The sequence below is a fragment of the Thermosporothrix sp. COM3 genome, from assembly GCF_059696735.1.
The window spans coordinates 5873907-6104592 of the sequence record NZ_AP019376.1 but is presented as its reverse complement, the minus strand read 5'-3'; the positions used below and the strand labels follow the sequence as shown (position 1 = coordinate 6104592).

Genomic DNA, 230686 nt, shown 5'->3' with positions numbered 1-230686 from the left:
GAGCTGTACAACGGCGAAGCGACGCAGGTTCAGGCCCCAGGCGCAGATGGGCAGCTAGGCATTCTTCCAGGCCATGCCGCTCTGCTGACCTTCCTGACCCCTGGCATGCTCCGCATTGAGCTTGGCGACGCAGAAGCTCCGCTCTTCGTTTCTGGTGGCTTCCTGGAAGTAGCCAATAACCGCGTCACCATCCTGGCCGATGCCGCCGAACATGCGGAAGAAATCGACCGGGCACGAGCGGAGGAAGCCCGTCAGCGTGCACAGCAGCGTCTGGCAGAGGCCTCAAACGCGGAGGAGCGGGCCGAGTATCAGGCAGCCCTTGAGCGGGCAGTTTCTCGCCTGCATGTACTCGAATTCGCACGCCGCCGCACACGCCGCCGCCTCGATGTGCAAGGTGTCCACGACTAAGGCGACCTGTTCTGAACAGGCAAGGCAAAAAAAGAACCCCCGGCATTGCCGGGGGTCATTGTTTTTCTGTCTCTTGCTGCGTTACGCCTAGAAACCGCTACTCCCTGAATCACCACCACCACCGAAGTCCCCTCCGCCAAAGTCTCCACCACCAAAGTCACTGTCAAAGCCACTGCTCCCTACGTCTCCGCCGAAACCACTGTCACCGCCATAATCACTGTCAAAGCCGCTGCTCCCTACGTCTTCGCCGAAGCCTCCATCATTGTTATGGGCCTCGTTTTCACCCGCGTGACGTCCAAGCTCATAGCCAAGCAATCCACCGGCAGCGGCACCCAGACCGCCAGCCGCCCAGGGATTCATTCCGCCACGCCGTCGGTCATAATCGGGACCATAATTCGGGCCATAATTTGGCGGATAAGGCTGCCCATACTGGTTATAGGGCTGCTCACCATATGGCGGAGGAGGTGTCGGGCGCGGCCCACGATTGAAGAGATTGCCAAAGCCGCCAAAGCCACCGCCACCAAAACCGCCAGGTCTGTTTTTGCGGGAGCGGATAATACCAAAGATGCCCAGCCCCAGAAGAACCAGCAAACCAATACAACACCAGGTGCCAAAGCCACCGCCACGGCTGATGCTCCCGAGCGGTCCACCACTGGAAGCACTGCTCAATGACTCAAGGGCGGCTGCGGCTGCATCAGAGAAACTTCCACCGCTCTGCTTCTTGTCGGTAAATGCTTTGGAAGCGGTTGAGTAATCGCTACCATTGAGTTTCACGTCAGAGCCACCCGAGATCGCAACTCGACCGCCCCCACTGCCCAGACGCAGCGTAATCGCCATCACAATCTGATTTTTGCTCTTGACGCTCGCTTTCGTCTTCTGCTCAAAGGCGCGCTGATCGCCATTAAAGCCAGACATCGTATAGATAGTGACAGGATACTCAAGCGACTGGGCCGCGTTTTGAATGCGCCCGCGATCCTGCAATATCCCGGCTCGATCCTCGATATTCACGCTGGCAGCCAGAGTACTTGTTGTCGTAAACAGTACCAGCAGACACGCCGCCAGGAGCGCCAGGATACCTTGTCCCCCTCGCTTCTTGATAAAAGAGGTGCTCCGTTCTCTCTGCTTCATAACCGTCCTTCTTTATACTTCATGCACTCATTCTGTTGACTGGTATTACATTCTTTTACAGCACAAACTCTCTACTGTACTTTTCATGTGAACACCTTCCAGGGCCTCTCACCTATGTACAACGGGAGCAAGCACAGGAAATCAAATGGCGCACCGCTCCCTATACTTTGTATGCCTCTGATCCTTGCTTTTTATACGATGAAATACCATGCGAAGTTGAAAGAAACCCCGATCAAAAAGGACAAGCAGAAAGAGCCGCTGCTTTAGCGACTCTTTTTCTTGTCTTCCTCGCCCGTCATCATGCGGTGTACTTCACTGGGCTGTGGACGCTGCGTTACCTCGCGGAAGTCTCCACCGATATCGGTACCACGCGGATCTTTCCCGGTCTCGCTCGCCGATTCATCCCCAAGTTTTCTGGCAATCTCTTTGTTCTTCAAATCAATGTGCGCAGGCCCTCCTACCTGCTCAGTTCCTTGTCGCTTCGACACACGCCGTAAGCCAATGATCTGTACAATCAGGACTATCCCCAAAATCACGAGGATAAAACCTAACCAGACAGGTAGCCAATCAGATGAAGTGAACCAGGACATACTTTTCACCCCCATTTATCGACAAAACAAACATTGTTCCGCTTCTTCTCGCATCATCACGCATATCAGAAACACGATAGACAACCCGGTTCGGATACAGATCAGGGTTTTGCGTGCTACAATAAAGAGACACTGCATTGTGTCTTGAGGCAACATCCATCACTCTTCTGGTTTCTTCTCGTATCCTGCTTTTCTTCAAGATGCAGGAAATACATTTGCTGTTTTGGGATTGAATATTATGAGCACTTTTCATAGCGGGCAACGCCCGTTCGTTCTGATTATTATGGATGGTTGGGGCATCAACCCTCGTAAAGAAGGGAACGCTATCGCGCTTGCTCGTACCCCCAATCTAGATACCATTGCGCGTGAGTGGCCTCACACGGCGGTCAAAACGTCCGGCGAGGCCGTTGGTTTGCCCCCCGGCCAGATGGGAAACTCCGAGGTCGGTCACCAGAATATCGGAGCCGGAAAGCGCGTTCTACAGGACTACACCCGCGTCAGTGAGTCCATTCGCGACGGCAGCTTCTTCCATAACCCCGCCTTTATGAGGGCTATCGAGCATGTCAAGAAGAATAACTCGCAGCTCCACATCTGCGGCCTGCTTGGCAATGGCGGTGTTCATGCCCATGAAAGCCATCTGGAGGCCCTGCTTCAGCTTGCCGAGAAGCACGATCTTGAACGTGTGTATATTCACTCCTTTACTGATGGTCGCGACTCTTCGCCCACCGGTGGCATCGAGTTTATGAAGCGCCTGGAAACACGCGCCCGCGAGATCAACCCGCAACACCCGGCCCGCGTCGCTACCGTTACCGGTCGCTACTACGCAATGGACCGCGATAACCGATGGGATCGGACCGGACGTACCTACTTCGCGATGACCCGCGGCGAAGGCTTGCAGGCTGATTCTGCCCTGGCAGCAATCCAGCAGTCCTACGATAAAAACGTCACTGATGAGTTCATTGAACCGACCGTGATTATGGAGAATGGTCATCCAGTCGCGATGGTTCAGCCCGGCGATGCCGTCATTCACTACAACTTCCGTCCCGATCGCGCTCGTCAGCTCACAAAGGCCTTTGTGCTTCCCAAGATGTCACCGCAGGCGGTCGAAAAGTTCCCGCGCGGTCCTCGCATGGAAGATCTTGTGTTTGTGATGATGACCGAGTATGAGCCCGGCCTTGATGCAGAGGTGGCGTTCCGTGCTGATGAGGTCGAGATGCCGATTGCACGCGTGATCTCTGAGCAAGGCATGCGCCAGTTCCATACCGCCGAGACCGAGAAATACGCCCATGTGACCTATTTTATCAATGGCCGGCGTGAAACACCGTTCACGGGTGAAGATCGCGAGATCGTTCCCTCACCAAAGGTTCCGACCTATGACCTGCAACCGGAAATGAGCGCCGAAGGCGTCACAAAAACAGCGATTGAGCATATCCGCACCGGGGATTACAGCTTTATCGTGATGAACTATGCGAACGCCGATATGGTCGGACATACAGGTGTGATTGAGGCCGCAATGAAAGCCTGTGAGGCCGTTGACAAAGGAGTCGGGCAGGTTGTGGAAACAACGCTTCAAATGGGCGGAAACATCCTGATTACAGCCGACCACGGCAACGCAGAACAGCTTATTGAGTATGATACCGGCAAGCCGTTTACGGCCCATACCACCAACCCGGTACCACTCTATCTTGTTTCGCCTCACCTGGCTCACGCCAAACTGCGCACTGATGGCATTCTGGCAGACGTTGCCCCCACCATCCTGCAAATCATGGGCATACAACAGCCAAAGGATATGAGCGGCCGTTCGCTGCTGCTTTCCTGACGCTCAGGCAGCCTGTAGGGGCCTTCAAGCAACTATTGCATTCCCCTACAGGTTTTTTCATACTCCCAATCGAGACAGCTATGCTACACCCTTTTCCATAGAAGATGCTTCTACGAAAAGAAGAGTTATTTGAGCATTCCTTACAGCGAACTATGCTCTGAGGATAGTTTTCGCAGGAAAAGTACAAGAGTTATCCACTTATTCTGTGGATAACTCTGTATAATTGTGGATAACTGTGCAGCCAACCGCTTAGCCAAGCCGCTCCAGCGATGTGCTCGGCACAACAACCGGTGTACCATCTTCAAGCATGACACGCATGGCACGCGTCCTTATACCTGAAGGAAATTCCTGATCATAGGAGAAAATATAGTCGAGCACGCCCGTTGCTCCCATATATTCGCCGCTATTGATACGCACATAGGCACCGATTGCCAGCGTAAGATCAGGGTGGACAGGCGTCCAGTGTTCCTGTTTGTTGTAGGGCAGGGAGATAAGCAACTCTGGCACCAGATGCAGCCGTGTGGAAGTCAGCCCGGAGAGCAGGACCGGGGCCCCCTGATAGCTGCTCAGCAAGTTCGCGATGCGAGCAGGCATGGAGAACTCGCCCACACCCTCGGTAAACATCAGGGTTAAACGGGGAAGATGCGCGGTAATTCGCTCAATCTGCTCGGAAGCCAACAATTGTAAGAGGTCAACCCGTAAAAATCCTTCCAGATCGCGCAGGGTGATGCTGCCGGCAATCACACCGGCCACCCCTGCCTCGCTGGCCTGACGCAACTGGGAAAAGGTGAGCGGGCCGGGTATCACCAGAATGGTACCGGGCTTCTGCGGTGTGATGCGCCCATTATGCCAGAGGGTGAGCGCGCCACACACCTGATAGCCTACCCCGAGCTTTCCCTGAATCACGGTCGCCCTGCTCTCGATCACCACTCCACCACGCCGGGTCAACTCTGTCACCCGTCCCCATAATCCCGAGAAGACCAGCTCCGCCTGCGGAATAGCCCGCAGTGCCGGATTTGACGCCGAAGACAAAGAGAGCCGAGAACGAGATGTTCTCGACTCCTGATATGGTTGTACTTCCTGAAAGCGTATCTGCTCAACACGAATCACAGGTTGCTCGGGAAGGACATTTTGTCCGGGTCGTACCAGGGGAATAACAGACCGATAGCTGTTCCCACCGGGCCAGCGCTCCCTTTTTATCATCATTTGTGGAATAACAGACCAACCTAGTGGATAGCTCACAGCGTGGCCTCCTCCCTGTTAGCCTCCTAATGCCTGCATCCATTGAGTGAGGCGCGCCTGCCTCTCAAGCTCATTCGTTGGCAAGACCAGAGGCCGTCCCCGGGCGTCAATAATCAAGCCAACAAGCCCGCCATCAATCTCCTCAGCCACCCGGGCGCGTTCGCCGGGACCAAGCCCGACATCAACCCCGGGAGCAGGATAGAGCGTTAATAGCGCCTGCTCGTTCATTCCCAGTGGAATGACTTCCATTGAGCCAGCCATCACGTCAACATCCAGTTGTCGCCCATTACTATACTCAACCCCGACACGTACTGCCAGCTCACCCGGTTTCAAGTCACCAAAAGGAATAACACAGGCCCCCAGACGATGCGTGACAGCGTCGTTCTCATTGACCTGAACCGCTGTCAGAGGAGCGACCGCCGCCACCGCGCCAAGCTGAGGAATCAGCATGGTGCGATCCAGCACCAGCGATGTGACTCCCTTTGGCTGTAAAGCATCCAGAATCATCATCGCCGCCTGTGAGAACTTGGGCACATGGGCAAGCACGCCGCCAGTTGCCAGAATCAGATCTGAATCTGGCCACAAGCCGCTTGTCTTCTTCGCCTCCTCCATTGTCAGGATCATCGCCTCGCGCGCAAACGCCTGCATAATCTGTAAATCGCGAATGCTGGTCGGAACACTCTCTGCATGGGTCATATGCTGTAACGCGAACTGGCGAATCTCTTCCTCAGAGATAGTAAAGGGAAGCCAGCGGGCCACACGTTGCCAGCCAACTTTCTGTAAAATGGCGCTAATAGAGGATCCCACGCCGATGCCCGCATTGACAACAGGAATAAATTCGCCCTGCTCTCCAGCAATCATCGCAGTCGTTGTTGCACCACCAACATCAATCGCGGTCACATTCATAGAGTAATGCTGTGCGAGGAAGCGTACCAGACTACTCAATGAGGTCGCTGTTGCCACTGGTGGCGTCTCGGTCCATGCAACCAGACCGGTATAACCAGGCAGGCGCTGAATGATTTTCTGCTCATGCAGCTGACCGACAGCCATACTCATTGAGGCAAGTTGAGCCTGAGAGGTCAGGGGCTCTGCTCTGGTGAAATCGGCTGCGCCCGCCAGTAAGCGATGACTTGCCTCAACATATTGAGGCGCACCAGCATAGATCACTGAATACGGCGCAGAAGTGAGGGCGGGATTCTGCTGTTTGAGCTCTCGTGCGGAAACAGCCAGAAGCTGGCACGCTTCCTGGAGCGCATGCGGTCCTGCGGGTCCCTGTGCCATGCCAACAATTAATGCTCCCTGTGGATGCAGCTCACGCAACCGGGAAACCTGGCGCTCCCACTCCTGAGCAATACGCTCGCGCGACCAGGCTTGCTGTGGGTTTGCGGTCTGGGAAGAAGCTCTTGCAGCCTGGAAAGAGGGGGAAGGAAGCGGGTATATTTCAGCATAGAGTCCTGAGACAGCCTGATCAACCAGCTTCTCAAGCGTCTCATCGACCCCGCCCAAAACCAGGAGGCGTAAGGAGCCCCCTGCGCTTATTGTTGCAATAAATACATCAACACCATCGCCATTAGGCTGCTCGGGAGTAAGGACCTGCTTCTCATTCACGAAACGGCGTCCAGTAATATGCTCGATGGAATGAATTGCCTGGATTACTCCCTGCAAGATATCTTCTTGTGGTGGAGTCACCGTAGTTGGCGCTTCTCCACGCGCCATTAAGCGATATTGGCCCTCCACCAGCCCAAATAGCGAGACCTTTGTAAATACGGAACCTACATCGGCAACCAGGAGCGAACCGGCATTCGCCGTATTCTGCCCCTGGTTCTGGTCATATGCAGGCCCCTGTTCTCCCTCTGAAAAGGGTTGTGTAAACATCTCCGGTCGTTCTCTCCTCTGAAGTTAGCGGAAGAAATGTATCAAGCAGTTTGTTGTCTGACAGAGACGCCTGCTTTCAGCTCTTACTTGTTTACCCGGAACAAGTCCAGGATTGCCTGGAAAATGCCACGCTTCGCCGGTTTCTGTTCAGCAGGCACACCATAGGCCGGAGCAGGCGGCATGCCTTGCTGCTGCATCATCGGGTTCTGTCCCATCTGTGATAACGCGCCAGAAGCAGGCTGCTGTTGTTGCATATAGGGCCCCTGCGCTGAATAGCCACCCCCATAGCCAGGCTGATTGTCGCCGGGTGTATTGGGAATCCCGTTGAGAGATCCGGGTTGCTGCGGTGCATTCATTATACCAGATGGCATCCCCTGCATAGGTTGCATCATGCCATGCTGAGACATAGCAGGCTGCTGTGGCACAGGAGAATCAGGCACACCCAACGACGTATTCGGTGCCATCATCGGTGGCGACTGCGGCTGCTGCTGTGGCTGTGATTGCGGAAGATTGGGCGCAACAGATGCCACTCCAAGCATAGAAGCAAAAACATTCGCAGCCACTTCTGTTCCTTCGGAAGCCGCTACCTCGCTCTTCGGGCGGCTTGGAACGCGCATACTGGCAGTATTTGAGTGAAAGACCCCGGAACGATACTGGTTGTTGCCTCCCTGCTGCTCCTGGCCTCCCTCACGTAGCCAGGTGGGTAGCGAGCTCTCATCGATTAAGGATGACGCTACCAGATTCCCGCCCTCAGACGGAATGTTCTGTGCTCCCCCTGGCGTTGCTGGCACAGCAGACGGGGCCTGAAAAACGCCACTGTTCGGAGCAGGCATCGTTGAATTCTGCTGTCCGCTTTCCTGCATCCAGCTCGGCAACGCGTTTTCGTCGAGCAGAGACGAAGCGGCAATTCCTGGCTGTACAGGCTGCTCCACGCCTCCGGCTGGTGATGGATCTTCTTGTTTCATCCAGGAAGGCAGAGACTGCGAGTCAAGTAGATCCTGCGCAGACAACAACTGACCGGGTTTCGGCGGCTGGAAAGCTGCTGGCGGCTGCTGTGGCTGCGCTTGTTGCGTGCCCGGGAACATCGTATTTGCCGGCGGCTGCATCGCTGGCGGTTGTTGTTGTGGCTGCCGCCTGTTGGGTTGCGCAGGCTGAGCAGCAGCGGGCTGCGCCGGTGTTCCAATATTTTTGAGCCAATCAGGCAGGGCCTCGGGCTCAACCAGGCTGGATGCATCAATACCTGATTGCGGGATCTCACCGGAAGACTGCTGATCCTTCATCCAGGAAGGCAAAGATTTTTCATCAATGAGCGAGCTAGCGGAAATTGATTTCTTGCTCTCATCGGTAGCAGGAGTGGCGAAAGAAGCAGGACTCACAGCGGCCTGAGGGCCAGAGAGGCTCTGATCATTCTCCATACCAGCAGGGCGCATCCAGGGCGGCAATGCGCCTTCCTCTACCAGATCAGCGGCAGGAAACGCATTAGGACTGCGTGGAGGGGTCGCAGGCCGCTCGTTTGCTCTCAACGATTCCAGCCAGGGCGGCAATCCCGGTTGACCCTGTTGGGCCGGGGGACTCATCTGTGCTTGCTCATTTCCAACTCTGCCGGAAAGAGGTGCGCCGCATGATTGGCACCTCCCTGTAGTAGCAGGCGTTAACTTCCCACAGCGGTTACACGTAATCACTATTGCTCCTCACTTTCGCCAGGTCTCGCTTTCTTTGGCAGTGTATCACTCTTCTCGGCACGTGACAATGACAGCAATTTACAAAAAGAGACATGCTGATATGATACAATACACACCATATACATTCCAAAAAGTACTACACCAGGAGATACCCATGCCAGAGCAACTGTCGGGCAAAAGTGGGATAACAAAACAGCCGCCATTTACATTATATTTGACGCTTCCACTTCCACCGAGCATTAACGAGCAATACGCTACTGTAAATGGGTACCGCGTCAGCACGCAGATAGCTCGTCGCTTCAAACAGAATGTCCGGGCTGCACTACGCACACTGGAGCAGCAAGGGCACCTGACAGATTGGCTCCGCAAGCAGTTTCAGGCTAGCTACCTGGCACTTTTCCTCGATTTCTATTTTGAGACCCCATTCAAGCGGGATCTCGACGGAGGGCTTAAAATCACCCTGGACGCGCTTTGTGAAGGGCTCGGGGTAAATGACAATAGGGTAGTGAATATTCATCTTATGAAACATATCGACCCGCTTCACCCCCATCTCTATCTTGAAATGGAGGCGCTCACAGATTGGCAATTCGATAAACAGTACGTTCTTCTTACTTAGTCTTTGATGCTTGTCAGCCCTTCGCGCCTTCACTAAGATAGAACTGATAAAGATGGCTTTCTGTAACAGATGCAGCAGCCGATTTTATACATAGTACTACGAAATTGATACCTCCTTACTGTACAGCTACGTCCTGAATCAGGTGACAATTATAATGACGAAAGAACACAGAAAACGGCTACTTTTCGGCCTTTTTTTGAGTAGCGGCATAGGCCTCCTGGCTTATAAACGTCGCTCGCTTAGTCGCGGCGGAGTGGCAGGAGCAACGATTACCGGCACCGCCACCGTTGGTGCGGGCGGCTGGCCCTGGGGCTTTGCGCTGATCTTCTTCTTTGTTTCTTCCACTTTGCTCTCGCATTTCCGGGTACAGGACAAAGAACGAACCGCCGCGGACAAGTTCAGCAAAGGCTCTCAGCGCGATCTTGCACAGGTCGCGGCCAATGGTGGAGTTGCCACCGGGCTCGCACTGGCGCATGGGCTGGCTCGCTCATCAACCACAAAAGAGCTGCTACATGCTGGCTATCTGGGGGCCCTGGCAACTGCGACTGCCGATACCTGGGCGACCGAGCTAGGAGTGTTAAGTCCTCATCCTCCCCGTCTGCTGACAACCGGTGAGATCACCACCCCGGGCACATCAGGAGGCATCACCCCGCTTGGCACTGCGGCAGCAGCAAGCGGCGCCCTCAGCTTGGGCCTGTTCTCCTTGCTACTCTCCCTGAAGCAAAAGGGGGCACAATATTTCCCGTTCCTGACATTGCTCAGTGGTTTCGCAGGCAGCATGATCGATAGTGTGCTTGGCGCGACCGTTCAGGCCATGTACTACTGCTCCACCTGTCAGCAGGAGACCGAACAGCCCATTCATCGGTGTGGCACTCACACTCGCCCGCTTCGTGGCTACTCCTGGTGCAATAATGATGTTGTGAACTTTCTTGCCACGTTGTGTGGTAGTCTGATTGCAGCAGGAGCTTACGGTCTCTCTGTCATCTTAGCAAGAAAAGAAAGGTGAGGAAATAGAAATAGCTATGCGCCTTCTCTTCCGTCTTCTCTCGAAAAACTGGCATCCTGGGCGGGCTGCCGTCGCGGGCCTGCTCGCCACGCTGGTGTACAGTGCCGCAATGGAAGGCGATAAAGTCCTGATCGGGAATCGCTTCAATGATGTTCGCTTTATTGAGGGTATAATTGGCGGGACAAAGCGAACGAAGAAGAGCCTTGTGCTCGCCTGGCTCATCCATTTACTGAACGGGGTCGCGCTCGCCGAGCTCTACGCAGCAATTGGCAAGCGGTTTCTTCCTGGCCCCGATTGGCTCAAGGGCTCTATCTTCGGTGAGGCCTTTATTACCGCTGCCTGGGTCCTGACCCCGCTGGCGGACAAGTACCATCCCCTGATTCAAAATGGCGAGATGCCCCCTCTGGCAAACTGGCGCTCTTTTGGTCAGAACCTGCTGCGGCACCTTGCCTATGGTCTGACACTTGGCCTGCTCTATCGTGACAGGGCATAAAAAAAGGGGAAGCGTTCAGTATCGCTTCCCCCCTTTTCAGGAAAAGTAAACACATATCTATATACACAGCGCCTCAGACAATATGGCGTACCCACTGGCTGATAAGCGGAAGCCGATAATCTGGATGCATCCAGGCCATTACCATCAACCAGCCCCAGAGAATAGCGCCGACCCACCAGAGAATATTCAACAACAACCCAAGCCCAAAATCGGTCAGGATGTGCAACACTGGTAACCAGCCAAGCATTCCCTTGAGCATTGATATGCCAAACATGACGATCGAAAGGGCTCCAAAAACAATAATGGATTGCAGTCCGTGCCAGCGCACATTACGATTCTTCTCAAAGAGGAAGAAGAAAAGACCCGAGAACGGCCCAAAGAGATAAGCAAGCACTCGTTCAAGCCGCTCATCCAGTCCGAGAGATGTCATCTTTTGCATCATGGAAATGCCTCACATTTTCAAACCTGGAACATTTTCGCCAGTCTGCTAACATATACGGAGAAGGCTCATGTGTTGTTGCACGATGACAGGACCATCGGGATAGGGGTGTTCGCCAACTGTTCTGATTACACGGCTTGTTGTCGGGATAGGAAATTTGCCGTATAATTGGTAACAACCTGGGAATAGTCTGTACAACTGGCTTGGTAAAACTATTATTTCTTGCGGAGGCTGAACCCTTCATGGATGGTTTTTTGATTGCTGATATCTTCGGTTTTCTCATTTCCCTGCCGATCGCGCTGTTCCTCGCCTTCTGGCTCAGTGCAGTGCGTAAAAAAGCGGCTGTTGTAGGCGGTGCATTTGTTGCCGGTCTGATTGGCTTTCTCGTTATTCTCTTGCTGACTGATACACACATCTTCGCGAATCCGCTGATCAACACCGATCCGCTGGCCGTTTTCTTTAGCTCGGTCTTCTTCTGTTCAATTCTCGGTCTTGTCGGTGGTATCCTGACAGATCTGCTGCTTGGCGGAAAACGAAGCAACAATTATTCAGCGGCCCATTAAAGTAGATACATATGTTTTATCTCCTTCACGGTGACGATGAGTTCACCCTGAGAGAACACCTGAAAACGCTGAAAAAGCAGGGCGACTTTGGCTATAACCAGGATATCTTTGATGGCTCCTCAACCGAGCTGCAAAAGATTATCGTGGCAAGCGATACCATGCCTTTTCTCTCGGAACAGCGCCTTATTGTTGTTGAGGGACTTCCTAAGAAGAAAGGCAGAGGCACCGCTGAAGCAGACGCATCGGGAAAGGCGACCAAAGGGAAACGGAGCAAGAAAAGCAAGGGCGGTGCAATGACCCGTGCAGCCTATGAGAAAGCTCTTGCAGAATATATCGCTCAGTTGCCCGACTATACCGTGCTGATCTTGCTAGCGGATGAGACCCTTGAAGCCTCTCATCCGCTGGTCAAAGCAGGCGAGAAATACGGTAAGGTTCTGCAATGTACCCTTCCCAAAGGGAACGCGCTGGAAAGCTGGATCAAGCAGCGAGCAAAGAGCGTTGGCGTCTCGATTACCCCCGATGCAGTCTCGTTACTGGCAAACTTTATCGGAAATCAGCTTCGTCTGCTTGCCAACGAAATCGACAAACTGGCAACCTATGTCGGTGATAACGGAACCATCACTGTCAGCGAGATCGAGAAGCTCTCCGCTCAGGTCCAGGAGGCAAAAGTTTTCGACCTCACCGATGCGCTGGCACGTCGCAACCGCAAGCAGGCCTTAAATATCCTGCATGATCTGCTCTCGGATGGAGAGCCGCCAATCAAGCTGATCAGCCTTATCATCTCACAGGTACGCTCATTGTTGCTGGTGAAGGAGCTGGCACATAAGGGAATGCGAGACGGACAAATTGCCTCAACGCTCGGCATGGCTCCCTTTATCGCGAAAAAGACCCTCGGTCAGGTCAATAACTTTACACCTCAACAGCTTGAAAACACCTACCGCAAGTTACTGGAAACAGATGCAGCGCTCAAACGCAGTCGCCTGACACCTGAAATGGCTCTGGATATGTTGATTCTGAGCTTTGGTGCGTGACTATTCTCCTCTCTCCCTCTGAAAGCCACAAACCAGTATGCTACAATGAGGAAGGATCAGACGAAAATCTGTCCTAACACCTGGCACTCTGGTGCTATGAAGAGAGAAAAAGGGGGAACCTGGATTATGGCCGATATTGAGCGGCTACACAACATCATCGGTTTCCTGGAAACAATCGATCAATTTAAAACGTGCTATCGTGCCGCTTATCTGACAAACAGTGACCGACACGAGAATGACGCCGAACATACATGGCATATGGCAATGTTTGCCCTCCTGCTCCATCAGGAGCTGTCCACGCCGGTTGACCTCGAACATACCCTCAAGCTTATTTTGACGCACGATCTGGTCGAAATCTACGCAGGCGATACCTTCGCGCACGACGCGGAGGGGCATCGTGATAAGCAGGCCAGAGAGGAGGCAGCAGCTCATACTCTCTTTTCCCGGGTTCCTGAAGATATCGGGGAAGAGCTCTATCAATGGTGGCGCGAATTTGAGGAAGGGCAAACGCCAGAAGCACAGTTCGCTCGGGCAATGGATCGGCTTCAGGCCTTTGCGCAGAACATTTTTGCCCGGGGGCGTCTCTGGCAAGAACGGCAGGTCAGCGAAACAACCAGTCGTGCCTATAATGAGCCAGTGATGCAGTTTGATCCCGCCATTGCCAGCGCTTATGAACTGCTCTACCGTCGCGCCCGCGCAGAACGGCTCTGGCCTGAAATCGAATAGTAGCGATGTTTCCGCGTCTCCGAGTATGCTATACTGTCAGGCACCCAGGAACTGGCTCGTCACTGTTTCAGGTCACTGCACAGGCTCCATATGGCCTCTCAGAAGAGAGGATGAGGATAGAAGATAGAAGAGTTATGACAGCAACACCTCTGCAACAACGGATTATCGAACGAATTCAACAGGAAGGCCCATTGACCTTTGCGCAATATATGCGGATCGCGCTCTATGAACCGGAACTGGGCTACTATGTCAGCAACAAGACCCGCGTTGGTTGGGAAGGAGACTTCTATACCAGCACTGATGTCTCCAGCCTTTTTGCAGCCTGCGCGGGACGACAGCTTCAGCAGCTCTGGGAAGCGCTAGACCATCCTTCGCGCTTCGTCGTCGTTGAACAGGGAGCAGGCCGAGGCGATCTGGGGCACGGCGTTCGCTCATGGGCCGAGCGTACAGTCCCCGAACTGGCGGCAGCCCTTGACTACTATACGACCGATATCGGGACCGGGCAAGATGCACTCGATCCAGCCACACAAGGGCTACAGCCGCATGTGCTCCTCTCCAATGAGCTGGTTGACGCCTTTCCGGTACACGTCCTTGAGAAACGAGGCGACATCCTGTATGAGCTCTATGTTGATCAGGAAGAGGGTCGCCTGTGTGGGTTCCTGAGTGAGCCAGAAAACGAAGAGGTCAGCACCTATCTCGATCGTTTCGCAATACCCTGGCGCACGTTCCCGGATGGCTGGCGAGCCGAGGTGAACCTTGATGCCCTGCATTGGATTGCCAATACGGCACGCTGGCTTCAGACCACACCTCACGGCTTCCTGCTGACCATTGATTACGGCGAGAAGGCGCGTCAGCTCTACACGCCCGAACGTCCACGGGGCACGCTGGCCTGTTACTATCGCCACACCTTTACCGAACAGCCGCTTGCAAAGCCGGGTGAACAGGATATCACAGCACATGTGAATTTCAGCGCTCTAATTGACGAGGGAGAGCGGCACGGCCTGCACCTGCATACCTACACGACTCAGGCTGCCTGGTTACAAAAGATGGGGATCTTTGAAGAGCTGGAACAGATTCGCAAGCATGACTTCGCGGTGATTGATAGCACAGAACGCGCCAGCGATCAGGGACAGACAGCCCTGTTTCAGTGGTATAACCTGCGCCAGCGCGTTCTCGCTCTGACCGACCCGCGCGGTATGGGCAATTTCAAGGTCCTGATTCTACAGCATTAATGCCTGCGCGGATACTGGTAGTTATCATAGGAATTGTCATCGCCCGGGCCTGCACCCGTCTGAGGGAAGCCGCCAAAGGGATTGGGAAGCAGGCTCGGGCTGGTGGGGCTATTATCAGGATTATTGGCCGCTTCCTGATTCTGCCTCAAGGGGTCCAGTCCGGGGCCCGGCGTCGCGTTATTAAAATTATTCAATTCCTGGCTGTTTATTTTCACTTCACCACAGGCCAGCGATTGGCCACTCGCATCGCCCTGATGCACATTGACCCAGACTCCTTTTTGAATCTCGGAACCAAGATTATCACGGGACACGGTTAGCGTCGCGTTCCCCTGGCCATCAGAGGCTACTTTCCCTAACACAGCCAGGGTTTCCCCTCCACAACTCCCCTTATCCAGTGTAATCGTGTAGTTCAGGCCACTGGTCAGGCCCTGGAGTGTCACCTGAAAATCTCGCCCTTTTCCGTCAGGCCTGGGGATAAACTGCGTCACCCCCCCAATTGTTGAGCCATTCGCGGCATTGATCAAGGCATTGCCCGCATTAGCAACATAATCAGGACGAACCAGCAAGAGGAAAAGAATTACCACTCCAACAATCAACGCTACCTGGAACAACCGACCGATCATAGTATCTCCTTGTATGACGCCCAAACGGCGCGTCTTTCAAGAACTCCTGGCAAAAACACTGGCAGTAGATACGCTACAATTGATACTCATCTACCACTAGTATAGGCAAAAACGGCATGACTTACAAGCTCACTTTGAGTTCCTCCCACCAAGCGAGCGTTTCTGGTGATATGATACGAAAAGAGGCAACCAGATACACACTATGAAACGTGTACATGACAGTATGACCTTGAAGTTTTCTACAGGGGGAGAAAAGCATATGAGCGATGAAACAATAGAGCTTGTGCGAAACTTTACCACTGCGATTGATAATAATCAGCCAGATGAATATGAGCCTTATCTTGCGGATACCTTCCATTTTGAGGGCTGGACACCGAAACCACTCGACCGTCAGGGCTTTCTTGACCTGATTAGCGGCCTGAAAGCGGGTATTCCCGGTCTTGCCTTTAATATCCACAATATGATTGATGAGGATGATACAACCGTTTCAGCCACCTGGCATGTCACGGGCTACCAGTCGGACAGCTTTGTGCTCCCGGTGCTGGGCACGCCGCCTATTCCACAGACCGGGCGCAGTATCTCGCTCCCAACCGAGGATGTCGTCTACAAGCTTCAGGACGATAAGATTACAGCGATTCACGCCACAACCAACGATGAAGGGGGAGTCAGGGGGATCTTAAAGCAGCTTGGTATTGATCTGCCGCTGGTACAGTAAAGCAACCGAATGGCAAGCATAAGAATGGCGGTTGAGCCCGCAACGGGTAACACAACCGCCTTCTTCTTTATTTCTCAGGCTCAAGTGGCTGTACGTTTCCAAAAACACGGGCAGGAGCCGGCGTCGGCGCAGCCCAACGTACGGCATTGATAATGACGCGTTGCACCTCGGGCCGATGATAGGTCGGGAAGGTTTCATGCCCGGGACGGAAATAGAAGATCTTGCCTCGTCCGCGGGTGTAGCAGGCCCCACTGCGGAAAACCTCGCCGCCGCTAAACCAGCTTATAAAGACAAGCGTCTCGGGAGCAGGCACATCGAAATGTTCGCCGTACATCTCCTCGCGCTCGATCTCAAAGTATTCGCCCAGACCCTCAGTAATGGGATGTCCGGGAGCAACAACCCAGATGCGTTCATGGTCATTGCCCTCACGCCATTTCAAATCACAGGTGGTGCCCATCAGCTTGCGGAAGATCTTCGAGAAATGGCCTGAGTGCAACACGATCAGTCCCATGCCATCCAGGACCCGCTGATACACGCGCTCAACAACCTCATCCTGTACCTCTCCGTGCGCCATATGGCCCCACCAGATCAGCACATCTGTTGTGTCAAGCACATCCTGCGTTAATCCATGCTCCGGCTCATCCAGAGTCGCTGTACGAGCCTCAATGCCAGCCTGCTTCAGTGCAGCCGCAATGACACTATGCATTCCCTCAGGATAATGTTTGGCAACTTCCGGGTTTTTACGCTCATGACGATATTCGTTCCAGACAGTCACTCGAATAGTCGATGTCATTGTTTCCAGCTTTCCAGATATAGAGACACTATCTTGACACACTCCCCGGGGCTTCAGTCGGAGGATTCTTCTTCCAGCCAGCATGCATATGAGCCGCCCAACGCGACCCGCTGCCAGCAGCTTTTGACGAGACTCCCTCGACGGTTTTCGTCTGCCCGGCGGTACCGTGCAGAGCCTTCTGCACACCAGGTAATTACAGTCTATTGTAACATTTCTTCTCTGGCCCTACCAGACCGATAGCGATCGCTTTCTAGCAATGGGACAAATATGTTTTGCAGGAAGAGCCTTTCTGATTCCAAAAGCTGGATCAACTGCTCTTGTTTCCTATTGCTCTCATCAAACTTGAAGAACGGGAAAAAATCTTGTAGAGAATACAGTAATGCCTTTTGTGTCGAATCTCCAACCACAGAGCGACATTCGTTAGCCCGACAAAGGACAGGCGCAAAAGGCATCTTCTCTCTCGAAGATCTCCATTCATTGTCAGCAATGTATTGCTAGCAGCACAGCGCTGATGTACAATCACAATAACAATCATAATCCAATTCCAGTACAATCACGAAGACAGTAGACCGCATACCTGAACCATAGCTGCTGTCTTCCGGCTCCAGGCAATCGAGATGTCACCAGCAAACAGACACTGTGAAAGAAATTATCAGGCGCGTATGCTATGTATCAATACATAACGAAATCGCTAGAGATGTAGAGCGTTCATGCAACCACGAAGACTCTTACGAATCATTTCTGTCCTTATCCTGGGAGTGGCCGTCTTAGCAGGCGCATGCTTCTTTGTACCTCCTCTTTCGGCTTCCGCCCATAGCTTTGTTATTGGCTCAGATCCAATTGATGGCTCCACCATCGAGAAGGTACCCACGGTCGCGCATATTTACTTCAACGCCGACCTCAGCCCGCTCAGCCGTGCCCGAGTCTATTCGATCCAGAATAACACCCTTGTTGACATTACCGTGGGTGAGAGCAGTATTTCATCGACCAATCCCAGACAGCTCAATATCCCCGTGCAAGCGCCCGAAAAGCAGCCGAAAGGGAGCTATGAGATTCTCTGGACCGCTGTCGCCAATGGAGATGGGCATACTACCAATGGCATCATTGGCTTTAATGTAGGCTTTTCCAGCACCGGAGTCACAGGAACCGTTGTGGTTGGCCCCGAGAGCAGCAATAATCTCTATGGCACAGATGGTTCTCGGGTCTTCACCCCGACTGCTCTTCTTGGTATTGTCTGGGACTGGCTGATGCTCCTGGGACTGGCTCTCTGGATAGGCATTGTTATCACCGAACACCTGATTTTGCAGCCCAGACAGGCGCTTCACGACCTGCTGGAGCGAGTGCGCGAGAAGAGTACTTCGTTTCAGTGGCTCTGCCTGTTTTTGCTTCTCTTTAGCGAGCTCGTCTCGTTTCTGCTTCGTCTGCTTCAGATGACGCAACAGCTTCAGACAGGGATAACGGCCAACACCACCCTCGGGCTTCTGCTCCAGAGTAATTATGGCCGCTTCCTGATCGCGCAACTACTGCTGACGCTCTGTGCAATGGGCTTTCTATACTGGACGCACAAAAACACGGTGACCGCTCCGGTCGTGCGCCCAAAGCAGGCCGCATCCAATCCGGGAGGCATGCGTTCTACCACAAGCGAGCCCCGACATGGAGCGTTAAAAACGCCCTCACAGCCAGGATTGAAGCCCTCTGGCAACGAGCCAGATAAAGCCGCACTCAACCATCCGCAGACGCGCATGCTGTCATGGCAAACGATATTCTGGCTTGTACTGATTGGCCTGTTCTTGCTGGCCTACGTTCTATCAAGCGATGCCGTTCAGGTGCTACGACCGCACTTCAGCGTGATTATCTTCGAGTGGCTATTTCTGGCGGCGCTCTGTGTCTGGCTTGGTGGTCTGGCCTATCTTGGCCTGATTCTGTTGCCGAATATTGATAGCGACCATCAACAGCTACTGAACACAGTTCAGCGCTGCATGGCACCATATCATAAAGCTTGTATTGGCATTTTCCTTGTTAGTGGCATCTTTCTGGCCGAAACCGCGATTCCAGGCATGCAGGAGCTCTTTGGTGACCCATATGGGCGCACACTGCTGGTCGAAGCGCTGCTGTTCCTGTTGCTGCTGGCAAGTGGAGCCTACGCGCTCTATCAGGTGCTCCCTAAAATGGCGCGACAGGCGCGACTCGTACCGGTCGTCAAAGCAGAGCTCCCGGCCAAGAAAGCCCGTCAATCCGCGCTGCAAAACACGGAACGGACTCTCAGACAAACAATCTATACACAAATTATTCTGGGCGGCAGTATGTTTCTTTGCCTGGCCCTATTGACCTTTTATGCGCCCCCGATCGTCTTTCCCGCCAATCAGCCGGGAACTGCAGTATCTCCTTCTGGGAGCAACGCAACGGGCCCGATCACACAGCAGGTAGGCGATCTCTCGGTAACGCTTCAGGTACTTCCCGGCAAGGTGAACGCCACAAACAGCATCGTGCTGGCACTGAATGACGCCAACGGCGCGGCCGTTACAGACGCACAGATCCAGTTACAACTGAATATGATTGCAATGGATATGGGAACAACCCGTGCAAGTGTCAAGAGCGGGAATCCGCTCTATGTCGCCGTATTTGAAAAGGGCACCACCTTTGATATGTCTGGTGTCTGGGCAATCACGGTCCACATTCAGCGACCCGGACAGCAACCGCTTCAAACCACGTTTCAGGTAACGCTACCCTGATTTCGGAGAGGAGATGGAATGATGCAGGAACAACAGCTTCAGCGTGCCCGAGAGGCACGTCTTGTCGTACAGATCACCGAGGAAGCCATCAGACAGGCCATTCGGCAGGCCCCCCAGAAGGCCGGCCAATCCGGGCACACACATGGATAAACCGTTACTCCTGTGCGAGCGCCATTCGGTTGAACAGGAACTGGCAAAGCACTGGTGGAGTCTGCCGCAGGGCACCCGACTGCTGTTGCAGGATGGAAGCATCTATCATCTCCACTTCGCGGGCTATATTGGCACATCAGCCGGCCCCGATGTACATGACATTGTACTGAAAGATGCCACAGGCTCACCGCTCTACGGCGATGCCGAGTTTCATCTTCGCGCCAGCGATTGGTACGCGCATCGGCATCAGGATGACATTCGCTATAACCGGGTGATCCTGCATATTGTGCAGGTCTGTGATCTGGCTGAGCCGGTGCAGCGGCAAGACGGGCAACATATCCCGACCTGTAGTTTGGCCGATATCCCACAGCAGCCGGGAACGCAGCACAGCCCACTCTGGCCCTGTCAGCAAACCATACCACAGCTTTCCCGGGAGGAACAGCATCGTTTATTCAGGACGGCAGGTCTGCTTCGCTTTGAGCAGCGAGTACAGCACTTTATCGAGCAGCTCCGCGAACAGGAAGATTATGACACCCTGCTGATTCCCGCCATTGCCGAAAGTCTGGGATATGGGCGGGATCGCCAGATGTTTCGTGCGCTCGGTCATGTACTTCTTCAGCAGCAGACGCGCATTCCACACCCGGCCTCTGAGCACCCCGCGCAGCTCGATCAACAGCGTTTACAGGGACTCCAACATCTGATAGTACAATGGCAGGAGTCGGGAGCCTGGGCGCAATTCGCGTCTGTGTTCGAGCAGCCATTCGCAAGGCTTCGATCCAGCCTGCGACAGATCTTCTGTCAGGAGGGAATCAGCCAGACCCGAGCCGATATCGTCATCTGTAATGTGATCCTGCCATTTGCCGGGGCGGTTGCCCTGCTGGAACAGCAAGAGCAGTTGAATAATCTGGATGATCTGCACAGTCTGTACAATCGGGTTGAAATGCTTTATAGTGAGTACCCCGGTCTGGTCTCAAACCATATCACCCGGCGGATGCGCCGCCAACTGCGGCTGAGTGCCGAACCGATAGGCGCCTGCCAGCAGCAAGGGCTACACTATATCTATCGTGAAACCTGTCAGCAGAAACGTTGTGAGGAGTGTATTGCAAGCAAATATCTATGAATAAGCCACAACCACAGGAGGGAGAACGCCTGGCCCGCTTTCTGGCCCGTGCGGGCGTGGCCTCTCGCCGCAAAGCAGAAGAACTGATCGCCGCGGGCCGAGTACGTGTCAATGAAACGGTCATCTCCACGCAAGGCGTCAAGATCGATCCCGAGCGCGATCGTATCTATGTCGATAATAAGGAGATACACGCCCGAACACAGCACCTCTATCTGCTCTTACATAAACCGATGGGCTATGTCAGCACGGTTTCTGATCCCGAAGGGCGCCCGACGGTGCTTGATCTACTTCCACCCGAACTGCGTACGCTACGCCTCTACCCGGTTGGGCGCCTGGACCGTGAAACCAGCGGCCTGCTCCTGCTGACCAATGATGGGGACTTCGCGCAACGTCTGACGCATCCCCGATACTCAAAAGAGAAGCATTATGAGGCATATGTCAAAGGGATACCAGACGCACAGACAATACAGCGGCTGGAACAAGGAGTTGCCTTCCTTGAGGATGATGGACGCATGTATACAAGCGCTCCCGCCCGGGTGCGTCTGCGCGAAACTCAGGGGCGGGTCAGCCGCCTTGCAATCACGCTCCGAGAGGGACGCAAACGCCAGATTCGCCGGATGCTCGATGCGGTAGGACACCCGGTGATTCGCCTCAAGCGAGTAGGGATCGGGAAGCTTACCCTTAAAGGGGTAAGCTCAGGCCACTGGCGCCATCTGACAGAAACGGAGATACGGGATCTTCTTCGGCAGCCTTGAACACCTTTGCGAGTATCTATCTTCTCTGTCTCGATATGATATAATCCTTCCCAGTATGTTTACGACAAGTGGAGGATACAAGCACGTGCCAGGACGCATAGCTATAGATGGGCCAGCAGGCGCAGGCAAAAGCACAGTAGGCGAGCATCTAGCCCGAAGGCTAGGCTATCTTTATTGCGATACAGGCGCAATGTATCGAGCAGTCGCCTGGCTGGCTTTACACAGGGGAATGGACCTCAACAATGGGGCAGCCCTGGGAGAACTGGCAGAGAAAGCAGATATCGTTATCAGCAAGCCCCAGATCGCTGATGGTCGCCAGTATACCGTGACCGTACACGGACGCGACATCACCTGGGATATTCGCACCAGCCAGGTAGGACGTGCTGTCTCTACTGTTGCGGGCCATCCAGAAGTGCGCCGTGTGCTGATCCAGCAACAACGCGCCATCGCAAGTAAGGGACAGATCGTCATGGTGGGGCGCGATATTGGCTCAATAGTCCTACCCGATGCAGAACTGAAACTTTATTTAACCGCCAGCCTGTACGAAAGAGCCCGTCGCCGCTATGCTGAAATGGTCGAGCGCATGGGAGAACATAATCCTGCACTCCCGAGCTTTGAAGAAGTGATGCAGGATGTCGAGAAGCGGGATCAAGACGATCAAGCAAATATGCGTCCCGCGCCGGATGCAATTATCGTCGATACCGATCATCTCAATATTGAACAGGTTCTTGACACCATCTGTCAGTACGTGGAGGAAAAAGTATGAGCGCGGATCGACAAGAGCAACAGCAAGATCCACAACCCACACAGAAGAAGCAAGAGAAAACAGAGAAACAGAAAAACTTGTACGAGCCCTACGTTACTCCACGTCCTCTGTATGAACTGCTCCGAGTCATTGCTATTGTGGTGCTACACCTGATCGCCCGTATACGCATCCGTGGACGGTACAACATCCCCAGAAAAGGACCCTATATCATCGTCTCAAACCACCTCTCCTGGACAGATGTTCCTCTGGTACCGCTGCACGTTCCCGGGCGCGTCGTCTATATGGCAAAAGAAGAACTTTTCTATAGCAAACTTGGTTGGCTGGTTCGATTTCTAGGCGCCTTCCCGGTCAAACGGAACTGGGCGGATCGCCAGGCCATTCGCGCCGCCGGTGAGCAGCTTCAGAAGGGCAAGGTCTTTGTTATTTTCCCGGAAGGGACACGCAGTAAATCCCGGGCACTGGGCAAGGCATTCAACGGGCTTGGCATGATCGCGCTTCGGGCAGGTGTTCCCGTCCTTCCTGTCGCCATATGGGGCAGTGAAAATGTGCTGAAGAAGTTCGGCGCAGAAGTGACTATTTCATATGGTGAGCCGCTGCATTTGAAGCCAAAGGGAGCGAAAATGACGCGTGAAGATATCGAGGAAGCAACCGAAACCGTCATGCGCAAAATCGCTGAAATGCTCCCCCCTCAGTATCGGGGCTACTATGGCGATCAGCCGCCCGTAGCAAAAGAGGCATAAAAGCATATAGAAAAAAATCCAGTCCACATTCAGGGGCTGGATCTTTTTTGCGCTTATTGTTTATAGTGTTCCACAATATTTCGATCTCGAACCTGCGCATCATCAGGATTCATACCGAAATCGCGGCGAGCCCGGCGCTGGCGCAAGAGGTCCCAGCACTGATCAAGCCGTACCTTCAGATCATCAACTCGCTGACGCTCATCTCCTTGAAGTTGGCCTTTCTCAGCTCGCTGTAACAGGGCATGCTCTTCATCGACCAGCTTACTGATTTGCTTCAAGATATCCTGATCATCCATCGTAATATCACCCTTCTTTCGTTTATTCAACCCGATATCTTCTACAACAGATACGATTGACTTTCTATTTCGTATTCACTCAGGACAGATAAAGAAGAAGGGGCAGCCCGGACAACGCCGTGCGTCAGGCCGAGGCGGATAGAGATCCTGTTCAAGCGCCTGAACGCTCTTCTCGGCCTCTTCCATCAGGGCCTTTTCTTTGCGTGCTGTCAGCCTGATAGGCTCCGTCTCACCGGTTGAGAGGTTTCGGCTCACAAGTTCAACAGGCTCATCAGGATATAATTGCCGCGAAGCCAGCGTATAAAGCAGTTCCCGGGTGTCCGGGGTTGGTTTGCTCTTTCGCTTGCCCATTCGCACTCGTTCAAATGCGACGCGCTTGGAGGGATCAGAAGATGTGGAGATTCGATCAACTGCCACGCGCACCGGTCGGCCCGCGATCTCGACATGAAAGCTTTCATGCACCTTCAAGGCATTCTGCTTTCTGGCAGCCAGGATACGCCGCTCTTTCTCGACCACCTCAAAGCCATGTTCCCGATAGTAGGCAGCGAAAGGCGCTTGCTCTCCTTCCTGTTCCTGCCAGTAGCGCAGATAGAGCTGACGCGCCGCTTCTTCATCAGGGAACCAGTCAGCCTCTTGCTCCATGCGCTGACGAAGCTCCTCTACAGCTTTTTGGGCAGCATGCCAGAAGCGTTGATAGGACGATGTCTCTTCCTCGAACCGATAGATGTGCTGATACAGATATTGACGTGGGCAGCGTTGATAAGCCTCTAACGCGGACGCGTATAACTCATGCGGCTTCATCCGTTGCAAAAAGTCCTGTCCCGGCGTTGGAGCATAGGCTTCGTCTGGAGCCCGTTCGTGATCCGCCTTGACGCTATCCCAGACTTTTTTTGTGATCCTGTCAGCGGGCAAACCAGCCTCCAACGCATCAAGAAACAGTGAACGTTTATAGGCACGTTTCCCATAGCGCTCACTATAGCTCAAAATAAGCTGGTCGCGGGCCCGCGTAACGCCAACATAGAACAGGCAGGACTCGCCACTCTCATGGGCTGCTCGGCCCTCACAATCGGGAGGCAACATACCAGCAGGCGCAGGCACTGCAACCGACGTATACATCAGGGGGAACCGATACTGCGCCAATCCTGGCATATAGACAACAGGGAATTCCAGCCCCTTACTCGCGTGCACTGTCATCACGCGAATAATATTGGCGTTCGCTTCCTCTCCGTCTGCCTGCTCGCGTTTCGCACCGTCCTGACGCAACAGGACCAGGAGCCGCAGATAGTCAAAAAAGGCTCGGATACGCTCTTCCAATGGTGGTAATTCGGCCTCTTTCTCCTCTTCGGCCAATAACCTGAGACGAGCCTGTTGTTGCAAATCAAAATGGCGTGCCATCTGCAACAACGACGCATAATCATACAAGAACGCTTTAGCCTGTTCATCATTGTGTATAAGCAGATCGCGCACTATTCCTGTTTCCAGCAACAAATACTGCGCAAGCAAGGTCCAGATATCGGGGGCATGCTGTAACGACTGAAGAATTTCGGACAGGCGCTGTAAAGAGAGCGCCCCAACCGGGCTCACCGTCGAAGGAATTTCCCCATTAAAGAGCATCTGCGAAAGCTTCTTCTTCTGTTCACGGGCGGCAAGGATCAGCGCCTCTTTATCTTTTGCGTCAAGAGGATGCGCCGGAAGCAGGGAAGCGCGAATAATACCCATACCGCTCTCATTCAGCAATAACAGAGGAACCGCCAGCACATTCTTACAATGCGGCTGCTCCAACACTCCATTCTGCTCGAACACAGGTAGACCTGCCGCCAGCAAAGCGCTCGTCACCTTCCGAGCCAATGCCCGAGTCCGACAGAGTACCATAATATCCTTATAGGTATAGCCCTGCTCAAGCTTGCGCTGAATGTCCTGCACAATTCCTGCAAGCTCGCTCGCCTCATTCGTCGCCTTTGCCAGCTCAACCGAGGTACCGGGATGTGTGAGACGGACTGGCTGATTCTTGCCGGGCTCTTGCCCCAGTTCAAGCTGTAAACAACGGAATGACTCAGCAATAGCTACCAGATCAGGGCGCGAACGATAATTGCGGCTTAACGGCAGAATGCTTGCTCCCGGAAAATCTGTCTCGAACTGGCTGATATTTGCCGGCGATGCCCCTCGAAACCCATAAATAGCCTGATTGGCATCACCTACCACCCAGACATTACGCGTCTCACCCGCCAGTACACGGAGCAGCACGCCACTTGCGCGGTTGATATCCTGAAACTCATCCACCAGAATATGCTGATATTTGTTCTGCTGTTCTCGTAACACAGCAGGATGCTCGCGTAACAGGCGCACTGTCAGCATAATCAGGCCGCCAAAATCGGTATCGCCTCGACGAGCCAGCGCCGCCTCATAGAGCTCATAGAGCCGAGCCACTTCCAGCGCTCTTTCAGCCTGTTCCTTTGCCTCTTCATCCTGAGCCTGTACCAGCATGCGCTGCGCCAGTTGTTGATACTCGGCGGGTGAAACAAGCTCATCTTTTGCCCGCGATATTGCCTGAAGCATATCGGGGAACGAGTGGGCCGGATTCTGCGGACTCATATAGTGGCGCAAATGCAACTGACCGGCCTGCTGACGCAAAAGGAAATAGCCCTCAGCCTCATCAATCAGCATAAAATCGGAGCGCAGACCGACGAGGGTTCCATATTCACGTAAAAGCTCCGCACAAAACGCGTGAAAGGTACTCATTTTCGGGATCTGTGCCGATGGGCCAAGCAACAACCGAACGCGCTCTTCCATCTCCTGCGCCGCCTTGCGCGAGAAGGTCAGCGCCAGAATAGCCTGAGGTGGCACCCGCAGCGTCTGCACAAGATAGTCAACGCGTCCGATCAATGTACTTGTCTTTCCGCTCCCAGGACCGGCCACAACCAGGGCAGGGGTCGCGGCCTGAATGGCGGCCTGCTGAAACTCATCATAGCGCTTCTTTGCAACTGTAGAAGCTGCGGTTTCTCCCGGTGAAGCAGGCTCAATGATAGGCTCTTGCATCAGCTCCGCCAACCGATTCAAGAGCGCTCCGGTTGAGACTCCAAATCGAGCCGCCAACGTCTGAGGGGCTACCTGCTCCTGAATATAGAGCGTGCGCACACGCTCAAGCGGCATCAGCAGTTCAGCCGCAAAAAGGTTCGCGGCCAGCTCACGCTGACTGCGTGGGTCATATTCCATGCCGACGGTATCATGTAGCAGATCCTGCCCGGCCAGTGCATCAGTGACATCCTGCTCCTGACAGGGATCATTACGAGAAAGTGCGGGGAGATGAAAGTGAGCAATTTGTTCCCTGAGCGGGGCCATGAGCTCTTGAATCCGTCCCTCATGGCGACAATGCAGTACGACATGGCCAAGCTCATGGGCAAGCGTAAAGCGACGCAGAGTTTCCGGCATATCGCGGCACAGCCAGATCAGTTGCTCGTCCTCATCGGCATCCACATAGCCATATGTCCCTTCTGGTTCGTCGCCAGGATAGAAGGTCGCGACAGAGAGGTCGAGCCACTCAACAAGGTCATCCAGAGGCGTGCAATCATCGGTCCAGTGCGTGTTTTCTTGACGGAATTGCTGAAGAAGAAGACGGGCCGCCGCTTCAGCGAGCGCATGTAATTGATTATCCATAGCAATAAAGCAACTTCTGCTACACGAACAGTGTTACGGGGACACTCCATACATATTATTCCAGAGCACGCTTTATTATAGCGTATTCTGGTACCTCTTTCTATAGGGAAAAGAGGGGGCCAGAGCGCCAATTGACTTCATTTCTTCGCTACCGGGTAAAAACAGGGTGAATATTTACCAGTCATGAACGTAATTCAAGGTAGATTATCGTGTATACCTTTCAGCTATCCTGTCTGGTATAATAGGGCGAATAACAGAGAAATGGCACCAAGCAAGTGACAAAGGAGAGTATACATGCAAGCAGAGGAGATCCTGAGACTCGCCAAAACAGAAGAGGTGCCAGAAGACTGGCATGTCTACCCGCTTCAGAAAAATAAGGTCATTATTGGCCTGATCGGTTGGGCATTTGGCACCATTATCGGTTTTGGCCTTTTTGCACTGGTTTATCAGCTCGTCGTTCCCTCTAATTTTCAACGTGGTATTATCCTGATACTATTTACCCTTTTACTTTTCGCCATTTTTCTGTTTATCGGCCTGGGAAGCCTCTGGACCTTCATTACAGATGCGATTCGCCTGAAAGAACATGACAAGCATCTCATTGTGATCACGCCCGAAAGCTTCGTCCAGCAGAAAGGCAGCAAGATTATCCATGTCCCGACACAGCATATCCGCTATGTGACAGTACGTGGCCTACGCAAGCCGCCTCGCAAGGTCACCGAAGACGATATCACCAGCGTGCGTCAGATGCCAAATATGGGAGACACCATCGTGACCCTGATCTTCGGGCGAGCCTGGACAAAGGAAGGGCGCAAATGGCGCCGGAAACGCATGCGTACTCCACTCACACTGGCATTCCTTGATGACCGCACCAACAAGACCCATGTGGTCCTGCAAGATGAGACATACGGCGATCCCGCAGAAATCGGCGAAGCGCTGAACAAATACGCGCCAAAGGAAGATGAAGAGGAAAAGCGGGAAGAGGCAGAGGAAGTCAAAGCAGAAAAATAGACCAGAGAAGAAAAATACCCGATATGCTTCTTGCTATCGACGTCAGCAATACCAACATCAAACTTGGAATATACCTCGGTGATGTCATGAAACAGCACTGGGTGATTTCCACGGTGCAACAGCGCACCACAGATGAGTATGCGATGTTGTTTAACAATCTCCTCCGGCATGTCGGGTATTCTTTTACCGATATCAATGCGATCGTGCTTGCCAGCGTTGTTCCTCCCCTTACGCCGGTTTTTCAGGAGCTAGCTCAACGTTATTGCCAGCAAGAAGCCTGCATCATCACCCCTGACCTTGATCTTGGTATCACGCTGCGTATTGATAACCCACAGGAACTGGGTGCGGATCGCATCGTCACAGCGCTGGCAGTTCACCATCTGTATCAAGGACCCGCAATTGTGATCGCGTTCAGCACTGCCACCACCTTCGATGTTGTGGGAGGTGATGGCAGCTTTTTAGGCGGTGCGATTGCGCCGGGTCTGATGATCTCAGCAGAAGCGCTGAGCAGCGCAGCGGCCAAACTCTTTCGGATAGAGCTTCGCCCGCCCAGACATGCCATCGGCAAAAACACTATTGAAAACATGCAGTCCGGGATTATCTATGGTCATGCAGGGCTGGTACAGGGACTGATCAAGCGGCTTCGAGCTGAGATTCCAGATGTTACCGACGAAAGTCAGGTTAACATCATAGGGCATGGCGGGCTCGTACACAGTATTGCCCCCTTCATCCCGGAAATTCAGCATATCAATCAATTTCTGCCCCTGGAAGGTCTGCGAATTGCCTACACACTGCTTAACCGCCCCTGAGAGTGCGTCGCCTGCGACTCAGCAAAAAGCCCAGGATCACAATGCCGATAAGCCAGACCGGAATAGTCACGATATCCAGAATGTTGGGATCCGCAATCGGACGCAAACGCATCCACTCCAGAAAGAGGATAAACTGTACAAAATTATACATGGTATGCAGTGCACAGATTCCCCATAAACTCCCCTCATAAAGCACGTAGAGGCCAGCAAAAACACCAAAAACCAGGGTAAATAGCAGGTAGAGCGGGGAGAGTGCTTCATTGAGGCTATGAATAAACAAAAAGACCAGCGCCTGAAGCAGTAGACCTGTCAGCACCCCGAAATGGCGACCGAGCAACGGAAAGAGCCAGCCTCGAATCTCAATCTCTTCCGCTGAGGACTGTATCACATAGGAAAGCAACTGAACGAGAAAGGCAAGCAGCAACGCCGCCGAGAACGGCTGACTGAGCCCTCCAAGCACGCGAACCAGGCCCAGTGCATAGGCGGCATAGCCGCTTATCAACGCGGCCACCAGGCCAATCAGCAGACCAAAAAGGAGCTTGCGCCATACTCCTCTGCGCCACTCAAAGCCAAGCGCCCAGAACGGTCTTTTCTCGTACCAGCGAACCCAGATCCACAGCAGAAAAAGGGGTAAGCCGAAAGTGAAGAGGGATGCAATGAGGCTGAAGAGTGAGCCAGGAACAGTAAGCCGTTGTATCCCACCGATCGAGCGCACGCCGAGCCCATAGAGCACAAAACCCGCCAGAAGCGCCCCCAGAATTTGCACCAGAGGAATCGCCAGAATAATCAGGATCAGGGCCAGCCACCAGGGAGTGGGACGCCGCGCCAGATGAAGCAAACGGAAAAGGCGATTTTCAGTAACCCGGGGCATGTCTATTCTCCCTATCTACAAGTAGCACATCTTTTATAGATAGGATACAGAGGTGAGGGAAATGAGTAGAGAGAGGAAAAGCCAAAAATGAAAAATGGGCCTTCCTGGACTCGAACCAGGGACCTCAGTCTTATCAGGACTGCGCTCTAACCACCTGAGCTAAAAGCCCGCTTATAGCGATAAAATCCGCCTGTATAGGCGGGCGGAGCGGCAATGTCCTATTTTCCCAGGCGGCTGCCCGCCAAGTATCGTCGGAGCTGAAAGGCTTAACTACCGTGTTCGGGATGGGAACGGGTGGAACCCTTTCGCGATAATCACCGCTCCACCCGCATATACAAACGGGTGGAGAATTTATCTCCTGGTGGAGATGAGGGGATTCGAACCCCTGACCTCCGCCGTGCAAAGGCGGCGCTCTTCCAGCTAAGCTACATCCCCGGGCAATGGGCCTTCCTGGACTCGAACCAGGGACCTCAGTCTTATCAGGACTGCGCTCTAACCACCTGAGCTAAAAGCCCGTGAACGAAAGCATCAAGATTGTTAACAACTCAAGAGTGGTAAGGCCAAGCCGCCAAGTATTCCACCTGGATAAGCTTTGCAGGTTTCACTTACCTGAAGGTAAGTATCGACCTGGGATCGGATGAGTCTTGTGTGATGCCGTCTCTTGCATCTCTCATCCTGTACTCCCTAGAAAGGAGGTGATCCAGCCGCACCTTCCGGTACGGCTACCTTGTTACGACTTCACCCCAATCACCGACCCCACCCTCGACGCCTGCCCCCTCAATGAGGTTAGCCCAGCGGCTTCAGGTGTTGCCGACTTTCGTGGTGTGACGGGCGGTGTGTACAAGACCCGGGAACGTATTCACCGTAGTGTGCTGACCTACGGTTACTAGCAACTCCGACTTCATGCAGGCGGGTTGCAGCCTGCAATCTGAACTGAGACCGGGTTTGATGGGATTGGCTCCCCCTCGCGGGTTGGCTGCCCTTTGTCCCGGCCATTGTAGCGTGTGTGTCGCCCAGGTCGTAAGGGCCGTGCTGACTTGACGTCATCCCCACCTTCCTCCGCTTTGTAACGGCGGTCTCGCTAGAACATTCAACTAGCGACGAGGGTTGCGCTCGTTGCGGGACTTAACCCAACATCTCACGACACGAGCTGACGACAGCCATGCAGCACCTGTCACACTGTCCCGAAGGAAGACCCTATCTCTAGGGCTGTCAGTGTGATGTCAAGACCTGGTAAGGTTCTTCGCGTTGCATCGAATTAAACCACACGCTCCGCTGCTTGTGCGGGTCCCCGTCAATTCCTTTGAGTTTTAATCTTGCGACCGTACTCCCCAGGCGGACCACTTAACGCGTTAGCTCCGATACCCGAAGGGTCGATACTCCGGACATCTAGTGGTCATCGTTTACGGCTAGGACTACCGGGGTATCTAATCCCGTTCGCTCCCCTAGCTTTCGCATCTGAGCGTCAGGTACTCTCCAGGGCGCTGCCTTCGCCTTTGGTGTTCCTCCGAATCTCTACGCATTTCACCGCTCCACTCGGAATTCCGCACCCCTCTAGAGCCCTCAAGTCGGACAGTTTTCGCACGCCTTCATCAGTTAAGCCGATGACTGTCAGTGCAAACTTACCCGACCGCCTGCATGCGCTTTACGCCCAGTAACTCCGGACAACGCTCGCCCCCTACGTATTACCGCGGCTGCTGGCACGTAGTTAGCCGGGGCTTCTTCCTGTGGTACCGTCCTTGCTCGTCCCACAGAAAAGCAGTTTACAACCCGAAGGCCGTCTTCCTGCACGCGGCGTTGCTCGGTCAGGGTTGCCCCCATTGCCGAAAATTCCTCACTGCTGCCCCCCGTAGGAGTCTGGGCCGTTCTCAATCCCAGTGTGGCTGATCGTCCTCTCAGACCAGCTACCGATCGTCGCCCTGGTAAGCTCTTACCTCACCAGCTAGCTAATCGGCCGCAGGCCCATCCTAAAGCGCCCTTGCGAGCTTTGCTCCCGAAGGAGCGTATGCGGTATTGTCGGCGATTTCTCGCCGGTATTCCTCACTTCAGGGTAGGTACCCACGTGTTACTCACCCGTCCGCCACTCCCTTCCACGAGGGAAGGGCGTTCGACTTGCATGTGTTAGGCACGCCGCCAGCGTTCGTCCTGAGCCAGGATCAAACTCGCCATTCAAAGCTTTATTATGAAAATCTCACTCAGAGATTTTACAGTCAAGTTCTGTTGGCAAGCTTATCCTTGCAAGACGGAAACTTGTTGTGCAATTGGTTCCTTACCACTCTTCAGTTGTTAATGATCGCTTGATGCTTTCGCATCCCCGCGCCTTTCGGCTTTCCCGTCCGGCGCAAGTGGAATAATATCACTACTCCATAGTCTTGTCAATACTTTTTTGGCCCTGTTTACAAAATTGGGAAATTTTCCCTTCAGCCGGGTGAAGAAGGGCCGCAGAACGCGCATCTCCTCTTTCAATACGTCTCATGCATGGTGCTCAAAGGGATTCTTTGCGTGTTCCATCGCGGTGATCAAACGGTACCACGTTTCCTTCACCGTTTCGGTTTGACGCAGAAACATCTTTCGATGCTTTCTGTTCATCATCAAACGCATGACTATGTTCTAAATAGTAACTGCCAATCAGAGCCAATCCCACAGCAAAGGGGATCAAACCGGGTAGCAGCCAGGGCCCCAGATGGAGGGGAGCCTGAGGGAAGGTATCTGGTAAAAAGAAGCCAATCGGATACAGACCTGCCATCAAGGCTATTCCCACCATGCAGGTAATCAAACCGGCTCGCAAAATTCCCCGGCTCCTGCGCAGGCGCCGCATAATATCCGGGCTGAAACCATGCCGAATCAGTTCCATTCGTTCCCGGTGATGCAGATAGCGCAGGAGAATAATAAATCCCAGGAAGATCGCCAGCGCGAATAACCACCCCAATAAAACAACAAGTACATTCAGCGACATCAGGCACTCCTCTTTGTTGCAAAGCCTTGACGTATGGTAAGATAGCTTATAGAAGAAAGAAGTTTCGCGAATTTGGTGAAACTTTTTTCTCGTTACTGGCCTCTAATTACAGTGCTATGAAGGAATTCTCATTGCAGCCATCACACAGTTTAGGAATATCGCTCCCCCATGTTGGCGCTGCGACCACAGAACAACTGGACGATGCGAAGCTGGTTGCCGCAAGCCAGGCAGGCGACCAGGATGCATTTGCCCAACTGGTGCAGCGACATCAACGACGAGTATTCAACCTTGTCTTTCGCATGCTTCAACAATATGAAGAAGCGAACGAGGTCACGCAAGAAACATTTCTTGCTGCCTGGCAGGGCCTATCTTCCTTTCGAGGAGACGCCCAGTTCTCAACCTGGCTCTATCGTATTGCTTATAACTGCTGTCTGAAACAACTGGAACTACGTAAACGAGAAAAAGCACTACAGGCTGCAATACAGGAAGAACAAATTCTGGAAAAAGCTCAGGGCGATGAGCCCTCTAATGCAGCAATAGAGGCCTCGGCTTATCAACATCTTGTTCACGAGCAGCTTTCTAATCTTCCCGCGAAATACCGCATTGTGTTGATTCTCCGTCACCTTCAAGAAATGACCTACGAAGAGATGGCCGAAATATTGACTATGCCCATTGGCACAATCAAGACGCATCTGTTCAGAGCACGGAATCTGTTGAAAGAGCGCCTACAGGCATTTGAGCAGGAATGGAAATCACGAGGTTAAAGAATGCATTGCTCTAGAGCTTCTCGATACATCCAACTCTATATTGATCAACATTTACCTCTCAACAAGATGCGAGAGCTGGAAAAACATCTCTCTTCTTGTTCTCGTTGTCAGCAGGAATTACGGCAGCTTGAATACATCAGTCGGGCCATTCAGAGCTTCGATCTGGTTCAAGAGCCAGCGGACCTGACCCACAATATTATGCAGCGCATCGCACTCAGGACCCGGCAAGCAGAGGAAGCTCGCCGCCGGCAGACCTTGCAACAGGAAGCAGAGAAACTGTTCCGCCCATCGTTTCCAGAACTGCTGGTTGCAATCATTCTAGCCTCCGTTGCCACCATTGGCGTAATGGCGAGCGAGCCCTCGCTACGCTCTATGCTCCCTATTGGGAACGGACATGACATTCTCTCACAGCTTCTGATGACTATCTGGAGCATGCTGATGGGCATGAATAGTAACATTTTAATGCTTTCCTTCTGGGTTTTCGGTACCCTTATCGGCATCTGGATTACCCTTCTATTAGCAGGTAGTGAAGTACGTACCATCTGGTTTAAAGCTGTACTGGATCGTCTCCCGGTCTGGTAATCCGCTTTTGACCGGAGGACAGCCACCTCTGAGGGTTTCATCATGCGGACAGCTAATCAACGCCATCTTCACGAGGTAGTGGCCGGCTTCTACCAGCTCTGCCATCCTGTCCCTGTCCTGTTTCATACCATCGCAATTGCGCTCTTTGCCTTGCTCGCCGCCTGGCCTCAAGTCTCCTGGCCGCGTTTTGTGCTGGTCGTAGCCGCCCATCTGGCAATGCAGCTTTCTATCGCTATTCTCAATGACTACTGTGACCGTGAGCTTGACGCCCGAAGTGACAAAAAGAAGCCCCTGGTTCAAGGGCTGGTTCGTCCCCGGGAGGCGCTGATCGTGGGGCTCTTTTTAATTGTCGTCATGGCATTCCTCTTGTGGCCGCTCAATCGCCTTGCTGGGCTTCTCTCCTTGATCTACCTCTGTCTGGGCCAGGGCTACAACCTCGGGCTGAAATCAACACCCCTCAGCGGTATCGTCTTTGCACTGGCAATGCCTCTAATCCCGGTCTATGCTTTTGTCGGCATGGATCGCTTTCCGCCTTTTATTGGCTGGCTGATCCCACTCGGGGCACTCTTTGGCATCGCCCTCAATCTCGCGAATTCGCTCCCGGACATCGAGGAGGATCGAGCCGGGAATGCACGAACCCTGGCGGTTGTACTAGGCGTTCGCGGATGTGCGCTCGCTATCCCTCTTCTGCTTCTTGGCGGAGTGGTTGTAATCGCCCTTCTCACTTTCACACATCTGGTGCCTGCAAATTTGCTCATTCTCCTGGCGACCTTTCTCCCGGGTCTGTTCGGCATTGGCCTGCTCGCGCTTCTCTTCAGGCCACAGCGCTTGCTGAATCGCAAAACAACCCGCCGCCCCTACTTCCTCTTTGTGGTCTGTATTACGCTGCTTCTAGGAGGGGGTTGGTTAGCTGGAGTCCTTTTCTGAAAGGGGGTTGCTTATGCCGCTACGCTTTACAGCCCTGGAATATCTGCTCGCTCGTTTGAACTTGCTGCCCACACCGCTTTTTGACGTTCCACTCTCTGCCGGAATCTCAACAGCGCTCTATACAGCCTGCAAGCTTGGGCTTTTCGATAGCTTGCGTACCCGAGGACAGACGGTGTCGGAGCTCGCCGATAGGCTTCAGTGTCATCCTCAGGGACTGCTCTATCTACTTCAACTGCTTGTCTCTTCCGGCTATTTGCGCCAGCACAAGGGGAGATATTACAACACACGCATAAGCCAGCGCTGGCTTGTCTCAAGCTCCCGACAGAATCTCATACCATATATTCTTCATGGACCCGATCTGGCGAATATCTGGGCCCATCTCGATGAGATTATCCACACCAACCAGGCAGCGATGAAAACGCCGTATGAAGAGAGTACCACAACTGCTGAGAGCCGACAGCTTCTTGAGCGCCACTATGCCGGGCTGGCCGCGCTTGCCTCAATGATCGGCCCGGAGATTCTCCGGCGGGTCCCTCTGCCACAACCTGCCACCCGTCTGCTTGATGTTGGCGGCTCTCATGCAGCGTACAGCGCGCTTTTTTGCCGCGCCTATCCCGGGCTGCATGCAACCGTGATCGACCTTGAAGCCGGGGTTGAGGCAGGCACACACACGGTACAGCGTCTGGGGCTGGAACAGCGAATTCAGTTTATGTGCTGTGATATTGTGAGCGATGATTTTCCTGAGCACTTTTCAGAACCCTTTGATGTGGCGCTCTACTTTAACATCGCCCATCTGCTTCAACCTGAGGACAACCAGGCGGTACTTCACAAGGTGGCTCATACTCTCCGCCCGGGCGGGCTCCTGATCCTGGTCGATCAGCTCTCAGACCAGCGGCAACGCTCACGCCTCTCCACCCTGACCACCCAACTGATGCAGCTCTCTGTGACCATCATCGGTGGCACCTGTCATCCATTTTCGGATGTCCGATACTGGCTGGAAAGGGCAGGAATGGAGCAGATTCACAAACATGAGATGCTGACACCAGGAACTTGCTTCGTGACAGCACGCAAGCGAAACGAGACAAAAAAAAGAAGCGGTGACTGATCACCGCTTCTTAAAAGTCGGGGTGAGAGGATTTGAACCTCCGACCACTTCAACCCCATTGAAGTGCGCTACCGGGCTGCGCCACACCCCGATTCTTTCGGACGGCTTTATTATAACAGATATGTTTTGAGCTCGTCAACCCCCCTTTTCAGAAAAAACCAACAAAAAGAAAAGAGATGAAGAAGGCTAGATTGCCATTGCAGCTCGCTCCTGACGCCTCAGCAGCCAATATGCCACCATCATTGAGGCTACAGTCCAGATGCCGAACACCAGCAGATCTGCCCATATCGCGCTCACCATATGCACATTGATAAAAGCAAGGTACAGTCCATCCGCAAAATAATACGTCGGGAAGAGCTTGAGCAGGTTCATCAGAAAGCCCTCCGGGAACCAGCCAATCCCCAGGAACATGCCCAGAAATGCCGGGAAAAAGGTTAGCAGCCAGAGAATACCAGCAACGCCACCAAGGGCGCTCCCGGTATGACAGACACAGACACAGATAAAACCGAGGCTAAGCGAAAAGAGCGTGAACAGCACGATGAAGAGCAACTGCATCGGAACCAGGCCCGAGAAGCCCGTCAACAGGGCAAGCACCATCAATGAGGCAGCCATCTGATAGAGAAACGCAACCAGAGCCCGCGCCTGAATCACAGTGGCAAAGGATGAAGGAGCAAGCAACAACAGACGCAGGATCTTTTTCTCTTTCTCCTCAACAAATATAGCAGCCGCTATCGACAGCGAATATTGATTCGCGACCAGACAACCAGCAACCGCAAAGGTCTTTTTCAATATATCCCACGGTCTTTCAGAAAGAAAGGTTGAGGAGGGCTTCACCATCAGTTCTATATGGATAGGCTGATCATGCCGCAACTCCGCAATATACCTTCTCAAAACGGCTTGAATCTCGGCCTGAGTGCTCTTCTCTGACTCGATTCCCCTGAGATACAACTGTACATGCGGCTCCTTGCCCTTTTGAAGCTGCTGTTCAAGATCATCCGGAATCACAATCCCGATGGTATACGGCCCGCTCTCGTCCTCAACACGCTGCGAAACCTCAGTAGCAGAAAGCGCTTGTGTCACTTTGACACCGGGGAATATCTCCCCAAAGAGTTGCTCTATACGCGCATCACTATGCTTCTGATAGAGCAAAACAGCGACATTTCGTGTCCCTATCAGATTCGCTGCCAGCACAAAGAAAGCCGCTATTACCAACGGCAAGACAAGCGTTAAGGCGCTAGATTTGTTGACAACACTATCCAGAAGATCTTTGCGGGCAATCGCAAGTACAGCTCGAATATTCACCAGATCAACCTCTCCTGAATGCTCTGATCAGCTAAAACTGTACCATAGAATCACTTGTCACGTAAAGCAAACAGGGAGCGCACTTGATAGACACTCCCTGTTAAAGCAGTTAGAACTGTGCCGCTCTTTTTGCTTGCCTCTTGAGTATCAGAGTGGCAAGTACCAGCAGCACGACCGCACATGCAGCAATCACAGCCATATCCAGAAGCACAGTACCATTCCAGCCTGCATTCTGTACCGCTCGTGAGAAGCCATCCGCCAGGTAGTAGGTAGGAACCGCCCGCGCAACATAGGTCAGTGGGCTTCCCTGCAAAAGAACGGACATGAAATCTGAAGCCAGCATCGCAGGGAAGAGAAACAGCATCGTCATCACTCCGGTAAAGCCACCTAGAGAGGTTGCCGTCTGAAAGATACAGCCAGCCAGCAAACCCATCGATAGCGAGAAACAGGCCCCAAGCACGACGAAGACGCCCAGCATCGGGATATTGCCGGAAAGGCCCTTCATTGCGATCAGAACAACAACCGTCATGATGAGCTGGTAGATCAGCGCGAACAACAACTTTGCAATAAGAATATCCGCAAAGGACGCAGGAGAAACCATCAGCATCCGCAGGGTCTTTTTCTCCTTTTCCTCAACCAGTAGATTGGGCACAATGGTCATACCCGTTAAGAACGACATCAACAGCGCGATTCCGCCATAAAAGCCATTCATCTGCTGAGTCAGTGAGAGCTGATGAGCATCTGGCGGATTGATCGTGACGACGGAAAACCGCACAGGTACCGGGTTGGACAGGGAGGACGCGTAGCTATTCACCACGCTCATCAATGTGGTCTTTGCGGCTGCCCCCTCCGGAATCTCGCTGCCATTGATGTAGAGTTCAAGATCAGGATGTGCGCCTTTCCGTAATAGCGTATCAAAGTCCTCTGGAATGATAAGGCCAAGAGCATATTCAGATTCTTTTTTGCTGCCATTTGGTCCAAATGCCGTCTGCACCGCCTCAGCCGTATCTACTTTAGTGACTTTTGTCTTCTCATAGGTCTTGCTGATCACCTGTTCAAGAGCGGATTGCGACGGATTGTACACCAATATATGGGTTGGCTTATCAGCATTGCTTAACAGGCCAGAAAACACAGCGAACAGAATCACCATAAAAATCGGTGCAAGAAGACCAAACAATGTCATTTTGTTGGCAATAGTATCAATCAGATCTTTTCGCAGAATAGCGAGAATAACACGCGCTCTCATGTTTTTTTGCTCCACATCCAGATTTCTATCAATACATGCACTATGCCAGACGAGTTCCAGCGATCTTCACAAAGACATCTTCCAGCGTCGCTTCATTTGAATGAACCGCCAGCACTTTCCCCTCCGCCATCCATTGCATCAGCACGGCTTGCTCGGCAGGCTGATCCATATGAATAAGCTTCTCTACCAGCGAGCCAGCTTCTGACAGCGTGACCGTCATTGTACGCTCACCATGTTGCAGCTTCAGATTACGGGGCGTATCATTGGCAACCAGTTGCCCATTCGCAATAAAGGCGACTCGATGACAGAGCTGGTCAGCCTCTTCCATCATGTGTGTCGTCAACAGAATCGTCATCCCTTCCTGGCTCAAGCGGGCAATGGTACGCCGCAAATCACGGGCCGTAATCGGGTCCAGGCCGCGGCTTGGCTCATCCAGAAAGAGCACCTCTGGCCGATGAAGCAGGGCCCGAGCAATCATCACGCGCTGCCGCATGCCGTTTGAAAAGGTACGGAGAGGCTCTTTCGCCCGATCGCGTAGCTTCACCAGTTCCAGAACCTCATCAACCCGGCTGACCGGCACATCATACAGCCAACAGGCGAACTCAAGGTTTCTGCGCGCAGAGAGTCGCTCGTACAGATTAGGATCTTCAAAGACAACGCCGATATGTTGCTTCAGTTCCCTGTTCTGCCGAACCACATCATAGCCAGCGACTTGCGCCCGCCCTCCGGTTGGATCAATCTGTCCGGTTAACATCCGAATTGTTGTGGTCTTGCCCGCACCATTATGACCCAGAAAGCCAAAAATCTCACCACGACGCACGCTAAAGTTAATCCCTTTCACCGCCTCCTTTGCCCCAAAAGTTCTGCTCAATTCAAAAGCTTCTATCATCAATTCGCTCATCGTTTCACTCCTTCACTGGTGTCTGTCGTTTTCCCTTTTACCCCTCGCCAACGTCCTGTGACAACTGTACTTGGTCTTGACAGGACCGCGCTATATATTTCCGCTGAATGGAGTAAAAAACAGGCTAACAGGAGCCTCTCAGTGCTCAAAAAAACAAAGAAATGGCTGAATGGAGTGGAGAAAGGGGTCAACAGCGCACCCGCAATACCGGTTTCTGAAGAAAATAGAGGTATTTCTTTCCAGAAAGAGGAGGCTTATTCCGGCTCTGTTTTCTATGCTACAATAGAGCAAATCTCTTGAGCGCAGAGGACTGTATGCTACAGATACACCGACTCGAAAAACAAATAGAGGGACGCAGCGCTCTCTCTATAGAAGAGCTAACCATTCAAGCGGGCGAGATATGGGCGCTGGTTGGGCCTCCTGGAAGCGCGAAAACTGTGCTGATTAAAATTCTGGCGGGGCTCCTTCTGCCAAGCGGTGGCCACATCACCCTGAACGGCACAGATATTCATCTCAAGCCAAATATATGCAAACACATCAATGTGCTCTTCGAGGAAGACTTGCTCTATGAGCGCCTCTCGGCACAGGCAAATCTCAATCTGTACCGCGAGATCCGTGGCCTGCCAGCCGCCAGTGTGCATCAGGCACTCTCACTTGTCGGTCTGAGCGATCAGGTCCATACACCTATCTCCAAACTCTCACCCTCAGCACAGAGACGGCTGGCCTTTGCCCGTACATTAATGGGACAGCCACAGGTTATTCTGCTTGATCTCCCCATCTTACGCGCTGACCTGGATACTACAGCCCTTTTTGCACGCTTACTCGAACAACAAGCTCGAAACGGAGTAGCCATTCTCCTGACCTGCGAAGATCTTTCATGGTCCGGTCGGTTCTGTACGCATATTGCCGAAATCGAGGACGGGAAGATTATTGAGGTGCGCCACACCGGAGAGAAACAGCCCTCGACCAAAGAAGCGGCACACTCAGACGAAGAGAAACCAGCACGGCGCGAGGTTCCATATAAGGTGCCGGGCAGAAAAGAGGATCGCATCATGCTTTTTGATCCAGCCGAAATTCTCTACGCAACCAGCCGCGATGGAAAAATCATACTGCGAACAGAGCGTGATGAAGCAGTCACCAACCTGACTCTGCAAGAGCTGGAAGCACGGCTCCAGAAACGCGGTTTCTTTAAGGCACACCGTGCCTATCTGGTCAATCTGCAAAGAATCAAAGCGGTCATCCAGTATACCAGAAACAGTTATACACTGCTACTCGACGACGCGCAGGAAACCATGATTCCGCTTAGCAAGCAGAGCGAAAAGGAGCTACAGGACTTGCTTCAATATTAAAACTCGCTTTCAGCTAGACTTTCTAACGCAAATCTGCTACACTATATTTAAGCATGTTAAGCTACCATATATGTGTCAGAAAGCTATCGGACCGCATATGAGCCGATACAGCATAGATGTCATGTGAAAGGCGAGGAAGGGGAGAGTAGACGCATTCTACATCTGCGCAGGGAGAAGAGGTCAGCGACTGAAAGCCTCTTCGCAGGAAAAAGCGTTGAAGTTCACCCCTGAGCCGACTATTGAACCTCCGCGGGCGGAGTAAGTAGATAGTTCCGGGAGTCCCCGTTACCGGACATTCCAAGCGGAAATTCGTATGCGATCGTTCCCGTATCGGGATACGCGAATTTCAACATGGGTGGTACCGCGGAGTTTTCATTACCGGCTTCGTCCCTGAGACGTTGTCCGGTTTTTTGATTTTTGGAGGAAGGCATGATAGACCAGAACGAAGCGTTGCTCGACCAGCTTGAGCAAATACGCACAAAAGCAATTGCTGAGCTTGAGCCTGTTACGACAATGGCAGAGCTGGAGGAATGGGACATCCGCTACCTGGGGCGTAACCGTGGCGAACTGAAAAATATTGCAGCCGTCATGCCCAAATTGACCAAAGACGGGCGACGCGTTGTCGGGCAGAAGATGAACGCTGTCAAGTCCGAACTGGAGAGCCATCTGAAAGCCAGACGCGAAGAGATCCGCCAGAAAGAACTGCTCGCGACACTGGAAAAAGAACGCATTGATGTCACGATGCCAGGCCGACATCTACCTGTTGGCCATATGCACCCGTTGACACGCACGATCCAGGAAGTGACCGACGTCTTCATGAAGATGGGCTTCCAGGTGGTTCAAGGGCCCGAGGTAGAGACAGACTACTACAACTTCCAGGCGCTGAATATCCCGGCAGATCACCCATCTCGCGATATGCAGGACACCTTCTGGATTGTTCCCGGCGAACTCCTGCTGCGCACTCAGACCTCACCGATGCAGATCCGTGTGATGAAACAGACTCGGCCCCCGGTTCGGGTCATTGTGCCCGGCAAGGTCTTCCGGAACGAGGCCATTGACGCAACCCATGAGGCCCAGTTCCATCAGATTGAAGGCCTGCTGATCGACGATCAATGCACAATGGCAACCCTCAAAGGCTGCCTTCAAACCTTCGCCCGTGAGCTCTACGGAGAAGGGCGCCAGGTCCGTTTTCGGGCAAGCTACTTCCCGTTCACCGAGCCAAGTGCCGAGATGGATATTAGCTGTGGCGAATGTAACGGGAAGGGCTGCCGCGTCTGCAAGTACACCGGGTGGGTTGAGCTGCTCGGTTGTGGCATGGTTCACCCGAAAGTGCTGCGTGAAGTTGGCTATGACCCGAAGAAGTATCGCGGCTTCGCCTTCGGCATGGGCGTAGAGCGCATCGCCCTGGCAAAATATGGCATTAACGAAATTCGCCTCTTCACCAGCAATGATTTGCGCTTCTTGCGCCAATTCTAAACTGTTTTTCTCGCAACACAGGAATTATTCCCATCAACAGGGTGTGAACCATATAAGGAGTTTTTGACAGCATGAGAGTACCGCTTAGTTGGCTCCGGGAGTATGTTGACTTCGATATGACTCCCGAAGAGCTGGCCCAAAAGCTGACGATGGCCGGGCTCGAAGTAGAAGCCATTGAATACATCGGCAAAGAATGGGGCGATAAAGTTATCACTGCCCAGATTGTCCATCTGGAGAAGGTCGAAAAATCGGATCACCTGAACTATACAAAGGTCTCAACCGGAACACAGGAGCTCAATGTTATCTGTGGCGCTCCAAATATCAAGCTCGGCGATAAGGTGCCTCTGGCTCTGCCCGGAGCGCGCGTAGGCGACCTGGTTATTCAGGAAACGAAGAAGATGGGCTATGTCTCACAGGGCATGCTCTGTTCTCCGCGTGAACTTGGCCTGGGCACAGACCACAGCGGCATCTACATTCTTGACACGGATACGCCACTCGGCGTGAAACTTGCCGACCTGATGAGCGAGGTCGTGCTTGAGTTCTCGATCAAGGCCCACCGGGGCGACCTCTCCTCAATTATCGGCATCGCCCGCGAGGTTGCTGCACTTACCAGACAGCCACTTCGCCTGCCGCCAATGGAGGTGCAGGAGCAGGGAACGCCAACTCCAGATATGGTCAAAGTGACCGTCGAGAATGACGAACTCTGCAAGCGCTATATAGCACGCGTGATCAGTGATGTGAAGCTCGGACCATCTCCATCGTGGATGGGCCGCCGCCTGCTGGCTGCTGGGATGCGCCCGATTAACAACGTTGTCGATATCACGAACTATGTGATGCTGGAACTTGGTCAGCCTCTGCATGGCTTTGATTACGATCTGGTCCCGGAGCATCATATCATCGTTCGGACCGCTCATGAGGGGGAGACGCTGACGACCCTGGACGATGTGAAGCGCCAGCTCACACCCGAGATGCTGATGATTACTGACCCGACTGGACCGACCGCCATTGCTGGCGTGATGGGCGCGGCCCGGAGCGAAGTCAACGACAATACCTCAACCGTGCTGCTGGAAGCTGCGAACTTCCAGGCAAGAAGCGTGCGGCGTACGTCGACAACCCTGGGGCTGCGCACTGAGTCGTCAGGGCGCTTTGAAAAGGGCCTTGATCCGGAGCTGGCCCGCCTGGGCGCCAATCGCGCCTGTTACCTGCTGGCACAACTGGCAGGAGGCACAGTGCACCCCGGCGCAGTAGATCACTATGCAGCGCCTCCTCAACAGCGCAAACTTCCGTTCTCGATTCACGACATCGAGTGGCTGACCTCGATGCAGGTAACACAGCAAGAGGCCTGCGATGCGCTTGAGGCGCTTGGATTCTCTGTCGAAGCACACGACGATGGCAAAACCATGACGGTGACAGTCCCGACCTATCGCCCGGATATTGAAGAGGAAGCCGATCTTGTTGAGGAGGTGATTCGCAATATCGGGTATGATAAGATCCCAACCTCGATGCCAACAGGTGGGCTTCCTGAGCCGCTCCCCGATCAGTGGTTCGAGCGTGAAAAGCTGGTACGCTCGCTTCTAGTCGGTGCTGGCCTCAATGAGACTATCACCTATGTGATGACTAACCGAGCCCGCACGCTCAATCTGCTGGCTTCCGCCGACAAGGAGTCCGCCCGCTACCTGTTGCAGGCTCCCTCAGGTACTGGCAACACAGCCGGTGAGCTGGCCTCGAACGCCGCCGGTACACAGGCTTTGGTAGCCATTGACCCGAAGGACCTTCCCGCTGTGGTGATCGTCAATCCGCTCAGCAAGGATCTTGATAGTCTGCGTCTCACTCTGATGAGCAGCCTGATGGAGATCATGCAGGAGAATAGCAAGCGCAACGAAGCAGGTCTGCGCTTCTTCGAGATCGGACGGCGCTACCTGCCCGCTCAGCAAGCAAATGAGCAACCAGACGAACGACGAAGCGTCAGTATCGCTATGAGCGGTCCCGCCGCCATCTCCTGGATCAATGAGCTGTCGCGCCCGGCAGACTTCTATGATCTGAAAGGCGTGATCGAAACCTTGCTCGAAGGGCTCCACATCTCGGAGTATCGGTTCACACCGACACAGCATCCGACCTTCCATCCCGGTCGCTGTGCACTATTGGAGCTGCCCCGAAAAGGCCCCGATGGCGAAACCATCTTTAGCCCTGCCGGCATCCTGGGCGAGGTGCACCCTGTTGTGCAGCAGCGCTATGATCTGCCGCACCGCGCCTACCTCAGTGAGATTGATCTAGAGCGGCTCTTCGAGGCAGTGCCTGAGCGGATTGTCTATCAGCCGTTCTCGCGACAGCAGGCGCTCACTCGCGACCTCGCGATTATCGTGGATCAGCAGGTACTGGCGCAGGAGCTTCAGGGGGTCATTGAGCGCAACGGAGGCGAACTACTTCAGCGCGTCTCACTCTTCGATGTCTATACTGGCGATCCGATTCCCGCAGGCAAGAAGAACCTGACCTACTCGCTGGTGTATCAGTCACGCGACCGCACGCTGAAAGATGCGGAAGCAAACGAGCTTCAGGACAAGATTATCCAGGCCCTTCACGACCAGTTTGGGGCCCAGCTACGCCAATAGGCACATCTTCAATAGCAAAGGCTCGGGAACTGTCAAGCGCTCCTGAGCCTTTTCTTCTGCAAGTACTATCAAGTTACTTTCCTTGTGACGGAAGACTCCATTACCCGTTACAAATTATAGAATTGACAGCATGAAGAAATACATCTGCTCCGTATTTCTTGCATTCACTAAGATTTATGCGGGAAGTGGTCACGTAGTGTAGGTGAAATACAAGTTATGGGAAAATGCCTCTTTTGTAACAATCCCTGTTACAAGCATTTCGTCGTCTGTTTTGATTGCTATATGACAACGCATGCCGCAGAGGAGGGGACAGATATTGCCGAACGGCTGACACGCCCGGTCCCTACTGTTCCCCTACCTCCACAACCAGGGCCATTCACAACCGAGTATCAGACCACACCATGCGATGTTGTTGAGGAACCGCCCCGGATGCCCGGTGGTGAGGTAACATTGGATGAACACGCCGCGACCCCTCTTCCTCCCGGTAGAGGGCAGCCAACGCCGCACGCCTTTCCACCGCTATCCCTCGGGCAAAAAACGCTGTTTCCTGGTTCCCATCCAGCGATGCAAGCGCCGCCACAGCAGACCGGAAACCCACCGCCCGGCCAGAAAAAATCTCAATTTATTGCATATACAGGACCACTTCGGGCCCGCCAGCTTCCGGGCGTCAGGAAACCCGCGACGCAACAGCCCCAAACGGGCAAGAAAAAAAAATGGGTACGTCTTGTACTCACCTGTTTGCTGCTCCTTGCCATGCTGATTATCTTTATTGATGGCATTCTGGTAGGCATCGCATATTTTCAGCCAAAGAAAGAGACAGCCTCGGGCTCCTCCGTTCCTGTGCTCTCCCTTTCGTCCAGTAAGGCAGAATACGGGCAACAACTTACTATTTCGGTACAAAACTTTAAGCCACAGACCCGCGTGTATTTAAGCCGCGACCTGCATGAGCCCATCAAGACCGATACCGGAAAGTCCGTTGTAAAAGTAGGAGATGACGGAAAAGCAGAAGCCAGAATCACGATTGATCGAGGCTGGAAGCCCGGCCTCCATGCGATTCAGGCTGAAGATATTATCTCGCGCTTTACAGCCAGCGCCGCCCTGCGTATCGCCGAAGGTTCGGCGCAACCGGCCATTTTCCAGCTCAGTACGCGCACGCTGGATATGGGCCTCGCCTATGAAGGTGCGAACACCATTCAAATGCTGACCCTCTCCAACGGAGGCAATGGCAACATTATCTGGACGGTCAGTAGTGACCAACCCTGGCTTCAGGCAACGCCCAACCAGGGAAGTTTTAGCAGCTCTCAGGTCATTGCGGTCGGCGTTCAACGCGCTCACCTTGCCCCGGGCAAGTATACGGGTACCCTGAAATTTACCTCGAATGTTGGCCTCCCGCAGACGGTTGCGGTCAGCATGGAAGTACAGGCATTGCCCACCAATCCAGGCGCGGTCCTTCAGGCAACACCTGTTGTGATGGACTATAACGCGTTCGATGGTAACGCCGACCCCAAACCCCAAACGATGGTAATCAGCAACCCGGGTACAGAGCCGTTGTACTGGAAACTGAACAGCATCATTTCTATTAAAACCCTGCATAGCGATGTTATCAAGGAACTGCACGACCGGGATGATAATTGGCTTCGCCTGGACCAAACCTCCGGCACGATTCCACCACAGGGGAGCGCAAATATTCCGGTCACCGTTAATAGCAAGAATCTTGTTCCGGGAACATACCTGAGCACGCTTGTCTTCAGCGTTAATGAGGGCCAGAACGCCTATAACAGCCCGCAGAGCATTAGCATCGCTCTGACCATCCAACCACGTTGTGGGATTACAGCCGGGATCGGTCAGCTCTCGTTTGTAACAGTCGCCGGACAGGGTAATCCAAGCAACCAATCAATCACGTTGAGCCCTGTAGGAAGCTGCCAGGAAGCGATTGACTGGAACGCGACGGCCTCGACCAACTGGGTCACGATTGCACCGGCAAAGGGACAGATCAAAGATGCAGCTAACCCGGCAACCCCGGCAATCAGCATCACAGCCAATACCTTTTCACCCGGAACCTATTATTCCAGCATTATCATTCGCACCCCACAGAGCACCCTGACCATCGCAATCAGCTTGCGGGTGCAAGCGGTGCTGACACCCAATTCACCCATTATGCGAGCATCACCGCTCAATGTGAACTTCGCCGTCAATCAGGGGCAGCCAGCGCCTCCGGGGCAGACCGTCACGATTACCAATACGGGCAAAAGTCCTTTAATCTGGGATGCCAGCGTTGATAATCAGGTATCCTGGCTCAGTGCCTCCCCGCTCAAAGGCTCGATCCCGGCAGGTCAGACCGGACAGCTTCTCCTGAGCGTGGATCCGAGCGATCTCACTCCCGGCACCTATGTCGGGCAGATCGTGCTGCACGGCAAAGATACGCATGATAAAGAGGCAGGCGGGAATCCGCAAACCATCACAGTTAATTTCACAATCTCGCCGCCCTGTTCTATGGCACAGCCATCGCAGAGCACTATTGCATTTAGCGCCATCCAGGGCTCTGCCAACCCGGCCAGCCGCGTGATTACCTTCACCGCGACCGGAAACTGTAGCTGGCCCCTTCAGTGGCAGGCCACAGTGAGCAGCGATGCACCCTGGCTCAAGGTCACCTCCACCGATAGCTCGCTGAACGGTACGGGGACCACTGCGAGTGTCAACGTTCAACCGGACATCACAGGCCTGACGCCCGGCAACTATACTGCGCAGGTGACACTCACCGCACAGGATCAGGACCGACAGACGGCAAAGGGGAGCCCGCAAACGTTCCAGGTCTCGCTTACAGTGCTTCAGCCCTGTACTCTACAGTTCAGTGCGACCGAGTTCGCGTTCACGCAGCATCAAGGGCAGGCAGTTGATGCACAGATCCTCACACTCAGAGAAACCGGAGCCTGTGCCTATCCAATTACCTGGACCGCAAAATCCGATAGCGACTGGCTCTCTGTCACCGATAGCGGGCAGGATAGCGGGAATGGCAGTGGTATCACCATCGGCATCAAATCGACCAGTCTGGCCCCCGGGAGCTATAAGGGCAATATCACGATTAGCGCTACAGGGAACGGAGGCGCGACCGTTCAGGGTGGACAGAGTATTCCGGTCACGTTAACTGTGGTTGGGAGCACCGTCAGCGGAGTTGTTGTAGCCTGTCAGGACGGCAATTGCACCAAGAGCAGCCCACTGGCAGGAGCGACCGTTACCCTTTCCGGTAATGGCGGGAACTACAATGCGACCGCCGATAGCAACGGGAACTTCATTCTCAACGGGGTCGCTAACGGCTCGTATACCCTGACGGCAAACGGCACACAGGATAACAAACGGTATGCGGTCAGCATGAACCTCACTGTTTCCGGGGATACATCATCGGTCAGCTTGAAAGCCGTGGCTTCTGGCTAAAGCAGACAAACCCTGTTTCCTCCTCTGACAGCAAAGAGAGTCGCTCAGGACAGGGCGACTCTCTTTGCTTCTACAGCTTCCTAGCGATTATTTCCAATAAACGAATAGATATATGTTAGATTCACAATGACAATAAAGGCACATACGAATAAAAACAGAGATCCGAGGAACCATGTGGCAGGCACTCCGAGAGCCAGTGCGAGAATCAGAGCGAGAAATGCCACCAGAATAACGCCAAGCGAGACCAACCCGAGAGCAAAACGCCTGTCCTTCGTCTGTAGACGAGGAACCGAAGTCGCCGCATATCCCTGCCATGCAGGCTGCTGCGGAGATGGGCCATACGCGGGCATCTGTGGCTGACTGTTCCCTCTCGCTTCTGGTGGATAAGAAGGTCGCTGGCGTTCCTCATGGACAGGCTGTCTGGACTGGCTCTCTGGCGGCATAGGAGGCTTTCCCGGTTCCTGTGTCGGCGGGCGAGAGACTGGCGACTTCGATTGCGGCTCAGCCGACCGCTTCTCCGCTTCCTGTGTCGGCGGGCGGGAGACTGGCGACTTCGATTGCGGCTCAACCGACCGCTTCTCCGCTTCCTGTGTCGGCGGGCGAGAGACTGGCGACTTCGATTGCGGCTCAACCGACCGCTTCTCCGCTTCCTGTGTCGGCGGGCGGGAGACTGGCGGCTTCGATTGCGGCTCAACCGGCTGGCGAGTGCTCACGCTTACCCTGGGAATCGGCTTCCGCTCAGGAGGAGCGGGTTTCTGCCTGTCAGCCTTCTGTTCCGCTTCGGGCTGCTTCCCCTTTTCGCTCGACTCGTGAGATGGTTGCTTGATTTCGTGCTGTGGCGTGGCTGCTTTGCTCTCTTGTGCCGATTGCTGCACCGGAGGCGTTAGAGAGACATTCACCTGCACTTGCTTCGACTGCTGCGATACCTGCGGACGTTGAGGGACAGACCTTGCAGGCTTTGCGACTCCTTCATTACGTCCAGGACGCTGAGGAATTGGATTGCGGTCCAGTTTCTGAGGAGTGGCTTGCACCTCATCAGTACGCCCTGCATTTGCCTCGGTCGCCAGTCCCTTTTCTTCACCTGTGGGATCAGTATAGAGCATACGAACCTTTCCTTCATGTGCTGTTTTCTTAATAAAGAGAGAGTTCCAGGAACAGCTTGTACTTTTAATAATATCTGTTCATGCCTATATGTCAATACGAGTAATGACAGCGCAGATACAAAACTCTCGAATTCAGGATACTATAGGACTTATGGGTTCTCTATTCTCAAGCTCTATGATAGAATAAGCAATAACACATTTTCATACAGCAATACACAAAAAGAAACAAAGGCCGGTGCAGACCATTTGAGTGGAAGGGGCGAACGGCGTTTATTTCACTGGAAGCCTGAAACCGAGAAGCACAGGAAGGGTTGCGCAAGCTTCACCTTCAGGCATTGCGCACCACAGGTCAGATAAGCAAATATGGATACACAGGTATGCGAAAACACAGCCATTCCGTCAATCGCCCTTCAATACCGCCGCCATCAACACGAAGAGCCGGTCATTATTCGGGACTCCATCCTGAAGATCATCCATATCAATCAGGACTCATAAAAGCCTATATACCAGAAAAATCGGCGCCTCAGGCAGAGCCAGAAACAATCAATCTGCCTCCGGCCCCACAGCGTATACAATATGCTGCCCGCCCTCAGGACACGGTTCGCGTTGTTCCACGTCCTCACCAGAGGAGGCGTCGCAACATCGTGTTTCTCCTGATAGCCGGCCTTTGCTTGCTTCTCATCATCACTGCAACGTTACTGCTTTTTCTTCCGATCGGTCGCCCATCCACTACCGCAAGCCAGCAGTCACTTACAGCCGTACCCGATCAGTTGCGCATTCATGATCTTTTCACCCTTACAGGTCGAGGATTTGGGCCAGAGCACTGGATTGATTTTACCTATGACGCAAATCAGAAAATCCTTGCCAGTAACGGGCATGATCTGCGTGCCAGAACCGACAAGCAGGGCAACTTTACCGTACAGATTCAGGTGCCTGAGCACTGGAAAGTGGGCTCACATAGTATTCATGCCACCGACTACACCCTGCGAACCGCAGCAAACGTCCAGATCACCATTCTGGCCGCTGCTCAGGGAGAACCACATCTGCAACTGACCACCGAAACGCTGAATTTTACAGCCCATCCAACCACACCAACCGAAAGCCAAACTCTCACTCTGAGCAACAACGGAGGAGGCTCGGTACACTGGCAAGCAAACAGCGATCAGAGCTGGCTCAGTGTCTCGCCAAATAGCGGGAGCTTCTCAGGGCGAAGCGCCGTTCAAGTGACGGTGAACCGAGGCGGCCTTGCTCCGGGAACCTACTCGGGACAGCTCACCTTCCGCCAAAAAGAGGGTGACACCGAGGAGGTGGTCAAAGTGACGCTGAAAGTCGAACAAGCCCAGAAAGAGGAGCTCAACGTCTCGCCCTCTGTGCTCTCCTTCGTCGTGACCACAACGGCCACCAGCTCAACACAGCGCCTGACACTGCGAAACGCCGGCACAAATGCTATCCACTGGTCAGCAAAGGCAAAAACAGGAGATGGGAACGACTGGCTCAACATCTCACCGCCTGAAGGACAGGTTACCGCGAACAGTTCTATCCAGCTTGAGGTACAGGTTCAGGCCACACAGCTTCCTATCGGCTCTTATCAGGGTACCATCCAATTCACAAACGGGACTGCGGTTGCCGTCAATCTCTCCGTCATTGCAGCCGGAAACCTGGTCGTTTCACCGCCATCGCTCACCCTCAGCACAACAGCCGGACAACAGACAACAGGAGCATCCTTCACCCTTCAGAACAGCGGAGACGAACATATTCAATGGCAGGGAACAGCAAGCACCGAGGACGGCGCGGACTGGCTCTCGCTTGAACCTGCCCAGGGCTCACTGAGCGCTGATGAGCAAGCCACCATTATGGTGCATGCCAACGTTAGCTCGCTCGCAGCCGGAACCTATCAGGGAGTCATCACGCTCCAAAGTGCCGAACAGACAAAACAGCTCACTGTGACGCTCAATATCACTCGTCCGGCCACACCGGAGCTGACCGTCCAGCCTGGAAACCTGCGCTTTATCACACAGGAAGGAAGCAACGCGGACGCACAAAGCATCACACTGACGAACAGTGGCGCAAGCCCACTTCACTGGCAGAGCACACTTGAGGGAACGGGCGCGTATCTATTCAGCATTGATACCGCCGAAGGAAGCCTGCCCGCAGGGAAAAGTGTCACGATCACCGTCAGTTCTCATGTGTCACCAGCAAAGCCTGGAACCTACACGGCAACCCTGGTTCTTCAGAATACTGAGGATCCTGCCATGAAGCAAACAGTCACGCTAACCATGATCGTCAACCCAGAACCAACACCGGCTCAGGGAACCCAGAGCAGCAAGACCCTGGAAGAATCGTCAAAGCAGCCTCAACCACTTCCAACCAGTACAACAACGCCTTCGACATCTTCATAGGCTTGCTCGTCCAGCGGATCCCATTGCATCAAAAGGCAGGGGCTCGCTGTTCATCGGGCTCCACACAGTTTCGCAACGAAAAAGAAACAAGTGGCTTCCCAGGCGTCTTCCGGGCCTGCACACTTTGGTTGACGCTCCTGAGTGTCTGTGCTATATTCTGACCAGAAATGGCGGGTGCTGATGCGCCTCCTCATTTTATTTTGAACCACTGGCAACCAACAAAACGGAGGAGAGATTCGTGCCAACAATCACCTATGTGCGCGAGAACGTGCAGGTACAGGTTGAGCCGGGCGATTCTGTACGCTACCCTGCATTGGAAAACGATGTGCCCATTTATTGCGGTATCACCAAACTGGCAAACTGCCACGGCAATGGCGTCTGTGGTACCGACAGAGTAGCAGTATCGCCAAAAGAGAACACCAACGAGCTCACCTTCATGGAAAAGTTCTGGCTGAGCAAAGACCTCAAAAAGAACCCCAATATGCGCCTTGCCTGTCAGGTGAAGGTCTTCGGGGATGTTCAGGTAGAAACACAGTGCAAATAAGCCTATTTGCGTATCGAACTGGTGACAAAAAACCCGCCCCTTTCCTGTAGAGTGAAAGAGGCGGGTTTTCTTCTTTTATGCCATCACTTGACCGCAAAATAAATTCTCCAGGCTAATTTTCCTTCCCAATATATTTCGATATGCCCAGCGAGCGGAGTCAAAAACTTGAGCGGCAATTTCAGCTTGGTCAGGTCACTTTTACTTGACTTTGCCTGAATGTCTTCCTTGTACTCTTTATACGGTTGTCCATTCGTAAATATTTTGACGGATATCGTAGATGGGTCCTTCTGCTGCACGACATTGGCAACCAGATAAAACTCAGTATTGGGCAAGAAGACCGTATTCGGGAAAAATGGTTCTCCGTTTTCGTCCACCTTTGCCGCCAGCAACGCCAGTGTCACCGCATCTTTGGCGGGACCCGCCTCTTTTGGCTTGGGATTGCCAATGGTTGCTGTCGGTGAGAGTTGAAGCGCAGGCGGGGCCGAAATGCCGATAAAGCGCTGAAACGCATCCAGTTTCCCACTTGCCTTCGCGTAATAGCTCACCCCTCCACACAACAAAAGCGCCACAATCAACACACTCAACACACCGCTAATAATGCGATAGCGCGGGATTAACGGGCGCGGCTTGGTATACATCGGCGGGATATAGACCGAGCCTTCCTGTTCAGGCAGCGCAGGAAGCATCTCCTCGACCCGCTGCATTGGCATCATCAACGTGGATGTACTCCCGGCGGGCTGCATCTGATCTTGCGCAGGGACTGGCAGCAACGACACAGGCACCTGTCCATCCTGCCCTTGAGGTACGGCGTTCCAGTCTTGTTGCTCCTGTATGCCACTCCAATTCTCCTGGGAAGAGAAGGGAATCTGTGGCGGAGGAAAGGCATCTTGAGACGGGAATTGCATCTGTGGGGGAAACTGGGCGCTTGTATCCTGATCCGCGGCTGGTCCTACTGGCGATCCCCCAAAGGAGAGCTGCGGCACTTGTTCCCAGGGATATGCATCGTTTTGTTGTACAGGAGAGACTGGAAAGGCCGTGTTTCCAGGTGAGGCCGATACCGGACTGACCATTCCCCACTGATTGCCCTGATTTCCCCCCGATAACGGCGAAGGTGCCCCACAATGGGGACATGGCATGCCATTCGCATCGCGCACGTTTTTGCAGTTTGGACAGAACATTAGCTTCGCCTACCTCATAAAAAAAATACAATCTTCACAACCATAAACAAAACTAACATTGAAAGGGCCGTTTATCAAGTAATAGAGACCAGCATAGGGCAAAATGGCTACACCTCTTTCCGGCTCTCTACATATAATTCTGTATCATTACGGCACACGACAATCCACTTGCAGGGAGTGCAGACCACATGATACATTGTTGAGAGAGCATTTCACGGGAAACGCAGAAAAACCGCATCAATGGATCAGAGCTTACCAATGAAAGAGTCCCAGGAAGCATATTACCATCGTCAGGCGGTTGAGCGTCTGGCACAGCATATCCCTTTTGAGGTCAACAAGGCCGCAAAATCCGAGCAGATCGAAATGCTGCGCGGCCTCGTACTCCGCTATGGTGGAACCATGAATCCTGCCCTTTTTGGCTTTGAGGCCCGCTGCGAACTTGAACGTCTCGGTTTATGGCATCGTATAGGAAACGCATATGAGCAAGAAGACAATAGTGATAACTGGGTGTTCTAGTGGTTTTGGCAGAGCAACCGCTATCACCCTGGCCCGTCGGGGTTGGCATGTTTTCGCCACTATCCGCAAACAAAGTGATAAAGAAAGCCTGCTTGAAGAAGCCCTGGGTTATGGCTGTCAGCAGAACCTGACACCCCTTTTCTGTGATATCAGCGACGCGCAACAAATACAGCAACTTGCACAACAGGTGAAGGAAGCACTTCAGCAAGCACATGGCACCGATGATATTCCGCCACTCGATGCCTTATTGAATAATGCAGGCACAGCCTATGCAGCCCCCCTCGAATTATTACCTATCGACGATTTTCATGCACAACTTGATCTGAATGTTACAGCCCATCTGGCAGTCACACAGGCACTGCTTCCAATGATCAAGGCCGCCCGAGGGACGATTATTTTTGTGAGCAGTATTTCCGGGCTCTTTGTCGGCCCGATTACCTCCGCTTACTCGGTCAGCAAGTATGCTATCGAGGCGCTAGGAGACGGTCTACGCCTTGAGCTGGCTCCCTTTGGCGTGCGCGTCTCATTGATTGAGCCCGCATCCAGCCCTACCAATATTTGGAACACCAGCATGCAACGCTCTCAATGGCTCAATGAACATAGAAACGGGCCCTATAAGCCGCTACTCACCTTTATGGAAAAAATGGCCCTCGATTCCAGCAAAAAGGGCTTTCCCATTCGCGTCTTTACTGATACCGTGATTCGCATTCTGGAAAGCTCCAGACCAAAGGCCCGCTATGTTATCCCACGAAGCGCACTGGCAATTGTGACGCTGCGCCGCGTCTTACCGGATACACTCTGGGATTCGCTGGTCCGAAAAGTATTACGCTGGTAGAGATACAGCCCTTACAGGCGTCTTTCGGAAATGCTCTCTCACAATGGTGTGAGCAGATAATACCCCCTCAGAGCGCAGCTACCGGGCACAGTGCTTCCTTGCTTTCTATGTGCTATGATTAGGTTACGAATCACCCGGTCTTGTGCCAACCAACCTGCGGGGATTCCCTGATTGTTCTAGAGCTCCCAGCATTTCTTTTTGGTGTGCTCAAAAATAGAATCTGCCTTATTTTTTTATTACTGTCGAAAGGGGACAGAGATGCTCAAAGATACATTGTTGTATCTTGCTCAGAATCAGAGGCTACGAGAGTTCGCTATTCAGAACCCGGTAGCAAAAGGCGTGGCTCGTCGTTTCGTGGCCGGTGAGACCCTCGAAGACGCCGTTCAAGCAACACGAGCCCTGAATCAAAAAGGCTGCTCGGTCGCGCTTGATTTGCTTGGCGAGAACGTCTACACCGAAGCTGAAGCTAAAGAATCCACCCGGAACTATATCGCAGCCCTGGATATTATCCGAAGCACCGGCATAAATGCAAACATTTCAATCAAACTGACAGCCCTCGGCCTGGATATTTCCCCCTCCCTTTGTGAAGAGAACGTCACCGCAATCCTCACAAAAGCCCGAGAGTACAATCTATTTGTCGCGATTGATATGGAGGGCTCAGCCTACACCGACCGCACTATCGAACTGACACTGAAGATGCGCGAACAGTTTGAAGAGGTAGGAACAGTCATCCAGTCATACCTTTATCGAAGCAAGGCCGACATCGAGCGCCTGATTGAGAAAGGTGTGCGCACCCGGATTGTGAAAGGTGCCTACAAAGAGCCACCTAGCATTGCATATCAGAACAAGCAAGATGTCGATGCCAGCTATGTCGAGATCATGAAAATGCTGCTTTCACGTGGGAACTTCCCGGCCATCGCCAGCCACGATGAGGCGATCTTGCAAGAGGCACGGCGCTTTATCCGTGACTATGGCATCAGTCCTTCGTCATTCGAGTTTCAGATGCTTTATGGCATCCGCCGTGATCTACAAGAGCAACTGGTGCGAGATGGCTTTAATGTGCGTGTGTATGTGCCATATGGCTCGCAGTGGTATCCCTACTTAATGCGGCGCATGGCAGAGCGACCAGCAAACTTGATGTTTGTTCTCAGCAATGCGATCCGACGCTAAAAAGCACAAAAGCACAAAAATATATTAAAATGAGGGACAAAGCAATGATGAGTGATTGCCTGTCCCTCATTCTTTCTTCTGAGCGTCAGGCCAATGATAGGAGCAGAAACCATGACGACTTTTGTAGTAGCTGTCAGTGTCGCTGATGTGCGACGCGACCCGGATAAAAGTTCGGAGCAGGTCACGCAAGCTTTAATGAATGTTCCAGCAGAGGTTGGCGAGAGTCAGGGAGATTGGACCCATATCACGCTCTCTGACTATGAGGGGTGGATTCAGACCAAGCATCTGGCAGAGCCCATCTCTAAAGGATTTACCAGAGTCGGTGAGCATTGCGGCACACCGTTGGATCTGGTCGCAGTTGTCACCGAACCCTATACTTTTGCGTATTCAGAGGCTGACGGAGACGAGATCCAATGTAAACTCTATCTCTCCACAGTCCTCCCACTACTCGACACCACCCATAGCAGCCGCGTTCAGGTGGCACTCCCCGGCGAGAACAGCGCATGGGTTGAGCGCACAGCGGTAAGTCTCCGCCGTGAACAGGAGAAATACCCGCGCGAGACCGTCAGAACTGCCACCGATACAGCTCGCCGCTTTCTGGATGTGCCCTACCTCTGGGGTGGCGTCAGCTTTGAGGGAATCGACTGTAGTGGCCTGACACAGCTTTGTTACCGCATGGCCGGGTACGTCCTGCCCCGAGACGCCGATCAGCAGCATGACGCCCTTCCCCATACTGTCACGCGTGAGGAGATGCAGGAAGGCGATCTGATCTTCTTTGGCTCGAAAGCAATCACACATGTTGCGCTGGCGCTCAATAACAGGGATTTCATCCACGCATCTGGAAAAAACAATATGCGCGTCATGATCAATAGCCTGGATCCCAGGAGCCAGCTCTACCATCAGCGCCTTGATGAAACCGTCTGGGCAATCAAGCGCGTTGTCGACTAAAGCTTGTCTGGAAAAAGGGAGGCTCTTTGTATGCCTATCTTACCATTCAATGGGATCACTCCCAGAATCGCGGATGATGTCTTTATTGCTCCGGGAGCAATGATTATCGGTGACGTGACGATAGGTGCAGGCTCAAGTGTCTGGTATAACGCGGTGATTCGGGGTGATACCGCTCCTATTGTGATTGGCAAACGCACAAACATTCAGGATAATTGTACCCTGCACACTGACCCTGATGCCCCGCTCACCATTGGTGATGAATGTACTATCGGTCATAACGCGATTGTCCACGGGGCGACGCTTCAGAATCGGGTTCTCGTAGGCATGCATGCGACAGTGCTTTCACATGCTGAAATCGGCACGGAAACTATCATCGGTGCGGGTGCACTTATTGGCGAACGCAAGCAGATCCCCGGCGGAGTCCTGGCACTTGGGCTTCCCGCAAAGGCAGTGCGAGAGCTTCAGGAGACAGAAAAGCAGCAGATCGCGGCAAGTGCACAGCACTATCAAGAGCGAGGCCAGCAACATCAACGCTCGCTTGAAGCAACGGCTGATGGAGCCCGGTAAGCCAAACTTATACCTGCGACCCGCTTCCCGCTCCTGCTTCCCACCTCTAAAAAGTGAGCCCGGTACAGAAATGTTGTACCGGGCTTTGCCTGCTAGCGACCTTTTCTGACGTTGATATCTCCGCCGCTCGAAGAGGCTTTGATCGTTGCTTTGGGTCCAGTACCCACAACGTTACTACCAAACTCATTGTTCACCTCGCCACCGGTGGTCTCCAACTGGGCCGCAAAGGCCGAGTTCTCAGGCAGGTTGAGCGTGACTTTACCACCGCTGGTATGGAAGGTGTAATCCCCATTCACAGCCAGTGTTCCCTGAAAATCAATATCACCGCCGCTGGTATTGACTTCAACGGTCCCCTGGAAGAGACTGTCCTTGAAGGAGATATCACCGCCACTCGATCGAACGCTACTATTGCCGGATAATGCCACATTCTCTGCCCGGATCGTTCCACCATTGGTCTCCACCTGTAAGACACCATTGGTTTGCGTCAGGGTAATATCACCGCCCGAGGTGTGGATCTGGGAGGCTCCTGAGAGCCTCGAGTTCGACAGGCTGACATCGCCCCCCATCGTTTTGAGATCAAGCTTGCCATTCACGTTACTGAGATCAATGTCACCGCCGTACGTCACAATATTCACATCTGCTACTGCGGGAACCGTGATTTCAAGGTCAACGTCAGCTCCATTCAGAAAAGACACCCCATCAATATTAGAGGTGACTTCAATGGTATTGCCATTCTGTTGATAGTTCACCGTGGCATTCGCGATCGGTAACAGGCCGAAGGAATACTTTGTTGCTTGAATATGAACGCTATCAGTATTTCCCACCTTCACATGCACATCTCCCGCGCCATTGTTCACAATCAGATGAGGCGCCTGCTGCCCTGCCTGTAGCGTAAAGTCGCGATTCTCCACCCCATTGACCCGAGAGAAAAACGCTTTTCCTCCGGCCAGGGCAGAGAACAGTAAAACAACCAGAAGCAAGACGATCCACCAGCCATGTTTGCGGCGCTGGCGTGGTGGCTGCTGACTCCTTCGTTGCTCCTCAACGGGATGAATTTTCTCCCCGATGTTCTCTGCACCGGGCACTCCATAACCTTCGGCATAGGCAGCTTCCTCACGCGGATAAATCTGCCGTTGTTCACCCATGCCTTCCTGTCGGCGAGATGTCTCCTGTGGATAGAACATTGCTTCCTGGTTGCTCACAACTCGTTTGCTCCTTCTCTACTTCTGGTTGTTAGTGACCTTGAGGCGGCATCTCCTGTGGATACTGAGCCTGCGGCTGCTCATAGCGTGCATAATCACTCTGAGACTGTGATGAGGATGGATATTCATAAATCTTCCCGCCCTCAGTATAGGTCTCGTTCTGGGTTCTGGGTGCCTGATAGCCCTGCTCATAGGACGACGGCTGGTAATATGGCTCCTGCTGTTCAGGAGGCCGCTGGTAGGTTGGCTGACCGTAAAAGCGTTCTCCAATCGTCTGGCTGACAGCCTTTTGCTGTGAACCGAGAATACCTGATAGCACGATGATAATCAGAATGCCCGGCCACCAGAAATTGAACAGGGCACAGACAGCCAGGCCCACAAGCCAGACAACTCCGATAAGTCCTCCCCATACTGCCCTCGGGTTTCCGCTTGCAAGCGACCCCAAAAAACTTGTTGCGGCAAGCACAAGGAGAATGCCCGGCCACCAGAAATGAAACACCGCACAAAGGATCAGGCCAATTATAAAGACTGCCCCACTAAGACCGGAAAAAGCGCCCCTTGATCTCATATATCTCTCCTCTCAAGAAGAACGTGCTATCCCCACTTCAAAAATCATAAATACAAAAACGTTAATTCATCCTATTATATCAAACAATCATTAGATATACGGAGCGCAATCGAATTAGTTCGATGGCCAATACAGGACATATAAAAAAAAGGGGCACGTGGTGCGCCCCTTGAAAACACTTCTCTGTTTAGTCCGCGCTCTTTTCTTTAGAGCGAATAACCCAGGAGAAAGGCAAGCGCCAGATATAAAGGCCAACCAGATTGGTCAGGAACGTCACAATCGCGAAGCTGACCTCAACTGGCGTGATAAACACCTGACGCAGTCCCATTGCCCCAGCACAGGCCAGTAGCCAGGCAATGCCGGTACGCGCCGCCATCTGGCCCGGGCGACGCTCAGTCTTGCGGCTAAAGACGCCCAGGAATGGAGAGATCACAAACCAGGCCACCGCCAGCGGCCAGGTCACACGCAGCATATTCTCGGCGTTGATCTCTTTCTGGTGCATTTGTAAGCCAATAGCCCCGATAATGAGGAAGACCAGCAGGTCACCAACCGCCAGCCCGAAAATGCGCCCACCCCTGGCTTTTCTCCCTGAGGAAATCGCAGGCGCGTTATGTACGCCGCTCTCTTTCACTGCCATTTCGCCTTTATTCCTCCTGTTCTTGCTGCTCACGAACCAGTTCTTCAACTGCCGCCAGCTCGGTACGCGCTCCGCGGAGCCGCAAAGCGATAACAACGACATATGCCATCAGGATCAACCAGCCCAATGCATAGGCCAGCATCATATATGTAAAACCGTTCATTTCAGGTTCACCTCGTCAACTAGCGCATTACCAGCAAGCGTAGACGCTGAGCCAGCGTTTGCAGACGCTGGAGCTGATACACCTGCATCACCAGGAACACATAGAAGATCGTAAAGGTGAGCAGTACAACCAGCATAGTCAACAGCATTTCCGGCGGAAGCTGACTGACCTGAGTAGGATGTTGCCCACGCCACCAGTTCACCGCCAGATAGATGATCGGCACATCAATCGCGCCCAGAATCGCCATGACCGCCCCGACGCGCATGCTATCCAGCGTTCGCCCCATATAGCTACGCAGCATCAGATAGCCGATATACATAAACCACATAATCAGGGTGGCGGTCAGCTTTGGCTCCCAGACCCACCAGGCACCCCAGATCGGGCGTCCCCAGAGCGAGCCAGTCACCAGAGCAATCGTGAGGAAGACAGCGCCTACCTCAGCGTTTGCCCGGGAAATCCAGTCCCAACGCTCATTGCGCCGAATTAACGCAACAATGCTGGTCACTGCCAGCAGCACAAAGGCCAGCATCCCGACCCAGGCGCAGGCAAGGTGCAGATAGAAAATGCGTTGTGGATCTTTTTGTAGCGCATCAGTTGGCGCATAAAGAAAGATCATCCAGGCAGAGATCAGCCCCCCGATGAGTGAGAGTCCCGCAAGAACCAGCGAAACAAGGGGAAGTTTTGTATCCCTCTCCTGGCCTGCCACCCGCGCGGCTTTGCGCTCGGCAGGGAGTGTATGATCCGTTAAGGCCATAGTTAGTCCTCAATGATAAACTGAAACGCGAGCGTCGAGACGCCCAGGAAGATAACATCAAAAGCAATTATCAGGCCAAGCCAGGGCGGCTCATTCGGTAGCGGCGCAATTAGCGCTTCCGACAGCCGAACAGCTCCGATCATGACCGGCACCACCAGCGGAAATACCAGCAGCGGTAACAGGAGCTCTCGCGCCCGGGTTGTGGCTGCCATCGCTGCACACATAGTTCCAATGGTCGCAATACCAACCGTTCCAAGCAGAACCACCGGCACCAGTGCACCCACAAAAATATGTAAGTTGAAAAGGACAATATACACGGGTAACGCCACCAGCTCTACCACAAAGATAAAGAGCAGGTTCCCGAGAAGCTTCGCCAGAAAAATCGCTCGCCGATCCACCGGACACAGCAACAGCCGATCCATCGACCCTTGTTCCTGCTCCATAGCCATCGTGCGGCTTAAACCAAGTATGCTCGCGAACAAAAAAGAGACCCAGAGCACCCCGGGAGCAACCGTTGCTTTATCATCAATGCGCAGATCAAAGACAAAATTAAAAATGACCAGTACCAGCAGCGCAAACATGCCCATACTGAACCACGTTTGCTTACTGCGGAGTTCACAGCGAATATCTTTCCAGAGTATAGCAAAAATCTGTAAGAAAAACTGCTTCATAGCTTCCTGACTCCACGCATCTCAAACGCGTAGCTGTTCCTGCACATCGGCCAGCGAGATAGCCTCTGTAGCATCCTGCAAGGCGACCTTACCGCCTTTCAACAGGACAATCCGTTCGCTTAACTGAAGCGCTCGTTCAAGTTGATGCGTGGTAAAGATTGCGCCACCTCCCTGCTCAATATGCTCCTGTACCAGCACATCAATCAACTGCTGTCCCTCCTGATCCAGCCCGGTATCAGGTTCATCAAGCAAGAGCAGCCGGGGAGCATGTAAGAGGGCCCGTGCCCAGGCCACCCGCTGGATCATCCCACGCGAGAAGGTCGCGACCCGGTCGTGCATACGCCGAGCCAGTCCGAGCCGCTCTAACAGGGCCCGTCCGCGGGCATCTGCCTGCGCGACATCATAAAGCCGTCCAAAGAACGTCAGGTTCTCTAACGCGGTCAGTTCCTCATAGAGATAGGCTTGATGCCCGACAAAACCAACCAGCCGCCGAATCTGTTGGGCATCACGCACGCTATCCAGCCCGGCAACCGTTACCGTGCCACCGCCCGGGCGTGTCAGGCAAGCAAGGATCCGTAGCAGCGTGGTTTTGCCCGCCCCATTCGCGCCCAAAAGTGCCAGCCGTTCCCCGGGACCAAGCATCAGGTCAACGCCTCGCAGCACTGGCTTCAGACCAAAACTCTTGCGCAACCTTCGTATTTCAACAAGAGCGCTCATCAGCGCCGTGCCCCCTCTGTCTTTTTGTCGAGCAAGGAACGCAACTGCGCCTTGAGCCGGGCTCGTTGCTCCTCATACTGCTTCTTTTTGAGCTTGCCTTTCTCAAATTCCCTGTCGAGTTTCAGCAAGGCGGTCAGTAATTCCTGCTCGCGTTCATCATCTTCTGGCTGCTTCTCCTGCCGCTTCTGAGATGCGGCCTTTTTATCTGCGTTACGCGTTGCCTTTCTGGCAGCCTCACGCCGCGAGCGATACACAATCCAGGTCAGCAGGATAATCACCAGCATCAACGCGATAATCACGATAAGCCAGATCGTTGACGAGTCTAGCTGAGTTCCCTGCGCGTTCTGTGAAGCAGTGCTCGGAGCCTGCGTATTCACGACGGGCAGCCCTTCCAGGCGCACCTTGACCGACTTCTCTTTCGTCAGTGCCTGTGCCTTAAAGACGTTGTAGGGATGTTCTTCAACCGTTACCACGCCATCAGAGGCGACATCCTGCGAACCCGCCGTTGTATGGAGATCCGTTGGCACCATAAAGGAGACCTGCACCGTTGGGTAGATCGCATGATATGTCAGGTCCAGTGTGTCGCCTGTATAGGGTACATCATACGACAGCGAGAACTCATTGTCACCCGGCAGCACAGCCGCATCGGTTGCGAAGCCCTGATCGGACTGAATAGAACGATAGCCAGCGAATCCCTTCACCAGCGAGATATTCGTTGCGCCCTGCGGCAGCGAGAAGAAAAGCGCGTTGGGGCGGCCCTTTGAGGCATCAAGCGAGCCCACAAAAGCTTTTGTGTTCAGATTTTTGAAGGCCACAATCTCGGAGACACGCACCATCCCCGTCTTTTCATCCACCGACTTCACCAGCAGCGTCGTCTGGACAATCGCCACTTTTGATGCGTCCGAACTGGCCTCATAGACAGTGAGGTTGACCTGTTGCTCCGGCTTCGTGCCAAGTGAGACCGGCTCAGTATAATAGTGAGCGTTCTGGTAGCGGATATAGACGGCATAGCTGATCGCTTTGTCAGTATCGAGCCCGGAGAACGAGAAGCGTCCGTTGGGGTCAGTAATTGCGGTCGTCACATCCTGCGAAGAGCCATTCTGCGCCTTCTGCAATGTCACCGTCTGCCCGGCAAGCGGCGCGTTCTTGTTTGAACCGTCAAGCAACTGCCCATAAATACGCCCTGTGGTTTGGGCGAACGCCGAAGAGAGCGGAGCCAGAGCGGCCAGCACGCCAACAAGCAGCAGCAGAATCAGAAAACTGCTTCCTTTCAGCAAGCACTTATTCATCATCTGCCACCTCTTTCTTGCTCTTTGCTTCTATTTTTTTCATCTGCTCTAACTGTTCCTCGATCAATGCATCCAGCTCTTTTTCACGCTCGTATCGTGTCTTAAAGGCAGTCAGGGCGCGGCGCATATAGCGTTCACGCAGCGTACGATAATCTGGCTCGACAATATTTCCCAGTTGATAATCAAGCTCAACCTCACGCAGCGCAGCTCGGGCTGCCTCATCTTGCTCCACAACAGGCTCTGGCTCCGAAGAGACAGCCACCTGGGGCGCAGCCGTCCGCTGAAACAACGGATAGAGCACAAATACCAGGGCCAGAATGCCCAGAACAAGCGCTATTACAATTGCCATACTACTTCGCCTCCATTCCAGAGGCTTTCCCCTGTTTTTTGCTTTGTGCAGGCGAGCGAAACAGGATATCCTCTTCCGCCAGTTCCTCTTCTAGCAAGGAGCGATACGGTTCCAGCTCCTCGCTGACCGGCTGTTCATTACCCCCTGTTGTCTCTCGTGCCACCGCCCGCCAATCACGCAGAGTCGCAAACACCAGCGCGAGTCCACCAAGCAGCAAGGCCAGCGGAACCAGCCATGCAAGCAGCGAGAAGCCCTGCCACTGGGGTGCCCAGACAATGTCACTGCCATAGTGCTCCTGAAAATACGTCAGGACTTCCTGCTCGGATTTTCCGGCAGCCAGTTGCTCGCGAACGGTTGCCCGCATCTGCCGCGCCAGATCAGTGGTTGATTGCGCGATCGACTCTCCCTGACAAACAGGACATTTAATCTGCGATGACACGGCCTGTACACGCTCATCCAGCGTTTGGTTTGAGGCCGCTCGAAACCAGAGAAAGGACCAGACCGCCGCGATCAACACCAGCACCCCAGCGGTCAATAGCAACCAGCCACGCCCCTGACGCCGACTCACCTGCTTCATACAGCCACCTCCGCGCTTTGCTTCTCATCCTTCTCGGGAACACTCATCCGGCGCTGCGAGCGTACACGCGCCCCCTGTTGCGCCGCAGGCCACCAGCAGAGCAGCCCACCAAGTAGCATCAAACCACCACCATACCAGATAAGAGGGACCAACGGATTCATAAAGAGCCGCACACCAACTTTTGTCGGGCCATCCCAGTCATTCAAAAACACATATAGATCATTCAAGCCAAATGTCGTGATCTCAATCTTGCTGACTGGCTGGTCCATCTTATGGTAGACCTCGCGTCCGGGATAAATATACTTCAGTAGCTTCCCATCGCGCCAGATCTGGAACTGAGCCGTCACCACTGTTTTCCCGGTCTCTTCCTGCTGGAGATTGCCCAGAAAGACAAGCTGATAGCCAGCGATCTCGGTTTGTTGACCGACCTTCAGCGTCACATCATGCTGTATCTGGAAGAACTGAGAGGCAATCACCCCGATCGCCAGAAAGACCAGCCCCAGATGAACAATATATCCTCCGTAACGCTGCCGATAGCGCTTGAAGAGCATAAACACTGCGACCGGGTAAGACTCTCCATGCTTGTGACGAACACGCGCACCGCGCCAGAGTTCATAGAGGATCGCAGCCCCGGTAAATGCACAGATCGAGAAGGCAATATTTGCCAGCACGTTGGTAATACCACACAGGGGCAGGATGATCGCGCAGAGCGCCGCCAGCACGAGCGGTACACCGATATTACGCCAGATCACCGATGTTGAGGTACGACGCCAGGCCAGCAGTGGCCCCACACCCATCGCCAGGATCAGCAAAGCGAACAGCGGCCCGTTCACTCCATTGTAAAATGGAGGTCCCACAGTCATCATCTGCTTGTTTAGAGCTGAGGAGAGCAGCGGGAACAGCATACCCCAGAGCGTGGCAAAGGTAATGCCAAGCAGCAAAAAGTTATTGAGCAGAAACACCCCTTCACGCGAGACGATCGAGTCAAATTCCTGATCTGGGCGCAATCTGGGAAGACGGAAAAGAAAGAGTCCGGTTGAAAAGACAATCACGACAGCCAGAAAGACCAGGAAAAAGCCACCAATATCTGAATACGCAAACGAATGCACCGAACTAATCAGCCCGCTGCGAACCTCAAATGTACCAAAGATGGTCAGCGCAAAGGAGGCAATAACAAGGAATAAGTTCCAGACCTTCAGCATTCCCCGACGCTCCTGCACCATCGTGGAGTGAAGAAAAGCCGAAGAGGTCAGCCAGGGTAACAGGGCCGCGTTCTCCACCGGATCCCATCCCCAGTAGCCTCCCCAACCAAGCACGTGATAGGCCCACCAGGCTCCGACCAGCAAGCCCGCACTCTGAATAGCCCAGGATGCCAGCGTCCAGCGCCGAATAGCCCGCAACCACTCGCTATTGAGATGCCCGGAAATCATCGCGGCAACAGCGAAGGCGTAAGGCAGGGAGAAGCTCATGAATCCAAGCAACAGCAAGGGAGGATGCAACAACATGCCAGGGTCCAGCAACAGCGGATTCAACCCCACACCATCAGCCGGGATGGCAGTCAGCCGTACAAACGGGTTGGAGACCGTCAACAACATCAGGACCAGGAAAAGTTGAATGCCCATCAGTGTTGCGATTACATAGGGAACCAGCACGGCAGGCGCACGCTTGTAAGTCAGAACGAAGAGAGAGGTAAAAAGACCAAGCGAGAAAGACCAGAACAGTAATGATCCCTCTTGCCCACCGTAGAGCGCTGCCCAGACATAATACCAGGGCATACTTCGGCTGGAATGCTCTGTCACATACCGAACACCAAAGTCATGCGTAATAAAAGAGATCACCAGCGCCGCAGTTGCCAGCACCAGAAACGCTGCTACAACCAGCGCACCATGACGCGCACTACTGGTATACTGTGACCGTTTCTTCCATGCGCCAATCACAGCCAGAACCAGTGTCAGCACGGCAAAGAGTGCCGCCAGAATCAGCGATATAAAGCCAAGTTCAGAAAAATACACAGCGATCCTCGAAGAAGAAGTGCTACTTCACTACAGGGCTACGGCGTTGGAGTGCCAGTTTGAAATTTTGATGGGCATTTTGCCAGCAAGGTCTGTGCCTGAAAAGGGTCGCTTCCGGTATAATGTCCCTCAACAACGACCTGTACTCCGTCCTTAAAGATATCGGGGACAACACCGCTATACACAACCTGCAACGTCTGTCCGCCCTCAACGATAGTAAATCGAAGCGTGTTCGTCTTTTCATCTTTAACAATCGAGCCTGCCTGTACATTCCCGGAAACACGCACGGAACGTGTGTTGCAGCTTGTACACTGTCGGAGTTCCTTGACGGTTAAATAATAGGCAGCACTCGCCTGAGTATTGGCATACACAAGATAAATGACCGCTCCAAGAATGGCAAGACCCACAATAAGGAGCCCAACCGGAAAGCGTCTGGAGCGCCGAGGGATCGACTTTGTTTCTTCAATCGCGATAGCAGACGGCACGTTGTAACCTCCATCAGCGGGGTGCAATCGTTGCGATATAGAGAATATTCAACAACGCCCCCAGTATAAATACACCTATTCCAAGAGCGAGCATCAACTGCGGAGCCCTCTTCGAGAGGCGACTTGTTTGTTTTGCCAGTCGACGAACCTGGCTCTGACCCAGATAGATCACCAGAAGCAGCATCGCGGCAACCAGAACCAGCTTCAGACCCAGAACCAGGAAATAAGGCCAGCCAAGCGCTGTCATCGTCAGACGATCAAAAATCAGATACGCGCCACTGAGCAGCAGGACACCCGCACATATCTGTGTCATCTTGTGAAAGAGGGACGCGATCTGTGCAGCCACCCCTGGAGCGGGCCCACCGTTGCGCAACGCAGGCATAATCACGAACTGATACATCACGCAGCCCCCGACCCAGAGGGCAGCGGAGAGTACATGTGCGACACGCATACAAAGCTCAAGAGCCAGCACAGAACACCTCAACCCTCATCACAGGCCGAATTTCTTCAGCGCAATATCAAGCGTCTCTTCTGTGAATGGGCCATATCGTGCCAGCACATTGCCGTCGGCAGAGATAAAGAAGGTCTCGGGATAGCCCCGAATGCCGTAATCCTGCCCGACATTGCCATTGAGCGTATCCTGCACATTCTGATATGAAATACCGTATTTTTTGATAAACGCATGCGCTGCACTGGAATCTTCATACACATCAATGCCAAGCAAAACCACACCTTTTTGCTGCAACCGTTCCTGCCAGGCTTTTTGCAGGGCAGGCGCTTCCTGCTGACAGGGAGCACACCAGGAGCCCCAGAAATTCAAGATAACCATTTTACCCTTCAAATCGGACAGGCGTAGCTGCTTACCGTCAGCGAGAGATTGAAGGGTAAAATCAGGGGCAGCTTTGCCGATCAGCGGGCTGGGTATTGTCCCCTGTCCATCAGCAGCAGGCGATTTGGTCGCTGGAGTAAAAAGCTGTGTCGCCAGCAAAATGATCAACCCGATATTCACGGCAGTCACAATAGAGAAGACCAGAATATTGCGCTTGCGTGAACGCTGTTGTAATGCAGCAGGCTTATTGATAGGCTCCGCGGTATTCTCTTGCTGTAATTCGTCCCGAGTCGTTACGTGTTTTTCTCGTATTTCCATGCTTTTGACGATACCTCTAGACTCCTCACATCAGAAGCCCGAAACTCCCTTGCGGCTTTCTTGCTATATCAACGGGCAGCCGCGATAGCGCCTGAAAAACAGGTTCTCCTTTTGCCTCATGCTAACGAAAAAGGCTCCTTCTTTCTCAATCGGCACATGCACAGTCAGCCAGAAGGCAAAGAAAAGCCTTTTCTTCAAAGAAGAACTCAGTGTGATTATGGTGCTTTTGCCTGATAGGCAACTTGCAACAGGGGAAGCTGACCTTACAAAAACCTGAATAAAACAGTCAGACGAGGAGAGAGCCTAAGAGGGAAAGAAAGACCTCCTGCCCGGCCACGTGTTGGCTGTCAGGAAGTCTTCCTCGGAGAGATACAGGTTGCCTCAGAGAGCTGCTCTCTGGGGCGCAACCCGCGCTGGTGTGCCGCTGTACTTGTGTCTCCAGGGCATATTCTACAATTCATCCTATAACGCTTAGCGCTTCTTGCCATGTGCCTTCGCTTCAGCAGTTGCTCGGCTCACAAACTTGCAGAAGCGGCTTTCCTGTCCGCCAGAAGTGGTATCCTGATAGAGGAAGGCAAGTTGATTCTCATCAAACTTCTGGAAGAACTCATCCCAGCTAATTGGCTCAAGCTTCTCGTCACCTGTACCATATCCCGGAAAATCAATACGCAGCACGCCAGCCTGCCCGCCTGAGGTCGTCCCTTTTACCGTTGCGGGCTGGCCACCGCGGGCCTCAACCCACTTCTTAATTTCTGCATGATCTGTTGTGGTTCTGGATTCAGAAGACATATCTACCTCCTGGGGCTGTACTTACATCGAGATCACATTCTGGGTTTTCTGTGTTGCCTGTTCCCTCGACTCACAGAACAGCGTCACCATTGCGGAATTGAAGGCCGGTAAATCTTTCGGACTGCGACTTGTCACCCAGTTCTTATCGCGTACCATCTCCTTATCAACCCAGTTGCCACCAGCGTTCCTGATATCATCCTGAATGGTGTAGTAGCTGGTAAGTGTGCGTCCCTTGACACAGCCCGCCGAAACCAGGAGCCAGGGTGCATGACAAATCGCTGCGATCGGGCGTCCCGACTGATCAATCTTCCTCACAAATTCCTGTGCTTTCGGATTTACGCGCAAGGAGTCGGCGTTAAGAGCGCCACCGGGGAGCATTACCGCATCAAAATCGTCTGGATTGGCATTGTCCAGCAGGAGATCAACCGGGAAACGATCTGCCTTTTCATCATGATTCATTCCGGTGACCTGCCCGGCTTGTGGCGAAACCACAACCACCGAGGCCCCGGCCTGCTTTAATGCTTTGATTGGCTCTGTAAACTCCGCCTGCTCAAAATCGTCAGCTACAAGCACTGCAACACGCATACCATCAATTTTATGGTGAGTCATAAAAGAAACCTCCCTTCTGGCACTCTGGAAGAGTTTCGAGAATGATCTTGCTCTTACTATTCATCCTCGAAATGACACGAAGGGAGGGAGATAAAGGTTACAGCAACCCGAACGGGAGAATGAAACAGCGGCTTGCCGACCTCTCGCAGCCAGCAAACCAGAGGAGATGATCTGTCTTGATGCTTTCTTGCTACCCGAGCGTCATAGCGCCTCTGCAATGCGGGGCGCGGGCTTTACATCCAGGAGCCAGAGCAGGAGCGCCGCCAGCACGATCAGCACGCCGATCAACGCGACCAGATACTGCGCCAGCATACCTACAACGACCAGAAACAGGCCCGCAGCGGTCACCACCGGCCAGATGCTCGGTGTAGAATGTGTTGGATAGGCAGCCAGGAGCAGTTCTTCGGCGCGCTCTTCCGTTTCCGGGCTGCGGGCGGCCTGTGACAGCAACAACTGCCCGATCGCCTCATGCAGGACACGCGCATCAAATGGCTTAGGGAGGTAAATGGGCTGTATCTCGGCCGCACCGGCAGCGGGAAGCGCAGGCACCGAGATAGGAGCCTGTTGCACAATCGAATCATCCCAGGAAAGGACCACAAGGGGTAAATCTGCAAAGCGGGGATGACTGTAAATAGATTCCAGCGCCGAACTATCGGTCCGAATTCCACCGTCAACATCAAGAATCAGCAGATCAACGGTCCGGGCAACTGCCAGGGAAACAGCAGCGGGAAAAGAGACAGTGATAACATGATAGCCCTGATGCTGCAATCCAAGCGCGATCAGTCTGCCCATCGCGACATCAGGTTCAATCAAGAGGACGTTGGGTTTTTCCCCCTGTGTCTGACTCATGGAAGCTCCTCCAGGTAGCGAGTAAAATCAAGACGACCAAGCGTACTACCACTATAGAGGATAGCCAAACCACATAGACATCAACTTAACAAAATAGGGTAAACACCTTACAGGAACCTGAATAAAAACGCCTGCAATATCAGGTGTTTACCTGACATAACAGTCTGGCACCACAAGCCGGTACTCTTCAGCAGCACCAGTTGAGGGCCAAAAACAGAGCAATTTCAACTATCGCCAAGCAGAACGCTTAAAGCTTCATCAGCTTATACCCGACGTCAGGAACCGTGACGATATATCTGGGACGACGAGAATCAGCCTCAATCTTGCGCCGCAACCGACTGATATAGACCCAGATGAAGTCGACATCGCGGTTGTATTCTGGTCCCCAGACCTTCTCAAGCAAGAGCTCATGTGTCACAACGCGCCCGGCATTCTGCGCCAGCACGTTCAGCAGATTATATTCAGTGCGGCTCAACTGAACCGGCTTGCCACCCACTGTCACTTGATGCTGTGCGTGGTCAATTTCCAGCTCTCCTGTGCGGAAGATGGGCGAGCGAGCAGGCTTTTCCTCTCCCGCCGCGCGCCGCCGCAAAATGGCTCGCACCCGGGCCAGCAGCTCCTTCATACCAAAGGGTTTCATCACCACATCGTCACAGCCCAGATCGAATAGATAGACCCGTTCATCTTCGTCACTATCATCGTCGCAGAGCATGATGATCGGGATCTGCGAAAACTCGCGCAGCCGCTGCAACAATTCAACGCCGCTCATATCGGCCAGCCGAGAGGAGAGCAGAATAATATCAGGCTCGTCAAGATCAAGGTGGCGCAAGAACTGGATGCCATGATTGACCGTATGGACACGATATTGCTGCTCTTCCAGGTTCGCACGAAGATAGCGTGTCAAACGCTGATCGCTCTCGGCAAGCAGCACGTGGACGCGGCGGTCCTGGCGCAGAGGAGCGGTACGCGATGTTCCCAGCGTTAACGGTGCGGTGTCCTGAAGCGCGGGCAATGGCGCCGTCTGTTGCGCGGAAACGGTAATCTTTGGCGCGAATGGCAACGTAAAATAGAAGCTTGCACCCTCTCCCGGTCCCGGCGATTCGGCCCAGATTCTCCCTCCATGAGCCTGTACAGCCGCGCGAGCCGCCGCTAAACCAAGCCCGCTCCCGCTTGACTGCTCATCCCCATGAGGAACATGGTAGAAGCGATCAAAGATACGGTCAAGATGCTCCTGAGCAATGCCAATGCCCTCATCCAGAATGCCAATACGTGCCTCCACCTCGTTAATTTCCAGACGAACAGAGATCACTGAACCGGCAGGAGAATACGCAACTGCGTTGTTTAACAGGTGAGTCAGAATCTGTTCCACACGGAGCGGATCACACATCAGCATGGGGACATCAGGCATGATACTGAGCACAAAGCGATGGTTCGGAGAGTGCTTCTGCCAGCGGCGAATGAACTGATCCAGCAACTCGGCCAGATTGACCTGTGTCAGCCGGAGCGGCTGCGCTCCCGAGTCCAACCGCCAGACATCCAACAGCGTATTCAGCACTTCATACAGGCGATCTGACTGTGTATCGATCATCTGCAACATCTCACGCTGCATCGCAGGGTCCCAACGGGCCGAACTGCCAAGCAGGGTCGTCGCGCAGCCCTTGATAATTGCCAGCGGTGTTTTTAGCTCATGGGCGGCACGCGCTAAGGTCTCGCCCTGCGCCTCGGCAGCCGAGCGTTCCAGCGTGATATCATCAAAAAGCAGCCCGCGACCAAGCAGCATCCCACGATTATCATGAACCGGAAAACTCCGAATTCGTAACCAGCGAGCCGCTGCATCAGCCAGCGCCAGATCAGTACTATATTCCTGTTCAGGGTGCTGCCAGAGATTTTCCAGTTCGGAATGCGCCTGGCGTGGATCGGCAGCCAGCGCAAGCAGGTGGTCACGGACACTGAAGTCTTGAGGCGTAACCAGATCACGCTTGCTGATCTGCAACAACCGCAAGGCACTTGGATTTGAATAGATAACTCGCTGTTGATTAAGCAGCATAAAGCCGCTGGTCATGCTTGAGCAGACCTCAGCCAGAACATGATATTCGCGTGTAAAAGCAGCCGGGATCATAGAGTAATCAGAAAGCTGCCCCGTTGCAGCATAGAAATCTCTCGTCCACCAACTTTCGCTGGACATGCAGTAATACTCCGGTTCGTGGAATCACAGTTTCATCTCACTGAGTTGTACCTATTTTAGCAAAAAAAGTCAAACTTGACAGGATATTGGCACAACTCACACAGAGGAAAGAACATCAGTGTGCAAGAAGAGGGAGCAAAACGATAATAACCAGATGGAGAATCATAAAAAGGAAAAAACTTGCCGCGATAAAAAAGAACCAGCGCCTATCGCTGAGGTAGGCCTGTAGCTCGGTGGGATAGGCTTTCGGCCATCGTTCCGCGGCAACAATCCCCATAGCCACCCGCAAGCGCAGCGGTGACTTTACCGGAGAGCGGCGCATTTCCTCAAGCAGAGCCCGATAGCAATGTTTGCACAACAGCCATGACTGGCGCGGCTCTGGAGCCTCTTCCGCCTCAGTTACTTGAATGGGCTCAAACCAGATACGCTGGTCACAGACGGTACAGTGGATCGGCCCCCATTTCCTGGTTTTTGATGCCCGTGCATTATAGACAGCCGTTGAAGTTCCGGTCTTGTGTGTTGTCTCTTTCATCGAGAAAGGTCCTTCCCAGGGAACGACATACCTTTACATCGTCGTAAAATATTGAAGAGATCCATCCCTAGCAATAAAAATCTACCCTCCATCATTGTAACATATTTTAAACGGTATATCTTCCCTCTTCGTTACTTCATTCAAAAAAAAGAGAGAGAGCTTGACTGAAGAGGAAAAGAGAACCCGGCCCCCGGCAGGGAACCGAGCTCTCTTCTCACTGTTTTCTACTCAACCGGGATTAATGACCAGCAGGGATCATAAAGAGCGGCAGCAGATAGACGACACTGAAGACGACAACCCAGACGATGTCGACAAAGTGCCAGTACATTTCAGCCGCCTCGATCGCGAAGTGCTTCTTCGCTGTGAAGTCACCGCGAATAGAGCGGATCAGACAGATCAGCAGGAACAGCACCCCGATCGTCACGTGCAGACCGTGGAAGCCGGTCAGCGTAAAGAAGGCCGAACCGAACGCCTTCGTCTGCATCGTGAAGCCCTCACTATAGAGTTCTGAATATTCAAAGACCTGGAAACCCAGGAAGATAACGCCCAACAGAATGGTTCCGATCAGGCCCAGAATCAGGCCGTTTCGATTCCCCTTAAGAATAGACTTGCGAGCCCAAATTGCCGGGAAACTACTGGCAAGCAGAATAGCAGTGGCGATAATCGGTTTCTGCCAGGGCAAGTGTTCCCCATTGACCAGCCAGACGAACTGAGGATCGCCGAGCTGCAAGCCACGGACCTCAAGGTAGAGATACGCGGCAATCAGGTTGGCGAAGATCAGCGCCTCGGAGGCGATGAAGAAGATCATACCCCACCAGTTAACGTCATGACCTACTTCAGGATGCTCCTCAATAGACGCGACCTGCCCACCATGCACAACACTCATGATTAGAACTCCCTAACCAGATTATACAAAGTTTCGTTCGTGGTCTTCTCAGGAGAGGGAAGAGGCCAGCCCTTCCCCGCTCCCGAAAGCATCAGCGCTGTTTTCGCTGCTTCGAGCCCTCCCTGACCCAACCAAGAATACACCCGAGCAGGAGAACCACACCGATACCAAAGACAATCGGGTTAAAGATAAACCCCACCAGCGTAATGGAAAGAGCAGCCGTTGTCAACAAGGGCCAGAGACTCGAATGGGGGCTGATATCCTCCTCGCGAATCTGGACGACCTTCTTCACGCGCTTCTTGCCAGTGCCTTGTTGCTCTCCCCCCTCCTGTGAGGCGGAAGAAGCAGGCGTCTGCTCAGGGTTCTGTTCCGCCCGAGCATCCTCAGAGGACTGCTGCTGGCGGGTCTCTTTTTCTTTATCCTCCGATTGTCCAGGGTTTGTCATCGTATGCAAAACCTCAAACCTCTTACTATCCAATTAATGGATAACGGACTTCCAATCGGCAATCTCCGGGTTCTTCTTATCATAGAACGGGCGGCGGCTGCGCACAATCGGAATAGTCAGGAAGTTATACTTCTTCGGTGGCGAAGCCGTATCCCATTCCAGAGTAAAGGCATCCCACGGATCGCTTGGTGCTTTCTCACCCTTCTTCAAGCTGTGAACAAGGTTGATGAGGAAGATCATCACGCCCACACCGACCAGGAACGCGCCAATTGTCGAGAGCAGGTTCAGCTCATTCCAGCCCATGTTTGCCGGATAGGTATACACGCGGCGCGGCATACCAAGCAGACCAAGCAGGTGCATGGGGAAGAAGGCCAGGTTCAGACCAATCATCAGCACCCAGAACTGAAGCTGAGCCAGCTTCTCGTTCATCATGCGACCGGTCATCTTCGGGAACCAGTAGAAGATACCACCGAAGATCGCCAGAACGCTACCACCGAAAAGCACATAGTGGATATGAGAAACAACGAAGTAGCTGTCAGTCACCTGATAGTCAAACGGCACAACCGCCAGAGCGGCACCATTCAAACCACCGATCAGGAACATGCCCACAAAGCCCAGAGCGAAAAGCATCGGAGCCCTGAAGCGCAGATTTCCTTTAAAGATCGTAGCCAGCCAGTTAAAGATTTTCACCGCAGTTGGCAGCGCGATCAGCGATGTGCTCGAAGCGAAGAACGCCTGTGCAATAGGCGGCAGACCAACCGCGAACATATGGTGCGCCCACACAGTAAAGCTCAGGAAGCCAATCGCCACACCAGACCACGCGATAAACGTGTAACCGAAGATCGGTTTGCGCGAGAAGACCGGCAGAATCTCCGAGACCATACCGAAGGCAGGCAGGATCAGAATATACACTTCGGGGTGACCAAAGGACCAGAACAGGTGTTGCCAGAGGACCGGATCACCACCATACGCAAAGCCATAGAAATGAGTGCCGAAATGGCGGTCCAGCAGCAGCAGAGCGCTTGCAGCGGTCAGGCTGGGCAGCGCGAACAGCAGCAGGAAGGACATCACCAGAATCATCCAGCAGAAGAGCGGCATACGGTTAATGCTCATGCCCGGAGCGCGCATCTTCAGCATGGTGACCACAAAGTTCAAAGAACCGGTGATAGAAGAGATACCAAGCATGGTTGTGCCGAGAATCCAGAAGTCGGCATTCATGCCCGGCGTACATTTATAAGCATGTACACCACAGGCGTCTTTGGTCAGGCTGAGCGGAGCATACATGAACCAGCCACCGTTAGGAGCGGAGTGGAACAGGAAGCTGAGCTCAATAAAGACACCACCAAAGAGCAGCACCCAGTAGCCAAAGGCGTTCATGCGTGGGAACGCCATATCACGTGCGCCAATCATCAGTGGCACAACGTAGTTACCAAATCCCGACATCATCGGCATCACGAACAGGAAGATCATCGTTGTGCCGTGCATCGTGAACATCTGGTTAAAGGTTTCCGGGTCGAGGACCTGACCATTCGGCAACGCAAGCTGTGCCCGGATCAGGAGAGCCTCCATGCCGCCCACCAGGAAGAAGAAGAAGGCCGTGACCATATACATCAGACCGATCTTCTTATGATCGGTTGTTGTTAGCCACTCACCTATAAAGGTTTCGCTAAAAGGCTTTTCCCGAACTACAGTGGTAGTTCCATCACCAACAGTGCGAACTGCCATGAACAAATTCCTCCAAGAATCCAGCCTCTCACCCTCGTGGTAAGAGGTAGACACGGGCTGTTACCCTATTTCAGACTCTCCAGATATGCAACGAGAGCCGCAATGTCATCCTTTGACAACTGTCCAATGACCATATCGTTACCCGGTTTGACTTTCTGGGGGTCTTGCAGCCACTTCGCCAGGTTACAATTCGAGAGATCACCACCCGGCTGACACTGGTCTACGTTGTTTTCAAGCACACCACCAGCGATCAGCTTACGGCTTCCAAAGTGCGTCAGGTCGGGGCCAATCAGACACCCGTTCTGCTTCTCTGGATTTACACATTGAACGGTAGGATCTTCCTTACCAGTATAATTCTCAAGAACGCCTACAATGCCGTGGCAGGTCGTACACTGATCCAGATAGAGCTGCTTTCCTTTGGCTTGCAGATCGCTCGCGGGATTCGCGGCGGCTGCCTGCTGCTCTCGCTGCCAGGTCTGGAACTTGTCGAAGTTGTCGGTGACAACGACATCAAAGCGCATATTCGCGTGCTGCACACCGCAGTATTCAGCACAGATACCGGTATAACGTCCCGGCTTATCCGCTTTGAATGTACGCACGTTATCGTGTCCCGGCACAACGTCCGTTTTCCCGGTTAACTGGGGAACCCAGAAACTATGGATAACATTATTCGAAAAGAGCTTGACTTTGACCCATGTGTTGGGAGGAACAACCAACGAATCAGCAGTTGTGATCTTGCTATCGGGATAATAGAATTCCCACCACCACTGATGACCGTAAGCCGTTACCTCAACCGTTTTTCCTTCTGGCTCCTTCGCAACATCAAACAGGCCCTGAATGGTGATGAACAGGATCACACCCAGCAGAATTGCCGGAAGCACCGTCCAGATAATTTCCACCTTCAGATTTCCATGCCACTGTGGAGCTGGAGGAGAGTCGGGGCGCTCACGGAAGCGGAAAATAGAGTAGATCAGCATGCCTTCAACACCGACAAAAATGATTGCCGCGATAATCAGCAACAGCCAGAAGACATTGCTCTCTCTTCCCGCGATCGGGCCCGCCGGGTCCAGCGTTGAGGGAGATCCCCCACACGCAGCTAAAAGAATCGTGGACAGGGCCAGTAGAACCCCGGTCAACGCCAGAGGCTTTGTCCCACGAAATACAGGCTTCCTCACGTCTCAATCTCCTACAAACAGTGTTTAGACTAAGGACATATGATGTCTTTTTGCAGGGTCTTTCTTCTTTCCATTTCGCTCTCGAAAGAAGCGGCCAGCGCCTGGTGAAACGACCAGGAACAGGCGATTTTCCTCCATTTTATGGACAGAGTGTATCCAGATAGCCTAACAGGAAGCTTTCAGGCGTTGAAGGAAACCTTACAACAACCTGAAAATATTCTGCATCTGGAGACACGAGAAAGCACCTTGTTCAAGCTGATGAAGCAAGGCTTCCCCGGGAGTGAGTATATTCACGTTTCAAACAGACCCGGCTTCCCTTTTCCTTCAACAGGCAAAACGTTATAAGGAGCGCTCTCTTCCCTTGATTTCCTCATCCACAACCTCGCCCTCGGTATTCGTCAGAACCGTGATGATCTCCTCATCCTCCTCCGCTTCGGCTAGCAACGCAGGCCCTCCCTCGCTGACACCATAGAAGCGCTTATCTTCTTCTTTTTGCTTCTGGTCCTGTAACTGAAGCCAGCGTAAGAAGAGAATACTCATCACGATAATGTTCAAAATATTTCCCGGCACCCACATCACCAGTCCGCCAAGCTGCTGATCAAAAGCGGGCGAGAAGCCCCAGGCACGTACTGGCTGCTTGATATAGGGTGCATAGAGAGGCTGCATAAAGGTCAGCCCCGCGCCTAGCAGCATGGTTGGCATGCCACTGAGGAAGAGGTAAAGAATCTGCCCGCCTATTGAGAGCCGGGGCAGCCCTTCCTTCACAGGGCTCAAGAGAGGCCACCAGTAAATAGTGGCAAAGACAATAAATGTCAGATGCTCCAAAACGTGAAGACTCTCGTTCGTCAGTGTTTCGTTGTAAAGTGGCGGAGCGTGCCAGAGGAAGAAATCACCGAAGAACAGAGTAAAGGCCACAAAAGGATGCGTTAGAAAGCGCCCAAACTTCAGGATCGTGCGATCTTGCAAGATCGGAGCAATCAGCCACCCTGGCATTCCAGCCACCATTAAAGGAGGGCCAACGACCGTTATTAACAGGTGTTGAACCATGTGGGCGCTAAATAAATACTCGTGCCCGATCTCATCGATCGGCGAGACGACCGCGAAAAAGATCGCCAGCACGCCACACACAAACAGAATGACCTGTCCTCGCGACACGCTGTCAGCGAGGTGATACTTCTTGCGCAAAGGACCGACCCCGTACAGATAGAGGCCGATGACAAGCGCACATCCCAGAATGACCGATGGCGCAAACGTCCATTGACTGAGCCAGTAATCTAAACCTAAATTCGCATTCACGTAAAATGGCCTTTCCAGTACATCCTTCGTATCATACTATAACAGGAGTAGCAGGGCGGGGCAAGAGCAATGAAAGGGTGCAGTGGAAACGTTCTACATTCACGTTCAGGTATTTGTAAGGTCCACTTTTCGCATTGCAAGGAAGCTATCAGGAAAAACGACGACAATGAGGAATGTCGTAGTATCGAGCTTACTTGCCCGCTTCATTCCATTTCCGGGCCTGCTCGTGAATGACGACTCCCGGCACTCTTTGCATATCTGAGTTGCTCCCTAGCGGTTGCCTGTATGCAGCACCAGACAGACAACAGTGCGTCCAGGTTGGACAAGCCATTCTTTTCCGCTGCGGAGCGCTTCTCATTCGTTTGTATGACACAAAACGATTACCGGTCATAGAATTTCATACCCGGCGATAGCCGGGGCTTCCCGGTGGCACAAGCGACGCGCTCAAGCCACTCTGAATCGAACTAGCAGAGGAAGAAGATTGTATGCAAGCGGAAGCTGTTCCAACAAAGTCTGAGCAGTGGCGTCAGATCTTTTCAAGCTATCTTAACCTTGTCAAGCCACATGTCACCGTTCTCCTGCTAGGAACAACGGTTGCCACAATGGCAATTGCCGCCAGAGGGCTCCCCCCCATCGGGCTGGTGATTGCAACTCTGATTGGTGGCTTTATGGCAGCAGGAAGCGCAAACTGCATCAATTGCTATATTGATCGCGATATTGATCAGGTCATGGGCCGCACACAGCGACGCTCCCTTCCCTCTGGCAAGGTTGAGCCACGCAACGCCCTGATATTTGGAATTGTTCTGGGGATTGGTTCCTTTCTTGTTCTGGCTCTTTTTGTGAACCTGCTCAGCGCCGTGCTGGCATTGGCAGCAAATCTCTTTTATGTCTTCGTCTACACGATGGGACTCAAGCGCACCACCGCCCAGAACATTGTGATTGGTGGCGCTGCGGGCGCGGTTCCTGTGCTGGTCGGTTGGGCAGCAGTAACAAACTCAGTCGATCTCCCGGCCATCTGGCTCTTTGCGATTATCTTCTATTGGACTCCCCCACACTTCTGGGCACTCTCGTTGCTGATTCAGAAAGACTACGCGAAAGCGAATGTTCCGATGCTGCCAAATGTAATGGGAGAAAAAGAGACGCGCAAGCAGATCTTGCTCTACTCCTTGCTGCTTCTGGCGGTGACGCTGATTCTCTTCTTGCTCGGCACAATGGGGTACATCTATTTGATCTCGTCACTGATCCTCGGCGGCATCCTGATCTACATGTCCATTCGACTGCTTCGAGATGAGTCGAAGAAGTGGGCGCGTACGATCTTCTGGTATTCTAACTGCTACCTGGCCCTGATCTTCGCGATCATGGTGATCGACCGCGTCCTTCCGCTGTAGGAGTGTAAGGTTCAAAACAAGGATTCGATACAACTATGAACTGGCGTCTTGCATCCCGACTTTCCGTTATCACCCTGACCGTGCTGGTGGTGATTGTAATTGTGATCGTACAACGCAATGCCTCTCAGACAGCGGGCCCGGGAGATACAGGAAATACAAACGATTCCAATCTACATGGCACCGCGCTTGATAATAAGCCCGCGCCCGGCTTTACTCTGACCGACCAGAATGGCAAAGAAGTCAAGCTGGATTCTTTTAAGGGGAAGCCTGTGGTGCTGACTTTTATGTACACGAGCTGCCCGGATCAGTGCCCCGCAGCCGCCGAGAAGCTGCGCAGCGCCCAGGAAATGCTTGGTAGTGAAGCACAGAATGTCTCGATGATGGCGGTCAGCACCGATCCCAAAAATGATACAGTTGCAGCCGCAAAGAAGTTCACCAATGACCATAGGCTCAAAGCGAACTGGCATTTTCTCATTGGCTCGCGCGAGACACTGAAACCAGTCTGGGACGCCTATCATATCTATGCTGAAACAGAGCAGCAGACCGTCGCCCCGCAACATACGATGGGGTTGTATCTTATCGATAAAAAAGGCCATATGCGTACCTTCCTGGGAAGCGAGTTTACCCCTCAGGATCTGGTAAGCAACCTTCAAACACTGCTACAGGAATAACCACAGACAGGGAGGCTTCCCGTATGGCAAGCCTCCTTTTTTCTCCCCGCAACAGAACGCCCCCTCTCAGTCAAGAAATCACAACCTATCTGCTGTTGACGCCACTTATCTGATCGGTTATGCTGTACATCAAGCCTCATCGTCAAAGTGTACTTGTGCTGAAAACACTGAGTAAAGAATTCTCAAAAACTATGGAGAAAGAGCAACAGTCATGGCGCAAGCTGCTAGGCAAGATCATCAGTAATCCCCAGGAAAGACAACAGATAGCAGACGCCCTACAGCTTCACCCCATTACGCTCACCCGATGGGTCACGAATAAAACTACCCCTCGGCTAGAGAGCCTACGTCAGCTACTAGACATCTTACCCTCACGACATCAGAAGCTTGCGGAGTGGATTATAAAAGAGTACCCACAATTGCAGCGAGAGAAATCTGCACCGAAGGCCCCGGACCTGGAAATTCCCTCCTCCTTCTATGCGCAGGTTCTTCATACCCATAGCAGCAGTCCGGCCATTCGTCGTTCATCCACCCTGAGCCAGTTGATTCTACAGCAGCTATTATTGCACCTTGACCCGGAGCAGCAGGGGATGACCGTCTTTCTGGTTCAGTGCGTACCGCCTTTCCCACAGCAAAAAGTGCAGAGCCTGCGCAAAACGTACGAGAGAAGTACTCCGTTCCAGCCCATGCAGGAGCCACATACCTGCTTCTATGGGGCAGAATCACCAGCCGGAAACGCCACCATCACAGGACACTACATTCTCATTCAAACCCATACCAATCCACTTGAACCTGTTCCACGCAACGTCACTGATGCGCTGCTGCGAGAGTCCGCGGCTCGTAGCGCCCCCTGTGGGAGCATGCTTGTCAGCCCGATTCTCCGCGTTGATCGGGTCGCAGGCTGTCTCTGCATCTGTAGTTCGCGCCCCGAGTCATTTACACAAATGACAATCGACATCGCCCAAAAATATATTGAGCTGCTGACTCTGGCCTTTGAGGAAGACGAGTTTTACCAGTTGACAGATCTTGATCTGGGCATCATGCCTCCCTATACCCAGCAGCATCCTCTGCTTGTCAGCTTTCAGCAGCGAGTCACCCGGCGTATGCGCCAGGCGCAGCAGGAAGGGCAGCTCTTTTCGCGGCAAGAGGCAGAGTTTCTGGCATGGAAAGAGATTGAAGAGCAGCTCCTTTATCAACCGTGGGAAGAATAACCAGAGGGCGCCAAATCCGGGTTGCTTGCACGAAATGAGTATATTTGGTATGCTTAGTTTAAGGACAAATATAAGAAATAGAGCGTCCTCGCGGCTTGTATCATTCTCAGAGGAGAACACAAAATTATGGATACTTCCCTTCAAGGTGCGAATCTCACACTGGACGAGCGACAACAAAGCCTTGAAGTGCAGGAACAACAGGAAACATTAGAGGCCGAGAAACATATCCACCTTCCGAAACCCAGTCTGTGGCCGCTGATTCTGAGTGCAGCGATCATGGTCACTGTAGGCGGTATGCTTGGTTTCCCGGATAGTGCCTTGCTGACCTACATTGGCGCTCCGCTTATCCTTGTTGGTATCCTGGGCTGGGCTTTAGAAGATCCTATGGGAGGATCACACGCTGCGCCTGCTGTCCAGCAAGCGCCGATTACCAGTAAAGAGGCACGCGAGATTCTCAAACACGCCCGTGAGATCGCACAGCACATGGTCACTGTGAGCAGCACCGCCTATAGCACACACCTGGCAAAGGTCGAACTTGAGGGCGAGAGCGAAGATGGTGTGACCCTGGCTCTCTACGGCAAGGTTGAACTTGAGACTCAGCGTAGCGAGATCGAAGCAGCAATTCGAGAACTGCCCGGCGTCAAAGCAGTCCACAACTTTATGATCGCTGAAGATGCCATTCTGCGGCAGGCATACGCGAAACTGGATGCGCTACGCGCAAAAGGAAAACTTGACGGCGCTTCCAATATCTCCATTCTGGTTGAAAACTATATCTTGCATCTCTATGGCGATGTACCAAATCGCGATATGAAATATGCTCTTGAGCGCGAGATGGTTGGTATTACAGGCGTCAAGGTGGTGGTGAACCACATCGGTTTGAACAAGGATATCCCTGGTAATCTGGGGAAAACCCGCAACGCCTAGCCGCACAATCTCCATTTTTTCAAAAGAGACGCCCCCACTTTTTCCAGACAACGGGGGCTGTCTCTTTTTTTGGCTTGCGTTAGCGTTTGCGCAAAAAAGCCGGAATATCAATCACATCTCCCGAAGGAGTGTTGCGGCTGGTATGCGAGAGATCTGGATTGAGGCCACGGATTTTGCGCTGCATGCCTCGTTGCTGCACGGGACGCGCGACCGGATTGGGTGCAGGCACCTCTTCAGCGGTCGGGTTCGGCCCGGGGATCTCATCCTCATGGTCATAATCATCATTGACAAAATCGTCCGGATCATGGGGCGATGGCACCATTGGCGAAATGGCGCGATGTCGTCCGGTATCTGAGAACGATGGCACCGGCGTTTGCAGCGAGTTCGGCGTGGGCAACGGACCGGTTGGATGATTGGCCGAGTTCATTGGAGGCGGCGTCATCGGCGTTGAGCCAGCGTATCCCGGCGTCCGATACAGGTTCGGGCTGGACGAAGAGCCTGCATTATGGTTCACGCCTGAATTGCCGCTTGCGCTTCCGGCTAGCTGCTGTTGATAGGACGACTTCCCTTCAGTGCGAGAGGGAGACTGCGGCATCACAAACGAGCTGGTATGATTCGTTCGCGCCCCGGTGGTGTCAAACCCGGTCGCGATCACCGTGATCTTGACTTTCCCATCATAGGTAGGGTCCTGAACCGCACCGAAGATAATATTGGCATCGGGATGCGCCGCCTGGCTGATAATATCGGCAGCCTCGTTGACCTCAAAGAGCGTCATATCCATGCCACCAGTGATATTGAAGAGTACACCACGGGCCCCGCTAATATCGATATCCAGTAGCGGGCTGGCAATTGCCAGTTGCGCCGCATCAATCGCCCGTGTATCTCCACTGGCCTCACCGATTGCCATCAGAGCAGAGCCAGCCGAAGACATGATCGTCTTCACATCAGCGAAGTCCAGATTGATCAACCCGGGCACCGTGATCAGATCACTGATGCCTTGAATACCCTGGCGCAGCACATCATCTGCCAGTTTAAACGCCTCAGAAAGCGGCGTCCGTTTATCAGCAATATGCAACAGGCGATCATTGGGAACAGTTATCAGTGTATCGACATGCTGCTTCAGATTAGCGATGCCCTCTTCAGCAGCGAGCTGACGCTTCTTCCCCTCAAAGGTAAACGGCTTGGTCACCACACCCACCGTCAGGGCACCGAGCTCGCGAGCAATCTGGGCAACGACCGGACTTGCACCGGTACCAGTTCCGCCCCCCATACCAGCAGTGATGAAGACCATATCCGAGCCCTTCAAGGCCTCATAGATATCCTCGGCATTCTCTTCAGCAGCCTTCGAGCCAACGCTGGGATTACCGCCCGCACCGAGGCCACGAGTCAGCTTCTCACCGATATGGATACGCTGAGGAGCCTCCGTTAGCAACAATGCCTGAGCATCCGTATTGATGGCAATAAACTCAATACCTGTCATATTCGCCTGAATCATGCGATTCACGGCATTGCTCCCGCCCCCGCCGACGCCAATTACGCGAATCTGAGCGAAGCCTTCAAGTTGTTGATTATCCAAAGGTAACATTAATCGCGGCCCCCTTTCGAGTTTCTATTATGTAGAACGTACAATATCACATTTCTCTCAACAACCATAATAGAAACCTCGCTTATGGAAAAAACGCACGTACTAAACGGCCCAAGAGGCCAAAACGAGACTTGAAATCGCCGGGAGCTCCTGGAGGATCATATTCCTCTTCTTCGACCAGAGAGCCATTGCGCAGGCCCCACATCAGAAGACCAACTGCGGTCGCATAGGCGGGCCGATTAATCGAGTCAGCCAGTCCATGTAATCCCAGTGGCATACCAATCCGGGCGGGGAGGTCAAGCGTTCGATTCGCCACCTCTACAATTCCTGGCAACTCAGCGCACCCGCCGGTAATCACAATTCCCGCAGGCAGTAGCCCATCGTAACCAGACTTCTTGATCTCTTCGTGAACCATGCTAAACATCTCTTCCACGCGGGCTTGAATGATTTCTGCCAGTAACCTGCGCGGAACCAGATCATTACAATCGGGCATAAACTGCGATAGATCTATCATATCATCTGGCTTGATCGCCTCCGGGTCGCAGTGCCCATATGTCACCTTGAGTTCCTCGGCAACCGCTGGCGGCAGGCGCAAACCGATCGCAATATCGTTGGTAATATGGTTGCCCCCGATTCCCAGTACAACAGTTTGCCAGATTGCCCCATCCGCAAAAATAGCAATATCGGTTGTGCCACCCCCCACATCGACCAGAGCAACTCCCAGGTCCGTTTCTCCTTCGGCCAGCACGGCCTCACTCGAAGCCAGAGGCTCCAGCACCAGATCTTCTATCTCAACATGTGCCCGATCCACACACTTCATCAGGTTGTGGATAGAAGAAGAGGCCCCGGTAATAATATGCGTCTCTACTTCCAGACGAAATCCAGACATGCCAATGGGATTCTTAATCCCCTCTTGCCCATCGACTACATATCCCCGAGGGATGACATGAATCACTTCCCTGTTCGCCGGCAAAGAAATTGCCTGCGCAATCTCGATCGCCCGGTTGATATCATTCGGCACAATCTCGCGATGTTTAGGAGAGATAGCGACAAACCCCTTGCTATTCTCCGATTCAATGTGGCTGCCCGCGATACCGACATATGCTGAAGCGATCTTCTTACCAGAGAGCCGCTCAGCTCGATCCAATGCCGCAGTAATGGATGAAACAGTCTCGTCAATGTTTACCACCACTCCACGGCGTAACCCTTGTGAAGGACAGGTGCCGACACCCACAATGCTCAACTTGCCATCACTATCAAGCTCACCAACCAGGACACACACTTTTGTTGTTCCAACGTCGATACCGACAATCACCCGCTCTTGCACGATAGACGCTCCTATTGGGCGGTACAAATGAGAGACGCGCTACGAAGACGACAGGAGGTAGCCACCTCCGCCGGGACTCGGCGTACCACTGCGTCACCACACCCATCTTTCCTTTACCGTTTTTCCTCTTGTTTTACAGTATAAATCGGACGATACCCGTAGCGGAGATCAATAGTTGCCAGCGAGAGATGCTTTCTCTGAGCCAGAGCGAGTATACGTTCCAGCGCCTGAAGCTTGTTCTCCACCGGGTTCAGATCGTCCGCGCTGCCCAGATAGGCAATCCACCCCTCAGCGCTTTCTACTCTAAACGAGCCCCATCTACGTTGCGCTCCCGGCCCACTCGTGGTATTAGCATACATTGTACCATCATAGCGTAATTGAAACCGTCCAATACCGGTCATTTTCTGTAGAGACGCAAAAACATCGCGCGCGAATTGGATTTCAGCACGATTCAGCCGCATTCCCGGGCGGATAGTGGCGTTCTTGCCCGCTTGCAGTACACCCGAGGCCGCCAGAACAACCGGCAGCTTCTCAGCGCCCTCTGTATCAGCAAGCGGCGCCACAACCACCCCTTCACGATCAATGCTCCATGCCCCCTCCGGCGTCTGCCAGAGCAGGACCGGCCTGCGCTCAACCACATGAATAACCAGTTGATCGGGCCATTGTTTGCTTATGTCCGCTGACGCGACTGCTGGGAGCGCCTCTATTTGCTCCTTCACTCCGGGAATATTGACGAGAAATATATTTCGACCCCTCACGCCACTATTCTCGATTGAACGGATCAAGGCAGGATTCCGCGTCCCTACAACAGCCAGGCGTTTGATCTGAAAGGCATTACTGGTAAACGCAAAAAAGAGCGCCAGAAGAAGTACAATGATACCGACCAAAAAGAGAAACGGTTTCCAGGTAATGCCCCCACGGCGTCCAGCTCGTGCCGGGGTATCTGCGCTTTGTCCAGCAGGAAGGCGACGTACCACACGACTCCCGGCCAGCCCGTCCAGAACTGTGCTTCGTCCCACTGCCCCCCCTGCATACGGTTCATCCGCTTGCTTGCGGGGACGCCGGACAATGGGAGCAGCCACATTCTGCTGTTCCCGCGCCTGCACTCGACGGAGCTCGGTTCCTTTCCCACGACTGCCCTTCGTCGCTTTGTGCTCCGGTAGTCGCCTTCTGTCGGTCATGACAATGGAGCAACCTTCCATTCGCCGCGAAGCTCGACTTCCAGTTCCAAATTGACCCCGAACTGTTCGAGCACGCGATTATGGGCCTCACGAATTAAGGCCGCGACATCGGCAGCTTGAGCACCACCAAGATTGACAATAAAGTTGGCATGCCGCTCCGAAATCTGCGCCTTTCCTATCTGTAGGCCTTTGATCCCCGCCATCTCAATCAGGCGAGCCGAGAAATCTCCAGGTGGATTCTTAAAGACCGAACCGGCGCTCTTCTGGGGCGGCTGCGTGACCTTACGATGATGCTTGTACTCGCTGATTTTTGCCTTCAGCGTCTGCGGATCATCGCGATGGAGCCGCACGCCAACCTCCATAATCACTTCTGCCGGCTCAATTAACCTGCGTGGAGCCGCAACCGGATACCCATCCTCATCAAATTGAACGCGACGATGGGCACGAAAGCGGCTATGGCGATAGCTCAAAGCGAGGTCAGCATGCGGATAGCGCACCACTTCCGGCTCAATTGGTGTCTCTTCACACAGCCGCGCGTCCAGGACATCCACCCATTCAAGGACCTGTCCCAGTTCGCCCTTATGCGCTCCCGCATTGCTAATGACCGCACCGCCAAGCGTTCCGGGAATACCGGGGCCAAATTCCAGCCCGCCCCATCCTTTTGCAGCAAGGTCGTTCAACAGGCTGGGCCAGCTCACACCCGCTCCAGCCTGCAATAAGGCAGTTCCATCTGTCTGCTCTTCAATGGTATAGCTCGTTAGAGCGATCTGGGCCACAATACCACGCACGCCTGCATCAGCATACAATACATTGGTTCCGTTGCCCGTAAACAGGATAGGCCAGCGATGCTTGGAACAGAGCGTTACCAGATCTATCAGGTCCTGCCGCTTTTCAACCTTCATCCAGATATCAGCCGGTCCCCCGACGCCAAAAGTGCAGTGTCGAGAAAGCAACTCATTGCGGCGGATGCGCTCGCCGAAACGTTCCTGCAAAATTGGCAAAGCTGTGTCAATATCGAATGTCATGTTCTTCCCTCTATACCTGATATGCTCTGTCCTGCAAAAGCAGCTCTGTCACCATATAGATATCACCGGCTCCCATAATAACGACAAAATCGCCGGGTTGTAACATCTCGCGAAGCAACTGCACGGTCTCCCGCACCGTGCCGCCATAGAGAATCCGGGCCTCCTGCCCCGCGAAACGAGGCCGTTGTGCAATCTCGTTCACCAGATCCCGCGAGTGAATCAATCCCGTATCAACCTCACGCGCCGGGTAGATATCGGAGATAATCGCGACATCCGCAGCATCGAATGCTGATAGGAACTGCTCAAAGAAGGTCTTTGTCCGGCTATACATATGCGGCTGATAGACGGCAAGTACCCGGCTTCCGGGATAGCGTTTCCGGGTCGCCTCAATCGTCAGTGCAATCGCCGTCGGATGATGGGCGTAATCATCCACCAGCGTGATATCAGCCAGTTGCTTACCCTGCACCTGCAACGCGCCCTGATGGCGAATCTCGAAGCGGCGGCGCGTTCCGGTAAAGCCCGCCAGCGTCCGCGCCAGCGAGGCGGCATCAATACCGAGCAGATAGGCAGCCGAAAGCGCTGCCAGGGCATTCTGCACATAGTGCAGCCCCGGTAACTGCAAGGTGATGCGCTCTTCCGGGAACGCGGCCACACCATGCGCCTCCGCATTGCGCACTCGCACACGGAAACTGGTTTGTCCTTCCAGCTCTATATCATATGCCTCAAAAAGCAGGCTCTTTCGCGGTAGTTCCCAATCAGCCAGATTTTTCTCTCCCGCTATACTGTAAAACACGGTTCTGCCCGGCCAATCGACGAGCCGTTCACAAAGATCGCGGCATCCCTGGCTGTCCGCATTCACGACAATCGTCGGCTCTAGTGGCCAATCGCCCGTCAGGTCCATGCCCCGAACAAAGCGCTCAAATGCGGTCAGGAACGCCTCATAATCCGGGAAAAACTCTGGATGCTCGTACTCGATTGCGTTGATCACTGCAAGACGCGGATGATAATGCCAGAAGTTATGGTTGAACTCATCGGCTTCGTTCACAAAATACTGGCTCTGTCCCAGGCGGTAATTCGCACCAAAACGCGGCACCACCGCGCCAATCTCACAGGTTGGATCGAGTCCGGCATCAACCAGCATCAGCGAAAGCATGGTTGTCGTGGTACTCTTGCCATGCACGCCACAGACCGAGAGCACACATTTCCCCTGCATCAACTGGCCTAAGAGCTCCTGCCAGGTCATGACGCGAATTCCCCGCTGCTGCGCCTCCAACAGCTCCGGGTTCTCCGGGTCGAGTGCAGTCACCGCCGGACTGATAATCAGGGCGTCTACGCCCTCCAGATGCTCCGCGCTATGGCCAATCGAGACAGAGATTCCGGCCTCACGCAGGGCGCGAGTGTTGGCGGACTCGCTTCGATCGCAACCAGTGACCTTTGCACCCTGCTGAAAGGCCATCTGCGCCACTGACGAGATGCCATGCCCGCCTATACCCATAAAATGAAAATGCGACTGTTTCAAATGCTCAGTACCTCATTCTTTGCTGTTGTTACACCCGATACATGTGCCATCTGCGCGATCTTGTCGGCAATCGTTGCGGTGGCATCCGGGAGAGATAGTTTGCTGACAGCCTCCGCCATCACCTGTAGCGCGCTCTGCTCAGTAAAGAGACGGTTTGTCCGCTCAAGCAGTGCCTCAACCGTGAATTGATCATTGATAACCACCTCCGCCGCGCCCTGACGCCCAAACATTGCGGCGTTCGCTTCTTGCGGTGATGCACCAATTCCGGGAGGCAATGGCACAAGAATACTTGGTTTGCCCAGTACCGCCAGCTCGCTCAGGGTTGATGCTCCCGCCCGACAGACAACCAGTTCTGCGGCCTGCAATGCCAGCGGCATTTCTTCTGACATATAGGGTACCAGATGATAGCGTTTTCGTACCTCTTCGCTGCTCCCCTTCAGTATTTCATCGGACAGAGAGCGCGTTTCTTCAAATAGTTTCTTCCCGCTGATCTGCAAGACCTGACAATGGTTGAGCAGTTCAGGCAACGCCTTACAGACCACCTGATTGAGATGCCGCGCCCCCTGACTCCCTCCAGTCACCAGCAAGAGCGGGACAGCGGGATCAAAGCCCAGAGCCGTTCGTGCCTCCTGTGGTGTCTTTGAGCGCACATCGAGAATTTCCTGGCGTATAGGGTTACCAACCAGTGAGGTCTTCTGCGAAGGGAAAAAGCGCAGGGAGTCGGCAAAGGCAACCGAGATATGCGATGCCAACCGCATCAGGAGCTTATTCGATAGATTGGGGGGAACATCTTGCTGATGCATTAACAGGGGAACGCCACTCAACCGCGCTCCCAGGCCAGCCGGAACGGCCACATAGCCACCACTGGTAAACGCTACATCAGGATGAAAGCGCCGCACAATCCCGATCGCCTGCATCATCCCGACCGGAACACGCGCCGCTTTCTTGATCGTTCCCCAGGAGACATAGCGCTGCAATTTCCCGGCTTTCACCGTTACCAACCGCAAGCCTGCCGCCGGGACAAGTTGCGTCTCCAGGCCATCATCACTCCCCAGAAATAGGATATCCGCATCATATTTTTCTTTCAATTGCATGGCAACCGCAAGCGCCGGATAAATATGGCCTCCGGTGCCACCTCCAGAGATCAATACTTTCATACAAGCATTCCTTCATACACGCTCTTTAAAGATAGCAGACGTTCATTTTCAAAAAGCTACAGATCGCTTTTTCTACGCTTCAGACGAAAGGTTTCGGTGATGGTGCGTCGCGAGAGTAACGGAATTTCCGGTTCCTGGATATAGCGCGAAATATTCAGCAGCACTCCAACTGCCGCCAGGGACACAATCAGCGAGGTGCCGCCATAGCTAATAAATGGCAAAGGCACCCCTGTATAGGGGACAGAGGCCGTCGAAGCGCCGATATTGACCGCCGCCTGCAAGACCAGCCAGGTAGTCAATCCTGTCGCCAGCAGAGCCCCGTAGACGTCCTGTGTCCGCCGTGCCAGACGAAACCCTCGAAAGGCCAGAGCCAGAAAAAGCACAATAACGATCGCACCACCCACAAAACCTAACTCCTCGCCCAAAATCGCAAAAATTGAGTCTATATGTGGAAACGGAAGATACCCTGTTTTTTGTCTACTTGCTCCCAAAGATAGGCCGAAAAAGCCACCCGAGCCCAGAGCAAGCAGAGACTGATACAGTTGTAAGTTAATATTAGTAATAAATTCAGGTTTCAACGGATTGAGAAAGCCAAGAATGCGATAGAAGCGGTAGCCGCGAAAAGCAAGCGGCACAAAGACCAGCAGCCCACAACCAACCGCCAGCAGGAATTGCGCAATATTTGCCCCGGCAGTGAAAAACATCGCCGTCGCCAGCCCGGCAATCACAATCGCCGTTCCCATATCGTTTTCAAGTAATACCAGCCCGAGAATCAAGCCGACCAGGAGCACAAACGGCGTCAGGCCATACAGAAAACTCCTGACCTGATTCCCTTTTCGGGCTAACCAGTCAGCAATATACAGGGAAAGCGCCAGCTTGGTCAACTCGCTTGGCTGAAATGAGAGGGGACCCAGAGTAAACCAGCGGGACGCGCCATAGGCATTCGTTCCGAACACCAGCACCAGTACCAGCAAGGGGAGCACAATCGCCATCCCCACCAATGAAAAGCGGCGCCAGATTCGATAATCGATCCGCATCGTCACCAGCATGGCAATGACACCAAGCAGCGCCGAGATTAACTGTCGCTGGAAAAAGTAGGATGGGCTTCCATAGGCTCGCGCCGAAATAAACGAGCTGGCGCTATAGACCATAATCAGGCCAATCATCAAAAGCAGCAGCACCACGACCAGCAAGACAGAGTCAAACTTCCCAGGAACCCGAGGTAAACGCAGTTCAAGATCAAGCTCACGTAGCTTTTCAAGCTCATCTTCATCTACGCTCTCTATATCTTGAACCGCAGACCCACCCTTCCGGCTGGAAAACAGCCCCTCACTCATCTCTGTCAGTTGAGAGAAAACACCCGGAGCATTCAAACGGTCTTGCATTGGAGGCAAGCGCTTCTTCGCCGCAGGAGCATATCGAAAGGCCGACGCCTCAGCAGCATTGCTCATCCGCTGCTGCCGCCTTGTTGTCTGGCCTCGAGCCTTCTCAGACTGCTGGCCCACCCTCTGTCGCGCAGCTTCCAGAGCCGGAGAACGCCCGATAGGGAAGGCTCGTTCCTTGCGTGGCCTTCCCGCTGCTGCACGCTCGCTCTGACGCCCTTTCACAGACTTTGCCTTCTTTTGTGACATGCTCTCGCTTTACTGGAACAGATATTCAATTACAGTCATCCTGAGGAGTTTTCCTGTGTAGCAATGAACCGAGTGGACGGGCCCAACCCGGCCTATTCCCCTTGCTTCTGCTTTTTGCCTTCTTTCTTCTCCTGGTCTTGTTCTTCCTCTGGCATTATCTCAAGCATGCGCTCTACCTCCTGAGCGCTCATCTGAAGACACACTTCCTGCAGGTCAACCTCCTCAACCCCTTTTGCATGGGCAAGCGAGGTCCAGGGATCACTCTTCAGTTCCGGAATTTGCTCCGCTTGCTGCGAGTTCGGCCCGACCGATTGCCCTAGCAATTCTTTCCAGGTAGCGCTCAATTCAGGTTCATCGTACTTCGGTTCTTGATTCTCTTGCTGCATAGCCTATCCCTCAAGCTATCTCAACCCGGAACAATCCCTACGATACAGACCGATCCGGCTCTATATGGTAATACCACATCAATTGTCGCCCGATCTCGCCCCACAACGGGGCAGCCGCGGTTCCTCCGTAAATCGTCTTCTGGGGATGATCCAGCTTCACCAGAAGCGCGAACTGAGGATTCGAGGCCGGTAAAAAGCCAGCCATTGAGGCAACCGTCTGATCATCAGAAATGCCCTGCGTGGTTGCCGTGCCACTCTTCACCGCGACACTATATCCCGGAATTGTTCCCTGCCTGTTGTGATCAGCAGCGCTGACCAACATCTCCTGAAGTTGTTTTGCCGCCTTCTCCTGCAACACCGTGCGCAGGACATGCGGCTGTGTTTGCTGTATCTTCCCATCCATTTCAGTGGAAGCCACCAGATACGGCTGCATCATCCGGCCCTGATTGGCGATCGTCGCATAGGCCATGACAACCTGCAATGGCGTCGCGGTAATCGCCTGCCCGAATGACTGGCGTGTGAGATCGGTCGGCGTCCATCCCACACTCTTCTCAGTGCGATAGGTCCCCGCCTGTTCAGCCCCACCAATCCCGGTCACCTGCCCGAACCCGAATTTTTCCAGATACGGGTAGAAGAGCCGAGCCGTCAGCAGGTCATGCGCGATCTTTGCCGCCCCCACATTCGACGAGTTCGTCAGAATATCGGTCATGGTACTTTTTCCGTATGCTTTCCCCTGCCAGTTGCGTACAGGTGCGGCATCCTTAAAATAGACTATACCGGGATCAACAAATGTTTGCCCGGGTGTAATCAGGCCCTGATCCAGTGCCATAGCCAGCGTCACGGCCTTCATTGTCGAGCCTGGCTCATAGGTACAATACATTGCCGGATTAAAATACACACTGACGGAATGTAAACACCCCAGTTTGTTATAATAATCGCTATAGTGATTTGGATCAAAGGACGGCACACTTGCCATAGCCACAATGGCACCTGTCTTGACATCGACCACAATGGCACTTCCGCCCTGCGCATCTACCTCTTTCACACGCTGCGCCAGCGCCGTCTGAACAATATACTGCATCGTGCTATCAATCGTGAGGGTAATGTTTGCCCCCTTGACTGCCGGTTGCTGAGAGCTGGCCCCCACAATCAACGGATTGCCGTTCAGATCGGTTTCAGCCGTTAAGCTGCCCGGCTTTCCTGCCAGCATCGTATTATATGCTCCCTCAATGCCATACAATCCGCCCTTGTCCGGCTGCACATATCCGAGCAGTTGTGCCGCAAGGTCACCATTGGGGTACACCCGCACCGGGCGCGGTTCCAGAAAGACATATTGCAGATGGAGCTGACGCAGTTGCTCGCTCTGCTCCGGCTCGATCAGCGTGGCGATCCGCACTGTGCTGAGACCAGAAGCAAAGGAACGTGATAGCTTCTCTTCGGGAATATCCGGCAAGACCTTGCGTAACATGCGGATCAGTTCGGCCTGCTTGTGCTGCGCCTTCTCTGCATCTGGTATATCAAGCGCAAGCTGATACGGCTCGATATACACATCGTCACGAATGACATTCGAGGCGAGGAGATGCCCATTGCGATCAAAAATCAGGCCCCGGGGCGCATTGACCACAAGGTTCTGACGATGCTCCTCCTCCGCCAGACGCGCCAGATCATCATGACGGATAATCTGCCAGTAATAGAGACGACCAAGCAATGAAAGCATGATGAGGCAAACCAGCAGAAAAAGGACCATTTGCCGGCTACGCGCGCGCTGTAATTTTGCACTCATCCGCTCTCACTCCTTCCGACAGACCACCGAGTTATGGCTACTTCCCCGGCTCCGGTATCGGACGTAGATGAGGGACAACAATCACCTCAACCGAGTTGGGGTCCGCCTGTTTCATGCCCATTTTTTGCGCTTGCTCAACAATATGAGAGGGCGAACGCTCCTTCGCGAGCTGCTCCTGAAGGTCCTGGTTCTTTCTTTCCAGCTCCTTCTGTGCCAGACGCAGATTCTGTATCTGTTGATTGGCAGCCACAGCACGTCCCTGCTGGCTCAAATAGAGGACAGCCATCAGGCCAATGAGAAGAAGGCTGATAATACAGAGAGTAACAGGCCCGATCCGAAAGAAGAATGGATGGAGCTGGCGACGCCGCCTCGTCGCCAGAACAGGTGTTGTAGGAGCTCGCTTTGTCGATTCTCTATGCTCTTTACTCATAACGCCTTTTGTTCCTTCGAGCTGCCGGTTCGGAGACATCTCTTCTACAAGGATCAAAGAAACAGACTACGACTGGATGATCACTTCTGCTGCACGCAATTTCGCGCTCCGTGCACGCGGGTTGGCGCTTACCTCCTGTTCTCCGGGCACAACAGGCCGCGACGTCACAATACGCAAACGAGCTTTATGTCCGCACACGCAGACCGGCATTCGAGGCGGACAGATACAGTCTGTAGCCTCGCGCCGCATAAAATCTTTGACAATGCGATCCTCTAGCGAATGGAACGAGATAATCACCATCCGGGGCGCGGGCCCCTCGGCCTTCCCCGCACTGAGGAGGTCAAGCATATGCGGCAGCGCCTCTGTCAGGCGTTCCAGTTCCTGGTTAACCGCGATCCGCAGCGCCTGAAACACGCGGGTCGCCGGATGAATTGCTCCCGGTTTTGCATGCACCTCAGCCGCAACCAGTCGCGCCAGTTGGGCCGTGGTCGTGAGAGCCTGCTTCGCCCTTTCGCGTACAATACGCCGCGCAACCTGACGCGAGCGTCGCTCTTCACCATAGCGCCAGAAGATATCTGCCAGTTCTTCCTCGCTGGCCGTATTCACCAGATCGGCAGCAGTAATACTTTGCTCACGGTTCAGACGCATATCAAGCGGGCCCTCGGCGTTGAACGAGAAGCCTCTTTCTGGGCTATCCATCTGATGGGAAGAGAAGCCCAAGTCGAGCAGGATTCCCTGCACAAAGGGAAGCTGTGCCTCCTCGGCAAACCGGTGCATATCGGCAAAGTTGCCATGCGCAAGAAGCAGGCGACCCTGTTCAACATAATCAGCGAGTTGCTCACGCACCCGGGCGATAGCCTGACAATCAGTATCAATGCCGAGCACGCGTCCATCAGGGGAACTGCGCTCAAGAATGGCTCTGGTATGTCCGCCACCACCCAGTGTCCCATCTATATAGATTCCTCCCGCTGTAGGCTGCAAATAGGTCAGCACCTCATCCATCATCACCGGCACATGCTGCGTTTGTTTCATAATCATCTGTTGTTCTCTAGTGTATTGCAAAGGGAAATACCCTTTCCCCTGTATCGTTTTTCCTGTACTTGCTGCTGGTAGTGCCCGGAGCGCACGCTTACTTGTCGGGCAGTACCCATCGGGCTTCCTGACGCGTAGATAGATAGACATGTCCTCATGCCTTTACAAATAGCAGAAGCCTCCGCCATGTTTCTGACACTCTAGCAGAAACAGGCGTCTCGCGCCACCCATCAAGCATAGCCGGGCCAGGCTCACCAGAAAAATTCCCTCTTTCCTCCAGTTTATTGTAACACCAGAGAGCACTTCAGAAAAGAGTCTTAACAATGAATTTTCGGCTCAGTCATAGATAACTTGTGGAAAACTCTCTGTTCAGTAGTAACAACACGATAGAGAAATACCTATTTTAGGCGAATGCATATATACAATTAGATATCATATAGAATATTGTGTGTATCTCTGGCAAACCGCCTCGGTTCACCTGACAGGAAGCTCAGGTTGCGCTCTTTTTCCTGCTCTTGCTTGTTCCACATGTGAACATAAAGTGCTCATGCTTCTCTGACAGCGGGCCGCCCAAATCTTTCAGCGTAAACTATGTCTGCACTAGAATCTTCCTGCTATACCCCTTTTTGAGATTACACCTATAGCAGAATCAACGGAAGATTTGGATGCAGTATTCCTGTATTTCCCTCCTCTAAATACTGGATTCTCAGGCACATCTCAGCAAAAAACAGAAGCAAGCACTACCATTGCTCCGCTGCCCGGGATCCATTGTTTCATGCTTGCTCTTCCTGTTTCTAAGGGCAGGAGAAAAGTTGTTCCCTGGCAAACAGTTAATTGAGAAGATGATATGCTATACTAAAAGGCATGACAAGCAGAAATAACGATACTATCATCAGGTTTGAGATCCCGATCCCATTCCCACTCGGCACAGTTAATATCTATGCGATCGTTGGTGAGCATGGATGGGCTATGATTGATACCGGCATGGGCACCCCGCCGGCCCGTGAAGCGCTGGCAGAGGGCCTAAAGCGGGCGGGACTCTCCCTGAGCAACCTGCACGCCATAGTGCTGACTCATCATCACCCGGATCATGTCGGCCTCTCGGCGGAGCTTCAGGAGGCAAGCGGGGCCACCGTCTATATGCACTCCATCGATAGATCTGCACTTCACTATTTTCAGATGGAGCATATGGCGGAACGGTTTGCAAAGACCTCCCACTTCCTCGCACGTCACGGGCTCCCGCGAACCGAGCTCTGGTACACAAAGGTTGAGCCGCGTATCATGCGTCAGTTGATTCGTGTCCCGCGCGTTGAACAGATCACCCCGGTTGAAGATGGACAGCAGATCAGTCTGGCGGGCACCTCCTATCGTGTGATCTGGACGCCAGGGCACTCAGATGGGCAAATTTGCCTGTTTCGAGAGACAGATGGGGTGTTTCTTGCGGCTGACCATATTCTGCCCCGAATTTCGCCAAATATCGGCCTTTACACAGAAGAGGATCGACCAAACCCACTGGGTGACTATCTCAACTCTCTGCAAAAGGTTGCAACCTTCCCCATCCACACCGTCTACCCCGGACATGGAGAACCGTTCGCCCATCCTGAGGCACGAATAGCCGACCTTATCCGTCATCACGAGAAGCGCTGCAACCAAATTCTACATCTGCTTACAGATGGTCCTGCGCAGGCAGCTACTATTACAGATCGAATTTTCGGCGACCGCCTGAAAGACGATGAGACGCGGCGCATGGCAGTAGCAGAGGTAGTCGCCCATCTGGAATATTTACGTGCACAGCAACAGGTACATCTACAGCAATCGAGCGAGGATTTTCTGCAATACACAGCAATATAATCGAGCAAAAATCGCTCAAAAAATGAGCAGGAAACAACCCGCTTTTCAAGCCATTTTTCGTCCGCTCCAACATATATGATCCCGCTTCTGGAGCGGATTTACTATATATATTCAAATCTCTATCCATAGTGACACGCTTGTATTTCTCAAATTCGCGTGTTATACTGCCTATCGGCAGTGAGGTTGTAGTGTCGCTCTAGAAGCCCGGTAATATCGGGGATAAGGAAAGCTCAGCCTTATTCCACTGAAACTACAAAAAGAGCGACAGAAATGATAGTTGCAAGGAGGATTAAGTACCTATGGCCGAAGGAAAAACCACAACATCTCAGACTATTGGTCGTCAAGAACTTTCACGGCGTATCGCCAAACAGGCAAAACTCTCACAGAAGCAAGCCGCAGAAGTGCTGGAAGCGACCTTAGACGCAATCCGCGAAGCGCTTGAAAACGGCGACGAGGTTCGTCTGGTCGGCTTTGGCTCCTTCAAGGTACGCACCAGCGCGGAGCGCAAAGGGGTCAATCCACGCGACGGAAAAGAGATCATCGTTCCGGCAAAAGAGCGTGTGCGCTTCTCTCCCGGAAAAGAACTGTCAGAAGCTGTTCTCAAAAAATAACGCATACTTTCCCAGAGGACAAAACGGTTTCAGGAAAGAAATAAGGAGGTTTTGTAGGCGACTTTACTCGCTTTCATGGAAGACACAGACCGGGTCACAAACAAACCTCCGTCAGGAACTCCTCGCCTTGTGGCGAGGAATCTCTTGAGGCCTTTGATTCCATGAACGAGAGTGAAAGCCTGCATTCCTCCCTCACCTCTCAGGGTGAGCCTTGCAGCAGTGTTTAGCATTGCTGAGGGTTGGAACAAACAAACAAGCAAAAGAACAAACAAACAATCAACCATGCTCACTGCCAGCAGCAAAAACCCCTGGCAAGATACTCGGAGGCAAGCGGAAGAGTGCTCACTTTTCCACTTGCCAGGGGGTCAAATCTTCTTCATAATTGCATGGTTCCTTTTTGAAACGTCAGCCCGCTGATAGAGCGACTCTATCAGTGGCGAGAAAAGCGATCGCGTATGCTCACAAAAACGATCAACAAAACAGCGCTTACTCTCCTTCAAGGCAATATTGTTGAGGTAGAAGCCGAAGCGATTGTCAACGCGGCCAATTCTGGGCTCACCGGTGGTGGCGGTGTCGATGGAGCAATCCACCGTGCAGCAGGTCCAGCGCTCAAACAGGAATGCCAGAGAATCGGAGGCTGCCCGACTGGAAGTGCGGTTGCTACCTCGGCAGGGTACATGAGGGCTCGCTATATTTTTCATGCCGTCGGCCCTGTCTACGGCCATCACCCCAACCCTGAGGCCTTGCTGAAAAGCGCCTATCAGGCCTGTTTTGCTCTGGCGAAGCAATATCACGTGAAAAGTATTGCCTTCCCGTCACTGAGCACGGGAGCATACCGCTATCCGCTGCCAGAAGCGGCGTTGATCGCGCTGCGCACAACGATTGAACAATTACAGCAACCAACCAGCCTGGAACAAGTGCAGTTTGTTCTGTTCGATCAGCGAGCCTATGCAATCTTTGAACGAACCTTGCACAATCTACTACAACCCTGAGAACGAACGAAAAAGGGCAATCATAGAATTTCCTCCACGGCTATTTTGCTCTTGATTGCCCTTTCGTTTTCCCACCTTGCTGCCCGCTACAGCTATATCTATCTATTTGCAAGTTCACCCATACTGAGATATGATACACCTCAGTATTTCGTTTTTATCTATCTGTTTCCCTTCATCATGAACGTAGTTTCAATCCCCGGCAGTCTCTCAAAGAACTGCTGCACATCTCCTCCTCGACGGGAGATGAGAGAGAAGGGCAGGCTTCAGCTTCATGGATAGCTTCACAGGGCAGCAAATTCCATGAAAGCAGATGAGGCCGCTTCTAGAGTCTATTGTATTCATTGCAGAACCGTTTCATGATTCAACGCTAGAGTCTCAGGAGCCAGTCTATGTTGTATCTGAAAAGTGACCAGGAAATAGCCGCAATGCGCAAGGCAGGCCTGGTCGTCTGGCATGCGCATCAGGCCGCCGCCGCCTTGATCCAGCCGGGCATTACCACTGCTGAGATTAATGAAGCCGTCGAACGCAGCATTCGTGAACAGAACGCGACTCCACTCTTCAAAGGTGTTCCCGGAAAAGTTCCCTTCCCCGCCGCAACCTGTATTTCAGTGAACGAGCAAATCGTACACGGGATTCCCGGGTCCCGTCGCCTGCAAGAAGGCGACATTGTCAGTATCGATATTGGCGCAAAACTCAATGGCTGGTGTGGGGACGCCGCAACCACCTACGTCGTCGGACAGGTCGATGAGAAGAAACAGAAACTCCTTGAGGTCACGGAAAAGGCCCTGAAAATCGCGATTGAAGCCATTCCTCGCTGTCGGATGTGGAGCCAGGTAGCCCAGCGAATCGAAGATTTTGTCCACAAGGCGGGCTTTGAGGTCCTCGAAGGGCTGGTTGGTCACGGTATCGGCTCAGAGATGTGGGAGCCGCCCCAGGTGCCAAACTATTATACTCGTCAGTATCAGATCAATGGGGATTTCCCGCTACAGCCCGGTCTCGTGATCGCGATTGAGCCAATGGTCAGCTATAGTAGCCGATCCTTCCAGACACTTCCCGACCACTGGACACTGGCGACCGCCGATGGCTCTCCCAGCGCCCATTTCGAGCATACTGTTGCTATTACCAGGAAAGGCCCACAAGTGCTTACAGCAGGCCCTGATGGGAAAGGATGGGCCATCTCCTGAGCGCATGCATCCCTATTAATTCTTGAAATGTGGAGGATAAAACCCAAATGTCATTTGCAGCTCGTCGAAACACCTTTATGCAGCGGATGGATGGTGGCGTTGCCATCTTCCGAAGCTGTCCCCCCTATCAACGGAGCGGCGATAGCCTGGAGTTCGCCTATCGTCAGGACAGCAACTTCTATTATTTAACCGGCTTTGAGGAACCGGAGTCTATTTGTGTGCTGGCCCCCGAACACCCGGAGCACCACTTTATCCTTTTTGTTCCTCCTCGTGATCCCAAAATGGAGACCTGGACGGGACGCCGTGCAGGCCCCGAAGGTGCCGTCAAAGACTATGGCGCGGATGTGGCTTATTCGCTTGATCAGCTTGATGAGAAGCTCCCCGAATATATCAAAGGATGCAAAAATCTCTATTATAGCAGCGGAACAGCCTCCAACTACGATACCAGCCTGCTTGAACTGCTTCAGCGCTTCCGACGCAAGGGACTGGCCCCCCGGGCGATCATCGATCCGCAGTTCATTCTCAGCGAAATGCGCGTCCGCAAGTCACCCGAGGAGCTGGATATCCTTCGTCAGGCGGCCAAAATCAGCGCGGAAGCCTATCGCGAGGTCTTAAAGGCCTTGAAACCGGGAATGCATGAATACGAGGTGCAAGCCATTCTCTCATATGTCTATCAGAAACACGGGTCACCCCGGCACGGTTATGCGCCTATCGTTGGCTCAGGAGCCAATAGCACTATTCTGCATTATGATACGAACCGCCGCCAGATGCAGGATGGTGACCTTGTGCTGATTGACTCCGGTTGTGAATATCAATACTATAGTGCTGATATCACCCGTACCTATCCCGTCAATGGGCGCTTCTCCGAGACACAGCGGAAGGTCTACTCAATTGTGCTGAACGCGCTGGAAAGCGCCATCGCGATGGTCAAACCCGGCATCACTCTGACCGATATTCATAACCGCACGGTTGAGATTCTGGTTGAGGGCCTGATTGAACTGGGAGTTCTGAAGGGAGAGGTCCAGCAACTGATCGCGGATAAAGCCTATGCCCCCTTCTACATGTACGCTACCTGCCACTGGCTCGGTATTGACGTGCATGACAAAGGACCCTACAAACGCTCCGGTCTGTGGGATGAGGACGTCAGGCTTGAACCGGGCATGGTCTTCACCATCGAACCGGGCCTCTACTTCGCAGAAGGAACAGAGGGCATCGATCCGGCCTACTACAACATTGGCATTCGCATCGAAGACAACGTGATCGTCACCGAAGATGGCTGTGAAAACATCACCCTCGATGCACCGAAGACCATTGAGGAGATCGAAGCACTGATGGCGCAATGCGCCTGATAGCCTGAGAGATCTACCGCATCTCTTTTTTCAGCTCACGGAAAAAGCCGGAGAACCCCTGTTTCCAGGTCATCTTCTGCTTGTTCCGTGCAGCTTCTTTCCGGCGTCGGATCTCCTCGCGGAGCAAGCGATAGCGCATCTCTTCGAGAAACTCAATATCATAGCGAGCGCGCTTCGCCTCATTTCCAAGCGTATCGTAGGCCTCATTGAGCTCTTTGATACGGTTATCCGACGCCTCTTTGTTTAGATCCGGGTGATACTGCCGCACAAGAGTGCGATATCGCAGCTTGATTTCCTCCTGCGTGGCAGTTCGTGGTACACCCAGAATAGCATAGAAGTCTTTGAGCGCCATCACACACCTGTACTACCGAAACCACCTCGCCCTGTACCAACTTCGTCGATCTCACGCCAGTGTGCTTGCGCTACCGAAACAAAGATGCCTTGCGCGATCCGTTCACCTCGTTCAACAATCACTGCTTCATCCCGGAAGTTATACACGGAAATACGCAGCTCATCCCCCTCTCCACAATAATCCTGGTCGATCACCCCGACACCATTGGGCATTAGCAGGCCTTTTCGTTTCGCCGTGCTACTGCGCATAGTCAGCATCAGCATATAGCCCGGCGGCGTCTGCACAATCACATTGGCAGGGATCAACGCCAGTTCCCGAGGACCAATAGTCATCGTTTCACGACAGAACAGATCAAAGCCGACTGAACCGGCGGTCGCATAGGTTGGCAAGGGCAGAGTTGGATCAACTCGCTTAATAGCTACTTGAAAGCCGTTCTCAATATCACTCATATTGCTATTCTAGAGAATGGATACAGAGGCGTCAAGTATGAGGGCTCTGGCACAGGAAAGCGGTATCAGGCGCGTCCCAACCTGATCAGAAAGATGCCGCTCTATCATTTCTGTACGGAGGCTTCAAGCATGCCAAAGGTCGATCTATTCTCTCATTCAGCGTTTGGTGCATCTATATTTCATCTATCATGAGTCTATTTCTCACTTTATAATCGTTCTCTCTTCGGCAGAGCAACCACTTTACCCTTAAAGCCCCTCATTCAATACAAAACATTTCACACTCACCTGTACATCCTTTTGTATGTCACAACAACAGACACGCATTATCAAGAGGCAGAGCATATTGACATGCTCTGGATAATAGAGGAAAGTATAGAAACATTTTCTTATGCCGATACAATGGAGTAGAAACATGCATCCTCTTTCTCCGCCATGACTTCTCATTGAAGCGTTTGCTCGCCCAGGGGAGCCTAAATGCCACTCTGGAATGATGTCTAACGTATACACTAAAAAGGATAAATTTTATACGGTTTTGTACATTTTCACCAGAGTATAGCTCAAAAATGAGTCAGAAGGACTAGAATGAGAGGGAAGCATGCGTTATAATTGGAGTAGGAATAAATTCCGGCCTGACTGTGTTTTCTTAATGTAGCAGCAGCTCTTTCTGGGCTGTTAAGTGTAGCAATAAACCAATATTAAGCAGACAAACAACCAACGGAGTTAATTTGCACGTCTTTGCATTCCTCCCACTCGGCGCTCGGACAGAATGGTCCGGAGAAGGCTCGCTTTCCTGAGTTGAGTGTAGGACCAGACCGACAGACCTATATCTTGCTGCTTAGGATATACAATTTTTCATGGAGGGCGCACAATGATAGACATAAAGCGTGCGACAGGATCTACGCTTAATTTCCATAAATCTCAGAAAACCTCAGATCCGAACAAGCGGTTTGACCCTGTCGAAGATCTGCTTGCACAGGATCTTGACTATACAGCGGCGGATGATCTTCCAGAGAACTTTAAAGATGATGACCTTGAGTTGGATGAGGATGAAGCTTTAAACGATCTGGAGCCTGGTTCTCTTGACCTTGCTGATGATTCTGCCTCGCTTGTCATAGAAGATGAGCACGATGATGTCACCTCCGCTGATTCCCACGATTTAGATGAGCCCATCCTTGCCATTCCATCTATTGAGACAGGAGAGGCCAGTAATATGCGCCGCTCCGGTACCCGACGTCGTCGCTCAGAAGATCATGACGAAAATATGGTCAATGCTGCCGACGCCGGTGAATCCGATGCAGTGATGACTTATCTACGCGAGATTGGCCGTGTGCCGATGATTACCCACGAGCGCGAGATTGAGTTAGCCAAGCGCATTGAGGCGGGCGATCGCGACGCAATGAAACAGTTTATTCTGGCAAACCTGCGTCTTGTCGTCAGTATTGCCAAGCGCTATGTCGGTCGTGGTTTGACTCTGCTTGATCTGATCCAGGAAGGAAATATCGGGCTTATTCGCGCCGTTCAGCGCTACGATTGGCGCCGCGGTCACCGTTTCTCCACACACGCGACCTGGTGGATTCGACAGGCCATCAGTCGAGCTGTTGCAGATAAAGGTCGTACCATTCGCCTTCCAGTCTATGTCAATACTGCGCTTAACCGAATTCGCCGCGAGCGTCAACGCCTTCTTCAGGAGCTCGGCCGCGAGCCTTCCGAGCAGGAACTAGCCGAGGCTACTGGACTGGACCCTGTCCGCATGATGGAGCTCCAGGCAGCACCAGGCGCACCGGTCTCGCTTGAACTACCTGTTGGTGAAGACGATGACCAGGAGCTCGGAGACGTCCTGCCAGATACCGAGTCGGCCTCGCCGGAGGAACTGGCTACGACCCAGACCCTTAAGGATGAGGTACAACGCGTCCTGGAATCCGTGTTGACACCACGTGAGCAACTGGTCTTGCAGCTTCGCTTCGGTCTGGGCAATGGTCAGGCGCATCCGTTGGAGCAAGTAGGCCGCGAACTGGGTATCACCCGTGAGCGTGTACGCCAGATTGAGGCGGGCGCACTGGCAAAGCTTCGCCAGCCTCCCGTGCTGGAACGCCTGCGCGGCTAAAAAAACACATCCTCTAAAAAAAAGAAACACCTGCTGGGTGAGTCCCCACAGGAGGGCGGTATCTTTTTCGATCCATCCTCCCGTGGGGACTTTACTCATTTCTGGGAACATCGTGGCTCTTCTGAGCATAGAGTCGGGGCATTTTTTGCGGTAACATATCTTGCAATTCACAGATTTACACGTACCGCTTATAATAAAGCATGCCCTGGGTAGTAGCCCTTCATACACTCTTTCTACCAACTTCATCGTGTTATCCACAACGAGTAAGCGACCAGGGCATCCCTTCTTGCCTTGCTACTCCTCTCTCTTGATCTTCTTCCCCGTATCGCGCTCAACTGAGAGCACATCCTTAATCTTCTCAAGCCGCTGAAAGATGCGAGGCAGAATCTCAAGGTTATTGATTTCCAGCGTCGCGCTCACAATGATCTGCTCGCGGCTCAGCCCCTGACGCGTATGGAAGGCGTTCAGGTTAATCCCGTACTCAGAAATGACGGTCGCGATATCCCGGATCAGATCAGGGCGATCACGCGCCAGGATAATGATCGGGGCGTGATAGCGCGTCTGGCTCATGCCCGTCCAGTTCACGGCAATCAGGCGATCTTTCTCCCCTCCCTTTAAACGGGCAATATTCTGACAGTCAGCACGGTGCACAATGACACCTTTGCCCCGGCTAATAAAGCCAACAATCTCATCACCGGGCAGAGGATAGCAGCAGTTGGCCAGCCTCGTCAGCAGGCCTTCAACGCCCGCTACCTGTAGATTCGCAGGCGCCTGACGTGTGGAAGACGGTGGCGTCACCTTTCCTTCTGGCTCTTTGCTCTCCTTCGGTTCGCGGGCCTGGAGATGTTCCTGCACCTTCGCACACACAGTATGTGCCCGGAGATCATCAGCGCCGACAGCGGCCAGAATATCATCAAACGACTGCATCTTCAGCTCACTGCACAGCATATTCTCAATCTCTTCATTGATGAGATCAACGCCCCGCAGGTTCATCGTTTTGAAGGTATGCTCAATGCGCTCACGCCCGATCTGAATGTTGATGTCACGCTCGTGCGTCTTCAGATAGCGGCGGATCTTATTGCGAGCAGCAGCCGTTCGCGCAAAGTTCAACCAGTCCCGGGTAGGATGGGCGCTTCGATTGGTCACAATATCGACGATCTCGCCACTTTGCAGCTCATAATTCAGCGGGACCATCCGCGATACCAGGCGATCACCGTCCGCCCCTTCCACATGGGTAATGATGCGCGCTCCCGCGCACTTATCGCCAATCTTGGTATGAATGCGATAGGCAAAATCCAGCGGCGTCGAGCCAACCGGCAGATCTTTTACCTCGCCCTTTGGCGTAAAGACAAAGATCTGCTCCTCGAAGAAGTCATCCTTCACCGCCTGCACAAACTCGCTATCGGTATTGCCAGAGGCGCGTAGCTCCTGCTGCCACTCGGCAAGCTGATGAATCCAGGTGAGGAGCTCCTTCGCAGAAGATGAGGCCGTGTCACCGACATCCTTATAATGCCAGTGCATCGCGACACCATATTCGGCCATCTCGTGCATCTCATGTGTGCGGATCTGGATCTCGACAAGCTGATCATCCAGACAGAAGACTGTGGTATGCAGCGCGCGATAGCCATTCGGCTTGGGATTTGCGATAAAGTCCTTGATGCGTCCTTCCTTCGGCTTCCAGAGGCTATGAACATGGCCGAGGGCGACATAACAATCTGTGGTAGAATCAACCAGTATCCGAAACGCTATCAGGTCATGAATCTGGCTCACATCGGCTGCGGCCTTCAGAGCCTCCAGATCCCCTCCGACATCCCCGGCATTCCGTTCCAGCTTCTTATAAAAGCTCCAGAGATGCTTGACACGCCCGGACACCTCAGCCTTCACGCCAATAGCCTTCATTTCTTTGCGTAAGACATCGCAGATACGGTCCACATACGAGCGCCACTGTTTGCTCTCGGCTTCAACAATACCACGAACCCATTCATACTTTTCTGGCTCAAGGATCTTAAAGGCGAGGTCTTCTAGCTCACTCTCAATGCGCGACATACCCAGACGCCCGGCCAGAGGCGCATAAATCTCACGCGTCTCCTGTGCGAGGTTCAGCAATTCCTGCTGATCCCCCTGATAGTCAGGTTTACACATATAGCGCATTGTATGTAGCCGGTATGCCAGCTTGAGAGCGACAACGCGGGGGTCCTCAGCCATCGCGACAAACATCTTGCGCACCGTTTCGGCCTGCTGCCGACGCATCGCCTCACGAACACGCGGCTTCTTGCTCTCTTTATTCTCTGTGCTACTGGCAACACCTGGACTACTGGCATCCTCTTCACTGCTCTTCTGGGCGCTGAGTGCGCTCTGTTTCCGCCGTTCAAGGATGTTAAATCGCTCCATGCTATAGATGACATGGGCAGTCGAGCTACCAACTATCTCTTCTACCTGTTCAAGAGGGAGAAGATCCGCATCTACAGCCTCAAAGAGCAATCCAGCCATGACGCCGATCGCATCTATATGCATCTGCGCCAGAATCAGGGCAACCTCAAGAGCATGCTCGATCAGAAGGATTCCACGTTCATCGACAAGATCTTGATAGCTGTGCACTGCCAGCGTGAGCGCCTGTTCAATTTTTGTAATGTCGTCTGGGGGTGCCACATATTGGCGTACCAGGGCAAGCAGTCTTCTCTCTTCTTCTGAGTGATCGCGTGCCACAACTTGTTGATCTAGAGACATATTAACCATGACCATACATATGCTAGGTAAGCTCTCCAGAATACTCAGTAAAATCCGTACCTACAGCTTTCGTCACAAACAATGTTTCACAACAACCAGCGGGCTGGTTTCGGGACAGCAACAAGCATCCTGTTTTGTACACGACAGCAGACAGTGGTTAAGCGCAGTTTTGAGTGAGCCAGCCTCAACACCATACCAGCAGCAAGGGCTTTGCTCATACTTCGTGGCAACTGACAGTACTACCAGGTACATCGAGTAAACACTTGATGGTCCTCTCTTAGTACTAACACGCTGCCCTCAGGAAAACATTTCTTTACGCAAACAGCATGGTACATTTTGACTAGCCCTAACACATTACTTCTACCAAACAAGAAGGAGGGCCATCGAGGAAAATCGGTTTTAATGGCTTGTCAAGCAGCGGTCAACACTCACAACGTTCTTTACCTGACGCAGGCGCCGCAGAATACGCTCCAACTGATCCAGAACCCCTTCAGCGCTTATTTCCAGCGTGGCGGTAATCACCGCTTTTTGTGAAGAAGCATTGGTCGTCGAAGTGACTGTCGTCATGTTGATGCTGGCGTCTGCCACAACCGCGGCAACGTCACGCAACAATCCAGAGCGATCATGCGCCACAATCGTAATAGGTGCAAGGTATGCCTCCGGTGCAAGCTGCCGCCAGTGAACCTCTACCAGCGAACCCGGATTCTTCTCGCGTACAGCGTTCAAACGTAAACAATCCGTACGGTGAACATACATTCCCTGATTCGGACTCAGGACACCTATTATTGTATCACCTGGAATGGGACAACAACACTCAGCCAATTTGACAAGGTCAGCCGCCTCATTCTCCTGATAGCCAGATTCCACAGCCGGAGTCTCGGTACACACTGGCTCGCGTATCTCGCCTTCGCGCTGCAACAGCGGAAGCAGCAGCTTCTTGACCTCCTCAACGCTGAGATCCTCTCGTCCCATTGCAACATAGAGATCATCGAGTGTGGCATAGCGGGCAAGCGCGTTTCCGCTCCCCTCTGCCCGTACACGCTGCAAGAGCTGTTCGATATGCTCATTGATCCCGGTCGCACCCATTGTCTTGAGGGCCAGATCCAGGCGCTCACGTCCTAGTTGGAGGTTGATCTCGCGTTCATAGGTTTTGAGGTACCGTCGAATTTTGTTGCGGGCCGCATTCGTGCGGGCAAAGTTAAGCCAATCGCGGGTGGGATGTACAGCCACGTTGGTCATAATATCAACAATCTCGCCGCCCTTGAGCTCATAATCCAGCGGAACCAGGCGCGTGACCAGGCGTCCACTCTCATCCATGTTGGTGATAATGCGAGCACCGGCACAGTGATCACCCAGATCGGTATGGATGCGATAGGCCATATCGAGCGGTGTGGAGCCCCGAGGCAGATCCTTGACCTCACCCTTTGGCGTAAAGACGAAGATCTGATCCTGGAAGACATCCCCTTTAAACGCCTCGACAAACTCGTCAGCGCTCTCAGGAAGCTCCTGCTGCCATTGGCGAAGCTGCTCAATCCAGGCCACCATCTCCTTATAGGAGAGCTTCCAGCTATTGGGCGAGCCTTCTTTGCCCATGCGATCTTTCAGATACCAGTAGCTGGCAATTCCATAGTTGGCGGTTCGCTGCATATCATGGGTGCGGATCTGAATTTCAGCCAGGCGATCGTGCAAACAAAAGACGGTTGTATGGAGGGATTGATAGCCGTTGAGTTTGGGGGTGGCAATGAAGTCTTTAATGCGTCCATCTTTGGGCCGCCAGAGCGCGTGAATATGGCCTAATGCAAGATAACATTCGTTATCGGTGTCGACCAGAATCCGGAACGAGACCAGATCATGGAGCTGACTCAGCGGGTTCTCGTTGCTCTGGCGAGGCACATACTCCAGCTTGCGGGAGATACTGGCAAGATGTTTTTGCCAGGCGTGCACCTCTGCATGGATACCTGCACGTTTCATCTCTTCCCGTAAGGTGCGACAGACATCATTGATGTAGGGTAGACGCCGTTTGACCTCCTCTTCCACCTCACGGGCGAGCCGCTGATATTTCTCCGGCTCAAGGTAGCTAAAGGCAAGGTCTTCCAGTTCTGCCTGCACCAGCATCATGCCCAGGCGCCGGGCCAGGGGCGCATAAATCTCGTTGGTTTCACGCGCTTTGTTTTGCTGCTGTGCAGAGGACATCGCGCTCAAGGTGCGCATATTGTGCAGGCGGTCAGCCAGTTTCAACACCACCACACGGGGATCTTCGGCCATTGCCACCAGCATTTTACGTACCGTTTCGGAACGCTGTCTGCGCTTGTCGACGACAGAAAGGGGTACATCTTCCAGTTGCTGCCCCTCAACCAATTTGCGGCCTGCCAGCGCATCAAACTTAGTGACGCCGTCAACGATATTGGCTACCTGGGGACCAAATTGTTCACGCAGATCATCAAGTGTATATTCTGTATCCTCTACAACATCATGAAGCAACGCCGCCATAATGCCTTCTGCGTCAATGCGCATGCCTGCCAGCAGCAGCGCCACCTCAATAGGATGGAGGATGTAGGGCTCGCCCGAGCGGCGAACTACCCCTTTATGTGCCAGATTTGCCAGTTCGTAGGCGTGACGAATCCGCTCCAGATCTTCGGTCGAGAGATATTGCCGTGCTTCGGCAAAGAGGTCATCGATCGTTACTCTGGATTCCACAACCTGCATCGACCGCCTGGGAGCGGTCTGCACAATTTGTTCCTCGTGCGTATCAACAACAATTTTATCAGAATCGGTAGCCATTGGATCAAACAACCCGAAAAACAATTACAGCTTTACATAAACGACGTACTATTCCTCTTTACATAGTATACTGTTCCATATCGTTTTGTCACGTTTATGGGTGTTGAAAAGTGACAAACAGGATAAAAGGAAAGAAAGAACGCCCCCTCAAGAAAAAAGATGTGAATGGTAAAGGCATCTCTTCCGGGTGCCTCGTCTCAAAGAAACCGTCTACAAATCCCATTCAAGACACCCGCAAGAGATGCCTTCCCCTGCGGGAAAACTTTCTTTTTTGTCCGTCAAACGAAAGAATATTCCTCTATTATAAAGAGCCTGTATTCTGTGTCAAGCCAGGCCAAATTCTCTTCTCTCTATCATAACACGAGTCGACTAGACCCCGGAAAAGATAGGGAACCTGAGCACGTGAGCTTTCCATTCTTGATAAACAAGGGACCTCCCGCTTTCCGAAACAGGGTCGTATCTCTGTACCAGAAAGTATACTTAGCTCTTAAACGAATAAACAGAGAAAGCCGTCACGTTTATTCCAGCCACTTTCCCGATTTCCGTTGTCCATAAACGGCCTTCAGAACGGGAAGGAAGATGTAGCAAACAGGCGAAGAGCGGGGAAGAAAGGGATAGGAGAAAAGGATGAGATCAGGAACAGACCCTGACCTCATCCTCCATCATTTCTACGCTTGCGAATGTGATGCAGCCGAAATAGCAGCATCGGTCAGGCGAAACGTGCTCCCTGATTCCAGGGGAACAGCCTATGCCTCTGCTCGACTGCGAGCCAACCCACGCTTCTCAAAGCATGAACTGCAATAGACAGGGCGATCATGCCTGGGAAGGAAGGGGACCTGTGTTTCAGTACCACAATCGGCACAAATAACCGTATGCATTTCTCGCGGAGCGCGTTCAGTACGAGTGCCACTGCCAGCAGCAGCACGACGGTTGGCACGGCAGGAAGGACAGCGACGAGGCTGGTTTTGTAGACCTTTCTGCTGGTAGAATTCTTGTTCTCCGGCGCTGAACACAAAATCGTTTCCGCATTCAACGCACTTCAAGGTTTTGTCAACGAAGCTCAACTAGGACCTCCTTAAAGTGTCACGAAAATGGTAAACCTCCGGGCCCTTGATTTAGCAGATGCACCAGTGTGTCTATCCCCCTACCAGCGTGGGACTCGTACTCTGGGCGACACCGTTGCGAGACCGCGATGGATACCGAAAAACAGCATACATCATCTTTTCACGTTTTGCAAGTAGTTTTACGGTTAAATGTACCATATGGTCAGTATTTTTATGTATATTTTATACTCGACATTATCCAGCATTACTGGTGCACGCGGCTCATCTCGCATCAAAGCATGTGTTTGTTTCTCGGGCAGGGCTAAAGATTCGCCAATGCTTGACGTTTATGAGACAATAAGGAGAAGGTTAGCGATACCTTTTCTTCTGACAAACCCTTTTTCAGTAGAAGATAGATTGATGTCAACAGTGTTTGAGTTTACAATAGACGCGGAGTGTTCTGAGAGCTGGGCTCGCGCGGGAACGCTTCGCACACCTCATGGAACCATTCGAACTCCTATCTTTATGCCCGTCGGTACTCAGGCAACGGTGAAGAGTGTCTCACCGGAAGAGCTCAAAGCCGTCGGCGCTCAGATCATCCTTTCAAATACGTATCATCTGATGCTCCGCCCCGGCTCGCAGCTAATTGACACCTTCGGTGGTCTCCATTCCTTTATGCACTGGGATGGACCCATTTTGACCGATAGTGGCGGCTTTCAGGTATGGAGTCTGGGACACTTGCGCAAGCTCAATGAGGATGGGGTGACCTTTAAATCCCATCTGGATGGCTCCTATCACACCCTGACGCCCGAGCGCGTGATGCAGATCGAGGCAGAGATAGGCGCTGATATTATTTTGCCACTGGATATTTGTGCACCCTATCCCTGTCCGCCACAGGAAGCCCGCAAAGCAATGGAACAGACGCATCGGTGGGAGGAACGAGCCCTGATCGAAAAAGAGCGCCAGCGCCCGGAACAGGCCCTGTTTGGCATCGTACAGGGGGCCTTTGAGCCAGAGCTGCGCAGTGAAAGCGCTCGTATTATCGGCAGCATGCCCTTTACCGGGTTCTCGATTGGTGGGCTTTCAGTTGGCGAGCCAAAGGCCACGATGTGGGAGATGCTGCGCTATGTCACGCCCGAACTGCCACGCGAGAAGCCGCGTCACTTGCTTGGTGTTGGCTCTCCCGAAGATCTGGTGATGGGTGTCGGGCTCGGGATGGACATGTTTGACTGCGTGCTCCCGACGCGCGTCGCCCGCCACGGGGGTCTCTTTACGCGTTCTGGACGCATCAGCATCAAAGCCGCACGCTATCGGACCGCCTCCGGTCCAATAGAGGAGGGATGCGACTGTTACACCTGCCGCAATTATAGCGCGGCCTACGTCCATCACCTGCTGCGTGCGGAAGAGCAGTTGTACTATCGTCTGGGAACCATTCATAATCTACGTTTTATGCTTCGTCTGGCCGCTGAACTGCGCGAAGCGATTATCGCCGGAAACTACATCGCCTATCGTGATGAGTTCCTGGAACGCTACAAACCCGCCTCAGAAGCAGTTCGTGAACAGCAGCGAGAAAAGTGGAAAGCAGCCGCCCGGGCCCGTCAGGCACAGGGCTAAAACCTGATACCACTTTTGCCCTCTCGGCCATGCGAAAGGATAGAAAGTCATATGCAATCAGCATACCGTTTTATTGATACCGGCACGCATGATGCCATGTTGAACATGGCACTTGATGAAGCCATTCTTCTGCACCATATCGAGGGAAAAGTCCCGCCTACGCTGCGCGTCTTTCGGTGGGATCGCCCCTCTATTTCGCTCGGGCGTTTCCAGAGCATCGAACGCGAGATTTTACAGCACGTTTGCGAGCAGCGAGGCGTTGCGCTGGTCCGCCGCCCGACAGGTGGTCGCGCCGTCTATCACCGCGACGAATTTACCTATAGCATCGTGATCGGAAAGCGTGAAGGTGTACCTTCCGGTGTCGTTGCCGCCTATGCCTATCTCTCTCAGGGATTGCTGGCAGCATTGGAGCGGCTTGGCATCCATGCCGAGATCAGTGACGAGCGCGTCCGAAAAAATCCCTCTGCCGCGTGCTTTGCCTCGTCGACGCAGGCGGATCTGACCAGCGGAGGCTTTAAGCTTGTGGGCAGCGCTCAAGTCTGGAAAGACGAATCACTGCTTCAACAGGGCTCACTGCCACTCGATGACCGGGCATCAGAATTCTTTGAGTTGCTTCGCTTCCCCGATGAAGATGCACGCGCCGAGGCGCTGGCTGTCTATCGAACCAAAACAACGCCGCTCCACACCTTTGCACCAGAGGCTACATGGGAACAAGTGGCAGAAGCGTTCTGTATTGGCTTCGGGAAAGCATTACAGGTACCTTTTGAGCCAGGAGATGTAACCGCCTCAGAATGGGAACTGGCACACCAGCTTGTTGAAGAGAAGTACAGCAAGCTCGTCTGGCGTAAGGAGAAGGTTACATTGCTCGGACGCGATACATCAAAATAGCATCTTTAGCCTAAATATACCTCATTGCATGGCATCCTCAGGTGCGGTACAATGAAGCCACACACTTGCACACTTTCTGTGACGCGTCCGGCGGTCAGAAAGGGCAAGGGAGGGAAAGAGAACAGAATCTGTTTTTCGCTTCGTTTACTGCACCTGAAAACCAGTATCCGGGGAGCTGCCCTTTTTCTTACTTTCTTCTTTCGAGCCAGACAAAAAAGAGCTTGAAGAAGCATTATCTTATGTAAAATAAGAAATTTTAAGGAGTTCTAGGCTGTGAGCATTACAATCGACTTGGCCCGCAGAATCATGGAAGCCTGCAAACAACGCGCGCGCGAATTGCGTAGCCCCGTCAGTATCGCGATTGTTGATGCTGGTGGACATCTGGTTCTTTTCGAGCGCATGATGAGCCCCTATGGTTGGGCAACCGGAAATATCAGTATTGCCAAAGCCACAACAGCAGTCATGTTTAACCAGTCGACCCATTCGGTCGCCCAGTGGGCAGCACATATTCCTGGCTTCGCTTCCAGCCTGGCCCAGATGACCGATGGCAATTTCATTCTGGCGGATGGCGGATGGCCCATTCGTGTCAATGGCGCAACCATTGGTGGCATCGGCGTCAGTGGAGGCAATGCCCCGGGCCGTGATGATGATATAGCTCAGGCCGGTCTTGCTGCGCTGGAAGCTGCGCAGCCACCAGTTCCCCAGGTCCCACAGCCCCCACAGCAACAACAACAACAACAATATCAGATGCCTCCGGCATACGCGAATCTTCAAGGTCAGGGGCCTGCCGCGTCGATCTACGCTCCCCCTCCGGCCTATACAGCACCACATGCAGGTTATCCGCATGCGGCTGAGCCAATGCGAAGAGAGCAACCGCCTGTTGAGCAACCGCCACGTGAGCAATACCACGAAGAACAACCGAAAGTACAGGTTTCGCAGGAAAAAAACGAAAGCGAGAACCCACAATAAGCGGAGAGCATACGCTCGAACCGCGAAATGTTCAGGAGAACTAGAACTATGACCCAGGAGTACAAAGTCAGTACCAGACGAAGAAAAGCAAAGCGCCAGCGCGCAGTGATCGTGACTTCGCCTGAGGGCGTGCTTCATTCCGTAGAACCAACACCGGAGGAGAGCACATCAGCAGCCGAGGAGAGTCATGCTGTCGCCGTCCAGACGCTTGAGGCTGATACTGTTGAGGAGTCTCCGGCCCCATCACGTCGCCGCCTCCCCGGCTTCTTCTCAAAGGTCGGAAAAAGTCAGGAGACGCAGCCGGAGGAGATAGCGCGGGCGCGCCTGGCCCGTGCATCACGTAATAAGGCTCAGAAGCACGAGGGGAAGGACACCAAAGAAGAGGAGACAAAGGCGGAGAAGCCGAAAAGCCCATCTAAACCAGCTCCGCTCTTTAAAACTCGCTGGATCCTGGGCCTGCTCATTTATATGCTTGTTGCCAACGTGTTAAGCTACGGCGTCATCACCCTTACCAATGCGCTTGGATGGGAACGCATTCTACTCGAACATCTTTTCGGCCTACCGCTGCGTATCACAACATCAAGCCTGATCTTTATTATCGCTCTTATCGTTCTGCTTGTTGTTCTGGTCAAGTTCGATCTGTTGCCACGCTTCAACACAACATCGAATACAAACCGTGGGAAAAAGCCCTCTTCTAGCAAAGAGAGCTCGACCCCGCGTGTACAGCCAACCATCAAACAGGGAGAAAAGGGCGCTGACGACGATCTCTATATACAGTATCGCCTGCAACAGCGCAAAGAAAAACGCCGCTAAACAGACAGTCAAAGGATGTCCCGCTGCAAGATCACAGGGGACATCCTTTTTTCTACCTGCAAATTAGAGCTTACGCACGGTAATCTCGGTCTCGTCCAGGCCCTCCGCGACGAGCACCTGAGGATCACCCGGGAAGACATCAAGCATATTATCGCTCCACTTGACGCCATCATTTGCGGTAAGGTAGACACCTTTAGCCGGCCGCTGCGCCTGCACACGCACGGTCTGCTCATCCAGGCGTTCCACCGTGACCCCGGGATCGGGCAACGTCAGATACTTGAAGGGCTCCGGCCAGAGCGACGCGCGCGCCAGCACCTCACCCTGCACGAGTAACCGCACAGCGATCACACAGCTCCCGTTCAGCTCTTGCTCGCTTTCCATCAACTCGGTTGCCTGATTCGGGAGCAACGTCACCGGGCGCTTCTCCTCGGTTACAAGGGTACCATCCAGCTTCCAGACTCGCACCTCAAGTTCAGCATGCTGCTCTGTGCGCAGGCTACTGACCCCCCAGATCGCGACTCGCTTCTGTCCGGCATGAGCGATCCCGAGCGCGAACGGAGCAAGCTCACGGCGAATGGTATAGTAAGACGGTTTGGGCCGGAGCGCATAGTCAACCAGTGCCCAACTCGTTACCGGCCAGCAGTCGTTTAACTGCCACACAAGCGCACCCGCAGTCTCTTCACGCCCTTCACCTCTCCAGAGCCGCCGCCAGCTCCGAATAGCGCCCCCGATAGCCTCCGACTGCACGAACTGGGACGCATAGATATAATCTTCCAGTGTGTTTCCGGGAATGCGCAGATTCTGCTGAATATAGCCCGCGATGCGCTCCGGACCATAGAGCCCCTTGTTGTGAAAATCAAGCGTACGGCTCTGCGGATACAGCTCCTCTTTCTCCGCAACCGAAGCCAGCGTGCGCACATCTGGAAATGCCTGCATCCCAAACTCACTGACGAAGCGACCGGCATACTGCGGGTAATTCTGATAGGGCTCCAGCGTCTGCCAGATGCCCCAGGCATGTTTATCACCCTGTGTGGGGTCATCGGGATTGGCTCCGGCATATGGGCTACCGGGCCAGTATGGACGCGTTGGGTCCAGTTTCGCGCACAGCTCAGGGAACATCCGCTCATAGAGCACCCGGGCAGGAAACTCGGTCTGTGTAAAGTCACCCTGGAAAGCAGGATCATATTTCCCTTCAGAGGCCGCGAGCTGGTAATCCTCATTATTTCCGGCCCAGATCACAATAGAGGGATGATGACGCAGACGGCGCAGGTTCTCATCGACCTCCTTGCGCACGCTCTCCTGGAACCACTCCGAGGCCGGATAGAGCGCACAGGCAAACATCAGATCCTGCCAGACCAGCAGTCCCATTTCGTCGCAGAGGTCATAGAACACATCCTCCTCGTAAATACCACCACCCCAGACGCGAAGCATATTCATGTTCGCATCGACAGCCAGTTGCAGCCAGCGACGATAGCGCTCCGGCGTCACCCGTGGCAGGAACGAATCAGCCGGAATCCAGTTCGCACCCCCGCAGAAGATGGGCACATTGTTGATCTGAAAGAAGAAGCTGGTGCCAGGCTTCTCGGCCAGAGGACGCTGAATTAATTCCAGACGCCGCAGACCAAGCCGCTGCGAGCGCTCATCATAGACGACATCACCCTTGCACAGTGTTGCCACCACACGATAGAGAGGCTGTTCACCGTAGCCATGCGGCCACCAGAGTTGCGGGTTTTCCAGCGTAAACGTATGTTGCAGTTCGGCCTCTTCGGTCACAGGAAGCGTTGCGGTTGTGACCTGTGAGCCGTCGGGCGCTTCCACCACAAGATGCAGTTCAGCATCAGTCAGCGCGGCGGCAGACTGTATCTGGACGCTCACCGGTACGGTTGCGCTCCGCAGATCGGCCGCCACGTTTGCTGGACAATGCAGCTCGGCGATACGAGCGTCATAGGCTTCCAACCGCACCGGACGCCAGGGACCAGACGTCATAAAGACCGGGCCCCAATCCCAACCATAGTGATACTGCGCCTTGCGTACATACACCCGGCTGGAATCTCCATTCCAGAGCGAGCGCACGCCCTCTTGTGCCTCACGCTCTTTGCCGTGCGGCATAGCAGCTTCAAAGAGAATATGCAATGTGTTGCGTCCAGGGCGTAACAGCTTTGTTACAGGCACACGATGCGAGAGGAACATGTTCTCACAGCCGATAATCCTGGTGCCATTGAACCAGACCGTAGCAAAGGTATCCAGTCCATCAAAACAGAGCTCCACCACCTGCGCCTGACGCAGTTCGTCAGGGATCTCAAATTCACAGCGATACAGCCAATCGCAGTCACCAATCCACTGCAATTGCTCTTCATTCGTGCCGGCGAAGGGGTCAGGGATCTGGCCCTGCTGCAAGAGATCCAGATGAACCACGCCCGGCACGCTTGCGGAGAGCCACCCATCCAGGCTGGTAAAATCATCAATCAACGAGAGCGAAGCATTTCTTTGTTTGAGCTGCCACCCCTCGGAAAGTCGTACTTGCTTCATCAGTGAATATCCACCCACAATCTTTACAAAAGTGAACGCTCTGACACGTTTTCTCTGCTTGCAAAAAAGCAGTCAACCCCTCTCCATGTTCCCTCTCACCCGCGCGAGCGCTTCCCTTCCATTATCTTAAAGATCGTGCAATGAGGCAAGCAAGAAAAAAAAAGAAATACCCCTCAACTGGCTATTCCCCCCCTTTAGGCTTGACATTCCTTGCATTACCCCCTTATAATTGCTACAGAATCACAAAAAGGTATCGGCGAATACGCCGAAGAAGCAAGATTAGAGAAGAAAGCATAAAACGGTAAGAACGATGCTCAGCCAGAACCAGAGAAACGACAACACACAGTTTTACTTTTATTACTGGTTTAGCCCTCCAGCATGATGGTGGGCTCTTTGAGCTGAGCACAAAAAACGCTATCATGCTGGAAGCAGAGGAAAAAAAACCTCTGCTTTTTTGTTTACCTGAAATTGTCGTACCAAAGATACAAAGAGAGGATGCGAACCATGATCATCACCATCAACAGCCAGGCCAGCAGTCAGGATCGCGCACAATTGATGTCGTTGTTGAATCGATTAGCAGATAGTATGTTACCTGCTGTCTGTACCAGTATGGGCAGTCGTGACGTCCTTGTGATCGAGAACAAAGCGATTGACCCCGAAGCGCAGCAGATCCTCCTCCAACATCCCGCCGTTGAAAAGCTTACCCCCGTCAAAACTCCTTACCAGTTAGTGAGCCGAACATTCCAGCAAGAGACCAGTAGCATCACCATTGGCAACTCACGTTCCAGCACGCCGGTTACAGTCGGTGGTACAACATCTGTACCGGTCATCATGGCGGGACCGTGCTCGGTTGAAAATCGTGAACAGATCCTGCGGATCGCTCGCGAAGTGAAGGAGGCTGGCGGTCAGGTCTTGCGTGGCGGAGCTTTCAAACCGCGCACCTCTCCATACCAGTTCCAGGGTCTGGGTGTAGAGGGGCTGCGCCTGCTAGCAGAGGCACGCGAAGAGACAGGACTTCCCGTTATCACTGAAGTCATGGACATCGCAATGCTCGACACGGTTGCAGAATACACCGATGTGCTTCAGATCGGCGCGCGCAATATGCAGAACTATGCCCTGCTTCAGGCGGTCGGTCGCCACAGCAAAAAGCTCCCGGTGCTCCTGAAGCGTGGTCTTTCTGCGACCATTGAGGAATGGTTACTCGCAGCCGAATACATCGTTGCTTCAGGCAACCCGAACGTGATGCTGTGTGAGCGTGGCATTCGGAGCTACGACACCCAGACGCGCAATGTCCTTGATCTCACCTGCGTTCCTCTCCTGCAAGAACTTACACATCTGCCTGTGATTATCGATCCAAGCCATGCAACGGGCAAGCGCGAACTAGTCCCCGCGATGTCTCGTGCGAGTATCGCCGCTGGCGCTCATGGCCTGATTATTGAGACGCACTATGATCCAGCAAAGGCCATTTCCGATGCGCGTCAAACTATCAGCACCGAACAGTTGCGCCAGATCTCACGTGAAGCCCGCGAACTTGCTCATATCCTGAGAGGAGATGCCGTTCTCGACGTTGCCTGATCTGTCCCTGACTGACAGCGCTGGAATCATAGCCGAGTCTGGATGCAGCCTGTTCCGGAAAACGAGGTTCGTAGCGTCCTCTTGAGTTATCCGGTGCTCGCTTTCTAATGGAAGAGCTAAAACTGAGATGTGCAGCGCAGGATACAACGCTCACGAGCCTATTTTTAAGAGACAAGCTGTTTGCCTATCGACTCATTCGAACAGGTTATGATATACTCTATTACTAATAGAGAGGGGATTCATAACTGTTATCTATCTAATGAGTCTCGGTGGATGATACCAAGGCTGTAACGAGGTGACCTTATGCCAATTAGAATTATTATCGCTGACGACGAAGCTATTCAGCGCATGGACCTGAAAGATGTGCTGACCAAGCAGAATTATCTGGTAGTCGGCGAGGCCGGTGACGGTCAGAGTGCTGTCAATCTGGCACGTGAACTACGACCAGATCTGGTTATTATGGATATTCGCATGCCTGATATGGATGGCATTGCCGCCGCCGAAATTCTCACACAAGAGAAAATTGCACCGGTGCTGCTGCTCACGGCCTTTGGCGATCAACCCCTTGTTGACCGCGCCAAAGAAGCAGGCGTCGTGAACTATATTGTCAAGCCATTGCGTGAGAGCGAGGTTGCTCCTGCGATTGAAATTGCCCTTGCTCGCTACAACGAGTTCCGGGCAATGGAAGAGAAAGCACGAAGTTTGAGCGAGACCCTGGAAACCCGCAAGATTGTTGAACGCGCCAAAGGGCTGCTGATGGAGAAACAGGGACTTACTGAACAGGAAGCTTTCCGCAAAATCCAGAAGGCCAGCATGAACAATCGCAAATCAATGCGCGAAGTGGCAGAAGCAATTCTTCTCACAAACGATATGTAAGAGCGAGGAGAGGGATGCAGCAACGCGGCTGCATCCTTTCTTAGCCTAGAAGCTAGGTAAAGAGTGGCCGATGAATCTGGCGACGAATACAGGGATTGAGACACATAATTACGTTGTTGTTGTTGGCATTCGCTTTCGACCGGCAGGCCGAATCTACTACTTTGATCCGCAGGGACAGACTTTCAACAATGGACAATATGTGATTGTCGAAACTGTGCGCGGCATCGAAGCGGCACGCGTGGTAATCGCCTCAAAGAAGATCCCTGAGAGCGACCTGACCGAGCCTCTCAAGCCGGTACAACGTCTGGCAACCGAAGATGAGCTCCGCATGATGCTTTCTTTTAAGAGCAAAGAAAAGGAAGCAATGGTACGCTGTGCCGAACGCATCGCTCAACATCGCCTGCCCATGAAGCTGGTCGAAGCCGAGTACACCTTCGATGGCAGCCGCCTGACCTTCTACTTCACCGCTGATGAACGCGTTGACTTCCGCGGCCTTGTTCGTGACCTCGCCGCAACCTTCCGCACCCGCATTGAACTCAGACAGATCGGCGCTCGCGATCAGGCCAAGCTTCAAGGCGGTATTGGCCCCTGCGGCAAAACGCTCTGCTGTAGCTCCTGGATCACCGACTTTGGTATCGTCTCCATCAAGATGGCAAAAGAACAAGGACTTCCCCTCAATCCAACGAAAATCTCCGGTGTCTGTGGCCGCCTGATGTGCTGCCTTGCCTACGAAAACGACAACTATATTCAGGCCAAGCAACAGATGCCCCAAATCGGCACCATGCTCGATACTCCAAGCGGCCCCGGCAAGGTCGTTTCGGTCAATGTGCCAAAAAATTCGGTTGAAGTCATGCTGGAAAGCGGCGTGACCATTCAAGTTCCCGTAGATGAACAGTCCTCTTCTCAGAAAAGCTGTGCTTGCGGAAAATCAAGCTGTACCTGTGGCGGCGGCGGGTGTTGCAGTGCAAAAGGAGGAGGCGGAGGTTGCGGTACATGTGGTATAAAAAAGAAGATGCAGAAAGCTTGAGTCCCTGGCAATGAGACATGAGGAAGGTGTGAGTTCCTATGCCTACAGACGGGAAAGGCCCGGGCCAGCCGTGGTCCCGGGACGATCAGCATTATGAGCAAGAGTTCCTTGAGGAGGAAATACCTCACTCCCAGGACTTTACCACAGATGATGGAGAGGAATACAATGGATATGAAGAAGAGGGTGAGCCGGTAGAACCTGCCTCCACCTCTCTTCGGTCTACCCTGACCTATTACGGGAGCCTGATCGGACTTCCCCTCCTCTTTGGTGGCCTCACCGCTCTCTTCGTTTTACCTGCTATCGCCAATCGCACGGCCTGGTTTCCGGCAAGCGCTTTCTGGCCGATTGCCATTCTCCTGATTATCCTGGCGCTGGTCCAGGGAACTATCATCTACTATCTGGGAACCCAGAACGGCCTCTGGATGCTTGTCAGCCTGGTCGGCCTGTTTGTCTTTGCCTTCGTGGGCTGCTTTACGCTCTATGGGCCAATTATCGGCATCGTGGCCCTTGTGCTGATGCTGGCCATCTGTGTCCTGCTGGCTCGCCGAACCTTTCACCAGATCCCGGATGGTTATGTTGCAGTCGTGTATGTCTCAGGGAAATATCACCACACGCTCTATCCTGGACTCCATTTTGTGCCTCCCTGGGAAAAAATCACGCACGAGCTCAGCACCGGCGAAAAGCAGTGGATCAGCCCTGTACAGCGGGTCCAGGTCTCACGCGATGAGGATCTGATTCTCCGGGCGACCATTTCCTATCAGCTTCTCCCTGAAGATGCCTATCTAGCCGTGACGCAGGTCTCCAACTGGGAGCATAGCCTGCGAGAGCTCTTTGTTGTCGAGCTTCAGCAGATAGGCACCACCTTTAGCCCTGAGGACTTCATTGTTTGGCCGGAAGGGCTGACAGGCGAGCCCGTCTTGAATCCGCAGGTCGATGACTTCACCTCTAATGCCCGTTGGGAGCGCGTCAATGCTTATCTCTATCAGCGTATGGTCGAGCGAGTCGCTCTGTGGGGGGTACAGATCAACTGGATTACAATTCGAGATGTGTCTATCGTACCGCGTGGCCTCTATGTCGTCGATAGCGATCCAATTGAGGGAGCAACACCAGTGGACCCAGAAGCAGCCAGAGAGACAACCCTTGAACAAGCGGCAGTGCTTCCACAGTCTGCCACCTCACCCTCAGTGCAACAGCTCAAGGAGGGAGTCCTGATCAAGGCGTATCGACTGATCCAGGACGAGAAGATCACCGATCCCCACACCATTCGTTCCATCGCTGAGAAGTTTGACTTTATTGCACATACTCCTGAGCTTGAACAAACGATGAGCTTTGATCCAGCTAGAGCCGCGCACAACCTATATGAGCAGGCGCGCCGTAACGAAGAGCGACAGCGAATGAAACAATATGGCTCCGAGACACAGGCCAACTGGATCATACGCAATCCAACCGATGAGAATATGATGGCTGGCGGGTGAGGAGGCCAAAATCAACGAATCGTGGCATAATACAAGGGAGGGAAAAAAGAGCCTTCTTCTTTTCCCTCCCTTCATCGGTCCGGAATGCATCATGAAATACGGAAAAGGCGTTGTTCGGTAAGCACGCTGCCCGACAACACCGCTATAATGCTTCAAGGCACAACAAGGAAAAAGTAAAAAATTGGAGCTTATCGGTACAAGGCTCCCGTTCATCTGTTCTTTTCAAGGACGTTGCTTGAACAGTAATACTATGCCTGCCGTGCAGTTGCCGCCATTTCCTGACGCGCTTCCAGTTCATCGTATGCGCGGATGCGAACCAGTTCTGCATCATTCAGAACATGGCCGTTGCTCGGATCAAAAACGACGTTATCCCGTGCGCAGTAGTACAGGCTGTTCCAGCGCTCCATAGCCTTATCCCAGGCCGGGAAACGCAGGGCTGCTTCGTTATCGCCCTTCACCACACGCTGGAAGGCGATATAAGAAAGCACCAATGCAAGCACGGTAACGGCGAGCGTGAGACCCACCAGTATAACAGCGATGGTCGGGTCAAGATGCGCTTCCATACCTCCAAGCAAGACGATAATCAGGAACACACAGATAGCAACGAGCACCACGCTAATAGCGATGGGTTTGAACATCGGCACATTACGCGTTGGCATGTCGGGAGGCGCACAACGAGTAACACCAGAATCGTATGCTGCCTGCATCGTCTTAACTTTATCTGCCTGGTTGCACTCAGGACAGGTTGGTTTTTGGCTTTGTGCGGACGCCATACGTATTAGTCCCTCCTTAGGGCTACCCGTAAAAGAGCGGGCAACACTCATGATATTCTTTCATTACAAAGCATAACACGTCGCTAAGGTTGTGACAATGCCAATTCACGAGGCTGAGTCCATTTGACATACTGCTACGCAGCCTAATACACTCAAGAACAAGAAAAATTAAAACGTGCTTTCTACGAAGGAGAGTTTTCAAGCCAAGCTTATGAATACACCGATGCTGACTATCCTGGGCTTAGGCCCGGGTTCCATATATGATCTTACTGTTCAGGCGCACACCCTGCTCACACAAGCCGCCGAACAGCAGCAGATCGTCTACTTCCGAACCACCTTGCACCCTGCCGCTGCAGCCCTCAAGCAAGAGCTCCCGGAGCTGCAAATCAGGTCTTTTGACCACCTCTACGATGAGTCAGACGCCTGGGATACACTCTATGAGCGCATCGCTTCCGAGGTCTGCCAGCTTGCGGCACAACAACCCATTATCTACGCAGTGCCCGGTCATCCACTGATCGGAGAGTCCTCGGTACAACTGCTCGTACAGCAGGCCCGCGAACGCGGAATCACCACCCGGATCGTCGCCGGCCTCTCTCTGCTTGAGCCGGTCTGTGAACTCCTTTCACTTGATCCCTATGACCGCGGTCTTCAGATTCTAGAAGCTACACGTCTCGCCGCTCTGGAAAGTAACGAGATTGCGGGCGCTCTCATTCCAACCGCCCCTCTGCTGATCCCGCAGATCTACAACCGCCGCCTTGCCAGTGATATCAAGCTAGTTCTGGGCGAGCTCTACCCGGATGAGTGGCCGGTCCGCCTGGTTCGCCTCGCGGGACTCAGTGCAAACGAGGAGCCGGTCCTTGAAATCCCGCTCTATGAGCTGGACCGTACCAACGTTACCAATCACCTCTGTACGCTCTATGTCCCGCCCGTCGATGAGCTTACCTCGCTCCGCCTGCCCGAAACCCTGCGCTATATTACCATGCGCCTGCGTCGTGATCCAGACGGCTGCCCCTGGGACCGCGAGCAAACACACCAGAGCCTGACTCGCTATGTCATCGAAGAAACGTATGAAGTGGTAGAGGCGCTGGAAGAAAATGACATGGAAAAGTTGGCCGAAGAGCTTGGTGACCTGCTTCTACAGGTCTATCTCCACGCCGAAATAGCACGGCAGGAAGGCGACTTCTCGCTTGGCGATGTCTATGAACAGATCAACGCGAAGATGATCCGTCGTCATCCCCACGTCTTCGGCACTGCCGAGGCCGAGACAGCCGGGCAGGTCGCTCTGAACTGGGAAGAGATCAAAAAAGAGGAGAAGCGTCAGGCGGGCATTCAGCCTGAAGAAACAGGGCTCCTTGATGGTGTTCCGCAGGGCATGCCCGCGACTATGATCGCTCAGAAATACCAGAAACGGGCCATGCGCGCTGGTTTCCGCTATGATCAAGTGGACGAGATCATCACCAAGCTAGGAACAGAGCTTGAGGAGTTCCGCCAGGCCAACACAGCAGAAGAGCGGCTTGATGAGCTCGGTGATATCCTCTTTGTCGTTGTCTTGCTCGCAAGCTGGTTCAAACTGGATGCAGAGGAGGCCCTGCGCCACGCAAACCGAAAATTCAAACAGCGTTTTCAGAGCATGGAACGCCTCGCACGCGAGGAGGGACGCGACTTCTCTTCCTATACCTCCGCCGAGTGGCTGGAACGCTGGCAACGCGCCAAAACAGATGAAACCCACAAAAGTGACCTTGTGTGAGAATAGAAAGAATGCGCAACGAATTACTGAACTGGTTCGCACGGGAAAAGCTCCTATTGACCGATGTCCTGACCTCCGGCGACGATCCCGAACACGACGAGATCAAAATCACGGTCAAGCCGCCGCTGGTCGCTCTGAGTCGGGCAGATAGCGACTTTCGTGAATGCCCGGATCCGGTCGACTTCGGCTATCCGCCCGATTGTCTGGACTATATGACGCTGGACGATATGCACGCATTCGTTCTGTCCTGGTATGAGAAAGCAGTTGAAGCTGGATTGGTGAAATGCTTTGTCTGCAATAAGATACTGGATATGGGAGACGAGAAACCGTGGGATGCCGTTTTTGTCTCCAATCCTATGTATTGCTGGCTCCTCGTCCACTTCGATTGTAAGCGCTATCTCAATCGTGACCTGCGCGGGCGTCATCCTTTTGAGGTCTCTTCCGCACGGCCAGAATACTTTGACTTCTTTTTAGATTGAAAGAAGGTTGTTATGGACAAAGCACAGATCGCCAGGATGCTTGAGGAAATCGGTGTCCTGTTATCTTTAAAAGAAGACAGCAATGTCTATGAGCAGCGGGCCTATGAAAACGCGACCCGGGCGCTCAATGGGCTGGACGGCGATATTGAGCAGCTTGTGAAGGATAAGAAGCTCAAGGGCACTCCCGGCCTGGGACCAACGATCATCAAGCGTATTGAGGAAGCGATCAATACAGGCACCATTTCGTTTCTTGACGAGCTGCGCGCACAAACCCCCGCCATCAAGCTTCAGATGCTCCGCTTGCCCGGCATTGGCCCGAAAAAGATCAACGCGATCTACGACCATCTGAAGGTTACCAGTATGGCCGAGCTGGAACAGGCCTGCAAGGAGAACAAAGTTGCTCACCTGCCGGGCTTTGGCAAAAAGACACAGGATAAGATCCTTGAGGGCATCGACTTCCTCAGTAAACATACTGAGCGCCACCGCATCAATGTCGCAGAACACGAGGCCGAACAGATCCGCGCCGCGCTGGCCACGCTTTCTGAAGTCGTCCGGTTAGAAGTTGCAGGCAGCCTGCGTCGCCGCCGCGAGACCGTGAAGGATATCGATATTGTGCTGAGCGTTGCCGATAACGCCGACGACGCAATACGCATGAAGATCATGGATTTCTTCACCTCGCAGCCCTCGGTCGCAACCATTACAGGCAAGGGCACGACCAAGTCCAGCGTTGTCTTACACAGCGGTATCGCGGTTGACCTGCGCGTCGTTACTGACAGCCACTTCCCATATACGCTGCACCATTTCACCGGCTCACGCGAACATCACATTCCGCTGCGCCGCCGTGCGCAGAACATGCAGATGACGATCAACGATTACGGCCTGTTCAAGATCGTGGAAGGAAAAGAGGAGCTGGTCCCCTGCCAGACTGAAGCTGACATGTACGCGGCACTTGATATGCAGTATGTTCCGCCTGAGCTCCGTGAGGACATGGGAGAGATTGAGGCCGCGACCCGGTACGCGCTCCCCGACCTCATCACTGAACATGATCTACAGGGCATCATTCACGCCCATACCACCTATAGCGATGGCAAGAATACGCTTAAGGAGATGGCTGAAGCCTGTATTGAGCGCGGCTATTCCTATATCGGGATTACTGATCATAGCAAAGTTGCGGCCTATGCAGGCGGCCTGACCATCCAGGAATTGGAAGAGCAATGGGCCGAGATCGACCGCCTGAACGCCGAATATGCCGGGCGTTTTCGTATCCTGAAAGGCACCGAGTGCGATATCCTGCGCGATGGGTCACTTGACTATGATGATGAGATTCTGGCCCGCTTCGACTTCGTTATCGCCTCCATCCATAGCAACTTTCAATTATCCGAGACCGAGCAAACACAGCGCATGATCCGCGCCATTGAGAACCCCTATGTCAACATTATCGGACACCCGACCGGGCGCATTCTCCTCGAACGTGCGGGCTATGCAATCAATCTGGAAGCGGTCATCGACGCAGCCGCCGAGCACGGGGTCTGCATCGAGATTAACGCCAACCCGGCCAGGCTCGACCTCGACTGGCGCTATGTGCATCGTGCTCGCGACAAGGGTGTCAAGATTCCAATTGGCCCCGATGCCCACACTCTTGCAGGGTTAGATGATATGCGCTATGGTATAGGTATTGCACGCAAAGGATGGTTACGCGCAAGCGATGTACCAAATACAATGGATGCAGAAACACTTTTACACTTCTTTCAAGAGAGAAGGAATAAAAAGAAGTAATCACGATTCAATTTGGTTCGCCAACCCGGAGAGTCACTTTCAGGAAGGCATACCCTTTCCTGAAAGGCCTTGACTGGACACAGTATCTCAGCCTGAGAAGCGGTCTGGGTGACCTTCGCATTCGAGGCGCGGTGTATCGAAATAGCTCCGCCTCTCGTATATCAAACAAAGGCTGCTTATCAGGCCTGACTACAAGGACCTTCAGCAGTCGGTGAGCAGGGAAGCCTTGAAAGTGAGCAACTCGAAAGGAGATATGGTCTATGGCGAAACAGGTAGAACTGCAAGTTGTGCCGCGTGAGGTACAGGGGAAAGCAACTAAGCGATTACGCGCAAAGGGGATTATCCCTGCAAACCTCTGTGGCCACAAGCAGATATCCAGACCGATCCAATTCGATGAAGTACAGTTTGAGCGCCTGCGCAAAAAGCACGGGACCAAGAGTATTTACGCCCTGCGCCTCCCTGATGGGAAAGTGCAGACCGCATTGATTAAGGAAGTACAATACGATCCCGTGTCCAGTCACCTCCTCCATGTGGAGTTCTCGCGTGTTGACATGGAAGAGATGATCTCAGTGAAGATCCCGCTGCACTTTGTTGGTGAATCTCCAGCGGTGAAGAATCTCAAGGCGGTGCCTCTCCATCTTGTCGACGAGCTCAGCGTCAAATGTCGCGCCACTGATATTGTGCCTGCGATTGACGTCGATATCAGCGTCCTGGAGAACATTGACGACGTCATTTACGCGAAAGATATCAAGCTTCCCCAGGGCATTGAGCTGGAGATTGACCCGGAGGAGCCCATTGCGAAAGCCGCTGCACCTAAGGTTGAGCTGCCTGAGGTCGAGCCTGAGAGCACAGAAGCCGCGTCACCAACTCCTGTTTCTGAAGAGACCGGTGAGGCTTCGTAAGCTTATGCTCCCGCAACACCAGAAGCGATTTTCTGGTGTTGCCGCCTGAGAAGGCCGAAGGAATCGGGGAGAGGACAGAAGGAGCAATCAAGGCCATGCGTATTATGCTTGTTACAGATCAATATCCCCCGATGGTCGGAGGTGTTCCGACCGTCGTACATGGTCTTGCGGTAGATTTTGCCAACCGTGGTCACCAGGTCTGGGTTGTTGCTCCCAGCTCTGGCGCTCGCGACGTGCGCCGCATTGAGCAGAAAGTGCGGGTCTATCGCTTTGCCTCCTTCGACTGGCCCACGTACGAGGGGCTGCGCATTCCTTTCCTCCCGATTCTCCCGGTACGCAAACTACTGAAGAAAAGCGATCCGGATATTATCCATATTCATTCCCCGGTTGTGATGGGCAATATTGCCCAGATTCTGGCGGGTGGCTTGCGCAAGCCGGTTATTGCCACAAATCACTATCTCCCGATCAATATGAGCCGTTCGCTGAGTGGTGATACATTGATCGGTAAACACTTCAGCAATATCTCATACTCTTATCTGGTCTCCTTCTGTAACCGCTGTGAGTATGTGACAGCGCCAACCCAGACGGCTCTGAATCTGCTCTATGAGCATGGATTGCGCGCGCCGGCCCGAGCCATCTCCAATGGCATCGATCTCAAGCGGTTCACGCCCGGTCCCGCCGACCCTGCTATATTGCAACGCTTCAATCTACCGGTAGATCAGCCCCTGATTCTGCATGTCAACCGCCTGAGTGAAGAGAAGCGCATTGATGTGCTGATTCGCGCGGTTGCCAGAATGCAAGAGCGGGCACATGTTGCTCTGGTCAGCACTGGCCCGGCAGAGGCAGATCTTCGCGCCCTGGTCGCCAGCCTGAACCTGAACGACCGCATCAGCTTCCTGGGCTTTGTCCCTGATAATGAACTACTGACGCTCCGACGCACCGCAACCCTCTTCACCATTCCATCAGAGGCCGACTTGCAAAGTCTGGCAACAATGGAAGCAATGGCCTGTGGGCTCCCGGTAGTTGCGGCACGCTCCTACGCCCTGCCAGAGCTGGTTCACCATGAAGAAAATGGCTACCTGTTTGAGCCGGGCAATAGCGAAGAGATGGCCGCCCAGATGGATCGCATCCTCAGGGATGAGCCGCTACGACAACGCATGGGACAAAATAGCTTGAAGATTATCGCCCGACACGACCGCCAGGCTATTCTTGAGGAATGGGAACATCTCTATCGACGACTGGCAATCGAGTTTCAAGAGGCCAAAGAACGCAAACAACAACTTCGGGTAATGCGGAAATATCGCGCACGCTACGCATCCGATGTTCCGCTTTCACGCATGCGCCGTACCGGGGATCTCTCGCTTGAGCAGCCGCCCGGAAATCTCCTTTCCTGGTTAGGGACAGAAGAGAAGCAACAAGAGGACCTCTAGCTCTTACCAACGACGACGCAACAGGCGTGCAATAGCACGTTCTATATCCCAACGTATTTGTGTGGCGTGATACTTTATCCAGGCGAGCAGCAGCGCCCAGAGGGAAGGCGGAGGCTCGGGCAAACGTCGTCGCCTCTTTTCATCACTGTAGACGTACACAGGAGCCAGCGTGCGAGACGAATGCGGAGCAAAGAGCTGGCGTAGACGCATATTGTACTTCCTTTTGACTTCTGTATATGGCTCTCTTTCTCGCTCATAGTATATCACTTTTCGTGCTCGGCGAACGCCTTTTCCTGAGGCCCGAACCGGACAGGAAAGTGCCGAACATGCAAGATCATGCTTGACACTTATGTAACACTCACTTGACACTCAGCCGAATCGTTTGTTATCATAGCCTTGCATTTTTATGCCCACAAACAGGACTGTGTAGAATTATCGAGAAGGTAGTTTTACAACATCCAGCAAGAGTGATCTCCCCTGAGAGCTGGCGTAGTTTGATCTGCATGCTCAGCTTTGTGCAATAGAAGGCACCTCTGTGAAAAACAGCGTCTGTACTGTGAGTGTCTGTACTCTGTCTTAGAAAGAGGAACTGTGAGGAAGGCCGCCACCCACGCCCTCCCACGTATCCGAATAAAGCACGCATCGGGGGACAGTCTCTTGAAAGGAGACGCTAACCGGCATCAGCGCGGGAAGCGTAAAAGGAGAAATAAGAAAAACATGTTTGCAGTAATCAAAAGTGGTGGAAGACAGTTTAAAGTAGCTGTCGGTGAAAAACTGGAAGTGAACCGCCTTCCTTACGAGAGCGGAAAGCAGATTGAGCTTGGCGAAGTGCTGCTCATTTCGGACGCAGACAACACCATGATCGGTGCCCCCCTGGTTGAGGGTGCAAAGGTGCTGGCAACCGTCACAGAGCATAAGCGCGGCAAGAAGGTTATTATCTTCAAGTACAAGTCAAAGAAGCGCTATCGCCATCGCCGCGGTTTCCGTCAGGATCTGACCGTCCTGTCCATTGATGATATTATCGCCAATGGCAAGAGCCTGGTTTCTGGTAGCGAGGCTGCTGCACCGCAAACCGAAGAGCCAGTTGCAGAGGTCAGGACTGAAGAGGCTCCCGTGGCCACCGAAGAGAAGAACGTTGAAGAGACCCCTGATACCGGCGCTGCGAAGAAGCCACGTCGCCGCCGCAGTGCGAAGAAGGTAGAAGAAAGCAGCACGGAGGAATAGAAATGGCTCACAAAAAAGGTATGGGTAGCTCCCGCAACGGTCGGGACAGTAATCCTAAGATGCTTGGTGTCAAGCGCTATGATGGTCAGCTCGTTTCCGCTGGAAGCATCATTGTGCGTCAGCGCGGCACCAAAATCCACCCGGGCAAGAATGTTGGTCTCGGTCGCGATCACACGCTGTTCGCGTTGATTGATGGATACGTGAAGTTCGGCCATGAGTCACGCGATCGCCGTGAAGTCAGCGTGGTCACCGAGTTCCCCAACCGGCCTTCAATCGCGGAGCTGCTGGGCGAGGAAGAAGTGACAGCAGCAGCTGGCAACTAAAAAACAGTTTCACAAGGGGATGGTTCCCGTTCAGGGGCCATCCATCCCTCTTTTGTTTTTGAGCCGCATCTTTCCCCGATAGCACAAATGGGAGAAGAGAGAGCAACATGGAAAAGAAACGGATGCTCACGGGCGATCGGCCCACAGGGAAACTGCACCTCGGGCACTATATCGGTACACTCAAAAATCGGGTCCGACTCCAGCATGAGTATGAAAGCTTCTTTATCATCGCCGATCTGCACATGCTCACCACAAAGCATGAACCGGAACATATTCGAGAAGTAGACGCCAATGCTCGTCAGTTAGTCCTTGACTCCATTGCAGCAGGTATCGAGCCGGAACATGTTACGTTCTATCTGCAATCTGGCATCCACGAGATCCATGAAATGGAAACCATGTTGCAAAATCTGGTCACGGTATCGCGGCTGGAGCGTATCCCGAGCCTGAAAGAGATGGCCCGCGCCGCTCATATCGAGATGCCCTATGGCCTGCTTGGCTACCCCGTATTGCAGGCAGCCGATATTCTCTGTGTGCGCTCGCACATTGTGCCGGTAGGCAAGGACAACGCGGCCCATGTCGAGGTGACACGTGAGCTGGCTCGACGCTTCAACAACCTCTATGGAGAAATCTTTCCGGTTCCTGAAGTGCTGCTTGGAGAGGTGCCGACGCTGGTTGGTATCGATGGGCAGGCAAAGATGAGTAAGAGCCTGAACAATGCCATCTTCCTGAGTGACACCCCGAAAGAGGTCGAAAAGAAGGTCATGCGCATGTACACCGACCCCAATCGCGTACATGCCAATGTTCCTGGCACCGTTGAGGGCAACCCGGTTTTCATCTATCACGATGCCTTCAACCCCAACAAAGCCGAGGTTGAGGACCTGAAAGAGCGCTATCGCGCAGGCACTGTCGGCGATGTTGAGGTAAAACAAAAGCTGGCCGTGGCGCTCAATGCCATGCTCGACCCCATGCGCGAACGTCGTGCCGCCTATGATGCCCCGGGACGCATCGAGGAGCTGATCTATCGTGGCACGCAGCAGGTTCGTGAGGAAACCAGGCAGACACTTTATGAGATGCAGAAGGTAATGGGCTGGACGGGCGTTTGGAACCGCATCCGTCGCAAAGCAGAAAAATACACAGCGACGCAGGAGAAACCCAGGAGAGCCGAGTAAGACAGGCAAAGAGGGGCCTCTTTTGCCCCTCTCCAGCTTATCCCCCCGCCAGATTCGCAAACGTGTAGCAGATTAACAGGATCTCAAGCACTAGCAGCCCCAGACCGAAAAAGAGGCTGATTACCGCCAGACGACGGCCTTTCTGCCAGAGCGGCGGAGGCGTCTGCCAGACCCCCACCAACCCCATCATCACCGCCAGAAAAGGAACAGCAAAAACCAGCAGCGGTAACGAAGATGTACTGAACAGGGTTGCCAGTGGCCCGAGGTTACAGGCGATCGAGAGCATGACAAAGGTATAAAGCAGGGAGAGAAACAGGCTCAAGAAGACGGTCCAGTGTGGCCGTACTGCTATCGGTTGAGAGATCTCCTGTTGATTTTGTTCTTCCATATACTCTCTCTATTTCTTCTGATAATGACAATACCGCTTATCTCCTTCTCAAAAAACCCATCGATTCCAGTATAGGCGATTATGAGAAGAGGGAAAAGTGGCAAATATTGATCTGAAATGGCATGGGGACAGGGAAGAGGTAGAAAAGAGCACACTTCATCTTCTCACACTCTATTCATCTTTTTCTATACGTCATTCTCATTCAAGCGCTACTTCAGCTTCTCTGTTCAGCGTTTACCGCTACGAATTTACCGCCCCGGCTTCATCGCTACAGATTCGTAACAAATCTGGCATATTCTTGCGAAATCTCTACGATATCCTTTCACTCAGAACAACCTGAAAGAAAGTGAATGGGAAAAGACACATGCAGAATCATACACCTGTTTTCAACCGATTTCTTTTTCTCTTTATATCATTTCCGCTTGGTCTGATCTTTTTTGTATTGACCGTCGTCGGGCTGTCGTTAAGTACTTCATTGTTGATCATCTGGATTGGTTTACCGCTGCTGCTCCTGACCCTCTTCCTGATCCGAGGAATGGCAGCGCTTGAGCGTTCCATGCTCGCCTCGCTAACCGGAGTTGTCATCTGGACGAAATCGCCTCCAATGAGAAGTGGCGGGAAAACGCGATTCATGGCAATCCTGCGCGATCCTGACACCTGGAAAAGTGCACTCTACATGCTGCTGAAGCTTCCTTTGGGCATAGTATCCTTCACTATCTGCCTCACACTGCCGATCATCGCAACGAGCCTGACAGTGATGCCACTCGTTTATATTGTCCTCACGTCCATTGTGGGGAACACAGACGCCCATATAGCGCAGATCTTCTTCAGTGATAGCTACACCTTTATTCCGATTACAGGCGTCTTCAATCTGATTGATTTTGCCAAATGTCTGGCCTGCGCTGCCCTCGGTGTGCTTGCCTGGATAGGCACAGCAAAAGTAATTCATGGAATGACAGCGCTATGGGAGGGCGTCGCCAGAGCGCTCCTCGGATCAGAAGAGACAATGAAAGAGCCAACCCCGGCCGAGCCATATGATCTTCACTATACAGGCTTGCAGGCTCAGGAAATGCGTGGCTGATTCTCACCTGAAAAAGGCAATAAAAGACCGGCGTAAGAGGAGTAGGGTTCCTGACGCCGGTCTTCACACAACAACAAACAAACAACAGGAGCAATAAGGAGGCATTGCGAACACGCTTCGGGGTCCGCTCACCCGAAGGAGTCGTCTCGCCAACAAAAAAGGTTTTCATCTTTTCATGAGCAAAAAACCTGGACATCTGCATGTCCGTTCTCAGAGAGAAGCTTCTAAACCCGCAAGTGATTTTTCTCTGAATAACTATGTTTGTGATATTAACACGAATGGGATAGATTTTCATATAATCACACATCTTTCTAGTAGGAAAGTACCGAGAAATACGCTCCTGGCACTCAGAATCCTTACATCAAAATAGGCCCATCGGGCCTGAATCAACCGTGAGAAACCTGGAAGGACCCTCTGTTCAGATCAGAACGTCCCTGCCTTGTGAGACCCGCATTCCCCTCTTTCATGTTGCCTTCCCGAACACATCATCAGATAAAGTATGAGAGGTAAGACCGGCCTTTCCCGCATCCTGTTCCATGCGACTCCATGTCATGGTGAGATATACTGATAGAAGAAGTCAGTGCGAACGTTTAGCCCGACCTGAGCACGCGCAGGCATTTGATTGTCCGATGTATTGAGGTTTTCTTTATCAGTGCTGAATGGGAGTACCGGGAAGCAGCAACCGGCCTTGCCCCGGTTGGATATGGCGTCAGCGCCTTTGTTGTGGTGAGAAAGGATGACTCATGAGAGCACTCATCAGTGTGGCGGACCGCACAGGCCTTGTGGAGCTAGTCCAGGAACTGGAAAGCCTGGGAGTCAGCATATTTGCAACTGATAACACCTGCAAAGCTCTGAAAGCAAAGGGGGTAACCGTCAGTTCTGCCAGTGAGCTGTTACCGCCCGCGATGCATCTGGATGAAAGAACCATCTATCCTCTCCTGACCGCCTGTATTGCGGGGAAACAAATAACCGGACGGCATCCGAAACAGAACGGGAAATGGCAGCCTGTAGAGATCGTAGTGGCAAATCTCGCCCCCTATCGCGAAAAAATCGCACGCCCGGAATTGACTCTTAATGAGGCTCTTGAGCACATTGACCTGGAGAGAGCCGCCTTCCTCCGAACAGCCGCAAAGCACTTTCTTCAGGTGCTGGTTCTCTGTCGTCCCCGCGATTATATGGAGGTTGTTCAGGAGTGGAAGGAACAGGGAGAAGTCAGTATTGAAACACGCAAAAAACTGGCAGCGATCGCGTTTCAGCAATCTGCCCTCTATGACACAACGGTTGCCGAATATCTATGGACTCCGGGAGAAGGGTTCCCTGAAGAATTGACCCTCCCGTTCGAGCGCGTCATGAATCTGCGCTATGGCGAAAACCCCCATCAGCAGGCGGCTTTCTATCGTTGGGCAGGCGTTTCCTGCTCCCGGCTGAAGCTTCCGACTCTCGCCGATGCAGAGCAGATTCAGGGCCCAGAGCTTTCCTATAACAACCTGCTCGACCTGGATACAGCGCTGAGCATCGTACAAAACTTCACCGCGCCCACAGCGACCATCATTAAACATACCAGTCCCTGTGGGCTCGCCTGTGGCGATACCCTTGTTGATGCCTATAAAAAAGCTCATGCAGGCGATCCACTCTCCTCAACAGCCGGCATTATTGGCTGTAATCGCCTTGTCGATGAGGAAACCGCTCAGGAAATCAGCCAGCTTTTCTACGAAGCCATTATCGCACCCGGGTACAGCAGGGAAGCGCTCGCCATTTTACGCCAGCAAAAAGAGCTCCGGCTGCTGACAACCAACACACCTATTGAGCCTGGCAACGCCAGCACGCAATGGTTGCATACAGGACGGCCCGAGATCCGCTCAGTAAATGGCGGTATCCTCATCCAGACACCGGATGCTGTTGGGGATAAAGAAACAGAATACAGGGTGGTAACCGAACGCGAGCCCAATCTGGACGAGGTCACAGACTTAATGTTTGCCTGGAAAGCGGTACGCTTCGTGAAATCAAACGCCATTGTGCTTGCACGCAAGCTGGCAGTCATCGGGGTTGGAGGTGGTCAGACCAATCGCGCAGCTAGCGTTCAGCTCGCGATCGATCGGGCGGGAACAAGGGCAAGGGGCTCGGTTCTGGCTTCTGATGCCTACTTCCCCTATCCTGATGGGGTCGAGCTGGCGGCTCGGGCTGGAATCACGGCCATTGTGCAGCCCGGAGGTTCCTCACGTGATGAAGAGGCCATTCGCGTAGCTAATCAGTATGCGATCGCAATGGTGTTTACTGGACGTAGACATTTTCGCCATTAAAGCAAAAAAAAGAAGAGGGGTTTGCTCACAAAGCATCCCCCTTTCTTCTTGTTTTTATGCTTTGCCGTTGCTGGATTTCGGGGTGAAAATCTCATCAGAGAAGAAACGAACCCAGAGTACCACGACAGCAAGGCCGCCGATCAGGGCAAAGAAGCCCATCGCTCCACCCTCTTTCGACGCACGGAAGGGGAAGAAAAGAATCATCGAGAGCCAGATCATTGTCAGGGTGACGGTCCAGCTCAATTTTGTGGTCTCAGAGTTTGAGCGATACAGCAAATTGTAGAAAAAGATAACCAGCAGACCAATAAAGTTAAAGACAAGTCTGAGCGGCGTCAAGTTTGAGTTATCGCCCATCCAGTCAATAACCAGGTTGCCCGGTATAAATACAAACGTGCAGATCCAGGCCAGGGTTAAGATAATGCCCCAGATTATCTTACGAAGATCAATAGTTTGACCCACGGTATAAGGCTCCTTTCGAGGAGTATTTTGCCAGCTAAAAAGGCCGCCTGTTGCGCAAGCGTGTTAGATTGACGCAATCGTATTGTAGTCGTTATGCCAGAATAAATCAAGCGTTGTGCTCGCTGACGAGTAGGCTGCTTTGTTCGTGTGTACTTCCCCGTGGAAAATGGCGCGGTTCAAATCAGGAAGCATCCGCGATCTCATCGCCTTTTCCCTGTGACAGGTAATACGCACAGGCGAAACGAGCCGCCCATATAGCATTATGCTCCAGCAAGGCTTTATTGGCCTCGACACTCTCTCCTCCCGTCACCCGCGCCACATGATCGAGGATAAACGGGGTTATCGCAGCTCCTTTCACCGCTTGCTCTCTTGCCAGAACCAGCGCCTCTTCTATCGCGGCTTCCAGCGGTTCAGCCTCCATACTCCACTGCTCTGGAATCGGGCATGTCACCACCAGCCCCTGTAAGCCGCATTCCCATTGAGTGCGAGCGATGTCAGCAACCATCTCGATGCTTTCTGCCCGATGCGGCAACCGCCTCCCACTGCGGCGTACATAAAAAGCGGGCAGCTCATCGGTTTGCCAGCCGATCACAGGAACACCCTGTGTTTCCAGATATTCAAGGGTCAGATCAAGATCCAGAATTGACTTTGCCCCGGCACACACCACCAGCACAGGCGTGCGGCTGAGCTCCATTAGATCCGCCGAAATATCCAGCGAGGTCGTTGCACCACGGTGCACCCCGCCAATGCCACCAGTTGCGAAGAAACGTATCCCGGCCATACTGGCGCAAAGCATGGTACCGGCAACGGTGGTTGCTCCCAGACGCTTTGTCGCCAGCGTCACAGCCAGATCGCGGCGGCTGACCTTCTGCACTGGCTTCTCGGTTGCCAGACGAGAGATCTCTTCATCCGTCAGCCCAATCTTGATCTTGCCATCCAAAATGCCAATGGTAGCGGGAACAGCGCCCTCACGGCGAATTGCTTCCTGCATAGCGCTGGCCGCCTCAAGGTTGGCAGGATAGGGAAGGCCATGTGAAATAACGGTCGATTCCAGCGCAACAATCGGGCGCTGCTCATGAAGGGCGCTTTCAACCTCAGGGGAGAATGCCAGAGACATGAAGAATGCTCCTTTCGCGATATCTCTGCATCATACGCAGAAAGCTGGCTTGAACCCAGGAAACAGCTAACTTCCCTGTCAACAGGAGCCGTTTGGTGGTTCTAGAACAATCCATCAACAATCGGCCGGTAAGCATACCATGTATGGCAGCAGCTCTCAGGGCCATCATATCGAGTATATACAGGTCAAAGAGGAAGAGCAAGCATCCGATTTTTCGGAAAAGAGACAAAAACATCTGTATGTATCGCTGAATATTCTGTCCTAATTGTTTGCAGCGTACTTATTGAGCATGCTATATTACCCCGTGGAGAGAGAAAAACGGGAGCGAGCAGTCAGGCCGCACTATCTCCAGGCTGTATCCCCCGAAACGACCCTCCGCGTTGTATATAATAGGCACATTACCCGCCTCTCTACTGTATGGTGTATTCTAAAAGAGAACAAAACGCTTTATTTTAAAAAGAGCTTTGTATTCAGGGAAAAGAAAGGGTCTCACAGAAAAAGACCCTGTGCAATAAGGAGATGAACAGCATGGGTTTCGGAAAAAAATTGGTCTCAACCACTGCTTTTGTTGGTGGTGCACTTGGTGCGCTGGCCGTCTATAATAAACTGACAGAAACTGCCGCCGGTGAGCTGGATACAGTCCTGAGTGGAGAAGAGCGACGGTATCCCTGGAAATACGGCGATATGTATTACATTGTGAAAGGGCCACGCGAGGCGAAACCGCTCCTGCTGATCCACGGTTTTGGTCCCGGCGCTTCCTCCTTTGAATGGCGCAAGAATATCGACGTTCTGGCAGAAACGTTCCGCGTCTACACAGTTGATCTGCTTGGCTTTGGTCTCTCTGACCGTCCGGCGATCTCTTATGACGCTGAAACATATACCGACCTGATTAGTGATTTTGTACGCGAAGTGATTGGCAAGCCCACCGTTGTTGTTGCTCACGGGCAGAGCTGCGCCTATGTCGTGGCGGCAGCCTATCGGCGTTCCCAGAACTTCGAGCGCCTGATCCTGATTGAGCCAACACCAACGATGTTGCAGGAAAACTATCCAAACCCGATCGAGGCCGCCAAGCGGGCTCTCCTGCGCGCTCCAGTTGTTGGTCAATTCATCTACAATCTGCTAACTACCCGGCAGGCTATTCAGTCCTACTATGACCAGCAAGGCTATCATAACCCCGGTCTGATCACCGATGAACTGGTTGAATACGTGTATACCAGCGCCCATCAACCGAACGCACGCTATTCGATGGCATCGTACTTCAGCAACACACTGGCAATGGACGTGCATGAGCCGCTGGCCCGCTTGCAGGTTCCCACGCTTGCCGTCTGGGGCCGCGAAGGCGTTCTGACACCCTCAGAAGCCAGCACCACATTCAAGCGCCTGAATCCACGTATTGAGGTTCGTATTCTCGATAAGAGCAGCTACCACCTGCAAGAAGAGCAGGCCACAGCATTCAACAATCTGGTCAAAGAATACGCAGCCACTGCTGTCAATAGCTAAAGCAAGCAAAGAAGGCGCGTCTCAGAGTGCCAGGACGCGCCTTCTTTTTCTGCTTAGAGCGAGAACACCCGAAACTGCTTGAAAGTCGCCTTAACACTGCGTCCCCAGAGGCCTATTTTGCCCGGCTGCGCATATTGGGCGTCTTGAAAGCTGGCTATTTTCTGCCCATCGATCAAGAAGGTCAGAGTGCTGCCCCGAACCTCCAAGCGATAATGATGAAATGCAGTGTCATGTTGCCGCTTTACCGTAACCCCGTAATGGCTCTCTGACGTTGTGCTCCCCTGCACCAGCGCAAGAAAGGCTTCGTCCGCAATCTTCTGCGCCCCCACATAACCTGTATAGTCTCCCGGCTCTTTTCCCGGAGTTGCATGCACCAGCAGACCCGCATCGCAGATGGTCGGTGAGATTCCGAGAAGGTTCATATTAATAATCTGAATATCCACTTCTACGGCATAATCTGGTGTGGACGGCTGATAGGGCGCAAAAATCACATCCTCAATGGTATCTCCCAGTGCCAGAATCTGCCCTTTTTGAAGCTGCCAGCCCGATGGCGCCTTCCAATCCTGAAATGTCGTCGACTGATAGAGAAGTTGGCTTTTCGGTGGCGTTGGTGTCGGCACCGCGGATGTCGGCGGCAGCGGGGTCGGAGGCCGCGACGGCTGACGCAGCAAAAAGAACGAGCTCCCTCCCAGGAACAGAAGCACAAGCAAGAACACGCTCGCCAGGAGCAAGCGTTTTCGCTTTGAACGCGGTTGCTCTTTTGAGGGAGAGAGTGAGGGTAGTTCCAGCCGCTTTGAAGGCGGGACTGTCGGTGAAAGACTCGTGGATGAAGGATGTGTCGGTGAAAGCGTTTCCGCAAGCAACGGCACCGGCTCAGGTGGCTGTGCGGCTTGCGTGAGCGCACGGGCAAACGCTTCTACCGAGGAGAAGCGTTCATTCGGATCTTTTGCTAGTGCCTTCTCTACCACGGAGACCACATCGGGAGGTAGCTCAGGAACAGCCTCGGCCAGAGATGGTACCGGCTCAACCTGATGCTGATAGGCAAGCTCGATCAACGAACCCCGAAAGGGTGGAGCACCGCTCAGCCATTCATATACCATGACTGCAAGCGCATATTGATCGCTGGCAGAGCCCGGATAGCCACGAGCCTGTTCAGGAGCCATATAGAGCGCCGTTCCCAGAACACTCTGCATGCTTTCATGAGTTGAACTCTCAATAATTGTCGCGATCCCGAAATCACCTAACAGGATCTCGCCCTGCGCACCCAGTAGGATATTCTCCGGTTTGATGTCGCGGTGGATCAGCCGACGCTGATGAGCATAGTGGAGCGCCTCGGCGATTTGCTGCACAAAGGAAAGAACATCCTTCAAGGGGACTCGTGTTCCCGACGGGTATCGCTGACGCAGCGTACCTTGTGGCGCAAAGGTCGTTACCAGATAGGGAGTACCACGCTCAATACCATAATCCAGCAGTTGAATGATATGGGGATGTTGAAGCTGTGCCACAACTTCCGCCTCATGTCGAAAATGATCTTTGTACTCGGCCACCAGCCGCGCGTGCAACACTTTGACAGCAGCCTCCGTCTGCAAATATGCATGACGGGCATGATACACGCTGGCATAGTTCCCCTTTCCCAATAATGAAAGCAGATAATAGTTTCCGAAGCGTTGTTGCACATTCTGCCGTTGTTCTACCATAGCACTCCCTGACACATTCTTGGATGGTTCTCCATTGCCGGTGCAAAATGCAGGAAAGAGGACGCGTTAACCGGTGCCTGCTCCTCAGAGGGCCTGAGCGGACAAGCTAGAGGGCAAGCACCTTAAAACTTGTCACGGTGATAACCGCGTTGCGTGAGCGTAGACCAATTTGTCCCGGAGTTTGCGGCGCGTTCTGCTCCGTCACTTCAAGCATCTTCTTCCCATCCAGAAAGAACAGAATACGGGCCCCCTTCACTTCAACCCGGTATGTATGGAACACATCATGCTCCAGATCATAATCTTGTTCTTGAAGCATGCTTGTATTCAGGCGCCCCCCCTTCATCCCGGTAATATAGAGATTGGAAATATAGTCAAAACCGGCGGCCATGCCATCACCATTTTTCGCTTGAACCACAATGCCGAAATCAGTCAGTAGAAACCCGAGAATATCCTTTGGTCCCTGATACTTGATCTGTGCCTCAACAGCATAATCAGACGTAGTGGGCTTATAGGGAGCATACAGGACAAAGCTATTCTCAGATTCGCCAGAACTTTTCAGCGTGGCATCATCAATCGCCTGCCACTGTCCCTGAATATTCCATTGGGTTGCCTCTTTCTTCCAGTGCGCCTGATAGAGCACATCGCCCGGCTTTGGCTTCGCGGGCGTTGGCGACACCACAACCTTTGGCGGCGGAGACGACATCGCCCTGACCATCCAGAGCGCCCCCGCTCCCACAATGGCAACCAACAGGAGAGCCGCAACCAGCGCGTACAACACCCCTCTTTTCTTCCGAGGCGGATGCGGGCTCGTCTGCGGATAGGTGATATTACTGTGTGGCGTGTAGAGCGGCTGCCCGGTTGAAAACGACCTTTCCTGCGGGTGCGTCTCCTGTACCGCCGTTTCAACAGGAGGAGGGGGAGGAGGCGCCAAAGGCGTGATCTGCGGGCTTGAAGCCCGAGCCGTTGGCGTGCTGAGGCTTGTTCTCTCGCTTGCCTGCTGCAAAGCCTGAGCAAACGCTTCAATCGAAGGGAAACGGTGTTGTGGATCTTTTGCAAGCGCCCGATGCAACGCAGCAATAATTCCCTGTGAAAGCCCCTGATGCAGCGGGGGAAGAGGCGCGGTCAAATGCTGTGCATAGATCTCAGCCAGCGATCCCTGAAAAGGCGGGTGGCCGGTCAGCCATTCATAGGTCATAATCGCAAGCGCATACTGGTCGCTGGCGGGTCCGGGACGCCCCTGTATCTGCTCCGGGGCCATATATGGCGCGGTCCCGGTAACATCACTGGGTGCATGGCTCTGATGCGAAGTTTGCGCAATCATGGCGATGCCAAAATCACTGAGCAACAATTCAAAGTTCTTGCCCAGAAGAATATTGTCTGGCTTGACATCGCGATGGACCAGATGTTGATTATGGGCATATTGAAGAGCGCTCGCGATCTGGCGTACATTGTCAATAATGCTGGCAAGCGGCAAACGGGTTCCCTTTGGATAACGCTTTCGTAGAGAACCATACGGAGCATAGGTCATTACCAGATAAGGAATATCACGCTCAATTCCAAAGTCCAGAATGCGTACAATATTGGGATGTTCCAGGCGAGCGATCGTTTGAGCTTCCCGCCGAAAGCTCTCCATGTTCTCTCGTGCCAGGCGCATACGGAGGACCTTAATCGCTGCCTGTGTATTCAGATGGATGTGTTGTCCCAGATACACATCTGCAAATCCACCTTGCCCGAGCAATCGGAGCAGGCGATAATTTCCGAATTGCCGCCCTGAAAAATCCTCACTATGATCCGTCATAGATACCTTTCAATATATTTTGAGAAGAAGCATCGTTCTTTCCGGTACGTCTCTCGGTATGAGCGCCTTCTGCTGTTACTATACAAAATCACGCTCAGCAATACAAGAGATCGGTGAACCATGCAGCATGTAGCAAGAAGATTCGTCGTTCCCCATTCTCACCATTCTATTCTATCTCAAAGAACGCGAAAAGGAAGGAAAATTCAAACCTCATTTTTGAGCGGAAGAAGGTTACTCACAAAATGGCCAGAGAAAAACTGCCCCCCGGTTGTGCTACACATGCACAACCGGAAATGGTAAGATACGAAAAAGCAGTACAATGTTTGTAACATGGCACGCACAATTTGCTTTGTGAGATATAAGAAATGTTTCATGCCCATAGGAGGAAGCAAGCAAGGGATAAGTGAAGAACACTCAAAGTGCAATGAATCGAGTCGTGCAGATAAATAGAACTGTCATATATAGTGGTGGTATGCGAGGAGCACAGTGTGAAAATAGAGTATATTGCAGAGGTTGCGCAAGAGGCCTCTGATCTTCTAATGCAGATGCCCGGGTTTAGAACCAGTCTCCCGGCGCCTCCCCATCGAAGTCGCTTTGTCGACCCTCCCTGTTTGGAACGGATCAAGCAACAAAGGGGTACCTGGTCGACTGGTTCGGGCGACAGGGGATACGGATCAGAACTATTCCTCATTGTCAGATTTTGTATCCAGATGTCCACGCAACAATGTAATACATTTCCTCTTTTCCAGAACAGCAAGTAAAATCTCTCGCCTGTCAGTCAGGCTCGATCGGCATCCAGCAGGCCCGGGTACTGTCGCGGCTGAGTCAAGCGAAATGGAGAGAGCTACAGTTATGTGTTTTCATCCGGTTGAACAAACCATTCCCGGACCAGGGCACTGCATTGTATAGATCATGATTGAAGGGCATATGTGGGTAGAGAGTTGTAAGGGAGAGGGAGCCTCATTTTGGATCTGTCTTCCTCTCAAGAGCGCGGAGGAGTAAGAACATGCCACAGGGCAACGGAGAAAAGATCTATATTATCGATGATGATCGGGATATCGTTTTCGCAGTGCAGACCATGCTCCAGTTATCCGGTTATCAGATCGAGACCAGTCTGAACGGTGATATTCTGGAACGCCTGCTAGTGGAGCCCGCACGGTCAGCACCCGCCATTATTTTAGTAGATATGCTGTTATCGGGAAAAAATGGCTGTGATCTTATTATCGCCCTCCGGCAGTGCACTCATACGCGCCATATCCCTGTTATTATGCTCTCAGCATATCCATATGGAAAGCAACGGGCACTAAATGCCGGCGCAGATGCTTTTCTATCCAAGCCGTTCCAAATGCGGGAGCTTCTGGCCTGTATTAAGCGACTGCTATCATCGCAAGCCCGAGAGGCGACATAGAGGGAAGCGCCTGAAAGCGCTTCCCCGAACGCTTAGCGAAGCTCTCCGAGCAGTGCACGGGCAATCACAATTCGCTGAATCTGGTTAGTGCCCTCAAAGATCTGCGACACCTTGACATCACGCATATAACGCTCAACCGGATAATCCCGAACATAGCCGGCACCGCCAAGCACCTGCACGGCATTGGTCGTCACCTCCATTGCCATGTCTGTCGCAAAGCACTTTGCCATCGAGGCGTACAGGGCGGCGTCCTGCTGTGTGTCAAGCTTATATGCGGCTTCATAGACAAGCAGTCGGGCAGCCTCTATTTTCATTGCCATATCGGCCAGCAGGAATTGCAGACCCTGAAATGCAGCAATCGGCTTGCCAAATTGCTTGCGCTCCCGGGCATAGTTTCGGGCAGTTTCAAAGGCTGCCTGCGCCACGCCAACCGCAATCGCTCCGATATTGACACGTCCGCTTGCCAGAGAAGAGAGTGCGATCTTCAACCCCTGTCCCTCGGTACCAATGCGATTGCTTGCAGGGATCACACAGTTATCAAAGATCAGTTCACGCGTAGGCGAGGAATGCAGCCCCATTTTACGCTCTGTCTTGCCAAAGGTCAGGCCAGGCGTTCCCTTTTCCACCACAAAGCAAGAGATCCCGGCCGCGCCTGTTCCCGGCGTTGTTCGCGCCATCACCAGATACAGATCAGCCTCACCACCATTTGTCACCCACATCTTGGCCCCCTGCAACCGGTACGTTTCTCCCTCCGCCAGGGCCAGACATTGCAGGCTAGCAGCATCAGAACCGGCCTCCGCCTCACTGAGCGAAAACGCCCCTAAGAGTTCCCCTGCCGCCAGACGGGGCACCCAGCGTTGTCGCTGCTCCTCATTCCCAAAGCGAGCCAGCGAGCCAGTTACCATATTATGGACCGAGAGCCCGACCGCTGTTGCCATTTCGCCCTTGCCCAGTTCCTCATAGACCAGCGCCCCGCCCAACCGGGTAAGGGCGCTCCCGCCATACTCTTCCGGGGTCGTCATGCCCATCAAGCCCAATTCGGCCATCTTCGTAAAGACTTCACGAGGGAAATGGTGCGTCTCATCCCACTCCTCCGCAAAGGGAGCGAGCTCTTTTTCAGCGAAGCGCCGTACCATGTCGCGAATATCAGCTTGCTCTTCATTGAGATCAAAATTCACAGGTAGCTCCTCTTTTTCTACTCATGGAAATACAACGTTGTATCACTCTTCTAGAGGTAGCATATCACGCCGCAGGAGCGCAAGGATAGCATGCGCACTAGCGGGGTGCCTTCCAGATCTGCACCGAGCGATCCACCCCCGCTGAAGCGATCCGCGTCCCATCAGGCGACCACGCCACCGCATGGATATTGCCCTGATGACCGGGATAGGTAAAGGTACAATGATCTCCGCTTGGCTTCCAGAGCTGCACCAGGCGATCATTACCGCCGACCGCAAGCAGCGCGCCATCGGGCGACCACGCCACCGCATTTTTGGTACTTTGCGGAATGATCTCCAATCTGGTGCGCGTGCGGCTTGCCAGATGCCAGACAGAGACGCGGCGCTCATTGCTACCAGTCGCGGTAACAACCTGCTTGCCATCGGGTGACCAGGCAAGCGCCTGAATCGGCCCCGCATGCTCGAACGCCTGCTGTTGCGGTGAGGATGAGTGCCATAGTGATGAAATAAGCCCAAACCACGAGCGCGACTGTGTTTTCTGGCTCTCCGGTTGCCAGACATGAAGCTGCTGGTCTTTGCCCGCTGATGCGAGCCTCGTTCCGTCAGGCGACCACGCCACAGCCTCCACAGTATCGGTATGCCGCTGGTACTTGAAGAGCGTCTTTTGCTCCATTGGATCCCAGATATGCACCTGCTGATCCACTCCCGCTGAAGCGATTCGCGCTCCATCCGGTGACCATGCTACGGCATGCAACGAGCGATACGTGTGCCCTTTGTAGATATAGACCAGCTCGCCGCTGGCCGCTTCCCAGACATGCACCGTTCCCTCATCGTCTGCGGAGGCAACAAAGCGCCCATCAGGCGACCAGCAGAGCGCGAGCACGCGCGAAGTATGCTTCTGATAGGTTCGCGCCTGCTGTCCGGTCGCCGTATCCCAGAGAATGACTGATTTATCAAAGCTTGCCGAGGCCAGCAATTTATTATCCGGCGACCAGCTAAGCGAGGTTACGCGGCTGGAATGGCCAAAGCAGAGAAAGAGCGTGTTTGGCTGCTTTGTGAGGTGATACTGCGTGATCTTGCGCGAGTTGTGTATACCGGTTGCCTGTTTCCCGGGTGGCTCCTTGACGGGCAGCATACCTTTGAGCAGAGGCATCGTGCGTTCAGAAGTATACAGGGTTGCAATCTGTTGCAGCTTCTGCCTGACCAGCGCCACGCTTTCGGGACGCTGTGAAGCGCTGATGCTGACCATCGAGAACACCAGATCATCCAGTCCGGCGAGAGCCGTATGAGGTGGAAGTTCAATCGGGCCGAAATGAAACGGCGTCTCCGTTGGATCATCACCCGTCAGCAGTTGATGCATGGTCGCGCCCAGACTGTAAATGTCAGAGCGGACAGTTGTTTGCGAGCGCCCATATTGCTCGGGAGCCGCATAACCGGTCGAGCCAAGCGCCGTTGTATCCTTCGCTTTCCCGGGCTTAAAGTGACGCGCGATACCAAAATCAATCAAATAGAGGTGCCCGGCCGGGGTCAGCATCACGTTCGCAGGCTTCAAATCACGAAAAATAATCGGCGGCTGTCGGGTATGCAGATAATCCAGGACATCGCAGAGCTGTAGCGAGATTTCCAGCACCTTTTCAACCGGCAGGCGCTTCCCATGAATATGTTGTAGGCGCGCTTCCAGAGTCTCGCCATCGATGAAATCCATCACCAGATAGGAGCGTCCGGTATCGGTGAACTGGTCGTAGATGCGGGGCAGATTGGGATGATTCAGGTTCGCAAGCAGCAGCGATTCACGTTGAAATGCCTCAAACGCTGCCTGCACATCTTTCGCATTCAGGTTGCTCTGGCTCATCTCCTTGATGGCAACAACGCGATTGCCAAATTGGGCATCCATTGCCTTATAGACCGCACCGAAGCCGCCACTCCCCACTTTTGCCAGAATCGTATAGCGCTGTTTTAGCTCATGCTGCGGCTCTAACAAACCGGTCAGCGTGGTAGCAGCCGGATAGATAGCGGCATTCTGTGCTTGATCCAGAGCGGAAGGAGTGGAGGAAACATCGGTGTGGAGGGGATCCCCACACGCGCGACAAAATCTTGCTTGCGGCCTGTTCGCCGCCCCACAACGATCACAGAAAATATGTGAAGAGAAAGACATGCGACCCGTTTTGCCCTGTTTTTCAAAAAAGACATGTTCAAAGAGAGGTCATCCCCCGTACAGTAGTACAAATAGATACGAAATGTCAAGCGAAAAGTTCAGGCAATCACCCATCAGGGAGGAATAGCCCTGTACAGCAAAGAAAGAAAGTCCTATCGAGTTACTGATTGGTAATTTCCCTCGTACACTTAATAAGACCGGATGTTATAATACATTTGGGCCTACAGAGGTAGGCAACATTCGAGATGTCAAAAACTCTGTGCTTTTGCAGATGAGGGGATTGCTGGAACATGGCGAAGAAGATCTTAGTTATGGATGATGATCCAACGATTGCCGACCTGCTCACAGAAGCGCTGGCCGATGAAGGCTATGAAACCCATATGACAACCCAGAGTTTGCGCTTCTATGATGCAGTCATGGAACATAAGCCAGATCTCGTTCTGCTGGATATTATGATGCCGTATCTGGATGGGCGCGATGAGTTGCGGCTGATGAAGATGGGAGTAGGCAAAGAGATTCCGGTAATTGTGGTAACAGCCTTCCTGGGAGCCGTCCAGGAGGAAGATGAACTGCGAGAAGCCGGGGTCAGGCATATCGTTTATAAACCTTTTGATCTGGAGAAATTGGTTGGACTGGTCAAAGAAACTATCGGAGAACCTGGGGGGAATTGACGGATGAGTTCCTCAGGGAAGGCTCCTGTGCGCGTCGCGCTTGACGCCATGGGCGGCGATAATGCCCCCGCTGAAACAGTGCTTGGGGCTATTCTGGCTGCCCGTGAATATGGAATAGGTGTTTATCTTGTCGGTCATGAAGATAAAATCCGCGCCGAACTGGCAAAACATGATGTTGCAGGACTGGATCTTCCCATCGTTCACACAGACGAGATCATTGAGATGCATGAGCATCCTGCAACTGCTGTCCGCCGCAAGAAAAATGCTTCAATGACCGTGGCTCTTCAGCTTGTGAGAGATGGCAAAGCCCTGGGTGCGGTTTCCGCAGGCAACAGTGGCGCAATGATGGCAGCATCCCTCTTTACGCTCAAGCGTATTCCCGGTGTCGAACGACCCGCTCTAGGTGGGATCTTCCCCATTTTAAAGGGTGGGGTCAGTTTGATTATTGATATGGGAGCAAATACCGACTGCAAACCTGACTATTTGCCACAATTCGCCTTGATGGGCTCCATTTACATGGAGCGCATTTTTAATATTCCGTCTCCTCGTGTTGGCCTGCTGGCGAATGGAGAAGAAGAAGGCAAGGGAAATCAACAGGTTATCGAAGCCCATCAGTTGCTGAAACGCGAGGCGCAAACGCTTGGCATCAATTTTATCGGCAATATTGAGGGACGTGACATCCCGATCGGTGGCGCTGATGTTGTCGTCTGTGATGGCTTTGTGGGTAACGTGGTGCTCAAGCTCAGCGAGGGACTCGGAGAGGCTTTGAGCGGCATGCTTCGCACAGAGTTAACCAGCTCCTGGAAAAACAAGATTGCCGCGCTGATGCTCCGCCCAAGCCTCCGCCAGATCTTCAAACGCATTGATTATGCCGAGTATGGCGGTGTTCCTCTGTTAGGTATTAATGGCGCCGCAATCGTTGCTCATGGGCGCTCAAATGCGAAAGCGATCAAGAACGCGCTGCGCGTAACCAAACAAACTGGCGAGACCGGGGTTGTGGACGCGATCGCGGAAGGGCTTGCTCGCCTCAATGCAGAGCAGGAGAGCAGCAAGACAAAATAGCAAGACAGACACAGGAAACAGAAAAAACGAGCGTTTCATCTGTGTTTCCAAAAAGGTAGATGAAACGCTCATCCATTTTATTTTTCTTCTTGTTCCTTTTGTTCCTTTGCCCGTTTCTTTTTTCGCTTTGCCGCCCCACCTAGCTTCCCAATCCGGCGATAGAAGTCCGGGCCCTGACTCATTTTAGTGGCATTTCCTCCCTTTTTACCCATTTCAGAAAAATGCTCAGGACCATACTTGCTAACATTCGCACGACCACCTTTTTGTGCGATGGTACGGTAATATTCAGTGCCACGCTTCTCTTTGAGAATGGTACCTCCCTTTTTCCCAATCCGGCGATAGTAGTCCTCACCATATTTTGCACGAATGGTGTTGCCACTCTTCCGGCTTGGCTTTTTCGCAGGCGTGGATGATGATGTTGGCTGTTCTTCTTCTAATGATGGCATGGATCTGGCTACCCCTCTATTGTATTCTGGTTTGTTATCAACAGATTGTTGCTCTCCCTTCCACGAAGCCAGATGTAAAGCCCCAACACGTCCCATTGTCGCTCATTCCCATCTCCCACCTTGTTACGCCCCTCGGAGACTCTCCCTGCTCGGCAGGGTCTCCACTGCTGCCCGGCGCTATTCGTTTGTTTGTTTCGCCCCTCAGCAGCTCTGAGAGGCCATTGTACGACTCATCCTCGACAATGGAGGTGAGAGAAGAAAAGTACAGACATCTTACTCACTTTCATGGGTAGCTCCGACCACGTTGTGCCATGAAAGTGGGCAAATGGCTACCATGAAACTCGCTTTTCCCTTACTGAAAAACAGTTTTGTGCTTCTGCACGGGAAACAGGCAAGTCTGGTGTGTCAGAGCTCGAACTTCCAGAGAAGAGAACTCATGCGCTTGCTGATGTGCCTCAGTTTAGCAAAATAAGCAATAAATGTCAATAAATTATTATGAAGAGAAAGCACAAATAATCATAAATAAATATATTTAATTGTATAAATATATTGCACAAGCATTTTTCTTCCTAAAAATAATGAGAAGGTGTAGTAGATGCGTAGAAATAAAGCAGACAGAAGAGTAGAGAAACTCGCCTGCATCCTGCATAATAGATATGGTAAGATGAGGAAAAATGCCGTAGCCAATGTCACACCACAGGAGGCATCATGGACGCTGCACTCGCTGATGTTATCGTTGTCGATCTCACACGCATCTTCTCCGGCCCATACTGCACGATGTTACTTGCTGATATGGGTGCAACTGTCATTAAAGTGGAACAGCCCGGCAAAGGCGACGATACACGCCAGTGGGGTCCTCCCTACGCCGCCACCGAAAGCGCGTACTACCTGGGCCTGAATCGCAATAAACTCAGTGTAGAGTTAGATTTCAAGCGCCCTGAAGACAAACGACTCTTGCTCGACCTGATTCAAGACGCCACTGTCCTCGTTGAAAACTTTCGCCCGGGGACGCTGGCACGTTACGGGCTGGACTATGAAAACCTTCGGCAGCAGAACCCGGGCCTGATCTATTGCTCGATCAGCGGCTACGGGCAGCAGGGGCCCTACGCTCACTATCCCGGCTATGATTTCGTGGCACAGGCAGAGTCGGGTATTATGGCGGTCACAGGCGAGACCGAGGGAGAACCACAGCGAGCCGGGTTTCCCGCAGCCGATATCTCCGCGGGTGTCTTTGCCTGCATTTCCATCCTGGGAGCGCTCCACGCACGCGAGCGGACGGGGCAAGGACAATATATCGATATCTCGCTGTTTGAAACGGCAACCTCGTTTCTGGGCAATGTCTCTTCAAACTATCTGATCTCGGGACAGGAGCCGCAGCGCTACGCCAATACGCACCCCAATATTGTCCCCTATCAGGCCTTTCGCGCCGCCGACGGCTATATCGTCGTCACCTGTGGCAATGACACCCTGTTTCAGAAACTCTGCACCCTGCTGGACTGTCCTGAACTGGCGACCGACGAGCGCTTCGCGACCAACCCTCAACGCATTCGCCATCGAGCGGAGCTTATCCCACAGCTTCAGGAGCGTTTTCAGCAGCGCCCCGGTAGCGAATGGCTGGAACGATTACGCGCTGCTGGTATCCCCTGTGGCCCGATTAACAGGGTCAGCGAGGTCTTCAAGCACCCACAGCACAAAAGTCGCGGCTTTCTCTGGGAGTGTGAACACCCAACTGCGGGCTCGATCACGCTTGCAGGCTCGCCTCTGGGCCTGACGGGAACCCCACCACGCCTCTACAAGGCCCCTCCACTTCTGGGTGAAGACAATGCTTACCTGCAACAGAAGGGCACGCTTCAGGAGTACCTTCAACGTAAACAAGCTCCTGCCAAAGAAATCCCTGATACAGAGAAGAGAACTTAAACGGTGTTTCCGACAGTCGTCAGCCTAAAAATTTGTTCTAAAAAAATGCCGTATTTACGCTTATCAGGGGTAATATTTTGTTTACAATCCTTCTGGACTAGGCTATACTAGCCGTGATATTCTTTCTGTTTTTGGTTGTGTCTGGAGGAAACGTTCGTGAAGATTACATGTAAACAACAGGACTTGAGCCGCGGCCTCTCTATTGTCAGCCATGCCGTCTCAAGCCGTAGCACTCTACCTATTCTTGCTAATATTTTAATAACCACTGATAACGGCCGCCTTAAGCTCTCTGCGACAAATCTGGAAATCGGTATTAACTGTTGGGTTGATGCAGAAGTGGTGGAAGAGGGCTCAACCACAGTTCCCGCAAAAACGATCACTGAGCTGGTTGGCAGCTTGCGCCCGGTTCAAATCGAGCTCTCTGCCGACGAAGAGACCCATAGCATCAATATCCGCAGCCAGGGCGTCAACACGACCATGAAGGGCATGGACCCTTCCGAATATCCAACGATCCCAAGCGCAGAAGGCGATGAAACCCCCGTACAGTTGGACGCCAAACAGGTCAAAGAAATCATTACACAGGTCGCCTTCGCCGCCGCTGACGACGATACGCGCCCGGTTCTGACCGCCGTCTACGTCGATACGCGTGACGAGCAACTGACCTTTGCCGCCGCCGACTCCTTCCGGCTGGCCGTCCGCTCAACACCGCTGCCAGCAGGCGCACGCATCGAGGACAACATCCTGATCCCGGCAAAGACGCTCACTGAACTGGCGCGCATTCTGCCCAACGAGGGAACCGTTGAGATGATCGTCACGCCGAACCGCTCTCAGGTGCTCTTCCACACACCAAACGTTGATCTGGTCTCTCGCCTGATCGAGGGAAAGTTCCCACCGTTCCGGGGTATTATCCCGAAAGAGTACACGACCCGCGCCGTCATCGAAACCAAAGAGTTCGCAGCAGCAGTGCGAACAGTGATGCCTTTCGCACGTGATAGCTCGAATATTACCCGGCTCAAACTGCGTGGGGGCAACAGCGAACTTGAGCCCGGTGAACTAACCGTCGAGGCAACCGCCGAGGATGTGGGTAGCAGCGTCAGTACCGTGCATGCCTCCATTGATGGCCCTGAACAGGAAATCATCTTCAACGTGAGATATCTGGCGGATGTGCTCGCGATCGTTGATACACCTGAAGTGGCACTGGAAGTAACCTCCGCTGCTCGCCCCGGCGCGATTCGCCCGGTCGGCTCCGAGGACTACACCTATATTATCATGCCGATGAGCGCCAATCGCTAAGGTCTCAAACATATTCAGAAGAGATGATGCAAACAGCCCGCAGGGGACCCGTTCCCCTGCACGGAGCTGAAAGCACTTCACGGACGCATTTCATGTATCTTTCCCACCTCTCGTTGAGCTATTTTCGTAACTATAAAGAGTTAGATCTTACCCTGGCTCCGGGCCTCTCTATCTTCTACGGAGATAACGCCCAGGGTAAGACCAACCTGCTCGAAGCGGTCAGCATGCTGGCAACCGCCACATCCTTTCATGCCTCAAGCGATCGCGAAGCCGTCAACTGGCATGCACCGGACCATATAGCTCACCTGAAAGGGAACGTCATTCGGCTGGAAGATGATCTTGCCATCGAAATGATCATCTTTGATCCTACACCCCCGACATTCAACGAGGAGGCAGGAACACAGCCAGTCTCTCATCAAGAACTGCCCTCCGGGATGCCACGCAAGCGCCTGAAACTCAATGGTGTTCCGCGCCGTACAATCGATGTGATCGGTCAGATGAAGGTTGTGCTCTTTGCACCTGCCGACCTTCACCTTGTTGACGGCACTCCGGACGAGCGCCGCCGCTTTATTGATCGCGCTCTCTGTCAGATTGTGCCACACTACTGTCAGGCCTTGATGATGTATCGCAAGGTTGTCACGCAGCGCTCAGCGCTTCTCAAGCGCATTCGAGACCAGCATGAAGATCCGGGACTGCTTGTCTATCTTGACGAACGCCTTGCCGAGCTTGCGAACCAGATCATTTATGAGCGACAACGCATGATCACGGCCATGAATGAACAGGCTGCGCCGCTTCAGGAGGCAATCAGTGGCGGGAAAGAGCGGCTAAAAATCGTCTATCGGCCTTCGCTGAAAGTTGACCCCGCCTGGTCACCCTTCGACGCACCCCAACACTTTCTTGAGCAGCTTCGAGCCATCAGGCGCAAGGAGATCCTGCAAGGGGTCTGCCTGCTTGGTCCCCATCGTGATGATCTGGAGTTTCTGGTCAATGGCGTCAACATCCATACCTATGGCTCTCGCGGTCAGCAACGCACGGTCGCCCTCTCCACCAAGCTGGCAGAGCTCGCCTATATGCGCGCCCATACGGGAGACGAGCCGGTCCTGCTGCTTGATGATGTCTTTAGCGAGCTCGATCATGTGCGCCGCGAATACCTGCTGCAACAGGTCATCCAGCATCAACAGGTACTGCTCACCGCGACAGACCTGACAGAGTTCCCATCATCTATTCTGGAACAGGCCCATCGCTACCACGTGACAGCCGGACAGATCAGTTGAACTATCTCACACCGCCGCTTCTACAGAACGATCCATCGCACGCAATTTCGGATTCACCAGCAGCGAAAGCGTCACCAACATGTAGATGCTCCCGGTAATGATCAGGCTGTTTTGAATCCCCACGCCATTCACCAGGTAACCACTCAAAAGCTCTCCGACAGGAATGCCAATACTCGACCCGGCAGCTAGGACACCGAAGACGCGTGCCCGCATGTTTTCCGGGACCCGCTCATAGAGAATCGTGCTTAGCAGCGGATTGAGTGGACCGAGCGCCAGCCCCATAAACGCGTGGGCGATGGTCAAAAACCACATGTTCGGGACAAAGGCCATTGCCAGAAAACGCAGACCACCGCCAATACAGAAGCAGAGTCCAAAGGTCAGGCGGCGCGGCAATCTATGCCCAATCGCGCCAAAGATGATGGTCCCCACGAAGGCCGCGCCTCCCATGACACCGAAAATGGTACCCAGTGGTACCGGGCTGTGAAAGTAGTACTTCGTATATGCCGGAGCAATGACGGTCGAGAGGCCTCCATCCAGCAAGTTGGTAATCAGCACCGTCGCCAGCGTCGTGAGAATGACCGGCTCATATTTAAGAAAGGCAATACCGCTCCCCAGATCAGCGAAATAGCCCTTTATACCCCGCTTTTCGCTGCTCTCACGACGCGCCAGAGCAACCGAGGGTACACAGGCCCCGATCAAGAGCGCCGAGAGCAGAAAAGAAACGGCATCAATCCAGAGCAGGTTACTTGCCCCTATCAATGCAACCAATGCGGCAGCCAGTGGCAATGCCAGGAAACTTGACAGGCGGCTCACTCCATCGGCAGCAGCCGTCGCACGCTCCATTCGAATTCCGGCCTGCTTGACCAGAGTTGGCAGGAGCATTTCGCGTCCGGTTTCGCCCGGTGCTTTCAACAATCCGCTGATAAAGACCAGCGCCAGGAGCTGCCAGAATGCCAGTATACCGAAAAGATGAAGCAATGGAATACACATGACGGTGAGCGCGCTGAGGAGATCAGAGAGAATGCTTGTGCGCTTGGAACCGACTCGATCAACAAAGACACTTCCGAAAAAGGCTGACAGCACCATCGGAAGCGTTGTGAAAAAGGCCGTTATTGCGGTTTGTGTTACGCTCCCGGTTGTCTCCAGCACAAACCAGGGAATCGCTACAAAGGTACATCTATTCCCTACATAGGAGATCGTGTTCGCAACATAGTAGGCATACAACGGTAAACGCCGTACCGAGGATGTTTCCTGCCCTTCTTGCACATGCTCTGAAACCTGCATCCAGAAATTCCCTTTCACTTGCAATTTTTCGTTAGTATACTACATATATTTATCAATATCAAGCATAATTTTACAGATATCTGCAAATTACGACATAATTACAAGCATTTTTCATCAAATCAGTGAAAGGAAATGCTAGATTTCATGAAAAAATCTTAGTTATGGGGATGATCTGCCTTTTGTTGCAAGGACTGCCACTCGTGAGCCGCTCGTGTTACTTCCTCTTCAGATGGCTCCGAAACCCCATAACGAGCCCGGTTGTAGAGCGTTGTAAGTACATGAAGTTCGGTTGTAGATGTATGAAGATGCCGCTTCAGCCGGACCTCAAATTCGCTGGCCGTTTCGGCATGGCGTCGGGGAAAACCCCGCAGCCTTGCCCAGTGGAGGAATGCGCGATAGATACGACGCATACGCCACGCGGGCGTCTCCGCCTGCACCTCTTCATATGCAGCCTCTGGGCGTGCTTTGGGCGGAAAGAAACGCTGCCAGAGCGCCAGCAGGAGTGTGATACACTGCTGTTTGAAGAGTTGCCAGGACCAGATACTTTCACGGGTTTCATAGGGATGCGGTTTGCTCATCCGGCGATAGCGCCGGAGCTGTTGACGCAAGACCAGGAGCAGGATCAGCACAACGGCCAGAGGTACGAGATACCGAAGCGCCTCAAATAGTACCCGCGAAATCACAAACACAACCTCAGATGGTGTTTGCGCCCGACCTCCCGTCGCTGTATGCTTGCCGACATCCAGGAAATCCAGAAAACGCTGAAAAGCCAAATAGAGCGCATACAGGAGATCTGTGAAGAAGGGCCAGAAGATCTCAACTAGCCAGAAGAGAGGAGTCAGCAGGACCATTACCAGATAGACCAGGAGCTCGATCACAAAGGTATAGCCTGAACTCAGCACGTTGACCGTCTTCTGTGCCAGTTCAGGGGTCGCCAGCATCCAGACCACATACGTCAACACCGCGAAGAGGATGACAACGACGATCACCACGATCAGTTGATTGCGCTCAAACCCGACCGCTTCGGCCTTGCGTATTCCCTGGGTCATGCGTAAGAAGGCGGCGTTCGCAAGCATATGTGCAACCACGGCACAACCAAGAAACAGCGGGATCAGCACAAAAAGCGCAGGCTCATCACCCACGGTTTGCGTCACGATCCGGACCAAAAACGCCCCGATAATTACCACCAGTCCCAGACGCAATGTGCGAAAGACCTGCTCAGGATGGACGGTCTGCCGGGCAACAACCGCACAACGCACTTCCAGCCCGATCGCGAGCAGGAGAAGTGCCACAATACGGACAAACGCAGGCGAGAGGCTCAGCATATCGCTTCCTAGATGTGAGAGCCAGCGAAGGTCATAGAGCGCAAAAGCTGAGGCATAGAGGCTTCCCCAGAGGATCGGTACCAGCAGAGCCAGCACCCAGAGCGTCAGCCACAGGGTGTCCAGCGTCGCGCCGCGTGTACCCTGCGTCTCATCACGCAAGGCGGCTCCTCGTTCCAGCAAACGCGCCAGCCAACCGGTTCCCTCCATCAGCAACAACAGTCCCCAGAACGGCAAGAGGGCCGTGACCATGCCTCCCAGACGAAAGCTGGTCAGCCCCACAAGCAACGCATAGATCCAGCATGCTTCCATGCCGAGAAAAAGAAAGGGTAGGAGACGCGCTCCCACCCCCAGATCTATTTCTTGCGTGATTGGATGCCTCTGTTCAGGAGTCCGCGACTCCATAGTTCTGCTTCCTCTCCGGGCCAGGCCCAAATCTTGCCTGTTGCTGGAACGCCTGCCATTGTTGTTGTGTCTGCACCACCACATCCTGTGACGGCTCAGAGCCACTGTAGCGCGTCTGTGTATATGTCTCCGTCAGTCCCTTTAGCTCGGGCTCCCCCTGACTGATATAAGCCCGCAAACGCCGCTCAAACTCGTAGGGGGTCTCACCCTGCTTGCGGGTCACGCCACGGAGCGCCGCCCACTGCAAGAGCGCTCGATAAATCTCACGAACTGTACGCGCCATTGGAGAGCCCGCAATCACCGCAGCGGGCACCTGCTCTTTCTCGTCTTGCTTCTGCGGGAAGAAACGCAGCCAGAACGACCGTAAAAATGCCCTTAACTGGGTGGTAAAGAGCTCCCAGGACCAGATACTCTCACGCTGCTCGCCCGGGCGTTGACGCACCCGGCTCCGGCGTTTGCGCAACATACGCGCGATCCCATAAGCAAGCGCCAGCAAAACAATTATCGGCAACGCATAGCGCACGATCTCTCCAATCGCAAGCGTGGTCGGGTCCGCATCCTTCGTCGGCTGAAAGATCCCCACAGGTGGTTTATACCTCTTCTGTTCGGGCATATCAGCCAGGTCGGCCCCAAAGAGATGAGCAGCCAGCCAGCTCAATAGTGGAGAGAGAACATAGTAAAACGGGGTCACAATCCAACCCACCACGGTCGCAATCACCATCACCACCGCGTTATATGCAGGAGCAACCGCGCTCACTATCTGACCGAGCAGTTCGGGAGAGATCAGCAGCCAGGCCAGAAGCGCGACCACAGCAAAAACGGCACAGATAGCCAGAACGACTGAGAGAATATTGCGCTCCTGCCCCTCAACACTGCCAAAAAGGCCCTGGGCATGGGTCTCACGTATGAAGGACGCATTTGCCAATGCATGCGCAATAACAGTACAGCAGATAAAGAGCAGCACCACCAGAAACAGTGCTGGATCATTGCCCATGTCCTGTCCCATTGCGCGCAGGATACCCGCCACAGCCAGCACGCCTATTCCTATGCGGAAGGTCAGGAAGACCCGTCCGGGTTCAAGCGTTTGCCGTGCCAGGGTTACCGCCCTCCAGCCAAAGTAGATAGAGAGCACTAGAATCAAGCAGATGCGGTAAAACGCGGGAGAAGCGGTCAGGAAATCATGAGCCAGAGCGCCGAACCAACGCGCATCCCAGACAGCAAAAGAACCGGCGTACAGGCCTCCCCAGAGAACCGGTATCTCTAAGATAATCATCAGCCCAAAAAGCCAGATAGCATCGGCAGCCACGCTCGGCGGTTCCTTGCCTGCTTCCATCATCTTTGCAGCGCGCTTTTCAAGCAGGATAGACAACCACATTGCCCCACCAGCCAGCAATAACATTCCCCAGAACGGCATCACAGGATCATGCAGACCCAGAACATGGACACTGGAGAAGCCAACAAAAAGCGCGTAAATACAGCATATTTCCATCACCGTAAAGACCAGAGGTAAAAGCTGAGCTCCTGTACTCAGGGGCTCTCCGGTCTCCTGCGTGACTTCCTGTGTGGCGGACGGTGTTTTCATGGTTCGCTTCTAACTCTTTTCCTTTTACGCTTCTCAACCTTGCTTCTCAAAACATGTATGCATACTATACGCTGTCATGTCAACCTTGCTCACATGCCGGAACTACTGCCCTTTTCGCTTCCCCTGTTGGAGAAGCAGACACGCCTCACGAACCCGCAGGATCTCCTCAGCCTGAAACGTTCTCCCACCATAGCGAGCAGCAATATAGGCCAGCGTCACCTGATGCAATTCCGGTCCTCTGACCGCCAATTGATCCAGCAAGCGACGCTCAAACTCGCTCGGGGTTTCATCCAGCCTGCGCTTGATCCCATTCCGTTCGGCCCACGCCAGCAACGCCCGATAGAGCTCACGTATAGAGCGAATCGTTGGCTCATGTTCCAGCTCCATCGGGTATCGTTCTTGCTCGGCCTCAGCGACAGCACGAGTCTTTTTGCGGAGCAGGGCCCTGAAAAGGCTCCGTAACTGCTCAAAGAACAAGTGCCAGGACCAGATACTCTCATGCAGCTCACTCGTCACTTTGCGCTTGCGCAACGCCAGCAGAAAGCGAATCAGGAGGAGTGCAACAATCAGCGCTGTTACCGCAACCAGGATAGCGAAAAAGAGAGAGGAGTTTGCAGGAGATGCAGATTGATGATCCAGTGTCCTGAACTGCTTTATCGGTGGTTCATGCTTTTGACCGGACTTATACTCCGGGAGCACCAGCGACAGCAGCCACACCAGCGGATAGAATACCAGCGCAAATACATAAATAGCGCCCTGATAAAGCCACACCAGCGGCCTCTGGAGCACAGTCAGCAAGTTCGGCTGAATAATTGAGACAATAAGGATGGCAAGGACGACCAGAAACAAACAGAACAAACTAACCATGCTCAACAGCGTCAGATCCTGCCGTGCGACATCACCGAACATCGACTTCTGGTAACTAAGCCGCAGAAAAGCGACTCTGGAAAAAGACTGCGCAAATAACGAACTGGCAATAAATACCACAATTGTCAGGAACAGAGGGGAAAGGAATGCAGCTTTCTGCGTGGCAGCAATCACACCAAGCGCACCTAGCAGCCAGAGGATGCCGCGCCGAAATTTTTCCGTTATATCACCCGGCTCCAATGAGCCCCGGGCAAGAGAGCGCCCATGCCAGAGTATCGCCAGACAAACCACAAAAATAAGAACCAGATGCGCGATCAGCAACGTCGTATCCCCGGCGCCTGCCCATACGGTCGCTATGATCGTCCAGGAGAGCCCAGGCGTCACAAGTGCAGCACCAACGCTATACAACCCCAGAGAAGGCAGCAATCCCCGGCGTTTCTCAAGCAGAGAGACAGGGCCGGCACAGAGAAACCCCATGAGCACAAGAGGCCAGGTAGACTGAAGCGGTTCAAAAAGCGGCGCACTAAAAAGAGCGTTCGCCGCAAGCAGTAAGGCATAGATCCAGCATGCTTCCATCACGATGAGCATGAGAGGAAGAAACGCTTCACCGATACTGAAACGCGGCGTTGCTCTTTCAGATGTTCTGTTTGTTCCTTTCATGATTCAATATCTCTCCCTCTACATTCAGGATATACGTCAGGAAACCAGAAGCAATCACCATAAAGACAAACCCAATACAGTCACTCCCTTTAAATACATCTATATAAAGCAGAATTTTGTCGAGGGGAGAAAATATAAATAGCTCATATTCACAAACTTATACAGACACATATCTCACAAAGCAGAACTCTCTCTCGGGCCGCTATCCTCTCCCGGACAGCATTTCTCACCAAATGCTGGAGGGAAAGTATAAGCCAAAAGCATAAAAAAGTATGTCAGACAGCGTGAAAGGAGCAACCTGAAATGGATACCGAACAACGTCAGTTCCTGGATGATATTCTTTCTGGCATGCGTTCAGGGCGCATCACACGCCGCACCTTTCTGGAAAGAGCCACCCTGCTCGGTCTGACCAGCACAAGCGCACTTTCTCTCCTGGAAGCCTGTGGCGGAAGCGCCAGCGGTGCAAATACGCTGGTCTGGCAGAGTGAAAACGACACATCAAACACCTACGGAAAACTAACCGAGGCCTTCAATACCACTGTCGGCAAGAAAAATAATATTGCTGTCGTCTGGCGGCAAGGGCCTAACAGCACAGATGATCTCTTGACCAGATACACCACAACCCTGCGCGCCCGCGGCACCAGTATCGACATTCTCTCACTAGATGTGGTCTATCCGGCTCAGTTTGCCGCCAATGCCTGGATTCAGCCACTGGACAAATTCTGGACACCCGAAGAGCGCAAGAACTATCTGCAAAGCCCGCTCCAGGCCTGTACCTATCAGGGAAAGCTCTGGGCGGCCCCTTTCCGCACCGATATCGGGCTGCTCTATTACCGTTCTGACCTGCTCTCTCATCCACCCAAGACCTGGGAGGAACTGAGCAATGTCGCCAGGACCTTGCAGCCACAGACAAAATATGGCTTTGTCTGGCAGGGAGCACAATATGAAGGACTTGTCTGCAACTTTGCCGAGGTGCTCCATAGCTATGGCGGCGCAGTGCTCGATACCAAAGATCCCACCAACATCAAAGTGAACGATGCGCGTGGACGCGCGGCGCTCTCCACTATGGTGAACTGGGTCGGGACGATCTCGCCAGATGCCGTCATCACCTATCAGGAACAGCAATCGCTCGATGTCTTTAAAAGCGGTGATGCGCTCTTTATGCGCAACTGGCCCTTTGCCATTGCAATCAGCAATGATGCCAAACAGTCACGCATTCCCCGGCAATTTGAGATTGGAGCCCTGCCAGCAGGAGACAAAGAGGGAACAGGACATTCCACCATTGGCGGCTGGAATCTGGCCATTAACGCCTTTTTGCCTGAAGAGCGCGCCCGGGCCGCCTGGGAGTTTATCAAGTATATGTTAAGTCCGGAGGCCCAGAAGATCGCGGCGCTGAAAGCCACCTTCACCGTTACGCTTGCCAGTATCTACGGAGATGCAGATGTCCTGAAGCAACATCCAGAATTTGCCCGCTTTAAACCGATTCTGGAACAGTCTCAGCCGCGCCCAGTATCACCCAAATACACGGCAGTCTCCAACGCGATTCAGAAGCATATCTTTCGGGCGCTCAAGCATCAGGTCACGCCGGTCGAAGCTCTGGCGAACCTTGAAACCGAGCTCAACAATATCATCAATCCCAGATAAAACGCGGCATGAGAGGCTATTTCATGGTCGTGAAATACGAGCAGAGCGACAGTGAAGGGAGAACGGAATGACAACATTTACCGCGAGACCACCACAGGAGAAGAAGCTTTCTCTCTTTGATCGAATCCGCTTACAGGGGGGCTTTCTCCCCTATGCCCTGGTGCTACCAACCATCCTGTTAATCCTGATTATCGCCATCTATCCAATGCTTGACTCGATCCGTCTAAGCTTTCTGGATAACCCATTGCTGGAACACCCGGCGTTTATCTGGTTCCGGAACTACACGGCCAGTCTGCGAGATGATGTGTTTCAGCAGGCATTCCTGACCACCATCATCTTTATGATCGGAAGCGTCACGCTTGAATCGATCATTGGTCTGGGAATCGCGCTGCTGATTAACAAAACTTTTCCCGGGCGCGGTCTGGTACGGGCGGCGATTCTGGTTCCCTGGGCCTTTCCAACCGTTGTCTCGGCGCAGATGTGGCTCCTGATGTACAACGATCAGACGGGCATCATGACCTATATCCTGCGCTTTTTGCACCTGCTTGGCCCGAGCGACTCGCTGATCGGGAGCTACTGGGGCGTGATTGCCGCCTGCCTGATAACTGACGTCTGGAAGACCACGCCGTTTATGGCGCTCCTGCTGCTAGCAGGTTTGCAGGTTATTCCTGCCGAACTGTATGAGGCTGCCGATGTTGATGGCGCTTCACGCTGGCAACGCTTCTGGCGCATCACTCTGCCGATGCTCAAAGGGGCATTCTTGATCGCGCTCCTCTTCCGGGCTCTCGATGCCATTCGGGTGTTCGACATTTTCTATGTGTTCGGGCAACGTTCGGTTCCCTCCCTGGCAACCTTTGCCTCCCAAAAGCTGCTTTCGCCAATTGGTAGCGACTTCTCGCAAGGAGTTGCGGTCTCGGTCGTTATCTTTCTCCTGGGCGTCATTATCAGCCTGATCTTCCTGAGCTTTATGCGTGAGGGCACGCGCCAGCAAAGATAACACGAAAGGAGCCTGAACAATGGCAGTCCAAAAACAGGTACTAATGCCAACTCATATGCATGTAGAAGAAACCACAAAAACAACGAAAGAATGGAACTGGGGTGTTTTTGGCCGCTATCTGGCCGTCATCCTGATCGTCTTTGTGTCGTTGGCCCCACTCTATTGGACCTTTATGACCTCGGTGAAAGAGGGGCTGGAGCTCTCTGCCGCCCCACCGACGCTCTTTCCCCGAACCTTCAGCCTGGAAAACTATCAGCACGTTCTGACAACGCCGACATTCTTGCTGGCCCTGCGGAATAGCGCTATTGTGGCGGGAGCGACAACACTGCTCTCGCTCTTCTTTGGCATTTTCTGTTCCTACGCCATCGCACGCACAAACTTTATCGGAAAACCGCTTGTACTCAGTTGTGTGCTCTCGGTCAATATGTTTCCGTTTATCGCGATGGTTGGCCCGCTCTATATTCTCTTTACCGGTCCATTCTACGTCTACAATACCTACCTGGCGCTGATTATCCCGGATCTGGTGATTACCTTACCACTAACGATCTGGTTTCTGGCTTCGTTCTTCCGCGATCTTCCGGCAGATCTGGAAGAAGCAGCCCGAACCGATGGTGCATCACGGCTACAGGCGCTCTGGTATGTAGTTGTGCCCCTGACCGCGCCCGGTGTCTTTGCGGCAGCGATCCTCTCATTTATCGCCGTCTGGAACGATTTCCTGTTCGGCCTGGTACTGACCGCCGACGAGCAGGCAAAGCCGGTGACCGTCGCGATTACGCAGTTCAGCAGCGAACATACCATCGCTTATGGTGAGCTTGCCGCCGCCGCGATCATCGTCACGTTACCGTTGGTCCTGCTTGTGCTCTTTTTACAACGCCGTATTGTCTCCGGGTTGACAGCCGGTGCCGTCAAGGGCTAGCATGCGCTGTTGCGGTTGCTCCAGATGGATTGATTGGCTGCGACAGCTCCACTGTTGTAACCGGGATCAGCGTTGTATGGGTGGCATAGAATGTGTGCCACTTCTAAACACGCTTGAGAGGAAACAAATTTCTATGGAGCGGACACAGGAGATTTTTTGATCGAGGACAATGAGGCGGGATGCAACGAATCTCTTGCACCTTTGTTTGTGTAATAGCTTTCATATGCGCCCCTTTACATCGAGCAAGAAACAGAATAATACCTAAAACAGGGGAGTTATCCACATAATTGTGGAGAAATACACACAATATGTGGATAACTTTCATTTCTACGCCTTCACGCTATTGGTTGCACGTGATTCTCGACGCGCCATTCCTCAGGCAGGCTGGCAAGCGCGGCGGAAACCAGTTCCTCAGGTGGGATACTATCAATGATCGTGGTACGATCCCAGAGGACAGCCGAACGAATCTGCTCGAAGCTATATGGGCTCGGCTCAAGCGTTACGCCTTCATGCCAGAGCGACGAGGCCCAGACCTTGCGCGAATAGACATTTCCAGGCAGATACGGCGTAACAGTGGGCACCTGGAGCGCTCCGGCAATATGTCCAGGACCGGTGTCGTTCGACAGGGCAAGATCCGCCTGTTTTGCCAGAATCGCCAGATCCCGCAGCGAATCGGGCGCGACTACCAGTACCCGCGCGTTCTGGTCTACCCCCCGAAACCCCTGATACTCTTCCAGAAAATCGGCTCTACGCATCCCATCAGGGTGGATCTCATCGGGACCACAAACAATGATAAACTCCACCTTTTTTCCCGGGAAAGCGCGGGCAACATGCTCACAGAGCAACTGCATCACCTCGTCCCAGCGGCAGTAGCACTTCGCAATGACAACCGTCTGAAAGAAGCAAACGACTCGAAGTGCGTCAGGATTCAGCGTATAGCGCTTCACCAGCGTCTGATATCGTTCCTGTTCTTCCACGGTAGAAAGGCGGATCTGAGGTTGAGCATAGAGGCCATTCAAGATCCCGTCAGGCAAATCAAACAGCTCTTCCACAAAATCAACGTAGCGCCGTACAGGGCCACGATGGGCATAGCTTCGTATCCCCACCCGGAACAGATGGTCGAGAATGGCAACCGTGCAGGAATCCTCTTCGTCGCGCTCAAGCACCTGAAGCTTCGGCAGCTCATCATTGGCCCCGTCGAAATCCAGCACCAGCACCGTTTCACCGACTGCATATTCTTGCACCAGTAGGCGACGCTCTTCCGGTTGAATTGTCGCGCGTACAACCGTTATTCCTTGCCAGTACTCTTTTTGATAGAGTTGCTCATTAAACAGAGAGGCAGCGCCTTCATCTACCAAAATAGTGACGGGAGTTCCTGCCTTGCCGGCGTAGCGGAGCGCCTGCATCACCGCCTCCACCAGCGCTGTCGCAACCACGCTCTCCCCGAGCCGCCCGGCTTTTCCTCCGACACTGATAACAATATGGTCGGCCTCATACACAAAACGGTTGATTGTAGAGAGAATAATCTTTTCTGCTCGCTTCAGTCTGCGCCCTTTATCCAGCGCCCATTCATGCATAAAGGACATATCTGCATGTAAGATTGCTTCCTGGTTCACGATCCTCCAACCTGACTGAACTCAAACACACTTTATCGATTTTCAGACAAAAAGAAAGCCCATTCAATAGCTCGTACGGGGAACAGGCCATAATGAAGGAAACAGGTAAGAAGAGTGTCATAAAAATGGAGACAAAGCATAGCCCTGTTTCTGTTCGTATGCATTACGCGGTTTTCAGTGTAGCAAACCGCCAACGCTTTGTCAAAAAGAGAGACAGGTAAGAGGCGGGCAAAGCCCTGCTTCCTATCTGTCTCAAGCAAAAAACGCCTGCTCTGGAAGAGCGTGTACGTTCCTACTTTGCTCCGCGTCCCTGAGCGTAGCGCTTCTCAACCTCATCCCAGTTCACAACATTCCACCAGGCATTGAGGTATTCAGGACGGCGGTTCTGATACTTGAGGTAGTACGCATGCTCCCAGACATCATTTCCCATCACAGGATAGAGGCCCTCCATCAGCGGGCTATCCTGATTGGCGGTCGAAATGACCTCAAGGTTGCCGCCGCGATCCAGTACCAGCCAGACCCAGCCGGAACCGAAGCGCTTGGCACCGGTATCATTGAAGAGCTGCTTGAAGGCATCAAAGGAGCCAAACTTTGCGTTAATCGCGTTCGCAAGGTCGCCCTTTGGCTCGCCGCCACCATTGGGTTTCATGATCTGCCAGAACATGGTATGGTTCGCATGACCACCACCATTGTTACGAACAGCCGTGCGGATGTTCTCAGGAACCTCATTGATATGGCGCAGCAGATCCTCTACGCTCTGGTTTGCCAGAGATGCCTGATTCTGCAACGCAGCATTGAGGTTGTTGACATACGTCGCATGGTGTTTGTCATGATGAAGCTGCATTGTCTGAGCATCAATATAGGGCTCAAGCGCTTTGTAGTCATACGGAAGAGGCGGAAGCTCAAATGCCATAAGACATCACTCCTTCTTCTAACAAGAAAATAGTGAACGAGGCGCGACACCTCGTCAATTACACATCTGTTGAATACTCACCTTCCCCCTCGCAAAGGCTCACAAAGGAGAGGCGTTATCGAGTACACTTTAGTTGTATGCGATGAGCAAGACACTTGTCAAGCAGAAATGCATACAGACGACCTTACTTCACCGTACCAACCCACTCATTCACATCTCTCACTTAGTATACCCGACAGGCACAATGGAGACTTGAGGCTTCAAGCTCCGGCTATTCTCTTCTTCTATCACGCAAGAGCCATTCCAGATGGTTACAGACGGGCAGAGCGAACCATCTCAATGAATTCGCTTTCTCCGTGCTTATTTTCTTGCAAGAAGGTACGCGCGGCATGGAACCCGGCCCGCTCATAGATCTTGAGCGCTCGCTTATTCCAGGAAAGAACATACAAACAGAAGCGCTCCGGGGTAAACATCGGACGCGCAAACTCAAGGCAAGCGCGCACAAACTGCACGCCAAGTCCCTTCCCGACCAAATCAGGACGCAGACCAAGCCCGATAGGCAACGTTCCCGGCTCGACGAACAGGCGCGGCTCATCGGTGTCGGCCACGGTTGCAGCCGTTCCACAGACAAAGTAGCCGACCAGTTCCCCCTCTTCATCATGAACCGCGTAGTAGGGGCTACGACGATCGAGCAATTCGGCAATAGTCTCCTCATCTGCACTGAAGCTATAGACCTCGTATTCCCCCTCATAGCGCCATTGCGCAATGCGCGTCGCGTCTGCCCTATCCATCAAAATGAAAGAGAATGTCATACTTCAATCCTTTCTCCATTACAACAAAACACGCCCCCCCAAAGCGCGGCTAGATACCTTTGATCTCTTCAAGCGCATTTAAGAGTGCATCTACTTCTGCTATTGTATTATAGAAGTGTGGAGAGATGCGCACAACTGTGCCACGTGCCGCAACACAAATGCGACGCTCGGCCAGTGCTGCGACCACGCCCTGCACTGTCTGCTGACGCTCTGCAATAGGCTGGAAACAGACAATTCCAGAGCGCTCCCCTTCACCCATCGGGGTGACCACTCTATAGCCGAGCTGCTGTAAGCCCTTGATCGTGTGCGCGGTCAGGCCCAGAATCCGCTGCTCGACCGCCTGCATTCCTCCCTGAAGGCGCTCAAACACATGCAGCGAAGCACTCAGGCCCACCGTTGGAAAAGTATTGGGCGAACTATGCTCGAACCGCGCCGCGCCCTCCTTGAGAGGCTGTTCATAGTTGAAGAAATCCATCGGATTGCTCACGCTGAACCAGCCTCGACGCGATACCTGCAAACGAGCAAGGAGGTCCTCCGACACATAGAGAATGCCACAGATATGCGGCGAGAGCAGCCATTTATGACCGGCAGCAGCAACAAAATCAACGCCAAGCCGGGGCACATTCACGTCAAGTGCTCCCAGCGCCTGAATCGCATCGATTCCACAGATAATGCCGCGCTCATGACAATAAGCCGCCACCGTTGCGACATCATTACGAAAGCCGGTCGAGAACTCTACCAGGCTCAGACTGACCAGGCGCGTACGCTCGGTGATGCGAGCACAGATCTCCTCAGCCGGAATACGCCCATCACGAACCGGTACAAACTCAATCTCAACGCCCTGTTCACGCAGATTTAACCAGGCATAGACATTGCTCGGGAACTCACCCTCAGCCAGGACAATGTGATCCCCTGCGCGCCACTCCAGCCCTTGCGCGATCGTCATCAAACCATCGCCGGTACTGGCCGTGAAGGCAATCAGTTCCGCTGGCACATCCAGCATCCGTCCGAGGCGACGACGAGCTTCCGTGCAGTGGCCTCGCCAGTAATCCTCATGCAGCCCCCCATAACGAGAGGTATCTGCTATGTACTCCTGCATCAGGCGAGCCGTCGGCAGGGGCAGTGCTCCCGTCGATGCATGGTTAAAATAGACATGCTCCCGGGTCACAGGAAAAAGATACTCACGAGCGGAAAGCGTCGTGCTTCCCTCCTCGTCCGCAAGCAACGGCTGTAACAGCGTATCCAGATCAGGAAGAGTTACGGTCATCAATTCATTCTCCATAAAAAAAGATGAGCTCGTCACACTCAGCACAGTTCCCCGGATGAGCGTGAAGAGCACCCCACAGGATCGTCAATCCATCGTGCTATCTCCAATTGTACTCTACAGAAAGGGCGAGTATAAGAGCAAGCAGACAAATAGCACAGGGTAACATTGAAGTCAGCTCTGACGTGAATAAAACAGGCGGCCCATAAAGATCACAAAAAACAAAGGGAAGGTGAAATCTTCCCTATCTTTCTCTGAGAAAACGTGATATAGTCAGAATAGTATTTCGTTCGCGATCGAAATTGAGAACAGGACGGCATGGTCGGAGCTACGGTATGAGTCATCGGAACGAGCAAGCAAAGCAAAAGTCGAGCAAAAAAACTATCCTTCTAGTAGAGGATGACGAAAATATAGGAGAAGTACTGATCCAGGTCATTTCGGAAGAAACTCCTTACATTGCTATACTGGCAACAGATGGTTTCGAGGCCCTCAAAACGGTCAATGAGATAAAGCCAGATCTCTTCATCCTTGATTATCACCTGCCGCATATGAATGGCCTCGAACTGTACGACCAGTTGCATGCCAGACACGAATTGTCCCATGTGCCTGCGATCATGATCAGTGCACGCCTGCCAAAGGCAGAACTCCACCAGCGCCATATTCAGGGCATGCACAAACCACTCGACCTTGATGAATTCTTGCAGGCCATTGATGAGCTTCTCACTTGAGCAGGCTATTGCTCGTCAAGATGCAGTTGAGCAGCATAATCCTTATCCAGAGCGACAATCAATTGCTGAAACGCGTTGACCAACGCATGGTTACGCAGACGATAATAGACAATGTTCCCCTCTCTGCGGGAAGCGACCAGCCCGATTTCTGTAAGCTGACGCAAATGTTCGGAAGTGGTAGCTGCCGAGAGCCCGATTTCACGAGCAATATCCCCCGAACGGCGCTCTGGTAAAGCGGGGGAATCGCCTTCCTGAGGAATAGCCAGTAACTCCAGAATATAGCGACGGCTGGTATCACACACAATAGAAAGAAATCTATCGACGTACTGATCCACTTCTGGCGGTCGTCGTGGTACTGATTTCTTAGTCGAATCATCTGGAGAAGAGACGTTTTTCGCCTCGGTCATAAAGTTGTTCTCCCTCATGCATAATAAATGGTGCAAACAGCGGTCGGCGCCCCTGGGAAACGCATCGAAACTGGCTGCTCCATTACTGATCTTCAGCAAATTATACCGGCAAACGAACCAGAAAGATAGATGGAAATTGAACAGCTTTCCCAAAAAACCACTGCGAAACGCTCTCACTATGTTATAATGCGGCAAAAGCATTTGTTCTAAGTCAAGCCCACGGAAAAGTTCTGAGGTACATTGATGGTTATAGGGAAGATCGTCAAATCCGACTCGCACATTAACTATGTCTGCCAGATTTTTGGCCCGCGCGAAGTCGATATAGTTCCCCGCCCGGCTGACTACGCTTTTGGCCGGTTCGTACGCGTTGCCATTCGTGCCGGAGAGTATGATGAGAGCATGCCGTTCAAGCAACTGCTTGGTTCCAGCAGTGAGCCTGTGACCTATGCCGTTGGCGTCATCTACGATACGATCCTGCAAAATCCGGCATATGGCACACTTGGCCCACGCCTCTCAAACGAGGCACAGCTTGAACTCTTCTCGCCCGATTATATTTCTGAGAAGGCAGTCCTGATCTATGTCATCATTCTGGGCACTATGGAAGAGCAGCAGAACGCGGATGGCAGTGTAACCGTCCTTTCGGCCTCACATGGCATTCCGCCCCTTTCGCTTGAGCTGGATAGCGAGATCGAAACCATGAACGATGAGGAAGTACGAGCCTTCCACTTCTTTCGCGACCCCGACCGCCCAGACCAGCCAGAACCGTACCTCCAGATGGGCTACCTGCCGCACATTATTGCGCAGCGGAGTAACCTCTTACCAATGGTAGTCCTGCGTATCATCGATCAACTGGAACGGCTCTTCCCCCACAATCTCGCTTTACTCTCGATCGTAAAACGAAATTTTGCCTGGCGGCTCAAAGTCGAAACTACAGGGTAACGGAGGTACAGTGTGCTAGTAGATCCAGGCCAGACAACCAGAACCCAACTTCCCACGCCAGTTGGAATCACCAAAGGCCCGGGAGAGAGCATCCACGAATATACGTTTGTCTCCCGGGACGACTTCCAGATTCTCAAAAACGGCGAATATGTCTATTATGAGCTCGACTCACCACGAGCCGCCTCACATAATGGCTCAACACCAGCCCGCCGCCGCGTGCGCCGCGTGCTCGGACGCATCATCAAACGAGTTCCCCTGCGGCTCTATCCCGATACGTTTCTAGGCGAGCCGGAAATTGCGCCCGATCAGGTGGCCGCAATGGTCGGCTATCACTCGCGCACCAACGAGCTCTTTGAGCTCCATGTGGCAATCATGGGTTATTATGATCCGGCAACCGAGTCGTTTATCAATCCCTGGATTCCGCCACAATCGGGGAAGCAGATCTTCCTTGCCGATGATGCCATGCTGACAGAAGTGTTGAGCCGCAAAAAGCACCATGAGCCCGGCTCAGCCACCATCGGCTCTCTGCTCACTCGTGAACCGAACGCGGTTCCTATCGTGCTCTCGGTCAAAGATGTGGTCAGTACCCATATGGCAATCATCGCCAGCACAGGCGCAGGAAAAAGCTATCTGGCAAGCGTCTTTATAGAGGAGTTAATGCAGCCTCATAATAAAGCCTGCGTCCTGATTATCGACCCACACGGCGAATATAGCACGCTCGATCAGATCGCGAACGAGCCCTCCTTCTCGGAGTCCGGAAATTTCGGCCCCGGCTATCGCCCGACCGTCCACGTCTACAAGCACGATGAGATCAAGGTGCGCCTCTCAACGCTGCAAATGGGCGATATGCGCGCCCTGCTTCCCGAGATGACGGAGAAACAGCAATATCTGCTGAACCGCGCCCTACAGAAGCTCCGCAGCCGCAAGGGCGATACTCCCTGGAGCGTTGCCGATCTCAAGGCAGCGATCAAAGGCAGCGCCCGCCAGAAAGAGGACGAGGAGAGCGAAGGGGCCGACGATTCCAGCACGGTACATGCTCTAACCTGGCGTATTGAGCAGCGCTTTGAACAGAGCATGACGTTCGATGACAGCCTGCACCTGGACCTCCGCGAGATCTTCAAGCCGGGCCAGTGTACAGTGCTTCAGCTCAATGAGATCGACGAACGCGACCAGCAGGTGATTGTCGCAACCCTGTTGCGCCGTCTCTATCATGCCCGAATGGATACTGAGCGCGGCAAGGTCCATTCCGGTGAGTCGTACCTACCCTACCCGGTTTTCGTCCTGATTGAAGAGGCACATCACTTCGCCCCGGGCGGAGCCGAGGTCGTTTCCACCTCAATTCTCAAGCAGGTGCTGGCCGAAGGGCGTAAGTTCGGGATTGGCGTTGGCATTATCAGTCAGCGTCCGGGCAAGCTGGATGCCGACGTGCTCAGTCAGTGTCAGACTCAATGCATTATGCGCATCGTAAACGAGATCGATCAGAAAAGTGTTGCAGCCGCCATTGAAGGCGTTGGCCGCGACTTGCTGCATAATCTCCCGGCCCTCTCCAAAGGGCAGGTTATTGTAGCAGGTTCAGCCGTCAACACGCCGGTCATCTGCCGGGTCCGTCAGCGCATTACGCCGCATGGTGGCGAAAGCAAGGACGCGCCCGAGATGTGGCAGCAATACTTTAGCAACGAGAATCAGGCCCGTCTGCGTCGCGAAGAAGCCCCACTGACCAACAATCAGGGCTTCCAGTTTTTCCGCTAAAAGCCGAGGACGAACGTGACCGGACGAGCTATACTCGCAATGGGCGGGATCGCCATGCTACTCTGGATGGCGCTCGCCCTCTTTACCTATTTTGTGCCACCACACCACCTTTTACTGCTGGCACTGTTTCTTGTGCTCTTCGGCCTTGCCACAATGTGCACGCTTACTCCATGCATTTCGATCTTTGGATCACTCCTTCTCCCTCGGCTCTACCGCGCCGCTCCGGGCCATTCGCTCAGACAATCCACCCTGTTGACACTTGTGCTTATACTCAATATGATCTTAAAGGCACTGCATAGTTGGGAACCCCTCACCGGACTGATTTCTCTGGTTGCAGCTGTCATACTCGAAGCCCTGATACTTGCCAGAAAATAGGAGCAAAGCCAGAATCCTTATGCGCATCCTGCTTGTTCGTCCCGGAGCCATCGGTGATACGCTACTGACGCTGCCCGTGATTGCCGCTCTCAAGGCGTATCATCCGAATACAACCATACACTTCGTTGGACGTGCAGATGTCCTACCACTATTCCACGCCAGTGGCCTGGTCGAAGAGACCTCTGACTATGAAGCGCTTCAATGGAGCGCCCTCTTTGCCAGCCCGGAAACAGCTCGCCGGCTGCTCTCGCCGCAGTTCGCAGGCTACGATCTGGCGATCTGCTGGCTGCGTGATTCCGAAGGGACGATTGCACGCAATCTGACCGCCAGCGGGATTCAAGAGGTGATTACAGCACCGGGCAGGCCGCCTGCTGATACGGTGATCCATGTCGCGGAATATCTGGCTCAAACGGCTGGCGTGATGCTTGCACCCGATTTTCAGCTAACGCTGCCCCAGCGACCGAGTGGGCAGGAAACTATTGCGATCCATCCGGGAAGCGGGGGACCACAGAAGTGCTGGCCCGTTCCCTGCTTTGCCGAGGTTATTCAACATCTCGAGCAGAAGCGCCAGCCAACGCTTTTACTGGCTGGTCCAGCAGAGGCTCAACGCCTGCAAGAACTGCGCCACCTGCTGACTCCCGCCCCCGCGTTCCTGACAGAACTGATCTCAGCACCCTTACTGGATGTCGCGTATGCCCTTACCAGTTGCCGGGCCTATCTGGGCAACGATACCGGTATCACCCATCTGGCCGCCCTGCTCGGCATACCCACCCTTGCCCTGTTTCAGGCGAGTGACCCTCGTCTCTGGCGGCCTCTCGGTCAAAAGGTGCATATTATTACAATTTCTCACCAGGGAGTAGGAAATATGTCTACCCAAAGCATACTATCTCTTCTTGACTCGTTTTCTTCATAGGAAGATTTTCATCCGTTTCCCGTGCTTCTCCTGTATAGCAGGGAGTAGCCTTTTCAGATAATGAAAACCAGAAAAGAGGGGATCAATCGGCAGAAAGCAGCATATTGTTTCAGTGCTTCGCAGCCGAGAAGCCAGGCCGCATATCATTGACAATGTATACAGCGTTCTCTGACATCCAGGGTTCCGGGAAAGAACCGCTACAGAGGGTTGCGCCCTCAACGTCTACTGAGAGGAGGATGCACAATTGATAGACAATTCTCCAGATGGGAAAAATTCGCAGTCGTTCCAGGGCAAATTGATTCTACCATCACCCGAGTCGGGGCAGGTGCCGCCCTCCTCGGAAGAAACACAAATGAACATGCCGCCGGTTCTTCCGTCTCCAACACAGGGACAGATGCCAGTGGTTACACCACCACAACACCCAAAACGACCGGTAAAACCTGAAGATCTGATTCGTCGAGCCCCGGGGGCTGCTCCGGCCTCACCATTTGCCAAAATCGGCTACTACTGGCGCAAAGATCCCGCTTATAAGTTCCTTATTATCTCGATCGTGCTTGTTCTCATCATCAGTACAGTTGCCGCCTTTGTAGCTGGGAATATTTTGAGACAGGTGCCTGACTCGCTGCAAACGAACACTATAGGGACACCGCAGATTGCCCCGACTCAACAGTCGACACCCACCGTTGAGCAGACCGTCATGCCTTCACCCACACCCTCACCTACACCGTCGCCAACACCCTCCCCCACGCCATCGCCGTCACCCACACCTTCGCCGACTGTGGCCCCATCTCCCTCCCCAACAGAGGGAAACCCGGCCACACTGACCGTGCAGATTCTCAACTATCCGCAGCAGGTGTATAACAAGACCGAGATGGCGGTGACGATACAAACCAATCAGCCAAATGCCCGGGTCCGGCTTCAGGTGACTTACGATGCGCTGCCCTATACCTATGTCAGTGACGAAACCACCACCGAGATAACAGGGATAGCCTATCCGATGTGGAAGATACGCGTGTTTCCCTTTGAAAAACACCGCACGGTCAACGCCCAGATTGTTGCTATCGCCGAAGTCGATGGAAATACTGTTCAGTCGACACCGGTAAACGCTCAAGTCCTTAATCCCTGAGCACGAACACACTTCGATCAATAAGGGCGGCACCTCTGGTATACTGCCGGGTGCTGCCATTTCCCGCTTTCCTCGCTATAATGAAAGCAATAATCGCATCTACTCCGTGATATTTTTCCGGTAACAGGCGTATATAACTGATAAAAAGAGTAGTCGGGTTCATCGCCCCCTGGCTCCGTTTCACGGAACCTGGCAAAACGGCCACTATTTCTTGCTCCACCATCTTATCTCTACCATATAGCAAAGGGGACAGAATGACACAAACAGACCCAATTCACCAGCTTCAGAGTGCAGTGCAGGCGGTGCGCACCAATGTCGGGCGGGTTATTGTCGGAAAAACCGATGTGATAGACCTCTTGATGGTAGCCCTGCTCTGTGAAGGGCACGTCCTTTTTGAAGATGTTCCAGGCATTGGCAAAACAACCCTGGCAAAATCTCTGGCGAAATCGCTCGGTTGCTCGTTTCAGCGCATCCAGTTTACGCCTGATCTGCTTCCGTCAGATATTACCGGAATCACCTACTATAATCAGAAAAAAGGGGAATTTGAGTTCCGCCCCGGCCCACTGCTGGCTCAGATCGTGCTGGCAGATGAGATCAACCGGGCAACGCCACGCACGCAGTCCGCACTGCTGGAAGCAATGGAAGAGCGTCAGGTCAGTGTTGAGCGCGAAACACTTACGCTGCCCCGTCCCTTTATGGTGATCGCCACTCAAAACCCGGTTGAGCTGGAAGGCACCTTTCCGCTGCCAGAGGCACAGCTAGACCGCTTCCTGATGCGCTTGCGCCTGAACTATCCCACCCGCGACGAAGAGCGCCAGATTCTGCAACGCTTTAAGGAACAGCAGCCACTGACCGACCTGCAACCTGTCTTGAGCGCTGATTCATTGCAACACCTGCAAACGGTTATCCGTAAGATTCATGTCGAGCCGGGCGTGGAAAACTATATTGTTGATCTGGTAACCGCAACCCGTTCCCACAACAGTATTGAACTGGGCGTGAGTCCGCGTGGAACGCTCGCACTGTATCGAGCCAGTCAGGCCTATGCAGCCGTACAGGGCAGAAACTATGTGATCCCTGATGACGTGAAACGTGTCGCGATCCCAGTGCTTTCCCATCGCATGATTGCAACCAGCCAGACACGCCTACACGGACAAGGTATGGAACAAATTGTAGACGAGATCCTTCAGCGCGTTGCAGTACCGGTGGAATCATAATGATGGGCAGTAAATCACAGGGGCCCCGCGGACTCGGGCAGGGGAAAAGCATAACGGACGCAATCTGGTATCTGGTGAGTATCGCCCTGATCATTCTGGGCATCCTTATTCACCAGCCACTCCTGGTTGTGGTGGGCATTCTCCTTTTGCTGGTAATCGGGACAACCGATATCTGGTCCCGCTACTGCCTGACAGATTTGAGCTACCATCGAAGCTTTGACCAGCAGCGCGTTCTCTTTGGCGAAGAGGTCAAAATGTCCGTCACGGTTGAGAATGCCAAGATTCTTCCCCTGCCCTGGCTGGAAGTGACCGACACGGTACCTCGCAGTCTCCCCATTGAGGAACAAGAAGTGCGCAGCGCCCCCTTGAGCAATGTAGGACGCCTGGAGAGCCTGTTCAGTCCGGGCTGGTATGAGCGAATCACCCGCCAATATACGCTCAAGTGCCTGCAACGTGGCGTTCATACCTTCGGGCCAACGCAGCTCCGCAGTGGCGATGCCTTCGGCTTCCTCAGCCAGGAACAGGAACTGAACAATCAGCAACATGTCCTTGTCTATCCGCTGGTCGTTCCTGTAACCCGCTTCGGCCTGCCAGCACGCCACCCGTTCGGTGATCGTCGTGCACCACGCCGCTTACTTGAAGATCCTTCGCGTATTATTGGCGTGCGCGAATATCGTTATGGGGACAGCATGCGTCGCGTTCACTGGAAAGCAACGGCTCGCTCGCTACAACTGCAAAGCAAAATCTATGACGCGACCACAACCTATACGCTGGCGATCTTCCTGAACATCGACACCCGCCCGGACGCCTATTATGCTATTCACCCGGAGCTACAAGAGCTCTCTATCTGTGCTGCGGCCTCCGTAGCTGCCTGGGGTCTCGATAACGGCTATGCGGTCGGGCTCTATGCCAATACTATGATGTTTCTGCCCGACGAACAAGAGAGTGCACAACATACTGCCAACCTTGAAGCTCGTCTGGCACAAGAACTGAAAAAGCGTCGCATTCGCCTGCCTCCTTCCAGCAGCGAGGATCAGCGTAAGCGGGTAATGGAAGTTCTGGCGCGCATTCAAGGCTTCTTCGGATCAGAGATTGAAGAGGTGCTTCAGGCCGAACAAGCACAGATGGCTTCTGGAACCTCGGTCGTGCTCATTACCAGCACTCTGAATGATCGCGTTGTCGATCAGCTTGCCCGGATGCGCAGGCGCGGCCATGCGGTAACGATCCTGTTCGCAGGAGATGCCCCACCTCCAACCGGAATCGCCGGAGCCAGCATCTACCATATCGGGGGAGAACAGACCTGGAAAGAGTTACTTGACCATTACAGCAAACCAGAGGCAGAACGAGCGCAGGAGCAAGAGGTAACATTTCAGTTCTAGGGCTTGACCCACAAAGAGACAAAGGGCCTACAATGGCCCTTTTCTTTTTGCCTGTTACACATCCGAAACCCAATCGGTTGCCTGTGGAAGGTATATCTGTTCCTGCTTGCCCGGGCAAATCTGCATTGACACTTCTCACAGCTTCTTCTTTCAGCAGGCGTGTAAGCCGCCGCAGCATGACGACCCATCGTGGCACGCTGTCCCGAAGTGTTTGACAAGGGACGCTCGTCAATTCCCGGCTACCTGGCGGGACCAGTTCATGAAAAGAAGCAGAGCACAGGTGAGATCTCCTGTTAAACTATGTTCACGTGCTTCGCTCCGAGGGCACAGGCTCCAGGGGCCTTCTGCCGCTTTCTGGTAATGCCTCTACCTCCATTTATAGAGGCGCTGACGTTTGATTCCCCGCTTATGACTCTTCAGGAGGACGCAGCTCACATAGATGTACAGTGTCGGGAGTTGAACACCGAGCACACGCAGACCTGAGAGCATCCTTTCAGGTTACGCAGAACGCCAGAAGTTCAATGCCAGCAAGACAAGCTATGTCTGTCTACATAGGTTCTCCGGTCTATTGCGTTCAGCCTTCAGCAGACGCTGCCATAAGCTGGTCTTCCCTCTTCCATAGACGCTTGAGCAGGAACGCGGGTTGCATACTCCATGAAAGCGAGTGTTTCTACCATGAGACCTACGTTTCCATACTGAAAACAGAGTCGTGCTTTATACTAGAAACAGATCAGCGGAGAGAAGCCGTGCTCTTTTTTCAAAAATAGTAGGGCCTCTCCCTTTTGTCAATTGCACTACACAAGCCAGATCATCAGGGGGAGCAACGTCACCTGGTGTCAAGGAAAACCGAGTAAAATCAAGCTGAATCAAGCTTTGTTGACATCAGAAAGCAGTGAGTGATACAACTTTACATGTGCGATACCTGCACATCGTGTTTCCGAAAAGCAGGTCAGACCTGTCGGTTGCGAAAGCAGGATCTTCTTTTTCCTTTGGAACACATTTCTCCCCGGGAACAAGCCGCCAGACAAACAGTTGACGGCCAGTATAAAAGCAAAGGAGCAGAGTATGTCACCGTCGATGTCTGAACACAATTCTCCACAACCAGGCAGCACAGCACAGTCAGCAAAAGGGGGATTGGAGGGAATCGTTGCAGCGACAACCGGGATCAGCAAAGTAGAAGGCCAGACCGGCCGCCTGATTTATCGCGGCTATAATATTCATGACCTTGCACGAAGCACAACCTATGAAGAGGTTGCCTATCTCTTATGGTTCGGCAGACTTCCCAACGCTCAGGAATTAAAGCAGCTCAAGGAACAGTTCGCAGCAGAACGAACCATTCCCGAAGAAGTAATGACTATCCTGGAGGCACTCCCTGCCGCAACAGCACCAATGGATGCGCTCCGTACAGCGGTTTCAGCCTGGGGAGCAGTGGCGATTCAAGGGACACCGACGATTGATCAGGCAATCGCCCTGACCGCACGTTTTCCGGTCTTTCTGGCGACATTTGAGCGCCTGCGCAAAGGAAAGAAGCCGCTTACGCCTCTGGCAGAGCTTGGGCATGCGGCAAACTATCTCTATATGCTCACCGGGCAGATTCCGTCGGAAGAGCATGTCAGAGGGCTGAACTCGTATCTTGTCCTGCTGGCAGATCACGGTATGAATGCCTCTACCTTCACGGGCCGCATTGTCGCCAGTACCGAATCAGATATTGCTTCGGCAGTGGTTGCGGCGATTGGAGCGCTGAAAGGGCCTCTCCACGGCGGTGCTCCCGCGCTGGTGCAGGATATGCTCCGCGAGATCGGCTCAGTAGAGAACGCGGAATCCTGGATCCGCAACGCCATTACCAGCGGCAAGAAGCTGATGGGCTTCGGGCACCGTGTCTATAAGACAACCGATCCCAGGGCCGAAGAGCTGCGCGAAATGGCCAGGGTGGCCGATCCCGATAGCTTCAAGATGGCCCGCACGGTTGAAGAGCTTGCCCTTGCCATTCTACAAGAGCTCAAGCCCGGGCGTAAACTCTACACCAACGTTGAGTATTATTCTGCGGCACTGATGGCCTCCGTTGGCTTGAGTGGCGATATGTTTACACCGACGTTCGCGGTGAGCCGGGTCGCAGGCTGGACGGCGCATATTCTTGAGCAGGTGAGCAACAATCGCTTGATCCGACCTGAAGCCGAGTATACTGGCCCAATGGATCTGCATTTTGTGCCACTGGAACAGCGCTCATAAACAAGGCTGAAAAACGCGTGCAAGGGCGGCCTTTGCTGGCTGTCCTTGCTCTTTTTTTGACACGCGTTATCCAAAGTACCCCATGAAAGGAGCATAGCTGAAGATGCGGACACTGGAGCCGCGTACGCGCATATCACCGACAACGAAACCAACATTATGGCAACTGTTATGGATCTGGGGACTCATCGGGTTACAGTCCTTTGGCGGCGGCGCTTCCACCCAACTGCTTGTTCAACGCACCTTTATTGAAAAGTATCAATGGATGACAATGGATGAGTTCCTGCGCTTCTGGGGTATGTGCGTCACCGTCCCGGGCATCAACCTGATCGCCCTCACTATTTTAATCGGGCGCAAACTGGGAGGCCTGGGCGGCATTGTCGTTTCCTTGATCGGCATGCTGTTTCCAAGCGCACTCATCACCTGTCTTCTTGCTATCGGCTATGCCAGCATTGAGCATCTTCCTGCGATGCGCTCCATTCAAAGCGGACTCGTTCCCGCAACCGGTGGCATGATGCTGATGATCGGTCTGCGCTTTGCCAAACTCCCACTACAACAGGCCAGCAAAGAGGGCATCAGGCAAATGATCCTGAGCATCCTCTTGATTGCTCTCTGTATGATCGCCGTAGCCTTTTTTCACCTCTCCGTCATGATTGTCTTCCTCGGGGCTGCCCTGCTTGGAATCGTGCTGTTTACCCCGCGTACCAGCAAAGAGGCAAAGGAAGAACAGCAAGCGCGTGATGAGAGTCAGAAAGAAATGGAGTAACCCGCTATGATTAACCCGCTTCTCTACTTCCTGATTTTTCTGAGAGCTTCACTTTTTTCCAGCGGGGGACTGGCGAATCTGCCTATGCTCCAGCAGGATCTACTCGGGCTCAAGTGGGCACAGCACGCCGATTTTGGGCGCGCTATCGCGATCTCTGAGCTAAGCCCCGGCCCCAGTGGCCTTTGGGTGATCGCGCTTGGCTATCTGACTTATGGCATCCCGGGCGCGGCTCTGGCCTTTATCGCTATCATCCTTCCCCCTCTGTTTGTGCTGGTTATTTCCGCGATCTATGACCGGATCGAACGCCAGCGTTGGGTTCAGGGCATGATGAAGGGTATTACGCTGGCAATCGTTGGCATCTCATTGGCTTCGGGCTGGAACCTGATTCAGCAGCCCGGCGCGGGGTGGCGTGAGTGGGCGATTGCGCTCTGCGTCTTTGCGCTTGGTCTCACCCAGAAATTTCATGTGGTGATCTTGCTCGCCCTGGCTGGAATTGCGGGATTTTTTCTCTATCACTGAGACACGAAGGGCTACCGTTTCCAGCCCGACTGTGATACTCTTTGAGAACACATATCGCACTGTTACAGAAACCAGTTCCAGGGAAAATGTTATCATGCATCAGGAATCGCTTTTCGGAACAGAACCATCAAAGGAACCAGCACAGCCGCAGAAGGGAGCGCCCGTCGGCGAGCCACTGGCCTCGCGTATGCGTCCCCGCTCGCTGGATGAGGTCGTCGGACAGGAACATCTCCTTGCACCCGGCAAGGTTCTACGCCGTAGCATCGAGAACGACCGTATCACCTCAATGATCTTCTGGGGACCGCCTGGCAGCGGAAAAACCACGCTGGCCGAGGTAATCGCCAATCATACGCATTCCCGTTTTGTGCGCCTGAGTGCGGTGTCAGCAGGAGTTGCTGATCTACGCAAGGTTGTTGAGGCCGCCAGGCAGAGCCGCTCGTTAGGAAAACGCACCATTCTATTCATTGATGAGATTCATCGCTTTAACAAGGCACAGCAGGATGCAGTGCTTCCTCACGTTGAGAACGGCGTGTTTACTCTGATCGGTGCGACAACCGAGAACCCGAGTTTTGAGGTCAATAGCGCCTTACTCTCACGCTCACGCGTCTTTGTGCTCAAGGGGTTGAGCGAGGAACAGATTGCAACCATTCTCAGGCGGGCACTACAGGATAAAGAGCGGGGCTTTGGTACGCTTCCTATCACCATTGAGGAGCAGGCCCTTCAGCAGATCGCACTCTATGCCAATGGTGATGCACGAACAGCGCTGAATGTGCTGGAAATGGCGGTCCAGGTCAGCAGGGGACAGCAGGCCGATGAGATCAATGTCACCTTGCCCATTATCGAAGAGGTGATGCAGCATCGAGCACTCCACTACGACAAAAGCGGCGATCAGCACTATGATATGATCTCGGCGCTGCATAAGGCGCTGCGTGGCTCCGACCCTGATGCTGGGCTCTACTGGCTCGGGCGTATGCTCGAAGCCGGTGAAGATCCCCTCTACATCGTGCGGCGGCTGATTCGCTTTGCCTCGGAAGATGTGGGCATGGCCGACCCTCAGGCACTCCTGGTCTGTGTCGCGGCTCAGCAGGCGGTGCATTTTGTCGGCTTACCTGAAGGCAATCTGGCGCTGGCTCAGGCCGTTGTCCATCTGGCAACCGCGCCGAAAAGTAACGCGCTCTACGAAGCCTATAAGCGAGTTCAGGATGACGTACAGAAGACCCGCAATGATCCAGTGCCCTTACAGCTTCGGAATGCCCCCACGCAGTTAATGAAAGAGCTGGATTACGGCAAGGATTACCGCTACGCCCACGATTACTATAAAGAGATGCAGATTGATGATCCGGAACGGCCTCCTGCGCTTCGCCTTCAGGAGTACCTACCCGACAACCTGAAAAATCGCCGCTACTATGAGCCGGGACAACAGGGCAGAGAGGCCAGTATCAAGCGCTGGCTTGAAAAGCGGCGGGCTGAGGAGCAATAACACAGCTCCTCCTTGCCCTGTTTTACCCAGGCCTTGCCGCCACAATCAGCCCACTTGACCAGTTCATCCGGGTGAGCAAGAGATCAGCACGACGCTCCAGAGTCTCAACAAGCGCCTCCACACGCTCCGTATGCCCCGGCATATCTCGCTCCCAATCCTCTTGCGGCGTGAGATCGTCGATCACATAGAGCCCGCCGGGCTTTAACAGCGCCAGCGTCTCCGCCAACAACATAAACTTACCAGCGGTTGTATCCGCAAAGATCAGGTCAAACGAGGCAGGCTTTTGCACACGCAGAAAGTCAGCCGCGTCCTGCACCAGAAACGTTGCTCGTCTGTCAGTGCCAAGTAAGCGCTGCGCAACCAGACTATACCGCTCTTCCTGCTCCACCGAGATCAGACGCGCTGTCCGGTTCATCCCCTCAAGAAGCCAGGCAGAGCCACATCCTGTCCCGGTTCCCAGTTCAAGCAGCATTCCACCGGGCTTCGTGGCCGCCAACATCCGCAAAAGAGAGCCGGTTTGATACTTACACGAACGGGTAAAGCCAAGCGCCAACGTTTCCGCCTCTATGCTCTGGAGGATCGCGGGGGGCGTCACTACCATATCCAGCATCATTCTCGTTCTCTCTTTCTTTTGCACAACAACCTCAGGGAATCAGCTCCTGAATCTGCTGTAAGGTGGGCAGAGCTGCAATTGCGCCTCGCTTTGTCGTTGTCAGGGCTCCCGCAGCGCTCGCTTGTCGTAAGGCGTCCAGCATCGGGATATTGTCCGCAAGTAAGGCTGCCAGCACCCCACAGAACGCATCCCCCGCGCCCGTCGAGTCAACCGCCTGTACCGCAAAGGGCGGGAGCGCCTGGTGCTCAACGGCGCCCGAGGACTCCCGGGCGCTCCACAGGCAGCCCTGTGAGCCAAGCGTAATAATCACATGCTGCGGCCCATAGTGGAGCAGGCGTTCGGCAGCCTGACGCGCTGTCTCAAGCGAAGTTACCGACGAATTGGCATATGTTGCCGCTTCAATCTCATTTACCACCAGAATATCAGCCGAGCGAAACAGTTCCGTATCAGCAAGCTGTGAAACAGGAGCCGCGTTCAGAATGGTAGTCATCCCAAGTTCCCGGGCAAGCCGTAGCCCGGTAGTATAGGTCTCGCGATTGGTCTCGCACTGACAGAGGAAAACTGCCTTATGAGAACGCCCGGCCTGCTCATCTGCTGGAGCCTCGCGCTCACGTTCCTGTTGCACCCCACGCAACGCCTGTTCAACATCGGCCACCGGAACCTGCATATTGGCGTTCGGGTTCACAACAATCATATTCTGGCCATTCTCGGTCGCAATAATGACCAGCGAAACCCCTGTCCCGGCCTTCGCATCACGCGAAACAAACGAGGAAAGCACCCCTTCTTGTTGCAGCGTGTCGAAGAAAGCATCTCCATAGGCATCTTGCCCCACACGCCCGATCAGCGTCACCTGAGCCCCCAGACGCGCCGCCGCAATCGCCTGATTGATCCCTTTACCTCCAAGCAGTGAGTGAAATGACTCGCCGATCACCGCTTCACCAGGTCGAGGCAGACGGGGAGCTTGTGCCATCAGATCAACTATCAAGCTTCCCAAGACAACAACTCTTCCCATTACGGCTCCTCCTGTATCTGAAATAGTCTTCTTCACGAACAGTATAGGCTTGAGCTATCACGATTCACAAGGGCATATCAGCTAGGATACGTTGACCAGCACGATTCCGCTTAAAATAATCCCGATCCCTATCCACTGATTCCACTGTAAGCGCTCACGCACAAAGATCGCCGCCAGTAAGACCGTGACCGCCGAATAGAGCGAGGCCAGCACGCTGACAACAGAAACCTGTGCCCCTGCCAATGAGACTCCCAGATTAAAGCCAATATAGGCAACCGTATCAAAAACGCCGATGGCCGCCAGCAACCACCAGACACCACCTCGTGGCATACGCAACGATGCCTTCCCTACCAACGAATAGCCAGCGAGCAAACAGGGAGTTATCAAACGAAAGAGGGCAGTAGACGCAACCGAGCCAAGATGGGGCGTTACAAAAAAGCCCAGAACCCAGAACGCAACCCCATAGCCAAGCGAAGCCAGAATCGCCAGCAGCACGCCCGGTGGAAGCAATCCCCGGCGAACCGGGGCTGCATGAGCTGAACCGAACGTCGTCGCAACCATAATGACGCCAAGCAACACAGCCAGCATCCCAAAGAGACCAAACGAGCTGACATGCTCCCCATAGAAAAGCGAGAGCGCCGCCGTTACCGCCGCATAGCCCGCAGAGATCGGCGAAACAATCATCGTGACCCCGACCTCGAATGCGCGATATAAGGCCAGAGAGCTAACGGTATTCAACGCAGCCGCTCCCAGAGCCAGCCCCCAGATCACCCAGGCTTCATGGGTCAGCAGATAGAAAAGCTGTCCCGTAACCAGAAGATAGAGTCCTAACGCTGCCAGACCAAAAAACTGCATGTAAAAGAGCGTTCGATATGAGCCAATGCGCCCGGCAGCAAAGCGCACAAAGAAATCAGCCGTTCCCCAACCGAGGGCAGCGGCCAGAGCTAACACAAAAGCCATAGTCCTCCCGGAACATGCATACAAAGGCAAATAAGTGAGACACAGAACAATATAGTTCTACCACATCAGTGCAGAGGAACGCATGCATGCCCACGGAGGCTTCTGCTTACATGGCACTTAGCGGGTCAATGTCAATCTCCCAATCTGGCGCATCAATCACACGCAACAGCCGATGCAGATCAGGACCGCGTAATAACATCTGCCAGCGATATTTCTCCTTGACGCGCTCGGGGAAGGCAGGAGCCGGGCCCACGATATCGGTGTCATTCATGTTTAGTAGTCTGATCCACTCGGTTATCTGCGCCTGCAAGCGCAGCGCCTCATGCTGACAGCGGGACCGCTTCCGATGAGCATACGTAAACTTCGCGAACTGGCGAAAGGGAGGATAGGCAAAACGACGTCGTACCTCTATCTCCGCGGCATAAAACTCATGATAATCATGGCGTGAAGCGGTCTCAATACAGAAATGTTGAGGATTAAAAGTCTGAATAATGACGGTGCCGGGCTCTGATCCTCGTCCAGCGCGTCCGGCAACCTGGGTGAGCAGCGTGAACGCCCGTTCGGATGCCGAATAGTCGGGAACATTGAGAGCGATATCAGCTGAGACCACTCCGACCAGCGTAACACCAGGCAGATCAAGCCCTTTCGCGATCATCTGCGTTCCAATGAGAATGTCGGCATCACGGCGGGCAAAGCGCTCCAGCAGCTCTGCATGAGCATGCCTGTTACGCGCTGTATCACGATCCCAGCGCAACAGGCGCGCCTCGGGGAACAGTCGCTGAATGGTCTCCTGGACCTTCTCTGTTCCCAGGCCAAAATAGCGAATCCCCGCGCTATGACAGGAAGGGCAGAAATGCAGCATGTTCATCTGTAGCCCGCAATAATGGCAGAGCAGAATCTGCTCGGTTGCATGGTATGTCAGGGGAATATCGCAGCGATTACAGAGCGCCACATAGCCGCAATCGCGACAGAGCACAAAGCTGGCCGCGCCACGACGATTGAGAAAGAGAATGGCCTGCTGCTTGCGTTCCAGTACCGTGCGAAGCTCCTCCTGCAAGCGACGGCTGATAATACTGGTATGGCCCGCTCGCAGCTCATTACGCAAGTCAACAATCTCAACCGGGGGGAGCGTCGCCCCGATACGTCCCTTGAGCGAAACCAGTTCATAAACGCCCTGCTCAGCACGATAAAACGACTCGACTGAAGGCGTGGCACTGCCAAGCACCACTGGAATATGGAGGATCTCGCCAAGCCGGAGTGCAGCTTCACGTGCATGATAGGTCGGTTTGGTGCTGCTCTGTTTGTAGGCGGCCTCGTGCTCCTCGTCGATAATGATAATCCCCAGATCGGGAACAGGGGCAAAGAGCGCTGACCGGGAGCCGATCACTATATCGACAGCGCCAGACCGAATACGCTGCCATTCCTCATGGCGTTCACCCGTGCTCAGCTCACTATGCATAATTGCGATTCGACCGGGGAAACGAGCCGCCACCCGTTGCACTGCTTGCGTGGTCAGAGCAATTTCAGGAACAAGCACAATGCCGCGCTTTCCCCGTGCGACAAGGCTGGCTAGCGCCTGCAAATAGATCTCCGTTTTTCCGCTTCCCGTAATACCATGTAGCAGAATTGGCGTGGGCACCTCACCCTCCTCGCCACGGGCCGCAGCAGCGAGGATCCGGTTCAATGCTGCCTGTTGCTCGTCGGTCAGTTGCAGCGGCGACGAGGGTGGGATCACCTGTCCAAGCAGAGGATCACGCCGAATCGCGATTTTCTCGATTTTGACGATGCCCTCTTTCTCCATACTGCGCAACTGCCCGGCAGTGAGACCGGTTGCCTGACAGAGGGTGTACGGCGTCCAGGGATTATTGCGATTGATGCTCTGTTGCAGCAGATCCAGCGCGGCAAGCTGTCGCTGCGCTGCCACTGTGTTCGCGTCCAGTTTTGGCAGTGCCTCACCCGCAGCGATGCCGGTCTTGCTCCACGGGCTGACGCCAGCCGGAGCGAGCGAGGAGGCTGGCTGCTGAAGCGCCTGTCTTACTTTTGCCTCACGCTCCTCACGCCACTCAAGCAATTGCTCACCGCGCGCGATCAGCGTCACAACCCGCTTCATACGGGGTTTTACTTTTGGCCCGGAAAGGCTGGGCTCACGCACAATAAACGGATTCTCGCGGATCTCGCGGATCAGCTTCTGCGCCTGCGTCGGGCCAAGCAGTTTCGTTAAGCGCTTCTCCTCAATGGCTCCCTCCTCCTGTAAGAGCCCGAGCAGCGCTCGCAGCCGTAAGGAGGCCTGATCTGTTGTCTCACCCGGCTCCAGATCATTGGAGAGGCGCAGCACAAATTGTGAGCGCCGCACCAGCCCGGGAGAGAGCATCATCCAGGCAACCAGCGCCAGAGGCGTGACATAATACTCGGCGATCCATTCCGCTAACGCACGTTGATGGGGAAGCAGTACCGGTTCTGGATCAAGCAGCGAATGGATCGGGCGCAGTTCAAAAGCACGGACGCCCTCCGGCTCATCTTCATCATCGAGAACAGGCCCTTCCGAATCGTCCAGCAATTCCCAGACAATCCCCTCAACCAGACGTTCCCCATATGGTGCGGCAACCAGTTGGCCGGGTTGTAATGCAGCCTCCAACTCCACAGGCACCTGATAGGTTAACAGTGGTTGCTCAATAGTCCACCGTGCAGCAGACGGCACAATAGCAGCTAGCATACAATACTCACATCTACCGACGCTCAAACTCGTGTGCAAGGGCAGATAAGCCAAAGTTAATCATCGTTGGCCGCCCATGACAACAACTGAACGGCGCTTTCGTCTGCTGTAACTGCTCGATCATCTCCCGCATCTCGGCAACGGTCAAAAAGTAGTTCTGCTTGATCGCAGCTTTGCAAGCGACATTTGCCAGCGCCTGTTCTTCCCAGGTCTCAGTATGACCCAGATTCTCTTCTGCCGTCAACTCCACCAGGAGTTCTTGTAAGGAGGCCTTATTCAAACGCTTGACCAGCACATCAGGAACCGCACTGATCGAGACCGTCTTACCATCCTCAATCGCCAACGCGAAGCCGATATGTTCCAGTTGAGCGCGATGTTCCTCAAGGGCTTCAAGCTCTGTTGGAGCAAGCGTGATTTCAATTGGAGTCAGCAGGAGCTGCGATAGGGGAGTACGCGCCTTCCAGTTCGCGACCATGCGTTCCAGCAAGATGCGCTCGTGTGCTGCATGCTGATCGATCAAATACATGCCGTCGGGCCCTTCGGTCACAATATAGCTCTGCGCAAGCTGGCCGATGACCCGAAGTTTTGGAAAATGGACCGGGCGTTCCGGCACAAGCGCCGTCTCCACAGGCCGCACTACCGGCTCGGCGGGCTGCGCTATCGGTTCAGCGGGCACGGGAACAGGAGCGACCTCGACCGGCGGAGGCGAAACAACAGGAGGGAGCTCTTCCTGAGACGGTACCGACGTTATCTCTTCAGGCAAAGTGATCCCGAGCGTGGGCGGCATCCGAGAAGGTGCGTGCGCGGCGGTCCGGCTTGCTGTCGGTTCGGGCGGCTTCGGCTCCTCAACCGGTGTCGGCTTGACGGGCTTTTCCTGTGGAGTCACACGGACATGGCCCTGCCAGAGACGCGAGAGCAGCGGCGGCTTCGTTCCCGTCTCCTCCTCGGTAAACGTAATCCAGGGACTATCAGCCGGGAATGTAGTCTCTTCCTTCTGCGTGGGAAGTGGCTGTTCTGTGGTTGGTTCCTCTTCTTCTACCGGCAATTCCTTTTCCCGGGCCTTTGGTGGCTCAGGAGCGCTTTTCGGCTGCCACTGTGGGAGTTGTGGATCTGCCAGCAGAGCCTTGCGTACCGCCCGTAAAATTGAGGCATATACACGGCGTTCTTTGAGAAAGCGAATCTCGGTTTTCGCGGGATGCACATTCACATCCAGCAAAGCCGGGTCAATCTGAATATTAATCACAGCCAGCGGATGCCGTCCCGCCAGCAAAAGCGAGTGATAGGCGTTCTCGACCGCTGCCGTCAACACCCGACTCATCACCCAACGCCGATTGACAAAGAAAGAGATATGTTGCCGGGTACTTTTATAACAAGAAGGACGACTGGTATAGCCCTGTACCAGCGGGTAATCAGTATCGTCATCATGTTCGTCATCGCCGTCGACGGGCACCATCTGTTGCGCGATTTGCAGCCCATACACCTCAACCAGTACGCTGAAGAGCTTACCATCTCCAGGTGTCGCAAAAACCTGCCGATTCTCGCTAAAAACCATAAAGCGAATCTCGGGATAGGCAAGCGCATACTGTTCCAGCAAATGCAGGCAGTGACTGACCTCGGTGTTTCGACTTTTGAGGAACTTCAGGCGAGCAGGCACAGCGCTGAACAGATTTCGTACCGTGATAGTGGTCCCTACCGCAACAGCAGCGGGTGTCACCTCCGAAATACGGCCATTCTGAGCCTGGATCTGCGCACCATGTTCAGCATCACGCGGGCGGCTCTGAAGCGAGACATCAGCTACCGCTGCGATACTGGCAAGGGCTTCCCCCCTGAAACCAAGTGAGCGAATATTTTCTAGATCATCGATAGAGGCGACTTTACTGGTTGCATGGCGCGATAAAGCCAGCGGCAATTCATCAGCCGTAATGCCACACCCGTTATCCGTCACTCGAATAAGTTGCAGTCCCCCATGCATCAGATCAACGCGTATCTGAGTTGAGCCGGCATCTATACTGTTCTCGATCAGTTCTTTCACAACGGAGGCGGGCCGCTCTACCACTTCACCAGCCGCAATCTTCGCCGCAACATCTGGCGCAAGTTGACGTATAGGCATTGTTTCTCTTCCCCGGCAATATTGTTGTCTTTAAGAACGATTGTTCATGGATGATTATAACACAGTCCACGCTCGTTGTAGAGCCCTACTTTTTTCCTGGAACCAGTTTAAGCACTTAAAAAACGCAGGAACTGAAAGTCTCTATACATAGAGAGAACATATGCGGCCGTGCGGCTCTATCCTCAAAAATGAGCGCACAGCGTCATTCTACCAGTATATGTTTTGAATGCATACAGCCGTCACAGCACACTCTGTAGTGGTCTTGCCCGGGTAAGGACAAGGAGCAAAAGCCCATGCCAGTTCTACTGATGATGCGTCCATCGCACAAACAGCTTGTTCCCCGCATACCATTCTTCTCTAGCGAGCCCGACGAAGAGGATGAAGAATCGGGCTGTCTGGGCCCCTATGATGATGATGGGGATCTCGTTTTTCTACCCTAGAACAAGCGTGCTGCGGTGGCTCCTGTCAGGGCCACCGCTTTTCTCGGGATAAAGCCGCCAGAAACCTTTACTTAGGATGCTGTACAATGCTACCATGAAGAGAGAGTTCCGCTTATAGATAGAAAGGGTTTTGGCTGATGTCCCAACTGGAAACATACATCACAGAGAACGAACAGCGTTTTCTAGAAGACCTCAAAGGTTGGCTCCGTATTCCCAGTATCAGCACGCTTCCCGAGCATGCGAAGGATGTACGTCAGGCAGCCGAATACGCGGTCAATCAATTACAACGGATCGGCTTTGATGCCACGTTGATCGAGACCAAAGGTCATCCCCTCGTTTATGGCGAGTGGCTCAAAGCAGAGGGAAAACCCACACTTCTTATTTACGGTCACTATGACGTTCAGCCCGTTGATCCTATAGAGCTCTGGGAAAGCCCCCCTTTTGAGCCAACTATCCGCAACGGTAACATCTACAGCCGCGGCGCAAGCGACGACAAGGGCCAGACAATGCTGATTCTCAAAGCGCTTGAAACGCTGATGGCCGTTGAAGGCAAGCTTCCGCTGAATGTGCGCGTCCTGATTGAAGGTGAGGAAGAGGCCGGCGGCGAGTCTATTGAGCACTATGTCAAGTTTGAGCATGAGAAGCTGAAATGCGATGCGGTCTTTATCTGTGATACCGGGATGCCGTCAGCCAATATTCCTGCCCTGGTTGCCGGACTGCGCGGCATTATCGCCACCGAGATCGAGGTACATGGCGCTCGGCGTGACCTGCATTCTGGCGTCTATGGTGGCGTTGCCCCCAATCCCCTTCACGCGCTATCCCTGATTATCAGCCGCCTCAAAGGAGAGGATGGGCACATCAACATCCCCGGCCTGTATGATAAGCTGCGTCCGGCTCCCGAGGTGGAGAAGGAGTTCTGGAGGAACGATCCGCTGCACCTGGGCGAAAGCATGCTCAAGGAGATGGGCATCAAACAGTTCGTAGGTGAAAACAACTATCCGCCACTGGAACGTGTCTGGGCACGTCCCACCTTCGAGGTACATGGGATCGTCGGAGGCTTCACAGGTGAAGGCTCCAAGACCGTGATCCCCGCAGTCGCAAAGGCCAAAGTCAGCCTGCGCCTTCCGCCCGATCTGAAGCCAGATGAAGTCTTTGAGCTGCTTCAGAAGGCAGTGAAAGATGTTGCTCCGGCAGGAGTCGACGTCACTGTGCACATGGGCCATGGAGGTGATGGGCTGGTCGTCAATCCTGAAGCACCGATTATGCAGGCAGCCGCCGAAGCGCTGAAAGAGGTCTACGGCAAAGAGCCGATCTACACTCGCGAGGGAGGCTCTATTCCCATAGCGGCCCTCTTCAACTCCACGCTCAATGTACCCGTGGTGCTGATGGGCTTTGCTCTGCCCGATGACAACCTGCATGCCCCGAACGAGAAATACTCTATCGATCAGTTCTTCAAGGGCGTGCGCACTGTCATCCGCTTCCTGCAAAATGCGGGAGCATAAGCCCTGGAAGGGAGCGCCGAGAGCCAGGTGTACGGCTGCTCCCTTTTTCTTTTTCCCCCTCGCTGACACCTCACAGGACGAAAGGAGAAGACATGATGTCAGTCGACATGCAGCGCATCCAGACCTATCTATCAGAACATGCTGGAGAGGCTCAGGAGCTTCTTGAGCGACTCTGTCGTCAACCCAGTATTTCCGCTCAGAACATCGGTATCGCTGAAATGGCCAATCTGGTGGAAACGTTGCTGCAAGAAAGCGGCTTCTCCACACAGAAACTCGTGGCTCAAGGAAGCGCCCCAGCCGTGTTCGGGGAAATTCGCGGACGCAGTTCCTTTACCCTTCTTCTCTATAACCACTATGATGTTCAGCCTCCCGAGCCGCTGGAGCTGTGGGAATCGCCGCCCTTTGAACCGACAGTCCGTGATGGCAAGCTCTACGCCCGGGGCGTTGCCGATAACAAGGCCGAAATCGCGACGCGCCTGACCGCGATTCGTGCCCTGCTGGCTCTCTATGGCGAGCTCCCCATCACCATTCGCTGGATTATTGAGGGCGAAGAGGAGATCGGAAGCGTCAACTTTGACGCCATTGCCGAGAAATACACGCATCTTTTGCAGGCTGATGGTGCGCTCTGGGAGGGCGCGAACTTTGGCGACAACGGGCGTCCAGAGCTGATGCTTGGCGCGAAAGGGCTGCTCTATGTCCAGCTTGATGCCGAGGGACTCGGGGTTGACGCGCACTCGGGCTCAGCGCCGATTCTCCCAAGCGCCGCGTGGAAGCTGGTACAGGCACTGGCAACGCTCCGTTCACCATCGGGCAAGGTACTGATTCCCGGCTTCTACGATGCGGTGAAAGAGCCCACCGAGCAACAGATTGCCGCCCTTGCGGCACAGGATGATACCGAAGAGCAGTACAAACAGGCCTACCATTTTGAGGAGTTTGTGGATGGCCTGAGCGGGCTGGAACTGCGCAAGCGGCAGGCATTTGCGCCGACCTGCAATATTGCCGGACTGCTCAGCGGCTACACAGGAGAGGGAACCAAAACGGTCTTACCCGCCCGCGCAATGGCAAAGCTTGATTTCCGTCTGGTGCCCGATCAGGACCCTGAAGATATTCTGGCAAAGCTTAAAGCGCATCTTGCAGCTCAGGGATACGGCGATATCCGTATAACGGCCTTTGATTATTGCCGGGCCGATATGACGCCGATTGAAGATCCCTTTGTGCAGCGCATTCAGGCCATTGCGGAAGCTTTCGCGGGCAAGCCTGCCGAGATTACACCGCTTGGTGGAGGGACGCTGCCCCTGCTGGAATCCCTGCGTAAGCGGGTTGGCTTGCCGGGTCTGTCAGCTCCGGGGAATGCCGCCTACTGGGGAAGCGCCGCTCACTCACCCAACGAAAATATCAGACTGGCTGATCTTGAGCGTGCAGTGCAGTTCAATTGCTATCTGTTCGCCTCTCTGGGAGAAGCATAAGTCGGGATATTCGGGGGCGACGTGGGGCCCTGATAGCCCCTGTGGCTACCAGGGACCCCACGTCGCTACCACGTCATGTTGAATAGCCACAGGACAATCAGCAGGACCTGCACGCGCATCTGCCAGCCTACCAGTGTTTATTCAGAACAACATCCTGTACCATCTGTTGCATCAGGTAATGGGTCACGGCATGGACACTGCCCGTTTCACGATAAACAGCAAGCTGTCGATCCGCTCCGGTCCCTCTGGGATCTTCAAGCAGAGCACGGAGATAGTTGATCTCGCGGCGACTGCCCAGATCATCAAGCACATCGTCTACAAAGTCCAGCATCTCGTTCACGGCATCCCGCATCGACATGCGTCGCGCCTGCACAAAGTCGACATATTCCGCATCGAGACCATAGCGAGCGGCCCTCCATTTATTCTCTTCAATATATGTAGGAGGCAAAACCTGCGTCGCCAGATTCCGTTCATGCAGACGGGTTACCTTCGCAACCAATGCCTGGCAGAGTGCGGCCAATGCAATCGTATCTTCAAAGGTCGCAGGCATATCAGCAATGCGGAACTCAACAGTCTGGTAGAACGGATGCGGGCGAATATCCCACCAGATGCGTTTTCCGTCGTCAATACAGCCGGTTTTGATAAGTTCCTGTACGTATGTATCGAATTCCCGGGTGGACTGGAAGAGGATCGGGACACCAGAGCGAGGAAAGCGCCGCCAGACAATGGAACGCCATGACTTGATGCCGGAATCGCGCCCGGCCCAGAAAGGCGAGTTCGTCGAGAGCGCCAGAATATGCGGTAGCCAGGTACGCAACTGATTCATCAGCGGCACAGCCAGTTCATGCGAGTCAATACCTACATGCACATGCAAGCCAAAGATCAGGATTGAGCGCCCGACATCCTGAAACTCTTCCTCCAACTTCTCATAGCGCTCATTCTGTGTGCGTATCTGGTCGTGCCAACTGGAGATAGGATGCGTACCCGCACTGATCAGGGCCAGTCCTTCGGACTCAACCAGTTGTCCCAGGATGGAATGCATATGCTGTAAATCAAGGCGCAAAGCAGCGATATTCGGACAGACATTCGAGATCAGCTCTACAGTTGACTGTAACATTTCTGCCTTCATGTGTTCACCCAGGATGGACGCGCCTTTTTCCAGAATTGTGTGAATATGGGATGCAAGATGGCCGGTCTTTTTATCAACCATCTGAAATTCTTCTTCGACGCCGAGGGTGAAACGCTGCGCCATAGCACATACTCCTTCCTGCGATCAAGCAAACACAGGGTAACAGCAGACAACAAAGGAGAGTACGGTTCAGGCTTTGCGGTGATCCACACTCCTCTATGAGAGGAAGATGCGAGAAAAACCGTGTCCTGTTGTCTCCTCTCCCGTTATGCCACCCTCGGGGGACACATACGGTGGCACATACAGAACAAAGAGAGGAGTCACGACAGGCAGGCACGATCCACTCATCAAAAGAGAGGAAAGAAAAAAGCAGAGCCCAGAAACACCTGTACTTTACAACTCCGAGCCAGTTTTCAGAAGCAGAACGTGTTCGATTGTTGTGGTACTGGAGCACAGAAGCGCCAAACCACATTGGACACCTCTAGCGAAGAACGCAATTGACGCACCAGGGGAGCCGCACTACAAGTTGTTATATCCGGGACTTATAGCGTATCTAAGAATCCCTCCAGATGTCAAGGGGAATTCCTACAAACCGAACGCATACGGTAACAGGTCTTTCACAGAAAATTCACGCTCTACTCCGTCAAGGTAGATCGTCGCGTCAGGTGCCAGATCTGCCAGCCATTGCCGACAGGCCCCACAGGGCGAACGACCGGCAATCGATGCAGTCGGAGGCACATCGATGCAGGCAACCGCAACTTGAGTGATTGGGCCAGCGCCCGCACTCACCGCGGCCGACAACGCCGAACGCTCAGCACACAACGTCAAGCCATAACTTGAGATCTCGATGTTCACACCAACAAACACCTGATCTCCAGCTACCAGCGCCGCCCCTACCCGAAAATGTGAAAAGGGGCAATGGGCACGCAGAGCCGCTTCACGAGCCATTTGCAATAACTGCTGTCTATCCATACTATCCTGCTTTCCATTATATCATTACGAACTTCTACATTCAATACAGGTAACTTGTTTCAGCTTGTTTCCTACCAGGCAGGGAATTTACGAAAAGCCGGGTATGCGCATCACAATATCATAGAGAAATGAGAGCAGCATAGCCAGCAGTGGAAGCCCGATCACCAGCCCGGGAAGCACAAAATAGAGCGGCGGGCGATCCCCAAAACGATCATATCGCGGTTGCCTGGGATCATAGCAGATCGGTACTTTGAGCCAATCAACAAACTCCCGCTCCTCTAGCGGCGTTGACACGTATTTAATGTAGCGTACAGTGTCTTCTCCTCCTTTGCGCCCCCGCGCCTTATAGAGAATAGTATGCTCGGAAAAAGGCTCTCCGCGCCACCAGAGGAAGCTTCGTCCCGGCTTCACCTCGGTTTTGACGACTGCGCCTATGACGACGACGCCGCGAAAGCGCAGCACCAGAAAGCGCCAGATTAACCATTCCAGACAGAGAAAGAGAATAGGCACAAAGAGCGCAAAGACAAGCGCGTAAAAAAAGAACTGCCCCGATGCCATCTGGAATGTATATCCCTGAAATACCAAGAAGGCATGCGTCGGGTCAGCCGGATCATACCAGCAAGGAGTGGCTTTCCCGGGCTGGAAACGTGCCAGAAGCGCATTCACTTCCTCACGTTTCCGATAAATGCGGGACTCCGGCCCGTCAAATCCCTCAGCCTGAACGACGTTGCCATTGGCAGGATATACCGCATAGCGTACATACGGGGCAAAAGCGGCGGTCACAGGCCCCTGTATCGTGCGCACGCGCTGCTCCAAAATAGTGCAGGTTCCCCGCTGAAAGGCCCCATAATACAGCGCCCGGCGCACCGGACCAAAGGAAGCCAGAGCCACCACAATGATAAGGAGTATGATGACACGACGCTGATAAAAAGATCGATCCTTCACCTTTGCTACACTTCCTGATCCAGATTACTGCTTCTGCCATTGACATACGAACAGAAAGAAGCGCTTCTTCTCACATCTCTTCACAGCTCAGTTGCTCCTCCCCCGGAAGTACCAGCACAGGCGCAGATCTTTCGCTGAAGGAAACGCTTCAAGGAAGCATTATAACGCAGAATATGGAAGGTTATCTATCGTTTCCTGCACGCGCTTGCAGCAAAAAACGGGAAAATCCCCCGGGATAGCGGCTCTGCCACTCCTCGCGCAACACGCCATAGCCCAACCCATCATAATATATACCTCCGACAATGCGGGCTTTGCGGAAACGTGCTTCCTGGACATAACCAAGCTTTTCCGCCAGGCGCATCATTCCAGTATTCCCCGACCACGTCCGCAGGTCCAGCCGCACAAGGCGTTCATCTACGCGAAATAAATAATCACTCCATAGGCCAAGTGCCTCAAAGCCGCGTCCGCCGCGCCAGTAGGCCGGATCATAGATCACGATACCCACACATAACCAGTTTGTTTCACGGCTCTCCCAGTAGCTTGAAACGGTTCCTAGCATGCACTCCGTCGCCCGGTCAGCAATCACAAGATTGGTGCGTATGGGCGGGAATGCATGTTGTTCAATTTGTTCCTGCTTCTCCCGGCAAATCTCCTCCAGACGCTCGGGCGAGGGCAATGGATAGTAGGGACCATCAAACGCCTTCCAGGGGGCATCAGGACGCATCCAGTTTCGGTAATAGTCCAGATCCGGGAGCCGCCAATCTCGCAACAGCACCTGGTTTCCGGCCAGAGAGATCGGTTCCTCACTGCACATATTCAGCTCCTTCCTCAAAAATAACATATAACACTTCTTACCTCTTTTTCAACTCTTGAAAGATACAGTTCCCTACTTGCACGTAATGGAAATGCATACTATCATACAAGCAAGAGGGAGAGCGGGCGGCTTGTCACAAACATCATACCGTAAATTTCGTAAAGAGAACAGGCATCACGTTTCTCCAACTTTGTTGGGGCGCAACTCGGTAGCAATGAGCTCCTCTGACCTTTTGAAAAAAGAACAATACGGAGTAAGGAAAGCATGCACACACTCTCCGCAATAACCGCAACGCAGCCGCTCCTCGATTGGGGTTGGTTGAAAATCGGGCCACCAATCTACCTGAATATCAATCCTGTCCTGCTGCAAATTGGCCCGATCGCCCTGCGCTGGTACGGCTTGATGTACGTTGTTGCTATCTTGATGGGTCTCTGGTTCATTCAGGGATATTGCAAGCGTAAGGGCATCACCCAGGAACTTGTATACCGCCTGCTCTGGTGGTGTATTGCAGCAGGTATTATCGGCGGTCGCCTCTATTTTGTGATCCAGCAAGATAATCTTGTCGACTACTACCTGAAACAACCAATTCATATCATCGCAACCTGGGAAGGTGGAATGGCCTTTTATGGCGCGATCTTCCTGGTTATTCCTACCTTGATCTGGCGGGCACGAGTGGAACGCGTCAATCCGCTAGTGCTGATCGATGCGGGAGTCCTGTTTGCGGCAGGAGCGCAGATCTTCGGTCGGATCGGAAACTTGATTAACGGCGATATTATCGGCTATCGCAACGACCACATTCCCTGGGCAACCGTTTATCTGCATCCCGATAGCTGGGCCTGTCATAACCCGAGCACCTGTGGCGTTCCAGTTGAGCCAGCCGCAGGATACGAGATGCTCGCCAATATTGCCCTTTTGCTTGTGATGCTTTTCCTGGCGAAACGCTTCCGTCGCCCCGGCGCCCTGATGCTGGTCTACCTTTTCGGGTACGCGATTACACAGTTTGTCGTCTTCTTTGCTCGTGATAACGTAATTGTGGAGCCATTCGGGCTGGCCTGGGGCCTCAAACAGGCGCAATGGACATCACTTGTCGTCCTGATCGCGCTCCTGCCTATTACCTATCTGGTTATGCGTAAATCACGGCCTGTGCCAGAGGGAGAGACCGCGATCACCTATGGCGTTACGCAGAAGCAGGAGTCTGAGACCGCACAGCCAGAGGATACCGAGCCCAAAGAGGGGGACGAACAAATCCAGGAGCCTGACAGGACAGCAGAAAACGCCCTGGAGGAACCTATCATTCCGGATGACCAGAAAAAGCCAGAACCAGAGGGTCACCGGACAGAAAAGACCGAGCCAATTGTGAACTCAAAAGAAGAATAGCCTCGCACGTTCCCTGCCAGGCAATTCTACGAATGTTTGTCTGGCAGGTTCTTTTTTCACTCCGCGCTCACATACTACCGGCGAATAACCTCATACGTATATGCTCTATGAGAAAAGGCACAGGGACATACTATCCTCCCAATACAAACCATGCAACGCTCTGGCAGAGAAAGATGCACAGCATAGAAGATAAAGAAGGAGATCCGCATACATGGGACTGACCGTGGAGCACATCAACAAATCGTTTGGCTCATTCCAGGCCATCAAAGAGCTCTCAATGGAAGTGAAAGAGGGCTCTCTATTTGGCTTTCTTGGAGCCAATGGCGCGGGAAAAACGACTACCATGCGCATGATTCTGGATATTATCCGCCCCGACAGTGGACGAATCACGTGGCAGGGCACACCCGTCCATGAGGTTCCCCGACATCACTGGGGCTACCTGCCCGAAGAACGGGGGCTCTATCCCAAAATGATCGTAGAAGAGCAATTGCTTTTTCTGGCGCGCCTCAACGGCCTATCAAAACAGGATGCACAGAAGGAACTTGACGAATGGTTGGAGCGCTTTCAAATCAATGCCAATCGGAAAAAGAAGGTTGAGGAGCTCTCGAAGGGGAATCAGCAGAAGGTACAGTTCTTAGCAACCATCATGCATAATCCCGATATCTTGATTATGGATGAGCCCTTCAGCGGTCTTGATCCGGTGAATGCCAATGTGTTGAAGGATGCCTTTCTTGAGATGCATCGTCGTGGCAAAACAATCATCTTCTCGACGCATCAGCTCGAACAGGTGGAGGAAATGTGCGAGGATGTTGTGATCATCAATAAGGGGGAGGTTGTCGTTCAGGGCAGTGTGCGCGAGATCAAGCGCCAGCATGGACGCAACATCGTCCGTATCAAACTGGACAACGACCCGGAATGTGCCTGGCTCGACACCATAGAAGGCGTTCAGGTACTTAAGCGGCGTCAGGATTATATTGAGCTGCGCATTCAACCCTCCGTCACTCCCAACACTATTCTCGCAGAGGCCCTGCGTCAGAATGGCATGGTCACGCTCTTCGAGCTGGTTGAACCATCTCTTACTGATATCTTTATCGCGCGAGTGGGGCAAATCGCGCTTCCCGATGCCCCTTCCCACTCTGCTTAGTATCTAGAAGAAGGAAAATGTCAGACCATGAGTCAGATACCGTCACCCCCAAACGAGAAACAGACAACGCTTGCTCCAGGGCAAGGAGGCGCCGCTTCACAACACACACTACGCAATATCTCCCTGATTATCGGACGAGAATATACTACCCGTGTAAGACAGCGCTCGTTTGTGATCAGTACCATCATTATGCTGATCATTGTTGCGCTTGGAACCTGCGTCCCGACCATTATCGCCTTCTTTAATCAGGGCAGTAACGACCAGAAAACCCTGACGGTTGCAAACAATGCAGGCTCCATCGCGGGTATGGAGAACACCACACTCCAGAAGACACTCTCTGATCTCCTGAATGGAGACGCCTCACACTATAAGCTGAAGCTTGAGCAGGGAAACAGCCAGCAACTTGAGCAGCAGGTAAAAGCAGGAAAGCTTTCTGTACTGGTTGTTATCGATCGAGGAGCCGATCAGAAGCTGCATTTCAAGTACTATACCAGCAATACCGATAGTATCGATCCCGATCAATCAGCAGTGCAAGCGATGGCGCAACAAATTGCCATTCTGGACCGGGCTAATCAGCTCCACCTGACCCCCCAACAGACACAGGATCTTTTTGCCCCCGTCACCCTTGACGTTGTAAAAACGCAACAGGATGCCCGCTCCGGGACAGACCTGGCTATTGGTATGATAACCGCCTTTATCGGCGTCATTCTGATCTTTGTCACTGTCTTTATGTATGGAATTCAGGTGGCGAACGGTGTCGCTGAAGAGAAGGGCAACCGCATCATTGAGATTCTGGTCAACGCCACAACGCCATTTCAGTTGATGGTTGGAAAGGTGATCGGAATCGGCGCGGTGGGGCTGACTCAGATGGCGGCACTGACCGTTACCGGGATTCTGTTCCTGCTACTTCAACATCCTTTGCAAAACGCTCTGGGCATCGGGCAGACCGGCATTACCATCGCGCTGGCAGGCGTTTCAATTCCGTTGCTACTGCTTGTCTTCGTCTTCTTTATTCTTGGTTTCCTGCTCTACGCAACCCTGTTCGCGGCAGTTGGTGCGCTGGTCTCACGGCAGGAAGAGGTCTCATCGGCCGCGACACCTCTTACCTGGCTCTTTATGATTGGCTACATCGTGAGTCTCTACGGCGCAACAACAGCAAGTGCGATCTGGTTCAAAATCCTGTCATTCATCCCCTTCTTTACGCCAACTGTGATGCTTGTGCGCGTGGGCACTATGTCAGCAGCGCCCTGGGAGATTGGGCTGAGCATTCTCCTGATGATTGCAGGAATCTTCGTGTGTGCATGGGTAGCCGCTCGCATTTATCGCCTCGGCATTTTGATGTATGGGCAACGACCGAATATGAAGGAAATCATCAGAATGATTCGCTCGAAATGAGCTGTTGCGGGGTCCATCGGTAATGGACCTCGCTTTTTCTATATGGCCCTATAAGAAATTTGTACCAGCAATGATTGAGCTATAGGCTAAAAACTGTAGAGATATTTTCCCGATATCTACGCTTCCTTTCTTGCAAAAATAATAACATTCCTCGCACTACAAATACGAAATATTGAAAAGGCTCTCTATGCTATAATAGTAGCATGTCGGTCAGGCGGCAATGAGATCATAGCTAAAACCACAGATACGCCGAACAGGAGTGCTGGGATAAGAAACGTGGAGGGGAGCTTTATGGGGACGCTGCAAACATCGGCACCACAACGTGATTTTGAGGTCAAGACACATACATTTTTAGAGCAAGCAAGGACACGTCAGGAACTCTACCAGGAACAGTATCATCTGTTGAGAAGCCGACTGATCCGTCTGCAAACGCAACTACGACAAGCGCAGAGGCACAGCAGGACAGCGCCAGAGAGAGTGGAGCGACTGCGCACAAGCATCGCCGAGAATCAGAATAGCCTGCATATCCTGCTTTCCTGGATGGAAGATGCACTTGAGAACTACCACATCTTTCTGGAACAAGAGCGCGAGAACAGCAAGCGCTATCAGCAAGAACGCCAGAATCTGAAAAGGCTCATGCGCCAGTGCGCCACGCAGCAGCGCCGACTCCAACGAGGGGGAACACTGGATAAATACGAGTTCCGAGAGTTACAGAAGCTCATTCGCCTGATGCCAGCATTACAGCAACGCCTCAATACACTTGGCTCCTCAGAAATCCAGAGCATGCAATCACAGCTCGATTTGTTAACCCTCAAAAAATATACCGATGAAATCAGGGAACAGCTTTTCCCGACCACTACCATTTTTACCACCCTCAAAACGCTCTGGAACTGGGCACAGCGCAGCACATCCCTGACGCTCGGGAGCATGTGCATACTGGTCGGGCTCTTCCTGCTGATCAATCTCTGGACCCCTCATTTTCACCCGGGCGCCCAGTTTCATCACCTCTGGCACTATTACCTGAGCGCCCCGGCAGCCTTTACCGGGGGGATCTTTGGCGTATGTAACCTGTTACTCAGCACCTGTATTCTCACCCTGACAGGGCCAACCCGGGATATGAGACGCGAGCTACACTACCTGCGGACGCGCTTTGGCTCTATCGCGGGCTCGCTCTACTGGTTCCTGTTGCATAGCCTGCTTGGCATGCCCATCCTCGCGCTGGTTGCCATCGGGCTGGATCTTTTTGTTGGCTATCTCTTTGCCGAGGTCATGGTACATCATCTGTACATGCCCCGTTTTGCCAACAGCAACGCGATTGTTCTGGGCGTCGTGCTGAACTGGTTTCAAGCGCCCTTCGGGGGAACGCTCTACACTGTCCGTCAGGCCCTGCTCTTTGGTTTTATCCCGCAGATTGATAAGGAGATCAACCGACTTGAACTGTTACTCCAATCGCGCAGGCGTGCGGCACGTTCCCCGCGCATTCCCGACGGCTTCTACCTGAAAGGAGTCAATTTCCTGCTCATCCTCTGTATCGCAGAATTCCTCCTGGTCGGGCTGTTGCTCAACGGCTTTGGCTTTGCCTCCGGCCCCAATCCATCCCAATGGGAGATGGGCGTTATCTCGGTGCTTTCAGGCATCAACGGGATAGCCACAGGCTATCTGTTCACCTGGATAGCAACGCTGGTTATCTGGTTTACGCAGGTTGGTTGGCCCCAAAGCAAAGATGACTGGTTGAGCTTCCAACAAACCACCCTTCCGACCATGCTTCTTTCAACTTTCGGGGCAATGGCTCCATTTCTGGCAATTGTGGCGCTCTCCCTGTTTGCTTCGCCGCAGCTCAATCAGGCAGCGCTTACGCCACAAAAAATAGCCCTGAACGTCTGCCTGTCACAACTCTTCGGTGCGTTACTCTCGCAACTGGTGACCGCGTGGCAGGCACGACGAATCAGGGCCTGACGTCCTTTTCAGGAGGGGATGGAGGCAACCATTCCCTCTTTTCTTTTCGCATCCTCTTCAGGTAAATAGCCATGCACACGCGTCCAGCGAAGCAACTGCTGCATTTTCGTCTTCGTTTTTTTCCGTTGCTCAAGCACCTTCGAGACCTGCTGTATCAGCGCGCGCTTCTCGTCCAGCACGATCGCTGGATGCACCATCGCACAGAGCACCGCGTCATGTCCGAAATAGAGCCGGTCTTCGTCATATGCGTGGGCAGCAACTTCGAGCAGGCGCACAGGATCATAGCCCCCATTTGCCGCGACCACCAGACGGGCGAGCTTGACGAATTTGGGCAGCGCGATCTGTCCGTCTGGCTGAAATAGTGGATCACCCGGTTCCCCGCAGAATTGCAGGAGTGCGCTCAAGAGCTCAGGCTTGCGCACGGCCGGCACCGCTTCGGCAGGCAGATACTCGTTTTGACGCAAAAAGGCAAAGAGCTGTTGTGCCTCCTCATCGGGCGCAAAGCTCTCATATAACGCCTGATAAAGGCTGTCTGTCACCGGCTTTGCGGCAAGAAAGCGCTGCCAGCTACTTACCTGACGCAACTCATCTAGTAACGCGGGCGATGGCTCAACTGTCAACACATTCAGGGTTTCCAGCGTGCTATCTGCGAACATCACCATCCGCTCTAAAACAGGGCGAGCAAGTGCCGACAGCGGGAAAGCGCCCACGCTCATATAGAGGTTCTCACCCTCTTCGTCCAGAGGATCAGCAGCAAGCGCCTCGGCACAGGCTCTCAGGAATGGCTGTCGCACACGCCCGGGCAGGTACTTGAGCGCTTTCCAGCTATAACGCTCACGGCTGAAGTGACGATACATGCGCCAGCTCCGCAGATCTTCTACCACAGACGCATGCTCAAGTCGCCCATATGCCAGCAGCAGCAGCCAGGCTTCAACTCCGGCATAAAAGCTCGGATAGGGTGCCTGAAAGCTAGTAAGACCCGCCTGCACCAGTGCCTGTAAGCGTGCAAACGCCGCTGGTTCGGAGGAACGAGCCAGCGAGCCAAGCGGGTGCAGATGATACTGCTGATTCTCTGTATCGGTCCAGCGCTCAACCTCGGAGACCTCCCAATCGCCAGCCTCTACCAGAACACACAACGTATCGTAGAGATCACGATTCCACCAGCAGGCGAGGGCAGTGCGTCCCTGTTCGATCAGTTCTACACGCTCGGCATAGGATAGTTCCAGCAAGGCCCTGCGGGCCCGCTGATAGGCATCATACTGCCTGTCGAGAATGTACTGATGGGATGGCTCAAAGAGTGTATTCAGCTCCTCTGTACAGCCATACCACTCATACAGCCGGAACACAGAGAGTGTCGAGCAGGTTGCTGCATATCCCAACACATTTCGCTGCGAACAGACAAGGGGATACAGCAACGACCAAAATTCCTGTAGCTTCATGTCTGATATATTACCATCAAAAAAATCGGTTTCCTACTCTCTTTTCTCCTACTTAATAGCTATAGAGGACGAAGGACACTGGCATAGAGAAAAGCCCTATAGTATAGTAGAGGTAAAGAAAAAACATAAATACCGCATGAGATGGGTTATTTTTTCTTGTCTTGAGGGAGGAAAAGGCTATTTTAAACGTACGATGGTTTAAAAAGAACCCCTATACCTATAGTATGATTCTGATTGTTGTCCTGGCCGCACTCTTTCGCTGTATACTTCTTGCATTTAACTGGCCGACAACCAATAGTGATGAGGGAAATTTGGGGATCGCGGGCATGCGCATCGCCTTTCATGGGGAATTGCCGATCTTCTTCTATGGTCAGGCATATATGGGCCCGGTAGAATCGTATCTGGCGGCGCCACTCTTTCGTTTGTTCGGTCCCTCACTCTTCACGCTGCGCTTCAGCCTTATCTTGATGTATGCCGGTTTTCTTATTGGAACCTATTTCCTGGTGCGCTTGCTCTACACCGAACGCTACGCGCTGGCATCGGTGTTGCTGCTCAGCTTTGGTTCACCCGAAGTGATCCTGCGCCTGATCAAGGCCGTCGGTGAGTATCCAGAGATGACGGTTGCCGCCCCCTTTATTCTGCTCATTGCTACCAAGCTGGCCCTGACGGCCCCCACCAGAGAGCGCCCATCTCCTATGGTGCCGTGGAAACGGTACACGCTCTTTGCGCTTCTGGGAGTCATTTTCGGGGTCATCCTCTGGGTAGACCTTATCATTCTGCCCTTCGTTGTCACCGCCTCGATTTTCCTGCTGATCTTCTGCTGGCGGGAGGCGCGGGGCTGGCCGCTGCTCTGCATTATCGGGGGACTGCTGCTGGGACTTTTCCCTATGATCTACTACAATATCTCGCTGCTGTCCGATATGAAGGTATTTCTGGAACAGAACTCGGTCTCTGTGCTCCTTCATATGCATGGCGTCAGTGATGGGGTAATGGCAGAGAAACATCTGACCCTGCTCCATCAGCTTCTGGGCTCCATCATGATCGCGCTGCCACTGGCAACAGGCGCGTACCCATCCTGCCCGGATCAGGACTGGATTCTCTTTGGACATCCCACCTCTGCCACCATCGGCTGCTCAATCGCCGCACTGACCTGGGGAATTGTGTTTCTGCTGCTCATGGCCCTGGCAACCATTCTGGCTATTGTTGCGGTCTGGCGTCATCGAGCAATCTTCCGTTCTCAGGATGCCGAGAAACGAGAGCTGTTTATTCTGAAGAGTGCCCGCGTTATGGTCCTGCTCAGCGCCTGTCTGACCTTCGGGCAATATATCACAAGCACCCACGGAGCGGTCTATCCTGTGACTTCAGCTCGCTACCTCAGTTGCTTGTTGGACACCATGCCCGCGATTTTCTGGCCTGTCTGGGTAGGTGCCGGGCGCCTCTTCAAAGCGATCAACTGGAAACAGCGTGCGTTGGGCATTGTCAGCAGCATCCTGCTGGCGATTCTGTTTGTAACCTTTGTGCGGGGTACAATTGGAACAATTCGAGATGTGCCCGATGCGTACCGCAACTATCAGCAACGGGATCGTCTGGTGAACCACCTGCTTTCTATTGGTGCGACCCGCATCTATTCAGAGTACTGGACCTGCAATGATCTGATCTTCCATAGCAAAGAACAGATCATCTGTAGCGTGCTGTATCCCAATCTCCGCCCGGGTCTGACGCGGTATCGGCCCTATCAGGAGATGGTTGATCAGGCGCCGGTCAAGGCGTATATCTTCCCGAAGAGCGCCGAGCATCTCAAAGCGCTAGAGAAAAAGATGCAGGGAACAAACTATAAGAAAGAGATCTTTGAAGATCGCTACGTGATTTATTATATTCCGCAATAATAAGCGGGTAAGGGATCGCGTACTCGATCCCTTATTTTTTCGGTGTTGGTGTTGTATTCGCTTTCGGCGTCGCCGTGCCTTGTGGTTGGGTCAGTTTCGCCTTTTCCTCCTCCAGCTTCCGCTTCAAGGCACGCAGATAGGCCTGCGCCCCATCCAGATCGGTCTGAGTGATCGTATTGAGCTGTTTGGGCATATGTGTTACCTGATCTTCCCAGGTTTTCAGGATCTTCTCAATCGCAGCCAGTGTTTGATTGTCCTGTCTGACCGCTGCTAGCATCCCGCGCGCTGTCTTAAATGCCTGATACATCGCCGAAAGGAAATTTCCGGCAATACTCGCCCCGGCCTGAATGACAGGCGAGATGAAGACGTCATAGGCGACGCGCGTCAGCTTTGCCGCAGCCATTGCTCCATCAAGCGTAAAGCCCTCAAGGTTGTCCAGTGCCATGAGCAGCTCTTTCCGGGCCGACTCTGCACCTTGAGCCACACCCTTATTAAAGGCATCTTCAATCTGGCGCTGAACGTTTGCCCCCACATCACCGGCGATCTGTGGCACGCGGGGAGCAAGCTGATACGCGGCAATGCCAGCACCCGCAGCGGTCGCTGCTCCCAGACCAAGCAAGACCCCGCGGCGGGTCCACTTCCCCCTCTTCTTCCGCGGGCGCCCGGCCTTCTTGCCAACCATCTCCTCATACTCGTCCTCGTCAATTACCTCTTCCTCATAGGGCGCGTCATCATAGTCCTCGTCCTCAAAGTCATGCGAGGGCGGTGTGCGATGTACTGGCGAGCGCAACGAGGTGCTCCCTTGCCGCGACGGCACAGCAGGGGGCAGGACAACAGAACGCCGCGAGCGCCCGGAAGCGCTATGGTCGATATACTCATCTTCAGCAAGGTCGTCGTATCCAACATCTGGATCGGCTTCAATATCAAGAGGAGCAAGCTCGTTTTCCTCGTCATATTCTTCCATAAGCTTGCGGGTGGATGGCAGATGAGGAGGAAGGTGCACGCTCTCGGTACGACGCGGACGAGCGCGACGAGACGCAGGCGTATAATGAACGAGATCATCAGACGTACGAGGATGCCGCCTCGCCAGCTCATCCGTTTCAGGCGAGATGGCCTCTTCTTTTTCAGCCAGCTCATGCGCTTTGCTGGCGATAATACGCTGTCGCAACAGTTGCCGCGTTCGGCGTGGATCGGGTCGCTGTGCTAACAGAATACCGGAGCGGCTCCCGGTCTCTTCGCGGCCGTTGAGCGCTTCACTCGATCTGGTTCCTGTTATTTTCCCGCTTCGACTACGCAACGGATCATATTCATATCCATACTGACGGCCAGGACTTCTCCGATACATTCTGCGTTCCTGTTGATCCTTTGCCATTGAAACTTCTTTCCTCCTGGATGAAAACCAACCACTGAAAAATTGAACATCTGCACACCTTTGCACAAAACCGACGAACACGGTGGGCGTCCATTAGACATTCTACAGCATCTTTTTTATTCAAGTCCAGTTTTCTGCTATAAAGAATACTTGCGCTTGATCTATTGCCTCAACCTTCCTCTCCCGAACAGGACAAATGGCCTGAGCGTCCCCAAAGCACGATACATTAGGAATATTCTGCTATCTCAGTACTCTCCCATCCTATTCTTTCGTAAGAAACCGGTAGAGGAAAAAGGCCCTCGCTTTCGGCCCATAGCGCCTCTTTTCTCAGCAGAGGCATCTGGTACGCCAGAACTATAAGAAATTGTATAGCGCAGAAACCCCTGTCGTCTTCTGCATTGGAACCAGGAATGAGACTGTATTCTCTGGCGAAAAAACGTTCCATGAGAGATTGCAGGGCTTATGTTATAATGAGAGTCAGTATTTGGCGCACCGATCAGAAGGGAAGAAACAGTATGTCAGAGACAGCAAATCACCAGGATCAGCCCATTATTGCGTGCATCACCGTGGGGGAACTTGCTGAGAACTGCTACCTCTTCGCCTGTCCGAAGACGCGTGAAGCAGTGATCATCGATCCCGGCGATGAAGCCGAGCGCATCCTGAATGCCATAAAAGAGCTACAGATCACCCCAAAATATATTCTGAATACGCACGGCCATTATGACCACATCTGCGCTATTGACGCGGTCAGCGAAGTCTATCCCGTCCCGCTGGCAATCCACTCCGCCGACCTGTATATGTATACCGACGCAGATACAGCCCGTATGCTCGGGAAAGAAGGCCCCCTGGTCAAGCGCAAACCGGACATGCTCTTGAAAGAGGGTGACCGCTTCACTATCGGCACGCTTTCGCTTGAGGTGATTGAAACCCCGGGCCATTCGCCCGGAGGTGTCAGCTTCCTGTGTCCTGAGTATTGCATTTTTAGTGGTGATACGCTATTTTATCGCGGTATAGGGCGTACCGATTTGCCGGGCGGAGATTATGAACAGATTGTTCATTCGATCCGAACCAAACTCTATACGCTTCCCGAAGATCTGGCGGTCTTTCCCGGTCATGGAGAGCCCACTTCTATAGAAGAAGAAAAATACGAAAATCCTTTTGTCAGCTTAGACTAATTACGAGGAGAAACACTACCGTGGCTGTCATCAGTGTTATTGGTACCGGGTATGTCGGACTTGTCACCGGAACCTGTCTTTCCGATATGGGAAACCAAGTTACCTGTATCGATATTGTTGAAGAAAAAATTGAGAAACTGAATAACGGCATTCTCCCAATCTATGAGCCCGGCCTTGAAGAGATGGTCGAACGGAACGTCGCAGCGGGACGCCTCCATTTCACAACGAGCTATGCCGAAGGCTTGAAAAATGCAGAGTTCATCTTTATTGCGGTCAACACTCCACCAAGCTCCGTCGCTGGTGGCGCAGATATGCGCTTTGTGGAAAGCGCGGCCCGCATGATCGCCGAGGAGCTGGATCACTACGCGATTATCATCAACAAGAGTACCGTTCCTGTCGGCAGTGGTGATATTGTTTCGCGTATCGTTCGCAACAATCTCAAGCGTCCGGATGTCACCTTCTCGGTCGTCTCGAACCCCGAGTTCCTGCGCGAAGGTGATGCAATTAAAGACTTCCAGAATCCCGACCGCGTGGTGCTTGGCTCCTCCGAGCGAGACGCCGCCGAAAAGGTCGCACGCCTCTACCTGCCTCTCCGTGCGACGATCATGATCACCGACATCTACACCGCCGAAATGATTAAATACGCCTCCAATGCCTTCCTCGCAACCAAGATCTCCTTCATTAACGAGATCGCTCAGATCTGCGAGCGCCTGGGAGCCGACGTCAAAGAGGTTGCCAATGGCATGGGCTATGACAGGCGTATTGGTCGCGACTTCTTAGATGCTGGCCTGGGATATGGCGGTAGCTGCTTCCCGAAAGATGTACGTGCGCTGGCCCACATGGCCGATGAAGCGGGCCTCCATCCTCAGATGCTGCATGCCGTCATGGAGATCAACCATGATCAGCGCCGCCTGGTTGTCAACAAGCTGACAGACATTCTTGGCTCCCTGCGCGGCTGCGTGATCGGCATTCTGGGTCTGGCCTTCAAGCCCAATACTGATGATATGCGTGAAGCGCCCTCTCTCGATATTATCCGCTGGGTGACCGCTCAGGGTGCAACCGTGCGCGCCTATGATCCTGTTGCCCGCGAAACAGCCGTCGAGGCCATGAAACTTCATTCTATTTCGCTCGACAATGTCACGTTCTGTGAAACTGCATACGACGTTGCAGAAGGCAGTGACGCGCTTGTCCTCGTGACACACTGGAACGAATTCAAGTCGCTCAATATGCAGCGTATTCGCGAGTCCATGCGCCGCCCGATTCTCATCGATGGCCGCAATATGTATGAGCCATCCGAGATGACAAATTGTGGCTTCATCTATCGCGGCATGGGTCGTGGTTCCGGCCCCGCGCCGACCATTCTACCGCCGGGAGACACCACAAGCACACTGCCAAGCGAGCCAGCGCTAAGCCTGACAGAAGGGGACTAATGCTATGTCAACTCAAGACCGTCCACTCCTCTTTACACCATTGATTCGCCAGCCGGGCGAACCTATTCCCGATTGGATCTTCGGGCCCACCGGAGTGGCCGGTCTCCCGGCCCCACTCACCCCACCTCAGGGCGTGAATGTGGCGGTCGGCATTGACATTATCGAGGTCGAGCGAATCCGAAACGTCTTTGAAAAACATGGAGAACGTTTCTTAAAGCGCATTTATACCGATAATGAGATTGCGCAGTGTCGCGGCAAGGCTGCTCGATTGGCTGGCCGCTTCGCCGCAAAAGAGGCCATCAGCAAAGCGCTTGGCACCGGTATTCACGGTGTCAAGTGGCGCGAAATGGAGGTCGTTCAGCTTGCCAGCGGACGTCCAAGCGTTCGCCTGCACGGTGTGGCAATGCTGCGCGCCAAACAGTTAGGATTGAGCGCTTTCGATGTAAGCATTGCTGATCTGGCCCAGTTTTCAATTGCGATTGCCGTTGCTATTCAAACCAGCCAGAAAGAAAACGAATGAGAGCACTGATTCAGCGTGTCAGCCAGGCCAGCGTCACTGTTGATGGGCAGCGTATCAGCGAGATCGGACAAGGAGTCCTGATCCTGCTTGGTATCGGCCAGGGAGACGGAGAAGCACAGCTCAAGAAGATATGCGAGAAGATCGTTCATTTACGCATCTTTGAGGATGAAGAGGGCAAGATGCACCGCTCGCTCCTCGATATCAACGGGCAAGCGCTGGTCGTCTCTCAGTTCACGCTCTATGCCGACGCCCGCAAAGGTCGCCGCCCGAGCTTTATCAACGCCGCCTCTCCAGCGCTTGCCGAACCGCTGGTCCAGCGCTTTCAGGAGATGATCGCGTCTTATGGGATCCCGGTTGCCGGTGGTATCTTCGGCGCTGATATGAAGGTTGGCCTGATCAATGATGGCCCGGTCACTATCTGGCTTGACAGTGACCAACTCTAAGCAAAAGAACCAGAAAGAGGGTCTGCCCATGCGCAGGCCCTCCTGCTTTTTACCCATTTGTTCGGTTAAAACGGCTCCTCAATCCACATATCGAAAGGAGCATCATTGGAAGCACTCTCAGAATCACTCGGATCAGGTACTCTCTTCCAGATCCTTCCAGGCATTAACTTCATCAGTATATCCTCGATGCGACACATAACATCATGGATACCATTTTCATTATAATATCGCACAAATTCACTTAGTACGATTATAAAATAGTCAGGCATGTAATACTCTAAGTAGCCAGGTATAGCTTGCTGAATAAGATCCCTCAACATATTTGCTTCTTCAGGGGTCCAGACAAAAAAGCCAACTTGAGAAAAGAAGGTGACTTCATCTTCTTCAGGGAATAACAAGAGCAGCGAATCCGATCCATCTCCATTCTGTGCAGCTCGTCCATATGAGTACTGCTGACTTTCACGCCAACGCCACTCTCGCTCATGGGTCCAATCTAACGGATGATTCTTTTCCTGACGATTGGGATCAAGCGTGATATATCTATACTGTTCGCTCAGAGGCAACAGGTTTTTGTCGATTACCCGAATATTGCCTTGATCTTGCACAATACTTACACCTGGCACCGATAAGCCATAAACAGCGGGTCGAGCGCCTGCTTTAAAGAGTTCGCGTTTGAGCAAACATACTCCATAAGGAGCACACCAGGCATAATTATTACGAGCAACAACATATTGAAGAAAATTGATAATTGGCATCTCAGTGAAGCAAACCGCTGGTATTCCGCCATAAATAGTCGGCTTTCCATTCCGCCTACCAAACGCTGGCTTAAGACCTCTAGAAGTCACTATCTGTTTGAGCACCTCAAAAGCCTCAGGACAGGGATTACAGAGGAGTTCATTATCCATACTCCGCGTATTCCTTGCATACAGCTTTACACTATCCTTTGGAACACGAACAAAATGAATAGCCCATTCTGTAACATCTGTTCTATTACTTGTGATATACATGTAGTTACCCCCATAAATATTTCTACTGTTTATTAAGACGCTGTAGTGAAATATTTTTAAAGCATCATTTCATCCCTATGATGATTAACCATAATATATATAAGTATGTGCTCTATTTATTTTATCTTCTTTAACCTTATAAAGCATTTTCCCTCAAATAGACCCGTCTGTTTCTTCCCCCTTGCGCCGTCCTCAGAGCTCCACACATTGACACAACAATAACCGTCTCTTATACTACATAAAATGAAGCGACAAAAAAGAACCAGCAGGGCAGGATGGTCGCGTTGCTTGCTTCCCGTGAAAACCCGGGCATAGAATGCCGCCACAAAGTGTTCTCATATACGGGTGTACAATAAAGTACAGGCCACATATACCTGAGGAGCAGAGTCATACAGGCGGGCAAGCACAGGAGGAAAAGACCGCTCCTCTTATTTTAGAAATTCAGATGCGAAAGGATAGTAAGACAGGTGCTCGTCGATAGCCACGCACATGTTGACACAGAGCGCTTTGATCCTGACCGCGAAGCAGTTATCAAAGCCGCACTTGCAGGAGGCATCACACGAATCATAGATCCCGGCTGTGACCTGCCTTCCAGCAAGGCAGCGCTACAGCTTGCAAAAGATCACCCGGGCGTCGTTTTTGCCGCAGTAGGCGTGCATCCACACGATGCAACCACCTACAATGACGCTGTTGCAGCCGAACTTCGGGCTATGGCTCAGGAACGCGAAGTTGTTGCAATCGGCGAAATCGGGCTCGACTACTTCCGTATGCTTTCTCCCCGTGATGTACAGCGAGCAGTGTTCAGCGCACAGCTTCAGCTTGCTCGTGAACTGGATTTACCTTGCATTATTCACGTTCGCGATTCGCATGATGATGTGATTGAGCTGCTACGGGAACAGGGCCCGGGCCTGCGGGGAGTTTTTCATTGCTTCTCGGGAACGGTAGCACAAGCAAAGGAATGTCTGGAGTTCCCCGGCTTCATGCTTTCTTTTGCTGGCCCTCTGACAAAACAGGGGAATGAGCTTCCAGAAGTTGCTCGTATGGTCCCTCTTGATCGCGTTCTGGTTGAAACCGACAGCCCCTATCTGGTGCCAAAACCAGTGAAAGCCAGACGAAATGAACCGCTCTTCGTCAAGCATGTCGCCCAAAAACTGGCAGAGATTCGCGACATGTCCTTTGCCGAGATTGCCCGAATTACCTCTGACAACGCCATCCGCTTGTTCGGTCCAGGAGTAAATTAGAATGAAGCTTTTCAACACGCTGAGCCAGGCCAAAGAGATTTTCACCCCACTCGAAGATAACCTTGTCCGTATGTATGTCTGCGGCGTCACCCCGTATGACACCACACACTTAGGGCACGCCTTTACCTATGTTACCTTCGATACATTGAAGCGCTATTTAGAATTCAAGGGCTATACTGTTCGCTATGTTCAGAATGTAACCGATATTGACGATGATATCCTGCGGAAGTCCCGTGAGGTCGGTATGGCCTGGGATGAACTGGGACGAAAAGAGACAGAACGCTATCTCCGCGATATGGATATGCTCAATGTCAAGCGTCCCGATGTCTATGCCAGGGCTACCGAAGAGATTCCGGGCGTCATCGAGGTTATAAAGGGCCTGATTGAAAGAGGATTGGCCTATGTTAATGAGGGCTGCGTCTTTTATAGTGTACAGAAAGATCCAGATTTTGGCGAACTGGCTCGTGCGATCGGCCTGAACAACTACGAATCCATGTTGAACGTCGCGAATGAGCGCGGCAACTATCCCGATGATCAGCGCAAAAAAGATCCACTGGACTTTGTGCTGTGGCAGGCTCAGGCCCCCGGTGAACCAGCCTGGGAAAGCCCCTGGGGGCCAGGACGCCCCGGCTGGCACATCGAATGCAGCTCAATGATCCTGCATCATCTTGGACCACAGATTGATATTCATGGAGGCGGCGCGGACCTCGCCTTCCCACACCATACCTGCGAGATCGCCCAATCAGAGCACTACACCGGGAAACATCCTTTTGTGCGCTTCTGGATGCACGTTGGAATGGTCTATCAGGACGGCGAGAAGATGAGTAAATCTCTGGGCAATCTCACCCTGATCAGCGATTTGCTGAAAGAATACAGCGCCGATACCATCCGCCTGACACTGTTGAGTCACCACTATCGCCAGCCCTGGGAGTGTTATCCGGCTGACCTGCGAGCAAGTGAGAAAATTGATACGCTGTTCCAACGGCTTCGAGCGCTGGTTGGCAAGCAGCCCGAGGGCGAGAATCTGGCCCTGCGCGAGCAATTTGTTGCGGCAATGGACGATGATTTCAATACCCCACGTGCCATCGAAACTCTGCACACCGCAGCAACCGATGCACTTGCAGCCAGCGATCACGCAACCGGCGCCGAGGTACTCCGCCTTGCCACTGTCCTGGGCCTTTGCGTCTAACAGAAAATCTCGCAAGCACCTTGAGAGGCTCTGTCACATGGCAGAGCCTCTCGTCTTGCTTAGTGATGGAACAGGCGCACGCCCGTAAAGGCCATTACCATGCCATACGCGTCGCAAGCCTCGATCACATCCACATCACGCACTGATTCGCCGGGCTGCACAATGTATTTCACACCATATAAGGCGGCAAAATCAATGTTATCGCGGAAAGGGATAAAGCCATCAGAGCCAAGCGACACCCCCTTCAGGTTGCTCAGCCATTCTTGCTTCTCCTGCGCCGAGAGACGAGGTGGCACCTTCTCAAAGAGCTGCTCCCATTCCTTCTCTTCAACCGCGGTCAGGTCATCGCGCAAATAGGTATCGACTGCGTTTACCCGGTCCTGCCGCTTCACTCCTGCCTTGAAAGGAAGAGAGAGCGCCGCAGGATGCAGCCGTAAATACCAGTTGGCCGCTTTCTCCGCAGCGACACGCGTACACATAATGCGCGACTGGCCGCCGGCACCAATACCGATCGCCTGCCCATCATAGGCAAAACAAATAGAGTTCGACTGCGTGTACTTGAGCGTGACCAGCGAAACCAGCAAATCACGCACCGCTTCTTCGGGTAGCTCTTTGTTCCGGGTCGGAATGTTTTTTAACCACTCCGCACTCGCAATCGCATTGTTGCGCTTCTGCTCAAAGGTAATCCCGAAGACATCACGTGTCTCCATCTCTTCCGGCTCATAGTTTGGATCGATCTGCAAAATGATATAGCTTCCCTTTTTCTTCTTGCGAAGCAACGCCAGTGCCTCTGGCTCATAGCCGGGAGCAATCACGCCGTCAGAGACTTCGCGACTCAGCAGTTTCGCGGTCGCATAGTCAACAATATCGCTCAGTGCTGCCCAGTCTCCAAAGGAAGCCTGTCGATCAGCGCCACGGGCTCGTGCATAAGCACTGGCAAGCGGCGAGAGTTCCAGATCCTCAACGCCATACGCCTTCTGCAAGGTCTCACTTAAAGGCAGACCAACAGCCGCGCCAGCCGGACTGACGTGTTTAAAAGAGGTTGCCGCCGGAAGCCCGACCGCCATCTTTAACTCACGGACCAGTTGCCAGGAGTTTAACGCATCCAGCAGATTAATATAGCCGGGTGCACCATTGAGTACAGTAAAAGGGAGAGCTCCCTGCTTCATAAAGACACGCGCAGGCTTCTGATGGGGATTGCAGCCATAGCGCAAAGTAAGCTCATTCGTTTCCATGATGTGTCCTTTCGTATGCAGGATGAACCGGCAGCTTTGTTGTCCGGTACCGTCCATCTTTATCTTACACTGTGCGCTCTCGCATGAGCAAACACATCTCCCGGATTCCTGCAATTCCCAAAAGTACCATTTCACAGAGAGATACAGCAAAGCCCGGTTCTTTCTGATAGAAGAGACAGCAGGCGCAACGATTCCGCCGGCCCTGTCGTACGTCATAGTAATAGAAGCAATCATCAGACCCTTTATCAGGACGCTTTCACGCGCTCCCCGCTGCCTTCAAGGGCAGTGGAGCATTTCAACGGGGGAAGAATGGATACTCACGCAGACGATCACGTTTCCTCTTCACATATCGATATCAGCGATCTGCCCACTCGTCCGGCCTCGGAACAGCCAGCAGACGCAATGCAACCGCGCCGCCCCAACAGAACAGCGCTTGCAGCCCTGACGGTTGCCTGTATCGGGGTATTTTTCACAGCGCTGGATCAAACGGTTGTGGTGACAGCGCTGCCACAAATTATTGTAGATCTCAATATCCCGATCACTCGCCTGGATAACGCCTCATGGATCGTTAGCGCTTATCTGCTCGGCTTTGTGCTTGCGATGCCGCTGATGGGGCGCGTCTCTGATATCTATGGGAGAAGGCGCGTCTTTCTGCTCTGCCTGTTGATCTTCGGGCTTGGCTCTCTCTTTTGTGGCGTGGCGCCCATACTTGGCAAATATGCCCCATTGGGCTTCCTTAGCCTGTTCCATCTTGACCCCGCATCTTCCGGGCTCGCCTGGCTTATTCTGGCGCGTCTGGTGCAGGCGATAGGTGGCGGGGCAGTGGTCCCGGTTGCGATGGCAATCGCGGGCGATTTTTACGGGCCAGAACGCCGGGGGATCGCGCTTGGTATTATCGGTGCAGTCACCGAAATTGGTGGCGTGCTAGGGCCTGTTTATGGGGCTTTTCTTGTCGAGCATTGGGGCTGGCAATCCATCTTCTATCTCAACATCCCGCTAGTACTCGTGATTATGATAGCTGGCTGGAAGCTGATTCCACAGGGAAGCAGGCTTCATGAAGGGATCGACTGGTTGGGCTCACTGCTACTTGGCATTGCCTTAACCTGCCTGAGCCTCGGCCTGGCTCAACAGGGGACCTCACTTGGTCCAGCCACGGTACAACAAACGCAACCGCAAAACAACCCGATCATGTTGCTGCTCTCGGTAGTGTTTCTGGTTGCCTTCTTGCTGGTCGAGCGCAAGACGCGCTGGCCCGTCGTAGACCTCTCGCTTTTCAAGAACCTCTCTTTTAGCGCCTCCTCGCTGGTCAGCCTGCTGGTGGGGGCCGCGCTGATTATCGCGATGGCCGATATCCCTATCTACATGGATACGGTGCTTCAGCACTCCGTGATGGATAGCGGTCTCGCGCTACTGCGCATGACGGCTTTTATTCCTCTTGGTGCGCTGCTTGGTGGCTGGCTTTGCAACGCGATTACCTGTCGCTGGACCGCCGTGCTCGGCCTGCTCTACACAGCAACAGGCTTCTATCTGATGAGCCGCTGGCCAATCAATGTAGGCTGGACACAAATCACCATCAGCACTGTAACCGCGGGCCTGGGTTTCGGGTTGGTCATCTCTCCGATCAGTACAACCGCGATTAACGCTGTACGGGCCCGACAAGCGGGCATGAGTTCAGCGATCGTGACCGCGCTACGTATGGTTGGTATGATGCTTGGTCTGGCCGCACTGACCTCATGGGCCCTGGCCTCCTTTCAGGCACAACTACAGCACTATCAGGCGCTCCCAAAAAACGCAACCGCCGGGCAATATATCATCTGGGCGCAGGGCTATGCAGTGCACGCGATCAAGACGGCCCATAGCGTCTATAACAACGTCTTCTTTGCCACCATGTTCCTCTGTCTGCTGGCAATCATTCCGGCCTTCTTTCTCTGGGGAAACAAACCACCCGTTGAGGGAACGGTACAGCTCACGAAGCCAACCCGCCAGCGAAAACCGATAATTGCCGCCACCAGTATCGCCCTGAGCGCGATTTTGATTGGTGGCGCCTTCCTCGGCTTCCTGCTCAGCCGGGATATGATGACCCCGGGCAAGCCAGACGCCTCGCTGGTGGGCAAGCAGAAGTTTCAGGTGGGACTGAATAAAGAGGCGCTCACCTCGCTTTTTACCTCGCAACTCGGGTTACAGCAGGAGACGATCAAGAACTTTTCAGTGGCTCCTGCCGCCAATAACGGGCTGCTGCTGAATATGACGCTGCACCTCGATACCAACGGACTCAAGCGCGACCTCCCGGTATCACTGGAAGGCGCTTTAACGCTGGACCATCAGCAGAATCTCCACCTGCACATCACCCATATGACACGGGATGGGCAGGCAGCCGACGCGGCAACAATCGCCCGGATGCAGAAAGCTGTGGATACCATGTTCAGCGAAGCCGTCATACCAGCGCTACGAACGCAACTGAGCGGCGTCAAGCTCGTTGCGGTTCAAACCGGCACAGGGATGCAGTGCAGCCCGAAAACGCAGATGCTTGTTCTTGTGCTGGAGGTACCCGTTCCAGCGGATATCTCAATCCCGTCAATGCCTGATACTTTCTGTCTAACCAGGCCCATTGACCTGAACGCCTTGCCGCCAATCCAGCCATAGAAAGGGAAACGATGAACATGAAACGCAGCATCCTCATCGCCATAGTGGGAATCACGCTTCTCGGCAGCCTCTTTCTGGCCCCGCTGTCGGTGGCAGCGCGCCCGGAGACGTCCCAGGCCACAACGACAATCAACACCAGCATCTACCTGACGGCAGAAGCTCTGAAGCCATACTTCCAGGAACGTATTAACCAGCAGGTGCCGCAGAGCGTCAATGGCGTCATCGATTCGCTGGTGAAGAAACAGCCACAACAGCAGCAGGGCTGGATGAAAGCAATGGCCGGCGCGCTGTTACAACCCGGCGCGACCCTGACCGACCTGACCACACAGCAAGATGGGCTGGTTACCTCTTTGCGCCTGAGTCTGTATCAGGGAGACCCCAAACCGACCGACGCGCAACTACTGGTCACATTGAGCGTGCTCGATCAACAGACAATCCAGGTCAGTGCGAAGCCACTGGCACACAGCCCGGCACTCTTTCAGGGCCCACTGACCACCCTGCATGTTCCACTGGGCCAGTTGCAACAGATCACAACAACGCCCTCGTGTGGTCAGAGCGCCCTGGGCCTGGATCTCGGGCTCCCACTCAGCTTCAAGGAGCACAAGCCAGAGAACAGCCCACAATCAACAACCCTCGCGTCACTGCAACCGCTCGCTATGACACAACAGGCAGGGCTCTCAGGAACCGTGATCGAGATCCCGGAAACCTCACTTGCCTCTATCGGTAAAGGGATCGGGGCCCTCTCACTGGGCAATAACCTGTACGCCCGCAATATACAGATCTCCGTGCAGAATGGACAACTGGTCAGCGTCTCAGATATCACGCTTGGTCAGTCACTCAAACTGGGTGTTGCGACAACGCTTATTCAGCCCGACGCGGCCCAGGGGAAGCTGGCAATGAAGGTCCAGAAAACGACGCTGAAAGTCCTCTCGCTCTTTGACTTTGAAGTTGATGCCTACAATCAGCAGATAGAGCAGCAGATCAACATGCAGTTGAATACAGCCCTTGCCAACACGTTTACCGTGACAGAGGCAACGATTGGCTCAAATGCCTCCGTCCCCTGTACCGCGAACACGAGCTTGCTGCTAACAGGCACACTTAGCGCACTCTAAAAGCCAGGGCGCAGAGCGCACGGTTTGTCCCTGCGCTCCTGCCCTTTCCTCACGCCCAAGAAGAAGCGATATCGGCAGAGGCCCAACCATGTAGTCAAATATTCCCACTCTTTCCTGCTCATTCTCTAAATCAGTTATGCTATGTTACACTTATTTTCATAAGATTGCTTTGTCTAATAACGCACAATAACTCTATATATAGAGAGTCTGGAACAATACAGAAAGGAAACAACGGTAAAAGGGGTACTCGATTAAGCACTGCTACAGGAAAATCCTGTACGTAGCCATACGTGAAAAGCATATATGTCGGTGTGTGGATGATCGGCAGCTCTGCTGATCTTATGTAGTAAGGGAGTAAAGAAACATATGGCTTCATCTGAACAACAAACCTCATCAGTTCCAATGGTGCAGGCACTGAGAACGCCCCCCCCCGGGCAGATGACCGCAACCCACCTTAGAAGAGGAAATGAACGGCATTTGATCTCAGAAAGCTACGTCCCTCAGACGATGCCCGCTCTCCTGGGAACCTGGGATATGACGACAACCTTTCTCTTCTCAACCTACCTGATCTCTTGTGCGTCTGTTACCGCACTCAATGGGGTAATCTCGCTGGTTTATCTCTTGCTGGCCTTCCTGACTTTCTATCTGCCAAGCCTGATCGCCACCATCCAACTTGGCGTTCTCTTTCCCTATGAAGGCTCGCTCTATAACTGGGCATATAAGGCGCTAGGCGGCTATGGAGGCTTCTTCGCGGGCTTCTGTGCCTGGTTTCCCGGAGTATTGATCTCGGCCAGTTCGGTTGATCTGATTATCACCTATATTCAATCAATGCATCCCGGCTGGCTTCTGCCTCCCTGGCAACAGGGCCTTGTCATCTGTGGCATTCTGCTCCTCGCCGGCCTGCTTTCGATCCAGCGCTTTCGGATTATCCAGAACCTTATCAATCTACTGGCTTGCCTGATTTTCTGCGGGTCCATTCTCCTCTGCGTCTCAGCGGTCGTCTGGCTTAGCAAAGGGAACGCGCCGGCCACCCATTTTACCGACCTGAACTCCTGGACACCGAGTATTGATACAATCTCGCTGTTCAGTATCATGACCTTTGCCTTTCTTGGCACAGACAGCCCATTGATTCTGGCCGGAGAGATGAAGAGCCACCAGAACATCAAGCGACATCTCTGGCTCGGGACAGGGCTGCTCATCACGCTCTACCTTGCAAACGCAGTCTCTATGCTGATTGTGCAGGGAGAGAACGGAGACCCCACCCTTTTCGCAATGGTACGCACTGTTGACATTGCGCTCGGGAAACCATTTGGGACGCTAGCCGCGATCTGCATTATGGGTTCGAGTCTGGGAACGGTGATGGTCTACAACTATATGTACGCCCGTCTGCTCATGGTTGGCAGCATTGACCGTCTGCTCCCCCTCGCAATTGGTAAGCTCAATAAACATCGTGTCCCGGCCAACGCGATTCTCTTTCAAACCTGCCTGGCAATCCTCTTTACGGCCTTCATCTTTATTGTGGCCCCGCGCCTGCTTCCACATGGACAACGTGTCGCCTTCGCGATTCAGGCTTACCATGTCAGTCAGGCAGCCGCAACTCTGATCTGGGCTATTTCAACGGGAGTGCTCTTTATCAGCCTGATTGGAAACTACATCCGCCATCGTGCCCTGTTTCAGCAGCGAAAAGTGTTTCCTACGCCATTGATCTGGCTAAGCTCGATTCTAGGCCTCACCAGTTGCATCGTCACCATTGTCGATACGCTCTTTTTCTCCTGGACCCCCCTGATCAAAAACTATCAGTGGTGGTATCTGGTTGGCAGCCTCACCTTGATCTTCCTGATCTTTGCCGCGGTCGCCAGCATGCTCGCCAACAGTGAAGCCGCCTGGCAAGATATCCGCAAATAACCCAAAGGCTAGAAGGGCGACATCCCCTTCTAGCTTTCCTCCCTCACGTTCTATAGAAGCGCCGTCTCATCCAGAATATCACTGACCTGCTTTAAGAGGCGAAGCGAGGAGTCAGGACGCTGCATGGCAATCGCCACGTAGAGAGCATCGATCACGCTCAAATGGGCGATACGGCTTGTCAGGGCTTCCCGTCGGAAAGCGGTCTCTCGAGCAGTCGTAATTAACTGAATGTCGGCGTACTCTCCTAATGGCGTATTGGCATGGCTACTCAGCAGAATCGTGCTAGCCCCGGCTTCGCGGGCCTTTTTGAGCGCCATCAAGGTCTGGCGAGAACGCCCGCTATGCGAGATTGCAAAAGCAACCGAGCCCTCGGGCAACAACGCCGCGGAAACGGCCTGCATATGGGGATCAGTTACCATCGTCGCCGGGAGCCCGATGCGAAGAAAGCGGTAATAGGCATCGATGATAATTGGCAGCGAGGCGCCGATCCCATACATCTCGATACGCGAGGCCTTGAGCAAGACCTGAACCGCCCGTTCCAGCATTGTTTCATCCAGAATGGAGAGGGTATCGGCAATCGCCTGCATATCGGATTGCAACACTTTCCGCGTGATCGTCAGCACGCTATCCTCTGGCCTGATATCCTCATGAATCTGGTGTAATGAGCCCGCGAGCTCACTTGCCAGCGCCAGCTTCAGATCACGAATGCCATGATAGCCAATAGAACGACAGCAGCGCACAATACTTGCCTCACTGACATGAATGCGCTGCGCCAGCGCCTGGACTGAGAGGTGAATAAAGTCCTGCGGGTGCTGCTCGAGAAAGCGGGCAACCCGCTGTTCAGTGTCGGACAATGACGAAAAATGCGTGCGCAGGCGCGCAAGGACGCCTTCGGGGATTGCCTGATACTCTTTTTCCATATCTCTTTCTCCTCGTTATCTCCTCGCCAAAACGCTCTCTCCCAGTATAGCGCCCTCTCTTCCTACCGACAACGACCTTGCGCAAAATAAAATTTCACTGTATATTACTGAAAAGTAATATTATTTCACAACAACCAAAGAGGTCAACATGAGTATCTTCGCTGTTGCGCTGGTGTTGTTCTCGGCGCTCTGTCATGCGAGCTGGAACCTGCTTACCAAGAAGGTTAAAAGCGATACGGCGTTTCTCTGGCTTTTCAGTGTTGTCTCGCTCGTCATCTATCTTCCACCTATGGCTGTCTCCCTGATTTTCCAACCTCCGGTCATCAGTGCGATGCTGCTGCTGTGTATTCTGGTCAGTGCTATATTGCACTCAGGCTATTACCAGTTCCTGCAAATCGGCTACCGAAAAGGAGACCTCTCACTGATCTACCCGCTTGCACGAGGCACCGGTCCCTTGCTTTCCATGCTGGCCGCGATCCTTTTGCTGCACGAGCGCCCTGGCTGGCTATCTTTGCTCGGGGCCCTGCTCATCATCAGCGGCGTCTTTATCCTCGTCGGCAATCCAATAGCACTGTTGCGCCAGGGTATTCAAACTCGAACCGCAATCCTCTTCGCACTGCTGACCGGCACATTTATTGCTTCGTACACGCTCTGGGACAAGTATGCAGTCAGCGTAGTGATGATTGCTCCACTGTTCTATGATTGGAGTATCAGCCTTCTGCGCAGCCTTTTCCTTGCCCCTGTCGCCCTACGCAAATGGCATACCGTTCAAGAGCTCTGGCAGCATCACCGCAAGGAGGTATTCGGGGTAGCGCTCCTCAGTCCGCTGGCCTATATTCTGGTGCTGGTCGCCATGAGCTTCACGCCTCTGACGTACGTAGCGCCATTGCGTGAGGTCAGCATCCTTTTCGGCACATTTCTCGGTACACGCGTTCTCTCTGAAGCGGGAGGCATACGGCGTATTCTTGCAGCACTTGTGATTGTCGCGGGCGTCGTCTCGCTGGTGCTGAGTTGATAACAAGCCAGCAGACAGGACATAGAAAGGAACAGGGTACTTGTTTTCTTTTCCAATACAAATAGCTCCGTTTTATCTGCCCGGTCAGCATCCTCTCCCTTTTTGGGAAGCTTGTCCCTTACACAAGTTTCCTGAGTATTTCTTTGTTAAATTACCTGAAAATTAATGCTTTTCTAATACCTTCTGAAGCAACTTTGTGTTACACTTGAAACAACGAGGTACATACATTGAAAAGGAATGTTGCTCAAATACGCTACAAAAGAAGAAACATGTTTTCATCGACAGTAAACAGTAATGTATCAGGTGTGTGTGCACCGGGTAGAGGAGGGACAGTATGGAGCGGTACACCGAAAGCATTCATGAGAACCAGATCATCACCAAAAGCCCTTCACTCAAGCGAGTGGCATATCATCCACTGAAGAATACACGGCTCGATCATATCAGCATCGTACAGACACCCCCGGATGATGGACTCCCCCATCTGGATCTCTATTCCGCCACTCCCTGCCTTGATCTGGAAGCCACCGTTTCCGCTACTGGCATTCCGGCTATGACCTTACGGACCTGGGAGCGGCTCTATGGGATTCCGGCAGCCTGGCGCACCAGCAACAACTACAGTCTCTACTCACAGCGGGATGTCGCGGCCCTGCGCTGGATACGCAAACAGCTCACCCGCCAGATCAGCGTACGGCAGGCAATGGTCGAGTTGACGCAGCATGAACCAGGCTATGCCGCACAAAAGGGAGTCCATACGCGCCTGCAAAGGGCTCTGTTTCTTCCCGGGCGTGAGCTGCATGTACTACTTGATCCCCTGTTACGGGCTATTGCCCAGTTTGATGAGGCCGGGGCGAACCATCTGCTACAAGAAGCCTTCGACACCCATCCCGCACAGCGCGTCTGTCAGCACCTGCTACAGCCTGTCCTGTTAAAGGTGGTGGAGATGTGCCACAGCGGTGTTTTCCCCAAAGCAACCGAGGTCTTTGCCGCTAAGATCACGCGCTTACAGGTTGTACATCTGATTGAAGCGGGTTTCTCGCCAAAGGCCGCCCTTCAACATTTGAATGACCTCCCCAGACAGGCAGAAGAGGCTTACAACGCCCTACGCCAGCAACAACGACGTCACGCCTTTCACGTACCTGAGCTTCCCCGTATTCGCTTGCTCCTGCTTGAAGCTATCCAGCAAAACGACGAGCACCATATCCAGAATATTCTTGATGAAGCTTTCTTCTATTATTCCGTCGAGGAGATCTGTCTGCATCTGCTGCATCCGCTCCTCGCGCAACAGACCTGTCTGGTTCCTTTCTCGACCATCCTTCGATTCGCGGCGCAACATGTACAGCCCCGGCTCTTGCATCTCTTGCATGCTTCGACGGAACACCGGCAAGGCCCCGCTATCTTTATCGGGCGTACGATCTATAAAGATGACGAGCTGGAAACGCTGATGCTTGCACTCTGCTGGCAACGGCAGCGCTTTAACGTCTATTATCCCGAGCATATTCAGGAGGGAAGCCGCCTGATTCAGACGATTGAGAGCGTTCAGCCGGAGATCGTCTACCTCTCGGCCTCAAGTAGGACGCGGCTCCGCGAGCTGACCGCAACCATCCGCGACATTGGCAAACTTCCGCCCCCACATCCGCTAATCTGTTTTGGAGGCCGGGCCTTCCAGACATCGCCACATCTGGCGCGCAGCATCAAGGGAATCTTCCTCGGCGTCAATCCCTTGCTCGCAACCGAGCAACTACAAGAGCTCATCAAGCGTCTGACAGCGACGACAACAGGCCCACTTTAATGGCATTCTGTCCGCAAAAATGAGGCCATCGCGTCATTGACGACCTCCGGCTGTTCCTGTTGCACCCAGTGGCCGCAGTGAGCGATCGTCTGAACGCGCAGGTGCGGAACCCAGGGTTCCAGTCCTCTGGTCAAATTCAGCGTTAAAGCACTGTCCTGCTCTCCCCAGAGAAGCAAGGTAGGGGCTGAGATGACCACCTGCTTGTTTCGCTCCCCGGGAAGAAGTTGCGAACGCATAATGGTTCGATAATAGTTCAGGGCTGCTGTCAGCGCTCCGGGTTTGCTCATAGCATCGCGATAGTGCATCAACACCTCGTGAGGAAAGGCCTCTTTCTGTACGGCGCTTCGATAGAGCATTTCGCCGATCAAAGCGGCATGCTTGCGGCCCAGGACCCATTCGGGCAGCCAGGGAATTTGAAAGAAGAAGACATACCAGCTTTTGCGCCGCTGCTCTGGGTTCGAGCGCAACTCTCGCATATATGCCGCAGGGTGAGGCGCATTCAGGACGATCAGCCGTTCGGTCATCGCGGGATAGCTGGCAGCAAAGGACCAGGCCAGCACGCCGCCCCAATCATGACCTACAATCGTGGCCTGCTCATATCCCAGACCGCGAATCAGGCCAACGATATCGAGCAGTAAGCTGGAAATACGATAGCCTCGGCGCGGCTTATCGCTCTCGTTATAGCCTCGCAGATCGAGGGCAACAACCCGAAAACCTCGCTCGGCCAGAAACGGGATCTGAAACCGCCAGGAATACCAGTACTCGGGGAAACCATGCAGCAAGACAATCAAAGGACCGCTGCCCTGCGTGACATAGTGCAGACGCACGCCATTCGAGAGGATATGGGCATGTTGCCAGGGTTGTGCTATGTGAGTCATCGACACAAACTCCTCACAAAAAGAAAAAGACGTTGCGGGAAGGCTGCCTCCCTGCAACGTCTTTGTGTGGCTTCTCAAGCTTACGCGTTCTTCGTATCGTTAAAGACTATCGCGCGTTTTACCTGCTCAATCAGATCGGTCACAGGGATACCACGCGGACAGGCATCGGTACAGTTGAAGATCGTACGACAGCGCCAGACACCATCTTTGCGCCCCAGAATTGATAGACGCTCAGCTGCCCCCTGATCGCGACTATCAAAGATAAAGCGGTGCGCGTTGACAATCGAGGCAGGGCCAACCCAGTCAGGATTTCCCCAGATGGACGGACAGGAACCGGTACAGGCTCCACAGAGAATACACTTCGTGCCCTCGTCAAAGCGCTCGCGCTCCTCAGGAGACTGCAAGCGCTCAGTTCCCGGCTCCGTATCGTAGGTGATCAGATATGGCTTCACCGACTTATACTTCTCAAAGAACTGGTCCATATCCACAACCAGATCTTTAATCACGGGATAACCAAGCATCGGTTCAACCGTCACTCTGCTTCCGACGTCGCGCATCAGCACTTTACAGGCCAGACGATTGCGCCCATTGATGCGCATAGCATCCGAGCCACAGATACCATGAGCGCAGGAACGGCGATACGTCAGGGTGCCATCCATTGTCCACTTGATCTTATTCAGCGTATCCAGCAAGCGATCAATCGGCTCCACATCGACTTCAAACGTGCTCCAGTAGGGCTTCTGATCTCGCTCAGGGTCGTAGCGTTTGATACGCACTTCTACTTTCATAGATCGAAACTCCTCTAGTATTTCCGTTCCTTAGGCTTGAAGATCGGGTCATCGATGAGAATAACATCTTTGTACTCAAGACGCACATCATGCGCCTTCGACCCCCGGTAAGCGAGCGTATGCTTGAGCCAGTTCGCGTCATCGCGCTTGGGATAATCCAGGCGGAAGTGAGCACCGCGGCTCTCCTGGCGAGCCAGTGCCCCATGAACGGTTGCTTCCGCACAATCGAGCAGGAAGCCAAGCTCGATTGCTTCCATCAGTTCGGTGTTGAAGTTCTTGCCTTTATCCTGCAACTGAATGCGGCGATATGCATCCTGCAAGCCATCAATTGTATCAAGAGCGGTGCGCAGACCCTTCTCTTCGCGCTCAACATAGACCTTATCGTTCATCTCATTTTGCAGAGTTGAGCGCACATTCGCAGCCGACTCACCACCGGTTGAGGTCAACAGGCGCGAGACCAGCTCACGGGAGAACCCTTCCGGCTCGGAGGGTAGAGGCACAAAGTCGTTCTCCTGAATAAACTTCGCCATATGTTTTCCAGCCCGGCGGCCAAATACGATCAGGTCTACCAGGGAGTTGGTGCCCAGGCGATTCGCCCCATGCACAGAGACACAAGCCACTTCACCGGCAGCATAGAAGCCGGGCATCGGCGTCCAGTCAGCGTCAAGGACGACGCGACCATCAATATCAGTCGGGATACCCCCCATCGCGTAGTGCGCGGTCGGCTGAATGGGAACGGGCTCGGTCAAAGGCTCGACACCAAGATAGTTACGAGCGAAGTCTGTAATGTCCGGCAGCTTCTCGGCGATCGTCTTCGCACCCAGATGGCGCACGTCAAGATACACATAGTCATCGCCAACAATGCCGTTCCCTTTGACACCGCGTCCCTCTTTAATCTCCTGAATGATACAGCGAGAGACGATATCACGCGGCGCGAGGTCTTTCATGGTCGGCATGTAGCGTTCCATAAAGTATTCACCCTTGCCGTTGAGCAGCTTTCCGCCCTCACCACGAGCGGCCTCGCTCAGCAGCACACCAACCTTGTAGAGACCAGTGGGGTGGAACTGGTACATCTCCATGTCCTGCAAAGGGATACCACGGCGATAGGCAATCGCCATGCCATCGCCCATACATGCGAACGCGTTACTGGTCACGCGCCAGGCCCGGCCATAGCCACCGGTCGCGAAGAGCACCGCTTTCGCATGGAAGGTATGAATCTCACCTGAACGAATCTCCATCGCCACCACACCACAGGCGCGGCCATCGTTGATCAGGAGATCAAGGACCAGATACTCGTTAAAGAAGCGCACCTGATTCTTGATCGCGTTCTGATACATCGTTTGCAGGATCATATGGCCGGTGCGGTCCGCAGCGTAGCAGGAGCGCATGACCGGGCCCTCGCCAAAGTTGCGGGTATGTCCACCAAAGCGACGTTGATCGATACGGCCATCTTTCGTGCGGTTGAATGGCAGCCCCCGGTGCTCCAGTTCGTACACGGCATCGATCGCCTCGCGAGCCAGCACTTCAGCAGCCGTCTGGTCGACCAGATAGTCACCGCCCTTGACAGTATCGTACATATGCCACTTCCAGTGGTCCTCTTCCTTGTTTCCAAGAGCAGCCGCGACACCACCTTGCGCCGCTCCGGTATGCGAGCGTGTCGGATAGACTTTTGTAAGCACAGCAACACTGGCATTTGGGAGCTGCATAGCCGCCATCAAGCCCGCGCCACCTGCACCAACGATCACAACATCAAACTTCTGATACATAGCTTCCAATCCTCACTATTAATGCCCACCAACACAAGCAGGGCCCCACTGAGCAGCGTTTACAGGAGAAAACGTAATCAGGGTGATAGTGCCGAGCATAAAGAAGACAAGCAACAGCACGGCAGCAAGCCCTTGCAGAGCCAGGCGGGCCTGTGGGTGACGTACATAATCATCAATGACGACGCGCAGGCCATTCACTCCGTGCGTCAGGCCCAGAGTGAGCAGCAGCCAGTCATATAGACGCCAGAACGGATTCGCGTAACGCGCAGCTACAAACGAGTACGTGGTGCACGCAACATCGGTTGTGACGTGTGTCAGCGTGATATGACCGATAACTAGAAAAACCAGTAGAATACCGGAAATGCGGAAATAGTACCAGGAAAATGTTTCAAATCCACCGCCAGCAGGCCGTGGACCACCATACAGGCGTGACAACATGTTCTATTTCTCCTCTTTTACAAGGGGTGTTCTTCCCTTTACGCTTTTTCCGACCTAATGCGTACTCATGATAGCATTCACATCAACAAACCAGTATGCGCCCTGCGCCAGAAAGGGCAGTGCCGGTCTGAGGACGAAATAGGCAAAAGGAATAAAGGCAATGATGGTCAGGACCAAAGCGGCGATAAACATTGGTTGCTGGAGCTTGACACCTCGGCGCCAAAAATCAACCAGCACAATGCGAATACCATTAAAGGAGTGATAAAAAACGGCTACTATTAACGCCAGAGACAGAAAACGGACTATAATATTGTCGAACAGTTCGATCCCCTCGTTATAGACGTTCGGACCAAAACTCAATAACGAGATATCGACGACGTGGATAAACAGGAAGAGAAGAAGACCGAGTCCTGAGACGCGATGCAGCAACCAGGACCACATTCCTGATGGACCTTTATACATCTTTCCCTCGCTTCTGGGCGGGCATGAGGGCATGTGAGGCTTTCCAGACAAAAAGAAAACCTGCTCGGCCTTTGCACTTGCTCCGCCCGTTTTCAAATGCTTCTTCCTGAACGGGGCACCGTGCCGAACCGGCAGTCCGCTGCGTGAGTAAACTTCTGTTCTCGCCAGAGAGAACCAGGCGGGTTCCGTTACGTACTACTACAAATAAATTTGTCTTCTCGCAAGCATCACAGCCCTCTGCGACCAGGCACCCCGCTGTGCTGTTACAACCAAATAGTTGTTCAATTTGGTTCAGTAAGATTGTATATGTATTATACTTCACTGTCGAGAAGCACGCAAACCTTTCGCACAGCAAGCGAGAGCGGATTCTTCGCACTTCTGCCCGCTTTGTGCAAGCAGAGCATCTACCACATCCCTCACAAAAATCGTCTTCTTGCAACTCAGCTTCACAGGCACGGGCTGCTTTATTCTTCCTTCTTTTCAAAAAGCGAGGCCCGTTTCTCGCG

The 230686-nt window shown here is 53.3% G+C and carries 199 protein-coding genes, 4 tRNA genes, 2 rRNA genes, 1 pseudogene and 1 other annotated feature (2 of these 207 only partly in view); of the genes and pseudogenes, 102 read left to right on the top strand and 104 right to left on the bottom strand.

The genetic code is table 11. The features are described 5' to 3' along the window. Positions 1-408 carry the 3' portion of a F0F1 ATP synthase subunit epsilon gene (locus tag KTH_RS26245; RefSeq protein WP_111325620.1) on the top strand. Its footprint begins 57 nt before the window's first position, so only the last 408 of its 465 coding nucleotides appear in the window; the start codon falls outside the window, past its left edge; it ends in the stop codon at positions 406-408. A gap of 87 nt (positions 409-495) precedes the next feature. Here the strand turns inward: KTH_RS26245 and KTH_RS26240 are convergent, their stop codons facing one another. Together KTH_RS26240 and KTH_RS26235 are read right to left on the bottom strand one after the other, a co-directional pair. Then, on the bottom strand, positions 496-1536 hold the full coding sequence (locus KTH_RS26240; protein WP_497621850.1) for a hypothetical protein: 1041 nt from the start codon (positions 1534-1536) through the stop codon (positions 496-498). A gap of 263 nt (positions 1537-1799) precedes the next feature. Further along, positions 1800-2126, bottom strand: a complete 327-nt coding sequence (locus KTH_RS26235) for a hypothetical protein (protein ID WP_497621848.1) — start codon at positions 2124-2126, stop codon at positions 1800-1802. Positions 2127-2364: 238 nt separating this feature from the next. Between KTH_RS26235 and gpmI the strand changes: the two genes are divergently transcribed. After that, positions 2365-3945 carry a 2,3-bisphosphoglycerate-independent phosphoglycerate mutase gene (gpmI, locus tag KTH_RS26230; RefSeq protein WP_497621846.1) on the top strand — a complete coding sequence of 527 codons (1581 nt, stop codon included), beginning with the start codon at positions 2365-2367 and terminating at the stop codon, positions 3943-3945. Positions 3946-4194: 249 nt separating this feature from the next. Here the strand turns inward: gpmI and KTH_RS26225 are convergent, their stop codons facing one another. From KTH_RS26225 to KTH_RS26215, 3 genes are all read right to left on the bottom strand, one after another. Continuing rightward, positions 4195-5187: a hypothetical protein gene (locus tag KTH_RS26225; RefSeq protein ID WP_497621844.1), complete on the bottom strand. Its 993-nt coding sequence runs from the start codon at positions 5185-5187 to the stop codon at positions 4195-4197. Between the two features lie 18 nt (positions 5188-5205). Continuing rightward, positions 5206-7062: a glutamate mutase L gene (locus KTH_RS26220; RefSeq protein ID WP_497621842.1), complete on the bottom strand. Its 1857-nt coding sequence runs from the start codon at positions 7060-7062 to the stop codon at positions 5206-5208. An 83-nt stretch (positions 7063-7145) separates the two neighbouring features. Next, positions 7146-8639 carry a hypothetical protein gene (locus tag KTH_RS26215; RefSeq protein WP_497621840.1) on the bottom strand — a complete coding sequence of 498 codons (1494 nt, stop codon included), beginning with the start codon at positions 8637-8639 and terminating at the stop codon, positions 7146-7148. A gap of 259 nt (positions 8640-8898) precedes the next feature. On the opposite strand from KTH_RS26215, the gene KTH_RS26210 reads away from it, so the two are divergent. From KTH_RS26210 to KTH_RS26200, 3 genes are all read left to right on the top strand, one after another. Then, entirely contained in the window at positions 8899-9360 is a 462-nt protein-coding gene (locus tag KTH_RS26210) for a RusA family crossover junction endodeoxyribonuclease (protein ID WP_497621838.1), read from the top strand. Between the two features lie 154 nt (positions 9361-9514). Beyond that, the gene (locus KTH_RS26205) at positions 9515-10366 is read left to right on the top strand and encodes a DUF92 domain-containing protein (RefSeq protein ID WP_497621836.1); all 852 of its coding nucleotides are present in this window, start codon (positions 9515-9517) and stop codon (positions 10364-10366) included. A gap of 16 nt (positions 10367-10382) precedes the next feature. Continuing rightward, positions 10383-10859: a DUF6789 family protein gene (locus tag KTH_RS26200; RefSeq protein ID WP_497621834.1), complete on the top strand. Its 477-nt coding sequence runs from the start codon at positions 10383-10385 to the stop codon at positions 10857-10859. A 73-nt stretch (positions 10860-10932) separates the two neighbouring features. Here KTH_RS26200 and KTH_RS26195 read toward each other — a convergent pair whose 3' ends face one another. Beyond that, positions 10933-11289, bottom strand: a complete 357-nt coding sequence (locus tag KTH_RS26195) for a DUF4870 domain-containing protein (protein WP_170142926.1) — start codon at positions 11287-11289, stop codon at positions 10933-10935. A gap of 251 nt (positions 11290-11540) precedes the next feature. Here KTH_RS26195 and KTH_RS26190 point away from each other — a divergent pair, with 251 nt between their 5' ends. The 4 genes from KTH_RS26190 to KTH_RS26175 all read left to right on the top strand — a co-directional run bounded on the left by KTH_RS26190 (position 11541) and on the right by KTH_RS26175 (position 14850). Then, positions 11541-11861: a PTS sucrose transporter subunit IIBC gene (locus KTH_RS26190; RefSeq protein ID WP_497621831.1), complete on the top strand. Its 321-nt coding sequence runs from the start codon at positions 11541-11543 to the stop codon at positions 11859-11861. 11 nt (positions 11862-11872) lie between these two features. Then, positions 11873-12892 (top strand): DNA polymerase III subunit delta, encoded by a 1020-nt coding sequence (holA, locus tag KTH_RS26185; protein ID WP_497621829.1) that lies wholly within the window; start codon positions 11873-11875, stop codon positions 12890-12892. Between the two features lie 126 nt (positions 12893-13018). Beyond that, the gene (locus tag KTH_RS26180; protein WP_497621827.1) at positions 13019-13618 is read left to right on the top strand and encodes an HD domain-containing protein; all 600 of its coding nucleotides are present in this window, start codon (positions 13019-13021) and stop codon (positions 13616-13618) included. Between the two features lie 134 nt (positions 13619-13752). Further along, positions 13753-14850 (top strand): class I SAM-dependent methyltransferase, encoded by a 1098-nt coding sequence (locus KTH_RS26175; RefSeq protein ID WP_497621825.1) that lies wholly within the window; start codon positions 13753-13755, stop codon positions 14848-14850. Here the strand turns inward: KTH_RS26175 and KTH_RS26170 are convergent. Continuing rightward, positions 14847-15473 carry a hypothetical protein gene (locus KTH_RS26170; RefSeq protein WP_497621824.1) on the bottom strand — a complete coding sequence of 209 codons (627 nt, stop codon included), beginning with the start codon at positions 15471-15473 and terminating at the stop codon, positions 14847-14849. The genes KTH_RS26175 and KTH_RS26170 overlap by 4 nt on opposite strands. A gap of 259 nt (positions 15474-15732) precedes the next feature. Between KTH_RS26170 and KTH_RS26165 the strand changes: the two genes are divergently transcribed. After that, on the top strand, positions 15733-16188 hold the full coding sequence (locus KTH_RS26165; RefSeq protein ID WP_170142923.1) for an ester cyclase: 456 nt from the start codon (positions 15733-15735) through the stop codon (positions 16186-16188). A gap of 67 nt (positions 16189-16255) precedes the next feature. On the opposite strand, the gene KTH_RS26160 is transcribed toward KTH_RS26165, so the two are convergent. Continuing rightward, positions 16256-16981: a ThuA domain-containing protein gene (locus KTH_RS26160; protein ID WP_111325604.1), complete on the bottom strand. Its 726-nt coding sequence runs from the start codon at positions 16979-16981 to the stop codon at positions 16256-16258. A gap of 710 nt (positions 16982-17691) precedes the next feature. Here KTH_RS26160 and KTH_RS26155 point away from each other — a divergent pair. The 6 genes from KTH_RS26155 to KTH_RS26130 all read left to right on the top strand — a co-directional run bounded on the left by KTH_RS26155 (position 17692) and on the right by KTH_RS26130 (position 23244). Continuing rightward, positions 17692-19713 (top strand): copper resistance CopC/CopD family protein, encoded by a 2022-nt coding sequence (locus tag KTH_RS26155; protein ID WP_497621821.1) that lies wholly within the window; start codon positions 17692-17694, stop codon positions 19711-19713. An 18-nt stretch (positions 19714-19731) separates the two neighbouring features. Further along, entirely contained in the window at positions 19732-19863 is a 132-nt protein-coding gene (locus KTH_RS26150) for a hypothetical protein (protein ID WP_281278955.1), read from the top strand. After that, positions 19856-20983: a DUF2851 family protein gene (locus tag KTH_RS26145; protein WP_497621820.1), complete on the top strand. Its 1128-nt coding sequence runs from the start codon at positions 19856-19858 to the stop codon at positions 20981-20983. Before KTH_RS26150 ends, KTH_RS26145 begins: the two co-directional genes overlap by 8 nt. Next, positions 20980-21738 (top strand): pseudouridine synthase, encoded by a 759-nt coding sequence (locus KTH_RS26140; protein WP_497621818.1) that lies wholly within the window; start codon positions 20980-20982, stop codon positions 21736-21738. Before KTH_RS26145 ends, KTH_RS26140 begins: the two co-directional genes overlap by 4 nt. Before the next feature lie 85 nt (positions 21739-21823). Beyond that, positions 21824-22504, top strand: a complete 681-nt coding sequence (cmk, locus tag KTH_RS26135) for a (d)CMP kinase (protein WP_497621816.1) — start codon at positions 21824-21826, stop codon at positions 22502-22504. Next, complete coding sequence (locus KTH_RS26130) at positions 22501-23244, top strand: lysophospholipid acyltransferase family protein (RefSeq protein ID WP_497621814.1); 744 nt, start codon at positions 22501-22503, stop codon at positions 23242-23244. Before cmk ends, KTH_RS26130 begins: the two co-directional genes overlap by 4 nt. 53 nt (positions 23245-23297) lie before the next feature. Here the strand turns inward: KTH_RS26130 and KTH_RS26125 are convergent, their stop codons facing one another. Further along, complete coding sequence (locus tag KTH_RS26125) at positions 23298-23540, bottom strand: DUF2630 family protein (protein WP_111325597.1); 243 nt, start codon at positions 23538-23540, stop codon at positions 23298-23300. A 75-nt stretch (positions 23541-23615) separates the two neighbouring features. Next, a complete protein-coding gene (locus KTH_RS26120) occupies positions 23616-27194 on the bottom strand; it encodes a UvrD-helicase domain-containing protein (RefSeq protein WP_497621813.1) in 3579 nt (1192 codons plus the stop codon). Positions 27195-27488: 294 nt separating this feature from the next. On the opposite strand from KTH_RS26120, the gene KTH_RS26115 reads away from it, so the two are divergent. Beyond that, positions 27489-28202 (top strand): hypothetical protein, encoded by a 714-nt coding sequence (locus KTH_RS26115; RefSeq protein ID WP_497621811.1) that lies wholly within the window; start codon positions 27489-27491, stop codon positions 28200-28202. 23 nt (positions 28203-28225) lie between these two features. Then, positions 28226-29011 (top strand): type III pantothenate kinase, encoded by a 786-nt coding sequence (locus tag KTH_RS26110; RefSeq protein ID WP_497621809.1) that lies wholly within the window; start codon positions 28226-28228, stop codon positions 29009-29011. On the opposite strand, the gene KTH_RS26105 is transcribed toward KTH_RS26110, so the two are convergent. The 7 genes from KTH_RS26105 to KTH_RS26075 all read right to left on the bottom strand — a co-directional run bounded on the left by KTH_RS26105 (position 28998) and on the right by KTH_RS26075 (position 32838). After that, positions 28998-29882, bottom strand: coding sequence for a CPBP family intramembrane glutamic endopeptidase (locus KTH_RS26105; RefSeq protein ID WP_497621807.1), 885 nt, complete (start codon positions 29880-29882; stop codon positions 28998-29000). The genes KTH_RS26110 and KTH_RS26105 overlap by 14 nt on opposite strands. Positions 29883-29977: 95 nt before the next feature. Continuing rightward, positions 29978-30051: transfer RNA gene (locus KTH_RS26100), tRNA-Ile, on the bottom strand. 36 nt (positions 30052-30087) lie between these two features. After that, a 5S ribosomal RNA gene (gene rrf / locus KTH_RS26095) occupies positions 30088-30204 on the bottom strand. A 37-nt stretch (positions 30205-30241) separates the two neighbouring features. Next, positions 30242-30317, bottom strand: a tRNA-Ala gene (locus tag KTH_RS26090). A 6-nt stretch (positions 30318-30323) separates the two neighbouring features. Continuing rightward, a tRNA-Ile gene (locus KTH_RS26085) sits at positions 30324-30397 on the bottom strand. Positions 30398-30570: 173 nt separating this feature from the next. Then, positions 30571-32054 (bottom strand): 16S ribosomal RNA (locus KTH_RS26080). A 313-nt stretch (positions 32055-32367) separates the two neighbouring features. Further along, on the bottom strand, positions 32368-32838 hold the full coding sequence (locus tag KTH_RS26075) for a DUF6249 domain-containing protein (protein WP_111325109.1): 471 nt from the start codon (positions 32836-32838) through the stop codon (positions 32368-32370). A 131-nt stretch (positions 32839-32969) separates the two neighbouring features. Here KTH_RS26075 and KTH_RS26070 point away from each other — a divergent pair, with 131 nt between their 5' ends. Genes KTH_RS26070 through KTH_RS26055 form a run of 4 tightly spaced genes read left to right on the top strand, consistent with a single transcriptional unit; the run spans position 32970 to position 36219 of the window. Then, positions 32970-33602 (top strand): RNA polymerase sigma factor, encoded by a 633-nt coding sequence (locus KTH_RS26070; RefSeq protein ID WP_170142860.1) that lies wholly within the window; start codon positions 32970-32972, stop codon positions 33600-33602. Positions 33603-33605: 3 nt separating this feature from the next. Further along, on the top strand, positions 33606-34187 hold the full coding sequence (locus tag KTH_RS26065; RefSeq protein ID WP_497621805.1) for an anti-sigma factor family protein: 582 nt from the start codon (positions 33606-33608) through the stop codon (positions 34185-34187). A 42-nt stretch (positions 34188-34229) separates the two neighbouring features. After that, on the top strand, positions 34230-35114 hold the full coding sequence (locus tag KTH_RS26060) for a UbiA family prenyltransferase (RefSeq protein ID WP_497621803.1): 885 nt from the start codon (positions 34230-34232) through the stop codon (positions 35112-35114). A 13-nt stretch (positions 35115-35127) separates the two neighbouring features. Next, on the top strand, positions 35128-36219 hold the full coding sequence (locus KTH_RS26055) for a methyltransferase (RefSeq protein ID WP_497621801.1): 1092 nt from the start codon (positions 35128-35130) through the stop codon (positions 36217-36219). 17 nt (positions 36220-36236) lie between these two features. Here KTH_RS26055 and KTH_RS26050 read toward each other — a convergent pair. The 4 genes from KTH_RS26050 to KTH_RS26035 form a co-directional block, all read right to left on the bottom strand. Continuing rightward, a tRNA-Pro gene (locus tag KTH_RS26050) sits at positions 36237-36310 on the bottom strand. Positions 36311-36405: 95 nt separating this feature from the next. Continuing rightward, positions 36406-37521 (bottom strand): ABC transporter permease, encoded by a 1116-nt coding sequence (locus tag KTH_RS26045; protein WP_497621799.1) that lies wholly within the window; start codon positions 37519-37521, stop codon positions 36406-36408. Between the two features lie 109 nt (positions 37522-37630). Continuing rightward, complete coding sequence (locus tag KTH_RS26040; protein ID WP_497621797.1) at positions 37631-38767, bottom strand: ABC transporter permease; 1137 nt, start codon at positions 38765-38767, stop codon at positions 37631-37633. Positions 38768-38807: 40 nt separating this feature from the next. Further along, on the bottom strand, positions 38808-39668 hold the full coding sequence (locus KTH_RS26035; RefSeq protein WP_111325135.1) for an ABC transporter ATP-binding protein: 861 nt from the start codon (positions 39666-39668) through the stop codon (positions 38808-38810). Between the two features lie 314 nt (positions 39669-39982). Between KTH_RS26035 and KTH_RS26030 the strand changes: the two genes are divergently transcribed. From KTH_RS26030 to KTH_RS26015, 4 genes are all read left to right on the top strand, one after another. Continuing rightward, positions 39983-41017 (top strand): ATP-binding cassette domain-containing protein, encoded by a 1035-nt coding sequence (locus tag KTH_RS26030; RefSeq protein ID WP_497621795.1) that lies wholly within the window; start codon positions 39983-39985, stop codon positions 41015-41017. Positions 41018-41141: 124 nt separating this feature from the next. After that, positions 41142-41412: a binding site (T-box leader), on the top strand. Positions 41413-41446: 34 nt separating this feature from the next. Further along, positions 41447-42493 (top strand): phenylalanine--tRNA ligase subunit alpha, encoded by a 1047-nt coding sequence (pheS, locus tag KTH_RS26025; RefSeq protein WP_497621793.1) that lies wholly within the window; start codon positions 41447-41449, stop codon positions 42491-42493. Between the two features lie 71 nt (positions 42494-42564). After that, positions 42565-45102: a phenylalanine--tRNA ligase subunit beta gene (pheT, locus tag KTH_RS26020; RefSeq protein ID WP_497621791.1), complete on the top strand. Its 2538-nt coding sequence runs from the start codon at positions 42565-42567 to the stop codon at positions 45100-45102. Between the two features lie 282 nt (positions 45103-45384). After that, entirely contained in the window at positions 45385-48534 is a 3150-nt protein-coding gene (locus KTH_RS26015; RefSeq protein ID WP_497621789.1) for a BACON domain-containing protein, read from the top strand. An 80-nt stretch (positions 48535-48614) separates the two neighbouring features. Here the strand turns inward: KTH_RS26015 and KTH_RS26010 are convergent, their stop codons facing one another. Continuing rightward, positions 48615-49637 carry a hypothetical protein gene (locus KTH_RS26010; protein WP_497621787.1) on the bottom strand — a complete coding sequence of 341 codons (1023 nt, stop codon included), beginning with the start codon at positions 49635-49637 and terminating at the stop codon, positions 48615-48617. A gap of 377 nt (positions 49638-50014) precedes the next feature. On the opposite strand from KTH_RS26010, the gene KTH_RS26005 reads away from it, so the two are divergent. Together KTH_RS26005 and KTH_RS26000 are read left to right on the top strand one after the other, a co-directional pair. Beyond that, positions 50015-52036: a BACON domain-containing protein gene (locus KTH_RS26005; RefSeq protein ID WP_497621785.1), complete on the top strand. Its 2022-nt coding sequence runs from the start codon at positions 50015-50017 to the stop codon at positions 52034-52036. A 238-nt stretch (positions 52037-52274) separates the two neighbouring features. Then, a complete protein-coding gene (locus tag KTH_RS26000; protein ID WP_170142863.1) occupies positions 52275-52580 on the top strand; it encodes a 2Fe-2S iron-sulfur cluster-binding protein in 306 nt (101 codons plus the stop codon). Positions 52581-52663: 83 nt separating this feature from the next. Here KTH_RS26000 and KTH_RS25995 read toward each other — a convergent pair whose 3' ends face one another. Continuing rightward, entirely contained in the window at positions 52664-53716 is a 1053-nt protein-coding gene (locus KTH_RS25995) for a hypothetical protein (protein ID WP_497621782.1), read from the bottom strand. A gap of 282 nt (positions 53717-53998) precedes the next feature. On the opposite strand from KTH_RS25995, the gene KTH_RS25990 reads away from it, so the two are divergent. From KTH_RS25990 to KTH_RS25970, 5 genes are all read left to right on the top strand, one after another. Next, positions 53999-54274 (top strand): hypothetical protein, encoded by a 276-nt coding sequence (locus tag KTH_RS25990; protein WP_111325144.1) that lies wholly within the window; start codon positions 53999-54001, stop codon positions 54272-54274. Then, positions 54237-55109 (top strand): SDR family oxidoreductase, encoded by an 873-nt coding sequence (locus KTH_RS25985; protein ID WP_111325145.1) that lies wholly within the window; start codon positions 54237-54239, stop codon positions 55107-55109. The genes KTH_RS25990 and KTH_RS25985 overlap by 38 nt, the downstream gene beginning before the upstream one ends. A 258-nt stretch (positions 55110-55367) precedes the next feature. Continuing rightward, positions 55368-56279 carry a proline dehydrogenase family protein gene (locus KTH_RS25980; protein ID WP_497621779.1) on the top strand — a complete coding sequence of 304 codons (912 nt, stop codon included), beginning with the start codon at positions 55368-55370 and terminating at the stop codon, positions 56277-56279. A gap of 111 nt (positions 56280-56390) precedes the next feature. After that, complete coding sequence (locus KTH_RS25975) at positions 56391-57227, top strand: C40 family peptidase (RefSeq protein WP_497621778.1); 837 nt, start codon at positions 56391-56393, stop codon at positions 57225-57227. 30 nt (positions 57228-57257) lie between these two features. Next, the gene (locus KTH_RS25970; RefSeq protein ID WP_497621776.1) at positions 57258-57794 is read left to right on the top strand and encodes a gamma carbonic anhydrase family protein; all 537 of its coding nucleotides are present in this window, start codon (positions 57258-57260) and stop codon (positions 57792-57794) included. A 92-nt stretch (positions 57795-57886) separates the two neighbouring features. Here KTH_RS25970 and KTH_RS25965 read toward each other — a convergent pair whose 3' ends face one another. From KTH_RS25965 to KTH_RS25850, 24 genes are all read right to left on the bottom strand, one after another. Further along, on the bottom strand, positions 57887-58996 hold the full coding sequence (locus tag KTH_RS25965; protein WP_497621774.1) for a DUF4097 family beta strand repeat-containing protein: 1110 nt from the start codon (positions 58994-58996) through the stop codon (positions 57887-57889). Between the two features lie 31 nt (positions 58997-59027). Continuing rightward, positions 59028-59564: a YrzE family protein gene (locus KTH_RS25960; protein WP_111325150.1), complete on the bottom strand. Its 537-nt coding sequence runs from the start codon at positions 59562-59564 to the stop codon at positions 59028-59030. Positions 59565-59751: 187 nt separating this feature from the next. Then, complete coding sequence (locus KTH_RS25955; protein ID WP_170142865.1) at positions 59752-60201, bottom strand: DUF3054 domain-containing protein; 450 nt, start codon at positions 60199-60201, stop codon at positions 59752-59754. Positions 60202-60208: 7 nt separating this feature from the next. Continuing rightward, positions 60209-60364, bottom strand: coding sequence for a hypothetical protein (locus KTH_RS25950; RefSeq protein WP_170142866.1), 156 nt, complete (start codon positions 60362-60364; stop codon positions 60209-60211). 19 nt (positions 60365-60383) lie between these two features. Beyond that, complete coding sequence (locus KTH_RS25945) at positions 60384-61118, bottom strand: cytochrome c biogenesis protein (RefSeq protein WP_111325152.1); 735 nt, start codon at positions 61116-61118, stop codon at positions 60384-60386. A 2-nt stretch (positions 61119-61120) separates the two neighbouring features. Next, the gene (locus KTH_RS25940; protein ID WP_497621771.1) at positions 61121-61789 is read right to left on the bottom strand and encodes a heme exporter protein CcmB; all 669 of its coding nucleotides are present in this window, start codon (positions 61787-61789) and stop codon (positions 61121-61123) included. A gap of 21 nt (positions 61790-61810) precedes the next feature. Beyond that, positions 61811-62506: a heme ABC exporter ATP-binding protein CcmA gene (ccmA, locus tag KTH_RS25935; RefSeq protein ID WP_111325154.1), complete on the bottom strand. Its 696-nt coding sequence runs from the start codon at positions 62504-62506 to the stop codon at positions 61811-61813. Then, a complete protein-coding gene (locus KTH_RS25930) occupies positions 62506-63798 on the bottom strand; it encodes a carboxypeptidase-like regulatory domain-containing protein (protein WP_111325155.1) in 1293 nt (430 codons plus the stop codon). The genes ccmA and KTH_RS25930 overlap by 1 nt, the downstream gene beginning before the upstream one ends. Then, complete coding sequence (locus tag KTH_RS25925) at positions 63788-64144, bottom strand: hypothetical protein (RefSeq protein ID WP_111325156.1); 357 nt, start codon at positions 64142-64144, stop codon at positions 63788-63790. The genes KTH_RS25930 and KTH_RS25925 overlap by 11 nt, the downstream gene beginning before the upstream one ends. Position 64145: 1 nt before the next feature. Continuing rightward, positions 64146-64721, bottom strand: coding sequence for a cytochrome c-type biogenesis protein (locus KTH_RS25920; protein ID WP_497621769.1), 576 nt, complete (start codon positions 64719-64721; stop codon positions 64146-64148). Further along, complete coding sequence (locus KTH_RS25915) at positions 64718-66733, bottom strand: heme lyase CcmF/NrfE family subunit (protein WP_497621767.1); 2016 nt, start codon at positions 66731-66733, stop codon at positions 64718-64720. Before KTH_RS25915 ends, KTH_RS25920 begins: the two co-directional genes overlap by 4 nt. Before the next feature lie 38 nt (positions 66734-66771). Then, entirely contained in the window at positions 66772-67218 is a 447-nt protein-coding gene (locus KTH_RS25910; RefSeq protein WP_111325159.1) for a cytochrome c maturation protein CcmE, read from the bottom strand. A gap of 13 nt (positions 67219-67231) precedes the next feature. Continuing rightward, on the bottom strand, positions 67232-67690 hold the full coding sequence (locus tag KTH_RS25905) for a CopD family protein (protein WP_111325160.1): 459 nt from the start codon (positions 67688-67690) through the stop codon (positions 67232-67234). An 18-nt stretch (positions 67691-67708) separates the two neighbouring features. Continuing rightward, positions 67709-68365, bottom strand: a complete 657-nt coding sequence (locus KTH_RS25900; protein WP_497621764.1) for a TlpA family protein disulfide reductase — start codon at positions 68363-68365, stop codon at positions 67709-67711. Between the two features lie 471 nt (positions 68366-68836). Continuing rightward, a complete protein-coding gene (locus KTH_RS25895; protein ID WP_111325162.1) occupies positions 68837-69154 on the bottom strand; it encodes a hypothetical protein in 318 nt (105 codons plus the stop codon). Between the two features lie 21 nt (positions 69155-69175). Then, the gene (locus tag KTH_RS25890) at positions 69176-69763 is read right to left on the bottom strand and encodes a type 1 glutamine amidotransferase domain-containing protein (RefSeq protein WP_111325163.1); all 588 of its coding nucleotides are present in this window, start codon (positions 69761-69763) and stop codon (positions 69176-69178) included. Between the two features lie 201 nt (positions 69764-69964). Next, positions 69965-70612: a response regulator gene (locus KTH_RS25885; RefSeq protein WP_497621761.1), complete on the bottom strand. Its 648-nt coding sequence runs from the start codon at positions 70610-70612 to the stop codon at positions 69965-69967. A 247-nt stretch (positions 70613-70859) separates the two neighbouring features. Next, positions 70860-72797: a winged helix-turn-helix domain-containing protein gene (locus KTH_RS25880; protein WP_111325165.1), complete on the bottom strand. Its 1938-nt coding sequence runs from the start codon at positions 72795-72797 to the stop codon at positions 70860-70862. A gap of 115 nt (positions 72798-72912) precedes the next feature. Continuing rightward, on the bottom strand, positions 72913-73329 hold the full coding sequence (locus KTH_RS25875; protein ID WP_497621759.1) for a hypothetical protein: 417 nt from the start codon (positions 73327-73329) through the stop codon (positions 72913-72915). Between the two features lie 238 nt (positions 73330-73567). Then, entirely contained in the window at positions 73568-74215 is a 648-nt protein-coding gene (locus KTH_RS25870) for a cytochrome c oxidase subunit 3 (protein WP_497621757.1), read from the bottom strand. 91 nt (positions 74216-74306) lie between these two features. Next, positions 74307-74660 carry a hypothetical protein gene (locus KTH_RS25865; RefSeq protein ID WP_497621755.1) on the bottom strand — a complete coding sequence of 118 codons (354 nt, stop codon included), beginning with the start codon at positions 74658-74660 and terminating at the stop codon, positions 74307-74309. A 33-nt stretch (positions 74661-74693) separates the two neighbouring features. Further along, entirely contained in the window at positions 74694-76385 is a 1692-nt protein-coding gene (ctaD, locus tag KTH_RS25860) for a cytochrome c oxidase subunit I (RefSeq protein WP_497621753.1), read from the bottom strand. Between the two features lie 65 nt (positions 76386-76450). Beyond that, entirely contained in the window at positions 76451-77560 is a 1110-nt protein-coding gene (gene coxB, locus KTH_RS25855) for a cytochrome c oxidase subunit II (RefSeq protein WP_497621751.1), read from the bottom strand. 339 nt (positions 77561-77899) lie between these two features. Then, complete coding sequence (locus tag KTH_RS25850; protein WP_497621749.1) at positions 77900-78856, bottom strand: cytochrome c oxidase assembly protein; 957 nt, start codon at positions 78854-78856, stop codon at positions 77900-77902. Positions 78857-79341: 485 nt separating this feature from the next. Between KTH_RS25850 and KTH_RS25845 the strand changes: the two genes are divergently transcribed. From KTH_RS25845 to KTH_RS25830, 4 genes are all read left to right on the top strand, one after another. Beyond that, positions 79342-80244, top strand: a complete 903-nt coding sequence (locus tag KTH_RS25845) for a heme o synthase (protein ID WP_111325173.1) — start codon at positions 79342-79344, stop codon at positions 80242-80244. Between the two features lie 35 nt (positions 80245-80279). Continuing rightward, positions 80280-80915, top strand: a complete 636-nt coding sequence (locus KTH_RS25840) for an SCO family protein (protein WP_497621747.1) — start codon at positions 80280-80282, stop codon at positions 80913-80915. Positions 80916-81106: 191 nt separating this feature from the next. Beyond that, positions 81107-82123, top strand: a complete 1017-nt coding sequence (locus KTH_RS25835; protein WP_497621745.1) for a hypothetical protein — start codon at positions 81107-81109, stop codon at positions 82121-82123. Positions 82124-82249: 126 nt separating this feature from the next. Then, positions 82250-83047 (top strand): BON domain-containing protein, encoded by a 798-nt coding sequence (locus tag KTH_RS25830; protein ID WP_497621743.1) that lies wholly within the window; start codon positions 82250-82252, stop codon positions 83045-83047. A 619-nt stretch (positions 83048-83666) separates the two neighbouring features. On the opposite strand, the pseudogene ftsZ reads toward KTH_RS25830, so the two are convergent. From ftsZ to rsmH, 11 genes and pseudogenes are all read right to left on the bottom strand, one after another. Then, positions 83667-84632 (bottom strand): annotated as a pseudogene (gene ftsZ / locus KTH_RS25825) (cell division protein FtsZ); the annotation flags it as partial. Between the two features lie 82 nt (positions 84633-84714). Further along, positions 84715-85959 carry a cell division protein FtsA gene (gene ftsA, locus KTH_RS25820; RefSeq protein ID WP_497621740.1) on the bottom strand — a complete coding sequence of 415 codons (1245 nt, stop codon included), beginning with the start codon at positions 85957-85959 and terminating at the stop codon, positions 84715-84717. A gap of 113 nt (positions 85960-86072) precedes the next feature. Beyond that, positions 86073-87140: a cell division protein FtsQ/DivIB gene (locus KTH_RS25815; RefSeq protein WP_170142868.1), complete on the bottom strand. Its 1068-nt coding sequence runs from the start codon at positions 87138-87140 to the stop codon at positions 86073-86075. Then, positions 87137-88165, bottom strand: coding sequence for a UDP-N-acetylmuramate dehydrogenase (murB, locus tag KTH_RS25810; protein ID WP_111325180.1), 1029 nt, complete (start codon positions 88163-88165; stop codon positions 87137-87139). The genes KTH_RS25815 and murB overlap by 4 nt, the downstream gene beginning before the upstream one ends. A 10-nt stretch (positions 88166-88175) precedes the next feature. After that, positions 88176-89684: a UDP-N-acetylmuramate--L-alanine ligase gene (murC, locus tag KTH_RS25805; protein WP_497621737.1), complete on the bottom strand. Its 1509-nt coding sequence runs from the start codon at positions 89682-89684 to the stop codon at positions 88176-88178. Beyond that, positions 89681-90841 (bottom strand): undecaprenyldiphospho-muramoylpentapeptide beta-N-acetylglucosaminyltransferase, encoded by a 1161-nt coding sequence (gene murG / locus KTH_RS25800; RefSeq protein ID WP_497621736.1) that lies wholly within the window; start codon positions 90839-90841, stop codon positions 89681-89683. Before murG ends, murC begins: the two co-directional genes overlap by 4 nt. 56 nt (positions 90842-90897) lie before the next feature. After that, positions 90898-92472, bottom strand: coding sequence for a putative lipid II flippase FtsW (ftsW, locus tag KTH_RS25795; RefSeq protein WP_111325183.1), 1575 nt, complete (start codon positions 92470-92472; stop codon positions 90898-90900). Positions 92473-92564: 92 nt separating this feature from the next. Then, positions 92565-92858: a hypothetical protein gene (locus KTH_RS25790; protein ID WP_111325184.1), complete on the bottom strand. Its 294-nt coding sequence runs from the start codon at positions 92856-92858 to the stop codon at positions 92565-92567. A gap of 37 nt (positions 92859-92895) precedes the next feature. Next, positions 92896-94641: a peptidoglycan D,D-transpeptidase FtsI family protein gene (locus KTH_RS25785; RefSeq protein WP_111325185.1), complete on the bottom strand. Its 1746-nt coding sequence runs from the start codon at positions 94639-94641 to the stop codon at positions 92896-92898. Positions 94642-94678: 37 nt separating this feature from the next. Beyond that, positions 94679-95071, bottom strand: a complete 393-nt coding sequence (locus tag KTH_RS25780) for an FtsL-like putative cell division protein (RefSeq protein ID WP_170142870.1) — start codon at positions 95069-95071, stop codon at positions 94679-94681. A gap of 66 nt (positions 95072-95137) precedes the next feature. Continuing rightward, positions 95138-96109 (bottom strand): 16S rRNA (cytosine(1402)-N(4))-methyltransferase RsmH, encoded by a 972-nt coding sequence (gene rsmH, locus KTH_RS25775; RefSeq protein WP_111325187.1) that lies wholly within the window; start codon positions 96107-96109, stop codon positions 95138-95140. Between the two features lie 858 nt (positions 96110-96967). Here rsmH and KTH_RS25770 point away from each other — a divergent pair. The 5 genes from KTH_RS25770 to KTH_RS25750 all read left to right on the top strand — a co-directional run bounded on the left by KTH_RS25770 (position 96968) and on the right by KTH_RS25750 (position 102090). Next, positions 96968-97954 (top strand): MBL fold metallo-hydrolase, encoded by a 987-nt coding sequence (locus KTH_RS25770; RefSeq protein WP_111325188.1) that lies wholly within the window; start codon positions 96968-96970, stop codon positions 97952-97954. A gap of 299 nt (positions 97955-98253) precedes the next feature. Next, on the top strand, positions 98254-98565 hold the full coding sequence (locus tag KTH_RS25765) for an HU family DNA-binding protein (RefSeq protein WP_111325189.1): 312 nt from the start codon (positions 98254-98256) through the stop codon (positions 98563-98565). Positions 98566-99020: 455 nt separating this feature from the next. Further along, positions 99021-99557 carry a macro domain-containing protein gene (locus KTH_RS25760; protein ID WP_497621732.1) on the top strand — a complete coding sequence of 179 codons (537 nt, stop codon included), beginning with the start codon at positions 99021-99023 and terminating at the stop codon, positions 99555-99557. Between the two features lie 389 nt (positions 99558-99946). Further along, positions 99947-100741 carry a type I methionyl aminopeptidase gene (map, locus tag KTH_RS25755; RefSeq protein WP_111325191.1) on the top strand — a complete coding sequence of 265 codons (795 nt, stop codon included), beginning with the start codon at positions 99947-99949 and terminating at the stop codon, positions 100739-100741. A 47-nt stretch (positions 100742-100788) separates the two neighbouring features. After that, on the top strand, positions 100789-102090 hold the full coding sequence (locus KTH_RS25750; RefSeq protein ID WP_497621729.1) for an aminopeptidase P N-terminal domain-containing protein: 1302 nt from the start codon (positions 100789-100791) through the stop codon (positions 102088-102090). Positions 102091-102103: 13 nt separating this feature from the next. Here the strand turns inward: KTH_RS25750 and KTH_RS25745 are convergent, their stop codons facing one another. Both KTH_RS25745 and dut read right to left on the bottom strand, forming a co-directional pair. Beyond that, a complete protein-coding gene (locus KTH_RS25745; protein WP_497621727.1) occupies positions 102104-102442 on the bottom strand; it encodes a DnaJ domain-containing protein in 339 nt (112 codons plus the stop codon). Continuing rightward, the gene (gene dut, locus KTH_RS25740; protein WP_497621725.1) at positions 102442-102891 is read right to left on the bottom strand and encodes a dUTP diphosphatase; all 450 of its coding nucleotides are present in this window, start codon (positions 102889-102891) and stop codon (positions 102442-102444) included. The genes KTH_RS25745 and dut overlap by 1 nt, the downstream gene beginning before the upstream one ends. An 868-nt stretch (positions 102892-103759) precedes the next feature. On the opposite strand from dut, the gene KTH_RS25735 reads away from it, so the two are divergent. After that, complete coding sequence (locus KTH_RS25735; RefSeq protein ID WP_497621723.1) at positions 103760-104995, top strand: sigma-70 family RNA polymerase sigma factor; 1236 nt, start codon at positions 103760-103762, stop codon at positions 104993-104995. Positions 104996-105289: 294 nt separating this feature from the next. Here the strand turns inward: KTH_RS25735 and KTH_RS25730 are convergent, their stop codons facing one another. From KTH_RS25730 to KTH_RS25720, 3 genes are all read right to left on the bottom strand, one after another. Next, positions 105290-107644, bottom strand: coding sequence for a RelA/SpoT family protein (locus KTH_RS25730; protein ID WP_497621721.1), 2355 nt, complete (start codon positions 107642-107644; stop codon positions 105290-105292). A gap of 477 nt (positions 107645-108121) precedes the next feature. Then, positions 108122-110503, bottom strand: a complete 2382-nt coding sequence (locus KTH_RS25725) for a RelA/SpoT family protein (RefSeq protein ID WP_497621719.1) — start codon at positions 110501-110503, stop codon at positions 108122-108124. A gap of 746 nt (positions 110504-111249) precedes the next feature. Beyond that, the gene (locus KTH_RS25720) at positions 111250-111567 is read right to left on the bottom strand and encodes a zinc-ribbon domain containing protein (RefSeq protein WP_497621717.1); all 318 of its coding nucleotides are present in this window, start codon (positions 111565-111567) and stop codon (positions 111250-111252) included. Between the two features lie 399 nt (positions 111568-111966). Between KTH_RS25720 and tgt the strand changes: the two genes are divergently transcribed. From tgt to KTH_RS25700, 4 genes are all read left to right on the top strand, one after another. Beyond that, positions 111967-113160 carry a tRNA guanosine(34) transglycosylase Tgt gene (gene tgt / locus KTH_RS25715; protein WP_497621716.1) on the top strand — a complete coding sequence of 398 codons (1194 nt, stop codon included), beginning with the start codon at positions 111967-111969 and terminating at the stop codon, positions 113158-113160. A 51-nt stretch (positions 113161-113211) separates the two neighbouring features. Beyond that, on the top strand, positions 113212-114048 hold the full coding sequence (locus tag KTH_RS25710; protein WP_111326549.1) for a lipoate--protein ligase family protein: 837 nt from the start codon (positions 113212-113214) through the stop codon (positions 114046-114048). 273 nt (positions 114049-114321) lie between these two features. Further along, positions 114322-115017 carry a GlcG/HbpS family heme-binding protein gene (locus KTH_RS25705; RefSeq protein ID WP_497621714.1) on the top strand — a complete coding sequence of 232 codons (696 nt, stop codon included), beginning with the start codon at positions 114322-114324 and terminating at the stop codon, positions 115015-115017. 48 nt (positions 115018-115065) lie between these two features. Beyond that, positions 115066-115830 carry a hypothetical protein gene (locus KTH_RS25700; protein ID WP_111326553.1) on the top strand — a complete coding sequence of 255 codons (765 nt, stop codon included), beginning with the start codon at positions 115066-115068 and terminating at the stop codon, positions 115828-115830. A 63-nt stretch (positions 115831-115893) separates the two neighbouring features. Here KTH_RS25700 and KTH_RS25695 read toward each other — a convergent pair whose 3' ends face one another. Then, positions 115894-118359 (bottom strand): beta-mannosidase, encoded by a 2466-nt coding sequence (locus KTH_RS25695; RefSeq protein ID WP_497621712.1) that lies wholly within the window; start codon positions 118357-118359, stop codon positions 115894-115896. Positions 118360-118863: 504 nt separating this feature from the next. Between KTH_RS25695 and aroF the strand changes: the two genes are divergently transcribed. The 4 genes from aroF to KTH_RS25675 all read left to right on the top strand — a co-directional run bounded on the left by aroF (position 118864) and on the right by KTH_RS25675 (position 123312). Then, a complete protein-coding gene (gene aroF / locus KTH_RS25690) occupies positions 118864-119934 on the top strand; it encodes a 3-deoxy-7-phosphoheptulonate synthase (protein ID WP_497623281.1) in 1071 nt (356 codons plus the stop codon). 303 nt (positions 119935-120237) lie between these two features. After that, positions 120238-120810, top strand: a complete 573-nt coding sequence (locus tag KTH_RS25685) for an ANTAR domain-containing response regulator (protein ID WP_111326559.1) — start codon at positions 120238-120240, stop codon at positions 120808-120810. Positions 120811-120880: 70 nt separating this feature from the next. Beyond that, the gene (locus KTH_RS25680; protein ID WP_111326561.1) at positions 120881-121837 is read left to right on the top strand and encodes a PSP1 domain-containing protein; all 957 of its coding nucleotides are present in this window, start codon (positions 120881-120883) and stop codon (positions 121835-121837) included. A 38-nt stretch (positions 121838-121875) separates the two neighbouring features. Then, positions 121876-123312: an SPFH domain-containing protein gene (locus KTH_RS25675; protein ID WP_497621709.1), complete on the top strand. Its 1437-nt coding sequence runs from the start codon at positions 121876-121878 to the stop codon at positions 123310-123312. Between the two features lie 248 nt (positions 123313-123560). On the opposite strand, the gene KTH_RS25670 is transcribed toward KTH_RS25675, so the two are convergent. Next, positions 123561-124085, bottom strand: a complete 525-nt coding sequence (locus KTH_RS25670; RefSeq protein WP_111326565.1) for a hypothetical protein — start codon at positions 124083-124085, stop codon at positions 123561-123563. Between the two features lie 211 nt (positions 124086-124296). On the opposite strand from KTH_RS25670, the gene mazG reads away from it, so the two are divergent. The 5 genes from mazG to KTH_RS25645 all read left to right on the top strand — a co-directional run bounded on the left by mazG (position 124297) and on the right by KTH_RS25645 (position 130419). Further along, positions 124297-125832 (top strand): nucleoside triphosphate pyrophosphohydrolase, encoded by a 1536-nt coding sequence (gene mazG, locus KTH_RS25665; protein WP_497621706.1) that lies wholly within the window; start codon positions 124297-124299, stop codon positions 125830-125832. Between the two features lie 11 nt (positions 125833-125843). Beyond that, complete coding sequence (locus KTH_RS25660; RefSeq protein ID WP_111326569.1) at positions 125844-126311, top strand: hypothetical protein; 468 nt, start codon at positions 125844-125846, stop codon at positions 126309-126311. 12 nt (positions 126312-126323) lie between these two features. Beyond that, positions 126324-128087 carry a DNA polymerase/3'-5' exonuclease PolX gene (gene polX / locus KTH_RS25655; RefSeq protein WP_497621704.1) on the top strand — a complete coding sequence of 588 codons (1764 nt, stop codon included), beginning with the start codon at positions 126324-126326 and terminating at the stop codon, positions 128085-128087. 260 nt (positions 128088-128347) lie between these two features. Next, positions 128348-128989, top strand: coding sequence for a 50S ribosomal protein L25 (locus KTH_RS25650; protein WP_497621702.1), 642 nt, complete (start codon positions 128348-128350; stop codon positions 128987-128989). Between the two features lie 95 nt (positions 128990-129084). After that, positions 129085-130419 (top strand): glycosyltransferase, encoded by a 1335-nt coding sequence (locus KTH_RS25645; protein ID WP_497621700.1) that lies wholly within the window; start codon positions 129085-129087, stop codon positions 130417-130419. Positions 130420-130422: 3 nt separating this feature from the next. Here KTH_RS25645 and KTH_RS25640 read toward each other — a convergent pair whose 3' ends face one another. Next, complete coding sequence (locus KTH_RS25640) at positions 130423-130629, bottom strand: hypothetical protein (protein ID WP_111326577.1); 207 nt, start codon at positions 130627-130629, stop codon at positions 130423-130425. Positions 130630-131136: 507 nt separating this feature from the next. Here KTH_RS25640 and rplU point away from each other — a divergent pair. The 3 genes from rplU (at position 131137) to trpS (ending at position 133135) form a co-directional block, all read left to right on the top strand. Continuing rightward, positions 131137-131643 (top strand): 50S ribosomal protein L21, encoded by a 507-nt coding sequence (gene rplU, locus KTH_RS25635; RefSeq protein WP_111324841.1) that lies wholly within the window; start codon positions 131137-131139, stop codon positions 131641-131643. Positions 131644-131645: 2 nt separating this feature from the next. Then, a complete protein-coding gene (rpmA, locus tag KTH_RS25630) occupies positions 131646-131966 on the top strand; it encodes a 50S ribosomal protein L27 (RefSeq protein WP_497621697.1) in 321 nt (106 codons plus the stop codon). 107 nt (positions 131967-132073) lie between these two features. Continuing rightward, a complete protein-coding gene (gene trpS / locus KTH_RS25625) occupies positions 132074-133135 on the top strand; it encodes a tryptophan--tRNA ligase (protein WP_497621695.1) in 1062 nt (353 codons plus the stop codon). 37 nt (positions 133136-133172) lie between these two features. Here the strand turns inward: trpS and KTH_RS25620 are convergent, their stop codons facing one another. Continuing rightward, positions 133173-133523, bottom strand: coding sequence for a hypothetical protein (locus KTH_RS25620; protein WP_497621693.1), 351 nt, complete (start codon positions 133521-133523; stop codon positions 133173-133175). Positions 133524-133887: 364 nt separating this feature from the next. On the opposite strand from KTH_RS25620, the gene KTH_RS25615 reads away from it, so the two are divergent. Both KTH_RS25615 and purH read left to right on the top strand, forming a co-directional pair. Then, a complete protein-coding gene (locus KTH_RS25615; RefSeq protein ID WP_497621691.1) occupies positions 133888-134604 on the top strand; it encodes a sensor domain-containing protein in 717 nt (238 codons plus the stop codon). 743 nt (positions 134605-135347) lie between these two features. Continuing rightward, positions 135348-136904 (top strand): bifunctional phosphoribosylaminoimidazolecarboxamide formyltransferase/IMP cyclohydrolase, encoded by a 1557-nt coding sequence (purH, locus tag KTH_RS25610; RefSeq protein WP_497621689.1) that lies wholly within the window; start codon positions 135348-135350, stop codon positions 136902-136904. A gap of 54 nt (positions 136905-136958) precedes the next feature. Here the strand turns inward: purH and KTH_RS25605 are convergent, their stop codons facing one another. Continuing rightward, positions 136959-137363: a hypothetical protein gene (locus KTH_RS25605; RefSeq protein ID WP_111324848.1), complete on the bottom strand. Its 405-nt coding sequence runs from the start codon at positions 137361-137363 to the stop codon at positions 136959-136961. A 181-nt stretch (positions 137364-137544) separates the two neighbouring features. Beyond that, on the bottom strand, positions 137545-138480 hold the full coding sequence (locus KTH_RS25600; RefSeq protein ID WP_497621687.1) for a pseudouridine-5'-phosphate glycosidase: 936 nt from the start codon (positions 138478-138480) through the stop codon (positions 137545-137547). A gap of 528 nt (positions 138481-139008) precedes the next feature. On the opposite strand from KTH_RS25600, the gene KTH_RS25595 reads away from it, so the two are divergent. Further along, a complete protein-coding gene (locus tag KTH_RS25595) occupies positions 139009-139980 on the top strand; it encodes an alpha/beta fold hydrolase (protein WP_497621685.1) in 972 nt (323 codons plus the stop codon). A 53-nt stretch (positions 139981-140033) separates the two neighbouring features. On the opposite strand, the gene KTH_RS25590 is transcribed toward KTH_RS25595, so the two are convergent. Beyond that, positions 140034-141677, bottom strand: a complete 1644-nt coding sequence (locus KTH_RS25590; protein WP_497621684.1) for a protein kinase domain-containing protein — start codon at positions 141675-141677, stop codon at positions 140034-140036. Positions 141678-141783: 106 nt separating this feature from the next. Next, the gene (locus KTH_RS25585; RefSeq protein ID WP_497621683.1) at positions 141784-143475 is read right to left on the bottom strand and encodes a serine/threonine protein kinase; all 1692 of its coding nucleotides are present in this window, start codon (positions 143473-143475) and stop codon (positions 141784-141786) included. Between the two features lie 1006 nt (positions 143476-144481). Here KTH_RS25585 and KTH_RS25580 point away from each other — a divergent pair. Continuing rightward, entirely contained in the window at positions 144482-144883 is a 402-nt protein-coding gene (locus tag KTH_RS25580) for a response regulator (protein ID WP_111324853.1), read from the top strand. A 32-nt stretch (positions 144884-144915) separates the two neighbouring features. On the opposite strand, the gene KTH_RS25575 is transcribed toward KTH_RS25580, so the two are convergent. Together KTH_RS25575 and KTH_RS25570 are read right to left on the bottom strand one after the other, a co-directional pair. After that, the gene (locus tag KTH_RS25575; RefSeq protein ID WP_111324854.1) at positions 144916-146061 is read right to left on the bottom strand and encodes an acyl-CoA dehydrogenase family protein; all 1146 of its coding nucleotides are present in this window, start codon (positions 146059-146061) and stop codon (positions 144916-144918) included. Between the two features lie 97 nt (positions 146062-146158). After that, the gene (locus KTH_RS25570) at positions 146159-148213 is read right to left on the bottom strand and encodes a protein kinase domain-containing protein (RefSeq protein ID WP_497621681.1); all 2055 of its coding nucleotides are present in this window, start codon (positions 148211-148213) and stop codon (positions 146159-146161) included. Between the two features lie 290 nt (positions 148214-148503). Between KTH_RS25570 and KTH_RS25565 the strand changes: the two genes are divergently transcribed. Then, positions 148504-148884 carry a response regulator transcription factor gene (locus tag KTH_RS25565; protein WP_111324856.1) on the top strand — a complete coding sequence of 127 codons (381 nt, stop codon included), beginning with the start codon at positions 148504-148506 and terminating at the stop codon, positions 148882-148884. Positions 148885-148911: 27 nt separating this feature from the next. Then, entirely contained in the window at positions 148912-149946 is a 1035-nt protein-coding gene (plsX, locus tag KTH_RS25560) for a phosphate acyltransferase PlsX (RefSeq protein ID WP_111324931.1), read from the top strand. A 77-nt stretch (positions 149947-150023) separates the two neighbouring features. Here the strand turns inward: plsX and KTH_RS25555 are convergent, their stop codons facing one another. Continuing rightward, positions 150024-150392, bottom strand: coding sequence for a hypothetical protein (locus tag KTH_RS25555; protein ID WP_170211511.1), 369 nt, complete (start codon positions 150390-150392; stop codon positions 150024-150026). Positions 150393-151100: 708 nt separating this feature from the next. Between KTH_RS25555 and KTH_RS25550 the strand changes: the two genes are divergently transcribed. From KTH_RS25550 to recF, 3 genes are all read left to right on the top strand, one after another. Continuing rightward, positions 151101-152309, top strand: a complete 1209-nt coding sequence (locus KTH_RS25550) for a CaiB/BaiF CoA transferase family protein (protein WP_497621678.1) — start codon at positions 151101-151103, stop codon at positions 152307-152309. A 156-nt stretch (positions 152310-152465) separates the two neighbouring features. Further along, positions 152466-153602 (top strand): DNA polymerase III subunit beta, encoded by a 1137-nt coding sequence (dnaN, locus tag KTH_RS25545; RefSeq protein WP_170142827.1) that lies wholly within the window; start codon positions 152466-152468, stop codon positions 153600-153602. A 92-nt stretch (positions 153603-153694) separates the two neighbouring features. Continuing rightward, on the top strand, positions 153695-154876 hold the full coding sequence (gene recF, locus KTH_RS25540; RefSeq protein WP_170142828.1) for a DNA replication/repair protein RecF: 1182 nt from the start codon (positions 153695-153697) through the stop codon (positions 154874-154876). Between the two features lie 6 nt (positions 154877-154882). Here the strand turns inward: recF and KTH_RS25535 are convergent, their stop codons facing one another. The 4 genes from KTH_RS25535 to KTH_RS25520 form a co-directional block, all read right to left on the bottom strand. After that, the gene (locus KTH_RS25535; protein ID WP_497621676.1) at positions 154883-156160 is read right to left on the bottom strand and encodes an MFS transporter; all 1278 of its coding nucleotides are present in this window, start codon (positions 156158-156160) and stop codon (positions 154883-154885) included. Between the two features lie 155 nt (positions 156161-156315). Further along, positions 156316-157887, bottom strand: coding sequence for a DUF4129 domain-containing protein (locus KTH_RS25530; RefSeq protein WP_170142829.1), 1572 nt, complete (start codon positions 157885-157887; stop codon positions 156316-156318). Next, on the bottom strand, positions 157868-159469 hold the full coding sequence (locus tag KTH_RS25525; RefSeq protein ID WP_497621674.1) for a DUF4129 domain-containing protein: 1602 nt from the start codon (positions 159467-159469) through the stop codon (positions 157868-157870). The genes KTH_RS25530 and KTH_RS25525 overlap by 20 nt, the downstream gene beginning before the upstream one ends. 102 nt (positions 159470-159571) lie before the next feature. Next, positions 159572-160996, bottom strand: coding sequence for a DUF4129 domain-containing protein (locus KTH_RS25520; protein WP_111324864.1), 1425 nt, complete (start codon positions 160994-160996; stop codon positions 159572-159574). Positions 160997-161299: 303 nt separating this feature from the next. On the opposite strand from KTH_RS25520, the gene KTH_RS25515 reads away from it, so the two are divergent. From KTH_RS25515 to KTH_RS25505, 3 genes are all read left to right on the top strand, one after another. After that, entirely contained in the window at positions 161300-162640 is a 1341-nt protein-coding gene (locus KTH_RS25515; protein ID WP_497621672.1) for an ABC transporter substrate-binding protein, read from the top strand. Between the two features lie 67 nt (positions 162641-162707). Further along, positions 162708-163637, top strand: coding sequence for a carbohydrate ABC transporter permease (locus KTH_RS25510; protein WP_111324866.1), 930 nt, complete (start codon positions 162708-162710; stop codon positions 163635-163637). Positions 163638-163656: 19 nt separating this feature from the next. Beyond that, positions 163657-164553 carry a carbohydrate ABC transporter permease gene (locus KTH_RS25505; protein ID WP_211326311.1) on the top strand — a complete coding sequence of 299 codons (897 nt, stop codon included), beginning with the start codon at positions 163657-163659 and terminating at the stop codon, positions 164551-164553. 335 nt (positions 164554-164888) lie between these two features. Here the strand turns inward: KTH_RS25505 and KTH_RS25500 are convergent, their stop codons facing one another. The 4 genes from KTH_RS25500 to KTH_RS25485 all read right to left on the bottom strand — a co-directional run bounded on the left by KTH_RS25500 (position 164889) and on the right by KTH_RS25485 (position 169161). Further along, positions 164889-166130 carry a glycosyltransferase family 9 protein gene (locus KTH_RS25500; RefSeq protein WP_497621670.1) on the bottom strand — a complete coding sequence of 414 codons (1242 nt, stop codon included), beginning with the start codon at positions 166128-166130 and terminating at the stop codon, positions 164889-164891. A gap of 331 nt (positions 166131-166461) precedes the next feature. Next, a complete protein-coding gene (locus KTH_RS25495; RefSeq protein WP_497621668.1) occupies positions 166462-167082 on the bottom strand; it encodes a superoxide dismutase in 621 nt (206 codons plus the stop codon). Positions 167083-167393: 311 nt separating this feature from the next. Continuing rightward, positions 167394-167894 (bottom strand): GNAT family N-acetyltransferase, encoded by a 501-nt coding sequence (locus KTH_RS25490; protein WP_497621666.1) that lies wholly within the window; start codon positions 167892-167894, stop codon positions 167394-167396. Positions 167895-167943: 49 nt separating this feature from the next. Continuing rightward, positions 167944-169161, bottom strand: coding sequence for an aminotransferase class V-fold PLP-dependent enzyme (locus KTH_RS25485; protein ID WP_497621664.1), 1218 nt, complete (start codon positions 169159-169161; stop codon positions 167944-167946). Between the two features lie 332 nt (positions 169162-169493). Here KTH_RS25485 and KTH_RS25480 point away from each other — a divergent pair, with 332 nt between their 5' ends. Further along, positions 169494-169886: a response regulator gene (locus tag KTH_RS25480; protein WP_497621662.1), complete on the top strand. Its 393-nt coding sequence runs from the start codon at positions 169494-169496 to the stop codon at positions 169884-169886. A 5-nt stretch (positions 169887-169891) separates the two neighbouring features. Here the strand turns inward: KTH_RS25480 and KTH_RS25475 are convergent, their stop codons facing one another. Further along, the gene (locus KTH_RS25475; protein WP_497621660.1) at positions 169892-170293 is read right to left on the bottom strand and encodes an ArsR/SmtB family transcription factor; all 402 of its coding nucleotides are present in this window, start codon (positions 170291-170293) and stop codon (positions 169892-169894) included. 243 nt (positions 170294-170536) lie between these two features. On the opposite strand from KTH_RS25475, the gene KTH_RS25470 reads away from it, so the two are divergent. The 5 genes from KTH_RS25470 to KTH_RS25450 all read left to right on the top strand — a co-directional run bounded on the left by KTH_RS25470 (position 170537) and on the right by KTH_RS25450 (position 175395). After that, the gene (locus KTH_RS25470) at positions 170537-171232 is read left to right on the top strand and encodes a DUF8166 family protein (RefSeq protein WP_497621658.1); all 696 of its coding nucleotides are present in this window, start codon (positions 170537-170539) and stop codon (positions 171230-171232) included. 12 nt (positions 171233-171244) lie between these two features. Further along, positions 171245-172981 (top strand): ATP-binding protein, encoded by a 1737-nt coding sequence (locus KTH_RS25465; RefSeq protein WP_497621656.1) that lies wholly within the window; start codon positions 171245-171247, stop codon positions 172979-172981. Between the two features lie 15 nt (positions 172982-172996). After that, the gene (locus KTH_RS25460; protein ID WP_137686164.1) at positions 172997-173356 is read left to right on the top strand and encodes a hypothetical protein; all 360 of its coding nucleotides are present in this window, start codon (positions 172997-172999) and stop codon (positions 173354-173356) included. A 19-nt stretch (positions 173357-173375) separates the two neighbouring features. Continuing rightward, the gene (locus tag KTH_RS25455) at positions 173376-174269 is read left to right on the top strand and encodes a glycosyltransferase family 9 protein (RefSeq protein WP_111324876.1); all 894 of its coding nucleotides are present in this window, start codon (positions 173376-173378) and stop codon (positions 174267-174269) included. A 244-nt stretch (positions 174270-174513) separates the two neighbouring features. Then, entirely contained in the window at positions 174514-175395 is an 882-nt protein-coding gene (locus tag KTH_RS25450; RefSeq protein WP_176594928.1) for a hypothetical protein, read from the top strand. Here KTH_RS25450 and KTH_RS25445 read toward each other — a convergent pair. Beyond that, entirely contained in the window at positions 175385-175579 is a 195-nt protein-coding gene (locus KTH_RS25445; RefSeq protein WP_497621653.1) for a hypothetical protein, read from the bottom strand. The genes KTH_RS25450 and KTH_RS25445 overlap by 11 nt on opposite strands. A gap of 70 nt (positions 175580-175649) precedes the next feature. On the opposite strand from KTH_RS25445, the gene KTH_RS25440 reads away from it, so the two are divergent. From KTH_RS25440 to KTH_RS25415, 6 genes are all read left to right on the top strand, one after another. Continuing rightward, complete coding sequence (locus KTH_RS25440) at positions 175650-176609, top strand: AAA family ATPase (protein ID WP_111324879.1); 960 nt, start codon at positions 175650-175652, stop codon at positions 176607-176609. Further along, positions 176609-177988: a DUF58 domain-containing protein gene (locus tag KTH_RS25435; protein WP_111324880.1), complete on the top strand. Its 1380-nt coding sequence runs from the start codon at positions 176609-176611 to the stop codon at positions 177986-177988. The genes KTH_RS25440 and KTH_RS25435 overlap by 1 nt, the downstream gene beginning before the upstream one ends. Before the next feature lie 1077 nt (positions 177989-179065). Further along, positions 179066-180217 carry a citrate synthase gene (locus tag KTH_RS25430; RefSeq protein WP_111324882.1) on the top strand — a complete coding sequence of 384 codons (1152 nt, stop codon included), beginning with the start codon at positions 179066-179068 and terminating at the stop codon, positions 180215-180217. Between the two features lie 103 nt (positions 180218-180320). Further along, the gene (locus KTH_RS25425; protein ID WP_111324883.1) at positions 180321-180980 is read left to right on the top strand and encodes a chromate transporter; all 660 of its coding nucleotides are present in this window, start codon (positions 180321-180323) and stop codon (positions 180978-180980) included. 6 nt (positions 180981-180986) lie between these two features. Then, complete coding sequence (locus KTH_RS25420) at positions 180987-181499, top strand: chromate transporter (RefSeq protein WP_111324884.1); 513 nt, start codon at positions 180987-180989, stop codon at positions 181497-181499. 94 nt (positions 181500-181593) lie between these two features. Next, the gene (locus tag KTH_RS25415; RefSeq protein WP_111324885.1) at positions 181594-182979 is read left to right on the top strand and encodes a replication-associated recombination protein A; all 1386 of its coding nucleotides are present in this window, start codon (positions 181594-181596) and stop codon (positions 182977-182979) included. 22 nt (positions 182980-183001) lie between these two features. On the opposite strand, the gene KTH_RS25410 is transcribed toward KTH_RS25415, so the two are convergent. The 5 genes from KTH_RS25410 to mutL all read right to left on the bottom strand — a co-directional run bounded on the left by KTH_RS25410 (position 183002) and on the right by mutL (position 190387). Further along, positions 183002-183592, bottom strand: a complete 591-nt coding sequence (locus KTH_RS25410) for an O-methyltransferase (RefSeq protein ID WP_211326313.1) — start codon at positions 183590-183592, stop codon at positions 183002-183004. A gap of 31 nt (positions 183593-183623) precedes the next feature. After that, on the bottom strand, positions 183624-184604 hold the full coding sequence (locus tag KTH_RS25405; RefSeq protein ID WP_111324886.1) for a ribokinase: 981 nt from the start codon (positions 184602-184604) through the stop codon (positions 183624-183626). Positions 184605-184685: 81 nt separating this feature from the next. Beyond that, complete coding sequence (locus tag KTH_RS25400; RefSeq protein ID WP_111324887.1) at positions 184686-185564, bottom strand: EamA family transporter; 879 nt, start codon at positions 185562-185564, stop codon at positions 184686-184688. A 106-nt stretch (positions 185565-185670) separates the two neighbouring features. After that, positions 185671-188277, bottom strand: a complete 2607-nt coding sequence (gene priA / locus KTH_RS25395; RefSeq protein WP_497621648.1) for a replication restart helicase PriA — start codon at positions 188275-188277, stop codon at positions 185671-185673. Between the two features lie 13 nt (positions 188278-188290). Then, positions 188291-190387 (bottom strand): DNA mismatch repair endonuclease MutL, encoded by a 2097-nt coding sequence (mutL, locus tag KTH_RS25390; protein WP_497621646.1) that lies wholly within the window; start codon positions 190385-190387, stop codon positions 188291-188293. A gap of 293 nt (positions 190388-190680) precedes the next feature. On the opposite strand from mutL, the gene KTH_RS25385 reads away from it, so the two are divergent. From KTH_RS25385 to KTH_RS25375, 3 genes are all read left to right on the top strand, one after another. After that, positions 190681-190827, top strand: a complete 147-nt coding sequence (locus KTH_RS25385; RefSeq protein ID WP_497621644.1) for a hypothetical protein — start codon at positions 190681-190683, stop codon at positions 190825-190827. Between the two features lie 137 nt (positions 190828-190964). Next, complete coding sequence (locus KTH_RS25380) at positions 190965-192329, top strand: dipeptidase (protein ID WP_497621642.1); 1365 nt, start codon at positions 190965-190967, stop codon at positions 192327-192329. A gap of 92 nt (positions 192330-192421) precedes the next feature. Further along, the gene (locus KTH_RS25375) at positions 192422-193795 is read left to right on the top strand and encodes a M20/M25/M40 family metallo-hydrolase (protein ID WP_497621640.1); all 1374 of its coding nucleotides are present in this window, start codon (positions 192422-192424) and stop codon (positions 193793-193795) included. 127 nt (positions 193796-193922) lie between these two features. Here KTH_RS25375 and KTH_RS25370 read toward each other — a convergent pair whose 3' ends face one another. The 4 genes from KTH_RS25370 to KTH_RS25355 all read right to left on the bottom strand — a co-directional run bounded on the left by KTH_RS25370 (position 193923) and on the right by KTH_RS25355 (position 197655). Continuing rightward, the gene (locus tag KTH_RS25370) at positions 193923-195047 is read right to left on the bottom strand and encodes a carboxylate-amine ligase (RefSeq protein WP_497621639.1); all 1125 of its coding nucleotides are present in this window, start codon (positions 195045-195047) and stop codon (positions 193923-193925) included. 462 nt (positions 195048-195509) lie between these two features. Further along, entirely contained in the window at positions 195510-195896 is a 387-nt protein-coding gene (locus KTH_RS25365; RefSeq protein ID WP_111324893.1) for a cytidine deaminase, read from the bottom strand. Positions 195897-195983: 87 nt separating this feature from the next. After that, on the bottom strand, positions 195984-196841 hold the full coding sequence (locus KTH_RS25360; protein ID WP_111324894.1) for a DUF3592 domain-containing protein: 858 nt from the start codon (positions 196839-196841) through the stop codon (positions 195984-195986). Positions 196842-197022: 181 nt separating this feature from the next. Further along, positions 197023-197655, bottom strand: a complete 633-nt coding sequence (locus KTH_RS25355) for a GNAT family N-acetyltransferase (RefSeq protein ID WP_111324895.1) — start codon at positions 197653-197655, stop codon at positions 197023-197025. Between the two features lie 264 nt (positions 197656-197919). Between KTH_RS25355 and lgt the strand changes: the two genes are divergently transcribed. The 4 genes from lgt (at position 197920) to KTH_RS25335 (ending at position 203527) form a co-directional block, all read left to right on the top strand. Further along, entirely contained in the window at positions 197920-199032 is a 1113-nt protein-coding gene (lgt, locus tag KTH_RS25350) for a prolipoprotein diacylglyceryl transferase (protein WP_111324896.1), read from the top strand. A 211-nt stretch (positions 199033-199243) separates the two neighbouring features. After that, positions 199244-200176, top strand: a complete 933-nt coding sequence (locus KTH_RS25345; protein WP_111324897.1) for an ABC transporter ATP-binding protein — start codon at positions 199244-199246, stop codon at positions 200174-200176. 27 nt (positions 200177-200203) lie between these two features. Next, positions 200204-201571: an ABC transporter permease gene (locus KTH_RS25340; RefSeq protein WP_111324898.1), complete on the top strand. Its 1368-nt coding sequence runs from the start codon at positions 200204-200206 to the stop codon at positions 201569-201571. Between the two features lie 291 nt (positions 201572-201862). Continuing rightward, a complete protein-coding gene (locus KTH_RS25335; RefSeq protein WP_111324899.1) occupies positions 201863-203527 on the top strand; it encodes a hypothetical protein in 1665 nt (554 codons plus the stop codon). Between the two features lie 8 nt (positions 203528-203535). On the opposite strand, the gene KTH_RS25330 is transcribed toward KTH_RS25335, so the two are convergent. After that, entirely contained in the window at positions 203536-204966 is a 1431-nt protein-coding gene (locus KTH_RS25330) for a hypothetical protein (RefSeq protein WP_497621635.1), read from the bottom strand. Positions 204967-205190: 224 nt separating this feature from the next. Here KTH_RS25330 and KTH_RS25325 point away from each other — a divergent pair, with 224 nt between their 5' ends. Next, the gene (locus tag KTH_RS25325) at positions 205191-206852 is read left to right on the top strand and encodes an ArnT family glycosyltransferase (RefSeq protein WP_497621633.1); all 1662 of its coding nucleotides are present in this window, start codon (positions 205191-205193) and stop codon (positions 206850-206852) included. A 31-nt stretch (positions 206853-206883) separates the two neighbouring features. Here the strand turns inward: KTH_RS25325 and KTH_RS25320 are convergent, their stop codons facing one another. Further along, the gene (locus tag KTH_RS25320) at positions 206884-208224 is read right to left on the bottom strand and encodes a hypothetical protein (RefSeq protein ID WP_497621632.1); all 1341 of its coding nucleotides are present in this window, start codon (positions 208222-208224) and stop codon (positions 206884-206886) included. A gap of 515 nt (positions 208225-208739) precedes the next feature. Here KTH_RS25320 and KTH_RS25315 point away from each other — a divergent pair. The 4 genes from KTH_RS25315 to dtd are packed head-to-tail and all read left to right on the top strand — an operon-like array spanning position 208740 to position 211792. Continuing rightward, positions 208740-209399, top strand: a complete 660-nt coding sequence (locus KTH_RS25315; protein WP_111324903.1) for an MBL fold metallo-hydrolase — start codon at positions 208740-208742, stop codon at positions 209397-209399. A gap of 20 nt (positions 209400-209419) precedes the next feature. Continuing rightward, positions 209420-210829, top strand: coding sequence for a UDP-glucose dehydrogenase family protein (locus KTH_RS25310; RefSeq protein WP_111324904.1), 1410 nt, complete (start codon positions 209420-209422; stop codon positions 210827-210829). A 4-nt stretch (positions 210830-210833) separates the two neighbouring features. Next, positions 210834-211349 (top strand): holo-ACP synthase, encoded by a 516-nt coding sequence (acpS, locus tag KTH_RS25305; RefSeq protein ID WP_211326314.1) that lies wholly within the window; start codon positions 210834-210836, stop codon positions 211347-211349. Then, entirely contained in the window at positions 211346-211792 is a 447-nt protein-coding gene (gene dtd, locus KTH_RS25300) for a D-aminoacyl-tRNA deacylase (RefSeq protein ID WP_497621628.1), read from the top strand. Before acpS ends, dtd begins: the two co-directional genes overlap by 4 nt. Positions 211793-211857: 65 nt before the next feature. Here dtd and KTH_RS25295 read toward each other — a convergent pair whose 3' ends face one another. Next, complete coding sequence (locus KTH_RS25295; protein ID WP_497621626.1) at positions 211858-212697, bottom strand: hypothetical protein; 840 nt, start codon at positions 212695-212697, stop codon at positions 211858-211860. A gap of 569 nt (positions 212698-213266) precedes the next feature. On the opposite strand from KTH_RS25295, the gene KTH_RS25290 reads away from it, so the two are divergent. Continuing rightward, positions 213267-214040, top strand: a complete 774-nt coding sequence (locus KTH_RS25290; RefSeq protein ID WP_497621624.1) for a TatD family hydrolase — start codon at positions 213267-213269, stop codon at positions 214038-214040. Between the two features lies 1 nt (position 214041). Further along, positions 214042-215229, top strand: coding sequence for a cysteine--tRNA ligase (gene cysS, locus KTH_RS25285; protein ID WP_497621622.1), 1188 nt, complete (start codon positions 214042-214044; stop codon positions 215227-215229). A 59-nt stretch (positions 215230-215288) separates the two neighbouring features. Here cysS and KTH_RS25280 read toward each other — a convergent pair whose 3' ends face one another. Continuing rightward, entirely contained in the window at positions 215289-216464 is a 1176-nt protein-coding gene (locus KTH_RS25280) for a phosphoribosylaminoimidazolecarboxamide formyltransferase (protein WP_497621620.1), read from the bottom strand. 309 nt (positions 216465-216773) lie between these two features. On the opposite strand from KTH_RS25280, the gene KTH_RS25275 reads away from it, so the two are divergent. The 3 genes from KTH_RS25275 (at position 216774) to KTH_RS25265 (ending at position 222124) form a co-directional block, all read left to right on the top strand. Next, on the top strand, positions 216774-219107 hold the full coding sequence (locus KTH_RS25275) for an MFS transporter (protein ID WP_497621619.1): 2334 nt from the start codon (positions 216774-216776) through the stop codon (positions 219105-219107). Positions 219108-219124: 17 nt separating this feature from the next. Continuing rightward, positions 219125-220219 (top strand): hypothetical protein, encoded by a 1095-nt coding sequence (locus KTH_RS25270; protein ID WP_497621617.1) that lies wholly within the window; start codon positions 219125-219127, stop codon positions 220217-220219. Between the two features lie 366 nt (positions 220220-220585). After that, positions 220586-222124 (top strand): APC family permease, encoded by a 1539-nt coding sequence (locus tag KTH_RS25265; RefSeq protein WP_497621615.1) that lies wholly within the window; start codon positions 220586-220588, stop codon positions 222122-222124. Between the two features lie 50 nt (positions 222125-222174). Here KTH_RS25265 and KTH_RS25260 read toward each other — a convergent pair whose 3' ends face one another. Beyond that, complete coding sequence (locus KTH_RS25260; RefSeq protein ID WP_497621612.1) at positions 222175-223044, bottom strand: MurR/RpiR family transcriptional regulator; 870 nt, start codon at positions 223042-223044, stop codon at positions 222175-222177. A gap of 148 nt (positions 223045-223192) precedes the next feature. On the opposite strand from KTH_RS25260, the gene KTH_RS25255 reads away from it, so the two are divergent. Further along, positions 223193-224059, top strand: a complete 867-nt coding sequence (locus KTH_RS25255; RefSeq protein WP_497621610.1) for an EamA family transporter — start codon at positions 223193-223195, stop codon at positions 224057-224059. Positions 224060-224393: 334 nt separating this feature from the next. Then, complete coding sequence (locus tag KTH_RS25250; RefSeq protein WP_497621608.1) at positions 224394-225848, top strand: MerR family transcriptional regulator; 1455 nt, start codon at positions 224394-224396, stop codon at positions 225846-225848. On the opposite strand, the gene KTH_RS25245 is transcribed toward KTH_RS25250, so the two are convergent. The 6 genes from KTH_RS25245 to KTH_RS25220 form a co-directional block, all read right to left on the bottom strand. Beyond that, entirely contained in the window at positions 225845-226726 is an 882-nt protein-coding gene (locus KTH_RS25245) for an alpha/beta fold hydrolase (RefSeq protein WP_497621606.1), read from the bottom strand. The two genes, KTH_RS25250 and KTH_RS25245, sit on opposite strands and share 4 nt — an antisense overlap. Before the next feature lie 80 nt (positions 226727-226806). Further along, positions 226807-227514: a succinate dehydrogenase iron-sulfur subunit gene (locus tag KTH_RS25240; RefSeq protein WP_111324917.1), complete on the bottom strand. Its 708-nt coding sequence runs from the start codon at positions 227512-227514 to the stop codon at positions 226807-226809. 14 nt (positions 227515-227528) lie between these two features. Beyond that, complete coding sequence (sdhA, locus tag KTH_RS25235) at positions 227529-229280, bottom strand: succinate dehydrogenase flavoprotein subunit (protein ID WP_497621603.1); 1752 nt, start codon at positions 229278-229280, stop codon at positions 227529-227531. An 18-nt stretch (positions 229281-229298) separates the two neighbouring features. Continuing rightward, a complete protein-coding gene (gene sdhD, locus KTH_RS25230; protein WP_111324919.1) occupies positions 229299-229718 on the bottom strand; it encodes a succinate dehydrogenase, hydrophobic membrane anchor protein in 420 nt (139 codons plus the stop codon). A 54-nt stretch (positions 229719-229772) separates the two neighbouring features. After that, positions 229773-230180: a succinate dehydrogenase, cytochrome b556 subunit gene (gene sdhC, locus KTH_RS25225; RefSeq protein ID WP_111324920.1), complete on the bottom strand. Its 408-nt coding sequence runs from the start codon at positions 230178-230180 to the stop codon at positions 229773-229775. 464 nt (positions 230181-230644) lie between these two features. After that, positions 230645-230686, bottom strand: partial view of a metallophosphoesterase family protein gene (locus KTH_RS25220; protein ID WP_111324921.1) — the final stretch only. Its footprint extends 1293 nt past the window's final position; 42 of the gene's 1335 nt are visible here — the last part of the coding sequence; its start codon lies off the right edge, out of view; it ends in the stop codon at positions 230645-230647.

Excerpts from the sequence above, each read along its gene's own strand:
- KTH_RS26240 (WP_497621850.1), bottom strand. The coding sequence starts at position 1,536 with ATGAAGCAGAGAGAACGGAGCACCTCTTTTATCAAGAAGCGAGGGGGA.
- KTH_RS26235 (WP_497621848.1), bottom strand. The coding sequence starts at position 2,126 with ATGTCCTGGTTCACTTCATCTGATTGGCTACCTGTCTGGTTAGGTTTT.
- gpmI (WP_497621846.1), top strand. The coding sequence starts at position 2,365 with ATGAGCACTTTTCATAGCGGGCAACGCCCGTTCGTTCTGATTATTATG.
- KTH_RS26220 (WP_497621842.1), bottom strand. The coding sequence starts at position 7,062 with ATGTTTACACAACCCTTTTCAGAGGGAGAACAGGGGCCTGCATATGAC.
- KTH_RS26215 (WP_497621840.1), bottom strand. The coding sequence starts at position 8,639 with ATGAGTCCCCCGGCCCAACAGGGTCAACCGGGATTGCCGCCCTGGCTG.
- KTH_RS26210 (WP_497621838.1), top strand. The coding sequence starts at position 8,899 with ATGCCAGAGCAACTGTCGGGCAAAAGTGGGATAACAAAACAGCCGCCA.
- KTH_RS26205 (WP_497621836.1), top strand. The coding sequence starts at position 9,515 with ATGACGAAAGAACACAGAAAACGGCTACTTTTCGGCCTTTTTTTGAGT.
- KTH_RS26200 (WP_497621834.1), top strand. The coding sequence starts at position 10,383 with ATGCGCCTTCTCTTCCGTCTTCTCTCGAAAAACTGGCATCCTGGGCGG.
- KTH_RS26195 (WP_170142926.1), bottom strand. The coding sequence starts at position 11,289 with ATGACATCTCTCGGACTGGATGAGCGGCTTGAACGAGTGCTTGCTTAT.
- KTH_RS26190 (WP_497621831.1), top strand. The coding sequence starts at position 11,541 with ATGGATGGTTTTTTGATTGCTGATATCTTCGGTTTTCTCATTTCCCTG.
- holA (WP_497621829.1), top strand. The coding sequence starts at position 11,873 with ATGTTTTATCTCCTTCACGGTGACGATGAGTTCACCCTGAGAGAACAC.
- KTH_RS26180 (WP_497621827.1), top strand. The coding sequence starts at position 13,019 with ATGGCCGATATTGAGCGGCTACACAACATCATCGGTTTCCTGGAAACA.
- KTH_RS26175 (WP_497621825.1), top strand. The coding sequence starts at position 13,753 with ATGACAGCAACACCTCTGCAACAACGGATTATCGAACGAATTCAACAG.
- KTH_RS26170 (WP_497621824.1), bottom strand. The coding sequence starts at position 15,473 with ATGATCGGTCGGTTGTTCCAGGTAGCGTTGATTGTTGGAGTGGTAATT.
- KTH_RS26165 (WP_170142923.1), top strand. The coding sequence starts at position 15,733 with ATGAGCGATGAAACAATAGAGCTTGTGCGAAACTTTACCACTGCGATT.
- KTH_RS26160 (WP_111325604.1), bottom strand. The coding sequence starts at position 16,981 with ATGACATCGACTATTCGAGTGACTGTCTGGAACGAATATCGTCATGAG.
- KTH_RS26155 (WP_497621821.1), top strand. The coding sequence starts at position 17,692 with ATGCAACCACGAAGACTCTTACGAATCATTTCTGTCCTTATCCTGGGA.
- KTH_RS26150 (WP_281278955.1), top strand. The coding sequence starts at position 19,732 with ATGATGCAGGAACAACAGCTTCAGCGTGCCCGAGAGGCACGTCTTGTC.
- KTH_RS26145 (WP_497621820.1), top strand. The coding sequence starts at position 19,856 with ATGGATAAACCGTTACTCCTGTGCGAGCGCCATTCGGTTGAACAGGAA.
- KTH_RS26140 (WP_497621818.1), top strand. The coding sequence starts at position 20,980 with ATGAATAAGCCACAACCACAGGAGGGAGAACGCCTGGCCCGCTTTCTG.
- KTH_RS26130 (WP_497621814.1), top strand. The coding sequence starts at position 22,501 with ATGAGCGCGGATCGACAAGAGCAACAGCAAGATCCACAACCCACACAG.
- KTH_RS26125 (WP_111325597.1), bottom strand. The coding sequence starts at position 23,540 with ATGGATGATCAGGATATCTTGAAGCAAATCAGTAAGCTGGTCGATGAA.
- KTH_RS26120 (WP_497621813.1), bottom strand. The coding sequence starts at position 27,194 with ATGGATAATCAATTACATGCGCTCGCTGAAGCGGCGGCCCGTCTTCTT.
- KTH_RS26115 (WP_497621811.1), top strand. The coding sequence starts at position 27,489 with ATGCAAGCAGAGGAGATCCTGAGACTCGCCAAAACAGAAGAGGTGCCA.
- KTH_RS26110 (WP_497621809.1), top strand. The coding sequence starts at position 28,226 with ATGCTTCTTGCTATCGACGTCAGCAATACCAACATCAAACTTGGAATA.
- KTH_RS26105 (WP_497621807.1), bottom strand. The coding sequence starts at position 29,882 with ATGCCCCGGGTTACTGAAAATCGCCTTTTCCGTTTGCTTCATCTGGCG.
- KTH_RS26075 (WP_111325109.1), bottom strand. The coding sequence starts at position 32,838 with ATGTCGCTGAATGTACTTGTTGTTTTATTGGGGTGGTTATTCGCGCTG.
- KTH_RS26065 (WP_497621805.1), top strand. The coding sequence starts at position 33,606 with ATGCATTGCTCTAGAGCTTCTCGATACATCCAACTCTATATTGATCAA.
- KTH_RS26060 (WP_497621803.1), top strand. The coding sequence starts at position 34,230 with ATGCGGACAGCTAATCAACGCCATCTTCACGAGGTAGTGGCCGGCTTC.
- KTH_RS26055 (WP_497621801.1), top strand. The coding sequence starts at position 35,128 with ATGCCGCTACGCTTTACAGCCCTGGAATATCTGCTCGCTCGTTTGAAC.
- KTH_RS26040 (WP_497621797.1), bottom strand. The coding sequence starts at position 38,767 with ATGAGAGCGCGTGTTATTCTCGCTATTCTGCGAAAAGATCTGATTGAT.
- KTH_RS26035 (WP_111325135.1), bottom strand. The coding sequence starts at position 39,668 with ATGAGCGAATTGATGATAGAAGCTTTTGAATTGAGCAGAACTTTTGGG.
- KTH_RS26030 (WP_497621795.1), top strand. The coding sequence starts at position 39,983 with ATGCTACAGATACACCGACTCGAAAAACAAATAGAGGGACGCAGCGCT.
- pheS (WP_497621793.1), top strand. The coding sequence starts at position 41,447 with ATGATAGACCAGAACGAAGCGTTGCTCGACCAGCTTGAGCAAATACGC.
- pheT (WP_497621791.1), top strand. The coding sequence starts at position 42,565 with ATGAGAGTACCGCTTAGTTGGCTCCGGGAGTATGTTGACTTCGATATG.
- KTH_RS26015 (WP_497621789.1), top strand. The coding sequence starts at position 45,385 with ATGACAACGCATGCCGCAGAGGAGGGGACAGATATTGCCGAACGGCTG.
- KTH_RS26010 (WP_497621787.1), bottom strand. The coding sequence starts at position 49,637 with ATGCTCTATACTGATCCCACAGGTGAAGAAAAGGGACTGGCGACCGAG.
- KTH_RS26005 (WP_497621785.1), top strand. The coding sequence starts at position 50,015 with ATGCGAAAACACAGCCATTCCGTCAATCGCCCTTCAATACCGCCGCCA.
- KTH_RS25995 (WP_497621782.1), bottom strand. The coding sequence starts at position 53,716 with ATGCCATGTCCCCATTGTGGGGCACCTTCGCCGTTATCGGGGGGAAAT.
- KTH_RS25990 (WP_111325144.1), top strand. The coding sequence starts at position 53,999 with ATGGATCAGAGCTTACCAATGAAAGAGTCCCAGGAAGCATATTACCAT.
- KTH_RS25985 (WP_111325145.1), top strand. The coding sequence starts at position 54,237 with ATGAGCAAGAAGACAATAGTGATAACTGGGTGTTCTAGTGGTTTTGGC.
- KTH_RS25980 (WP_497621779.1), top strand. The coding sequence starts at position 55,368 with ATGCTCAAAGATACATTGTTGTATCTTGCTCAGAATCAGAGGCTACGA.
- KTH_RS25975 (WP_497621778.1), top strand. The coding sequence starts at position 56,391 with ATGACGACTTTTGTAGTAGCTGTCAGTGTCGCTGATGTGCGACGCGAC.
- KTH_RS25970 (WP_497621776.1), top strand. The coding sequence starts at position 57,258 with ATGCCTATCTTACCATTCAATGGGATCACTCCCAGAATCGCGGATGAT.
- KTH_RS25960 (WP_111325150.1), bottom strand. The coding sequence starts at position 59,564 with ATGAGATCAAGGGGCGCTTTTTCCGGTCTTAGTGGGGCAGTCTTTATA.
- KTH_RS25955 (WP_170142865.1), bottom strand. The coding sequence starts at position 60,201 with ATGGCAGTGAAAGAGAGCGGCGTACATAACGCGCCTGCGATTTCCTCA.
- KTH_RS25950 (WP_170142866.1), bottom strand. The coding sequence starts at position 60,364 with ATGAACGGTTTTACATATATGATGCTGGCCTATGCATTGGGCTGGTTG.
- KTH_RS25945 (WP_111325152.1), bottom strand. The coding sequence starts at position 61,118 with ATGGCCTTAACGGATCATACACTCCCTGCCGAGCGCAAAGCCGCGCGG.
- KTH_RS25940 (WP_497621771.1), bottom strand. The coding sequence starts at position 61,789 with ATGAAGCAGTTTTTCTTACAGATTTTTGCTATACTCTGGAAAGATATT.
- ccmA (WP_111325154.1), bottom strand. The coding sequence starts at position 62,506 with ATGAGCGCTCTTGTTGAAATACGAAGGTTGCGCAAGAGTTTTGGTCTG.
- KTH_RS25930 (WP_111325155.1), bottom strand. The coding sequence starts at position 63,798 with ATGATGAATAAGTGCTTGCTGAAAGGAAGCAGTTTTCTGATTCTGCTG.
- KTH_RS25925 (WP_111325156.1), bottom strand. The coding sequence starts at position 64,144 with ATGGCAATTGTAATAGCGCTTGTTCTGGGCATTCTGGCCCTGGTATTT.
- KTH_RS25920 (WP_497621769.1), bottom strand. The coding sequence starts at position 64,721 with ATGAAGCAGGTGAGTCGGCGTCAGGGGCGTGGCTGGTTGCTATTGACC.
- KTH_RS25900 (WP_497621764.1), bottom strand. The coding sequence starts at position 68,365 with ATGGAAATACGAGAAAAACACGTAACGACTCGGGACGAATTACAGCAA.
- KTH_RS25895 (WP_111325162.1), bottom strand. The coding sequence starts at position 69,154 with ATGTCTTCTGAATCCAGAACCACAACAGATCATGCAGAAATTAAGAAG.
- KTH_RS25890 (WP_111325163.1), bottom strand. The coding sequence starts at position 69,763 with ATGACTCACCATAAAATTGATGGTATGCGTGTTGCAGTGCTTGTAGCT.
- KTH_RS25885 (WP_497621761.1), bottom strand. The coding sequence starts at position 70,612 with ATGAGTCAGACACAGGGGGAAAAACCCAACGTCCTCTTGATTGAACCT.
- KTH_RS25880 (WP_111325165.1), bottom strand. The coding sequence starts at position 72,797 with ATGTCCAGCGAAAGTTGGTGGACGAGAGATTTCTATGCTGCAACGGGG.
- KTH_RS25875 (WP_497621759.1), bottom strand. The coding sequence starts at position 73,329 with ATGAAAGAGACAACACACAAGACCGGAACTTCAACGGCTGTCTATAAT.
- KTH_RS25870 (WP_497621757.1), bottom strand. The coding sequence starts at position 74,215 with ATGAGTGTTGTGCATGGTGGGCAGGTCGCGTCTATTGAGGAGCATCCT.
- KTH_RS25865 (WP_497621755.1), bottom strand. The coding sequence starts at position 74,660 with ATGACAAACCCTGGACAATCGGAGGATAAAGAAAAAGAGACCCGCCAG.
- ctaD (WP_497621753.1), bottom strand. The coding sequence starts at position 76,385 with ATGGCAGTTCGCACTGTTGGTGATGGAACTACCACTGTAGTTCGGGAA.
- KTH_RS25845 (WP_111325173.1), top strand. The coding sequence starts at position 79,342 with ATGCAAGCGGAAGCTGTTCCAACAAAGTCTGAGCAGTGGCGTCAGATC.
- KTH_RS25840 (WP_497621747.1), top strand. The coding sequence starts at position 80,280 with ATGAACTGGCGTCTTGCATCCCGACTTTCCGTTATCACCCTGACCGTG.
- KTH_RS25835 (WP_497621745.1), top strand. The coding sequence starts at position 81,107 with ATGGAGAAAGAGCAACAGTCATGGCGCAAGCTGCTAGGCAAGATCATC.
- KTH_RS25830 (WP_497621743.1), top strand. The coding sequence starts at position 82,250 with ATGGATACTTCCCTTCAAGGTGCGAATCTCACACTGGACGAGCGACAA.
- KTH_RS25815 (WP_170142868.1), bottom strand. The coding sequence starts at position 87,140 with ATGACCGACAGAAGGCGACTACCGGAGCACAAAGCGACGAAGGGCAGT.
- murB (WP_111325180.1), bottom strand. The coding sequence starts at position 88,165 with ATGACATTCGATATTGACACAGCTTTGCCAATTTTGCAGGAACGTTTC.
- murG (WP_497621736.1), bottom strand. The coding sequence starts at position 90,841 with ATGAAAGTATTGATCTCTGGAGGTGGCACCGGAGGCCATATTTATCCG.
- ftsW (WP_111325183.1), bottom strand. The coding sequence starts at position 92,472 with ATGTCACAAAAGAAGGCAAAGTCTGTGAAAGGGCGTCAGAGCGAGCGT.
- KTH_RS25790 (WP_111325184.1), bottom strand. The coding sequence starts at position 92,858 with ATGCAGCAAGAGAATCAAGAACCGAAGTACGATGAACCTGAATTGAGC.
- KTH_RS25785 (WP_111325185.1), bottom strand. The coding sequence starts at position 94,641 with ATGAGTGCAAAATTACAGCGCGCGCGTAGCCGGCAAATGGTCCTTTTT.
- KTH_RS25780 (WP_170142870.1), bottom strand. The coding sequence starts at position 95,071 with ATGAGTAAAGAGCATAGAGAATCGACAAAGCGAGCTCCTACAACACCT.
- rsmH (WP_111325187.1), bottom strand. The coding sequence starts at position 96,109 with ATGATTATGAAACAAACGCAGCATGTGCCGGTGATGATGGATGAGGTG.
- KTH_RS25770 (WP_111325188.1), top strand. The coding sequence starts at position 96,968 with ATGACAAGCAGAAATAACGATACTATCATCAGGTTTGAGATCCCGATC.
- KTH_RS25765 (WP_111325189.1), top strand. The coding sequence starts at position 98,254 with ATGGCCGAAGGAAAAACCACAACATCTCAGACTATTGGTCGTCAAGAA.
- KTH_RS25760 (WP_497621732.1), top strand. The coding sequence starts at position 99,021 with ATGCTCACAAAAACGATCAACAAAACAGCGCTTACTCTCCTTCAAGGC.
- map (WP_111325191.1), top strand. The coding sequence starts at position 99,947 with ATGTTGTATCTGAAAAGTGACCAGGAAATAGCCGCAATGCGCAAGGCA.
- KTH_RS25750 (WP_497621729.1), top strand. The coding sequence starts at position 100,789 with ATGTCATTTGCAGCTCGTCGAAACACCTTTATGCAGCGGATGGATGGT.
- KTH_RS25745 (WP_497621727.1), bottom strand. The coding sequence starts at position 102,442 with ATGGCGCTCAAAGACTTCTATGCTATTCTGGGTGTACCACGAACTGCC.
- dut (WP_497621725.1), bottom strand. The coding sequence starts at position 102,891 with ATGAGTGATATTGAGAACGGCTTTCAAGTAGCTATTAAGCGAGTTGAT.
- KTH_RS25735 (WP_497621723.1), top strand. The coding sequence starts at position 103,760 with ATGATAGACATAAAGCGTGCGACAGGATCTACGCTTAATTTCCATAAA.
- KTH_RS25725 (WP_497621719.1), bottom strand. The coding sequence starts at position 110,503 with ATGGCTACCGATTCTGATAAAATTGTTGTTGATACGCACGAGGAACAA.
- tgt (WP_497621716.1), top strand. The coding sequence starts at position 111,967 with ATGTCAACAGTGTTTGAGTTTACAATAGACGCGGAGTGTTCTGAGAGC.
- KTH_RS25710 (WP_111326549.1), top strand. The coding sequence starts at position 113,212 with ATGCAATCAGCATACCGTTTTATTGATACCGGCACGCATGATGCCATG.
- KTH_RS25700 (WP_111326553.1), top strand. The coding sequence starts at position 115,066 with ATGACCCAGGAGTACAAAGTCAGTACCAGACGAAGAAAAGCAAAGCGC.
- KTH_RS25695 (WP_497621712.1), bottom strand. The coding sequence starts at position 118,359 with ATGAAGCAAGTACGACTTTCCGAGGGGTGGCAGCTCAAACAAAGAAAT.
- aroF (WP_497623281.1), top strand. The coding sequence starts at position 118,864 with ATGATCATCACCATCAACAGCCAGGCCAGCAGTCAGGATCGCGCACAA.
- KTH_RS25685 (WP_111326559.1), top strand. The coding sequence starts at position 120,238 with ATGCCAATTAGAATTATTATCGCTGACGACGAAGCTATTCAGCGCATG.
- KTH_RS25680 (WP_111326561.1), top strand. The coding sequence starts at position 120,881 with ATGAATCTGGCGACGAATACAGGGATTGAGACACATAATTACGTTGTT.
- KTH_RS25675 (WP_497621709.1), top strand. The coding sequence starts at position 121,876 with ATGCCTACAGACGGGAAAGGCCCGGGCCAGCCGTGGTCCCGGGACGAT.
- KTH_RS25670 (WP_111326565.1), bottom strand. The coding sequence starts at position 124,085 with ATGGCGTCCGCACAAAGCCAAAAACCAACCTGTCCTGAGTGCAACCAG.
- mazG (WP_497621706.1), top strand. The coding sequence starts at position 124,297 with ATGAATACACCGATGCTGACTATCCTGGGCTTAGGCCCGGGTTCCATA.
- KTH_RS25660 (WP_111326569.1), top strand. The coding sequence starts at position 125,844 with ATGCGCAACGAATTACTGAACTGGTTCGCACGGGAAAAGCTCCTATTG.
- polX (WP_497621704.1), top strand. The coding sequence starts at position 126,324 with ATGGACAAAGCACAGATCGCCAGGATGCTTGAGGAAATCGGTGTCCTG.
- KTH_RS25650 (WP_497621702.1), top strand. The coding sequence starts at position 128,348 with ATGGCGAAACAGGTAGAACTGCAAGTTGTGCCGCGTGAGGTACAGGGG.
- KTH_RS25645 (WP_497621700.1), top strand. The coding sequence starts at position 129,085 with ATGCGTATTATGCTTGTTACAGATCAATATCCCCCGATGGTCGGAGGT.
- KTH_RS25640 (WP_111326577.1), bottom strand. The coding sequence starts at position 130,629 with ATGCGTCTACGCCAGCTCTTTGCTCCGCATTCGTCTCGCACGCTGGCT.
- rplU (WP_111324841.1), top strand. The coding sequence starts at position 131,137 with ATGTTTGCAGTAATCAAAAGTGGTGGAAGACAGTTTAAAGTAGCTGTC.
- rpmA (WP_497621697.1), top strand. The coding sequence starts at position 131,646 with ATGGCTCACAAAAAAGGTATGGGTAGCTCCCGCAACGGTCGGGACAGT.
- trpS (WP_497621695.1), top strand. The coding sequence starts at position 132,074 with ATGGAAAAGAAACGGATGCTCACGGGCGATCGGCCCACAGGGAAACTG.
- KTH_RS25620 (WP_497621693.1), bottom strand. The coding sequence starts at position 133,523 with ATGGAAGAACAAAATCAACAGGAGATCTCTCAACCGATAGCAGTACGG.
- KTH_RS25615 (WP_497621691.1), top strand. The coding sequence starts at position 133,888 with ATGCAGAATCATACACCTGTTTTCAACCGATTTCTTTTTCTCTTTATA.
- purH (WP_497621689.1), top strand. The coding sequence starts at position 135,348 with ATGAGAGCACTCATCAGTGTGGCGGACCGCACAGGCCTTGTGGAGCTA.
- KTH_RS25600 (WP_497621687.1), bottom strand. The coding sequence starts at position 138,480 with ATGTCTCTGGCATTCTCCCCTGAGGTTGAAAGCGCCCTTCATGAGCAG.
- KTH_RS25595 (WP_497621685.1), top strand. The coding sequence starts at position 139,009 with ATGGGTTTCGGAAAAAAATTGGTCTCAACCACTGCTTTTGTTGGTGGT.
- KTH_RS25590 (WP_497621684.1), bottom strand. The coding sequence starts at position 141,677 with ATGGTAGAACAACGGCAGAATGTGCAACAACGCTTCGGAAACTATTAT.
- KTH_RS25585 (WP_497621683.1), bottom strand. The coding sequence starts at position 143,475 with ATGACGGATCATAGTGAGGATTTTTCAGGGCGGCAATTCGGAAATTAT.
- KTH_RS25580 (WP_111324853.1), top strand. The coding sequence starts at position 144,482 with ATGCCACAGGGCAACGGAGAAAAGATCTATATTATCGATGATGATCGG.
- KTH_RS25570 (WP_497621681.1), bottom strand. The coding sequence starts at position 148,213 with ATGTCTTTCTCTTCACATATTTTCTGTGATCGTTGTGGGGCGGCGAAC.
- KTH_RS25565 (WP_111324856.1), top strand. The coding sequence starts at position 148,504 with ATGGCGAAGAAGATCTTAGTTATGGATGATGATCCAACGATTGCCGAC.
- KTH_RS25555 (WP_170211511.1), bottom strand. The coding sequence starts at position 150,392 with ATGCCATCATTAGAAGAAGAACAGCCAACATCATCATCCACGCCTGCG.
- KTH_RS25550 (WP_497621678.1), top strand. The coding sequence starts at position 151,101 with ATGGACGCTGCACTCGCTGATGTTATCGTTGTCGATCTCACACGCATC.
- recF (WP_170142828.1), top strand. The coding sequence starts at position 153,695 with ATGTATCTTTCCCACCTCTCGTTGAGCTATTTTCGTAACTATAAAGAG.
- KTH_RS25535 (WP_497621676.1), bottom strand. The coding sequence starts at position 156,160 with ATGCAGGTTTCAGAGCATGTGCAAGAAGGGCAGGAAACATCCTCGGTA.
- KTH_RS25530 (WP_170142829.1), bottom strand. The coding sequence starts at position 157,887 with ATGGAGTCGCGGACTCCTGAACAGAGGCATCCAATCACGCAAGAAATA.
- KTH_RS25525 (WP_497621674.1), bottom strand. The coding sequence starts at position 159,469 with ATGAAAACACCGTCCGCCACACAGGAAGTCACGCAGGAGACCGGAGAG.
- KTH_RS25520 (WP_111324864.1), bottom strand. The coding sequence starts at position 160,996 with ATGAAAGGAACAAACAGAACATCTGAAAGAGCAACGCCGCGTTTCAGT.
- KTH_RS25515 (WP_497621672.1), top strand. The coding sequence starts at position 161,300 with ATGGATACCGAACAACGTCAGTTCCTGGATGATATTCTTTCTGGCATG.
- KTH_RS25510 (WP_111324866.1), top strand. The coding sequence starts at position 162,708 with ATGACAACATTTACCGCGAGACCACCACAGGAGAAGAAGCTTTCTCTC.
- KTH_RS25505 (WP_211326311.1), top strand. The coding sequence starts at position 163,657 with ATGGCAGTCCAAAAACAGGTACTAATGCCAACTCATATGCATGTAGAA.
- KTH_RS25500 (WP_497621670.1), bottom strand. The coding sequence starts at position 166,130 with ATGCATGAATGGGCGCTGGATAAAGGGCGCAGACTGAAGCGAGCAGAA.
- KTH_RS25495 (WP_497621668.1), bottom strand. The coding sequence starts at position 167,082 with ATGGCATTTGAGCTTCCGCCTCTTCCGTATGACTACAAAGCGCTTGAG.
- KTH_RS25490 (WP_497621666.1), bottom strand. The coding sequence starts at position 167,894 with ATGACATTCTCTTTCATTTTGATGGATAGGGCAGACGCGACGCGCATT.
- KTH_RS25485 (WP_497621664.1), bottom strand. The coding sequence starts at position 169,161 with ATGACCGTAACTCTTCCTGATCTGGATACGCTGTTACAGCCGTTGCTT.
- KTH_RS25480 (WP_497621662.1), top strand. The coding sequence starts at position 169,494 with ATGAGTCATCGGAACGAGCAAGCAAAGCAAAAGTCGAGCAAAAAAACT.
- KTH_RS25475 (WP_497621660.1), bottom strand. The coding sequence starts at position 170,293 with ATGACCGAGGCGAAAAACGTCTCTTCTCCAGATGATTCGACTAAGAAA.
- KTH_RS25470 (WP_497621658.1), top strand. The coding sequence starts at position 170,537 with ATGGTTATAGGGAAGATCGTCAAATCCGACTCGCACATTAACTATGTC.
- KTH_RS25455 (WP_111324876.1), top strand. The coding sequence starts at position 173,376 with ATGCGCATCCTGCTTGTTCGTCCCGGAGCCATCGGTGATACGCTACTG.
- KTH_RS25440 (WP_111324879.1), top strand. The coding sequence starts at position 175,650 with ATGACACAAACAGACCCAATTCACCAGCTTCAGAGTGCAGTGCAGGCG.
- KTH_RS25435 (WP_111324880.1), top strand. The coding sequence starts at position 176,609 with ATGATGGGCAGTAAATCACAGGGGCCCCGCGGACTCGGGCAGGGGAAA.
- KTH_RS25430 (WP_111324882.1), top strand. The coding sequence starts at position 179,066 with ATGTCTGAACACAATTCTCCACAACCAGGCAGCACAGCACAGTCAGCA.
- KTH_RS25425 (WP_111324883.1), top strand. The coding sequence starts at position 180,321 with ATGCGGACACTGGAGCCGCGTACGCGCATATCACCGACAACGAAACCA.
- KTH_RS25420 (WP_111324884.1), top strand. The coding sequence starts at position 180,987 with ATGATTAACCCGCTTCTCTACTTCCTGATTTTTCTGAGAGCTTCACTT.
- KTH_RS25415 (WP_111324885.1), top strand. The coding sequence starts at position 181,594 with ATGCATCAGGAATCGCTTTTCGGAACAGAACCATCAAAGGAACCAGCA.
- KTH_RS25410 (WP_211326313.1), bottom strand. The coding sequence starts at position 183,592 with ATGATGCTGGATATGGTAGTGACGCCCCCCGCGATCCTCCAGAGCATA.
- KTH_RS25405 (WP_111324886.1), bottom strand. The coding sequence starts at position 184,604 with ATGGGAAGAGTTGTTGTCTTGGGAAGCTTGATAGTTGATCTGATGGCA.
- KTH_RS25400 (WP_111324887.1), bottom strand. The coding sequence starts at position 185,564 with ATGGCTTTTGTGTTAGCTCTGGCCGCTGCCCTCGGTTGGGGAACGGCT.
- priA (WP_497621648.1), bottom strand. The coding sequence starts at position 188,277 with ATGCTAGCTGCTATTGTGCCGTCTGCTGCACGGTGGACTATTGAGCAA.
- mutL (WP_497621646.1), bottom strand. The coding sequence starts at position 190,387 with ATGCCTATACGTCAACTTGCGCCAGATGTTGCGGCGAAGATTGCGGCT.
- KTH_RS25385 (WP_497621644.1), top strand. The coding sequence starts at position 190,681 with ATGCCAGTTCTACTGATGATGCGTCCATCGCACAAACAGCTTGTTCCC.
- KTH_RS25380 (WP_497621642.1), top strand. The coding sequence starts at position 190,965 with ATGTCCCAACTGGAAACATACATCACAGAGAACGAACAGCGTTTTCTA.
- KTH_RS25375 (WP_497621640.1), top strand. The coding sequence starts at position 192,422 with ATGATGTCAGTCGACATGCAGCGCATCCAGACCTATCTATCAGAACAT.
- KTH_RS25370 (WP_497621639.1), bottom strand. The coding sequence starts at position 195,047 with ATGGCGCAGCGTTTCACCCTCGGCGTCGAAGAAGAATTTCAGATGGTT.
- KTH_RS25365 (WP_111324893.1), bottom strand. The coding sequence starts at position 195,896 with ATGGATAGACAGCAGTTATTGCAAATGGCTCGTGAAGCGGCTCTGCGT.
- KTH_RS25355 (WP_111324895.1), bottom strand. The coding sequence starts at position 197,655 with ATGTGCAGTGAGGAACCGATCTCTCTGGCCGGAAACCAGGTGCTGTTG.
- lgt (WP_111324896.1), top strand. The coding sequence starts at position 197,920 with ATGCACACACTCTCCGCAATAACCGCAACGCAGCCGCTCCTCGATTGG.
- KTH_RS25345 (WP_111324897.1), top strand. The coding sequence starts at position 199,244 with ATGGGACTGACCGTGGAGCACATCAACAAATCGTTTGGCTCATTCCAG.
- KTH_RS25340 (WP_111324898.1), top strand. The coding sequence starts at position 200,204 with ATGAGTCAGATACCGTCACCCCCAAACGAGAAACAGACAACGCTTGCT.
- KTH_RS25335 (WP_111324899.1), top strand. The coding sequence starts at position 201,863 with ATGGGGACGCTGCAAACATCGGCACCACAACGTGATTTTGAGGTCAAG.
- KTH_RS25330 (WP_497621635.1), bottom strand. The coding sequence starts at position 204,966 with ATGAAGCTACAGGAATTTTGGTCGTTGCTGTATCCCCTTGTCTGTTCG.
- KTH_RS25325 (WP_497621633.1), top strand. The coding sequence starts at position 205,191 with ATGATTCTGATTGTTGTCCTGGCCGCACTCTTTCGCTGTATACTTCTT.
- KTH_RS25320 (WP_497621632.1), bottom strand. The coding sequence starts at position 208,224 with ATGGCAAAGGATCAACAGGAACGCAGAATGTATCGGAGAAGTCCTGGC.
- KTH_RS25315 (WP_111324903.1), top strand. The coding sequence starts at position 208,740 with ATGTCAGAGACAGCAAATCACCAGGATCAGCCCATTATTGCGTGCATC.
- acpS (WP_211326314.1), top strand. The coding sequence starts at position 210,834 with ATGTCAACTCAAGACCGTCCACTCCTCTTTACACCATTGATTCGCCAG.
- dtd (WP_497621628.1), top strand. The coding sequence starts at position 211,346 with ATGAGAGCACTGATTCAGCGTGTCAGCCAGGCCAGCGTCACTGTTGAT.
- KTH_RS25295 (WP_497621626.1), bottom strand. The coding sequence starts at position 212,697 with ATGGATAATGAACTCCTCTGTAATCCCTGTCCTGAGGCTTTTGAGGTG.
- cysS (WP_497621622.1), top strand. The coding sequence starts at position 214,042 with ATGAAGCTTTTCAACACGCTGAGCCAGGCCAAAGAGATTTTCACCCCA.
- KTH_RS25280 (WP_497621620.1), bottom strand. The coding sequence starts at position 216,464 with ATGGAAACGAATGAGCTTACTTTGCGCTATGGCTGCAATCCCCATCAG.
- KTH_RS25275 (WP_497621619.1), top strand. The coding sequence starts at position 216,774 with ATGGATACTCACGCAGACGATCACGTTTCCTCTTCACATATCGATATC.
- KTH_RS25270 (WP_497621617.1), top strand. The coding sequence starts at position 219,125 with ATGAAACGCAGCATCCTCATCGCCATAGTGGGAATCACGCTTCTCGGC.
- KTH_RS25265 (WP_497621615.1), top strand. The coding sequence starts at position 220,586 with ATGGCTTCATCTGAACAACAAACCTCATCAGTTCCAATGGTGCAGGCA.
- KTH_RS25260 (WP_497621612.1), bottom strand. The coding sequence starts at position 223,044 with ATGGAAAAAGAGTATCAGGCAATCCCCGAAGGCGTCCTTGCGCGCCTG.
- KTH_RS25255 (WP_497621610.1), top strand. The coding sequence starts at position 223,193 with ATGAGTATCTTCGCTGTTGCGCTGGTGTTGTTCTCGGCGCTCTGTCAT.
- KTH_RS25250 (WP_497621608.1), top strand. The coding sequence starts at position 224,394 with ATGGAGCGGTACACCGAAAGCATTCATGAGAACCAGATCATCACCAAA.
- KTH_RS25245 (WP_497621606.1), bottom strand. The coding sequence starts at position 226,726 with ATGACTCACATAGCACAACCCTGGCAACATGCCCATATCCTCTCGAAT.
- KTH_RS25240 (WP_111324917.1), bottom strand. The coding sequence starts at position 227,514 with ATGAAAGTAGAAGTGCGTATCAAACGCTACGACCCTGAGCGAGATCAG.
- sdhA (WP_497621603.1), bottom strand. The coding sequence starts at position 229,280 with ATGTATCAGAAGTTTGATGTTGTGATCGTTGGTGCAGGTGGCGCGGGC.
- sdhD (WP_111324919.1), bottom strand. The coding sequence starts at position 229,718 with ATGTTGTCACGCCTGTATGGTGGTCCACGGCCTGCTGGCGGTGGATTT.
- sdhC (WP_111324920.1), bottom strand. The coding sequence starts at position 230,180 with ATGTATAAAGGTCCATCAGGAATGTGGTCCTGGTTGCTGCATCGCGTC.